The 190,223-nt window shown below is 63.0% G+C and carries 198 protein-coding genes and 10 pseudogenes (1 of these 208 cut by a window edge); 95 read left to right on the top strand and 113 right to left on the bottom strand.

From position 1 onward, the window contains the following. Positions 1 to 493: 493 nt before the first annotated feature. The 8 genes from NKI25_RS03055 to NKI25_RS03020 all read right to left on the bottom strand — a co-directional run bounded on the left by NKI25_RS03055 (position 494) and on the right by NKI25_RS03020 (position 7,724). Positions 494 to 1,222 carry an amino acid ABC transporter ATP-binding protein gene (locus NKI25_RS03055; RefSeq protein ID WP_352744094.1) on the bottom strand — a complete coding sequence of 243 codons (729 nt, stop codon included), beginning with the start codon at positions 1,220 to 1,222 and terminating at the stop codon, positions 494 to 496. 29 nt (positions 1,223 to 1,251) lie between these two features. Next, positions 1,252 to 1,926, bottom strand: coding sequence for an amino acid ABC transporter permease (locus NKI25_RS03050; RefSeq protein ID WP_352587207.1), 675 nt, complete (start codon positions 1,924 to 1,926; stop codon positions 1,252 to 1,254). Beyond that, on the bottom strand, positions 1,923 to 2,594 hold the full coding sequence (locus tag NKI25_RS03045) for an amino acid ABC transporter permease (RefSeq protein WP_023720609.1): 672 nt from the start codon (positions 2,592 to 2,594) through the stop codon (positions 1,923 to 1,925). The genes NKI25_RS03050 and NKI25_RS03045 overlap by 4 nt, the downstream gene beginning before the upstream one ends. Positions 2,595 to 2,736: 142 nt before the next feature. Next, the gene (locus NKI25_RS03040; protein ID WP_352541231.1) at positions 2,737 to 3,525 is read right to left on the bottom strand and encodes an ABC transporter substrate-binding protein; all 789 of its coding nucleotides are present in this window, start codon (positions 3,523 to 3,525) and stop codon (positions 2,737 to 2,739) included. Positions 3,526 to 3,635: 110 nt separating this feature from the next. Further along, positions 3,636 to 4,799: a saccharopine dehydrogenase family protein gene (locus NKI25_RS03035; protein ID WP_352998131.1), complete on the bottom strand. Its 1,164-nt coding sequence runs from the start codon at positions 4,797 to 4,799 to the stop codon at positions 3,636 to 3,638. Continuing rightward, entirely contained in the window at positions 4,796 to 5,299 is a 504-nt protein-coding gene (locus NKI25_RS03030) for an Lrp/AsnC family transcriptional regulator (protein ID WP_023677254.1), read from the bottom strand. The genes NKI25_RS03035 and NKI25_RS03030 overlap by 4 nt, the downstream gene beginning before the upstream one ends. 384 nt (positions 5,300 to 5,683) lie before the next feature. Next, on the bottom strand, positions 5,684 to 6,730 hold the full coding sequence (locus NKI25_RS03025; RefSeq protein ID WP_352998129.1) for an acyltransferase family protein: 1,047 nt from the start codon (positions 6,728 to 6,730) through the stop codon (positions 5,684 to 5,686). 268 nt (positions 6,731 to 6,998) lie between these two features. Beyond that, positions 6,999 to 7,724 carry a 3-keto-5-aminohexanoate cleavage protein gene (locus NKI25_RS03020; protein ID WP_023677257.1) on the bottom strand — a complete coding sequence of 242 codons (726 nt, stop codon included), beginning with the start codon at positions 7,722 to 7,724 and terminating at the stop codon, positions 6,999 to 7,001. A 161-nt stretch (positions 7,725 to 7,885) separates the two neighbouring features. Here NKI25_RS03020 and NKI25_RS03015 point away from each other — a divergent pair, with 161 nt between their 5' ends. Then, the gene (locus NKI25_RS03015; protein ID WP_352569112.1) at positions 7,886 to 8,629 is read left to right on the top strand and encodes a 2OG-Fe(II) oxygenase; all 744 of its coding nucleotides are present in this window, start codon (positions 7,886 to 7,888) and stop codon (positions 8,627 to 8,629) included. 30 nt (positions 8,630 to 8,659) lie between these two features. Here NKI25_RS03015 and NKI25_RS03010 read toward each other — a convergent pair whose 3' ends face one another. Both NKI25_RS03010 and NKI25_RS03005 read right to left on the bottom strand, forming a co-directional pair. Further along, positions 8,660 to 10,015 carry a sigma-54-dependent transcriptional regulator gene (locus NKI25_RS03010; RefSeq protein WP_352998128.1) on the bottom strand — a complete coding sequence of 452 codons (1,356 nt, stop codon included), beginning with the start codon at positions 10,013 to 10,015 and terminating at the stop codon, positions 8,660 to 8,662. A 6-nt stretch (positions 10,016 to 10,021) separates the two neighbouring features. Further along, complete coding sequence (locus tag NKI25_RS03005; RefSeq protein WP_352998126.1) at positions 10,022 to 11,881, bottom strand: sensor histidine kinase; 1,860 nt, start codon at positions 11,879 to 11,881, stop codon at positions 10,022 to 10,024. A gap of 238 nt (positions 11,882 to 12,119) precedes the next feature. Between NKI25_RS03005 and NKI25_RS03000 the strand changes: the two genes are divergently transcribed. The 4 genes from NKI25_RS03000 (at position 12,120) to NKI25_RS02985 (ending at position 15,745) form a co-directional block, all read left to right on the top strand. Further along, positions 12,120 to 13,451, top strand: a complete 1,332-nt coding sequence (locus NKI25_RS03000; RefSeq protein ID WP_352621394.1) for a dicarboxylate/amino acid:cation symporter — start codon at positions 12,120 to 12,122, stop codon at positions 13,449 to 13,451. A gap of 464 nt (positions 13,452 to 13,915) precedes the next feature. Then, positions 13,916 to 14,980: a glycosyltransferase family 2 protein gene (locus NKI25_RS02995; protein WP_352621392.1), complete on the top strand. Its 1,065-nt coding sequence runs from the start codon at positions 13,916 to 13,918 to the stop codon at positions 14,978 to 14,980. Between the two features lie 152 nt (positions 14,981 to 15,132). Beyond that, a complete protein-coding gene (locus NKI25_RS02990; RefSeq protein WP_352998124.1) occupies positions 15,133 to 15,351 on the top strand; it encodes a type II toxin-antitoxin system RelE/ParE family toxin in 219 nt (72 codons plus the stop codon). A gap of 85 nt (positions 15,352 to 15,436) precedes the next feature. Beyond that, complete coding sequence (locus tag NKI25_RS02985; protein ID WP_023677265.1) at positions 15,437 to 15,745, top strand: HigA family addiction module antitoxin; 309 nt, start codon at positions 15,437 to 15,439, stop codon at positions 15,743 to 15,745. Positions 15,746 to 15,787: 42 nt separating this feature from the next. Here the strand turns inward: NKI25_RS02985 and NKI25_RS02980 are convergent, their stop codons facing one another. From NKI25_RS02980 to NKI25_RS02955, 6 genes are all read right to left on the bottom strand, one after another. Further along, positions 15,788 to 16,075, bottom strand: a complete 288-nt coding sequence (locus tag NKI25_RS02980) for a DUF982 domain-containing protein (RefSeq protein ID WP_031211945.1) — start codon at positions 16,073 to 16,075, stop codon at positions 15,788 to 15,790. Positions 16,076 to 16,164: 89 nt separating this feature from the next. Further along, the gene (locus NKI25_RS02975) at positions 16,165 to 16,971 is read right to left on the bottom strand and encodes an ABC transporter permease (RefSeq protein ID WP_023677267.1); all 807 of its coding nucleotides are present in this window, start codon (positions 16,969 to 16,971) and stop codon (positions 16,165 to 16,167) included. A 4-nt stretch (positions 16,972 to 16,975) separates the two neighbouring features. Next, positions 16,976 to 17,809, bottom strand: coding sequence for an ABC transporter permease (locus tag NKI25_RS02970; RefSeq protein ID WP_031194462.1), 834 nt, complete (start codon positions 17,807 to 17,809; stop codon positions 16,976 to 16,978). Between the two features lie 17 nt (positions 17,810 to 17,826). After that, positions 17,827 to 18,942, bottom strand: coding sequence for an ABC transporter substrate-binding protein (locus NKI25_RS02965; protein ID WP_352578474.1), 1,116 nt, complete (start codon positions 18,940 to 18,942; stop codon positions 17,827 to 17,829). A gap of 65 nt (positions 18,943 to 19,007) precedes the next feature. Continuing rightward, positions 19,008 to 20,102 (bottom strand): ABC transporter ATP-binding protein, encoded by a 1,095-nt coding sequence (locus tag NKI25_RS02960; protein WP_352455434.1) that lies wholly within the window; start codon positions 20,100 to 20,102, stop codon positions 19,008 to 19,010. A gap of 252 nt (positions 20,103 to 20,354) precedes the next feature. Next, complete coding sequence (locus NKI25_RS02955; protein ID WP_023677271.1) at positions 20,355 to 21,242, bottom strand: LysR substrate-binding domain-containing protein; 888 nt, start codon at positions 21,240 to 21,242, stop codon at positions 20,355 to 20,357. Positions 21,243 to 21,317: 75 nt separating this feature from the next. On the opposite strand from NKI25_RS02955, the gene NKI25_RS02950 reads away from it, so the two are divergent. Then, positions 21,318 to 22,907, top strand: coding sequence for a zinc-binding metallopeptidase family protein (locus NKI25_RS02950; protein ID WP_352621389.1), 1,590 nt, complete (start codon positions 21,318 to 21,320; stop codon positions 22,905 to 22,907). Positions 22,908 to 22,940: 33 nt separating this feature from the next. Then, complete coding sequence (locus tag NKI25_RS02945; RefSeq protein ID WP_352621388.1) at positions 22,941 to 23,873, top strand: dimethylarginine dimethylaminohydrolase family protein; 933 nt, start codon at positions 22,941 to 22,943, stop codon at positions 23,871 to 23,873. A gap of 80 nt (positions 23,874 to 23,953) precedes the next feature. Here NKI25_RS02945 and NKI25_RS02940 read toward each other — a convergent pair whose 3' ends face one another. Further along, the gene (locus tag NKI25_RS02940) at positions 23,954 to 24,961 is read right to left on the bottom strand and encodes an ornithine cyclodeaminase family protein (protein ID WP_352621386.1); all 1,008 of its coding nucleotides are present in this window, start codon (positions 24,959 to 24,961) and stop codon (positions 23,954 to 23,956) included. Positions 24,962 to 25,119: 158 nt separating this feature from the next. Between NKI25_RS02940 and NKI25_RS02935 the strand changes: the two genes are divergently transcribed. After that, positions 25,120 to 25,581: an Lrp/AsnC family transcriptional regulator gene (locus NKI25_RS02935; protein WP_352640909.1), complete on the top strand. Its 462-nt coding sequence runs from the start codon at positions 25,120 to 25,122 to the stop codon at positions 25,579 to 25,581. A gap of 104 nt (positions 25,582 to 25,685) precedes the next feature. Here the strand turns inward: NKI25_RS02935 and NKI25_RS02930 are convergent, their stop codons facing one another. Together NKI25_RS02930 and NKI25_RS02925 are read right to left on the bottom strand one after the other, a co-directional pair. Continuing rightward, positions 25,686 to 26,069 carry a YybH family protein gene (locus tag NKI25_RS02930; RefSeq protein ID WP_352569120.1) on the bottom strand — a complete coding sequence of 128 codons (384 nt, stop codon included), beginning with the start codon at positions 26,067 to 26,069 and terminating at the stop codon, positions 25,686 to 25,688. A gap of 152 nt (positions 26,070 to 26,221) precedes the next feature. Beyond that, positions 26,222 to 26,971: an SDR family NAD(P)-dependent oxidoreductase gene (locus NKI25_RS02925; protein WP_352569121.1), complete on the bottom strand. Its 750-nt coding sequence runs from the start codon at positions 26,969 to 26,971 to the stop codon at positions 26,222 to 26,224. 97 nt (positions 26,972 to 27,068) lie between these two features. On the opposite strand from NKI25_RS02925, the gene NKI25_RS02920 reads away from it, so the two are divergent. Continuing rightward, the gene (locus tag NKI25_RS02920; protein WP_352569123.1) at positions 27,069 to 27,962 is read left to right on the top strand and encodes a LysR family transcriptional regulator; all 894 of its coding nucleotides are present in this window, start codon (positions 27,069 to 27,071) and stop codon (positions 27,960 to 27,962) included. Positions 27,963 to 28,042: 80 nt separating this feature from the next. Here the strand turns inward: NKI25_RS02920 and NKI25_RS02915 are convergent, their stop codons facing one another. Next, positions 28,043 to 28,471: a VOC family protein gene (locus tag NKI25_RS02915; RefSeq protein WP_023677279.1), complete on the bottom strand. Its 429-nt coding sequence runs from the start codon at positions 28,469 to 28,471 to the stop codon at positions 28,043 to 28,045. A gap of 216 nt (positions 28,472 to 28,687) precedes the next feature. Between NKI25_RS02915 and NKI25_RS02910 the strand changes: the two genes are divergently transcribed. Further along, positions 28,688 to 29,890, top strand: coding sequence for an MFS transporter (locus tag NKI25_RS02910; RefSeq protein ID WP_352998120.1), 1,203 nt, complete (start codon positions 28,688 to 28,690; stop codon positions 29,888 to 29,890). Between the two features lie 97 nt (positions 29,891 to 29,987). On the opposite strand, the gene NKI25_RS02905 is transcribed toward NKI25_RS02910, so the two are convergent. Next, on the bottom strand, positions 29,988 to 30,890 hold the full coding sequence (locus tag NKI25_RS02905) for a sigma-70 family RNA polymerase sigma factor (protein ID WP_352998118.1): 903 nt from the start codon (positions 30,888 to 30,890) through the stop codon (positions 29,988 to 29,990). Positions 30,891 to 31,094: 204 nt separating this feature from the next. On the opposite strand from NKI25_RS02905, the gene NKI25_RS02900 reads away from it, so the two are divergent. The 7 genes from NKI25_RS02900 to NKI25_RS02870 all read left to right on the top strand — a co-directional run bounded on the left by NKI25_RS02900 (position 31,095) and on the right by NKI25_RS02870 (position 40,188). Beyond that, on the top strand, positions 31,095 to 32,501 hold the full coding sequence (locus NKI25_RS02900; protein WP_352587156.1) for a DHA2 family efflux MFS transporter permease subunit: 1,407 nt from the start codon (positions 31,095 to 31,097) through the stop codon (positions 32,499 to 32,501). 434 nt (positions 32,502 to 32,935) lie between these two features. Next, positions 32,936 to 34,129 (top strand): acyltransferase family protein, encoded by a 1,194-nt coding sequence (locus tag NKI25_RS02895; protein WP_352998116.1) that lies wholly within the window; start codon positions 32,936 to 32,938, stop codon positions 34,127 to 34,129. A 2-nt stretch (positions 34,130 to 34,131) separates the two neighbouring features. Beyond that, positions 34,132 to 35,238, top strand: coding sequence for a glycosyltransferase family 2 protein (locus NKI25_RS02890; RefSeq protein WP_352998114.1), 1,107 nt, complete (start codon positions 34,132 to 34,134; stop codon positions 35,236 to 35,238). Between the two features lie 6 nt (positions 35,239 to 35,244). Continuing rightward, positions 35,245 to 36,273, top strand: a complete 1,029-nt coding sequence (locus NKI25_RS02885) for a glycosyltransferase family 2 protein (protein WP_502897314.1) — start codon at positions 35,245 to 35,247, stop codon at positions 36,271 to 36,273. 9 nt (positions 36,274 to 36,282) lie between these two features. Continuing rightward, positions 36,283 to 38,070, top strand: a complete 1,788-nt coding sequence (locus NKI25_RS02880) for an ABC transporter ATP-binding protein (RefSeq protein WP_352998112.1) — start codon at positions 36,283 to 36,285, stop codon at positions 38,068 to 38,070. Between the two features lie 1,084 nt (positions 38,071 to 39,154). After that, a complete protein-coding gene (locus NKI25_RS02875; protein WP_023677289.1) occupies positions 39,155 to 39,370 on the top strand; it encodes a hypothetical protein in 216 nt (71 codons plus the stop codon). 113 nt (positions 39,371 to 39,483) lie between these two features. After that, positions 39,484 to 40,188, top strand: coding sequence for an SOS response-associated peptidase (locus NKI25_RS02870; RefSeq protein WP_352569130.1), 705 nt, complete (start codon positions 39,484 to 39,486; stop codon positions 40,186 to 40,188). On the opposite strand, the gene NKI25_RS02865 is transcribed toward NKI25_RS02870, so the two are convergent. Both NKI25_RS02865 and NKI25_RS02860 read right to left on the bottom strand, forming a co-directional pair. Next, positions 40,185 to 40,445, bottom strand: a complete 261-nt coding sequence (locus tag NKI25_RS02865) for a hypothetical protein (protein WP_023677293.1) — start codon at positions 40,443 to 40,445, stop codon at positions 40,185 to 40,187. The genes NKI25_RS02870 and NKI25_RS02865 overlap by 4 nt on opposite strands. 3 nt (positions 40,446 to 40,448) lie before the next feature. Beyond that, the gene (locus NKI25_RS02860) at positions 40,449 to 40,709 is read right to left on the bottom strand and encodes a hypothetical protein (RefSeq protein WP_352569131.1); all 261 of its coding nucleotides are present in this window, start codon (positions 40,707 to 40,709) and stop codon (positions 40,449 to 40,451) included. 147 nt (positions 40,710 to 40,856) lie between these two features. Between NKI25_RS02860 and NKI25_RS02855 the strand changes: the two genes are divergently transcribed. The 3 genes from NKI25_RS02855 to hyoA all read left to right on the top strand — a co-directional run bounded on the left by NKI25_RS02855 (position 40,857) and on the right by hyoA (position 45,565). After that, a complete protein-coding gene (locus NKI25_RS02855) occupies positions 40,857 to 41,024 on the top strand; it encodes a hypothetical protein (RefSeq protein ID WP_352998110.1) in 168 nt (55 codons plus the stop codon). Positions 41,025 to 41,330: 306 nt separating this feature from the next. Then, the gene (locus NKI25_RS02850) at positions 41,331 to 41,885 is read left to right on the top strand and encodes a hypothetical protein (protein ID WP_352998108.1); all 555 of its coding nucleotides are present in this window, start codon (positions 41,331 to 41,333) and stop codon (positions 41,883 to 41,885) included. Then, the gene (hyoA, locus tag NKI25_RS02845) at positions 41,882 to 45,565 is read left to right on the top strand and encodes an NACHT domain-containing antiphage protein HyoA (RefSeq protein ID WP_502897313.1); all 3,684 of its coding nucleotides are present in this window, start codon (positions 41,882 to 41,884) and stop codon (positions 45,563 to 45,565) included. The genes NKI25_RS02850 and hyoA overlap by 4 nt, the downstream gene beginning before the upstream one ends. Before the next feature lie 204 nt (positions 45,566 to 45,769). Here hyoA and NKI25_RS02840 read toward each other — a convergent pair. From NKI25_RS02840 to msuE, 10 genes and pseudogenes are all read right to left on the bottom strand, one after another. Then, a pseudogene (locus tag NKI25_RS02840) lies at positions 45,770 to 45,961 on the bottom strand (KamA family radical SAM protein); the annotation flags it as partial. 1 nt (position 45,962) lies between these two features. Beyond that, positions 45,963 to 46,070, bottom strand: a pseudogene (locus tag NKI25_RS02835) (BA14K family protein); the annotation flags it as partial. A 242-nt stretch (positions 46,071 to 46,312) separates the two neighbouring features. Next, a complete protein-coding gene (locus NKI25_RS02830) occupies positions 46,313 to 46,462 on the bottom strand; it encodes a hypothetical protein (protein ID WP_023677295.1) in 150 nt (49 codons plus the stop codon). Between the two features lie 3 nt (positions 46,463 to 46,465). Continuing rightward, on the bottom strand, positions 46,466 to 46,795 hold the full coding sequence (locus NKI25_RS02825; protein WP_352998104.1) for a DUF2934 domain-containing protein: 330 nt from the start codon (positions 46,793 to 46,795) through the stop codon (positions 46,466 to 46,468). Positions 46,796 to 46,923: 128 nt separating this feature from the next. After that, the gene (locus tag NKI25_RS02820) at positions 46,924 to 47,556 is read right to left on the bottom strand and encodes a BA14K family protein (protein ID WP_352998102.1); all 633 of its coding nucleotides are present in this window, start codon (positions 47,554 to 47,556) and stop codon (positions 46,924 to 46,926) included. A 166-nt stretch (positions 47,557 to 47,722) separates the two neighbouring features. After that, positions 47,723 to 48,484, bottom strand: a complete 762-nt coding sequence (locus NKI25_RS02815; protein WP_352980154.1) for an ABC transporter ATP-binding protein — start codon at positions 48,482 to 48,484, stop codon at positions 47,723 to 47,725. A gap of 37 nt (positions 48,485 to 48,521) precedes the next feature. Beyond that, positions 48,522 to 49,520, bottom strand: a complete 999-nt coding sequence (locus tag NKI25_RS02810) for an ABC transporter substrate-binding protein (RefSeq protein WP_352915549.1) — start codon at positions 49,518 to 49,520, stop codon at positions 48,522 to 48,524. Positions 49,521 to 49,578: 58 nt separating this feature from the next. After that, complete coding sequence (locus NKI25_RS02805) at positions 49,579 to 50,427, bottom strand: ABC transporter permease (protein ID WP_352569136.1); 849 nt, start codon at positions 50,425 to 50,427, stop codon at positions 49,579 to 49,581. Between the two features lie 40 nt (positions 50,428 to 50,467). Next, entirely contained in the window at positions 50,468 to 51,832 is a 1,365-nt protein-coding gene (locus NKI25_RS02800; RefSeq protein ID WP_352998099.1) for an LLM class flavin-dependent oxidoreductase, read from the bottom strand. A gap of 52 nt (positions 51,833 to 51,884) precedes the next feature. Beyond that, positions 51,885 to 52,442: an FMN reductase gene (gene msuE / locus NKI25_RS02795; protein WP_352569138.1), complete on the bottom strand. Its 558-nt coding sequence runs from the start codon at positions 52,440 to 52,442 to the stop codon at positions 51,885 to 51,887. Between the two features lie 490 nt (positions 52,443 to 52,932). Between msuE and NKI25_RS02790 the strand changes: the two genes are divergently transcribed. Next, on the top strand, positions 52,933 to 53,142 hold the full coding sequence (locus NKI25_RS02790) for a hypothetical protein (RefSeq protein ID WP_352782893.1): 210 nt from the start codon (positions 52,933 to 52,935) through the stop codon (positions 53,140 to 53,142). Between the two features lie 32 nt (positions 53,143 to 53,174). Here NKI25_RS02790 and NKI25_RS02785 read toward each other — a convergent pair whose 3' ends face one another. Continuing rightward, on the bottom strand, positions 53,175 to 54,467 hold the full coding sequence (locus NKI25_RS02785) for an Nramp family divalent metal transporter (protein WP_352569139.1): 1,293 nt from the start codon (positions 54,465 to 54,467) through the stop codon (positions 53,175 to 53,177). Between the two features lie 236 nt (positions 54,468 to 54,703). Here NKI25_RS02785 and NKI25_RS02780 point away from each other — a divergent pair, with 236 nt between their 5' ends. Next, a complete protein-coding gene (locus tag NKI25_RS02780; RefSeq protein ID WP_023677305.1) occupies positions 54,704 to 55,009 on the top strand; it encodes a hypothetical protein in 306 nt (101 codons plus the stop codon). Between the two features lie 103 nt (positions 55,010 to 55,112). Here the strand turns inward: NKI25_RS02780 and NKI25_RS02775 are convergent, their stop codons facing one another. Further along, complete coding sequence (locus NKI25_RS02775; protein WP_352906080.1) at positions 55,113 to 55,967, bottom strand: aldo/keto reductase; 855 nt, start codon at positions 55,965 to 55,967, stop codon at positions 55,113 to 55,115. Positions 55,968 to 56,196: 229 nt separating this feature from the next. Between NKI25_RS02775 and NKI25_RS02770 the strand changes: the two genes are divergently transcribed. The 4 genes from NKI25_RS02770 (at position 56,197) to NKI25_RS02755 (ending at position 58,574) form a co-directional block, all read left to right on the top strand. Beyond that, the gene (locus NKI25_RS02770) at positions 56,197 to 56,832 is read left to right on the top strand and encodes an ankyrin repeat domain-containing protein (RefSeq protein ID WP_352998097.1); all 636 of its coding nucleotides are present in this window, start codon (positions 56,197 to 56,199) and stop codon (positions 56,830 to 56,832) included. Positions 56,833 to 56,977: 145 nt separating this feature from the next. After that, the gene (locus NKI25_RS02765; protein WP_352458214.1) at positions 56,978 to 57,367 is read left to right on the top strand and encodes an ArsR/SmtB family transcription factor; all 390 of its coding nucleotides are present in this window, start codon (positions 56,978 to 56,980) and stop codon (positions 57,365 to 57,367) included. Then, the gene (locus NKI25_RS02760; protein ID WP_352755600.1) at positions 57,364 to 57,897 is read left to right on the top strand and encodes an SRPBCC family protein; all 534 of its coding nucleotides are present in this window, start codon (positions 57,364 to 57,366) and stop codon (positions 57,895 to 57,897) included. The genes NKI25_RS02765 and NKI25_RS02760 overlap by 4 nt, the downstream gene beginning before the upstream one ends. Positions 57,898 to 57,998: 101 nt before the next feature. Further along, entirely contained in the window at positions 57,999 to 58,574 is a 576-nt protein-coding gene (locus tag NKI25_RS02755; protein ID WP_352724559.1) for a dihydrofolate reductase family protein, read from the top strand. Positions 58,575 to 58,638: 64 nt separating this feature from the next. On the opposite strand, the gene NKI25_RS02750 is transcribed toward NKI25_RS02755, so the two are convergent. From NKI25_RS02750 to NKI25_RS02725, 6 genes are all read right to left on the bottom strand, one after another. Next, positions 58,639 to 59,439 carry a class I SAM-dependent methyltransferase gene (locus tag NKI25_RS02750; protein ID WP_023677312.1) on the bottom strand — a complete coding sequence of 267 codons (801 nt, stop codon included), beginning with the start codon at positions 59,437 to 59,439 and terminating at the stop codon, positions 58,639 to 58,641. A gap of 152 nt (positions 59,440 to 59,591) precedes the next feature. Beyond that, the gene (locus NKI25_RS02745) at positions 59,592 to 60,503 is read right to left on the bottom strand and encodes a DUF930 domain-containing protein (RefSeq protein ID WP_352587114.1); all 912 of its coding nucleotides are present in this window, start codon (positions 60,501 to 60,503) and stop codon (positions 59,592 to 59,594) included. A 183-nt stretch (positions 60,504 to 60,686) separates the two neighbouring features. Beyond that, positions 60,687 to 61,436, bottom strand: a complete 750-nt coding sequence (locus NKI25_RS02740) for a glucose 1-dehydrogenase (protein ID WP_352998094.1) — start codon at positions 61,434 to 61,436, stop codon at positions 60,687 to 60,689. A 47-nt stretch (positions 61,437 to 61,483) separates the two neighbouring features. Beyond that, positions 61,484 to 62,488, bottom strand: coding sequence for a sugar-binding protein (locus NKI25_RS02735; RefSeq protein ID WP_023677316.1), 1,005 nt, complete (start codon positions 62,486 to 62,488; stop codon positions 61,484 to 61,486). 51 nt (positions 62,489 to 62,539) lie between these two features. Beyond that, positions 62,540 to 63,601: an ABC transporter permease gene (locus NKI25_RS02730; protein WP_023677317.1), complete on the bottom strand. Its 1,062-nt coding sequence runs from the start codon at positions 63,599 to 63,601 to the stop codon at positions 62,540 to 62,542. Between the two features lie 55 nt (positions 63,602 to 63,656). Further along, positions 63,657 to 64,397: an ATP-binding cassette domain-containing protein gene (locus tag NKI25_RS02725; protein WP_023677318.1), complete on the bottom strand. Its 741-nt coding sequence runs from the start codon at positions 64,395 to 64,397 to the stop codon at positions 63,657 to 63,659. Positions 64,398 to 64,840: 443 nt separating this feature from the next. Between NKI25_RS02725 and NKI25_RS02720 the strand changes: the two genes are divergently transcribed. Next, positions 64,841 to 66,274: a coiled-coil domain-containing protein gene (locus tag NKI25_RS02720; RefSeq protein ID WP_352998092.1), complete on the top strand. Its 1,434-nt coding sequence runs from the start codon at positions 64,841 to 64,843 to the stop codon at positions 66,272 to 66,274. Between the two features lie 128 nt (positions 66,275 to 66,402). Further along, a pseudogene (locus NKI25_RS02715) lies at positions 66,403 to 67,964 on the top strand (serine hydrolase). Positions 67,965 to 67,993: 29 nt separating this feature from the next. Here NKI25_RS02715 and NKI25_RS02710 read toward each other — a convergent pair. Beyond that, complete coding sequence (locus NKI25_RS02710; RefSeq protein WP_352998090.1) at positions 67,994 to 68,929, bottom strand: hypothetical protein; 936 nt, start codon at positions 68,927 to 68,929, stop codon at positions 67,994 to 67,996. A gap of 290 nt (positions 68,930 to 69,219) precedes the next feature. Here NKI25_RS02710 and NKI25_RS02705 point away from each other — a divergent pair, with 290 nt between their 5' ends. Then, the gene (locus NKI25_RS02705; RefSeq protein WP_352451439.1) at positions 69,220 to 69,660 is read left to right on the top strand and encodes a lipid-binding SYLF domain-containing protein; all 441 of its coding nucleotides are present in this window, start codon (positions 69,220 to 69,222) and stop codon (positions 69,658 to 69,660) included. An 18-nt stretch (positions 69,661 to 69,678) separates the two neighbouring features. On the opposite strand, the gene NKI25_RS02700 is transcribed toward NKI25_RS02705, so the two are convergent. After that, positions 69,679 to 70,311 (bottom strand): TetR/AcrR family transcriptional regulator, encoded by a 633-nt coding sequence (locus NKI25_RS02700; protein WP_352998088.1) that lies wholly within the window; start codon positions 70,309 to 70,311, stop codon positions 69,679 to 69,681. Between the two features lie 712 nt (positions 70,312 to 71,023). Here NKI25_RS02700 and NKI25_RS02695 point away from each other — a divergent pair. The 3 genes from NKI25_RS02695 to NKI25_RS02685 are packed head-to-tail and all read left to right on the top strand — an operon-like array spanning position 71,024 to position 74,807. Then, entirely contained in the window at positions 71,024 to 71,509 is a 486-nt protein-coding gene (locus NKI25_RS02695; RefSeq protein ID WP_031211962.1) for a (2Fe-2S)-binding protein, read from the top strand. Further along, positions 71,506 to 72,489 carry an FAD binding domain-containing protein gene (locus NKI25_RS02690; RefSeq protein ID WP_352998086.1) on the top strand — a complete coding sequence of 328 codons (984 nt, stop codon included), beginning with the start codon at positions 71,506 to 71,508 and terminating at the stop codon, positions 72,487 to 72,489. Before NKI25_RS02695 ends, NKI25_RS02690 begins: the two co-directional genes overlap by 4 nt. Continuing rightward, entirely contained in the window at positions 72,486 to 74,807 is a 2,322-nt protein-coding gene (locus NKI25_RS02685) for a xanthine dehydrogenase family protein molybdopterin-binding subunit (RefSeq protein ID WP_352998084.1), read from the top strand. The genes NKI25_RS02690 and NKI25_RS02685 overlap by 4 nt, the downstream gene beginning before the upstream one ends. A gap of 232 nt (positions 74,808 to 75,039) precedes the next feature. Here NKI25_RS02685 and NKI25_RS02680 read toward each other — a convergent pair whose 3' ends face one another. Continuing rightward, entirely contained in the window at positions 75,040 to 76,050 is a 1,011-nt protein-coding gene (locus NKI25_RS02680; RefSeq protein ID WP_352636049.1) for a zinc-dependent alcohol dehydrogenase family protein, read from the bottom strand. A gap of 105 nt (positions 76,051 to 76,155) precedes the next feature. Between NKI25_RS02680 and NKI25_RS02675 the strand changes: the two genes are divergently transcribed. Next, positions 76,156 to 77,085 carry a LysR family transcriptional regulator gene (locus NKI25_RS02675; protein WP_352998082.1) on the top strand — a complete coding sequence of 310 codons (930 nt, stop codon included), beginning with the start codon at positions 76,156 to 76,158 and terminating at the stop codon, positions 77,083 to 77,085. A gap of 174 nt (positions 77,086 to 77,259) precedes the next feature. Here NKI25_RS02675 and NKI25_RS02670 read toward each other — a convergent pair whose 3' ends face one another. Continuing rightward, positions 77,260 to 78,030 (bottom strand): slipin family protein, encoded by a 771-nt coding sequence (locus NKI25_RS02670; protein WP_023680344.1) that lies wholly within the window; start codon positions 78,028 to 78,030, stop codon positions 77,260 to 77,262. Continuing rightward, the gene (locus tag NKI25_RS02665) at positions 78,027 to 79,418 is read right to left on the bottom strand and encodes an NfeD family protein (RefSeq protein ID WP_352998080.1); all 1,392 of its coding nucleotides are present in this window, start codon (positions 79,416 to 79,418) and stop codon (positions 78,027 to 78,029) included. The genes NKI25_RS02670 and NKI25_RS02665 overlap by 4 nt, the downstream gene beginning before the upstream one ends. An 88-nt stretch (positions 79,419 to 79,506) precedes the next feature. On the opposite strand from NKI25_RS02665, the pseudogene NKI25_RS02660 reads away from it, so the two are divergent. After that, a pseudogene (locus tag NKI25_RS02660) lies at positions 79,507 to 79,596 on the top strand (HAD family hydrolase); the annotation flags it as partial. A 100-nt stretch (positions 79,597 to 79,696) separates the two neighbouring features. On the opposite strand, the gene NKI25_RS02655 reads toward NKI25_RS02660, so the two are convergent. The 4 genes and pseudogenes from NKI25_RS02655 to NKI25_RS02640 all read right to left on the bottom strand — a co-directional run. Continuing rightward, positions 79,697 to 79,984 (bottom strand): hypothetical protein, encoded by a 288-nt coding sequence (locus NKI25_RS02655; RefSeq protein WP_352472174.1) that lies wholly within the window; start codon positions 79,982 to 79,984, stop codon positions 79,697 to 79,699. Positions 79,985 to 80,001: 17 nt separating this feature from the next. Beyond that, positions 80,002 to 80,643 carry an RES family NAD+ phosphorylase gene (locus tag NKI25_RS02650; RefSeq protein WP_352998078.1) on the bottom strand — a complete coding sequence of 214 codons (642 nt, stop codon included), beginning with the start codon at positions 80,641 to 80,643 and terminating at the stop codon, positions 80,002 to 80,004. After that, entirely contained in the window at positions 80,644 to 80,991 is a 348-nt protein-coding gene (locus NKI25_RS02645; RefSeq protein ID WP_023680350.1) for an antitoxin Xre/MbcA/ParS toxin-binding domain-containing protein, read from the bottom strand. Positions 80,992 to 81,137: 146 nt separating this feature from the next. Then, positions 81,138 to 81,335, bottom strand: a pseudogene (locus tag NKI25_RS02640) (pseudouridine synthase); the annotation flags it as partial. Between the two features lie 137 nt (positions 81,336 to 81,472). Between NKI25_RS02640 and NKI25_RS02635 the strand changes: the two are divergent. Genes NKI25_RS02635 through NKI25_RS02625 form a run of 3 tightly spaced genes read left to right on the top strand, consistent with a single transcriptional unit; the run spans position 81,473 to position 84,030 of the window. Beyond that, the gene (locus tag NKI25_RS02635) at positions 81,473 to 81,982 is read left to right on the top strand and encodes a hypothetical protein (protein ID WP_245274855.1); all 510 of its coding nucleotides are present in this window, start codon (positions 81,473 to 81,475) and stop codon (positions 81,980 to 81,982) included. Then, a complete protein-coding gene (locus NKI25_RS02630; RefSeq protein WP_352998076.1) occupies positions 81,972 to 83,300 on the top strand; it encodes a tetratricopeptide repeat protein in 1,329 nt (442 codons plus the stop codon). The genes NKI25_RS02635 and NKI25_RS02630 overlap by 11 nt, the downstream gene beginning before the upstream one ends. A 10-nt stretch (positions 83,301 to 83,310) precedes the next feature. Further along, positions 83,311 to 84,030, top strand: coding sequence for a hypothetical protein (locus NKI25_RS02625; protein ID WP_156937484.1), 720 nt, complete (start codon positions 83,311 to 83,313; stop codon positions 84,028 to 84,030). A gap of 155 nt (positions 84,031 to 84,185) precedes the next feature. Here NKI25_RS02625 and NKI25_RS02620 read toward each other — a convergent pair whose 3' ends face one another. Continuing rightward, positions 84,186 to 84,950 (bottom strand): pseudouridine synthase, encoded by a 765-nt coding sequence (locus NKI25_RS02620; RefSeq protein WP_352998074.1) that lies wholly within the window; start codon positions 84,948 to 84,950, stop codon positions 84,186 to 84,188. A gap of 115 nt (positions 84,951 to 85,065) precedes the next feature. Between NKI25_RS02620 and NKI25_RS02615 the strand changes: the two genes are divergently transcribed. Then, positions 85,066 to 85,656 carry a DUF922 domain-containing Zn-dependent protease gene (locus tag NKI25_RS02615; RefSeq protein WP_352998072.1) on the top strand — a complete coding sequence of 197 codons (591 nt, stop codon included), beginning with the start codon at positions 85,066 to 85,068 and terminating at the stop codon, positions 85,654 to 85,656. A gap of 46 nt (positions 85,657 to 85,702) precedes the next feature. Here the strand turns inward: NKI25_RS02615 and NKI25_RS02610 are convergent, their stop codons facing one another. Continuing rightward, positions 85,703 to 86,446, bottom strand: a complete 744-nt coding sequence (locus NKI25_RS02610) for an SDR family oxidoreductase (RefSeq protein WP_352998070.1) — start codon at positions 86,444 to 86,446, stop codon at positions 85,703 to 85,705. 362 nt (positions 86,447 to 86,808) lie between these two features. On the opposite strand from NKI25_RS02610, the gene NKI25_RS02605 reads away from it, so the two are divergent. From NKI25_RS02605 to NKI25_RS02570, 8 genes are all read left to right on the top strand, one after another. Next, entirely contained in the window at positions 86,809 to 87,432 is a 624-nt protein-coding gene (locus NKI25_RS02605; RefSeq protein ID WP_352998068.1) for an NAD(P)H-dependent oxidoreductase, read from the top strand. 134 nt (positions 87,433 to 87,566) lie between these two features. Beyond that, positions 87,567 to 89,477: a tetratricopeptide repeat protein gene (locus NKI25_RS02600; RefSeq protein WP_352998066.1), complete on the top strand. Its 1,911-nt coding sequence runs from the start codon at positions 87,567 to 87,569 to the stop codon at positions 89,475 to 89,477. 99 nt (positions 89,478 to 89,576) lie between these two features. Beyond that, on the top strand, positions 89,577 to 89,909 hold the full coding sequence (locus tag NKI25_RS02595) for an ArsR/SmtB family transcription factor (RefSeq protein WP_352636067.1): 333 nt from the start codon (positions 89,577 to 89,579) through the stop codon (positions 89,907 to 89,909). 4 nt (positions 89,910 to 89,913) lie between these two features. After that, entirely contained in the window at positions 89,914 to 90,606 is a 693-nt protein-coding gene (locus tag NKI25_RS02590) for an aquaporin (protein ID WP_352855117.1), read from the top strand. After that, positions 90,603 to 91,025, top strand: a complete 423-nt coding sequence (arsC, locus tag NKI25_RS02585; RefSeq protein WP_352855116.1) for an arsenate reductase (glutaredoxin) — start codon at positions 90,603 to 90,605, stop codon at positions 91,023 to 91,025. Before NKI25_RS02590 ends, arsC begins: the two co-directional genes overlap by 4 nt. Before the next feature lie 69 nt (positions 91,026 to 91,094). Then, positions 91,095 to 91,427 (top strand): ArsR/SmtB family transcription factor, encoded by a 333-nt coding sequence (locus NKI25_RS02580; RefSeq protein ID WP_352490030.1) that lies wholly within the window; start codon positions 91,095 to 91,097, stop codon positions 91,425 to 91,427. A gap of 50 nt (positions 91,428 to 91,477) precedes the next feature. Next, entirely contained in the window at positions 91,478 to 92,854 is a 1,377-nt protein-coding gene (locus tag NKI25_RS02575) for an NAD(P)-binding domain-containing protein (protein WP_502897319.1), read from the top strand. Continuing rightward, entirely contained in the window at positions 92,851 to 94,074 is a 1,224-nt protein-coding gene (locus NKI25_RS02570; protein ID WP_023680365.1) for an MFS transporter, read from the top strand. Before NKI25_RS02575 ends, NKI25_RS02570 begins: the two co-directional genes overlap by 4 nt. A 24-nt stretch (positions 94,075 to 94,098) precedes the next feature. Here NKI25_RS02570 and NKI25_RS02565 read toward each other — a convergent pair whose 3' ends face one another. Together NKI25_RS02565 and NKI25_RS02560 are read right to left on the bottom strand one after the other, a co-directional pair. Continuing rightward, positions 94,099 to 94,323 (bottom strand): hypothetical protein, encoded by a 225-nt coding sequence (locus tag NKI25_RS02565; protein ID WP_352690814.1) that lies wholly within the window; start codon positions 94,321 to 94,323, stop codon positions 94,099 to 94,101. A gap of 230 nt (positions 94,324 to 94,553) precedes the next feature. Continuing rightward, entirely contained in the window at positions 94,554 to 94,919 is a 366-nt protein-coding gene (locus NKI25_RS02560; RefSeq protein WP_352690815.1) for a VOC family protein, read from the bottom strand. A 144-nt stretch (positions 94,920 to 95,063) separates the two neighbouring features. Between NKI25_RS02560 and NKI25_RS02555 the strand changes: the two genes are divergently transcribed. Then, positions 95,064 to 95,375 (top strand): hypothetical protein, encoded by a 312-nt coding sequence (locus tag NKI25_RS02555; protein ID WP_352587055.1) that lies wholly within the window; start codon positions 95,064 to 95,066, stop codon positions 95,373 to 95,375. Positions 95,376 to 95,419: 44 nt separating this feature from the next. After that, entirely contained in the window at positions 95,420 to 96,295 is an 876-nt protein-coding gene (locus NKI25_RS02550) for a sigma-70 family RNA polymerase sigma factor (protein WP_352855112.1), read from the top strand. A 188-nt stretch (positions 96,296 to 96,483) separates the two neighbouring features. Here NKI25_RS02550 and NKI25_RS02545 read toward each other — a convergent pair whose 3' ends face one another. From NKI25_RS02545 to NKI25_RS02520, 6 genes are all read right to left on the bottom strand, one after another. Further along, entirely contained in the window at positions 96,484 to 97,641 is a 1,158-nt protein-coding gene (locus tag NKI25_RS02545; RefSeq protein ID WP_352457327.1) for a sulfite oxidase, read from the bottom strand. A 653-nt stretch (positions 97,642 to 98,294) separates the two neighbouring features. After that, positions 98,295 to 98,939: a hypothetical protein gene (locus NKI25_RS02540; RefSeq protein WP_352906112.1), complete on the bottom strand. Its 645-nt coding sequence runs from the start codon at positions 98,937 to 98,939 to the stop codon at positions 98,295 to 98,297. Positions 98,940 to 99,109: 170 nt separating this feature from the next. Continuing rightward, positions 99,110 to 100,351 (bottom strand): DNA polymerase IV, encoded by a 1,242-nt coding sequence (dinB, locus tag NKI25_RS02535; protein ID WP_352998061.1) that lies wholly within the window; start codon positions 100,349 to 100,351, stop codon positions 99,110 to 99,112. 130 nt (positions 100,352 to 100,481) lie between these two features. After that, positions 100,482 to 100,901, bottom strand: coding sequence for a riboflavin biosynthesis intermediates N-glycosidase (gene ybiA, locus NKI25_RS02530; protein WP_502897318.1), 420 nt, complete (start codon positions 100,899 to 100,901; stop codon positions 100,482 to 100,484). 223 nt (positions 100,902 to 101,124) lie between these two features. Then, on the bottom strand, positions 101,125 to 101,583 hold the full coding sequence (locus tag NKI25_RS02525; protein ID WP_352638084.1) for a GNAT family N-acetyltransferase: 459 nt from the start codon (positions 101,581 to 101,583) through the stop codon (positions 101,125 to 101,127). 73 nt (positions 101,584 to 101,656) lie between these two features. Continuing rightward, positions 101,657 to 101,788, bottom strand: coding sequence for a hypothetical protein (locus NKI25_RS02520; RefSeq protein WP_352998058.1), 132 nt, complete (start codon positions 101,786 to 101,788; stop codon positions 101,657 to 101,659). A gap of 407 nt (positions 101,789 to 102,195) precedes the next feature. Here NKI25_RS02520 and NKI25_RS02515 point away from each other — a divergent pair, with 407 nt between their 5' ends. After that, a complete protein-coding gene (locus tag NKI25_RS02515) occupies positions 102,196 to 102,501 on the top strand; it encodes a hypothetical protein (RefSeq protein WP_245274648.1) in 306 nt (101 codons plus the stop codon). Between the two features lie 219 nt (positions 102,502 to 102,720). On the opposite strand, the gene NKI25_RS02510 is transcribed toward NKI25_RS02515, so the two are convergent. Then, the gene (locus NKI25_RS02510) at positions 102,721 to 103,416 is read right to left on the bottom strand and encodes an XRE family transcriptional regulator (protein WP_352998056.1); all 696 of its coding nucleotides are present in this window, start codon (positions 103,414 to 103,416) and stop codon (positions 102,721 to 102,723) included. A 76-nt stretch (positions 103,417 to 103,492) separates the two neighbouring features. On the opposite strand from NKI25_RS02510, the gene NKI25_RS02505 reads away from it, so the two are divergent. The 3 genes from NKI25_RS02505 to NKI25_RS02495 all read left to right on the top strand — a co-directional run bounded on the left by NKI25_RS02505 (position 103,493) and on the right by NKI25_RS02495 (position 105,273). Beyond that, entirely contained in the window at positions 103,493 to 103,897 is a 405-nt protein-coding gene (locus NKI25_RS02505; protein ID WP_352783729.1) for a hypothetical protein, read from the top strand. A 69-nt stretch (positions 103,898 to 103,966) separates the two neighbouring features. Further along, entirely contained in the window at positions 103,967 to 104,602 is a 636-nt protein-coding gene (locus NKI25_RS02500) for a high mobility group family protein (protein ID WP_352998054.1), read from the top strand. Between the two features lie 65 nt (positions 104,603 to 104,667). Further along, complete coding sequence (locus tag NKI25_RS02495; RefSeq protein ID WP_352690824.1) at positions 104,668 to 105,273, top strand: DUF6456 domain-containing protein; 606 nt, start codon at positions 104,668 to 104,670, stop codon at positions 105,271 to 105,273. A 44-nt stretch (positions 105,274 to 105,317) separates the two neighbouring features. On the opposite strand, the gene NKI25_RS02490 is transcribed toward NKI25_RS02495, so the two are convergent. Next, positions 105,318 to 105,623 carry a hypothetical protein gene (locus tag NKI25_RS02490; protein ID WP_023675656.1) on the bottom strand — a complete coding sequence of 102 codons (306 nt, stop codon included), beginning with the start codon at positions 105,621 to 105,623 and terminating at the stop codon, positions 105,318 to 105,320. Between the two features lie 223 nt (positions 105,624 to 105,846). Then, positions 105,847 to 106,110, bottom strand: coding sequence for a hypothetical protein (locus NKI25_RS02485; RefSeq protein ID WP_245274650.1), 264 nt, complete (start codon positions 106,108 to 106,110; stop codon positions 105,847 to 105,849). 274 nt (positions 106,111 to 106,384) lie between these two features. On the opposite strand from NKI25_RS02485, the gene NKI25_RS02480 reads away from it, so the two are divergent. Further along, the gene (locus NKI25_RS02480; protein WP_352453505.1) at positions 106,385 to 106,663 is read left to right on the top strand and encodes a hypothetical protein; all 279 of its coding nucleotides are present in this window, start codon (positions 106,385 to 106,387) and stop codon (positions 106,661 to 106,663) included. A 222-nt stretch (positions 106,664 to 106,885) separates the two neighbouring features. On the opposite strand, the gene NKI25_RS02475 is transcribed toward NKI25_RS02480, so the two are convergent. From NKI25_RS02475 to NKI25_RS02465, 3 genes and pseudogenes are all read right to left on the bottom strand, one after another. Further along, positions 106,886 to 108,856, bottom strand: coding sequence for an acyltransferase family protein (locus tag NKI25_RS02475; RefSeq protein WP_352998052.1), 1,971 nt, complete (start codon positions 108,854 to 108,856; stop codon positions 106,886 to 106,888). A 192-nt stretch (positions 108,857 to 109,048) separates the two neighbouring features. After that, positions 109,049 to 109,265: pseudogene (locus NKI25_RS02470) on the bottom strand (alkylphosphonate utilization protein). 382 nt (positions 109,266 to 109,647) lie between these two features. Beyond that, a complete protein-coding gene (locus NKI25_RS02465) occupies positions 109,648 to 109,944 on the bottom strand; it encodes a hypothetical protein (protein WP_023675661.1) in 297 nt (98 codons plus the stop codon). A gap of 260 nt (positions 109,945 to 110,204) precedes the next feature. Between NKI25_RS02465 and NKI25_RS02460 the strand changes: the two genes are divergently transcribed. Then, positions 110,205 to 112,202, top strand: a complete 1,998-nt coding sequence (locus NKI25_RS02460; RefSeq protein ID WP_023675662.1) for an AI-2E family transporter — start codon at positions 110,205 to 110,207, stop codon at positions 112,200 to 112,202. A 124-nt stretch (positions 112,203 to 112,326) separates the two neighbouring features. Here NKI25_RS02460 and NKI25_RS02455 read toward each other — a convergent pair whose 3' ends face one another. The 9 genes and pseudogenes from NKI25_RS02455 to NKI25_RS02415 all read right to left on the bottom strand — a co-directional run bounded on the left by NKI25_RS02455 (position 112,327) and on the right by NKI25_RS02415 (position 120,012). Continuing rightward, entirely contained in the window at positions 112,327 to 113,262 is a 936-nt protein-coding gene (locus NKI25_RS02455; RefSeq protein ID WP_352998144.1) for a phosphatidate cytidylyltransferase, read from the bottom strand. A gap of 22 nt (positions 113,263 to 113,284) precedes the next feature. Next, entirely contained in the window at positions 113,285 to 113,947 is a 663-nt protein-coding gene (locus NKI25_RS02450) for a lysophospholipid acyltransferase family protein (RefSeq protein ID WP_031211476.1), read from the bottom strand. Between the two features lie 8 nt (positions 113,948 to 113,955). Then, the gene (locus NKI25_RS02445; RefSeq protein ID WP_352617063.1) at positions 113,956 to 114,384 is read right to left on the bottom strand and encodes a hypothetical protein; all 429 of its coding nucleotides are present in this window, start codon (positions 114,382 to 114,384) and stop codon (positions 113,956 to 113,958) included. Then, entirely contained in the window at positions 114,381 to 115,724 is a 1,344-nt protein-coding gene (locus NKI25_RS02440; protein ID WP_352587009.1) for a phosphatase PAP2/dual specificity phosphatase family protein, read from the bottom strand. The genes NKI25_RS02445 and NKI25_RS02440 overlap by 4 nt, the downstream gene beginning before the upstream one ends. 2 nt (positions 115,725 to 115,726) lie before the next feature. After that, the gene (locus NKI25_RS02435) at positions 115,727 to 117,514 is read right to left on the bottom strand and encodes a bifunctional alpha/beta hydrolase/class I SAM-dependent methyltransferase (RefSeq protein ID WP_023675667.1); all 1,788 of its coding nucleotides are present in this window, start codon (positions 117,512 to 117,514) and stop codon (positions 115,727 to 115,729) included. A 26-nt stretch (positions 117,515 to 117,540) separates the two neighbouring features. After that, positions 117,541 to 118,143 carry a CDP-alcohol phosphatidyltransferase family protein gene (locus NKI25_RS02430; RefSeq protein ID WP_023675668.1) on the bottom strand — a complete coding sequence of 201 codons (603 nt, stop codon included), beginning with the start codon at positions 118,141 to 118,143 and terminating at the stop codon, positions 117,541 to 117,543. A 106-nt stretch (positions 118,144 to 118,249) separates the two neighbouring features. After that, a complete protein-coding gene (locus tag NKI25_RS02425) occupies positions 118,250 to 118,930 on the bottom strand; it encodes a hypothetical protein (protein WP_031211478.1) in 681 nt (226 codons plus the stop codon). A 64-nt stretch (positions 118,931 to 118,994) separates the two neighbouring features. Continuing rightward, positions 118,995 to 119,515, bottom strand: a pseudogene (locus NKI25_RS02420) (Hsp20/alpha crystallin family protein). 29 nt (positions 119,516 to 119,544) lie between these two features. Further along, positions 119,545 to 120,012 carry an Hsp20 family protein gene (locus NKI25_RS02415; protein ID WP_352569185.1) on the bottom strand — a complete coding sequence of 156 codons (468 nt, stop codon included), beginning with the start codon at positions 120,010 to 120,012 and terminating at the stop codon, positions 119,545 to 119,547. Between the two features lie 345 nt (positions 120,013 to 120,357). Between NKI25_RS02415 and NKI25_RS02410 the strand changes: the two genes are divergently transcribed. Together NKI25_RS02410 and NKI25_RS02405 are read left to right on the top strand one after the other, a co-directional pair. After that, complete coding sequence (locus NKI25_RS02410) at positions 120,358 to 120,570, top strand: hypothetical protein (protein WP_245274651.1); 213 nt, start codon at positions 120,358 to 120,360, stop codon at positions 120,568 to 120,570. A 138-nt stretch (positions 120,571 to 120,708) separates the two neighbouring features. After that, positions 120,709 to 120,978: a DUF982 domain-containing protein gene (locus NKI25_RS02405; protein ID WP_352569186.1), complete on the top strand. Its 270-nt coding sequence runs from the start codon at positions 120,709 to 120,711 to the stop codon at positions 120,976 to 120,978. A 111-nt stretch (positions 120,979 to 121,089) separates the two neighbouring features. Here the strand turns inward: NKI25_RS02405 and NKI25_RS02400 are convergent, their stop codons facing one another. Beyond that, positions 121,090 to 121,359, bottom strand: coding sequence for an usg protein (locus NKI25_RS02400; protein ID WP_023718102.1), 270 nt, complete (start codon positions 121,357 to 121,359; stop codon positions 121,090 to 121,092). A gap of 338 nt (positions 121,360 to 121,697) precedes the next feature. Between NKI25_RS02400 and NKI25_RS02395 the strand changes: the two genes are divergently transcribed. Both NKI25_RS02395 and groL read left to right on the top strand, forming a co-directional pair. Beyond that, on the top strand, positions 121,698 to 122,012 hold the full coding sequence (locus NKI25_RS02395; protein WP_352998048.1) for a co-chaperone GroES: 315 nt from the start codon (positions 121,698 to 121,700) through the stop codon (positions 122,010 to 122,012). 57 nt (positions 122,013 to 122,069) lie between these two features. Beyond that, positions 122,070 to 123,701, top strand: coding sequence for a chaperonin GroEL (gene groL, locus NKI25_RS02390; RefSeq protein ID WP_352569187.1), 1,632 nt, complete (start codon positions 122,070 to 122,072; stop codon positions 123,699 to 123,701). A gap of 376 nt (positions 123,702 to 124,077) precedes the next feature. Here groL and NKI25_RS02385 read toward each other — a convergent pair whose 3' ends face one another. From NKI25_RS02385 to NKI25_RS02360, 6 genes are all read right to left on the bottom strand, one after another. After that, complete coding sequence (locus tag NKI25_RS02385) at positions 124,078 to 124,575, bottom strand: GNAT family N-acetyltransferase (RefSeq protein WP_352571366.1); 498 nt, start codon at positions 124,573 to 124,575, stop codon at positions 124,078 to 124,080. 90 nt (positions 124,576 to 124,665) lie between these two features. Then, complete coding sequence (locus NKI25_RS02380; RefSeq protein ID WP_352571365.1) at positions 124,666 to 125,034, bottom strand: endonuclease domain-containing protein; 369 nt, start codon at positions 125,032 to 125,034, stop codon at positions 124,666 to 124,668. Between the two features lie 241 nt (positions 125,035 to 125,275). Beyond that, entirely contained in the window at positions 125,276 to 126,292 is a 1,017-nt protein-coding gene (locus tag NKI25_RS02375; RefSeq protein WP_352586997.1) for an ABC transporter permease, read from the bottom strand. Further along, positions 126,289 to 127,857, bottom strand: a complete 1,569-nt coding sequence (locus NKI25_RS02370) for a sugar ABC transporter ATP-binding protein (protein ID WP_352721519.1) — start codon at positions 127,855 to 127,857, stop codon at positions 126,289 to 126,291. The genes NKI25_RS02375 and NKI25_RS02370 overlap by 4 nt, the downstream gene beginning before the upstream one ends. Positions 127,858 to 128,095: 238 nt before the next feature. Next, on the bottom strand, positions 128,096 to 129,046 hold the full coding sequence (locus NKI25_RS02365; protein ID WP_352998142.1) for a substrate-binding domain-containing protein: 951 nt from the start codon (positions 129,044 to 129,046) through the stop codon (positions 128,096 to 128,098). A 227-nt stretch (positions 129,047 to 129,273) separates the two neighbouring features. Further along, positions 129,274 to 130,281 carry an aldo/keto reductase gene (locus tag NKI25_RS02360; protein WP_352998045.1) on the bottom strand — a complete coding sequence of 336 codons (1,008 nt, stop codon included), beginning with the start codon at positions 130,279 to 130,281 and terminating at the stop codon, positions 129,274 to 129,276. Positions 130,282 to 130,465: 184 nt separating this feature from the next. Here NKI25_RS02360 and NKI25_RS02355 point away from each other — a divergent pair, with 184 nt between their 5' ends. Continuing rightward, on the top strand, positions 130,466 to 130,690 hold the full coding sequence (locus NKI25_RS02355; RefSeq protein WP_023675682.1) for a hypothetical protein: 225 nt from the start codon (positions 130,466 to 130,468) through the stop codon (positions 130,688 to 130,690). Between the two features lie 155 nt (positions 130,691 to 130,845). Continuing rightward, on the top strand, positions 130,846 to 133,347 hold the full coding sequence (gene ligD, locus NKI25_RS02350) for a DNA ligase D (RefSeq protein ID WP_352998043.1): 2,502 nt from the start codon (positions 130,846 to 130,848) through the stop codon (positions 133,345 to 133,347). An 8-nt stretch (positions 133,348 to 133,355) separates the two neighbouring features. Here ligD and NKI25_RS02345 read toward each other — a convergent pair whose 3' ends face one another. Further along, a complete protein-coding gene (locus tag NKI25_RS02345) occupies positions 133,356 to 134,543 on the bottom strand; it encodes a Fic family protein (protein WP_352998041.1) in 1,188 nt (395 codons plus the stop codon). 472 nt (positions 134,544 to 135,015) lie between these two features. Here NKI25_RS02345 and ku point away from each other — a divergent pair, with 472 nt between their 5' ends. The 5 genes and pseudogenes from ku to NKI25_RS02320 form a co-directional block, all read left to right on the top strand. Next, entirely contained in the window at positions 135,016 to 135,930 is a 915-nt protein-coding gene (gene ku, locus NKI25_RS02340) for a non-homologous end joining protein Ku (RefSeq protein ID WP_023675684.1), read from the top strand. Next, complete coding sequence (locus tag NKI25_RS02335; protein ID WP_352571359.1) at positions 135,927 to 137,021, top strand: tetratricopeptide repeat protein; 1,095 nt, start codon at positions 135,927 to 135,929, stop codon at positions 137,019 to 137,021. The genes ku and NKI25_RS02335 overlap by 4 nt, the downstream gene beginning before the upstream one ends. Positions 137,022 to 137,204: 183 nt before the next feature. Then, positions 137,205 to 137,849: an alpha/beta hydrolase family protein gene (locus tag NKI25_RS02330; protein ID WP_352645432.1), complete on the top strand. Its 645-nt coding sequence runs from the start codon at positions 137,205 to 137,207 to the stop codon at positions 137,847 to 137,849. A 9-nt stretch (positions 137,850 to 137,858) separates the two neighbouring features. Next, positions 137,859 to 138,629, top strand: coding sequence for an exodeoxyribonuclease III (locus NKI25_RS02325; protein WP_352906138.1), 771 nt, complete (start codon positions 137,859 to 137,861; stop codon positions 138,627 to 138,629). Positions 138,630 to 138,686: 57 nt separating this feature from the next. After that, positions 138,687 to 139,082 (top strand): annotated as a pseudogene (locus NKI25_RS02320) (LysR substrate-binding domain-containing protein); the annotation flags it as partial. A 257-nt stretch (positions 139,083 to 139,339) separates the two neighbouring features. On the opposite strand, the gene NKI25_RS02315 reads toward NKI25_RS02320, so the two are convergent. Further along, positions 139,340 to 139,891, bottom strand: a complete 552-nt coding sequence (locus NKI25_RS02315) for a DUF4019 domain-containing protein (RefSeq protein WP_352998038.1) — start codon at positions 139,889 to 139,891, stop codon at positions 139,340 to 139,342. Between the two features lie 211 nt (positions 139,892 to 140,102). Between NKI25_RS02315 and NKI25_RS02310 the strand changes: the two genes are divergently transcribed. Together NKI25_RS02310 and NKI25_RS02305 are read left to right on the top strand one after the other, a co-directional pair. Beyond that, complete coding sequence (locus NKI25_RS02310) at positions 140,103 to 140,654, top strand: isochorismatase family protein (RefSeq protein ID WP_352699809.1); 552 nt, start codon at positions 140,103 to 140,105, stop codon at positions 140,652 to 140,654. 162 nt (positions 140,655 to 140,816) lie between these two features. Continuing rightward, positions 140,817 to 142,439, top strand: coding sequence for an ABC-F family ATP-binding cassette domain-containing protein (locus tag NKI25_RS02305; protein WP_352998036.1), 1,623 nt, complete (start codon positions 140,817 to 140,819; stop codon positions 142,437 to 142,439). A 61-nt stretch (positions 142,440 to 142,500) separates the two neighbouring features. Here NKI25_RS02305 and NKI25_RS02300 read toward each other — a convergent pair whose 3' ends face one another. Next, positions 142,501 to 142,932 carry an SAM-dependent methyltransferase gene (locus NKI25_RS02300; RefSeq protein WP_352755576.1) on the bottom strand — a complete coding sequence of 144 codons (432 nt, stop codon included), beginning with the start codon at positions 142,930 to 142,932 and terminating at the stop codon, positions 142,501 to 142,503. A gap of 492 nt (positions 142,933 to 143,424) precedes the next feature. Here NKI25_RS02300 and NKI25_RS02295 point away from each other — a divergent pair, with 492 nt between their 5' ends. From NKI25_RS02295 to NKI25_RS02285, 3 genes are all read left to right on the top strand, one after another. Further along, positions 143,425 to 144,591: a KamA family radical SAM protein gene (locus NKI25_RS02295; protein WP_502896728.1), complete on the top strand. Its 1,167-nt coding sequence runs from the start codon at positions 143,425 to 143,427 to the stop codon at positions 144,589 to 144,591. A gap of 150 nt (positions 144,592 to 144,741) precedes the next feature. Next, positions 144,742 to 144,993: an exopolysaccharide production repressor protein gene (locus NKI25_RS02290; RefSeq protein ID WP_023675695.1), complete on the top strand. Its 252-nt coding sequence runs from the start codon at positions 144,742 to 144,744 to the stop codon at positions 144,991 to 144,993. A gap of 329 nt (positions 144,994 to 145,322) precedes the next feature. Next, a complete protein-coding gene (locus NKI25_RS02285; RefSeq protein WP_352571352.1) occupies positions 145,323 to 146,126 on the top strand; it encodes a hypothetical protein in 804 nt (267 codons plus the stop codon). Here the strand turns inward: NKI25_RS02285 and yghU are convergent. After that, the gene (gene yghU / locus NKI25_RS02280) at positions 146,123 to 147,010 is read right to left on the bottom strand and encodes a glutathione-dependent disulfide-bond oxidoreductase (RefSeq protein WP_352998034.1); all 888 of its coding nucleotides are present in this window, start codon (positions 147,008 to 147,010) and stop codon (positions 146,123 to 146,125) included. The genes NKI25_RS02285 and yghU overlap by 4 nt on opposite strands. A 249-nt stretch (positions 147,011 to 147,259) precedes the next feature. Here yghU and NKI25_RS02275 point away from each other — a divergent pair, with 249 nt between their 5' ends. Beyond that, entirely contained in the window at positions 147,260 to 148,165 is a 906-nt protein-coding gene (locus tag NKI25_RS02275) for a S1C family serine protease (RefSeq protein WP_023675699.1), read from the top strand. Positions 148,166 to 148,180: 15 nt separating this feature from the next. Here NKI25_RS02275 and NKI25_RS02270 read toward each other — a convergent pair whose 3' ends face one another. The 5 genes from NKI25_RS02270 to NKI25_RS02250 form a co-directional block, all read right to left on the bottom strand. Beyond that, positions 148,181 to 148,792, bottom strand: a complete 612-nt coding sequence (locus NKI25_RS02270) for a hypothetical protein (RefSeq protein ID WP_352571350.1) — start codon at positions 148,790 to 148,792, stop codon at positions 148,181 to 148,183. Positions 148,793 to 148,832: 40 nt separating this feature from the next. Continuing rightward, entirely contained in the window at positions 148,833 to 149,015 is a 183-nt protein-coding gene (locus NKI25_RS02265) for a hypothetical protein (RefSeq protein ID WP_352571349.1), read from the bottom strand. A gap of 220 nt (positions 149,016 to 149,235) precedes the next feature. After that, complete coding sequence (locus NKI25_RS02260; protein WP_023675702.1) at positions 149,236 to 149,418, bottom strand: DUF3606 domain-containing protein; 183 nt, start codon at positions 149,416 to 149,418, stop codon at positions 149,236 to 149,238. An 11-nt stretch (positions 149,419 to 149,429) separates the two neighbouring features. Next, positions 149,430 to 149,738: a hypothetical protein gene (locus NKI25_RS02255; RefSeq protein ID WP_352571348.1), complete on the bottom strand. Its 309-nt coding sequence runs from the start codon at positions 149,736 to 149,738 to the stop codon at positions 149,430 to 149,432. Beyond that, entirely contained in the window at positions 149,735 to 150,112 is a 378-nt protein-coding gene (locus NKI25_RS02250) for a hypothetical protein (RefSeq protein WP_352465361.1), read from the bottom strand. Before NKI25_RS02250 ends, NKI25_RS02255 begins: the two co-directional genes overlap by 4 nt. Positions 150,113 to 150,402: 290 nt before the next feature. Between NKI25_RS02250 and NKI25_RS02245 the strand changes: the two genes are divergently transcribed. Continuing rightward, positions 150,403 to 151,362 carry a prohibitin family protein gene (locus tag NKI25_RS02245; RefSeq protein WP_352571346.1) on the top strand — a complete coding sequence of 320 codons (960 nt, stop codon included), beginning with the start codon at positions 150,403 to 150,405 and terminating at the stop codon, positions 151,360 to 151,362. A 52-nt stretch (positions 151,363 to 151,414) separates the two neighbouring features. Here the strand turns inward: NKI25_RS02245 and NKI25_RS02240 are convergent, their stop codons facing one another. Further along, complete coding sequence (locus tag NKI25_RS02240) at positions 151,415 to 151,981, bottom strand: RBBP9/YdeN family alpha/beta hydrolase (protein ID WP_352571345.1); 567 nt, start codon at positions 151,979 to 151,981, stop codon at positions 151,415 to 151,417. Positions 151,982 to 152,093: 112 nt separating this feature from the next. On the opposite strand from NKI25_RS02240, the pseudogene NKI25_RS02235 reads away from it, so the two are divergent. Further along, positions 152,094 to 152,566: pseudogene (locus tag NKI25_RS02235) on the top strand (Lrp/AsnC family transcriptional regulator). Positions 152,567 to 152,571: 5 nt separating this feature from the next. Here NKI25_RS02235 and NKI25_RS02230 read toward each other — a convergent pair. After that, positions 152,572 to 153,048, bottom strand: coding sequence for an Lrp/AsnC family transcriptional regulator (locus tag NKI25_RS02230; RefSeq protein ID WP_502897310.1), 477 nt, complete (start codon positions 153,046 to 153,048; stop codon positions 152,572 to 152,574). 157 nt (positions 153,049 to 153,205) lie between these two features. Here NKI25_RS02230 and NKI25_RS02225 point away from each other — a divergent pair, with 157 nt between their 5' ends. The 4 genes from NKI25_RS02225 to NKI25_RS02210 all read left to right on the top strand — a co-directional run bounded on the left by NKI25_RS02225 (position 153,206) and on the right by NKI25_RS02210 (position 155,312). Then, positions 153,206 to 153,958, top strand: coding sequence for a tryptophan 2,3-dioxygenase family protein (locus NKI25_RS02225; RefSeq protein ID WP_352571344.1), 753 nt, complete (start codon positions 153,206 to 153,208; stop codon positions 153,956 to 153,958). A 270-nt stretch (positions 153,959 to 154,228) separates the two neighbouring features. After that, complete coding sequence (locus NKI25_RS02220) at positions 154,229 to 154,660, top strand: DoxX family protein (RefSeq protein WP_352571343.1); 432 nt, start codon at positions 154,229 to 154,231, stop codon at positions 154,658 to 154,660. After that, the gene (locus tag NKI25_RS02215) at positions 154,647 to 154,835 is read left to right on the top strand and encodes a hypothetical protein (protein WP_031211496.1); all 189 of its coding nucleotides are present in this window, start codon (positions 154,647 to 154,649) and stop codon (positions 154,833 to 154,835) included. Before NKI25_RS02220 ends, NKI25_RS02215 begins: the two co-directional genes overlap by 14 nt. Positions 154,836 to 154,958: 123 nt before the next feature. Continuing rightward, the gene (locus NKI25_RS02210) at positions 154,959 to 155,312 is read left to right on the top strand and encodes a hypothetical protein (protein WP_023675712.1); all 354 of its coding nucleotides are present in this window, start codon (positions 154,959 to 154,961) and stop codon (positions 155,310 to 155,312) included. A gap of 71 nt (positions 155,313 to 155,383) precedes the next feature. Here the strand turns inward: NKI25_RS02210 and NKI25_RS02205 are convergent, their stop codons facing one another. Then, the gene (locus tag NKI25_RS02205; RefSeq protein ID WP_023675713.1) at positions 155,384 to 155,689 is read right to left on the bottom strand and encodes a hypothetical protein; all 306 of its coding nucleotides are present in this window, start codon (positions 155,687 to 155,689) and stop codon (positions 155,384 to 155,386) included. A gap of 468 nt (positions 155,690 to 156,157) precedes the next feature. Beyond that, the gene (locus tag NKI25_RS02200; protein ID WP_352571342.1) at positions 156,158 to 156,976 is read right to left on the bottom strand and encodes a class I SAM-dependent methyltransferase; all 819 of its coding nucleotides are present in this window, start codon (positions 156,974 to 156,976) and stop codon (positions 156,158 to 156,160) included. A gap of 372 nt (positions 156,977 to 157,348) precedes the next feature. Here NKI25_RS02200 and NKI25_RS02195 point away from each other — a divergent pair, with 372 nt between their 5' ends. The 12 genes and pseudogenes from NKI25_RS02195 (at position 157,349) to NKI25_RS02140 (ending at position 167,425) form a co-directional block, all read left to right on the top strand. After that, a complete protein-coding gene (locus tag NKI25_RS02195; protein WP_352571341.1) occupies positions 157,349 to 157,753 on the top strand; it encodes a hypothetical protein in 405 nt (134 codons plus the stop codon). A gap of 3 nt (positions 157,754 to 157,756) precedes the next feature. After that, positions 157,757 to 158,161 (top strand): hypothetical protein, encoded by a 405-nt coding sequence (locus tag NKI25_RS02190; RefSeq protein ID WP_352571340.1) that lies wholly within the window; start codon positions 157,757 to 157,759, stop codon positions 158,159 to 158,161. Further along, positions 158,127 to 158,756: pseudogene (locus tag NKI25_RS02185) on the top strand (terminase large subunit domain-containing protein); the annotation flags it as partial. The gene NKI25_RS02190 and the pseudogene NKI25_RS02185, both read left to right, overlap by 35 nt. Before the next feature lie 684 nt (positions 158,757 to 159,440). Continuing rightward, on the top strand, positions 159,441 to 159,986 hold the full coding sequence (locus tag NKI25_RS02180) for a hypothetical protein (RefSeq protein WP_352571339.1): 546 nt from the start codon (positions 159,441 to 159,443) through the stop codon (positions 159,984 to 159,986). Positions 159,987 to 160,102: 116 nt separating this feature from the next. Then, positions 160,103 to 160,858: a phage terminase large subunit family protein gene (locus tag NKI25_RS02175; RefSeq protein WP_352571338.1), complete on the top strand. Its 756-nt coding sequence runs from the start codon at positions 160,103 to 160,105 to the stop codon at positions 160,856 to 160,858. A gap of 148 nt (positions 160,859 to 161,006) precedes the next feature. Then, complete coding sequence (locus NKI25_RS02170; protein ID WP_352998031.1) at positions 161,007 to 162,032, top strand: methyltransferase; 1,026 nt, start codon at positions 161,007 to 161,009, stop codon at positions 162,030 to 162,032. Between the two features lie 116 nt (positions 162,033 to 162,148). Further along, positions 162,149 to 162,742, top strand: coding sequence for a hypothetical protein (locus tag NKI25_RS02165; protein WP_352571336.1), 594 nt, complete (start codon positions 162,149 to 162,151; stop codon positions 162,740 to 162,742). Between the two features lie 509 nt (positions 162,743 to 163,251). After that, the gene (locus NKI25_RS02160; protein ID WP_352571335.1) at positions 163,252 to 164,415 is read left to right on the top strand and encodes an acyltransferase family protein; all 1,164 of its coding nucleotides are present in this window, start codon (positions 163,252 to 163,254) and stop codon (positions 164,413 to 164,415) included. A gap of 180 nt (positions 164,416 to 164,595) precedes the next feature. Beyond that, on the top strand, positions 164,596 to 166,329 hold the full coding sequence (locus tag NKI25_RS02155) for a portal protein (protein ID WP_352998029.1): 1,734 nt from the start codon (positions 164,596 to 164,598) through the stop codon (positions 166,327 to 166,329). Next, positions 166,326 to 166,646 (top strand): Bbp19 family protein, encoded by a 321-nt coding sequence (locus tag NKI25_RS02150; protein WP_352998027.1) that lies wholly within the window; start codon positions 166,326 to 166,328, stop codon positions 166,644 to 166,646. Before NKI25_RS02155 ends, NKI25_RS02150 begins: the two co-directional genes overlap by 4 nt. 185 nt (positions 166,647 to 166,831) lie before the next feature. Beyond that, positions 166,832 to 167,101 (top strand): hypothetical protein, encoded by a 270-nt coding sequence (locus NKI25_RS02145; protein WP_352594195.1) that lies wholly within the window; start codon positions 166,832 to 166,834, stop codon positions 167,099 to 167,101. A gap of 9 nt (positions 167,102 to 167,110) precedes the next feature. After that, positions 167,111 to 167,425 carry a hypothetical protein gene (locus NKI25_RS02140; RefSeq protein WP_031211512.1) on the top strand — a complete coding sequence of 105 codons (315 nt, stop codon included), beginning with the start codon at positions 167,111 to 167,113 and terminating at the stop codon, positions 167,423 to 167,425. Between the two features lie 223 nt (positions 167,426 to 167,648). Here NKI25_RS02140 and NKI25_RS02135 read toward each other — a convergent pair whose 3' ends face one another. The 3 genes from NKI25_RS02135 to NKI25_RS02125 form a co-directional block, all read right to left on the bottom strand. Then, positions 167,649 to 167,966: a YMGG-like glycine zipper-containing protein gene (locus NKI25_RS02135; RefSeq protein ID WP_352453776.1), complete on the bottom strand. Its 318-nt coding sequence runs from the start codon at positions 167,964 to 167,966 to the stop codon at positions 167,649 to 167,651. Positions 167,967 to 168,160: 194 nt separating this feature from the next. Next, positions 168,161 to 168,562, bottom strand: coding sequence for a type II toxin-antitoxin system HicB family antitoxin (locus NKI25_RS02130; RefSeq protein WP_352998025.1), 402 nt, complete (start codon positions 168,560 to 168,562; stop codon positions 168,161 to 168,163). 4 nt (positions 168,563 to 168,566) lie between these two features. Further along, the gene (locus tag NKI25_RS02125; protein WP_352998023.1) at positions 168,567 to 168,755 is read right to left on the bottom strand and encodes a type II toxin-antitoxin system HicA family toxin; all 189 of its coding nucleotides are present in this window, start codon (positions 168,753 to 168,755) and stop codon (positions 168,567 to 168,569) included. A gap of 110 nt (positions 168,756 to 168,865) precedes the next feature. On the opposite strand from NKI25_RS02125, the gene NKI25_RS02120 reads away from it, so the two are divergent. From NKI25_RS02120 to NKI25_RS02105, 4 genes are all read left to right on the top strand, one after another. Beyond that, positions 168,866 to 169,438, top strand: coding sequence for a hypothetical protein (locus NKI25_RS02120; protein WP_352998021.1), 573 nt, complete (start codon positions 168,866 to 168,868; stop codon positions 169,436 to 169,438). Positions 169,439 to 169,656: 218 nt separating this feature from the next. Then, a complete protein-coding gene (locus NKI25_RS02115; RefSeq protein ID WP_352998019.1) occupies positions 169,657 to 170,565 on the top strand; it encodes a hypothetical protein in 909 nt (302 codons plus the stop codon). 23 nt (positions 170,566 to 170,588) lie between these two features. Further along, complete coding sequence (locus tag NKI25_RS02110; protein WP_352998017.1) at positions 170,589 to 171,311, top strand: hypothetical protein; 723 nt, start codon at positions 170,589 to 170,591, stop codon at positions 171,309 to 171,311. After that, positions 171,311 to 171,976, top strand: coding sequence for a hypothetical protein (locus NKI25_RS02105; protein WP_352998015.1), 666 nt, complete (start codon positions 171,311 to 171,313; stop codon positions 171,974 to 171,976). The genes NKI25_RS02110 and NKI25_RS02105 overlap by 1 nt, the downstream gene beginning before the upstream one ends. A gap of 15 nt (positions 171,977 to 171,991) precedes the next feature. Here the strand turns inward: NKI25_RS02105 and NKI25_RS02100 are convergent, their stop codons facing one another. Continuing rightward, positions 171,992 to 172,831, bottom strand: a complete 840-nt coding sequence (locus tag NKI25_RS02100; protein ID WP_502897306.1) for an ATP-dependent DNA ligase — start codon at positions 172,829 to 172,831, stop codon at positions 171,992 to 171,994. A gap of 150 nt (positions 172,832 to 172,981) precedes the next feature. Between NKI25_RS02100 and NKI25_RS02095 the strand changes: the two genes are divergently transcribed. Further along, entirely contained in the window at positions 172,982 to 173,173 is a 192-nt protein-coding gene (locus NKI25_RS02095; RefSeq protein ID WP_352998013.1) for a hypothetical protein, read from the top strand. Positions 173,174 to 173,203: 30 nt separating this feature from the next. Here the strand turns inward: NKI25_RS02095 and NKI25_RS02090 are convergent, their stop codons facing one another. From NKI25_RS02090 to NKI25_RS02080, 3 genes are all read right to left on the bottom strand, one after another. Then, on the bottom strand, positions 173,204 to 174,424 hold the full coding sequence (locus NKI25_RS02090; protein ID WP_352998011.1) for a PIN-like domain-containing protein: 1,221 nt from the start codon (positions 174,422 to 174,424) through the stop codon (positions 173,204 to 173,206). 26 nt (positions 174,425 to 174,450) lie between these two features. After that, a complete protein-coding gene (locus NKI25_RS02085) occupies positions 174,451 to 175,275 on the bottom strand; it encodes a DNA adenine methylase (protein ID WP_352998009.1) in 825 nt (274 codons plus the stop codon). 501 nt (positions 175,276 to 175,776) lie between these two features. Further along, positions 175,777 to 176,490, bottom strand: coding sequence for a class I SAM-dependent methyltransferase (locus tag NKI25_RS02080; protein ID WP_352998007.1), 714 nt, complete (start codon positions 176,488 to 176,490; stop codon positions 175,777 to 175,779). A 172-nt stretch (positions 176,491 to 176,662) separates the two neighbouring features. Here NKI25_RS02080 and NKI25_RS02075 point away from each other — a divergent pair, with 172 nt between their 5' ends. Next, the gene (locus NKI25_RS02075) at positions 176,663 to 177,388 is read left to right on the top strand and encodes a hypothetical protein (RefSeq protein ID WP_352998005.1); all 726 of its coding nucleotides are present in this window, start codon (positions 176,663 to 176,665) and stop codon (positions 177,386 to 177,388) included. On the opposite strand, the gene NKI25_RS02070 is transcribed toward NKI25_RS02075, so the two are convergent. The 11 genes from NKI25_RS02070 to NKI25_RS02020 form a co-directional block, all read right to left on the bottom strand. Next, on the bottom strand, positions 177,385 to 177,966 hold the full coding sequence (locus tag NKI25_RS02070; RefSeq protein ID WP_352998004.1) for an SGNH/GDSL hydrolase family protein: 582 nt from the start codon (positions 177,964 to 177,966) through the stop codon (positions 177,385 to 177,387). The two genes, NKI25_RS02075 and NKI25_RS02070, sit on opposite strands and share 4 nt — an antisense overlap. Before the next feature lie 189 nt (positions 177,967 to 178,155). Next, on the bottom strand, positions 178,156 to 180,675 hold the full coding sequence (locus tag NKI25_RS02065; RefSeq protein ID WP_352998002.1) for an SGNH/GDSL hydrolase family protein: 2,520 nt from the start codon (positions 180,673 to 180,675) through the stop codon (positions 178,156 to 178,158). A 16-nt stretch (positions 180,676 to 180,691) separates the two neighbouring features. Then, positions 180,692 to 181,402 carry a hypothetical protein gene (locus NKI25_RS02060; protein WP_352998001.1) on the bottom strand — a complete coding sequence of 237 codons (711 nt, stop codon included), beginning with the start codon at positions 181,400 to 181,402 and terminating at the stop codon, positions 180,692 to 180,694. Positions 181,403 to 181,411: 9 nt separating this feature from the next. Then, positions 181,412 to 184,123 carry a TipJ family phage tail tip protein gene (gpJ, locus tag NKI25_RS02055; protein ID WP_352997999.1) on the bottom strand — a complete coding sequence of 904 codons (2,712 nt, stop codon included), beginning with the start codon at positions 184,121 to 184,123 and terminating at the stop codon, positions 181,412 to 181,414. Beyond that, positions 184,120 to 184,551 carry a C40 family peptidase gene (locus NKI25_RS02050; RefSeq protein ID WP_352997997.1) on the bottom strand — a complete coding sequence of 144 codons (432 nt, stop codon included), beginning with the start codon at positions 184,549 to 184,551 and terminating at the stop codon, positions 184,120 to 184,122. Before NKI25_RS02050 ends, gpJ begins: the two co-directional genes overlap by 4 nt. Further along, positions 184,548 to 185,066, bottom strand: coding sequence for a DUF1833 family protein (locus NKI25_RS02045; protein ID WP_352997995.1), 519 nt, complete (start codon positions 185,064 to 185,066; stop codon positions 184,548 to 184,550). Before NKI25_RS02045 ends, NKI25_RS02050 begins: the two co-directional genes overlap by 4 nt. Then, positions 185,063 to 185,494, bottom strand: coding sequence for a hypothetical protein (locus NKI25_RS02040; protein WP_352997994.1), 432 nt, complete (start codon positions 185,492 to 185,494; stop codon positions 185,063 to 185,065). Before NKI25_RS02040 ends, NKI25_RS02045 begins: the two co-directional genes overlap by 4 nt. Beyond that, positions 185,491 to 188,715: a phage tail tip lysozyme gene (locus NKI25_RS02035; protein ID WP_352997992.1), complete on the bottom strand. Its 3,225-nt coding sequence runs from the start codon at positions 188,713 to 188,715 to the stop codon at positions 185,491 to 185,493. Before NKI25_RS02035 ends, NKI25_RS02040 begins: the two co-directional genes overlap by 4 nt. Further along, positions 188,712 to 189,074 carry a DUF1799 domain-containing protein gene (locus NKI25_RS02030; protein WP_352997990.1) on the bottom strand — a complete coding sequence of 121 codons (363 nt, stop codon included), beginning with the start codon at positions 189,072 to 189,074 and terminating at the stop codon, positions 188,712 to 188,714. Before NKI25_RS02030 ends, NKI25_RS02035 begins: the two co-directional genes overlap by 4 nt. A gap of 38 nt (positions 189,075 to 189,112) precedes the next feature. Further along, positions 189,113 to 189,487 carry a hypothetical protein gene (locus tag NKI25_RS02025; protein ID WP_352997988.1) on the bottom strand — a complete coding sequence of 125 codons (375 nt, stop codon included), beginning with the start codon at positions 189,485 to 189,487 and terminating at the stop codon, positions 189,113 to 189,115. A 49-nt stretch (positions 189,488 to 189,536) separates the two neighbouring features. After that, positions 189,537 to 190,223, bottom strand: partial view of a phage tail tube protein gene (locus NKI25_RS02020; RefSeq protein ID WP_352997986.1) — the 3' portion only. 240 nt of this gene lie beyond the right edge of the window; 687 of the gene's 927 nt are visible here — the last part of the coding sequence; its start codon lies beyond the right edge, outside the window; it ends in the stop codon at positions 189,537 to 189,539.

The raw sequence follows: 190,223 nt of genomic DNA, 5'->3' as shown, positions 1-190,223 counted from the left end.
CCTGTAGCCATGCTGCCCGTCTCATCCCCAGCCTCCGTTCGCTGAAGATCAAACCGGACAACTCGTCTGCTACCTAACCCGGACAACTCATCTGCTTACGACAGTCCGTTAGTTGATATTGAGGGCCAGGGACTCGGCCGCTATATTGAAAGCGTGATGCGCTTTCTCTAATTCGCAAGTTGCTTCTTCCGCCTGCCTGCTCGCTATTAACAATATTCTTGTCCGATTTTTTCGTTTGGGAGGCCGGCATGTCAGGATTGTAATCAATCAATTAGAGCGCCTAAAGACGGCGAAAGGGGAAGAGCTTTTGACTGCGGATCGGTTAGAGGATGGAAAGATTGCTAACGTAGCTCCACCGCCTATCCCGAGTGACAAGCGCATTAAGATTGAGCGTGGCGACAGAGCTGTGACCAAGGTCACGGTGCGCGAGTCCTAAGGTCGATTTCCACTCATCTCGGTCGCAGCCGGCAGTCAGCTAATTGAGTTGTTAGCCCTAATGCCGCAGGATCTTGCTCAGGAAGGCGCGGCTGCGGTCGGTCTTCGGGTTGGAGAAGAACTCGTCCGGGGTGCCGCTCTCGACAATGGCGCCGGCGTCCATGAACACAACGCGCTGGGCGACCTTGCGGGCAAAGCCCATTTCGTGCGTCACCACCATCATGGTCATGCCTTCCTCGGCCACCGCGACCATGACGTCGAGCACTTCGGAGATCATCTCGGGATCGAGGGCCGAGGTCGGCTCGTCGAACAGCATGATCTTGGGGCGCATGCCGAGGCAGCGGGCGATCGCCACGCGCTGCTGCTGGCCACCAGACAGCTGCGCCGGATAGGCGTTCACCTTGTCGGCGAGGCCGACCTTGGCGAGCAATTCGCGCCCGGCCTTCTCGGCTTCAGCGCGCGGGATCTTGCGGACATGGATCGGCGCCAGGGTGACGTTCTCGAGCGCCGTCTTGTGCGGGTAGAGGTTGAACGACTGGAAGACGAAGCCGATCTCGGTGCGCAGCCGCGTCATGTTGGTGGCGGGGTCGCCGAGGCGCTGGCCGTCGACCGTCAGGTCGCCGTCGCGGATCGTCTCCAGCCCATTGATGCAGCGGATCAAGGTGCTCTTGCCCGAGCCGCTCGGGCCGCAGACGACGACCACTTCGCGAGGCTCGACGCTCAGCGTGATATCCCTGAGCACGTTGAGCTGGCCGAACCATTTGTTGACGCCGCGAAATTCGATCATGCCGGTGCCATTTTTGCTGGGGTTCGACATCACAATTGCACCTCGCCATGCGCCGCGCCGATACGTTGCTCCAGCCGGCGGGCCAGCATGATCAGGGGGTAGCAGACGATGAAGTAACCGAGCCCGACGAGGAAGAAGACCAGCAGCCCATTGGGTACACGCTGCACCACCAGCCAGCCGACGCGGGTGAGGTCGGTGAGGCCGATGGCCGAGACGACCGAGGAATCCTTGATCAGCAGCACATATTGCCCGACCAGCGGCGGCAGCACGATGCGCATCGCCTGCGGCAGCACCACCTGGCGCATGCGCTGCCAGCGCGACAGGCCGGACGCAAGTGCTGCCTCGACCTGGCCGGTCGGCACCGAGCGGATGCCGGCGACGACGATCTCGCAGATGAAGCAGGCGGCCAGGTTGGTCAGCGCGATGATGCCGGCGGTGAAGGCGTCGAGCTCGATGCCGAGTTCCGGCAGGATGAAGAAGATCAGGAAGATCTGCACCAGGAACGGCGTGCCGCGGATCAGGTCGACCCAGGCACCGATCGCGCCGCTGATCAGCCGGTTGCCGCCGGTGCGCAGGATGCCGAGGCCGAAGCCGAGCAGCGTGCCCAGCACCAGGCTGATCAGCGACAGCACCACGGTCATGCCGAGGCCGCGCAGCGCCAGGGGATAGCTGCCGGCGACGCTTTGCAGCTGCTGCCAGATCATGTCCGTGCCCCCGCCAGGCCGAGCCAGCGCCCGGAGAGCGCCGCCAGACCCTTCAGCCCGTAATAGAGCAGCAGGTAGAAGGCGGCGATGGTGATGAAACCCTCGGCCGGCATGAAGCGGTCGGAGGCGAGCAATTGTCCGGCGCGCGTCAATTCGGCGACCGAGATCAGCGACAGTAGGGCGGAATCCTTGACCAGCACGATCGCCTGGCCGAGCAGCGGCGGGATCGTCACCTTGAACGCCTGCGGCAGGATGACGAGGCGCATGCGCTGGACATAGGTCATGCCCGAAGCGACGCCGGCCTCCACCTGGCCGCGCGGGATCGACAGGATGCCGGCGCGGATGATCTCGGCGACGTAGGCGCCGCTGTTCAGCGACAGGGCTAAGATGCCGACGACGAGCTCGGGCAGGACGAAGCCGAGCCGCGGCAGGCCGAAATAGAGGAAATAAAGCTGCGCCAGCAGCGGCGTGGCGCGCACCGCGTCGATATAGGCCTTGGCCGGGACGCGGAACAGCCGGCCGCGCTGCAGGTTCATGGCGGCGAGCACGATGCCGACGGCGAGTGCGCCGGCAAAGGAGAGGACAGACAGCCACACGGTCGTGACGAGGCCCTGCCCGAACAGGGGCAGATATTCGACGATGGTGCGGAAGCTGAAGTTTTCGAGCATTTTGGACGGTGAATGGTGAATGGTGAATAGTGAATAGTGAATAGTGAGTAGTGAGTAGGGCGTACGCGAGTAGCGAGTAGCTCTTCTCTACTCCCTACTCCCTACTCCCTACTTACTATTCACTATTCACCATTCACTCTACTCAGTGATCCTTCTTCCAGGCGTCGGAATTGACCCAGTAATCGAGGTTCTTCTGCAGGCGGCCGTCGAGGCTGACCTGGTCGAGGAACAGGTTCATCCAGACCAGCAGGTCCTGCTCGTCATAGCGCGTGGCGAAGGCCAGCGGCTCCTTCGACAGCATGTCCGGCATGATGATGAAGCTGCCGGCCGGGTAAGCGGTTGACTGGCCCTTGACCGCCGAGACGTCGTTGACGCCGCAATCGGCCTGGCCGTTGTTGACGGCGTCGAGCAACAGCGGGCCGCCGCCCTTGTAGCTCTTGATATCGGCATCGGGGAAGGCGGCCTTGGCTTCCTTCTCGCCGGTGGCGCCGAGCAGCACCGCGATCTTGGTGCCCTTGGCCTTGCAGTCCTCGGTGGACTTGAAGGCGGTCCCAGCCTTGGTGAAGACTGTGCTGCCCGTGTACATGTAAGGCTTGGTGAAGGCGACCTTCATGCCACGCGCCAGTGTCGGGGTCATGTCGGCGACCAGAAGATCGGCCTTGCCCGACAGCAGCGCCGGGATCAGGCCGTCCCAGTCGAAGTCGAGGAAGGTGATCTTGACGCCCATTTCCTTGGCCATCAGTTCGGCGAGTTCGACCGAACTGCCGGTGCGTTCGCCGGCAGCACCCACCAGCGAGAAGGGCGGGCCTTGCGTCTGCACGGCGACACGCAACTCACCGCGCTTGGTGATCTCGTCGAGCGTTCCCGCACTGGCGGCAGCGGTAAGGCCAGCGAGCGCAAGGCCGGCGATGAAAAGCTTGGCAATCTTCATTTGGGCATTCCTCCTTGTTGTCGTTTGTTGTTCCACTTGTTGTTTCACCCCATCGGGGTGCCTTTTGAGCGGCGGCGCCGTTGCCGGCGGCAACCACCGTTCGAAAATCTTCAATCCCAGCTCACCGTTTCGGCGACATTGATGGCGCGCCTGGCGAGCTCATCGAGGAAGCGGCCATCCGGCACATGCAGCAGCGGGTTGAGCAGGCCGGGCGTGGCGATCTCGCGCCTTGCCAGCATCTGCGCCACGATGCTGGCGGGATAGCCGACGCCGAGGCTCATGCCGAACAGGCCGGAGGCGAGGTCGCGTTCGATGACCAGCTCCGAGGTCACCGTCTTGCGGCGGCCGCCTTCGCTGCCGACAAAGACGTTGCGCATCACGCAAAGGTCCTTTTCGTCCGCGCCATATTGCAGTTGCGGGCCAAGCAGCCGGCCGAGGAATTCGCGTGGGCTGACGCCGGTGCCAGGCACCTTGTCCTCGGACAGGAAGCCGAGCTGCTTCAGCGGCGCCCAGAACGCCGACCAGCCGGGCCAGCGCAGCGAATAGCGGCCGGAGCGCTGCAGCTCCTTGGCGGCGGCGAGCATGCCGGCGTAATGCGGCGCGTCGCCATTGGGGAAGGCTTCCAGCCTGCCTAGCCCCGCCACCTCGATCTCGTGGATGAAGCGATTGTCGTGCTGGCGGGCGGCCGGCACATCGACCCGTTTGCCGTCCTCGACCAGCACGCTGTCGCGGTTCTGGCTGACCAGAACCATGTCGAAATTCCAGCTCACCTTGTAGCGCAGCGGCTCGACCACCGCCTTCGGCTCGGGAATGCCGCCGCAGTAGGAATCGATCGCGGTGATGGTGTCGAACTGGCCTGCGGCGCGCGCGTAGAGCACAAGGTCGATGCCGGGGTCGAGCCCGCATTCGGTGACGATCGAAACGCCGGCCTTTTCGGCCTCGGGCGCGAGGTCGGCGATGGCCTTGCCGTAATTGGTGGTGACCAGCGGCGTGCGCGTCGCGATCGCCGCCTGCACCGCCTCGCGCATCAGCGGTTGCGGCAACAGGTCGATGACCGCGTCGACGTCCTTCATCACATAGGCCAATGCTGGGCCGATCGCGCCCTCCGGCACGACGAAACGCACCCGGGCAAGGTCGGTCAGGCCGCCAAGCCGCGCAGCGCCGTCGGTTGCGGTGTCGAGGCAGACCACTTGCTCGACGCCGTCGCTGGCAACGAGATCGGCGATCGCCGCTCGGCCTTGCAGGCCGAGGCCGCCGAGAACCGCGATCTTCATGCCATTTCCTTTCGCGTCTCGTCCGACCAGCAGCCTTCCGGCAGGCTGACCCATTTGTTGCAGGACGCCATGACGACGAAGGTTTCGCTGCGCACGACCTCGCCCGGCTCACCGGCGCCGGGGATCAGCTCGCTGGTGACGCGGTAGAGATCGGCGACATCACCGGCCACGGTCACGTCGACGATGATGTCGAAGCGTCCGGTGACGACGGCGGCCGAGTTCACGAAAGGCAGTTCGGAGATGCGCTGCGCCAGTTCCCGGGCGCGGCCGCGTCCCTGCGCATTGATGCCGACGATCGCCGAGATCAGCTCGGGGCGTTCGGTCAGGTTGAGCAGCCCGACGATCTTGAGCAGGTTGCGGTCGAGCAGGTTGCGCAGCCGCATGCGCACCGTCGGCACCGAGATCGCCATCTTCTCGGCGAGGCGGTTGACGCCAAGCTGCGCATCTTGCGACAGCAGCTTGACCAGTCGCCGGTCGGTCTGATCCAGATGTTCCCGCAAACGCTCAGGCTTTCATAAAAGGAAAGAAACTATCGTATTTTCTTTCTGATATGAAAATACCTTATGAGAGATTTTTAATAACGGCAAGAGCCATGTCATCCGCCGTGCCGCTGTGCCTATCGGCAGTTTCGTCGATGTCGCCACATTTTGTTCTTGCTTTGTGCCGGCAGCTATGCTACTAATTTGGGTATGGTGCTGATTCACACCGACGACCCGCCCGCCGAGGCGGTTTTTTTGTGTTCAGGACACCTTTGGAGGTTCAGCGCCGCCGGTTTGAGGCTGGCGGGACAGCGCCGTTCGGGACGCGCTGTGTTCGAGGGTGCGCAAGAGGTGCAACGCACCTCCATAGCACGCCGACCAAGTTGGTGGGGGCGCAGCAGCAACTCATTGCGCCTTCACCTGATGGGCGGAACGGCTCATCCGCGATATGGCCAAAAGCGGCTTTTCAATAAAACTGTAGCTGGCCAGGCAGACGGCAATGCAGGCGGTGACAATAACCACGCCTGCAAGCCATGGTGACAGATTGGCGCTTGCAACGACAGGAGCGGTCGCAAGCAGCACGATAGGGTGCGTTAGATAGAGAGAGTAGGAAGCATCGCCCAATATTGCCAGCACGCGAGGAGCAAAAAGCCGGAAGTAGCTTTCCAGGCTGATGCAAGCCGCGACAAGGATCAACGCCGGGATTCCCTGAGCAAGGGTTCGCGGCAAGTTGAAGCCAAGTACCATCACCAGCACGGACATGATGGCGAACACGATTGCCGAGGCACCCAGGAAAACAGGCAAACGCGTCAGCCCGCGGACCAGGTGGCCGAGAGCCATGCCGGCAAGGAACTCAAACAGGATTGGCGTGGTGTAGAAAAACAGCACAGTGTCGGCGGCGGGTTTGAAGATGATGCGTGCAGCAACGGCGATTGCAAAGACAACGCCGACCGCGGCCATTTGCGTCAACCTGCCAAAACCCATAGTCGCCGCGAACAGAATGTAAAACAGGATTTCCAGATTGAGCGTCCAACCCACGCCAAGCACCGGTTGGACATAGCCTGTGACCGTATCGAGATAGGGTATGAAAAGCAGGCTATTGGTGGTCTGCTCAAGAGACACTGCACGACCGGCAAACAACCAAAGTGCGGCGACCATGAGGAAGGTCATAACCCAATAGAACGGAACGACGCGCGTGAACCGCTGCATCAAAAAAGCACGGTGGTCACGACGTCTGTTCTCCGTCGAGAGAACCATGACAAAACCGCTGATGACGAAAAACAGGTTAACGCCACTGTTTAGAATGGGAATACGCAGATCGAGCATGCCCAGTGCGGCCGGAAGATGATAGACAACAACCATGAGAGCTGCCAGCCCGCGCAAGACCTGTATCGATGTATACTGTTGAACCCGACGCGGCGCAGCGTGATCATTCTCTGGAATGATGTTCATTAAAAAATGGTCCCCGAAGCAGGAGAACATTGACATACGGGATCGTTGATGTGCTGATTAATCGCCGGTTTAATTAATACATAAAGTTTTATATAAGATTTACTGACATTATCGTGCGGCCGCACTCTAGATCCGCCTGACTTCGGCCGGGGCTTTTCGGGTTTGGTCCGGAGCGTCAACGGGCAGGCCCCTCGTGCTGCCCTCCTTGCCAAAACTTGGCATCTCCCCTGTGAAGAGGAGAATGGCCGTCATCAACGCTTTCCTCGCGTTACCGGCTGGTCTCGAAGATCGCGACGGCTGCCGCTGTCAGCGCGGCGTTACCGGACGCCACCGTTCCATCAGGAAGCTCCTTGCCGTCTTCCAGTCCGACGCGCGTCGACCAGTTGCGCTCCGCCGCCCGGTGCACGAAAGGCCAGACCGTGGCGTCGGCGCCGTGCAGTAGGATCGCCCGGCGCATCCCGGCGCCGTCGAGCACCGCGGCGATGCCGTCGCAGACCTCCAGCGCCGCGTCCGGCTCCTGCTCGGAGATTTCGATCAGGATGCGCAGCACCTGGCTGCTGTGGTCGAGGCGGACCAGGCGCTGGGCATCGGCGACCGAGGCGAGGCCGGCCTCGATGCCTATACCGCGCCGTCGCAGGCTTTCCATGACGGCGGGCGCTGCATTCTCGCTGAGATTGACCGAGGCATAGTCGGGCAGCTCGCTCCAGGCGGCGATCGCGGCCAGCGTCCGCTGGTCGTCGTTCTCGATCCAGGCACCCGTCGACACGCCAATCAGCGTCCCCGGGCAGGCGCGGCGGAGCGCCAGCACCGTCCGGTCCATCGCCGCCGGAGCCAGGCTTTCGCGACCGTCCAGCCCGCGGGCATGAACATGCAGTTCGGCGGCGCCGGCGGCGATGCAGGCCGCGCCGTCACGCGCCATGGCCTCCGCCGTCAGCGGCAGTTGCGGATGATAATCGGCGCTGCGCGCGCCATTGATGCAGGTCTGGACGATCATGGGGGTGGCGGCCCGTTGAAGTGGAACAAGTTTAGCGCACAACAACGAAATGGGAAATTGGATGGTGTCCCATCCCGCGAGGCTCACCCGGCAAGAAACGGGTGGTCCGCGCGCGCCGTTTCACCCATCTCAATGACACGGAAGCCACAGGAGGCGAAGCCATGACCATCCTTTCGATAGGCGCGAAAGCGGCGGTGAAATCGGCGGAGGTGCGCGTTGCCGGATATGACTGGCGGACGCTGGCCGATGAGCTGAGCGGCTATGGCTGCGCGGTGATGGAAAAGCTGCTGACGCCGCAGGAGTGCCGGAATATCGCCGGGCTCTATCCGGACGAGAGCCATTTCCGCAGCCATGTGCACATGGCGCGGCATGGTTTCGGCAAGGGCGAGTACCGCTATTTCCGCTATCCCTTGCCCGACTTGATCGGCGGCTTGCGCACCGCGCTCTATCCGCGCCTGGCCGCGGTCGCCAATGACTGGAACGAGCGCATGGGTATCGCGCAGCGCTACCCCGACGAACACGCCGCGTTCCTCAGGCAATGCCACGAGCAGGGCCAGACGCGGCCGACGCCGCTCCTGCTGCAATATGTTCCCGGCGACTTCAACTGCCTGCACCAGGATCTCTACGGCGATCTTGCCTTCCCGCTGCAGGTGGCGATCCTGTTGTCGGAACCAGGTAAGGATTTCACCGGCGGCGAGTTCGTGCTGACCGAGCAGCGTCCGCGCATGCAGAGCCGCGCCGAGGTGGTGCCGCTGCGCCAGGGCGATGCGGTCGCTTTCGCGGTCCACAATCGACCGGTCCAGGGCAGCAAGGGCAATTACCGCGTCAATCTCAGGCACGGCGTCAGCCGGCTTCGCTCCGGCATGCGCCACACTGTCGGCATCATCTTCCACGACGCCAAATAGCCGAGCCGCTCGGTCGAGGCCCGGCGGCGATTACCGGGAAAAATCGCTGCGCACGATGCCGTGGCGCTGGAGCTTGTCGTAGAAGGTCTTGCGCGGAATCCCCAACGCTTCGATCGTGCGCCTGACGTCGCCGTCGTTGCTGCCAAGCGTCTCGCGGATGATGTCGGCCTCGTAGCGCTCCAGCCGCTCCGGCAGCTTCATGGCGGCGTTCGATTCGGTCAGGGCAGGGGGTTGTGCTTCGGCGCCTTCCTCCAACCCAAGCACGAACCGCTCGGCGAAATGCGCCAGTTCGCGCACATTGCCCGGCCAGTCATGGTCGCTCAGATGGCGATGCACCGAAGCCGGCACTGCCGGCACCTGGCGGTGGAAACGGGCGGCGGCGCGCTCGGCGAAGTAGAAGAACAGCAGGGCGACGTCGTCGCGGCGTTCGCGCAGTGGCGGGATCGAGATCGTCACCACGTTGAGCCGGTAGTAGAGGTCCTCGCGGAAGGCGCCGCGCTGGCGCGGATCGCCGAGATCGACCTTGGCGGCGGCGACGACGCGCAGATCCACCGGCCGCACCTCGTTGGTGCCGAGCGGGGTGACCTCGCGCATCTCCAGCACGCGCAGCATCTGCACCTGTGTCGAGACCGGCATGCTTTCGATCTCGTCGAGGAACAGTGTGCCGCCGCTGGCGTGCTCGATGCGGCCGATCCGTTTCTTCTGCGCGCCGGTGAAGGCGCCGGCCTCATGGCCGAACAACTCGCTCTCGATGACGGTCTCCGGCAGCGTGCCGCAATTCAGCGCGACGAAATTGCCCTTCGCGCGGCGGCTCCAGCGATGCAGAAGGCTTGCCACCACCTCCTTGCCAGAGCCGGTCTCGCCGGTCACCAGCACATCGACGTCGGTGTCGGCGATCTGGCGTAGTGTGCGGCGCAGCCTGTCCATCGCCGGCGTCTGGCCGATCAGCGGCAGGCCGTCCTGCGCCTCTCCGGCCGCCTCGCGCAAGGCGCGGTTCTCCATCACCAGGCGGCGCTTTTCCGCTGCGCGGCGCACGCTCTGTACCAGCCGGTCGGCGGCGAAGGGCTTTGTGATGAAGTCGTAGGCGCCGTCCTTGATCGCCTTGACGGCCATGGCGATGTCGCCGTGGCCGGTGACGAGGATGACGGGAATGTCGGCATCCAGCCGCAGGATGCGATTGAAAAGCTGCAAGCCGTCGATCTGAGGCATGCGGATATCCGACACCACGACGCCGACAAAACCGGCGTCGAGCCTGGCCAGCGCCTCGGCCGCCACCGCAAAGGCCGAGACCGAGAAGCCGGCAAGCTCCAGCGTCTGCGTGGTGGCCTTGAGGAGATCGCGGTCGTCGTCGATCAGGATCACCGGCGCGGCATTGTCGTTCGTCATGATGGCTTACGCTGCTGCCTGGAGATGAATGGTGAAGCGGGTGCCGCTGTCGTCGCTCGAAACTTCGATGCGGCCGCCATAATCGGCGACAATGTCCTTCGAGATGACGAGGCCAAGGCCAAGGCCTTTTTCCTTGGAGGTGTTGAACGGCGTGAACAGCGATTTGAGGATCGCGGGTGGAATGCCCGGTCCGTTATCGGACACGCCGACCGTCACGCCGTCCGCGGTCTCCTCGACCGACACCTGCACATGAGCGTCGTCGCGGCCGTCGAGTGCTTCGAGCGCGTTCTGGAAGAGGTTGATCAGCACCTGTTCGAGCCGCACCCGATTGCCCATGACCTTGAGGCTCGGCGGCGGCAGGTCGATGGCCAATGCGTCGAGCCGGCCGGCAAAGCGGCTTCTCAACAGCATGACGGCGCCTTCGATAACACCACGTAATTCGACAGGCTCGGCGGCGGTGCGGCCCTTGCGGGCAAATGCCTTCAACTCCTCGGTGATTGAGCCGATGCGTTCGGTAAGGGCTGCGATAGCGCCGAGGTTTTCCTCGGCCGGCCCGGTCTGCTTGCGGTCGAGGAAGGTGCGGGCATTGTCGGCATAGGCGCGTATGGTGGCGACCGGCTGGTTGATCTCATGGGCGACACCGGCCGCGACCTGGCCGAGGATGGCGAGGCGGTTGGCCTGGACCAGATCCTGCTGCACGATTTGGAGCTTGGCTTCCGTGCTGCGGTGGCCTGTTATCTCGGCCTGCAACCGGTCGCGGGCGCGGCTCAAATCCTCGGTCCGTTCGACGACGCGGCGTTCGAGTTCGGTGCGGGCCGCCTGTTCGGCGGCAATCTGCATCTGCGCCGACTGCCGGCGCCACAACAGATACGCGGCAAGGCCGAGCAGCGGGACGACGACGCCGAGCGCAAGAAGCCGCATTTCGCGGACGGCAGCGGCGATCGGCGCTTCGACCGGGACAAGATAGTCGAGCCGCCAGGGGGTCGAAGGAACCGTCGTGGAAAGGCTGAGATACTCCGCGTCGCTGCCGCCGGGCGTCACCGCGTGGACGATCGACACATCCGGGCTGAGCGCCCGCGGGTGCGTGATCGGCAACGGCACAAGCGGCGCGTCGCCGAACTGTTGGCTGTCGCGGATCGCGGCTTGCTTGGGTGCGGCCAGCGGTGCGGTTGTCATGAAGCGCCAGGACGGCACGCTGGTGATCAGCACGACGCCGTTCTCGTCGCTGACATAGGCCGGGCGGTTGGCCTCGCGCCAGTCGGCTTCGAGCTGGTCGAACTCCATCTTGACGACGACGACGCCGAGCGGTGCGGCGGCATCGCCGACGCGCCGCGAAATGTAGAGGCCGGGACGCTTGCTGACATTGCCGAGCGCAAAATACTCGGCGGTTCCGGCCTGCATCGCGCCGGAGAAATAATCGCGGAAACGGTAGTCGTTGCCGACGAAGCTGATCGGCTCGCGCCAGTTGCTGGAGGCGATCGCCAGTCCATCGGTGCCGATGACATAGAGTACCGACGCCTTGGTGCCCGAGACCAGCCCCTCGAGCTTGCGGTTCAGCACATCGATTGCCGCGGCATTTTTCTGCGTCAGCGCGTCACGCACTTGCTGGTCTGCGGACAAAAGCAGGGGCAGGGCACGCGGGCTTTCGAGCACGGCGCGCAGCAGCGCGACCTTCAGATTGGCGTCGGTACGCCCCTGCGCCGCCAGGGTCTCGACCTCGGCGGTGCGGCCGTAGAGGCCGGCGCCGTAGAGCGCTGCGGTGACGATCAGCAGGGCGACGGCCGCAAACAGCAGCCAGGCTCGGCGCGCCCGCCTGGCGAGTTGCTCGGGCGTCGAAGACAAGGCACCGGCGGGGCGTTGCAGCATCGCCCATTTGTGCATGAACTCGCACAAAACACAATTCGACCTATGCGGAGAGTCGCACTTGACCATGCGTCCGGCAGTGCGGACGTTTGCGAATGCTCAATAAAATCAATGCTGAAGCACTCTTCTGCGTATCTGGCACGGCTGTTGCAGACACGAATTCAGCAGTCGCGAGGCTGCTGGTCTCAAAACAACTGCCCCGGGGAGTCGAGCTTTCGATCGGGGCGCCATGGAGGACGTCATGCAGACAGCAATCGCTGCCGCCGAGCCGCGCGGCAAACTTCCCTTATACCGGCATCTTTATGTGCAGGTGCTGGCGGCGATCGCCGCCGGTGTGCTGCTCGGCCATTTCTATCCCGAAACCGGCGAGGCGATGAAGCCGTTCGGCGACGCCTTCATCAAGCTGGTCAAGATGGTGATCGCGCCGGTGATCTTCCTGACGGTGGCGACCGGTATCGCCGGCGTTTCCGACCTGCAGAAGGTCGGCCGCGTCGCCGGCAAGGCGATGATCTATTTCCTGGTGTTCTCGACGCTGGCGCTTGTCGTCGGCCTGGTCGTCTCCAATGTCGTCCAGCCTGGCGCCGGCATGCACATCAATCCGGCCACGCTCGATACCACCAAGGTGACGGCCTATGCCGAGAAGGCGCACGACACAACCATCGTCGGCTTCCTGATGAACATCATCCCTGACACCATCACCGGCGCCTTCGCGCAGGGCGACATTTTGCAGGTGCTGTTCTTCTCGGTGCTGTTCGGCGTCGCCCTGGCACTGGTCGGCGATCGCGGCCGTCCCGTCGTCGATTTCCTGCAGGCGCTGACCACGCCGATCTTCCGCCTCGTCGCCATCCTGATGAAGGCCGCACCGATCGGCGCGTTTGGCGCCATGGCCTTCACGATCGGCAAATACGGCATCGGCTCGATCGCCAATCTCGCCATGCTGATCGGCACATTCTACCTGACCGCGCTGCTGTTCGTGCTGGTGGTGCTCGGCGCGGTTGCCCGCTACAACGGCTTCTCGATCCTGGCGCTGATCCGCTACATCAAGGAAGAGCTGCTGCTGGTGCTCGGCACCTCGTCCTCGGAAGCGGCATTGCCGGGCCTCATGGCCAAGATGGAGCGCGCCGGCTGCAACCGCTCGGTGGTCGGCCTGGTCATCCCGACCGGCTATTCCTTCAACCTCGACGGCACCAACATCTATATGACGCTTGCCGCGCTGTTCATCGCGCAGGCGACCGACACGCCGCTCACCTATGGCGACCAGATCCTGCTGCTCGCCGTCGCCATGCTGAGCTCCAAGGGTGCCGCCGGCATCACCGGCGCCGGCTTCATCACCCTGGCGGCAACGCTTTCAGTCGTCCCCACCGTGCCGGTCGCCGGCATGGCGCTGATCCTCGGTGTCGACCGCTTCATGTCGGAATGCCGAGCGCTGACCAACTTCATCGGCAACGCGGTGGCGACAGTGGTGGTGGCGCGCTGGGAGGGAGAACTCGACCAGACGAAGTTTGCCGCCGCCATGGCCGGTGACTTGCCGGAGGAAGTCGACCTGTCGCAGCCGGGTTTGCAGGCCGCCTGACTGTTTAGGCCACACGACTATAAGGCCCGGAGGCGGTTCGCCGGCTCCGGGGCAAAAGCGCCGGCGGTCGCAGTATGCCGCCTGAGACGCAACCTGAAGTGACCCTGTTTTCGACGCGGGGCTTGTTCCAGCCGCATTTGAAGGCCAGTATCCGCCATGCCTTCATGGCACCGTCCGCTTCGGTCCCGACCTGATCGCGAGGCGAGACATTTCGTCGGGCTCGGTTGCGACTCACCTTGGCCGAACCGTCGGAGCTTTTGCTGCCGCCAACCCTGACCATGGCAGCAGCCTCGAAGGCAATGGCGGCCTCAATACGAAGTCGCAAAGCGAAACGTGACCCGTCTCCTGATGGAAAGCGCAGGCTTTCTCCCAGGGAACTCGTTGCGCGCCAAGAGGGCGCTTGAAGAGGGGGCAGGCCCATGAGGGCCTTTGCCGAACCAAAGCAAGATGCGAGGTCAAACGCGATGCAGCCTGTCCCGAGAATTCCGGTATCCATCATCATCCCGAATTACAACTACGCGCGTTTCCTCAAACGCAGCATCGACAGTGCCCTCGAGCAGGACTACGCGGATGTCGAAGTCATCGTCGTCGACGATGCATCGCAGGACAATTCCACGACAATCATGGAATCCTATCGCGACGAGATCCTTGCATGCCCGCGGGCGCAAAATGGCGGACACGCGGCGGCGTTCAACACCGGCTTTGCGGCGAGCTCGGGCAAGATCGTCCTGTTCCTCGACGCCGACGATTACCTTTATCCAACCGCCGTCTCCACCATTGTCGAAACCTGGGATGATGCAACCGCCCAGGTCCAGTCCAGACTGCATATCGTCGACGAGGGGCAACGCATCAAGGATGTCTTTCCGCCGCCCGAATTGCCTTTCGACAGCGGTGACGTCATGCCGAAACTCCTGCACAAGGGCCGCTATCAGACGACAGTGACCAGCGGGCTGGCCTTTGACCGCGCAACGCTCGAATCGATCATGCCGATACCGGAGCCGGAATTCCGCCAGGGCGCCGACGGCTATCTGGCAACGCTGGCGCCGATGTACGGGCATGTCCAATCGATCGACGAATGCCTCGGCGCCTACCGGATCCACGGCGCCAACCATTCAGTCTTCGGTGAAAAGCTCGCCGAGCGGGCACGCTGGCGGGTAACCCACGATTTCCGCCGCATGCAGGCGCTGTCGGACCAGGCCTCGGGGATCGGCCTGACCATCGTGCCGTCGGATGCTGTCCGCCACGATCCGGTCCACCTGGAAGAGCGGCTGGCGTCGCTCTGCGCCGACAGCGGCCGACACCCCGTGGCCGATGATTCCCGGCTGGCGCTCGGGGCGGCCGGCGCCGTCGCCAGCCTCGAAATGACCGCATCCTTGCGGCGGCGCGCCATCCTTGCCGCCTGGTTCCTGTCGGTCGGGCTGTTGCCGCGGAAAATGGCGACGGCAGTGCTGTCGTGGAAGCTCGACGCATCGTCGAGGCCGGCATTTTTGAGCCGCCTGTCCAAGACTATTCGCCACGCCATGGGATAGCGGATAATGCCGTGACATAGGTCCGCCAGGTATTCGGCTGGCCCGGCTCAGCATCCAGCGGGCGTAGCTATTGCCTCCGATTGGCTGGACCATTCTGTAAATCATTTGCTTACACCTGCTTGACCCGCGTCAGCAATATGCTTACATGTTGCATGATCAAGTCGTTCAAGCACAAGGCGCTGGCGGACCTCTTTCAAACCGGAAAGACCGGAAAGATCGACGCCAAGATGCATAAGCGCATCCTTGTCCGTCTTGACCGCTTGGAAGTCTCGGAAAGGCCTGATGACATGGACCTGCCCGGCTTCGACTTCCACGCTTTGGAGGGCTTCAACCCGATCCGCTACACGGTGCATGTCAACGGGCCGTGGTGAATCACATTCGAATTCGACGCCAATGATGCTGCCCGCGTCGATTTCGAACAGTACCATTGAGACGGCTTAGATTGGAGAATCGATTATGAGCGTGTATGAGCCGATGCGTCCGATGGAGCGCTGCCCATCCCACCCCGGGGCGCTGCTCGACGACATTATCCCGGCAACCGGAAAGACCAAGGTGGAAATCGCCAATCTGCTCGGAATCTCGCGCCAGCAGCTTTATGACATCATCCGCGAAAAGAAGCCGGTGTCGCCGGCTGTCGCTGCCCGTCTTGGAAAGATGTTCGGCGACGGCGCCGCGATCTGGCTCAGGATGCAGGCTGCCTATGATGCCTGGCATGCGGAGCGCGAGGTCGACGTCAGCGCCGTTCCAAGGTTGCATGCTGCCTGAGATGCAATAAATCCGCCGGACCACCGAGCTCTCAAAAATCGATCACGGTCCTGCCTGCCTGGACCGGTTCTCCGGTTCGACGGCGCGCTCGACCAGGACATGCGCCTCCCGCGCGGCCTCGACGAATGCGTTCCGGGCGGCTTCGGTCCAGCGGTCGTCGCTCATGGCGCGGCGGCATGTGCGCAGTGCCACCCCGTGTTTGGCGCTGCCGGTGTCACGCCAGTGGGCTTCCAGCAACGCGACAGCCTGCCGTGCGTTGGAAATGTTGCGGATATCTCCCACGATGCCGACCGCAACCGCAACCGGCTTGGCAAACCATCCTTGGTTCATGGCGGGGCCTTCGACCTGTTGAACCATCTATAACGAAAATCGTAGCCCAAGGTTTCATTCGCGCCAGTCACCACGGCGTGAGGCGGCGTCTACCGCGCCGCGCGCAGCCTGACCACGACGCTTCGCGCCACAAGCACCAGCACGGTGATGACGATCAGGATCACCGAGAGCGCTGCGATCGCCGGGTCGATGTTGTCGCGCAGGCCCATCCACATTAGCCGCGGCAGCGTGATGGCGTTGACCGAGGTGATGAACAGGGTGACGCCGATCTCTTCCCAGGACAGCACGAAGGACAGCAGTGCTGCGGTGACGATGCCGAACTTGATGTTGGGCATGATGATGCGGGTGGCGCGCTCCCACACGGTCGCGCCGAGGCCGCGGGCTGCGAGGTCGATGCGGCGGTCGAGCTGGCTAAGCGACACCAGGATCAGCACCGTGGCGAAGGGCACCGTCATCACCGCATGCGCCATGGCGACACCCAGCCAGGTGTCATAGCCGAAGAACGACGAGAACCCCGAGATCGAGGTCAGCAGGAAATAGAGCGTGATTGCCGAGACCACCGGCGGCACCACCATTGGCAGCAGCACGAAGCCGACGAGAGCGGCGGTGAAGCGCGGCTGGAACATCCAGACGCCGAGGCTGAAGCACAGTGCCAGCACCGTGGAAAAGGCGCTGCTGACTATGCCGATCCTGATCGAGAGCAGGATCGAATTGATCCAGCGCGGATCCTCGATCAGCGCCTGGTAATGGCGCAGCGACAGGTCGCCCGACGGCATCGCCAGCATGCGGCTCGGCGTCAGCGATACCGGGATGACGGCGAGCAGCGGCAACAGCAGGAATAGCGCGACCAGGGCGGCGAGGATCAGCGAGACGGGACCGGGGCGGTAGGTCGGCATCGCGCTACACCAACTGCTTCGGCCTGATATAGCGGAAAAGCAGCGCCATCAGCGCGCCGACGAATAACACCAGCACCACGCTGATCGCCGCGCCCAGGCCCCAGTCTGGGCTCTGGAAGATGCGGAGATAGATCAGCTCAGCGATCATCACGCTGCGGCCGCCGCCGAGAATCGCCGGCGTGACGAAGAAGCCGAGCGAAAAGACGAAGACGATCAGCGCCGAGCCGATGATGCCGGAGCGGGTCATCGGCACGAACACCGACCAGAAGGTGCGCATGCGGCTGGAGCCGAGGCCGCGCGCCGCCAGCAGCACACGGTCGTCGAGGCTTCGCATCGAAGAGGCCAGTGGAAACACCGCGAAGGGGATGAGGAAATGCGTCATGCCGACGATAACGCCGAACTCGTTGCGCACCAGCGCCAGCGGCTCCGAGATGAAGCCGACCGCCTGCAGCCAGGTGTTGATCAGGCCGCGATTGGACAAAAGCGCCACCCAGCCGAAGGCGCGCGTCAGCACCGAGATCCAGAACGGCACCAGGATGCAGAACTCGGCCACGACGCGCTGCACCGGCGTGCCGCGTACCCAGACAACGGTGATGGCGTAGGCGGCGGCAACCGAAACGATCGTCACGATCGCGGCGATACGCAGCGTGCGGATGAAGACCGACTGCACCAACTGATCCGTGAGCAGCGCATTGTACTGCCCCAGCCCCGGCGTGGGCAGGGTGAAGCTCCATTTAACCACGCCAAGGAATGGCCAGGCGTAGGCCAGCACAAGAAAGAGGAGCAGCGGCGCCATCAACAGCGCCGCGCCCATCCTGTCGGAGAGGTATGCTCTCATCCGGTTATCCCGGCTTGTCAGGCGGAGATGATCTTCGTGTATTCGTCGAGTGCTGCCCCGTAGTTCTTGGCGTACCAATCCATGTCGAGCGGAATCTGCTTCTTCATGTTCTCGGGATCGACCGGGTTGATGCGCTTCTTGTCGGCGGGGATCAGCGCGTCGGCGGCCGGGTTGGCCGGACCCTGACCGAGCTTGTCGAACATGATGAGTTCCTTCTCCGGGTCCTGGGTGCTGGCGATGAACTTCATCGCCGCGTCCTTGCCGCCGGGATTGCCCTTGAGCACGGCGAGCGCGCCGGGCGAGATCAGGCCCTGGTCCCAGATGAACTTGATCTTGCCGCCGGAATCCTGCTCGATGAGCGAAGCCCGCGTCGACCAGACGATCGCCATCGAGGCCTCGCCATTGAGCAGCACGCTCTGGCTTTCGGCGCCGCCACCCCAATAGGCGACGACGTTTTCCTTGAAGGCGGCGATCTTGTCATGCGCGCGCTTGAGGTCGAGCGGGTAGAGCGAGGCCGGCGCGATGCCGTCGGCGAGCAGTGCCGCTTCCCAGCTCGACACGCCCCATTTGTAGAGCGAGCGCTTGCCGGGGAATTTTGCCACGTCGAAGAAGTCGGCCATGCCGGTCGGTGCCTGGCTGCCGTATTTCTCGGCATCGTAGGCGATGACGTAGGAGAAGAAATAGGTCGAGGCAGCGTACTCCCAGCCGAATCCCGGCCGCATCTTCTTCTTGTCGACGACCGCATAGTCGATCGGCTCCAGCATGCCTTGGGCGCCGAGAGTGATGGCCGAGAACGGATCGACGTCGACCAGATCCCAGGTCGGCGCGCCGCTCTTGAACTGCGCCGCGATCGCGCCTTCGGTCGGGCCGGAGCCGTCCATCTTGACGGTGATGCCGGTCTCCTTGGTGAAGGCCTGGCCATAAGCCGCATCGTAGGCGGTGATGGCGTCGCCGCCCCAGTTGACCAGCACCAGTTCCTTCGCCGCGGCAACGGCGCCGGTCGAGCGCAGCAGCATCGGCGTGCCGGCCAGCACCAATGCGGCCAGCTGCGTGAACTGCCGGCGCGAGATCTCGCCGCGCACTGCCCTGGCGGATAGCGCCTCGATGGAATTTTTCTTGGTTTGGTTTGTCATGTCAGTTCCCCTTTTGTCGTTGGTATTTCCTGAATGTCAGCTTGGCGAATTCGCCACGCCGATCGTCATTGCTCTCCATCCGGAAGGAGGAAGCCTTTCTCCGCGGGCCAGGTCAGCCAGACGGAATTGCCCTTGCTGAGGGCAGAGGCGGCGACCTCGTTCGGCACCGAGACCGTCACCTTGGCGCCTTGCCGCGTCGTCAGATCGAGCCGCGTCGCAGCGCCGAGATAGGTCGAGGCGACGGCAGTCGCGGCAATGCCGTTCTCGCCTGCCGCGGCTTCGCGGGCGATCGACATGTATTCCGGCCGGATCGCCAGGATGGCATCGCCACGGACCTTCTCGGCCCTGCAGCGCATGCTGATCGCGCGGTCTTCGCAGAGGCCCGTCGAGCCATTGTCGGCCGGGCGCACGCCCTTCAGCGGCAGCATGTTGATCTCGCCCAGGAACTCGGCGACGAAGCGGTTGTCCGGCCGGTCGTAGACCTCGTCCGGCGCGCCGACCTGCAGCAATTTGCCATGGTTGAAGATGGCGACGCGAGATGACAACGCCAACGCCTCGCTCTGGTCATGGGTGACGAAGACGAAGGTGGTGCCAGTCTCCTGGTGCAACCGCTTCATCTCGGCCTGCATCTGGCCGCGCAGGCCCTTGTCGAGTGCCGAAAACGGCTCATCGAGCAAAAGTACGCCCGGCTCGAACACCAGCGCCCGCGCCAGCGCCACGCGTTGCTGCTGGCCGCCGGACAATTGCGACGGCAGTTTCTTCTCGTGGCCCTTGAGCCCGACGCGCTCGATCATTTCGCCGACGCGGCGTTTGATCTCGGCCGCCGGTTTCTTGCGCACCTTGAGCGGGAAGGCGATGTTGGCCTCGACGCTCATATGCGGGAACAGCGCATAGCCCTGGAACACCATGCCGGCGGCACGCTGCTCGGCCGGCCGCTCGGTGATGTCGACGCCGTCGCTGTAAAGGCGACCGTCGGTCGGCTGAATGAAGCCGGCAAGGATCATCAGGAAGGTGGTCTTGCCGGAACCGGAGGGGCCGAGCAAGGTGAGGAACTCGCCACGGCCGATATCGAGCGTCAGATCGTCCAGCGCACGGAACGAGCCGAAGCTCTTGCCGATCCCGATTGCCTTGATCTCTGCGGCCCGGCCGGGTTGCTGCATCCTGCCCTTTCCTTAGCGTAGGCGAAATCGTAGGCAGGGCGGCGGCTCACCGCAACCGAATAGTTTTCGCCTGATCGGCAAATTTGATTCATCTATGCGCCAATCTCCCCCCTCGAGGGGGAAATGTCGCCGAAGGCGACAGAGGGGGTCGCTTCGCTTGAAGTGCCAACCTCCTCTGCAGCAGCAGGCCGAGCCCAGTTGGCCCGACCACCTCTGGCCGCTTCGCGGCCATCTCCCCCTCGAGGGGGGAGATTAACGCTGGTTCTCCGACAGCTTCGACCTCAGCCACCGCCCAAACGCCTCCAGCACCGGATGCGCCGCCTTGGCGTGCTCGGAAACCAGAAAATACGAGCGCGGTGAATTGATCGCTATGTCGAAGGGGCGGACCAGCCGGCCTTCGCTCAGTGCCCGGCCGCTGGTCAGCTCGTCGCCCATAGCGATGCCTTGGCCGGCGATCGCCGCCGAAAAGACCAGGTTCATGTCGGAAAAGAAGATGCCGCCTTCCGGGTCGGGGTTCTCGACCTTGGACAGCGCCAGCCAGCGCGCCCAGTCCTCGGTGTCACCGAGATGCAGGAGATTGGCGCGCAGCACGTCTGCCGGCTTGGAGAAGCCGCCGATCTTGTTGAGCAGCGTCGGGCTGCACAGCGGCGTAAAGGAGATCCCGCACAACAGCTCGACCGCGCGGTTCGGCCAATTGCCGACGCCGAAGGCGATGAAGGCATCGGCCTCGGCATTGCTGACGTCGTCGAGACGGCGCGGCGTCAGGATGCGCAGCGCGACATCGGGGTACATCTGCCGGAACTCGCCGATATGGGTGCACAGGAACAGCGAGGCGAAACCCGGCGTACAACTGACGCTGAACGAGCCGCCGATGCCGGTGCCGGCATGGCGCGTCACCGCGTCGCCCAGCACCGTCAGCGCCTTGCGCACGTCGCTGGCATAGCGCTGGCCGCGCGGCGTCAGTGCCACGCCCTTGCCGATGCGCTCGAGCAGGTCGAAGCCGAGATCGCGTTCGAGCAGGCGAAGCTGATGGCTGACTGCGCTGCGGGTCAGATGCAGTTCGTCGGCGGCGCGCCAGACGCTGCCGTGGCGGGCAAAACTGTCGAGGGCGCGCAGCGCCTGCGTCGAGGGAATTCTCAAGAGGTGAACCGAATTTGCATGAGCCGGAAAAACATATCACTTTTTGGCGAGGCGCTTCACTGCTTTCTTTGACGGATGAAGATACCGGTGACCTCCGCGCAAGCGACCACGCTTGCCTGTCTGGACGACATCCAGCCGTCGCTGTCGGCGTGGACGCGGACGATCTTCGATTTCGGCGAGACCGCCTGGCGCGAATACCAGTCGGCGGCCTGGTATGTGGAGCAGTTGAAGCACGAAGGGTTTTCGGTCGAGGAAGGATCGGGCGGCATGCCGACCGCCTTCTGCGCCCACTGGACCAACGGGACCGGCCCGACCATCGGCATGTATGCCGAGTACGACGCGGTGCCTGGCAATTGCCAGGATGCGGCGACGGTGAAGCGACCGCGCCCTGGCCTCGGCGAACAGGCCGGCGGCCACACCGATCCGCATTCCGGCCTCGGCATTGCCAGCCTCGGCGGGCTGCTGGCGACCAAGGCGGCGATGGAACGCCACGGCATATCAGGCACGCTGCGCTTCACCGGCGAGCCGGCGGAGAAGGTGCGCGGGTCGAAGCCGATCCATGCCGCGAAGGGCTATTACGATGGGCTGGCGGGCATGGTCTCCTTCCATCCTTTTTATATGCTGCCGCTCTGCAATACCGCGCGCTGGGACACGCATTGCGGTGCGGCCTATGCGATGATCTACCGCTTTGTGTGCGACGAACCCGAAAATTGGGTTCGCGCAAGCGATGCAGCACCCATCCCGCAGGCGCATTCGGCGGTCAGGGCGCCCGGCGCTAACGACGCGCTGATGATGATGTATATGGCCTCCAAGGCGCTGCGCGATTCCATGCTGCCGCATCAGGGCGGCTGGTCGATCAGCGAGGCGATCCTGACGGCGGGCCAGGCGACCGCCGACAATCTGCCGGCCGGGCTGGCCGAGATCCAATACATGATCCGCGTGCCGACGCTGGCGATGGCCGAGCAGGTCACCGCCATGCTCGACCGCAATGCGGAAGCCGCAGCCAAGATGAGCGGCTGCCGCCATGAGCGGCACTGGGTGTCGAAGTCGCGGCCGGGGCTGGCCAACCATGCCATGGCAAGTATCGCCTATGAAGCGCTGTCGACAGTTGGGCCGCCGCGTTGGGACGAGGCGGCCAAGGCGATCGCCCGCGAGATCCAGGTCAATGCCGGCGGGGCGGCGACCGACGAGCCGTTCATCGCCGAGCTGGAGCAGCTCATTGCGCCGCAGGATGCAGAGGCGATCCTGCGCCGCGACCTGCCGCCGTCGCAGCTCAATTCGACCTCCGACGATTACACCGACATGTCGTGGCACACGCCGACGGCACGATTCTACGTCGCCCGGCCGGCGCTGCGATCCGAGAACGGCCACGCGTTTCCGTCCTGGGCGATGAATGCGCTGGGCGGCATTTCTGCCACCATCGATCCGATGGTCATCTGCGCCGCAAAGACGGTCGCGCTGGCAGCACTTCGCCTGTTGGAAGACGAGGCTGCGCGCGACGCTGCGATGGATGAATTCGTCACCCGCACCGGCGGCGGCATCGGTGGCTCGAACTGGATCGCGCCGCTCTGCGACTACGATCCGCCAATCGGATTTCGCTGGCCGGAATACATCACCACCCCGCGCGGACGGGATTGGTGGATACCAGGCAACCAAGCCGCATGATCAACCAAGCCGCCCTTCACGAGGAGAAACCCCATGACCGTCCATGACCGCATCGTCACCGAGCCGTTTTCGCTGCAGCGCCGCAACCCGGCCGGCGGAACCAAGCCGCTGACCGCCTGGGGCTTCGCCAACGAGACCGACGTGCTGACCGACGTGCTGCTCGGCTCGCCGAATTTCCTGCGCCATCTCTCGACCAGCTCGCTGTCGCGCAAGCATCTGCGCGAAGCGCCATGCAACGTCCAGATCGCGCAAGCGCAGCACAAGGATCTGGTCGCCGCCTATGAGCATTTCGGTGTCAACATCCACTGGCACGAGCCGACGCCGGAACTGCCGATGCAGGTCTACTCGCGCGATTCCAGCGTCATGACGCCGTATGGCGCCATCATCACCGCCATGGCCCAGTGGTGGCGGCGCGGCGAGAACTACGCGGCGATCCGCACCTATGAGAAGTTCGGCATCCCGATCTACGACATGGTCACCGCGGGCACGTTCGAGGGCGGCGACTTCAACGTCATCGAGGACGGCGTCGTGCTGATCGGCTGCGGTGGCGCCCGCACGCAGGAGGAGGGCGCGCGCCAAGTGCAGGCCTGGTTCGACAAGGAGGGCTGGGAGACCCGCATCGCCTTCATCGACGAATATTATGTCCATATCGACCTGATGGTGGTGCCGATCGCTGAAAAACTGACCGCTGTCTGCCTCGCCTGCACGGAGCCGGGCATCGTCGACTGGCTGAAGGGCAAGGGCCACGAAATCATCGACGTGCCGTTCCAGGATACCATGGCGCTCGGCTGCAACTTCATGTCGCTGGGCAAGGACCGGGTGATCGCGCCGACCTCGAGCCAGACGCTGATCGGTCAGCTCAAGGCGCGCGGCTTCGAGGTGGCGGCCATCGACATGAGCGAGATCTCGAAGACCGGCGGCGGCATTCACTGCATGGCGCAGGCGCTGAAGCGCGAGCCGGCCTGAGGGGCCGGCCTTTAGCCCGGCCGCTTGCGCGAAAGCGCCATTGTCAGCACCGTCGATCCCGCCTGGCGCGCGGCGCGCGCCTACAGCACGATGAGCTTTCCCTTGCGCAGACGCCGGGCGCAACGATAGGCGAGGTCGGCGGCGACCATGTCTTCCATGGCAATGCCCATCGCCTTGTAGGTGGTGATCTGCTGATCCGAAACGCGACCCGGCGCGCGGTCGAGCAGCATGGCGCCAAGCTCGGTGCCGAAAGCCGGATCGAAGCCGGCAAGCTCGCAAGAGCCGACCGGGGTCGGTTTGAACGCATCCTTGGTTTCGACAAAAAGACTGGATTTGCCGATGAGCTCGATCGGCATTTCACCGCCGGGCGGTGCCACCCCGACCGACGAGACATGCGTGCCCGGCTGGACCCAGCCTGCGTCGATCACCGGCTGGTAGGAGTGGGTCGCCAGGCACACCACGTCGGAACTGCGCACTGCCGCCTCGAGGTCGGCGACCGCCACCACCGACGGATGCAGCCGGGCAAGCGCTGCCGCATCGTCGAAACTCTTTGAAGCGACACGGATTTCGGCAAAGTCGCGCACCAGCGGCAACAGATGCAGGTGCTGGTTGGCCTGCACGCCGGCGCCCACCACGGTCGCTATCCTGGCATCCCGGCGCGCAAGCGCGCGCACCGACAGCACGGCGGAGCCGGAGGTTCGCACTGCGGTTATGAAGGTGCCGTCCATGATGCAGACCGGCAGGCCGGACAGCGGATCGAACAGGCTGATGGTGGCAAGGTGGCTGGGCAGGTTCTTGGCCAGGTTGCCTTCGAAGACGTTGACGATCTTGACGGTCAGGTTCATGCCCTCCATCCAGGCCGGCATGGCGAGGCTGTAGCCGGCCCCGGGGATGTCGAGTTGTGGTCGGGGTGGATTGACGACCTTGCCTTGTGACAGCACCTTGAAGCCGTCTTCCAGAACATCGAGAAGCTGGCTGAGGTCGATGCATGCCATCACGTCGGCTTCGCTCAGCACCAGGATCTCGGTCGCTCCCTTGCTGATTTCCGCCGCACTCCTGCCGGCTGGGCTGAACGCTTGTTTGGTCATCCTGCACTCCTGTGGTCGTCGAAATCGGCTCACCGCGTTTGCTTAGGTGAGAGAGGGAAGCGCAGGTTATTGCGACGTTTTATGTGATGAAATACGTTGTTTTTGGCATCTCTGCGTGAAATAAGCACAAAAATCTCTGAGATAGCGTGGATTGTGGAATGGAGGATCTCGACCAGATAGACCGCAGCCTGCTCAGGCTGCTCCAGGAAGACGGCCGTCGGACGACGCTTGATCTTGCCGGGCGCGTCGGGTTGTCGCCGACCGGAACCAGCCAGCGGGTGAAGCGCCTGTTCCGCGACGGGTTCATCACCGCGGTCAGGGCCGTGCTTGATCCGCGCAAGGTCGGCCGGGGAACGCTGGTGTTCATCGAGGTCCGGCTTGACCACACGGCGCCGAATGTCTTTGACCGCTTCGCCGAAGCCGTGGCGAAAGCTCCGGAGGTTCTGGAGTGCCATATGGTGGTTGGTGGTTTCGATTATCTGGTCAAGGCGCGGATCGCCGATATGGCGGTGTTCCAGGATTTCCTGCAGCGGGTCATCCTGCCACTGCCTGGCGTGCGCGAAACGCACACTTTCGCCTCCATCGCCGATGTCAAGCCGAACGCCCTCTTGCCGGTGTGATCAGGTGGAGGGGGAACGCTATTCAGGGCGACTTGCATCGCATCTTCGCCATCTTATCGCTCCCCCTGGCGTGCCTTCCGGTGCAGAGATGCCGGAGACCGGCTCTAGCTTTGCTGGGTCAGCAGGTTTGCGTCGCGCGCGAGCCGCCACTCACCATCCGCCTCCTTGCGCAGGAGCGTCAGCGCATATCCCGATCGATGGACCGGCTCGCCATTCGGCGGGGTCGCGGTCATATTGATGCGGCTGCGGATGAAAGCCCAATTGCCGAGAAGCTGTAGTTCCACGATATCGCTCGTGCCGTCGATATGAACGCCGGCCGTCTCCAGCGCGGCTGCCGCGAAGATCTCCTTGTCGAAGGGTTCCCGGCCGGGAACCATGAAGATCGCATCGTCCGTCATCAAGCTGAGGACGGTCGCGATGTCTCCACGCTTGCTCGCATCCATCCACGTCTCGACCAGCTTTCGGATTGCTTTTTCGTCGCCCGTCATCCGTTACCTCCCTGGCATCTCGCCGTCATCGATGGCGCACGGCGCTCCTCCCTCGCTGCTACATAGGGCTTAGATCGCTCTCGTCATCGATTGCAGTGCGTCGCGCCGCGGGTAGCACGGTCCGCGAGCCGGCAGGTTCGCGCCCTCCATGCCTATCGCCAGCCACCGGAGGCGGTGATGCGCTCGCCGGTCAGCCAGGACGCTTCGTCGGAGGCGAGGAACACCGCGACGCGGGCGACGTCGTCGGGCAGGCCGAAGCGACCGAGCGGCGTCATGGCTATAATCTGCTTCTCGAATTCGCTGCCGATGATGCCGATGCGCGCGAGGCCCTCGGTATCGATGCCGCCGGGCGCGATGGCGTTGACGCGGATGTTGCGTGCGCCGAGCTCCCGCGACATCGACAGCGTGATCGTGTCCACCGCACCTTTGGTCGCGGCGTAGACGAGCGAGTTCGGCTGCGGATTGCGGCTGGCGACCGAGCTTATGTTGATGATGCTGCCGCCGCCCGCGCCAAAATGGTTCACTGCTGCTTGCGTGGTCAGAATGATGCCCAACACATTGGTGTCGAACTCGCGGTGAAACTCGGCCTCGGTAATCGCTTCCAGCGGCTCGAATGCGAAGACTCCGGCATTGTTGACCAGTATGTCGAGCCCGCCAAACTCCAATTTCGCCGCCTCGAACAGGCGGCGCACATCAGCCGCTTGCGACACGTCGCCCTGGACGGCGACGGCGCGGCCGCCACGGTCCTCGATCTCGGCGACGACGCGGTCGGCGCCTTCCCGTGACGAGGCGTAGTTGACGACCACTGCGGCGCCGGCCGTGGCAAGACTCTTGGCGATGGCGGCGCCGATACCCTTGGAGGCGCCGGTGACGATGGCGACCTTGCCGTTCAGCTTGCTCATCAAATCTCTCCTTTGTTGACGATGAGCGGTATTTAATCATGATCGAAACGCGTATTATGGTGCCCACAATCCGTTCTTTCGTGCCTGGAATTCCGGAATGACCACCATCCTCGAAAAGACCGCCGGTCTCGTCGCCTTCGTCCGCACGGTCGATGCCGGCTCGTTCCATGCCGCCAGCCGGCTGGTCGGCTCCAGCCCGTCGGCGGTGTCGAAAAGCGTGGCGCGGCTCGAGCGCCGGCTCGGCGTCAGGCTGATCCAGCGCTCGACGCGTCGGCTCGGGCTCACCAGCGAAGGCCTCGCCTACTACGAGCGCGTGGCGCCACTGCTAAGGGCGCTGGACGATGCCGAAGACATCGTCCAGATGGCCGATACGGCGCGCGGCCTGCTGCGCGTTACAGCGCCGGTCGAACTCGGTCGCGGCCTGATCGCGGCATGGGCGCAAGCGTTCCTTGCGCAGCATGGCGAAGTGAAGGTCGAGCTCAGCGTCACCGACCGCCACGCCGACCTGATCCGCGAAGGCTATGACGTTGCGGTGCGCATGGGGCCGCTCTCAGACACTGGGCTCGTCGCGCGCAAGATCGCCAATCTGCCGATCATGCTGGTGGCCTCACCAGCCTATGTCGAGCGGCGCGGCCGTCCGGCATCGGTCGAGGATTTACGGGACCATGAATTCGTCCGCCACCAGATGGCTGGCCGGCCTTATCCGGTCACGTTTGCCGACGGTACGATGATCGTGCCGGATGGGCGGTTAGACACCGACGACGGCGGCGCCATCCGCAATGCGGCACTTGCCGGCGCCGGCATCGCGCATCTGATGCGGTTTGCCGTGCAGAACGATCTCGACACGGGTCGCCTGGTCCGCATCCTGCCCGAGGTGGCGATGCCGACCATGCCGGTGCACATCGTCCATGCCTACGGGCGACAGCTGCCGGTCCGGGCGCGACTGTTCGTCAATTTCCTGGTGGGCCAAATGGCGGCACTGACGCGATAGGGCAGACGCGGTCTGACGCAAGCACCCAGGTTTGGCAGAGACCAACCGTGCCGGCCGGTGCGAACCACCTTTACCGGAAGCTAGAAGGTGATCTTCACTGAATCGGCGCTGCGGCTGGCCGGGCCGTGGTGGACGGCCTCGATGTTGTTGCCGTCGGGGTCGAGCAGGAAGGCGGCGTAATAGCCGGGATGGTAGGATCGTTCGCCCGGCGCACCATTGTCGGTGCCGCCGGCCTCAAGCCCGGCCCTGTAGAAGGCATCGACCATCGCACGGTCCTTTGCCTGGAAGGCCAGGTGGTGGCGGCCGGTCAGCTTTCCCAGGGCCGCCGGGCTGTCGGGGCTGGAGATGAACAGCTCGTCGGCCCAGAAATAATCATTGCCGGCGCCACCGATCGGGATGCCGAGCACGTTGAGAACCGCCTCGTAGAAACGGCGGCTGGCCTTGAGATCCCTGACCACCAGCTGGAGGTGGTCGATGAGACGGCCGCGATGAAGTTCCTGATTTGCCATGCTTGACAGCTCCTGATCGCCGATTGGAAATCTAGCTTCGAATGGTGCGCGGTCAATCCAGAAAGCCGTGGAATGGCGCCATCGCGCCGACTGGATAAAAAATGCAACCGGATTGTCGGATTCAAGACATCTCCAACGTCCTTCGGACGCAAGCGGCTCGGCGAAGCTCGAAAAGGTCGTGCCGTATCAACGCTTCCGACATGGGAGAAAAGTGAAATGAGCCTTCCCTATCGTTGGGTTATCGTCGCGGCTGGCGCACTGATGACCTGTGTTGCCCTCGGGGCGATGTTCTCGCTGGCGATCTTCCTCGAACCGATGGCGCTCGACACACAATGGTCGCGCGCCGGCATATCGAGTGCGATGACGCTGAACTTCCTGGTAATGGGTCTCGGCGGCTTCGCCTGGGGCGCCATTTACGACCGCTTCGGCGCCCGCATCGTCGTCATGACCGGCGCCGTGCTGCTCGGCCTGGCGCTGGTCCTGGCCAGCCGCACCGGTTCGCTACTCGTTTTCCAGTTGGCCTACGGCGTGCTCGTCGGCCTCGCGGCAAGCGCCTTCTTCGCGCCGATGATCGCGCTGACCTCCGCCTGGTTCGACACGAACCGCAGCCTCGCCGTCTCGCTGGTCTCGGCCGGCATGGGCGTGGCGCCAATGACCATCTCGCCGTTCGCCCGCTGGCTGATTTCGGCCTACGACTGGCGCACCGCGATGTTCGACATCGGCATAACCGCGTGGGTGCTGCTACTGCCGGCCGCGCTTCTGGTGCGCCAGCCGCACAAGCCCGCTGCCGACGGCGCTGCCCCAAACGTTGCCGCCGAGGGTGCCGGCATGACGGTTCCGCAGGCGCTGCGCTCGCCGCAATTCATCGTGTTGGGACTGACCTTCTTTGCCTGCTGCGCGGCGCATTCCGGGCCGATCTTCCACATGGTGAGCTATGCCATGCTGTGCGGCATAGCGCCGATGGCGGCGGTCAGCATCTACAGCATCGAGGGCCTGGCAGGGCTGGGTGGCCGGCTGCTTTACGGCGTGCTTGCCGATCGGCTGGGCGTCAAGCCGGTGCTGATCACCGGGCTGGCCATACAGGCCGTGGTCATCGCAGCCTATCTTGCGGTCAGCGAGCTTGGTCAATTCTACACGCTCGCCGTCATCTTCGGCGCCACCTATGGCGGCGTCATGCCGCTCTATGCGGTGCTGGCGCGGGAATATTTCGGCCAGCGCATCCTCGGTACGGTGTTCGGTGCAGTAACCATGCTGTCCAGCCTCGGCATGGCTTTCGGCCCGCTCGCCGGCGGCATGGTGTTCGATGCCTATGCCAGCTATTCTTGGCTGTTCATCGGCTCGGCCCTTGTCGGGCTTGGCGCGATGGCGATTGCGATCGCCTTCCCGCCGCTGCCGCGCAGGGAGTTGCAACCGGCTTAAAGCAGGATCGGCGGAAAAGGGCGGCCGCTTGGATGGCAAGCGGCCGCGATCCAAAAATAGCTGGCAGTGTTTGTTCGGCATTATGAAACGCGAATTGCTATGCCCGCAGAGGCACCACCTCGGCGCCGTCAAGCGTGTAGCGCGCATAGCGGAAATCGCGAATTCTCGCCAATCTGTCGCCGGCCCATTCCAGCAGGATAAAGTATTTTAGCCCTCCGGCCGAGTCGTCCGGATCGATCACAAGAATGGCTGGCTGCCGATCCACCAGGCCTGGAAGCAGCCGCCAATCGTGGATACCCGCGTAATTATGGAAGTACCGGCCCACTTTCGTGCGGCCGCTCGCCCGGAGCCGGTTGACGAGGTCAAGCCGGACGTCCTCGGCCAGCATGTCGCGGATCGCATCGAAGTCGCGGGCGTTGAACCGCTCCACGTAGGCTGCCAGACGCGCCCGCTCGGGCTCGGCCAACACCGGCACAGGCCGATCGTCAGGCTCGCCGGAGACTTCGCGCAGGCGCAAACGGCCGCGATGCAGTGCGGCTTTCACCGCCGGAACGCTGCTGTCGATAATGTTGCCGATCTCTTCGATCGTATAGCCGAGCACATCCATGAGGATGACGCTGCTACGCTGCGTCGCGGGCAGGCGCATGAAGGTCTGCAGGCTTGCGGCTGCGGTGTGTCGACCCTCGGCCGACATACCGGGGTCAGGGATCATATCGATATCCTCAACGATATGCGCGGCATCCAACCTGGCACGACGGCGTAGGTGGTCGAGCGCGGCATTGTGCGCGATGCGAAACAGCCAGCCCTCGACATTGGCTATCGGCCCGGTCCCGGGGAACGCCTCGAGCGCCTTGACCGTAGCTTCCTGGACGACATCCTCGGCATCGATCACCGAACCGGTCATGCGGGCGCAATAACGGTGCAGTTTCGGCCGTAATTCGCCGAGCAGCCGGTCAAATGGCTCCCGTCCTTCTGGCGTGCCGATTGCGGATCCGGTCATCGCACAAGGGTCGATTTCATGCGTATCTCCCAGGCAGAGGCGCCCGCCATCGGGCGCAGCGTCCTATAGACGCTCGACGATGGCAAAAGGATTCGGTCGAAAAAACTTTCTCTAGCTGGAATCCTTTCATGATCCCTACGCGTCTCTGGATCATGGGCTCGTGAACTTGGCTAGCCCTTTGTTCAAGCCGGAGGCGCCATAGTCATGAGCAAGCAAAGTGCGGGATCAACGAAGGTCTGGGTTCTCGCCCTCACGTCGATAGGCTCCTTGATGGTCGTTCTCGATGCGATGGTTGTGGCGACCGCATTGAGCACGATGCGGGTCGAGCTCGATGCCTCGCTGGAGACGCTGCAATGGACGATGAACGCCTATAATTTGAGTTTTGCCGTCCTGCTCATGACCGGGGCTGCGCTCGGTGACCGGTTCGGCCGCCGCCGTACGCTCGTTGCCGGATTGGCGTTGTTCGTCGCAGCGTCGGTTGCCTGCGCGCTCGCTGGCAATGCCGGATTGCTGATTGCGGCCCGTGCGGTCCAGGGCGCAGGTGCCGCAATGGTCATGCCGCTGGCCATGGCGCTGCTGAGCGTCGCTTTTCCCCCGGAGGAGCGAGGCAAGGCGCTGGGTATCTTCAGCAGCATCACCGGCCTGGCTCTGATCATCGGCCCGATGGCGGGCGGTGCGATTTCCGAAGGGCTCTCCTGGCACTGGATCTTCTGGCTCAATGTCCCGGTCGGAATCGTTCTCATCCCGCTGGTGATGCGTCGGATTCCGGAGAGTTACGGGCCGGGCACGGCAATCGATGTCCTCGGCGTCGTGCTGGTAACTGCGGCGGCATTCGGAGTGGTCTGGGGCCTGATGCGCGGCAACATCGTGGGCTGGAGCAGCTCTGAAGTGCTGTCGGCGCTGACGGCCGGGCTGCTTCTGGCCATCGCATTCGTCCTTTGGCAGCTGCGTACCCGTGAGCCCATGCTGCCTTTGCGGTTCTTTCAGGCGCGCGCATTCTCCTCGGGCGTAGGGGCGAACTTCCTGCTCTGCGCCGCCATGTACGGGCTCGTGTTCCTGTTGCCGCAGTTTCTGCAGTTTGCCCAGAGCCGTGGGCCGCTCGGCGCCGGCATGGGATTGCTGCCTTGGACCGCCACGCTTTTCGTGGTCGCACCGATCGCCGGCAGCCTGATCAACCGCGTTGGCGAGCGCTGGCTTGTCGTGGCCGGATTGATCCTGCAAGCGGCTGGAATGGCCTGGCTGGCGCAGATCGCAGCACCTGATCTGCCCTATATCCAGCTAGTCGCCCCGCTGATCATTACCGGTGCCGGCGTGTCGATGGCCATGCCTGCCGCGCAGAACGCGGTTCTCAATGCGGTCGCCCGGCCGGAGGTCGGCAAGGCTGCCGGCACGTTCAACACATTCCGCTTCCTCGGTGGCGTATCCGGGATCGCGATCGCCGGTGCGGTGTTCGCCGGCACTGGAAGCTTCTCGTCCACCGACGCGTTCAGCGATGGCTTCACCTCGGCAATCGACGTCTCCGCTCTGCTCTCGCTCGCCGGCGCGCTCGTCGGATTGGGGCTCCCGGAGCGTCGCGCAGTGGTGCTCGCGAATGCCAGCAAGGAGGCGTAACTCGGAGGCGGGAAGCTTGCGCTTGCTCCCACTGTTGTCGCGTTAACAGCAGGCCGCGCCAGCGCAGCAAAAAGGTCGCCGAGCGTCGGTTGCCGGCCGGTCCTGTGGGGGGCATCTGTGTCCAGACCCAGATCTTGCGCGCCCGTGATGGCGGCGAACATGCTGCATCGCAGCACCCTGCCGCCGATATCGGCGGGCCAAGGGAGTGCGAGAAAATCGTCAAAAATGGACAATTCGGGCTGGTTCCTGCTGTTTTTGGCTTTTATTAGCCGTGCCTCACGTTCCTGTTTCAAATGTGTCAACTTTTTGTGTTGCGTTGCACAATGGTGGTCCTATTCTGCGCAAGGGGGGCGCTTCCGATTGGAATGCGCCGTGAACGAAGCCGCTATATTGACCGATTGGCAGTTTCGCCGTCCCGCCGGCGTACGTCACTAATGGGAAATGCGCGCGACACCCAATTGGACGCGCTGAGGGCCATCGCCGTGACGATGGTGCTGTACTCCCATTTCTTCGCGGCTGGAGGGTCCTCGTTCTGGGGCCATATCGGCGTGCGTCTGTTCTTCGTGCTGAGCGGCTTTCTGATCACCCGCCTGCTGCTCGAAGCCCGCTCGGCCGCCGAATTCGAAGCCGGACCGGCGCTGAGATCCTTCTATATCAGGCGGGCGCTGCGGATATTCCCGCCCTATTTCGCCGTGCTGGGTTTCGTCTGGTTGGTGGACCTGGAGCAGTCTAGAGGATCACTGGTCTGGCATGCGTTCTATCTGTCGAATTTCTGGTACGCGGCGCAGAATGAATGGACGCCCTGGCTGCTCTGCCATTTCTGGAGCCTGAGCATCGAGGAGCAGTTCTATATCGTCTGGCCGCTGATCGTCCTGCTGGCGCCGCGCCGGCGCCTGGAATCGATCTGCATCGGCGTTATCGTGCTGTCGCTGGCCTATCGGTTTTATTGGCCGATCGCTGGAACGCCGGGTTTGGCACGCGACCTGCTGCCGCCGGCGTCGATGGACGCATTGGCGTCAGGCGCGCTGCTTGCCGCCTACCGGTCAAGAACAGCCGGCTTGCCGCAATGGCTTCGAAATGGCTGGCCGGGGCTCGCTGTGGCGTTTTTCGTTCTGCAGTGGTTTGCGCCGGCGCCGGCAAATCCGGTGCAGGAATGGGGCCTCTGGCTGCTGTTGCAGATACTGCCTCTCGTACCGCTGGTGGTCATCGTTGCAAGCTGTTCGACAGGGGTTGGCGGCTATATCGGAAAACTTCTCGAACTGCCGCCGCTGCTTGGCCTTGGCCGCATCAGCTACGGCGTCTATCTCTACCATCCGATAGTGCTGGCGTTGGTCGTCAAATCGCAGCCGTGGATCCCGCTCAACGTCTCGGAACAAGGGCCGGGACGGTTCCTGGTCGCGGGAACTGCGACGCTCATGCTGGCCTCGGTCTCGTGGCTGCTTTTCGAGAAGCCGCTCAACAGCCTCAAACGCCACTTCCCCTATGTTGCTCGAAAGGGCCGCGGCGCCATCCCGGCAGGCATGGACGTGGGCAATGCCGGATGGCTCGCGGCGGGAGCATATCCGGGCAGGCCGCTCGATGGCGCATCACGCTTCCCCCGCAAGCTGCAGCGAACCGATCGGAGCTGATCATGGCTGCTGCTCCCTTGGTTTCCGTTCTGCTGCCGATCTACAATGCCGGACCTTATCTCGCCGCTGCGCTGGGCAGCATCCTGCGGCAGGATTACGAGTGTCTGGAGGTCATCGCCATCGATGACGGCTCGACCGACAACTCGCTGCAGATCCTGCAGAAATACCGCCAGGCCGACAGCCGCATCTCGATCATCTCACGCGAAAACCGCGGCCTGATCGCAACTTTGAACGAAGGCCTGGCCGTGGCGCGCGGCGATCTGGTCGCCAGGATGGACGCCGACGACATCGCCTATCCCCAGCGCCTGTCGCGGCAGGTCGCGCTGTTCAACCAGCAGCCTGACCTCGCTCTATGCGGCGCGGGTTTCGATACCTTGCTCGGCAACCGCGTCGTCAGGGGTTCGCCCGATCCGATATTCCAGGACAATCCGCTGCGTATATTGTCGATGTTCTTCACGATCTTCATGCATTCCACCGTGGTATACAACAGGAATGTCATAGAAGAAGATGTTCTATATTACGATACCAGCTACAAGCATGCCGAGGATTTCGACCTGTTCAGGCGGCTGACCGACCGCTACCCGGCGGCCATGAGCCCCGAAAGCCTGATCGCCTATCGTATCCATGACGACAGCGTGACCAACAGGCACAAGCGCGAAATGCGCAGGACGCATTTGAAGATCGTCGCCGAGAACCTTGAGCGCGAAGGGCTCGTACAAGAGACGCAGGACCTCCGCGGCATCGGTGAAGTCCTGTCGATGGACACGGTTCGCCGTGCCGCCGAATGGATCCTTTCGCTTGAAGAAAGGATTGCCGCGCTGCCGGCCGAGACGAGGCCGAGCTACCAGGCTGGCACGCTGAACCTGTTCTATTTCCTCTATCAGCTGATATCGGGGGAAAGACAGCCGCTGCTGATGCACGAATTCCTGACGCGGACGGCGAAATGGAAACTCATCCGGCGCCGCGAGCAGTACGTGTTTCGCACCGGTGCCTTCGCGCCGCGTTTCAGTCTCGCCTCGATGTCGGTCACCAGGCAGGTGGATGCCCTGTCGCGGTATCTGCAATCCGTGCCGGCCGCGGCGGTTTTGCCTTCGAACCAGTTGAGCTAGCAGCGCATGTTCGTCAAATCCCATCAGCTCCAGCAGCGCGGCCGCTCGACGGTGCCGGCGGCCATGTCGCCCCGGCCGCAGCACGGGCCGGCACCGGAGGTCAGCTTCATTGTCTGCACACGCGACCGCGTCAACGTGCTCGAGCCTTGCATAAAGTCGATCCAGGCCGCGTGCCGCGCCTACGCTGCCTTCTCTGCCGAACTGGTGGTTGTCGACAACGGTTCCACCGACTGCACAGCAGAGCGGCTGGCCAGCATCGCCGAACTTTCGGACATTCCGTTCACGGCTATTCGCGAACCGCGACCTGGACTGGCGGCCGCGCGCAATGCCGGGCTCGAGCGCGCGCGGGGCCGCGTGCTGGTTTTCGTCGATGATGATTGCGCAGTCCACCGGGATTATTTGCGCGATCTGCAGCGGCACTATGCGGCGGGCGAACGGGTCATCCGCGGCGGCCGCGTCGAGATCGGCGATCCCCGCGACCTGCCGTTCACCATCAAGCGGTCGCCGGTGCGCGCGCGGCTTACCCCAGACGTCCATCCCGGCGGCTTCGTGCTTGGCTGCAACATGACGATGCACCGCGATGTTGCAGCCCGCATCGGCCGTTTCGACGAACGGTTCGGCGCCGGCGGCCCGCTGCGCTCCGCAGAGGATACGGACTATCTAGTGCGGGCGGTGCTACTTGGGATCCCGGTCGAATATGTGCCCGACATGACTATCTATCACCATCACGGCCGGCGCGACCGCAAGGCCATCGAAAAGCTGCACCGCGACTACAGCATGGGCAATGGCGGGCTTTGCCTGAAACATATCCGCCACGCGCCGTGGCTGCTTCGGCATTGCTACTGGTCGATGAGGGCGGCCATGCGCGAACTGGTGAAAGGCCCTCTGTTCGACCGTGAACTCAAGCTGTCGCACTGGCCGATCGTCGGCATGAATTTGCTCGGCGCGGCCAAGTTCGCGGTGCTTTTGCTGGCGAAATCGCCGCAGCCGGCGCAAATGCGACAGGAGCAACAGGCAAATGCCGAGGCGAGGTGATCCGCCACCATGCGATTGATGCCGCCCAGCCTGCCGATGCTGCGCCGCGCGCTCGGAAGAAAGCAGTTGCGCCTGCTTCCTGCCGTGGTGGTGCTCGGGCTGCTCAGCGCCGCGCTTGAAGGCTTCGGCATCGGCCTGATCATCCCGTTGCTGAACATAATCATGGGGCAGCAGGGGCAGACCGGCATGGCCGGCTTTTCCGCCGTCTTCCAGCATGTCGGATCGAGCCTGAGCGAGCGCGACCGCCTGATCGTCATATCCGTCGCGATTCTCGGCTCGATCGTGCTGAAGAACCTGTTCGCTTTCGCCAACACGCTGCTGACCACCTTCATCTACGGCAAGGCGAGCCATTCGATCCGCAGCGAGCTATCGGAGCAGCTGCTGCGGGTGGGCTACCCGTTCTTCCTGCAGCAAAGCCCCGGACGGCTGCTCAACATCATCTCCAACGAATCCTGGCGGGCCTCGGATGCCATCCAGATCACGTTGGGGGCAATCGTCAATGCATCGGCCGCAATCATCCTATTGGCCTTCCTGCTGCTTCTGTCGTGGCAAATGACGCTGCTGGTCACGCTGGGGCTGGCCCTCGTCCAGGTCGCGCACGCCATGCTGTCGGCCAATCTGAAGGCGCCGAGCCGCAGCGTCGCCTCCCGCAACAGCCAGCTCGCATCGCAGATGCTGCATCTGGTGCATGCCGGGCGGCTGATCCGCATTTTTGGCCAGGAGCAACGCGAGAAAGCGGCTTTCGACCAGGCATCCGACGCGGTGCGCCGGGCGGCCTTCGTGCTTTTAACCCGCCAGGGAGCGTTGCCGCCGCTGACCGAGGTTCTGCACGCCATGCTGTTCCTGGCGGTGGTGATCGGCGCCTGGTTCGCCAATGTTTCCTTCCCGCTGATCGTCGCCTTCGTCATCCTGCTCTACCGGCTGCAGCCCTACATGCGGTCGCTGCAAATGGCCTGGAGCCAGCTGCAGGGCCTCAGCGGATCGCTGGAAGAGGTGACGTGGATGCTGGACCCGTCCGACAAGCCCCAGCCGCCGCAAGGCAGCGCAGCGTTCCCCGGGCTCAGCCAAGGCATCAAGTTCGAGGACGTCACCTTTACCTATTCCGGCTCGGAGCAGCGCGCGGTGGTGCTGCATGCGGCGAGCTTCGACCTCCGCAGCGGCCGCTCGACCGCGCTGATCGGCCGGTCGGGCGCCGGCAAGACGACGATCGTCAACCTTTTGTGCCGCTTCGTCGAACCGGATAGCGGCAGGATTCTCGTTGATGGATCGCCTCTGGACCGCATCGACCCCAGCCAATGGCGAAAGCACATCGCGCTCGCCAGCCAGGAGCTGGAGCTGGTCGACGGCACGATTTTCGACAACATCATCTACGGCCAGGACGCGGCCTCGGCCGACGACGCCGAGCGCGCCGCAAGGCTGGCCGAAGCCCATGACTTCATCGAGCAACTGCCGCAAGGCTACCGGACGGTCGTCGGCTACCGCGGCGTCAATCTTTCAGCGGGACAGCGACAGCGGATCGCGCTGGCCAGAGCGCTGGTGCGCGATCCCGATATCCTCATCCTGGACGAAGCCACCAATGCGGTGGACGGCCTGTCGGAGGCGGCAATCGTCGAGACGCTGAAGTCGCGCGCCGGCCGCCGCACCACCATCGTCATCAGCCATCATCGCAGCACCATTTCGTTCTGCGACGACGTCGTGATCCTGAGCCACGGCCGCGTGAAAAAGCAGGCGCCGTTCGCCGCGCTTGCGACGCTCAGCATGGACGAGCTTTACCAGCACGAGGCGCTGGAAGGCTGAGGGCGACCCCGCTGCGTGCGCGCGCTGGGAGGTCGTCTCGGATGTCAAGCCAGGTCAAGCATCTCAGGGGCGAGGAAGACCTCCGCCATACGTCTCTACGGGATTTCTGGGATGATGAGTGATCCCGAGCTTACCCGCTTTTCATCTGGAGCGTACAGAACCAAGGGTCCGCCTGCCAAATCCAGCAATGGCGGCGGACCCTAATCAGCGCATGAAGGGACTGATTCTGCGCCGATGTCTCCTCGAGGAGGTGACGCCATCAACTGAAGACGGGCGCAGTTGTTCCCGACGCCGGCCGTACACAAGACCATTGCGCAGGCAGGTCAGACTTAGGTCCCTGTAAACGCGCATCGCTGGCTGGAGTGAACATCGGATCGGCTCGGTGGTAGCGAAACTTCGGCCGGAGATAGATGCAGCCATTGGGTTCCGGGGCATGACCGGCTCGGCGCTGATGATGGGCGGCGATCGATCCCCGCACGACTGATGCCGAGGGGCGCTTGCATTCCTGCGGAATACGCATCCACCGGCGCCAGTGAAGTTGTCCAAGCGGTACGGCTCAGCGGTCGTCAAGCTGTTGCTAATATGCAGCACACGCAGCGCTCTATGAACGGCGTCGCTTGGAACCGCTACCTCCGACCAACCGTTAGTGTCACAATGACAAACCAAAAAGTGAGGCTGATGATGGACCCGCTGCAAAACAACACGTTGGAGATCTGGTGTCTTGCGGCCGTTCCGCTGTCGCTGCTCCTTACGGTGTTATTAGCCGGATTTATCCTTTAGCCGGACCCAAAGAGGCCGGCTGCGGACCGGGGCCTGGAAGATGAAAATGCCGGCCATTTAGGCACGCTAGGCGTCGCGGACACCTCGTAGCACCAGGCCGTGGCAGCCTTTCCAACATTGCCATCATAATCGGCTCTTTCGACCGGTCCGGTCGGCGGCGATTGCTCGCAGGCCCGTTGCGAGGGCGAGCATGCGAGCTCGTACGTTTTTTACACAATCTCTGATTGGTGGACTCGCCCGCCGCCATCGACGTTAATTTTGCGTTAGCGACAGGAGGGGGGAGATCGCTAACGGGAGGAAGAAAATGAAAGAAAACTACGATCTGACGATCGACTACGACGAACCTTACGACAACAAGCCTTACGATCTAGCCACATTCGCAAGGAAGCACGGGCTCAACATTCGAGCCGCCGAGCTTCTTCTTTTCGCCAAAGGCCCGTCTCGAGCGGCCTGCGATGCCGCGGCGAGGGCTTTTCTCGCGGCGGTAGCCGCACAAGCTATGAGACAATCGGCGCGGTAGGTCTCACAAAGCCATTGCTGACACGGCCTGCCGTGTCAGCAACCCAACGGACAGCGCTGGAAATTCCAGGCCGTTTCCAACAAGATGCCTGAGCATCCGGGAACGGCCTGAAAATGTGCAATCTCTACAACATCACGACCAGCCAGGAGGCTATCCGCCAGTGGACCCGCGCCTTGCGCGACATCCTCGGCAATCTCGAACCCTCCATCGACATCTATCCCAACCAGCCCGGCCCGGTGGTGCGCAACGCGCCGGACGGCGAACGCGAATTGGCCAATCTGCTGTGGGGCATGCCGACGCCACTGGAGCGGGTCAAGGGCAAGGCCGACTACGGCACCACTAATATCCGCAATCCGCAATACGGCCACTGGCAGCAATATCTCGGCATCGAGAACCGCTGCGTGGTGCCCGTCACCAGCTTCGCCGAGCCCAGCCCGACGCCCGGCGACAAGGACCCCGAGACCGGCATTCAGCGCAACTACTGGTTTGCACTCGGCGAGGACCGCCCGCTATTCTTCTTTGCCGGCCTGTGGACGCGCTGGCATGGCCTTCGCAAGGTCAAGGACCGCCCTGCCGATCACCAGGTCTATGGCTTCATGACGACCCAGCCCAACGCGCTGGTCGCGCCGATCCACGAAAAGGCAATGCCGGTGATCCTGGCCACGCCGGAAGAAACCGAGACCTGGCTGACGGCGCCATGGTCCAAGGCAAGGCATCTGCAGCGCACGGCGCCCGATGATGCGCTGGTGATCGTCGACAAGCCGGCGACGCAGATCAAGTTTCCGCAACAGGCGCCGGTGCAAGGCTCATTATTTTAGCGCTTGAACTTCTGCAGCACCCAGATGTAGCCCTTTGGCGGATGATCCTGGTCGATGAACTGCGTCTTCACCGTCGTGTCCTTGCGGCTGCATCGCTTGCACCTGAACCTGATCGCTTCCAGCGGCTTGTTCCAGCCCACCACCTGGGCCACGTCATTCGCCCTGAACCGTCCGACATGGTAGCAATGGCCGCACTCCACGATGAGCAGCATGTTGGCCTTGGCGGCACGCCCAACGCTGTCCATCGGCCCGGCCATGGCTCATTTCCGGGTCGAGTAATCCTCGGGCAGCGGAAGCAGGCCAAGCTCCGCCATCCGGTAATCAGGCTCCTTCTCCGCGACGCTGGCCAGCACCCCGTGCAATTTCTCGAGAAGCCCGCAAAGCTGCCAGAACAGCTCGCCATGCGCCTTCAGATGCAGCTGCGACGACAGCACCGTCTTGCGCAGGCTCAAAGCGTCCCTGATGATCGCCTCCGCATCCCTCGCCGACAGCCTGTCAAACCGGCTTTTTCGTCTGCCCATTGCGGCTCTCCTCGATTTGTGAGCAACCGCCCCGCCTACTGACAAATAGGAAGGCATTCCTCGCAGAGTCAATTCGCTCTTGACATTTTTGTTCCCGTTTTGTTCAATTTCAACAGGAACGCTGGAGGCACCGCCAAGGACCACATCGTGACGCTGGACAGCCGCCAGGAGGCTGCCCTTCAGGCCATCGCCGACAGGTTCATTGCATTGCACAAGGGCGACGCGGTGAAGGCGCTGAAAGAGATGATTGTTTTGAATGGGCACTTGCAGGAGCGGCTTGATGTGGTGGAGGAAACTCGCCGGGCAGTGCGCTAGGCGCCGGAACCGCAGCAGCCGTTTCCGAACCTGAGCGACGTAAGGGGCGCCACTTCCGGACTTTTATGGCGCTTTTCCGGACTTGAGCATACACCTGGTCGAGTTGGCAAGCGCCGGCTGGCCTTAAATTATGCCGCGAAAAGATTGAAATACCTGTCTGGAATATAAGTAACGGTCCAGCCTTCAATCCAATCAGGCTGCTGTGGGAAAAGCCAAAACTCTCGTGACAGGAAAGTATTAACACCTTAGGATCAGCTCTATCGATTTATTCTGACTACGATTTTAACTCACAGCCCCTGAAATTCAATGATTTCCCACCCTTCGCCTGGAATTGTTCGTACCTTTCGCGACTTGTCCGACAGAGAAGTCGCCGATATCGAGAGTGCCTCGCTGCTGATGCACTGGGGAATGTCGTACACTATCGCGTGGGGCGATCTGCTGAGATCTCGTCGCATCTTGATAGTGTCCGAAGCCGGGGTCGGAAAGACATTCGAATGTCGCGCATGCCGGGACCGGCTTTGGGCGAACGGCGAGCCAGCGTTCTTTCTCGAACTGGCAACGCTCGCAGGCGAAAACGTCCGGGATATGCTTGACTCTGAAGAACAGGCGCGATTCGACGCATGGCTGCGTGCCCAATCTGAAACGGCGACCTTCTTCCTCGATTCAGTCGACGAGTTGAAGCTCAGCTTGGGATCATTCGAGCAGGCCCTAAAACGTCTGAGCAGGGCACTTGCGGGACACCTCGGACGCGTTCGGGTCATCATCACCACGAGGCCTGTCCCGATTGATCAACGGCTGATTGAAAGGCATTTGCCCTCTCTAAGCGGCAGATTAGAGAGTTTGCAGTTCTCCAGGGTGTGACCGACCCTGATATATTACTTGCCGATATCGAGCGACGGGACGCTCAAGAGTATGCGCAACGGCCGCAGGACCTAATCGAGCTTTGCTCAGATTGGAGGGAGCATCACCGTATCAGAAGCCATCTCGAGCAAGTGGCGACAAATGCTACCACCAAGCTCAAGCCGCGGACCGATCGCGGTGAGCGGGCACAACTTACCGTAGATCGAGCGCTAGATGGAGCGTCACGACTCGCGCTAGCGGCGACGCTGACAAGAAAATTGACCATACGTCACAGTGCTGAATCCGACAGAATTGATTCTTCTGAAGCTGCACTTGATATAAGTAAAATCCTGACGGATTGGCCACAACACGAGCGCGACACGCTTCTTGAGCGAGCCTTGTTTGGTTTCGCGACATACGGCCGAGTACGCTTTCATCATCGATCAGTGACCGGATATCTAGCCGCGAAACGTCTAGACGCCCTTCTAAGTCGAGGTGTTCCCATCAAAGCCGTGAAGCGGCTCCTCTTTGCTGAGACAGCCCAAGGCGACAAGGTTGTTCGCCCCTCGATGCGCCCGATCGCCGCTTGGCTCTCGATCTGGCACGAGGGAATATTTGCCGAGGTTAAGGAGCGCGAGCCGGAGGTTTTGCTCAACCACGGTGACCCGCAGTCGCTGCGACCGTCGCAGCGCGCCGAGATTTTGAAGGCCTATGTTGATCGCTACGGCAAGGGAGGCTGGCGCGGGCTTCGTGTGCCTACGGTTCAAGTTCACCGGTTTGCTTTTCCAGAATTGAGTCCGTCCGTCAAATCCATCTGGGTAGGCAAAATCGAGAACCCCGAAGTACGCGAACTCATCTTTGAGCTTATTGGCGCAGGAAAACTAGTCGACTGCGCTGATATTGCATATAGCGTGGCTGTCGATGCCCAAGCCTCCCACCGTGAACGCATCGACGCGCTGGGTGCACTCATCGCATTGGACGAAAGTCGCCTGAAACACATCGCGACGTCCATCGAAACGGATGTCGTGCTGTGGCCTACAGAGATAGCTCGCTCCGCCACTCTTCGGCTGTTTCCGAAATATCTTTCGGTGCGTCAATTGTGCACCGTCCTTCAACGGGTGAAGGAGCGAAAGCGCTCCATCGGCGACATAAGTTGGAAACTTCCCCAATTGATCGCGGAGTCAAATTTCCCGGCAGCCGCCCTCGATGAGCTTCGGACCGACCTGACGGCTTTGGTCACCGAAGGGGCGGAATGGCAAGACAACAAATGGCCTCATGTTCAAAGCAAACGGCCCGACCTCGTAACTTCGTTGATGGCGACATGTGTCAGCCATTTCCACCAGGGCTGCGCGAGTGTCGAGTTGTTCCGATCGAGCGTGCTGGCGCTGCGCTTCGCTGAGGACGAGCATTCCCAAGAACAGCCCGCCAAAGAACTACGGCGCTTCTTGGAGGATGCTTCGAGTGAAAACCGTGAAATCGCATTTTGGGCCGATGACGCATTCCTGCAGGCGCTACACCCGACAAAGGATGCATGGGGACGGGTTTTTCAACTGAGCCACTATGGCGGCGTTCGCCTCACGGCGGAGAAGGATCACGCTTGGGTTCTTCGACGGTTGGCCGACAAGACCAACTCTGTCGCCGAGCGGGAAATGATGCTTAACGCAGCGATGATCGAGCTAGCCAAGCCCGGTGACGATCTTATGAAAATACTCGAAGGGCTGAAGGCATATGTGGCCGATTTTCCGCCGCTTCTGAAGATCGTTGAAGACCGGATGAGGCCTGCCGAGATCAGTGAGGAGATGCGTCGCCTCGAAGTAAAAAGCGCCCTGCGAAAGCAGCAATCCGAGACAAGTAGTGCAAAAGCGCGAGCTAGCTGGATCAAATTTTGGCAAGAGATCGCGAGCGACCCTGACAAGGTGTTCAATTCCGATCGCGCAGACAGTACGGCTTGGAATCTGTGGCAGGCCATGGAGCGGTCGGGCAACGAAAGCCGCGCATCGGGATGGAATCGGCGATTTATCGAGCAACAATTCGGTCGGAAGGTTGCGGATCGGCTCCGTCATGCGCTTCTAGGCATGTGGCGGAAGTATAAGCCGACGTTGAGCAGCGAGCGACCAGCAGGTCAAAAGAATACCTTCTTGGTCAAATGGCAACTTGGCCTAGCGGCGATTGCTGCCGAAGCGGAAGACCCTCTTTGGGCAACCAAAGTCGCCGAAGAGGAAGCACGCCTAGCAGCGCGGTATGCACCTATTGAGTTGAACGGCTTTCCGTCGTGGCTGGATGCTCTCGTTGCAGCGCACCCGAAAGCCGTCGACTCTGTATTCGGCGAGGAGCTTACTCTTTCGTTGCAAGACCCTCTCGACGAGAACGGCGCCACGATGTTCTTGCAGAACGTCCGTCACGCTTCTCCGCGAGTAGCGGAACTCTTCGAGCCACGTATTAAGGCCTGGTTGGACAAAACGCGCAGCCAGCGTCCGGGCAAAAACGGCTGGACAAAGAGTCGATTGGCTCAAGCCATCGATGTGCTGGTGCAATCCGACGATCAGAGTATGCGCAATGCCTTAAGGAGCATTGCTGTCGAGGAGCTTTCCAAAGGCCTTCAATCACAATTTTCCAAGATCTGGCTGCCACTTCTGATGCAGCTCGACCCGGCAGCCGGCGTTGAGGCATTGGAGAAAGGCCTTCAGACTATACAGCCCAGCAAGCGAGGGGCCGGAGTTGAATGGTTCTCCACCCTATTCGGCTACGACCATCTTGGCCCGACGATTGATCTGAGACGCACTGAGTTCTCTCCGAAGATGTTGCTACGATTGGTACAGCTCGCATATCAGCACGTCAGGCCTGCAGATGATGCTTCCCGCGCAGGTGTCTACTCTCCGGAAGTGCGAGACAATGCCGAACAGGGCCGAAACACGATCTTAAATGCGTTGCTGGCTACAACTGGAAGCGAGGGCTGGGCAGTCAAACTCGAAATGGCTCAAGATCCCCTGTTCGCAAGTTTCAAAGACCGCGTCGTCGCCATTGCTCGGGAGCGCGCAGCTGAAGAAATGGACAGCACTGCAATGGGCGATAGTGAGGTCGTTGCCCTCAATACCTACGGAGAAGCTCCACCGTCCACGCGTGACACGATGTTCACGCTCATGCGCGACCGATTGGACAATATTGATGACCTGTTACTAGAGGATGTCTCGCCCCGCGAGGCGTGGGCAACTATAAAAGACGAGCGCGTCATGCGTCGTGAAATTGCGCGTGAGCTGCGCAATCACGCCAATCATATTTATACCGTTGATCAGGAGGCTGCGACCGCTGACGAGAAAGAAACGGACATTCGTATGCGTGCAGCCGTGTCTGCACAGCAAGCGACAATCGAACTAAAGATCGGCGAGAAGCCACGATCGGCGGCTGAGTTGCGCGCGACTATAAAAGATCAACTCCTGACAAAGTACATGGCTGCCGAGGATTGCCGCTCTGGCTGCCTTATGGTGACCATTGCATCGGATAAAACGTGGGCCCACCCAGACACAAACAAGCGTTTGGACTTTGCTGGCTTGATCGCGATGCTGAACGAGGAAGCAGATAGGTTATCTTTCGAGATTGGGGGCTCGGTGCGGTTAATGGCTAAAGGGCTCGACCTGAGGCCAAGGCTGCTTACCGAACGAGTAGCTAAGACGAAATCCAAGACCGGCGACCTTAAGGTTTAAATCGGCCGGTGCGCCACCTTAAATGGGGCGCCAATCAAGTGCCTGTCTAATTTGTTGGCGCGAGACAGCATGTCGCCATCGCCATAGAGCCACCAGAAAACGCGGATGGCACGGCTTTCAGTAGTGCAGTAGTGCGGGGGTGCCGACTACAAAGCCCACCAGGGCCGATGAGCCGACATCTGCACGGTCAGCGTGGGGCCGTTTTTCCCGAACGATCTCCCTATACCCCCTCACCGCCCCATCCTGCCCCCGAATCCGCCACGTCTCCCCGTTCCGCGCCTCGACATAGCACGGCCCCAGCGGCACCTTGCCGCCGGCGTCCGGCAGGTCCAGCACGGGATTGCAGATGCCCGACAGGCGCGCGCGCAAGGCGATGGCCAGCGCTTGCCTATTGGCACTACCGGCGCGGGCCGCCGGAATACGGCTGATACGTATTGTCTTCCGGCCGATACGAACGGTAGCGGCTGAAGCAATATTGCACGTGGTCGGATGAAAACTCGGCGCGCCGGGTTCATCCGACCACGGGTGGCCCTCCTCCGACGAGGTATCGCTCGCCTCGACGTAGCTGCTGTCATGGCCGGCGTCGAGATAGGGCGAGATGCAAGGGCGCTGTTGTCGGCTGTAGGACGTGTAGCGGTTGTCGTCCGGCCTGTAGGAGCGGTAGTGGTTTCGCGACGGCTTGTTGCGGGCTGGATTTAGGTTCCGCCCGGCATGCCGCGCGACTGGCTGGCGGGCACCGGCGCCGCCTCAATGCCTCTTGAAATACTGCACCTCGCGTTCGTGCTTTTCGGCGGCCTCGCGGGTATCGAAGGTGCCGAGATTGCGGCGCTTGCCGGTCTTTTCGTCCTTCTTGCGCGAATAGAGGCGGTATTTTCCGTCTTTGAGTTTTCTGATCATCTGTCACTCCCCGAGCCGCTGCTTCCCCTCAAGGTTGCGCGCTGCTTGTTCGATAGCCGCCCTGTCGTTTCCCAGCCTGTCGATCAGCTCCTGCGCCTGTTCGCCCGATATGCCGGTGCGCACCGCCAGGGCCTCCACCGTCAAAACGTCGGAGCTCGCGACCTCGCGGGTTTCCGGCAGGGCATCGCCTGCCGTCAGTGGCAGGGCTGCCTCCCTGTCGATCTCGGCCTCGGCCCGGTGCCAGTGCCGCTCGGGATCGCCATGGATCCCGCCTTCGCGTTCCCAGATCTGGTATGCGCGCTCACGAATCTTGTCTTCCCGGTCGTCGCCCATGTTGATTTCTCCTTTGGGTATCGGATGAACGCCGCGCCAACCCGAACGATCCAAGAAATCTGTGTGATGGTTGGGTGGGGTCGCACAAGGCGCCATGCACTGCGGCCGCCAGCCACCCCCCGGCCTGCCTACTCGCACTGCCTGCGCGGCCCCCCGGAATACGGCTGATAGCTGTTGTCCTCCGGTCGATATGACCGGTAGCGGCTGAAGCAGTATTGCACGTGATCGGATGAGAGCTCGGCGGCGCCGGTTTCGTCCGATGGCGGGTAGCCCTCCAGTGACGACCTATCGCTCGCCTCGACGTAGCTGCCGTCATCGGTGATGTCGAGATAGGGCGAGATGCAGGGGCGCTGTTGTCCGCTGTAGGACGTGTACCGGTTGTCGTCCGGCCGGTAGGAGCGGTAGCGGCTGGCGCACCATTCGACATGGGCGGCGGGTAGCGTCTGCTGCTCTTCCGCTGGTGGCTGGATAGAGCCGGTCGCGGTGATATCGGTTGTCGACGCTGCGGCATCGGCGGGTTTCGAGCTGCGATCAACTTCCGAGGTGCGAACGGGGACCGGGCGGGCCGGGAGACGCTCGAGGCCCTGCGAGGCCGGGTTCACCGGTCGCGGGTCCTTGGCCCACAGTTCGGCGACGCTGGAGACCGGGGCGGCCGGCCGTACCGGCTTGGCTATTAGAAGCCAGGTGGCGAAGGCGAGGCCGCTGGCGAATACGGCAAGCGTCAGCACGAAGCCGCCAAAGATTGCGAACAAGGCTTTCATGCCGCGCTCCTTCGCCTCCCGGTTAAGGAAATGCGGGGGCGGGGAATCCGGTTCCAGGAAAGCGCGGGGCAGGGGCACTCAAAGAGGGGCCCCTCTCCGTCTCGGCTTCGCCGAGACACCTCTCCCCGCTTCGCGGGGCGAGGAACCAAGGCCTCTTAGGCGGCTTTCAGTGCAGGCCGAATTCGCGCAGCAGTTCCTCGCGGTAGCGTACGAAACGGCTTTCGCTGCGCTCGCGCGGGCGGGGCAGGTCGATGTCGATCAGCCGCGCCGCGCCGCCTTTCTCCTTGGGCAGGATCAGCACCCGGTCGGCAAGGTAGATCGCTTCCTCGAGGTCGTGCGTCACCATCACCATGGTGACGTTCTCCTCGCTCCAGATGCGCGCCAGTTCCTCCTGCATGCCGATCTTGGTCATCGCGTCGAGCGCGCCCAGCGGCTCGTCGAGCAGCAGGATTTCGGGCTGCACGGTCAAGGCGCGGGCGATGCCGACGCGCTGCGCCATGCCGCCCGATAGCTGCCGGGGAAACGCATCGCTGAATTCGGCGAGGCCGACGAGCGCGATATAGAAGTGCGCCCTTTCCTCGGCCTCCGCCTTGGGCACGCCGCGCACTTCGAGGCCGAAGGCGACATTGCCGAGCACGGTCAGCCAGGGCAGCAGGCGCGGTTCCTGGAAAATCACCGCACGCTCGGCACCGACGCCGTGCACCGGCTTGCCGTCGATGGCGACGCCGCCGCTGTCGGCAGCCTCCAGCCCCGCAAGTATGCGCAGCAGCGTGGTCTTGCCCGATCCGCTGGCGCCGACGATGACAAGGCATTCACCCGAGCGGATGTCGAGGTTGAGGGTCCTCAGAACGGCGAGCGAGCGCCCACTGATGCTGAACGATTTGGACAGGTCGCGTATGCTGACCTGACCGCCGCTTGTGCTGCTCATCGCGCTCGTCTCCCAACTGGTTGGTCGGTTGCTTTTGTCAGTTGGTCTTGGTTTCGCCCGGCCGGTAGAGGATGTCCGCTGCCTTCAACTTACCCTTTGGCAGGCGGCCGTCGCGCTCGAGCACGCTGACCCAGAAGTCGATGTCGCGATCCGTCGCCTTGGCCCCCTGGCGCAGCCCGAAGCCGGTCCAGTAACGCGCCAGCTCGCCGTTCTCGCCGCGCTTGTCGAGGATGTTTGCCAGCACCTTGCGCGCTTCGTCGGGGTTCTGCAGCGACCAGTCTGAGGCGCGCGCCGATTGCTCGACGAAATTGCGGGCGGCGTCGGGATGCGCGGCGATGAAGTCGCGCCTGAGCACGACGAAGCCGCCCGCCAGCTCGCCCAGCACGTCGGTGTCGTTGAACACGCCACGCACGCCGCCATTGTCGACCAGCGCCCCGGCAAATGTCGCCTGCCAATAGCCCAGCGCCGCGATGTCGACCTGGCGGGAGCGCAAGGTCTGTTCGAGCTGCGGTCCGGGCACGACGACGAGATTGGCGGCGTCCGGCGACAGGCCGACGCTGTGCAACGCCTCGCGCACGGTGTAGTCGAGATGGGCGCCGAGCGTGTTGACGGCGATGGTCTTGCCGGCAATGTCGGCGATCGATTTGATCGGGCTGTCGTCGAGCACGTAGAAGACGCTGCGCACCTTGCTGTTGATGCCGTTGCTCGGATAGACGGCGACGAAGTCGTTGCCGCCGGAGATCGAATTGATCACGGCGGCGGTTGCGGCCGAGCCGATATCGACGCTGCCGGAGGCGAGCGCAAACAATGATTCCGGGCCGCCGCCGGAATAGCCGACATTCTCCACCTCGATACCGAGGCCTTTGAAATAGCCGAGCTCGCCGGCCAGCTCATGCGGAGAGATGCTGCCACGGCTGGCGAGGGAGCGGAACTTCACTGGTGCCGCTTCGGCAAAGGCGAAGCGCGGCAGGCCGGCGGCGAGAAGGCCGGCGGCGAAGGGCGCGCCGGCAAGCAGGGAACGGCGGGTGATTTTCATGGTCCGGGTCTTTCCTGATTTGAGTTCTGGCCTGGTTGAGATTGGTAAGGGCGGGTGGTCAGTCGACGGCATTGCTCCAGCGGCAGAGCCGGCGCTGCAGGCTGACCAGCGCCTGGTTGGCGATCAGGCCGAGACCGGCGAGGATGACGATTGCCGCAAACATCAGCGGGATCTGGAAGTTGTACTGCGCGTTCATCACCTGAAAGCCGATGCCCTTGTTGGCGCCGATCATTTCGGAGGCGATCAACAGCAGTAGCGCCGTGGTGGCGCTGAGCCTCAGTCCGACGAAGATCGAGGGCACGGCGCCGGGCAGCACGACGCGGCGGAAGACGGTGAGCTGCCTGGCGCCATAGACGCGGGCCATCTCCAGCAGTTTCGGATCGACCTGCTTGACGCCGCCGATGGTGTTGAGCAGCAGCGGGAACAGCGTCGCCCAGAAGATGACGAACACCTTGGAGGCTTCGCCGAGCCCAAGCAGCAGGATGAACACCGGATAGAGCGCCAGCGCCGAGGTCTGGCGGAAGACCTGCAGGATGGGATCGAGAGCGGTCTCGACGGCGCGCACCTGGCCCATGAACAGGCCAAGCGGGATGGCGACCAGCACGGCGGCCGCGAAAGCGAGACCGGCGCGCTGCAGGCTGATGGCGATGTCGCCGAGCAGAGTGCCGCCGGCCAGCCCCTTCCAAAGTGCTGCGACAATCATGTCGATCGGCGGCAGCACGGCCGCGTTGACCCAGCCGGCGCTGCTCGACACTTGCCAGATTGCGAGGAAAGCGATGAGGACGCCGTAGCGTGACAGGAAGCGGATGCCCGCCCGGCCACCGAGGCGCAGGAAGTCGGTGCCGAGGCTCGTCGTGCTGTCACGCGTGCCGAGGCTGGCGGCCTGTTCGATGTGCTGCAAGGTCATCGTCTTGCCTCTCGCTTCGAGGGTAGTGGGCTTCTCGGGATTATTCGGCGGCCAGCACCGCCGAGCGGGCGGCGGTCCAGGGGTTTTCCGGCCGCCTGAGGCCGAGGTTCTCGCGCAGGGTCCTGCCTTCATAGGCGGTGCGGAACAGGCCTCGGCGCTGCAGTTCGGGGATCACCAGCTCGACGAAGTCGTCGAGCCCGCCGGGCAGCCAGGGCGGCAGGATGTTGAAGCCGTCGGCGGCTTCGTCGCCGAACCATTCCTCCAGCCGATCGGCGACCTGCGTGGCGCTGCCGATGACGGTATAATGGCCGCGGGCCGTTGCCACCCATTGGTAGAGCTGTCGGATGGTGAAGTTGTGCTCGTCGGCAATCTGGCGGATCAGCGCTTGGCGGCTCTTCATGCCTTCGGTCTCCTTGCTCGGCGGCAGCGGTCCATCGAGCGGATAGCCGGTGATGTCGAGCGTCTGGCCGGCCAGCCCGTTGAGCAGGGCGACGCCGTCTTCGGGCAGGATGAGATCGTTCAGCTGCTGGTACTTGGCGCGCGCTTCTTCTTCGGTGCGGCCGACGAAGGGTGCCACGCCCGGCATGATCAGCACCTGCTCGCGATCGCGGCCGACGGCCGTCACGCGCGCCTTGATATCGCGATAGAATTCCTGCGCCGACGCCAGGTTCTGATGGGCGGTGAAGATGACTTCCGCCGAGTGGGCGGCGAGCTTGCGACCGTCTTCCGATTGCCCCGCCTGCACCACGACCGGATGCCCCTGCACCGGGCGCGGCACGTTGAGCGGCCCTTTCACGCTGAAATGCGCGCCCTTGTGGTCGATGTCGTGGAGCTTGTCCTTGTCGTAGAAGCGCCCCGATTTCTTGTCGCGGATGAAGGCATCGTCCTCCCAGCTGTCCCACAGCGCCTTGACCGTCTCGACGTGCTCATGCGCGCGGGCATAGCGCTCGGCGTGGGCAGGCTGCGTCTCGCGATTGAAGTTGCGCGCGGTTTCGTCGCCGGCCGAGGTGACGACGTTCCAGCCGGCGCGGCCATTCGACAGATGATCGAGCGAGGCGAATTTGCGGGCGAGCGTGTAGGGCTCCTCGTAGGTGGTCGAGGCGGTAGCGATGAAGCCGAGATGCGTGGTGAGCGGCGCCAGCGCTGCAAACAGCGTCATTGGCTCGAAGCCGGCGATCTTGGCATTGCCGCCTTCGCGGGCGCCGAGCCCGACCGTCAGATTGTCGGCGAGGAAATAGGCATCGAACAGGCCGCGCTCGGCGGTCAGGGCGAGCTGCTTGTGGAACTCGAAATTGGTGGCGCCGTCGGCCGGCGCCTCGGGGTGGCGCCAGGCGGCGATATGTTGTCCGCCGCCGGGCAGGAAAGCGCCCAGTTTGATTTGCCTGGATTTGGTGGATCTGGTCATCGCGGCGTGCTCCTGGACGGATCGGAAAGGGGATCTCGGGTCAGTGGTGCGTTCAGGCGGCAAGGCCGACGCCGTAGGGCACTCCGGTTACACGGCATGCCTCGGCGACCGCCTGCCGGGCGCGGGCGTGGATCGGTTCCGACACCAGAACACCATTGGCAAAGTCCTTGTCGGAGGCGTAGATCGCGGTCGGTACGGTCAGCGCCTCGAAGAAGCCGAACAGCGGCCGCAACTGGTGCTCGACGATCAGCGAATGGCGCTCGCCGCCGCCGGTCGCGGCGAGAATGACGGGCTTGCCCCTCAGCGATGACGGATCGAGCAGGTCGAAGAAGTGCTTGAAAAGCCCGGTATAGCTGCCTTTGAAAGTCGGCGAGCCGGCCACCAGGATGTCGGCGCCCAGCAGCCGTTCGACGATGTTGCGCGCCGCCGGGTCGAGGTCGCCGAGGCGCCTTGCCTGCGGCAGAGACGCGCCGAGATCCTCGATGTCGAAGACGGCCGAGGCCGCGCCGATGCTTTCGGCGGCCTGCCCGACAATGTGGCTGACGAACGCCTTGGTCTTCGATGGCCGGGTCAAATTGCCCGACAGCCCCACCACGAGCTTTTTCGACATTCCTGGCTCCCTCTCAAGCGCTCTATTTTAAGATCTTGGGTCTAGCGATCTATTTTAAGTCTAGAGAGTTTGTAGAATTAAAAGAGCGAGAAAATTTCAAAAGCAGGGCGATGAGCGAACTGAGTTTGCGGCACATCGCCCGCAATTGGTTCATTCAACGCGCCGCAGCGCGCTGAAAACCCGCCACAGCGCCTTCAGCCGCGATGGCGCAGCGCGTCGGACAGAGCGCATGAAGCCGGCCGGACATATAAGGCAAGTCGCCCTCGGACGCTCCCGGCGCGACGTCGAGGAACTATGTCCCGATACCACAATCCTCGACGGCCTAGCGGTCCTCGGGGAGGATGCAAGCGAGGCACAGACCACGGCGCTGGAGTGGCTCCGCGGCATGCAGTGAGTCAGGTCAATTTGATTCAAATCCGGCTGTGGATATTTGCTTTTGGCTAAATCGAGGCGGTCATCTTGCCGGCGGGCGGGCAACAGGGAGATGCCTATGACAAGCGACTTTGCCGCCGCACACCTGCACCTTGAACGAGCCTGCCACTATTTGAGCGGCGAGGACGAGACGAGCCGCACGGCTCGTGCGGCTCTGGATCTCCTGATCGATGCAATTGTCGCAGCGCAATACAAGCGGCCGGTGGGAGATGTTGTGGAGTTTCCAAGGCCGGCAAAGCTGGGGCAATCCGCAAGCGGGAACGGGTAGTCCAACTGGCGGCGTCCCTTGTCCTGCCGGATTTACATGAACCAGGTGGCCACCAGGCCGATCGTCGCCGAGAAGATAGCGGCGGTCGTTGCCCAACCGAGTATGTTGGTGCTGCGGCTGTTCACCTGCTCCCCCATGATCCTGCGGCTGTTCGTCATCAGCATGATGAGCAGCAGCAAGGGCGGCGTCGAGAAGCCCTGAACGATGCCGGACCAGACCAGCGCCTTCATCGGATTGAAGCCGAGGAAGTTGAGGCCGGCGGCGATCGCCGTAAAAAATCCGATGGCGAGATAAAATTTGGGCGCCTCTCGAGCCCGGGCGTGCAGGCTGTTTTTCCAGCCGATGGCTTGTGCCACATCATAGGCAGCGCCGGTGGTCATGATAGGAACCGCTAGGAAACCGACGCCGATCACGCCTGCGGCGAACAGGACGCTTGCGGCCTGGCCGGCGAGCGGCCGCAGCGCCTCCGCGGCTTGCGCGGCCGTGTCGATATCGTGGTGGCCCGCCTTGTAGAGCGTAGCACCCGTCGACAGGATGATGAAATACATGATGAGATTTGAAAACATCATGCCGATGAGGATGTCCCGGCGAGAGCGACGGAGTTCGCCGGCGGTGGCGCCCTTCCTTTGCCTGAGCGTTGTGCGCCCCTGGGCAATCTCCTCCTCGACCTCCTCATTGGACTGCCACGTGTAGAGATAGGCGGACAGCGTCGTGCCGATGATAGCGACCAGGATCGACAGGAACTCGCGATTGAATTCGATCCTGGGAAGCAGCGTCCCGCGCAGCACCGCCGCGGCGTCCGGCTTGGCCAGAATGGCGGCACCGACATAGGCGAGCAGCGCCAGCGCCAGCCAGCGAAAGATGTTGCGGATCAAAGTATAGGAGCCGAAGACCTGGAGGGCGAAGATGAGGACGGCGACGAACAGCACGATCAGCGGAATGGGAAGCGGCACGAACATATTGATCGCCGCGGCCATTCCGCCGAGATCGGCCGCTGCCTCGATGGTGTTGCCGACGAGCACACCCAACAGCACCGACCAGAGCAGCCACCGCGGGTAGAAGTCCTTGATGACGTGGAACAATCCGCGCCCCGACACCTGGCCGAGCTTCGACGACAGGTAGACGACCGCGTACATCATCGGCAACGTTACCGGAGCCGTCCAGAGCAGGTCGGGTCCGAAACGGGCGCCGGCACTGGCATAGGTGCCTATCGCGGAACAATCGTCGTCGGCCGCCCCTGTTATCAGGCCGAGGCCGAGCGCTCGTCCTATGCCGCCTTTGCCCTCCTTCGGTGGGATGGAATGATCGGAACCGGCCTGCCTCATTGCGACCGGACCGGGTTGCGAACGAAAGACGCGGCCTGCCATGCAATAATGGTAAGGATCGGTCGCGGCGCTGGTCTCATTTTGCTTCCTTCCACAACTTGCCCAAACCCGGCGTGCCATGACTTGTTCCGCGACGACCGGACAGGGGTTTTGGCTCAGGCAAAAAAGTTCGGGTTGACCGCTTCCGAACGCGAAGCGACTATCCGTTCGAGGCGAAGATCGCAGGAGGAAATGCAATGGACGAGCCCGGTCAGTGGCGCCACATGTCGAGCGCGCCAAGGGACGGCAGCAGAATCCTTGTCACGGTTCGGCCGTCCGAACAGGGTCCGGCCGAGGTCGACATGGCTTACTGGGCCCGCGCCGATCAGTTCGGCAGCGAAGGCTGGCGCGCCTCCGACTCGTCTCCAGGACGCATCGTCGAATATGCCGAACCCGAGCTGAAGTGCTGGATGCCGCTGCCGTCGGCCAATCTCAGCAAGGGATCGATGCCGAGCCCCTGGGAGGGCGAAGATGTGCCGCTGGTGGATGGCTCCGGGATATGAGCTAGCGGGGAGGTAGTTTTGATCGCTGGCGGGACAGCGCCTCCCTCTGTCCTGCCGGACATCTCCCCCCAAAGGGGGAGATAGGCAGCTTCACTGTCGGCCCTCAGAACAGGAATGCAGCTGTAGCGGGGTTCGGGCCGGTGCGGCCGTCGGGCGAATCCATGCCCCGGATAAGCTCGAGGTCCTTCGCTTGCAGCTCGAAATCGAAGACATCGAAATTGGCGGCGATGCGGTCCTGGTGGATCGACTTTGGAATGACGATCAGCCCTTCCTGAAGGTGCCACCTGACGATCGTCTGCGCCACCGACTTGCCGTGTTTCCTGGCGATGCTTTCAAGCGTCGGATCGCTCAACAGCCGGCCGCTGCCCAGCGGGCTCCAGCTCTCGATGCGGATGTTGTGCCTGTCGTGGAATTCACGTTTGTCACGCTGCTGGAAGCGGGGGTGGAGCTCGATCTGGTTGACGGTCGGCGTGACGCCGGTCTCGCCGATGATCCGTTCGAGGTGGTCCTGGTTGAAGTTCGAAACGCCGATCGACTTGATCCGGCCTGATTGCCTGAGTTCGATCAGCGTCTTCCAGGCCTCGACATATCTGTCTTGGCTGGGCACCGGCCAGTGGATCAGGAACAGGTCGATCTGTTCGATGCCGAGCTTGCTCATCGTCTCGTCGAAGGCGCGCAAGGCGGCGTCGTGCTGATGTGCGCCGTTGCGCAGTTTCGAGGTGATGAACAACTCGCTTCTCGGCACGCCGGCCGAGCGGATCGCCTGCCCGACACCTTCCTCGTTCTGATAGCCTTCGGCGGTGTCGATCAGCCTGTAGCCGGCCTCGATCCCCCAGCGCACCACCTTGGCCGTGATGGCTGGATCGACCTGCCACACGCCGAGGCCGATTTGCGGAATGGCGGAGCCGTCGTTCAATCTGATCTGTTCAGGTCTATTCAGGGTAATCTGTTCAGGCATGTTCAGGTCCTTCTGCATCGTTCCGCCCGGCGCACGCTCTATCTAGTCCGGATGGCCGCCAAAGCCAGTCGATATCAGGAGAATGTGAGGAGACGGACGTGAAGCGCTGATCCTCCGCTTCGGGCCGACAGCTCTCTGTGACCCACGGACTCCAGGGAACTCTATACAGGACGACCCCACTATCGCGGATTCTGTGGTATTCTGTGGACTATCCGAGGAGGCGACTGCGTTGACCAACAGCTTGGAAGCCGAAGGGGCAAGAGACTGGTCGCCCCTGCTGGTCGCGGCAGAACAAGGCGATGCGGAGGCGGTTCGATCGGAATTGGCGGCTGGCGCCGACATCAATCAGTCGGACGACGGCGGCTGGTCTGCACTTCACCTTTCAGCCCTCAATGACCGCACAGCTGTGGTGGAGGCGCTGATCGAAGACCCGGAAATCGACGTGAATTCGAGAAACAAGTGGAAGAGCACGCCCTTGAGCCTTGCGTCGGCCAAGGGACATTACGAGTGTATCTCAGTCCTCGTGAGACACCCCCAAATAGAGATCAACGCGCGAGCTGACTACTACGGCAGAACGGCTCTTATCGAGGCGGCGAAGAACGGGCATCTCGAAGTCGTCAAGTTGCTCGTGGAGAATGGCGCGGAAGTAAATTTGACCGACAAGACGGGGAGAAACAACGCGCTCATCGAGGCTATCAAGGGGCGGCACTACGAGATCGCGGAATACCTGTTGGATTCTGGGAAAGTGAGCTTTATCAACAAAGAGATGAGGCTAAACGCCCTGATCTGGGCTGGCAGCTGCCACAACCCTCAGCTTATCGAAAAGCTGGAAGCCGCGATCCACAGTTTCTTCAACGGCAAATAGGGGCCTCGCCCTTACTGTCGCGGGGCGCGTCCGTATCTCCCGTCACGTCGACACGCTCGATGGCGCAAACGGCCCCGCGGCGCTTCACATAAATTATTCAACCAAACGGTTTACTATCTCAAAGCGTGCGTCTATATTCAACTACATGGTTGAATTAGAGACACCCAAGATGGATGCGGTTTTTCACGCCCTTGGCGACGCCACCCGGCGGCACATGCTTCGCGATCTCGCTGATGGCGAGAAAACGGTAAGCCAGCTGGCGGAACCCTTCGCGATGTCGCTCGCGGCGGCCTCCAAGCACATCAAGGCGCTGGAGAACGCAGGGCTTATTCGTCGAGAGGTGAGGGGCCGCACGCATCTGTGCCGACTAGCCCCTGGACCGCTGGCCAGCGCCCATCAGTGGCTCAGCTTCTACGAGCGCTTCTGGACCGGTCGTCTCGATGTTCTCGAACGCCTTCTTCGCGAAGAGGACGCACGCAAAGCCCAGGATGAGTCCAGGAAATCGCCCAACCCGAAAGAAGGAGACGAGCAATGAACCAGATGAGAAGCATCGACGCCTATGGCGCGCTGAGCGAGGCCGCCACGTTCACCATCCAGCGCCTCTTGCCCGGACCCATCGAACGCGTCTGGGCCTATCTCACCGAGAGTGACTTGCGCCGGCAATGGATGGCCGCGGGCCAGATGGAAATGAAGGCCGGCAGCTCGTTCGAATTGGTCTGGCGTAACGACGAGCTGACGGACCCGCCTGGGCAGCGCCCCGCGGGCTTTCCCGAAGAGCATCGGATGGAGGGCCGGATCACCGAACTCGATCCGCCGCGCAAGCTTTCCATCACCTGGGGAAACACCGGCGGCGTCTCCTTCTTGCTGGAGGCGAAGGGTAACGATGTGCTGCTCACCGTCGTTCATCGCCGCCTGCCGGAACGTGCAATCCAGCTCAACATCACGGCCGGCTGGCACATACACCTCGACCTGCTGGCCGCCCGCCTGGCGGGCAAGACGCCGACCTCGTTCTGGGACGGCTGGAGCCGCCTGCGGGAAGAATACGACCGCCGCCTGCCGGCCTGATGTAACTCGCGGCGGCCATCCCTGAGGTCGCCGCCAGCAACACGAAGCAACGCTGAAACGATGAAACGTGCTTGCATCCCGCAAGCCTGATGGAGGAAGTCATGCGCAAATTGATCGCTGGAATGAAAATTTCCGTCGACGGCAAGATGGAGGGGCCCGAGGGTTATGCCGATTGGGTCGACGCGTGGTCGGACGAATACGGCCTGACGCCGCAAATCGACGCTTGCCTGCTTGGCAGCGTCATGTATGCCGGCTACGAGCGCTACTGGAGCGCCATCCAGAACGAGCCCGACAAGCCGCTGCCGATGACCGGCAAGTTACCTAAGCCGGCCGAGCTCGAATGGGCCCGCTTCGCCGCGCAGACGCCGCATTATGTGCTGTCGAACACAATGACTTCGGCGGCCTGGCCAAAGACGCGCTTCGTGCGGAATTTCGAGGATATCGCTGCACTGAAACAGCAGCCCGGCAAGGACATCTACCTTATGGGCGGCGCCCGAATTACCGCGAGCCTTATCGATGCCGGGCTGGTCGATGAGCTCAGGCTGATCGTCTATCCGCTGCTCGCCGGTGAAGGAAAGGCGCTGTTTGGGACGGCGAGAAATCGTCGTGGGCTCGAACTGCGCAAGGTCGAACAGCTTTCGGACGGCCGCGTCGGGCTGGTCTACGGGATCGGCTAAAGCGCGTCGCGTTCGATCGGCCTCATGCGACGCGCTTTTTGCGCGGCATGCATTAGCGCCAAGGTCAGGCAACGACGCCGCGGCAGGCCCAGGCGACATTGGCAAAGGACCTCGGGCCGTCGGGCCGGCCGGCCTCATAGGCGTCGCGCATGGCGGCGTCGGTGCGCGCCCGCTCTTCCGGGTCGAGCGTGGCCACATACTTACCGAGCGGCCCTTCGCCGGCGGCAATCGGCGCCCAGTAATCATCGAAATTTTGGTAGTCCATGCGGATCATCAACTGGGTTTCCGTAACGTCGCGGAGACCCTGTTCGACAAAGGTCCGTTTCATTTCACCCGGCTGCATCATCGGCTGCGTGCAATAGCGGGCACGCAGCTGGCGTCCGCCTTCACTGAGCACCGCCACCGTGTCGATCATCATGCGCATCCCCGGCATGCCGCCGAGATGGTCCCATACCGTCGCCGCGACGACGCCGCCCGGCCGCACGACGCGGCGCATCTCGGCGACTGCCTTGCCGGCTTCCGGCACGAAATGGAGCACGAGCAGGGCTAGGGCACGGTCGAACGCGCCATCCTCAAAGGGCAGGGCGCAGGCATCCGCCTGACGGATTTTTATCCGCGGATCGGTGTTGCGCCGGATTGCCTCCTCGACGAAAACGGCCGAAAAGTCGATCGCCGCGACCTCACCGAGGTCAGCGGCCTTGACGAGCGCGAAGGTCAGACTGCCGGTGCCGCATCCGACGTCGAGGATCTTTTCGCCGTCCTTGAGGCCCGCGAAGCCGATGAACAGCGGCGCGAGCTTTTGGCTCCAGCGGCCCATGAGCTGCTCATAGCCGGCAGCATGGTGAACGTTGAAACTTGAAGTCATCGAAGCCTCCTCCCAAAGCCGTATGCTAGACTTCGGCAGCCGCTGACGAAAGCCACTTTTGGCGCGTGTTGGTTCGGCAGCCCGGAGCGCGCGAAGACATCGCCGGCCGGATTTGATGGCGCCGGCCAGCCAGCCTCCGTGGCCTCGACCACCTATTCGGCGGGCAACCCGCGGCGCTTCCATTCGCTGCGCGGCACCGGATCTCCGACACGGAAGGCGAAGGAAATGACTTTCGTCGCGTCCGGATCGACCTCGCAACGATAGCTCAAATCGTACCACTGCCCGTTGGCACGGAAGGCGGTCCTGGGAACTTGCATGATAGTGCCTTCCTTCAGCCTGAATGAACGCAAGAGGTCGGGAAAATAGGGGGGCGAGGCGCGGCGCAACTGTTCGCGCAATTCCGTGAGGCAGAGCTGACCGATCCGCACGGGGCGGGGTATATTACCCATTGCGCTTGTCGCTATCGGATCACCGGTTGCTGCTTCCGAGAACAACGTCTTGGCTTGCTGAAGCTTCAAGGGTTTTTGCTCCTTGGCGACGTTCGCTGGCTTGGGCTTAGGCGGCGCGGATACGCCAGGCGGCGGAGCCGAGACTTTGCCGCCGACCGCGGTCACGTCCGGCGCCTGTGCAAGGTCCTGTTTATTGGGATCTTGCGGCGCTGGCGGTTGTTCCGAACCATCCTCCGCACTGTTGCCGTCCAGAGACTTGCGAGGACCGGCGTCCTTCTCACCGAATTCGAAGACAGCTCTCTGCGCGGCGACCTCACGGCTCGTCGGCGTCTCGACCTTGGCTTCCGGCTGCTTTTCCGGCTTGGGCGGTTCAGCGGGGGACGGAGGTTTGGTTTTTTCCGGCGGTTTAGGGGGCGGCACAATATCCACTGCGATGGGCTGCTCCTTCTGCGGCTGCGGGGGCGACAGCGGCAGTGCGGACAAAAGAAGCGCGGCGGCGAGCAAATGCACGACCGCGGAGGCAGGCAAGGCCCACCCGAATACCCGGCGCTGATCCCTTATGTCGTCTCTCATTGTGACCGGTGTGTGGAATGAAATATTGGCGGCATCAAGCATCGATGCCGCCGGACGTCGAAATAACCCGTTGCGAATCGAAAGTCGGCGGCTGCAATACGGCGCGCCATCCAATCGTGTGGCGTCGGCGTCCGTGCAGGGGACCGGGCCAGCAGCGCATGCAGCAAGTCGTCATTTCAGGCGGCTAGCAGGCACGCCCTGCCGGCACGGTGTCGCCGGTTGAAATCACAGGGAAACCGATAGCCCGCCGTCAACCGCCAGCACGTGCCCGTTGACGTAAGCGGCAGCGTCGGAGGCGAGAAACACCACGGCTCCGCCGAGCTCCTCAGGCTGGGACGAGCGGCCGGCGGGGGTTCGTGCCTCGACCGATTTGGTGAAGGGCTTGTCGCGCATAAGTGCTGTGTTGAGCTCGGTGGCGAAATAGCCGGGGGCGATCGCGTTGACGGTGATGCCGTGACGGCCCAGCTCAGCGGCAGTGGAGCGTGTCAGCCCGTGCAGGCCCGCCTTTGCCGCCACATAGGCGTGAATGGTGGGACGGCCAAGGATCGCTGCGACCGATCCGGTGTTTATTATGCGCCCGAACTTGTTTGGCAGCATCAGGCGCACCGCGTCGCGCATCATGCGGAAGCAAGCCGACAGATTGACGGCAACCACATGGTTGAAATCCTCGTCCTGCCATTCGACCAGCGGTTTCCGATGCTGGATGCCGGCGTTGTTGACCAGAATATCGAGGCGGCCGTGGCGTTCGACGATTCCTTCGAGCGACGCCCTTGAGATCGCCGCGTCGGTGACATCGAACGGCAGGGCTTCTGCACCGATCCTTTCGGCGGCCGCGGAAAGGGCGGCCATGTCGCGCGCATTGACGATCACCGTCGCGCCGTTTTCCGCAAGTGCCTTGGCCATGGCAAAACCAAGACCACGCGAGGCACCCGTGACCAATGCGACACGGCCCTTGAGCGAGAACAATTCCGGCATTGAGATCCCCTATGAAAAGGGCGGGAGTTTCCTCCCGCCCAAAAGCACTATTTGGCGACGCAAGTGTCGGCTGTCTCCGGAGTGCAGACATCGAGGCCCGTGTAGGTCGGGTCGGCCGGCGGAGCCTTGCCCTCCTTCATTTCCTTCAGCGCCATCATCGTCTTGTAGCCCATCTCGAACGGCCGCTGGCCGACCTGGCCAAGGGAGAAACCTTCCTTCATCTGGTCGATCTGTACCGGAAGCGTGTCGGCAACGACAAGGGCCAGGGCTTTCGAGGCGATCTTGTCCTTGTACGGTGCGACCGCGGCGCGGTTGGCATCGGGAATGAACTGCGGGAAGCCACCGGTTGGGACGAATGCGTCGAGGTTCGGGTTTTTCGCCATGATATCCTCGAACTGTTGCACCGAAAGCGGGAAATCATCGTTGGTGTAGAGCGGACAGCCTTCGATTTCGGTCCAGCCGTTCTGGCCCGTCAGCCGATCCCCGGGCGAGGCCGCCGATTTGGTGCCCGAAAGTGTATCGCGAATGCCCTGCATGCGCTCGTTGTGGTTGGCCGCCGCGGCGCCGCCGGACTGGATGCAGATCGTGCCGCCTTTGGGCTTGATCTGCATGACAAGCTTGGCGAGGTTCTCGCCGATCTCATAATTGTGCGTGCCGATATAGGCGACGCGCAGATCCTTGTTTTCGGGCAGGAGGTCGGAATCCCAGGTGAGGACCGGGATGCCGGCTTCCTTGGCGGCCTGCAGCGCAACCGCCATCGCCGCGGCGTTCGATGGCGACACGGCGATGCCGTCCACCTTCTTGGCCACGAGATCCTGTACGATCTGTACCTGCTCGTCGCCGCCGCCATGCTCGCCGGGGCCAATATACATGCACTCCACGGCGCCATTGGATTCGGCTTCGGCCTTCTTGCAGCCGTCGCGTGCCTGGTCGAAGAAAGGATTGTTCATGTTCTTCGGCACCAGGGCGAAGGTGTATTTCGCCTGGGCGCCGGAAACGGCGAGCACCATTGCGCCAAGCGCCACGGCGGCCGTCAGCAGATGTTTTTTCATGTGACGTTCTCCTCCTGGGTGTGATCCCGCAAGCCTCCCGCCGGCGGGTTTCTAGCGGCGTTTTTTGGGCATCAAGACTGCCAGCGACGCGGCGAGAATCGATTTGCCGCCGGTTTGCATGCCCAAAAGAACCGCAAGAACGATGAAGGCGCCGACGAAGGCACCCTGCCAGTTTGAATCGATGCCGGCCATCAGCAGCGCATTCCTGATCACCTCGAGGAAGGCCGAACCGATGATCGCACCGAAGGCCGTGCCGGCGCCGCCCATGAGGCTGGCGCCGCCAATGACTGTCGCGGCGATAACGCGCAGCTCGTAGCCTTGGCCCATGGCATTGATGGCCGAGCCGTTATAGCCGAGGAGCAGGAGCGAGGCGAGCGCGGCGGTGAAAGCCGAGAAGACATAGGCCTGGAATTTAATCCAGTTGACCGGAACGCCGGTGAGCCGTGCCGCCTCCTCATTGCCGCCGATGGCGAAGAGATGCCGGGCCCAGGCTGTGAAGTTGAATACGAAGCCGACAATCAGGGCCAAGATCACCATGGTCCAGAATTGTGACGACAGTTCTGGTATCCAATGCGGTGCCCAGTCGTTCGGACCATGCCGCGGCCATTTCCACTGACCGATTGCCTTCACGATCGGAGCATCGGGCCCGAACTGGTAGAGCATCTGGTTGGCCGAGAATACGACCGCCAGCGAGCGCGCGACGGACAGCATACCGAGGGTGACCACAAAGGACGGCATCCCGACATAGGCGACAAAGAATCCGTTGACCGCGCCACAGGCCAGACCGGAGAAAAGGCCCATGGCGAAGGCGACGTACCAGGGATAATGCCAGGTGAGGAACAGGCCGGCGACGATGACCACGAGACCCATGACGGAGCCGACCGACAGATCGATACCGCCGGTGATGATGACGATCGTCATGCCGAGGGCCATGATGCCGAAAGGTGCGAAATTGCGCGTCACATTGGCGACGTTTTCAGAGGTGCCGAAGCTCGGCTCCATCGCAGTCATCAACATGACGAGCGCGATGAGCGCGATCGTCACCCAGAAGGGCTGACTTGAAATCACACGTTGGAGAACTGTTTTTTCCTTGGTCGGGACGAAATCCGACATGGCCGGCCGGCCATGTTCTTCGACTGAGCCCTGAACGCCAACTGACTCCTGAACACTATTCGCCACGGATGGCCCCCGTTATCAGTCCAGTGATTTCCTCGGGCGATGTTTTGTCAGCTGGCTTGTCGGCAACTTTCGAGCCCCGCCTGAGGACGATAATGCGATCTGCCACGGCGAACACGTCAGGCATTCGGTGACTGATCAGCATGACGCCGACTCCTTGTGCTTTGAGGCGTCGGATCAGTTCGAGTACTTCCGCCACCTGGCGCACGGAGATGGCGGCCGTTGGTTCGTCCATCAGCACCAGCTTAGCATTTGAAAGCCGGGTCCGCGCGATGGCGACCGCCTGGCGCTGCCCACCCGACATCTTCCTGACGAGGTCGCGCGGCCGGGTTTCCGATTTGAGTTCCTTGAACAGCGCTGCCGAGCGATCGATCATCGCCTGCTTGTCAAGAATCCTGATCGGCCAGAAGCCTTTCTTGATCTCGCGCCCCAGAAAGACGTTCTGCGCGGCCGTCAGATTATCGGCGAGCGCCAGGTCCTGATAAACAACTTCGATCCCCTTGGCGCGGGCCTGCACGGGCTGGTGGAAGTGGCACACCTCGCCCTCGACTACAATTTCGCCGTCGCTCGGAGGAAAATTCCCGGCCACAGCCTTGACTATCGTCGACTTGCCGGCCCCGTTATCCCCCATCAGACCAACGACTTCGCCTCGCTCCACCTGGAAGCTGACGTCAGTCAGGGCCTGGATAGCCCCGAAATTCTTGGAGACGTGGCGAACCTCAAGCACCGGCATCGCGGTCCTCCCGGGACAACATTTATCGGTCTTGTCCCTGGTCAATGCACAGCAGCTAATCAGCGAAACGTATTCAACACAATCATTTATTAGGTCAGGCCTCCCGGCCGTAACGCGCCTCGTCCGAGTGTGACTTGTAGCTGCTGCAGAGCACCGAGGCGCTCGGCCGATCCTTACAACAGTCACCAGACGATCCTCAGGCTTGCGCCGCTTCATATCCGTTTCGGGTGAAATGAGTGGGCATTTTGCGAGCGGTGCCAACGCCTCGGGTATGGAGCGCGGCAGAACATGTCATTCAAACACACGAGGACAGTGGCCAAGCCTGTCCCTAGCGTGCGTCGGCCAGAGCGCACGTCAGGAGATGAACCCGCATTCGGGGGAGGCGAGGGTCAAGTGTTGAAAGTCCGCTCCTTAACGGCGCTGCACGAGAGGGATATTCGGTCATGAATTTCAAAGGTTTGATCAAGCGTGCCGAGACTGTGGAGAGAGCGTTCAAGGAGCTCGAAACCGATTTGGCGGATGCGTTTAGCGAATGTCTCAACGTGGACGATCAGTCGCCGTTGAACGACGTCACTGTGCCGGATGAGACTGTGTCGGATGAGAATCTCGCGGCAACGGATGACAGCTCGCAGCTCGAGGCCAATGCGGACGCCTTCGAGACCGCACGACGGCTGTCCCCCCATACGCAAACCCGGCTGGCTGCCTTAAGTGCGGTCGATGGGCTCTTTCACGACGCGCAGGAGTATCTGGGGGAGATCAATGCGAAACTGTCGGAGATCGCGACCTCGCATCATCTGACGGGCGAATTCCTGAAACTGCTCCACGGCGACATTCTTCGCGCCAACGAATTGGAGCTGGCAAATACCGGCCTGACCGCGCAGCAAAGAGTGCTGTCCGAACAGCTCCACGAAGCGACCAGAAAGCAGCGCGAGCGCGACAGCGCTATCGAGGCCCTGCAGCAGCACGAGGCGAGCCTGGTCGAGGACAAGGAAGCACTTCGCGGCGCGCTGGCTGCAGCAAGGCTGGAACTCGTCGTGGCAGGCAATGCGAGCGCAAAACGCGAAGCCGAGTTCGGCGAGCTTGTCAAAACGCTCTCGGCCAGAGCGGTCGAGGCCAACAGACGCTCGCGCGAGAACGAGATGCTGCGGGAGAAGCATGTCAGTCTGTCGATCGATCTCGACAAGGCGCTGAAACGGGAGGCCGAGGCGCGGCACAGGCTGGACGAACTCTCGACTATCCATGCCAATGACGCCGCGCAGGTTTCGGAACTGCTGGCCGCGCTTGGCAAGAGCGAGAAAGAGGAAATGCGGCTGCAGAAATCGCTCGATATGGCGCAGACGAAGCTGTCGGAAATGACGGAAGCGGCCCGCATCAGGGACGGTGACAGGGAAGCCGAACTTGCACGCGGTGTCGCGGAGATGACCGGCTTGCGTTCTGAAATCGAGGACCTTCGATCGCGGCTGGAGGCCGCCTCCAACCAGAACAGCGAAGCCGCCAGCGAGATCGCCAGGCTCAAGGCCCAAGCGAGCGACGCGGTGGCCGAAAAGCAAATTGTCGAGCAAAAATTGTCTGCTCTCACGAAGGAGAGCGAAAACGACAAGATGAACCTTTCCGCAATCAGCGCGAATTTTTCGCAGCTTTCCCTGCAGCAGGCTTCCGAACAGATACAATTCGACGTCCAGAGGCAGGAATGCGAGGATCTGCGAGCCGAAGTCGCGTCGCTTCAAGCCCGGGTCAAGGAACTGTTGCCCTACGAGCGGCTCCACAAGGTCACCAACGCCAGACCGCGTGAAGACGGCGTGGTCGAGATCACCGCCGCGGTGGCGGAGAAGGCCCGCGCCAGCAGGCGGCGCCTTCGCCTGCGCGCTGCATCCTAGCTCAGGCGCGGCTGTCTGAAGTTCGACTGGTGCGAAGCGAACATCCGTCGATGGAAGCGATCGTTGGGGCTGGCCTCCCCTGCGTCAGGCTGCAATAGTGGACGCCGGTGAGGCGGAGGGGGCTGAGCATGCGGCTGTTCACAAACCGGAATCACCTCCGGTGGAGGATGTTGGCCTTCATCGCCCTCATTACGCTTTTGCCGAAGGCGGCGTCGGCCGATACCATTCCACCCGACAGGATCGCCGCGGCCCTTGCGAAGCTCGAATTGCTTGCCGAAGGCGTCGTCGCGGATGGTAGCGTGCCCGGTCTGGCCATCGGCGTCGTGCACGGCGACGAGGTGATCTTCCTCAAGGGGTTCGGGCATCGCGAAGCCGGAAAACCGGAGATCGTCGATGCTGACACGGTCTTCCAGATTGCCTCGCTCTCCAAGCCGGTCTCCGCCACCGTCGTGGCGGCGCTGGTCAGCGACGGGATCGCTTCGTGGGATTCCAAGATCGCCGACCTCGATCCGGCTTTCCGGCTCGCTCAGCCCTATCCGACCAGCGAACTCACGGTCCGCGACCTGTTTGCGCACCGCAGCGGGCTTCCCGGCACCGCCGGCGACGACCTCGAGGACATCGGCTATGACCGCGCGGAGATCCTGCGCCGGCTGCGGTTCGTGTCGCCGTCATCGAGCTTTCGTGCGGGCTATTCCTACAGTAATTTCGGACTGACCGAGGGTGCCGTCGCGGCCGCGAAGCCGACAGGCAAATCATGGGAAGAGGTCGCCGAAGAGAAGCTCTACCGTCCGCTTGGAATGGCCTCGACCAGCTCGCGTCATTCGGACTTCATCAAGCACGCCAACCGCGCCGAGCTCCACGCCAAAATCGATGGCGCCTGGGCAGCGAAGGTCCAGCGCTATCCGGATGCGCAGGCGCCAGCAGGCGGCGTCAGTTCCACCGCACGCGACCTCTCGCAATGGATGCGCCTTGTGCTCGGCAACGGGGCCTACGCCGGCACGAGACTCATTGCCGCCGATGCGCTGGACCAGACACATATTCCCTTGACGGCTCGTGGCAAGAATCCCGTCTCCGGAGGCGAGGCCTTCTACGGCCTCGGCTGGAATATCGAATTCGGCCGGCACGGGCTGATCTGGGGTCATGCGGGCGCCTTCAGCGCCGGTGCACGCAGTCTGGTGATGCTCTTCCCCGAGGAGAAGCTTGGCATCGTCGTCATCGCCAACGCCTTTCCGACAGGCGTGCCGGAGGGGCTGTCCGACAACTTCGCCGATCTCGTTTTCGACGGAACGCTGGGGAAGGATAAGGTAAAGGCATGGAATAATATCTATGCGAGCATGTTCGGCCCGGTGATTGCGGAGCCAAGGCCACCTATGCCGCGCCGCCCTCTCCAGCAAGTCCGGCCGAGCCGGCCAGTGCCTATGCAGGCCGTTACTTCAACGACTTCTTCGGCGAAGCTATTGTGTCGGGCGAAGGAGACGCTCTTGTCCTCAAGGTCGGGCCAGCCGGCGCGCGGTCCTATTCACTGAAGCATTTCGACCGCGACCTCTTCGTGACCTTCCCTGATGCCGAGATGCCGGACAGGCCCACGGCCGTCAGCTTTGTCGTCGGCCCCGACGGCAAGGCGTCGGCCATGACCGTCGAATTTCTCAACGACAATCATCTCGGTACGCTGCAGCGCGTGGGAGATTAGCCACCGGCGATCAGGGAGCCTTTGCCGGTTCAGGATGCCGGGCCGAACCGGAGCAATTTGAAGCAATCGCCGCTGCCCGATGTCGCCTGCGTCAGGAAGGGTTTCGACCGGTCGAGCCATTCCTGGTGCGATCTGGCATCGGCTTCGATTTCATTGGCCGGTGCAAGCTTGACGAAGCCGCGCCCCGTGCTGAAAAGCCAGCACGCGCGGCCGAGAAACCGCCTGCTGCGCTGGCGCAGGAGATCGGCATCATAAAAGACGTCGAGCACCTCCTGCTTGATCTTCCGCTCCTTTTCGGGATTGGCGATCGCAACCTCGATCGGCTCGCCGCCGATCGCATCCTGCAGGTCCTTGTAATCCAGGGCGATCTGGGTGGTGGCATATTTGATGTCGCTCTCGTCCCGGACGATGTTGAACCATAGCGTTGGGTTGAGCTCGTTGACGACGAACGATGCTTCGAAATCGCGCGACAGATTGAGAATATCGAACCCCTGAACATCGACGTCGCGCTCGACCAGAAGGATCTGCGAAACCTGCTTGGCGAGCGCCGTTCCGTGGGCGCTGACGGCGGCATTGCTTCCGCCGAGTTCCGGACTGACATAGGCGCCGCCATCATCCAGCAGCGCGTCGAATTCGCCGAGGGCCTCCACGACAGCGCTGCCGCGGGCAACACGCGCCGCCAGTTTGGCGAGAACCTGCTGGAGCTCCGCTTCGCGTTTGCGCTGGTCCTGATAATTCTGCTGGAAAAAGAAGATGAACAGGGACACGCCAATCCCGATCAGGATCACGCCCAGCTGCGAAAAGATATTGCGATAATATTCCAGCAGCTTTTCACGATGGCGTACGTCGTCACGCACACTGTGCGCCACGCGAAGATTGACGATCAGCGAAACGACCAGGAGCCCGGCACCGACCAGGATCAGACCGCCGATCAGCAGGTAGCCATGGCGTGAGTTGAAGTCCATTGCTTTGCCGCGCTCCCCGAAACCCCAGACGGGCGCAGACTAATACCATTCCGCTTCAATACACATACGTTTCCTAGGAACGCCGGCGACAGATCCCCGCTGGTCGGCCACTGTTCTTACAGCCAGGACTATGCTCGCCATCCGCCTCGTTTCGTGGCGGTCTTCTCGCGGCCGGAATTCAGGCCGCGTGCTTGGAACCAATGAGGGGCGAGACTGTTCAGCTATGACTTTGATACGACGCCGACGTGCCCGGCCGGCTGGGCATGCGGCGATCTTGAGGAGTTCTCATCATGAAGATTTCGTCCAGATTTCGTTCAGTCGCAGTTGCCGTCATCGCTGCGGCGGCAGTTAGCTTTGCCAGCGTCGCGCATGCCGACAGCGGTACGATCCGCTTCGCCGTCTACAAGGCGGCCTTTTTCATCGGCGGCTCCGGAGGCGAGGGCACACTGACCTTCCATGGTCGCCGATATCCCATCTCGGTCGGCGGCATCTCGGGCGGCCTCGCCTTCGGCGCCTCCAAGACCTATTTCAAAGGTACCGTGCGCCACATACGCCGCGCCCGGGATGTGACGGGGGTGTACGGTGCAGCGGGCGGTGGCGGCGCGCTCGGCAAAGGAGCCCAGGTGATCGTCATGACAAATGACAAGGGCGCCCAACTCGAACTCACGGGCAGGCAGGTAGGCCTGCAAGTCAATGCCGATCTCAGCGGTATGAGCATCTCGCTGAAATAAGGACAGTCACTGCATTCGTTATTCCTTGGATGGGTCGGATTTGGCCGCTCCAAACCGCAGCCCATCCATCAGCAGCGACACCAATCGGCGCGAGCGGTCGCGCCAGTCCTTGGTGTCCGGGGCCGAATAGATGCCGCCCAGCGCATGCAGCACGTCGGAGGCATCGACATCGCCGCGGATCGAGCCGTCGGCGACCGCGGCATCGATCAGCCGCCGCAAGGCGAACGTCACCCTGCCGGAAACGTCGGAGAACAGGGTTGAGTTGGTCGTGAGCAGGATGCGCAGGCTTGTCGACAGCCCGCGCTTGGTGGCGATGTAGTCGACGAAGCGCTGCATCCATTGTTCGAGCGCCATGTCGGGCGCATGATCGCGGGCGAGTTCGTCGGCCGCCTGGCACAGTCCTTCCACTTCGCGCCGATAAACCACCTCGACCAGGTGCTCGCGGGTTGGGAAATGCCGGTAGAGCGTGCCGATGCCGACGCCGGCCTGGCGCGCAATCTCCTCCAGCGAGGCATCGACGCCTTGCGCGGCAAAGGCTTTTGCCGCGACCTCGACCAGCGCATCGCGGTTGCGCTGCGCGTCGGCGCGCAGTGGTTTTGCAACGGCGGCTTCGGTTTTGTCTCCAGAAATGACGGGCGGCTCCGCGGCCAATTTTTTCTCCAGTGCTGATCCGAAGCATACCCGGATAGGCAGGCCCCGTTTCAAGAACGCAGACGCTTCCACCTTCGTTACGTCTCCGACAAATATAATCGCAAGTAAATATAATCACAGGATCGAGTCTGGGCCGGCGTTCCGGCAGGCGAGGCATCTTGCCCGCCTCCGGTGCACGGCCGGTGGATGACGGCCGGTGGATGACGACGGAGGATATTTCCTCGCGGCCGGCACTCCTCATCTGTTCGGCCGATGCCGTGGGGCAAAAATGAGCCCACGTTGAGCACGATCCCCTCAGGATCATTGGACTGTCCTGCCCCTACAGACAGTTCAGAGAGCACCACCGGCTTGGGCCGGTGGTGCTTTTTTGTCTCCAGGCATGACGGCTGGCTGCCTGCTCTCCAATTTTGATCATTTTCGATCCTGGGCTTGAACAGGGCGGAGCAGGCCCTTAGGTAATAAGCGGAGGCGCCTCCGATTGTGGAGCGCCTTTCTCATGTAATCACGGGATCGGGTATGTCACGTCTTTCGACCTCGCAAGCCGCAGCCCTCCCGGAGTTCGCACCAAGTCGAACCGCCCCCCTCTGCCCTGCCGGGCATCTCCCCCGCAAGGGGGGAGATTAGCTCACCTAGCCATAAGCTGATCTTGCCGCTCGCCGGCCGGGCACCAGATCATCCCCTCCCGCGTCAAGCAACCGGAGCCAGACGCCCCATGACAAGCAAAACCCGAACTCCAATCCAACTTCGAATCAACGGACATCGACATGAGCTGGAGGTCGAACCGCGCGTTACCCTGCTCGACGCCTTGCGCGACCATCTCGGCCTGACCGGCACCAAGAAGGGCTGCGACCAGGGCCAGTGCGGCGCCTGCACCGTGCATATCGACGGCCAGCGCGTGCTGGCCTGCCTGACGCTTGCCACTCAGGCTGAAAGCAGGGACATCACCACCATCGAAGGGCTTGCCGGGGAGGATGGCACGCTGCATGCGGTGCAGGCCGCCTTCCTCGAACAGGATGCCTTCCAGTGCGGCTATTGCACGCCGGGCCAGATCATGTCGGCGGTCGCCTGCATTCGCGAAGGCCATGCCGGCTCCGACGAGGAGATCCGCGAATACATGGCCGGCAATCTCTGCCGCTGCGGCGCCTATCCGCATATCGTCGCCGCCGTGCGCCAGGCCGCCGTGGAGGCCGCGTCATGAGGGACTTTTCGTATCTCCGCGCCGGCTCCGCCGATGCAGCCCGTGAGGCAGCAGCACTTCCCGGCGCCATGCTTTTGGCCGGCGGCACGACGCTTGTCGATCTCGCGAAATGCGGCGTTGCCGAACCCGAGACCGTGGTCGACATCACCCATCTCAAGGGACTGGACACGATTGCCGTTGATGACCGGGGCGCCACGATCGGCGCGCTGGCCAGGATGAGCCGCGTCGCCGACCATGCCGATATCAAGAGTCGGTTCCCCGCCGTCTCGGAAGCATTGTGGCAGGCGGCGTCGGCGCAGCTGCGCAACATGGCGACGATCGGCGGCAATCTGATGCAGCGTACGCGCTGCCCCTATTTCCGCGATCCGGCGAATTTCCCCGCTTGCAACAAGCGCTCGCCCGGCAGCGGCTGCTCGGCGATCGGCGGGGTCACCCGCGGCCATGCCGTGCTCGGCACCAGCGAGGCCTGCATCGCCACCTATCCCGGCGACCTGGCGGTTGCACTCGTCGCCTTCGACGCAATCGTCCATCTCGGTGACCGCCAGGTCGCCGTCGATGATTTTTTCCTGTTGCCGGGCAGCACGCCCGAAAGGGAACATGCGATCGAGCCCGGCGAGATGATCACCGCGATCAGCATTCCCGCTTCGGCGGCCGCCCGCCGCTCGACCTATCTCAAGGTCCGCGACCGCCAGTCCTATGAATTCGCCGCGGCAAGTGCCGCGGTCGGCATCGAATTCGAGGCCGACGGAAGGACAATTCGCGATCTGCGCGTCGCGCTTGGCGGCGTCGCCACCAAGCCATGGCGCGCCCTTGCCGTCGAAGAGGCGCTGAAAGGCAAAATGCTCGAGCCGGAGGTCGTCAGGCAAGCCAGCCTGCTCGCCGTCGAGGGCGCCGTCGACCATGACGTCAACCACTACAAGATCGAACTGGCGCCGCGCGTCGTCGCCCGCGCCATCCTCAAAATGGGAGAAACGGCATGACCGTTCACGAGTTGAGAACAAGACCCGGCGATGCCAAACGCGGCGACGCTTCGGACGGTGCCGTCCTCCCCGATCAGGTCGGCGGCCGGCTGTCGCGCGTCGACGGCCCGGCCAAGATCACCGGTGCTGCCAAATACGCCGTCGAGCAGCAGCTCGAGGGGCTTACCCATGCGGTGCTGGTCGAGAGCACCATTGCCGCCGGCCGGGTGCGTTCGATCGACACGGCCGCGGCCAAGGCGTCGCCCGGCGTGCTGCTGGTGCTGACGCCCGACAATATCCTGCCGCTGAGAACCGCAACGGACTGGCTGGGTACGCCGCCGCCGGACGTCGCCTATTGCCCGCTGGCGCGCGACATCACCTTCAGCGGCCAGCATGTCGCGGCGGTGGTGGCCGAGAGTTTCGAGCAGGCGGTCGCGGCCGCAGCGCTGGTCAAGATTGCCTATGACGAGGCGCCGGCGATCGTCGACCTCAGCGATCCAAAGGCCGGCGACGGCATCCCCGTCGATGCGATGACCAAGGAATGGGGCGAGGCGGAGACAGCGTTCGCCTCGGCTCCGGTCAGGATCTGCAACGCCTACAACACGCCGCGCGAATACCAGGCGCCGATGGAGCCGCATGGCCTGATCGCAAAGTGGCAGGGCGACCAGCTGACGGTCTGGGAGCCGAGCCAATGGCTCGACGGCATGGCGCGGACCTATGCCGAATGGTTCGGCGTGCCGTTCGAGAATGTACGACTGGTCTCGCCCTATATTGGTGGCGGCTTCGGCTCCAAGGCGTTTGCCTATGGCTACGGCGCTGTAGCGGCAGTCGCCGCGAAAATGCTGGGACGGCCGGTGAAGCTGGCGGTCACCAGGCCGCAGACCTTCACCGCCTATGGCGGACGGGCGGCGACGCGCCAGACCGTGGCGCTCGGCGCCAACGCGGAGGGCCAGATCCAGTCGATCGTGCATCGCGGCGTCAACGAGACCTCGGTCGACGGCATGTGGGTCGAGCCGCTCGGCTCGGTCACCTCGGTCATGTACGCGACGCCGAATTTCTCGTCGCGGCAGAACGTCGTGCGGGTCAACACGGTGGTGCCGGGGGCATTGCGCGCGCCGGGCGAGAACCCGAGCGCCTTCGGCATCGAAAGCGCCATCGACGAGCTCGCCTATGAGGTCGGTATCGATCCGCTGGAAATCCGGCTCAGGAACTATGCCGAGCAGGATCCGCATGCGAAGAAGCCGTGGTCGACACGGCAGCTGCGTGAGGCCTTCGCGGCCGGCGCCGAAGCCTTTGGCTGGTCGAAGCGGAACCCCCGGCCGCGTTCGATGCGCGACGGCAACCAGCTGATCGGCTGGGGTGTCGCGGCAGGCACCTACCCGGTGCGGCGCGCCTATGGCGAGGCGGTCGTGCGCATTCTCGCCGACGGCTCGGTCGAGGTCGAAAGCTCATCGATCGACATGGGGCAGGGCACCTACACGATCCTGGCGCAGACCGCCGCCGAGGTGGTGGGCGTGCCGGCGGAAAACGTCGTCGTCAAGCTTGGCGATTCCCGCTATGCCCGTGCCGGCGTCACCGGCGGTTCGCGGCTGGCCGGGGTGATGACCGGCGCCGTCCACAAGGCGGCGAGTGCCGCGCTCGACCAACTGATCGGGCTCGCCATCAGCGATCCGGCTTCGCCGTTCCATGCACTGCAGGCCAATACGCTCGTCGTCGCCAATGGCCGCATCGCTTCACCGCGCGGCAACGGCCCTGAAGTTTCCATCGCCGAACTGCTCAGGAGCGTCGGGCGCGAGCATATCGAGGCGAAGGGCGACACCATGCCGGCCAATTCGACGGTCGAGGACCGCTACAAGAACTACACCACCATAGCCATGGCGCTGCCGCACACCGAGGGCGACTATTCCCGCCACAGCTGGTGCGCGCATTTCATCGAAGTCCGCGTCGACGAGGACTTTGGCACGGTTCGCGTCTCCCGCGTGGTGTCGGCGCTGGATTCGGGCCGGCTCTACAATCCCAAGCTCGCCGAAAGCCAGTGGAAGGGCGGCATCATCATGGGCATCGGCCAGGCGCTGCTCGAGGAAGGCATCGTCGACCGCCGCCACGGCCGCATCGTCAACAACAACCTCGCCGACTATCTCATCGCCACCAATGCAGACATTCCCGACATCGAGGTGATCTCGGTCGGCATTCCCGATCCGCATTCCTCGGTGCTGGGCGGCAAGGGGGTCGGCGAGCTGGGCATCGTCGGCGTGGCGCCGGCGATCGCCAACGCGGTATTCCACGCCACCGGGAAACGGGTGCGGGATCTGCCGATCACGCTGGAGAAGCTGATTTAGGCGGAGGCGGTAGAACTGCCAATCCCCTCTCGTGGGGGAGATGCCCGGCAGGGCAGAGGGGGGCGTGAAGGATCGCCGGCGTTCAGTTCAACTTGATGAGCTGAGAACCTCACGTCGGTGCGCGAACTGCTATTGCCTGATAGGCTGGAGGGAGAGCGCCCCCTCTGTCCTGCCGGACATCTCCCCCACGAGGGGGGAGATCGGCAGCTTCAACGCCGCTCCTTTTTCAGGCTCACCACGACAGACTGAACGCGAGCTTGCCGAAATGCCGGCCGCCGGCCGCCATGTGGGCGTAGGCCTCGGTCGCCTGGTGCTGGCCGTAGACCGTGTCGATGACCGGATCGATACGGGCGGCGCCGATTGCGCGCGCCGCGTCGCGCAGGTCGGATACTGAACCGGTGTTGTTGCCCACAACCTTGAGTGCCTTGATGATGATCGGCAGCAGGTTCGTGGTGGCCTCGGCGCCGGTGACGAAGCCGATGGCGAACACCGTGCCGCCGGGCGCCGCGGCATTGATAGAGCGGGCGAAGGTCGCCGCGCCGCCGGTTTCGACGATCAGGTCGGCGCCGAGCCCGTCGGTCAATTCGAGCACCTTGGCGTCCCAGTCCGTTGTTTCGCGGTAGTTGATGAGGTGATCGGCACCCAAAGCCTTGGCGCGGGCCAGCTTTTCGTCCGACGACGAGGTGATGATGACCGTGGCGCCGGCTGCCTTGGCCAGCTGCAGGGTCAGGATCGAGACACCGCCGGTACCGAGCAGGACGACGACCGACCCCGGCCCGGCATCGGCGGCGCGAAGCGCATTCCACGCGGTGGTGCCGGCGATCGGCAGCGTCGCTGCCGCTTCGAAGGACAGATGCGCCGGCATCGGCACGACGGCATTGGCCGGCAGCGCGACATATTCGGCGAGCGAGCCGGGCAGCGTCAGCCCGCGCATCTCTCTGGTCTCATAAGGCCGCGGACGGCCGCCGATCCAGCGCGGTTTTGCATGGGCGATGACGCGGTCGTTGATGGCGAGCCTCGACACGCCCTCGCCAATGCCGACGATCTCGCCGGCGCCGTCGACGACGGGAATGAGCGGAAAGCTCGGACCTGGATAGTTGCCGCTCGCTATCGCGACATCGACAAAATTGAGGCTTGCGGCGCGCAGGCGGATCAGCACTTCGCCGCGCTGCGGTTCAGGCGTGGGAACGGTGGCCGCGCGAAACGCGTCCAGTCTCGGGGCAGTCAGTTCGATCGCTTTCATGTCTCGCTCCGGTTGATGGCCGATTGACGGGCCGGGATTGAGTGAAACTAGCTGCTGCGCTATTGGTGTATAATCCTTGGCTTTTACATTTGAGCTCTGCGCCTGATGCAGCAATCGCACGAACCGGCAGCATTGGTCGAAATGGCCGCCTTCGCGGCAATCGCCGAAGCACGCTCCTTCACCAAGGCGGCTGCTCGCATCGGCCGCGACGCGACGATCCTGTCGCGGCGCCTTACCTCGCTGGAAGAGCGGTTGGGCGTGCGCCTGCTGCACCGGACGACACGAAGCGTGTCGCTGACCGAGGCGGGTTCGGAATTTCTCGTCCGCGTCCGCACCATCCTGGCTGCGGTCGACGAGGCCGAGGCTGTCGCGTCGGCGCATGCCGGCGGCGGGCCGCGCGGCGTGCTGCGGCTGGCGCTGCCCGGCTCGTTCGGGCGCATGTGGATGGGCCCGCTGCTGCCCCAGTTTCTCGCCGAATTTCCCGACGTTCGTATCGAGGCCGAGTTCTCCAACCGCTTCGTCGATCTCGTCGCCGAGAATTTCGATGTCGCCGTGCGTCTCGGCGCGCTGGAGGATTCGCGGCTGGTGGCGCGCAAGGTCGCGACACGGCGGCGGCTGCTGTGCGCCGCGCCGTCCTACTTCGCCCGCCGGGGCACGCCGACTGCGCCGGAGGCGCTGCTGGAACACAGCTGCCTGGGCTTCTCGGGTTTCCAGACCTTTCCGGCCTGGGAGATGACCGACAGCACGGGTCGCCGCGTCAGTATCGAGGTCTCCGGGCCGCTGGTCACCGACGACGCCGAGGTGCTGGTCGAAGCCGCCGTGCAAGGCGTCGGACTGATGATGAGCACGGATTGGCTGGTCGGACGCGAACTCGCCGACGGCCGGCTGGTGCCAGTGCTGGAGGACTGGACACTCGCCGATGAAGGCGCGGTCTATGTCGTCATGCCTTCGGCCAAGGGGCAAGCCGCCAAGACACGTGCCTTCGCCGACTGGATCGGCAAACGCTTTGCGCCGGTCCCGCCGTGGCGGAGGTGAGGGTGCTGATCTCCCCCCTTGAGGGGGAGATGTCGCCGAAGGCGACAGAGGGGGTCGCGGCGCGTGGAGCGTCAGCGCCGTCTCTCGTAGAGGAAGGCGTCGGCGATCTATGTGAGACGACCCCCTCTGGCCGCTTCGCGGCCATCTCCCCCTCGAGGGGGGGAGATTACGCGCTCAGCCGCCTCCGCCTCCACCACCCTGCTTGATGAAATGACCGAGCAGATCCATCGGCACCGGAAACACGACCGTCGACGAGCGCTCACCGGCGATGTCATGGAGAGCCTCGAAATAGCGTAGCTGCATGGCCTGCGGTGCTTCGGCCAGCATCTTGCCGGCCTCGACGAGCTTTGCCGCCGCCTGCTGTTCGCCGTCGGCATTGATCACTTTCGCACGCCGCAGCCGTTCCGCCTCGGCCTGCTTGGCGATGGCGCGGACCATGTTCTCGTTGAGGTCGACATGCTTGATCTCGACATCGGAGACCTTGATGCCCCAGGCATCGGTGCGCTGGTCGAGAATCTCCTGGATATCGCTGTTGAGCTTGTCACGTTCGGCCAGCATTTCATCGAGCTCATGCTTGCCGAGCACCGAGCGCAACGTGGTCTGTGCCAGCTGGTTGGTGGCGGTCATGAAGTCTTCGACCTGGATCACCGCCCGCTCGGCGTCGACGATACGAAAATACAGCACCGCGTTGACCTTCACTGAGACGTTGTCGCGCGAGATCACGTCCTGCGGCGGGACGTCCTGGACAACCACTCGCAGGTCGACCTTCACCATCTGCTGCACGAAGGGGATGAGGATGATAAGGCCGGGGCCCTTGACCCCGGTGAAGCGGCCGAGCGTGAAGACCACGCCGCGCTCATATTCCCGCAGGATGCGAATGGCCGCGGATAGGAACATGACCACGACGAGCGCTGCTGCCAGATAGGCCACATAACCGATGATCATTGCCTTGCTCCATCGCTTCTCACATTGCGGCGCCGTATCGTCAGCACAAGATCCCTGACATCGGCCACCTCGACGCTGTCGCCCACAGCAAGCGGTTCGTCGGCTTTTGCCCGCCAGCGCTCGCCCCGGGCGAGCACGTGGCCCTCGCTGCCGTGCCAATCGAGGACCTCCGCCGGCAGCCCCTGCATGGCCTGTGCGCCAACACGCGGAACGTTCTTGCGGGCCGCCCACAGATAGCTGCCGGTCAACAGCGCCAGGCCGAGCGTCAGGACGGCGGCGGTGCCGATAACGGCCCACGACATCTCGAAGCCGGGCCCCTCGATCCTGAGCAACATGGCAGCGCCCAGCAGAAACGCAGCCACGCCTCCCAGCCCAAGGACCACAGTCGGGTTCAAGGCTTCGACGACCAGGAAGATGATGCCAAGCAGCATCAAGGCAAGGCCGGCATAGCTGATCGGCAGGAGATTGAGCGCATAGAGTCCGAGCAGAAGGCAAATCGTGCCGATCACGCCGGGCGCGACCGCGCCCGGGCTCGTGAATTCGAAGACGAGGCCATAGACGCCGACCAGCATCAGGATGACGGCGATGTTCGGGTCCGTGATCACGGCGAGAAGCCGGATGAGCCAGCCTGGCTCGAGCGTTTCGACCGGCAGTCCTTTCGTCGCCATTGCCTCTTTTTTGCCGACGATCTCGACTGTCCGGCCGTCGGCCAGTTGAAGCAGTTCGGTGGTGTCGCGGGCGACGAAGTCGATGACATGCTGCTGCAGTGCCGCGCCGGCCGACAGGCTGGCCGCCTCGCGCACGGCCTTTTCTCCCCATTCGGCATTGCGCCCGCGCAATTCAGCCAGGCTGCGGATCAGGGCAACGGCGTCGTTCGTCGCCTTGGCGATCATCGCATCGCCCGCGGGTGCGTTCTTCTTGTCCTTGTCCGCCTCGGGGCCATCGTTCTTGCCGCCGGGAAACGATGGCAGCGGCCCGCCCATCTCGATCGGCGTTGCCGCGCCCAGATTGGTGCCGGGCGCCATCGCCGCCAGATGGGTCGCGTAGAGGATGTAGGTTCCGGCGCTCGCTGCGTGCCCGCCGGCGGGTGCGACATAGCCGATGACGGGAACCGGCGAGGCGAGAATGCCGGCGATCATCTCGCGCATGCTGGTGACCAGCCCGCCGGGCGTGTCCATCTGCAGGATGAGAGCCTGGGCATTTCGGTCCGCGGCCACCGCCAGCGCTTCCTCGAGCTGCCTGGCACTCGCCGGACCGATGGCGCCGTCTATCTCGACGCGCAGCACAATTTTCTCCCGGCCGTCCGCCTCTCCGGTTGCGGAAGAGGGACAAACGGCCGCAACAGCCACGAAAGCCGCGGCAAGCAGGACCGCACGCGCGAGTTTCACGCTCAAAGCTCCACATCTAGGAATATGGGCTGGATTTTGCCGAAATCCATGACGCGGCGCGCGGCGGGTGACGCATCGCACGGTCCTGCTGAATGTCGGCCTGCTCAGCGGCGGCTACGGCACCGAGGAGCTCCGCCAATCGGGCGCGTTTCGCGTCTATGAAGATTCCGACGACATGCCGACGAAGTCGGCGGCCGCACATGAAGGCGACCGGCGGGCTGTCGCCGTCATTCGATCACACCTATGTTTTGCGCATTGGAGCCATCTCTGGCGGGCTTCTATTGCGCGGCGTCCTCCTGGATTGTCTGTTCCTGGATTCGGGCGGGTGCCCCGAGACACTGATCGTAGCCGATGGTGCAATTATTCAGACATTCGTTGCGCCCCTGGATGGATTTGACGCTGTTGTAGTCGATCGGCACAGCCTGGCATTTCTTCTGGCACGCCTGGTCCTTCTCGGCGCAATTCGTGCCGTGGCCCTTAGGGTACTTCTTCGTGGTCGCTTCAGCGTTCAATGGCAAGACGGCCAGCAGCGCCAGCAGCGTCGGTATCAGTCGGAGCATACGCATGGATCCTCCCTTGCGCGTTAGACCTCTGCACTTGGAGGCAATGTTAGCGCGCCACTTCCGTTGGCCGCATCACCCGTGCGGGGGATGGATGGCAGCGGGGCCGCCGCTGCCCAGGCAATTTCCCCGTGATCGGTTCTGATCGTCATCGCTCCGGCCGGCAGCCGATCACAAAACGCGACGACGTTCAGGCAATCATATCGCGCGCTGGGCACGATCAGACCGTCATAATCGAGGAAATGCGCGGCCTCGCCGATGTCTTGCGACCTCGGATATTCGGCGTGCTTTTCCTGATACGAAAGCTGCCCGTAGCGCGCGGTGTCGAGGCCAAGGGTCTGCAAGGCTGCCAGGTCGAGCAGTCTGAGCGTCCGGTCCAAAGCAAGATCGATCTCGAAGAGATTGTATCTGACGCGCGAAGGGATCACTGGCTGCCCCCGCGTCAGGTGGAATCTCATCTCGCTCAAGGCACCTTCGCGCTCTTGCGAGGTGTAGAGCACGTCGAACGTTCCATCGTCCCAACGGCCGCCGGAGCTCGAGCACTGGATCGGGCTGCGGCCCTGGCGCACCACACGCCAAACCGTCCCGGAGTATTCGACCGGAACCATTTCCTCGATAGCATCGATGAGCCGACTGTCTCGTCTCATCCGCCCGGCGATCGCCAATTACAGAAAGACCTCGTTCTCAAGCCGGTCGATGACTTTGAGCACGTCGAGGGCGCGGTCGTCGTGAATGAGATCTATCGCCCTTTCACCGTTCAATTGCGGGTGGCGAGCGTAAAGCCAGGTGCGGATATCGCTTGGCTCGTAGAATTCCTGCAGTCGGCCGACGATATAGTGCAGGTCCGACAGAATGAGCTCGCTGCGCGGCTGGGGCTTGATGTCGCCGGCCTTCCACCTCGAAACCGTGGCCTTGGACACGTCGGTGATGTTTGCAATATCGGTTCCCTTGAGGCCGCCAAACGTACCCAATTCGTCCAGGAACCTGGGGACCGCCCGCAACGCCGTGCTCATGCTTTTCTCTCCGGCTGCCGAGCCGCTTCGCGTCGGACCAGCCCTTCAATTGCGCTGTCGCATTTCGGTTTCATAAAAGGAAAATATGAAACAGGAATGTTAATGTCAATCACCCGTTCGGTGCGAAGGCCCCTGGAGCCAGCACTTCAGGCCTGAAGTAGCGCCAGCTCTTCCGCGCTCAGATGGCGTGCCTTGCCTTTGGCAAGCTCGCCGAGCTGCAATTGGCCGATCGCCACCCGCACCAGGCGCAGCACCTCGATATCGTAGGCGCCAAGCAGCCGGCGGATGTGGCGGTTGCGGCCCTCGTCGAGCACGATCTCCAGCCAGGCGGTGCTGGTGCCGCTTCCACTCGATCGAAAATCAATCGCCTGAATTGCTACAGCGCCCTGGTGTCGCCGGTAATGCCACGGGACAATTTGTTTTGTATAGTCCTTGATGCCACGTGGCCGACGATGGTTCGATGACTTGGGAAGGGAAGATCATGCGAAGCGGATTGGCGAAATTCGTCGTGGCGGGTTGCGTCGCCGCTCAGGTCGTCCTGCAAGCGGCGCAGCCGGCGTTTGCCGCGCCGTGTGGCTGGACGGCGAAACTGGAGGAAGAGGAGGGCGGCAAAGTGCTGATGGCGTCGGTCTGCGGCGGATCGAATGGCGGCGCCCAGCTGACGCTGGCCTGTTTCGGCAAGCCGACGCTGAGCTATGATTTGGGCGACAGCGGTCCGCAACTGGAACCCGGCATCGCTTCGTTCGCGTTCAAGGCCGGCGGCAAGGCGGTGACCAAGACGCTTCAACTCGAAGAAATGTACAACACCTTCACCGTGGAATTGAGCAGCACCGACCCGCTGTTGGCCCTGCTGCGCTCCAAGGGCGAGGTCACGGTCGCCTCGGGCAAATATGGCGAGAACAGCTTTCCGCTTGCCGGCTCATCCGCCGCCATCGGCAAGGTGCTGGCCCAGTGCGGCAAAGCCAAGGCTTCTTCCGACAATGACAACTGATGAACCCCTTACATTTCAATTTGAATCGCGCGAGACGTTGGTTGCGAAGATAGAGCGTGATCCCGCTAACCTCGATCCCTGGACAGGGCTTGTCGAACTGGAGGCCGAGGAAAGCAGCCTGGACACCGCGGTGTCGGTTCTCTTGCGGGCAATTGATGCTGTATCCGACAGGGAACAGCTTTGGCGATTTGTCGACAATTTTGTCTGGTTTTGCGGAGTTGCCGAAGGGCCGACTATGGCTTTGAGCGAAGCGAGCGTCCATGCCTTCTACGAGCGGTGGAAAATCGATACGCACCGTAGCGCGCAGACGAGCCTTTTCTTCGCTCAGCAGTTCAAGAAGCTCAATCTCCCTGACTTATGTACCGAGAACGTTACGCGCGCAGAGGGCGAGGTGCACACCGGGCGGGACTATATCCTGCTTGCCTTGTTCCTGCGCGACAAAATGGAAACGCCGCAGCTGGCTTTGGCCGCCTTGCAACGGGGAATAGCCGCGCACCCGCGCAACGCGATCATCTGGGATTGCGTTGCCGACACACACCGCCTTGGGAACTCGGCGCGGGAGATCGCGGAATCCACCTATCAGTCATTCAAGCAATGCCGCCTCGATGCAACCACAGAAGATGCCTGCGTCGCCTGGGCATCGTTCGGTCAGATGCTCGATGCAATCGGCAACTATTTATCGGCTGAAGAGGCCTATCGCCAGGCAATAGAAATTGATCCGCGCTATCGCTGGGCGACAGGGAAGTTGTCGGGACTGCTACGTCGCCGGTTGGCCCGCTACCATGAAGCTGAAAAGCTTGCACTGCGGTGCGTTGAAATCGATCCGGAGCACGCATGGTCGTGGTTCAATCTCGGCTTTGTCTATCATCATCATCTGGCCCGTTTCGCCGACGCCAAGGCGGCGTATCGACGCGCGATTGAACTCAAGCCGGATTATGTCAAGGTGTGGGAAAATCTGGCAGCTCTGATGGCGTTCGAAACAGACACGCCCACAGAGGCTCAAAAGGCGTTCGACAAGGTGTTCGGACTCTCGGGCGTTTCAGCTTGGACCTATAATCAATACGGTATTTTTCTTCGCGAATTGACGGACCGGTACGACGAGTCAGAAAAGGCGTTGTTGCACGCGATCGAAATGGAACCGACCGAGTGGTCCCATAGGCTCGCTTTGGCGGTCCTGTATGAGAAGCGCTTGCTGAGGTTCGAGGAGGCTCGCAAATTTCTACTCGAAGCAAAGGAACATGGTGCTCCGATTGACAATATCGATTATCGCTTGGCCTTGATTGCACAACGCCGTCGCCCTCTGAAGGTAGTCAAGTAAAGGAACGGCCGTGAAACGTTTGGTGTGGTCGATTTTTGCCATCCTATTTTCGACATGGGCTCACGCCCATGTTCCACCAACAGGCTCGGCTTATGCGAAGGATTTGTTCGCCAAGTTGGATGAACTTTTGCAGCAGCGCCGGATTGAAGGCAAATTGCCAAATCTTGAAGATCCAACGGACCGGGATCTACTGCACAAGATTTGGGACGGCGGGGCTTTGATAGGTTCGCCGCCATACGATGAGGGCGACCTGGTAGCACTGTCTTTCGTAATGGACAGAAGTCGGTCGCTACTCGCGCTCTATAGCCAAAATAGCTCATTGCCTCTGCAGGATGAAGCTACGCAGACATTCGCGCTTTTGATTCGGGCTGCTGCCGCTTCGCAGATAGCTTTCAATGATTTCCTAGCGCACCAACCTAACGCTGCCGAAATGTTGCGCCCCAACGGAGCCAAAGCTCGAGGAGGCATAGAGAAAATGTTTCGTGGCGCCTCGATTTTTCTGGCTGACCCGGCTCTGAAGGAGGGAAACAAGATAGTTCTTGTTGAATCGCTGAGAGCAGATGGTCCCTATCTCGCGCAGAGCATCTCTCCAGACCATCGCCAGGCCCTGATCGATTTGTTTGTCCCGTTGGTTGGCCAGCTTCCCATGCCTGCCCAAGAATCGCTCAAGATTTTTATGCAGGAAATCAACGCCGCCGGCTGCGATCTGTGGTGTGCTGACGGAATGTAATACCGACAGACATTGGTATCGGTCGAACCCGTGTGAGCGGTCGGTCAGGAATATCCGCCAGGAGTCGAAAGCGACCCTTGTCCCGCCCGCGCTGCTTGCTGCGTCACGTGGGCTTCGACTGGCAGCTGCCTGACTATCGAGTCGCCGCCAGCCGGCTAGGCCTGAAGCATCGCCAGCTCTTCCGCGCTCAGATGGCGTGCCTTGCCTTTGGCAAGCTCGCCGAGCTGCAATTGGCCGATCGCGATCCGTACCAGGCGCAGCACCTCGATATCGTGGGCGGCGAGCAGCCGGCGGATATGGCGGTTGCGGCCCTCGTCGAGCACGATTTCCAGCCAGGCGGTGCTGGTGCCGCCGCGCAGCAGCTCGATCGAGCAGGCCGCCAGCAATTCGCCGTCGACGGTCGCGCCGGCGCGCAACCGCGCCAGCATGGCCTCGTCGGGCAGCGCGCCGATCTGCACGTGATAGGTCTTGGCGACATGCGAGGCGGGATCGAGCAGGCGCTGCGCGAAGCGCGTGTCGTTGGTCATCAACAGCAGGCCTTCGCTGGCCTTGTCGAGGCGGCCGACGGGCGAGACGAAAGGCAGGTCGAGGCCTGCCAGGCAATCATAGACGGTGCCGCGGTCCTGCGGGTCGTCGCGAGTGGTGACCAGCCCGCGCGGCTTGTTGAGCATCAGATAGACCTTGCGCTCGGCGGCGATGCGGCGGCCGTCGACCTCGATGCGATCGCGGCCTGGATCGACGCGCATCGAGCCGTTGCGCACGATCTTGCCGGCGACCCGCACGCGCCCCTCGGCAACCAGAAGCTCGGCCTGCTTGCGCGAGCACAGGCCAAGCTTCGACAGCGCGCGACAGAGGCTGACGCCGGGAGGCTGGGTCCCGGGGGCAGGGCGCTGCCGGGCAATGTTCGGTCGCGGCGACATGATGTTGCCTGTGGATTCTTGTATACGAGCATCCCACTATAGCCGGCCGCCGGCTATGTCCACGGAAGGGAACTGCATATCGTTTGCGTCGTGCGCAGCGGCTGCGAGGACTTGCATGAAAACAGCCATTCGCCTTTGCCTGCTGCTCGCCTTCCTGCCGACATCGCCGGCGCATGCCGGCTGGCAGGCGGTCGAGAAGGTCGAGACCTATGCCATCTCAAGGCAATCCGGCCCGGAGCTCTATGCCTCGATCGGCGGGCGCGGGCCGCTGCTCGGCGAACGCCGCGTCATCGCGCATACCAATTTCAAGCTGACCTGGCTGAGGGACTACCAGCCGCAAGGCGACGCCTGCGTGCTGGTGTCGGCGCAGCCGAAGCTGATCATCACCTACACCTTGCCGAAGCCGGCCGCGCGGCTGCCGGGCGCAATCCAGAAGAACTGGGAGGTTTTCGCAGCCGGCCTTGCCGCCCACGAGAAGGTGCACGGCGCCAGCATCGTCGACATGGTGCACAAGATCGAGGCGGCCACCATCGGCCTGACGGTCGCCGATGACCGCGGCTGCAGCAAGATCAGGACGGAAGTGACGAGACGGCTCGCCGGAATCTCGCAGGCACAACGGCAGGCGAGCCGCGATTTCGACCGGGTCGAATTCGGCCCGGGCGGCAAGCTGCGGCAGCTTGTGTTCACGCTGATGACCGGCGGATGACGCTGCAGGGCTGCGGGGGCGGCGCAGGGCACCACCTTTGCGGCCCTCACGCCTGCTCGGTCGGATAGAGCGTCAGGATGTTGACGTTGACCCGTGGCGGCTGGCTCACCGCATACAGGATGGCGGCGGCGATGTCCTCGCTTTCCAGCTGCTCCATGTCGCCCAGCCTTTGCTCGACCGCCTGGCGCACATCGGCGCGCATATTCTGGGTGAACTCGGTCTTGACGGCGCCAGGCTCGATGCAGGTGACGCGGATGCCATCCTTGCCGATCTCGCGGCGCAGCGATTCCGCCATCGCGCTCACCGCGTGCTTGGTGCCGGAATAGACCACCGAAGGGTGGATGTAACGGCCGGTGCCGGACGAGACCACGACGATGTGGCCGGCGCCTTGCCGCTGCATCGACGGCAGTGCCGCATGGATCGGATAAAGCAGGCCCAGGATGTTGACGTCGACCATCCGGCGGTATTCTTCCGGCGTCGTGTTGCGGAACGGCGCGGCGACGCCGACGCCGGCAACCGCAAGCAGCATGTCGAGCCGGCCGTACTCCTGCTGGACCCGCTCGACCATCGCCGTGGCTTGCGTTTCGTCGGTGACGTCGACGGCAATCGGCAGTGCCGCGCTGCCGGTCTCACGGATCCGCCTCGCCAGGTCGTCCAGGCGCTCGGCGCGCCGCGCGGCAATCACCAGCGTGGCGCCCTCGGCCGCCAGCGCCAAGGCGGTGGCCTCGCCAATGCCGGAAGAGGCGCCCGTCACCAAGGCGATCTTGCCGCTCAGTTTTCCTGTCTGCATCTTTTTCTCCTGACGCTTTGGACCCGCCGTGAAGCTAGGGCGCAGGCTTTCGGGCAACAATGCTGATCGAAAACCGAATCCACTGTTGGAGTTCCTGGGCGCAATACGCGGCACCGCCCGTTTCCCGCAGAGTACCGCAAGGCATGCGGGACAGTGCCCTCCGGCAAGCCCATGTGCGCGCAATTTCCTTTGCGCTGACGAGCGGGCCTTGACGTGACTGGAGCTGTTGCGTCTTGATACGGGGGCTGCGGGGCTTCGCATGAAAACAGCTGATCGACTACGTCTGCGGGTGGCCTGTTTGCATGCGACGCGCTTGCATGCACCACCGCGATCCTCTCGCGACCGACCGGTCTGAGCGCAGCATGAAAGTCCTCGTCGTCTATTGCCATCCCTGCACCGACAGCTTCAACGGCGCCGTGCGCGACACGGTGCTGCAGACGCTTGCCGAAAGCGGCCATCAGGTCCACCTGCTCGACCTCTATGCGACCGGCTTCGATCCAGTCATGCGCACGCGGGAATGGCGCGGTTACCACGACAAGGCGGCGAACCTGCAACCGGTGCACGAACATGCGCAGGAGCTGCTCTGGGCGGAGGCGGTCGTCTTCATCTATCCGACCTGGTGGTATGGCCTGCCGGCGATGCTGAAAGGCTGGCTGGAGCGTGTGCTGGTGCCGGGCTTCGCTTTCGAGATGCCGACGGCACGACGCGGCCCGCGGCCCAAATTGCGGCACATACGCCGGGTGATGGCAATGACCACAGGTGGCGCCACGCCGCTGATGTCGTGGATCATGGGACAGCCCGGCCGGCGGACCCTGCTGCGCGGCTTCCGCTCCGTCTGCCATCCGCTGTGCCGGACCAAATTCCTGGCGCTCTACCGGATGGACAGCGTCTCGGCCGCCGGACGCCAGGGGCATCTGCAGCGGGTCAGAAAAGCGGTTGCCGGCCTTGGTCGCGCTGATGCGGTCGCCGCCACAGTGCCTGGCTGATTTGGACCAGGCGAGCCGCCGCTGTCTCCGCCGAATGTCACGGGCGGGTGTCGGTTTGGCAAAGGTCAAAAAAATCAAGTCTCACCTTGACCCAAGAATGGTTGCAGTGTTGGGTTGCAAAGATCAAGGCCTTCTTGATCAAGCGCACTGCGATGCAAATAAACGACATGATCCGTGAGCCGATGATTCGAAAATGGCATAGGTCTTTTTGTCGGTCGCTGCTGCGTGAGCTCGTGGTCTTGTTTGCCCTGAGCGGCCCAGCTTTGGCTGCCAGCAGCGATTGTGTCGGGGACGACGAGGCCGATACGGCTCGGCGAATTGCCGCTTGTACACTCATGATAGAGGATGTGACGGAGCCCGCCAGCAGCCGTTTGACGGCCTATTTCAAGCGCGGCGTCGCCTGGGCGAGGCAGAATGATTATGATCGCGCCATTGCCGATTTCGATAAGGCGATCAGCCTCGATCCGGAAGATGCCAGTGCTTATCACTACCGAGGCATCACCTGGGCACTCAAGAGCGACGCTGATCGCGCTATCGCCGATTTCGATCAGGCCATCAGCCTCGAGCCCCGGAATGCCGGAGCTTATGGCGACCGGGGCCTGGCCTGGGCACGCAAGGGCGACAACGACCGCGCTATCGCCGATTTCGGCCAAGCGATCAGCCTCGATCCCCGCAATGGCCGAACTTGTAACAACCGAGGTCTCGTGTGGAAAAGGAAGCGGGACTACGACCGTGCCATCGCCGATTATGACCAGGCGATCAGCCTCGATCCGAAGGAAGCCAGCGCCTACGACAATCGGGGCATGGCGTGGCTACTCAAGGGCGACTATGACCATGCCATTTCCGATTTCGGACAGGCGATCAGCCTCGATCCGAATGTCGCCGGAGTCCATCATCATCGAGGCATGGCCTGGTCACTCAGAGGCGATTCTGATTACGCCATTGCCGACTACGATCAGGACATCAGCCTCAATCCGAAGAACGCCCGTGCCTACCTCGATAGAGGCCTGACTTGGACAATCAAAGGCGATTACAATCGTGCGATCGCCGACTACGACCAAGCGATAAGCCTCGACCCGAAAGACGCCAGTGCCTATGGCAATCGAAGCCGGGCCTGGAAATATAAGGGCGACTACGACCGCGCCATCGCCGACGCCGACCAGGCGATCAGTCTCGATCCGGAACGCGCCAGTGCGTTCTACAACAGAGGCAACGTTTGGGCTGACAAAGGCGACTATGACCGCGCCATCGCCGACTTTGACCAGGCGATCGGCCTCGATTCGAAAGACCCCAATGCTTACGACGATCGAGGTACGGCTTGGGCACACAAAGGCGATGACGACCGCGCGATTGCCGACTTCGATCAGGCAATCCTGCTCGACCCGAAACACGCCAGTGCCTACAGGAAGCGCGGCTGGATATGGGACAAGAATGGCGAATACGACCGCGCCCTCGAGGACTATGGCAGAGCAATTGGGCTCGATCCGAAATATGCCCATGCTTATCTCAGCAGAGGTCTCGTCTGGTCAATAAAAGGCGAATACGTACGTGCAACGGCAGATTACGACCAGGCAATCAGCCTCGATCCGACGATTGTCTACGCCTATTTGGGCCGGGGTATCGTCCATTTCTACTCCGGTGCGATGGAGAAAGCCCAAGCCGATTTCGCGCAAGCCGCCACAGTCAAACCAGAGGATGCGTATGTTGCGATCTGGCTCGATTTTGCCGAGCGTCGCAATGGCGCAGCAGGGCATTTGCAGGAAGCGACCAAGAAGCTCGACATGACGCGATGGCCGGCGCCGGCTGTTCGAATGCTGCTTGGCGAGCAGACTCTCGCCGCGACAATTGCAGAAGCCGACGACCCTGATGCGATAAAGAAACGCGGAAACCTGTGCGAGACAAATATGTTCAGCGCCGAGCTGAGCCGACTGCAGGGGCACAGCGATGAAGCTTTGCGGCTCTATCGGCTCGCCGCCAGCGATTGCCCCAATAACTCCTACGAATTTGTTGCCGCCAACGCAGCCCTGCGCGAGCTGTCGCCTTAGCTGCCGCCGCTACGGACTTCCCCGCCTTCGGTGAGATTTCGTTGCTCAACACAGTCTTCGCGCGTTGACTCTATTCCCTATTTCTGGAAATCTGGAAACATGGACAAGACGCTCGCCCTTTCGGCACTTGCCGCGCTCGGCCAGGAGACCCGGCTGGACGTTTTTCGCCTTTTGGTGCGGGCTGGAGCCGACGGCGTGCCGGCCGGCGAGATCGCCACGCGGCTCGCCGCATTTCCGAATACGGTATCGGCTCATCTCAAGATACTGTCGCATGCCGGCCTGGTGCGGACCGAACGGGAGGGCCGCAGCGTGCGCTACTTCGCCGATATGACCGGCTTTCGCGATCTGCTGGCCTACCTCATGGAGGATTGCTGCAATGGCGCGCCGGAACTTTGCCAGCCTGTCATCCAGGCCGTGACCTGCAACTGCTAGCCAGATGAGCTCCGGCAATCTTCCCCGCCGCCTTGTTGCCGAAGCCCTCGGCACGGCTCTTCTGGTCGCCACCGTGGTCGGTTCCGGTATCATGGCCGATAAGCTGACCGACGATGTCGCACTCACCTTGCTCGGCAACACCTTGCCGACAGGGGCGATCTTGGTCATGCTCATCGCCATATTCGGGCCGATATCCGGAGCGCATTTCAACCCGGCGGTGACGCTGGTATTCGCGCTTCGACGCGAGATCGAAACGAACGCAGCGCTGGCTTACGTCGCCGCCCAGATTGCCGGCGGCATCGCTGGAACATTCCTGGCGCATGCAATGTTCGAATTTCCGATCCTGCAAGTGTCGGCGACGGTGCGGACCGGAAGCGGGCAATGGATTGCGGAGCTGGTCGCCGCCTTCGGGCTGGTCTTCACCATCCTCGCTGGCCTGCGTTCCCGTCCGGATTCGATCCCCTGGCTGGTCGGGCTCTATATCACCGCCGCCTACTGGTTCACCGCATCGACATCCTTCGCCAATCCGGCCGTCGCCATCGCCCGTGCGTTCTCCAACACTTTTGCCGGGATCCGCCCCGCCGATCTGCCGGGCTTCATCGGCGCCGAACTTTTGGGCGCGTTGCTCGCCATGGCATTGGCAGGGTGGCTGCTCGCCCAACCGAAACCAGCCGGACAGATGAAAGCTGCGCAATGACCATCACCATCTATCACAACCCCGATTGCGGCACCTCGCGCAACACGCTGGCCATGATCAGGCAGTCCGGCGAGGAGCCTGAGGTGGTCGAATATCTGAAAAATCCGCCGTCGCGCGAAAAGCTCGTCGAACTGATCGCAGCGATGGGCATGACGCCGCGCCAATTGCTGCGCGAAGAGGGCACGCCCTATGCCGAACTTGGCCTGGGCGACCCGAAGTGGAGCGACGACGAGATCCTCGATTTCATGCTGGCGCATCCGATCCTGATCAACCGGCCGATCGTGGTGACGCCGCTCGGCACCATGCTCGCCCGACCATCCGAAGCCGTGCTCGATATCCTGCCCAATCCGGATATCGGCCCGTTCACCAAGGAGGACGGCGAGGTGGTCATCGACGCCAGCGGCAAGCGCGTCGTCTAGATATCGTCTTATTTCGATCTTTGTCGAAATTCTCTTGACGTGCAGCGATTCTGGAAATAGCTTATTTCCATGAAACTCGAAAAAGCAGCCTCGCAACTTGAAGCCCTCGGCAGCCCGACGCGGTTGCAGCTCTATCGGACGCTGGTGCGGGCGGGCGATGAGGGGCTGCCGGTCGGGCGTATCCAGGACAGATTGGGCATCGCTGCCTCGACGCTGTCGCATCACCTCAAGCGGCTGGTCGACACCGGCCTGGTGACGCAGGAGCGCCAGGCGACCACGCTGATCTGCCGGGCCAACTATCCCGCCATGAACGGGCTCATCGGATACCTCGCGGACGAATGCTGCGCCGACGCCACGTGTGCGCCGGCATCGGCGGAAGCGGCCGCCAAAACGGCGGCATGATTTTTTTGCCATTATAATTCGAAATTACCGGAAGGATGGAAGACATGGAGATGATCGAAAAACTCCCCGTTGCGGTGATCGGCGCCGGGCCGGTCGGTCTGGCGGCAGCGGTCCACCTGATCGCGCGGGGCATTCCTGTCAAAGTCTACGAAGCCGGCAATGCGGTTGCATCCAATCTCAGGGATTGGGGCCATGTCCGTGTGTTCACGCCTTGGCGCTATTGCGTCGATCAGGCGGCTAGAAACCTGCTCGAGGTGCATGGCTGGCGGATGCCTGAGCCCGAGGCATTCCCGACCGCAAACGACCTCGTCGCGGATTATCTCGAGCCGCTGGCAAAGCTTCCGCAATTGTCGCCGTCGATCGAAACCGGCGCCCGGGTCGTTGGCATTTCGCGCTGGGGCGCCGACAAGGTCTCGAGCAAGGAACGCGAGAACCGGCCGTTCATGCTGGTGGTCGAAACCGCCAGCGGCACCAGGCGCGATAGCGTCCGCGCCGTCATCGATGCTTCGGGAACCTGGCAGATGCCGAACCCGCTCGGCGCCGGCGGAATTCCTGCAGAAGGCGAGGCCGAATTTGCCGACCGCATCGCCTACGGCATCCCCGATATTCTCGGCCGCGACCGCAGCCTTTATGCCGGCAAGACGACGCTGGTCGCCGGCTCCGGCCATTCGGCCGCCAATGCGGTGCTGGATCTCGCCAGCCTGGCAAATGTGGAGGCCGGCACCGCTTTCATCTGGACAACGCGCGGCACCGACCTGGTGCGCATCTACGGTGGCGGTGATGCCGACCAATTGCCGGCACGCGGCGAACTCGGCGCCGAAGTGCGCGAACTCGCCGAGAGCGGCGGCGTCAGGCTGGTGACGGGCTTTGCGGCTGTTTCGATCCGCGATGCCGACGGCCGGCTGGTCGTCGAAGGCCAGACCAGGGACGGCTTGCAGGCGCTTGGCCCGGTCGACCGCATCATCGCCGCGACCGGACAGCGCCCGGATCTGTCGCTGACCCGTGAGCTTCGGCTCGAGCTCGATCCATGGCTGGAAAGCGTCAAGGCACTGGGACCGTTGATCGATCCCAACGAGCACTCCTGCGGCGACGTGCCGCCGCACGGCCACCGTGAGCTCAGCCATCCAGAGGAAGGGTTCTACACAGTCGGCATCAAGAGCTATGGTCGCGCGCCGACCTTCCTGCTGCTGACCGGTTATGAGCAGGTCCGCTCGGTCGCGGCGGCGATCGCCGGCGACATGGTGGCGGCCGACAATGTCCAGCTCGTGCTGCCCGAGACCGGCGTCTGCACCGTGCCGCGGATCGGCATTGCCGACAAGGGGTGCTGCGGCGGTCCGGCGCCGGCAGCGGTGGATGCGTGCTGTGTCGCCGACGCCAAGGCGAAGGCGGTCGGCAAAGGCGGCTGTGGCTGCAGCGTCGCGGCATGAGTCTTTCGCCGCCTTCGCCGGCCATCCTGCGCAGCCGCGGCGCGATCATCACCGCGCTTGGCCTGACGCAGATCATGGCGTGGGGTTCTTCCTACTATCTTCCCGCGGTCATCGCGCCGGCAGTCTCCTCCGATACCGGCTGGCCGCTGGCATGGGTTGTCGGCGGCCTGTCTCTTGGCTTGCTTGTGGCCGGATTGATCTCTCCGCGCGTCGGGTCGTCGATCGAGCGGCATGGCGGCCGCAACGTCCTGGCGTTCAGCGCCGGATGCATCGGGGTCGGCCAGGTTGGGCTGGCCGTTGCCCCCAACCTTGCGGCCTATATCGCTGCCTGGCTGGTCATCGGCCTGGGCATGGGGGCGGGGCTCTACGATGCCGCTTTCGCAACGCTTGGCCGCCACTATGGCCACGGCGCGCGCTCCGCCATCACCATGCTGACGCTGTTCGGCGGCCTTGCGAGCACCATCTGCTGGCCGATCTCAGCCTTGCTGCTGGGGGAGGTCGGCTGGCGCGGCACCTGCCTGGTCTACGCCGCCTTTCAGCTGGCAATTGCGCTTCCGCTCTATCTGGTGATCCTGCCCCGGGAGGCGCCGCAACCGGCAGTCAAACCGGGAGTGAAGGAGGCGGCACCCATTCTCGACAACGAAGCCGATCCGTCGATCATAGTCGTTCTGGCCGCGACCCTGACACTCGCCGCGGTGATCTCGTCGACACTATCGGTGCATCTGCTCACAATCCTGCAAGGCAGCGGCATGGCGCTTGCCGCAGCCGTCGGGCTCGGCGTGCTGGTTGGCCCGTCCCAGGTGGCGGCCCGCGCGATCGAGATGATGATCGCGCGCTACCACCATCCGATTTTCACCAAGTTTGCCTCGGTTACGTTTGTGGCGATCGGCGTTTCAGCGCTCTGGGCCGGCATGCCGATCATCCCGCTGGCGCTCGGTTTCTACGGCGCGGGCATCGGCCTCGAATCCATCGCGCGGGGAACGCTGCCGCTCGCGCTGTTCGGCTCGAACGGCTACGCGAGACTGATGGGCCGCCTCGCCATGCCGAGCCTGATCGCCCAGGCGGCGGCACCCTCGGCCGGAGCATTGCTGCTGGAGCGCTTCGGCCCGCACGGGACGTTGGCCGCGCTTTCTGGTCTAGCGCTGGCCAACGTCATCCTCGCATGCGGCTTGGGCTGGCGGATGCTCCGCCGGCGGCAATCGCAGGTTCAAACCCGATAGGATTTCGACCTGCGTTCAGCGCCTTCAACTGGAGAGCGGGAGATCTTCCAAGGGATCGACAAGGAAAGACGCGGCGATCAGATCGTCCGCATCGAGGCGCAGTGAGCCTGTGGCGCCGCCCATAATGGCGGCAACCTTTTGAAACGTCTTGATCTCATGCTCGGTAATCTGGGCACTTTGCATTCTGGATTTGAGGTCAGCGACGCGCAGCCCCAAACTGTGGGACATTCCGATTTTACGGTTCGACATGGTAAGATGCTCCTCCCCGGCCCATGTTTGTTTTGCCACCCGCCCTTATTCGTATTTCCTCCGCCTGCCTAAATATGAGGCATTGCGATACAGCGCCCGAACGCCCGATGCAAGGGAAGGTTCCGGCGCGCAGAGGTCACGAAATAATAATACGAAGGAAGTACGGCCGATGGTCCGGCCGGAGGTAGGACTTAGGTACGACGCCCCGCCGGACAGAGGGCTCCGGTGCCTTATCGGCTGGCGAGGACCATGCGGTTGCCTTCGCTGTCGCGAAACTCCGCCACCGTGCGCCCCGGCTGCCACGGCGCCTCATGCGCTTCAGTGATGATCTCGACGCCGCCCTTCTTCAGCGCCGCGATCATTGCTCCGACATTTTCGTCGACCAGCACCAATACCGGCTCCGCGCCGGGTGCGTCGTCGGCGCGCCTGACAAAATGCAGGTTCGTCACGGCATGCGGAAATGCCAGCTCGATCCAGCGCCAGCCGCCATCACCCATCTTCTGGTCGGCCATGACCTGGCAGGCGAGATGCCTGGTGTAGAACGCCTTGGCGCGGTCCTGCTCGAACACCGGAAGCTCGGCAAACTGGATATGCATGATCGTCTCTCCTGCTTGATGGCTGCCGCGCAGCCGCCCACGCGGGAAAGACGATGCGGGCAACCGAAACGATTCTTCGGCAAGGAGAATCTTTTCAGCGCAGCCGGTCGTCCTTCGTTCATACCAACCAGTCAGGAGACGACGATGAACTACGCGCTCATTCGATACGGTGTGAACCAAGCCGACCTGGAAGATAACCGCGCGCTGGTCGAAAAAGTGTTCGAAGCGCTTGGCGAGGCGGCACCGCCGACGGTGCGTTATCTCGTGCTCGAGCTGGACGACGGCTCGTTCGTCCACATCGTCGGCCAGGACGGCGATTCGTCGGCGCTGACCGGGCTTGCGGCCTTCAGGGCGTTTACGGAAAACCACGCCGAGCGCCGTTCGACCCCGGCATTGCGATCGCCTGTTAAAGTCATCGGCAATTACCGTATGCTGGCGGATCAGAAAGCCGGGTAGCGCCTGCCGTGCCGCTCGCGCAGGAATGGGACGCTACGCCGAAAATGAACAGGGCGACTTTGGAGGCGATGCTCGTCGGGTTGCGGCCAAGGCTGCATCGCTACTGCGCGCGTATGGCCGGCTCGGTGATCGACGGCGAGGACATCGTCCAGGAGGTCCTGATCAAGGCGCTGCAGGCGATCGACGGGGGTGCGATCGTCGAACGTCCCGAGCAATGGCTGTTTCGCATCGCCCACAATGCCGCACAGGATCACCTGCGGCGGCGCAATCGGGAAAGGTCGCGCATGACCGAGGCCGACATGAGCGTCATCGAGGATCCCTCCGGCAGCGCCGACAGCCGGCTCGCCGCCCAGACCAGCCTGCGCTCCTTCATGCAGCTTTCGGTGCCGCAGCGCAGCGCTGTGATCCTGGTCGACGTGCTCGGCCTCAGCCTGCATGAGACCTGCGAAGTGACCGGCGCGACGCTCGCCGCCACCAAGGCCGCGCTGCATCGCGGGCGGGCGCAGCTCAAGGTGCTGGCGCTGCAGCCCGAGCAGGCGCTCGCGCCGAGGCTCGACGCCGATGACGAGCGCCGGCTGCGGCGCTATGTCGACCTGTTCAACGCGCGCGACTTCGACGCTGTGCGGGCACTGATCGCCGAGGACGTGCGGCTCGACGTCGTCAACCGCGTCCGCCTGCGCGGCAAGGCCGAGGTTTCGACCTATTTCGGCAATTACGACCGTATCAGCGACTGGACATTGTCGCTCGGCGTCGTCGACGGCAGGCCGGCGATCCTCATCCGCGACCCGCAGGCGGCCGACGGCGCTGTGCGCGGCTTCATGCTGGTCGAATGGAGGGACGATCAGGTCATCCAGATCCGCGATTTCCGCTATGCGCCCTGGTGTCTGGTCGACGCGGAGATTGAAACGGTGGACGGGTGAGTAGAAGGCTGGAATGGTACGGAGATGGCGATCAGGCAGCCTCCTCCTGGGTGACCCAAACGCAATTGCCACATGGCAGCACGTTCTTAGAGCGGTTCCGGTTCTCTTGGAACCGGTAACTCGCTCTAACTATCTGTTTTCCCGCATCTATGCGGACGCCAAATGCTTCCTTTTGGCTGCAAAATGCTCTAGCCGATACGCACGCGGCGCGTCACCTGGCCATTGCTTTCCCAGTATGTGTGCTTCTTGGCAATCAAGGGATCGTCCATCGCCGGTTGAATTTGTCCTGTGGTGCTGACCGCGCGCGAGGTCACCGTGTGTTCTCCAGGAGAGGGATTTGCCCAAGCCAGGGACCAGATTTTCCAAGCGTGTTCTGCCTCCTCACTGTGGTCAATGGTCGCTGGTGTCCAAGGCCCTTGATCGATTTGCACTTCGACCCGGTCGATCGGCGCCCCCCAGGCTGCCCCAACGATGCGGTAATCCGAGTCTTTCCGGGTAACCTTCGCAGGCGCGGACTTTATCAGCGCTCGCCCGACTGACGTCTCGGCCCATACGGTCTCGCCGTTGTGGTCCTCCTCCCGGATGGTGACATAGTCACGGGCCATCAGAAGGCTCATGAACCGCGTATCGCGAACCTCGATGCGCTTTAGCCACTTGACGTTGGCGATCCCGTACCAGCCTGGCGCAATGAGCCGTACCGGGAAGCCATTGGGCGCCGGCAAGGCGGCCCCGTTCATTTCATAGCAGAGGAGATTGTCGGGGTTCATCGCGTCGGCGAGCGACATGCTACGAGCGAAGTTCTGCTGCATCTTGACGTCGCGTATCGGGACCTCGCCTGTATCGGTACCGAAAAAGACGACCTCGATGCCCTTCTCCATAACGCCGGCTTCCTCGAGGATCGGGGCGAGCGGCGTCCCTGCCCAGCGAGCATTGCCGATGCCGCCGGTGAAAAAGGGAAACCCGTGGTTGCCCGAGCATTCCACTGTGAAAACGACCTCCTGCCTCGGTCGCGCCCTGATGTCGGCGAGCGTTAACTCCAGGGGCTTCTTAACCAGGCCTCCGATCTCCATCGACCATGTCTTCTCGTCGATCGTTGGTCGGTTGAAATGCGAGATGCTGAAGAACTTGTCGTTTGGCGTTATCCAGCTATCCAAATCCTCCCAAACAAGCTGCTTCTGGATACCCGCCGGATCGGGATTTTCGGTCGGCTGATCCAGCCATGGAATAACTTCCTCGTTCGGCCGTGTTGGAAAAGCGTAAGCCCGGCGCGAGGTATAGAGAGCAGCAATTGCGGCAAGAGCCGCGCTTCCTTGAACAAGAAGTTCTCTGCGCTGAAAATCAGGCATGTTGTTTACCTCCCAGTTGATCCGGAACGGGCTGCAACGTGCCTTAGGCCGTAGCCTGATCACGGATAGGCGACACAATGTGAGGTCTGCCCACCCGGAAGTATCCGGGTAGGTCAGATAATCACCGACGCAAGTCAAGCATGTGAAGCATTGCACGAAACGCCAGCTCGCGTTTCGCACGCTAAGAGTGCGCCTTTGAGAAGGAACTGTCCACAACTTGGACGGGACATGATGATGATTGCAGCATTCCATGCCGATTTCCTGTCCTGCCAAAATGGTTGCTGCTCGGATCGCTGCCGAACGCCCGCTTCTGGGTCATTTCGGGACCTTCGCGGGTGCGATCGGAAGGGCCGTTCCGACCCAATTTCTGCCGTTCCGACATCACCTCGCTATCTCCAGGGCGGATGTTCACCCATTTCGGCGAGACACTGCGTTGGCCTGTCGTCTCTTGGCGCGACAGGACGGCGGTGCGGCCGGCGCAGGTGTATGATGGCGGTCTAATATTTCAAGATCAGGAATTTGCAGGAGGAGGGCGGGCCCGGGCGGCACATCAGAACCAATCTGCATAACGAGGTGGCCAGCAACCAGGCCGCCTGGCTCGGGCGCGGCAGATCATTCACACGTGAACCATTCGCCAACCGAGCGGGGACACCCTAATTGGTGGTGACTTGCGTCACCGCCACGCCGGTTATCCTGCCGTTCCCGGCTGTGTAGGTGAGCGTCTGCGTGACCGTGGCGTCCTTCTGGTCGGGAGACGAAGCAGGATAAGAGGCGGCGAAGCCGAAATGGCCGTAACGATCGAGCTTGGCGGCGCCAAATTTCGCGGCCACGTCGCTCAGCGGCGCTCCGACGCCGGGTGTATCGAGTTCAATAGCTGTCAGGCTGGCAGGCGCGCTGGCGCATCCTTCCGGCACCTTGCCTTCCGGGTTCGGCTGCAGGGCGACGGACAGGACACCGTGGTCGGAGCCGCCCATCTCGCCGGATACGAACCAGAAGATCGACGGCGATCCGCCGGCGTCGGGGCCGGCATAGCAAAGCCAGTGGCGTGAATCTCCGGCGTCACCTTCATCGTGCATCGCTCCGCCGAAGGCTTTTTCGACATCGGCAAGCGTGGTTTCCTCAAGCTTTATCTCCAGCGGCCCAGCCTTGACCTGTTTGAATAGCGGGCTGGCCAGCGGCGAGTTGATATCGCCCAGGGATGGAATCGCCCGGTCCGGGTTGAGCGGCTTGGCCAGCGTCGTTGCATTGGTCACCAGTCCGGCAACGATGAGTGCGAAATATCCGGCGTTCTGTCCCATGCCGATCTCCTGTCGTTCGAAATGAAGGTGCGGAAGGATTTGCGGGCGGGTGCTACCCTGTCTGGCTGATGCCCAAACCGGTGCACGACCAACTGGACCGAAGATAAATTCACAAGTCCGCAGCCTTCAACGTCATTCCGCCGACTTGGCAACCAAAGTGTAATCGAGGCTCACAATTCCTTTTCGGCCAGCTCGCGAAAGGCGTCGGGAACCGACCGCTGTAGCCCGAGCGCGACCGAGGCGTAGCCCACCGCCTCCCAGCCGAAGCGGTCGCGGATCTTGTCGACGGCGCGATCCGCGGTCCAGCGCGCCGCGCCCTTGCTGGTGCCGGGGCGGCGGCGGTCGTCGTCGAGCCCGAGCGGCAGTTCCAGTTGCAGGCCGGCATGCTGCTCCAGATGCGATACGGCGATCGCCAGCAGCGAGATTGTCTTTTCGTGCGGATGGTCGATGAGCACCTTGCGCACCAGCGCCTCGGCGATCTCGGCCAGCATGGCGGTTGCCGATATCGGCTGGTCGAGCGTGATCGAGCGCGTCACCGAGCGCAAATCGGCAAAGCGGACGCGAACCGTCACCGTGCGGCCGGGCCGGGATTTCGCCCGCAATCTTGTGGCGACCCTGTCGGCCAGATGCAGCAAAGCCGGCACGAAGACCTGCTCCTCGGCCGGTTTTCGGCCAAGCGCCGACTGCGCACCCGCCGAGCGCGCCCGGCGCTGCGTCTTGAGCTTGCGCGGATCGCGGTTCCACGCCAGCGCGTTGAGTTTCTCTCCCGCCGCCGGCCCGAGCAGGCGCTCAAGCGCCCCACCATTGGTCTTCGCCAGCTCGCCGATGGTGTTGACGCCGATGCCGGCCAGCCGCTGCCTGGTGACCGGGCCGACGCCCCACATCAGCTCGACCGGCAGGTGGTGCAGGAACTCCAGCTCGTGGCGCGGATCGACCACCACCAGCCCGTCCGGTTTTGCGACCTGTGAGGCGATCTTGGCCAGATGCTTGGTGCGGGCTACGCCGACCGAGATCGGCAGGCCAAGCTCGGTCCGCACGCGGCGGCGGATCTTGCCGGCGATCTCGGCCGGCGAGCCGAACAAATGGGTGCAGCCGGCGACGTCGGCAAAGGCCTCGTCGATCGAAATCCGCTCGACCACCGGCGTGAAATCGCCGAGCACCTTGATTGCCGCATCGCCCAGCCGCTGATAGTCCTTGAAATGGCCGCCGACGAAGATGAGTTGCGGGCAGAGTTCCCGCGCGCGCCGTCCCGGCATACCGCCGCGCACGCCGAACGCCTTGGCTTCATAGGATGCGGCAAGCACTACCCCGCCGCCGACGGCAATCGGCTTGCCGCGCAAGGCCGGGTCGAGCAACTGTTCGACCGAGGCATAGAAGGCATCCAGATCCGCGTGGAGGATGTTGGCTTCCATCCGGCCCGTTCGCCCGCGGCGGTTCGAACGCCGCATTGTCTCGAGTTGTGATGAGAACATAAAGAGAACATTGTGGGTGGATTGTCAAGCAGCGCGGAGGCTGCCGCAGATGACGAGCGCACGGCAATGTTCAGCCGCGCAGCCGATCGCGAGCCTGCATCAGCGCGAATCCCAACAGGTTCTCGCCGCGCCACAGCAGCGGGTTCACTGCCCTCTCGTCATCCGCCGCAAGGCCGATACCCCACACCCGGTCGACAGGGCTCGCCTCGACCAGCACCCGGTCATGCGTCGACAACAGATATTCGCGCAGCGCCGCGTTCTGACGGAACTTCTGAAAGCTCCCTTCAGTCACGATGCGATATTTGTCTGCATCCCATTTGGTGCCATCGAAGCCGCTCACCTGGCGGCCAAGCTGCTTTGCCTGCTTGGGGCTCGCCGCCCTGAGGATTTGTGTTGCTGTCGGAGCATCACCGAACAGTCGTGCCTTCTCGGCCATCATCCAGTGTTCGGCAGTCGGATCAGGCCATCGACGGTAAAGGGCGCATGCCACCACTGGCTGAAGCACGACGTGGTTATGCGGCCGTCCTTAGACGGCTGATGGCCCCAGAAGAACAGGAACTTCTGCCGGGGCTTTGCGCGAAAGGTTTTCTCAAGCCAGGTTCGGTCGTAAATCATGGGCGGATGGAGCAGGGCGAACGGCCGGCTTGTCAATGCTCCATCCAGAGTGGATAGCGAAGATGAGCGGTCGGCGCTGAATGCGATGAAATGCTGATCTACAGCGCCATCTTGTAGCCGAGATGACTGGCGGTGAAGCCGAGGCGCTCGTAAAAAGCGTGCGCCTCCCATCGACCTTTGTCCGTGGTGAGCTGGACGAAGCTGCAATTGCGCGAACGGCATGTTTCAATCGCCCATTCGATCATCAACTTGCCGACGCCGCGAGAGCGCCATTGCCAGGCGACGCGAACGCCTTCGATCTGGCCGCGCCAGGCGCCTTTTCTCGAAATGCCTGGAAGGAAGCTGAGCTGCAGCGTTCCGACCACTTGCCCGGCGTTGACGGCGACGGCCAGCAACTGGTTGGGATCGGTATCGATTGCGCTAAAGGCATCGAGATAGGATGGCGCAAGCGGCGTGGACGGGTCTTCCCGGTCTGCGCCGAGCACATCGTCGGCAAGCATTGCAACGATCGCCGGCAGGTCGGGCGCCTGCGCGCGACGGAATTCGATCTCGCTCATCGCGCGGAGACATACGGCGCGGTGTCAGCGATCGCAATATCCGTTTTGACTTGCAAGGGAGGCCCGCGCGCCTTCAGGTGGCCTCGAGCGCCCAGAGGCGGTGGCCGTAGCGGCGGAAGAAGCGGGCGAAGAGGCGTTGCTGCCTGGCGCGGGTGAGGTCGGCGGCGCGCCTTTCCTGTCGCCAGCGCGGCATGTTGCGGAACATCGACAGGAAGCGGGCGGCATCCTCGAGTGCCTCCTCGGCTGACTGCGCCGGGCGGATCGCCGCCAGGACAGAGCGCGGCTCGGCTTCATCTGGTCGATCGCCGCCTTGCGCTGGCGATGACCCTGGCGTGCCTTGCGGATGCCGTCCTGGCGGATGGCCGCGAAAGCGGCAAGCATGGCCGGGCTGTCGCCGCTATAGCCGCAAGCATGGGCGAACTGGGCTGGGTCCATCGTCATTCCCTTGCTGCCGGCCGGCTGCGGTTCCGTTGCTCGCGCCGATTCCAGTCCGCACCACGTATAAGCATAACTCAAATAATCGAACAAGTGAAACTTTCACATTGATGTAAGCGGAACCGACTCGACTCCGCTCCAAAAACCGATAATGTTGCGAACAAAGCAGGAACAACGATGGGGATGATCATGGCATTGGCAGGCAAGGAAGCGACGATCGCCGATGTTGTCTCGATTGCCGTCGAATGCATCGACTGCGGCCGTAACAGGTGGTGGAAGCCGGCCGAGCTCAAGCGGCATGGGGTGATGCCGGAGACGCCGCTGGCCGCACTTTCGGGGCGCCTGATCTGCAAGGCCTGCCGGGCCGACGGCCTGCCGGGCGCCGCCGTCTCGATCCAGGCCGCCTTCATCGACGACCGGCAACGGACCCGCGCCGAGGCGCGCCTGCTCAACGGTCGAGAGCTGCAGCCGAGGCGGGCTTGAGGGGGCGGGACGGTGTTCTTCCTTCTCCCCTTGTGGGAGAAGGTGGCCGAGCGAAGCTCGGTCGGATGAGGGGTGTTGGACGGATCGCTACCTTGATGGCGTAAGTGCTTAAAAATCGCTTCTACATTTCCTCCGCCGCGTTCCTTCCAGCACCCCTCATCCGGCTCGGCGCTGTGCGCCGATCCACCTTCTCCCACAAGGGGAGAAGGCAACAAGCCCTCAATACCCCAGCAATTCCTTGAGCGGGATGACGCGGAAGACGTTCTTGATGGCGTAGCGGTTGAAGGACAGCGTCTTGGGCGGGTTGTACTGCTCGACGATCAGCTCGGCGGCGGTGCGCTTGACCAGCTTCTTGATGAAGGCCTTGCCGTTTTGCTCGTTCTCCTCGGGCAGGGTCTCGATCACCACATGGTCGCCGGGCAACGCTTCGCGGCCGCCGCAATAGATCATCTCGCCGGGCTCGTAGCGCGGCACCATCGAATCGCTCAGCACGTGCAGCGCAAACACGTTGCGCAGATGCCGGATCCCCGGCGGCCGCTGGACATAGCCGGCCGGCTGGCCGTTGAAGGTGAAGTCGCCATCGTCGCCGCCGACGGCGGTGCCGAGAAGCTGGATGTCCATCGGCCCGGCGGGCAGGGGGCCGGGATCGGTGACGATCTCGGCATCGGCGACCGGTCCGGCATCTTCGAGGAAAACGACCTCGCCCTTGCCGAGTGCCACCGGGTCGACGCGCAGGAACGCGGCGGTCTTCAAAAGGTTCTCGGTCTTGGGCAGGTTGCGCCCGGTTTCCCAATTGCCGACGGCAGCGACGTCGGTGTCGTTGTGCTCGGCAATGTGGCGCATCACCAGGCCGCGCTGCTTGCGCGCCCGGCGGATCGCCGCTCCGACCTTGATCGACAGTGTAGTTTTCGCCATGGCTCCATCTGAGGCATAAGAATCGGTTTCGTCTATGCAAGAATCGCTTGCATAATTGATTGAGTTATGCTCTTATATGGTCATGCACAAGTCGCTTCACCAGCTTTCGGTCCTCGAATCCGCCCTTCAGCGCGCCGGCAGCGCTCGCCTGGAGGCGGTACCACAACCGGTCGCCAAGGCCATGCATGTGCCAACCCTGTCCCCTTCGTCGCGGCTGTCCTCCTCCCCGGCCGGGACGATGCCCGAGGCTCGCGCCTCGGATCCGGCAGCGCAAGCGGCCGGAACGGCCGGAGCCGTTCCCCTCACGGCTCCGGCCACGAATTACCTGCCGGCCGGCAATGCGGATGCCGCGGTTTCCTGCACCCGCACCGAAGACGGCACGGTCATCGCCTTCGACGAGCGGACGGGCAAGGCAGTGTCCGGCGCAACAAGGCAGGCGGCCGAGATGAAGCTCGATCGCAGCAGACCACGCGAAGGCTGACCGGCTTTCGAGCCTGAGGCCGGCGAAGCCGGCGCCGCACACAACCGTTTTTGCAGGGAATGAAACATCATGGCCGCCCGCTATTCCGCCTCGGAACTGGAACAAATCGAGAACTGGCTGATGAGCGGACTGTCGGCCGCGAAGATCGCCACCCGGTTGACCGCGCTGCGCGGCCGCCCGGCCTCGCGTGCAGCTATCATCGGCATCGTCCACCGCACCGCCCGTTTGCGCACCATCGGCCTTGCCAGATCCAAGGGCTGGTGTGGCCGACGCTCTGGCGGCCGGCTCGGAAATTCGGCGCCTGAGCCATCAAGCACTGCTGATCAAGCGGAGTCGGCTCCGAAGGCCGAGCCACGCTGCCGCCCGGCAAGGCTGTCGACCAGGCTGGCGCCGCCGGCATGGCAGCCGGGTCCGGCTCGGATCACCGGGACCGATGGCGCGCCGCTCGAAATGCCGGCGCCGCGCCCGATCGCCGCCGGCGGTCGCCAGCCGCATTTCGCCGCCATGCGCTTCATCGATTGCCTGTTCGAGCGCTGCCGCGCGCCGCTCGACACGACGCTGCAGGAGGATGCGGAAAACGACGCCCCCGGCAGCCGGCCAGGTTTGGACATGCTGTGCTGCGGAATGCGCACGAACCCATCGAAAAGCTACTGCGCCTATCACGCTGCGCGCTTCCTGCGCACGCTGCCGGCCGAAGCGATTTGAGCCCGCTGCAATGAGGCTGGAAGTTCGCCAGAGCCCGACGACCAAAACCTAGGAGGACCGAGCCGATGAGCACCAAAACCGCCCAAAAGGCCACAGCCAGGCCACCGCGATTGCCGAAAGGCGAGGCCGAGCAGGTGCGCATCCGCAAGGAGATCGGCCATGATTTCGCACTGAAGGACGACCGGTTCGGCCGCAAGCGGCTGGCGAAGGGGACGCAGGAGGGAGCGCGCCTCTATGAGGTCTCCAATGACGGCCACACAGCGACCGGCGGCATCGTGCGGGTGCGCAACGTCGACCCGCTGAGCGGCCTCACCTCGCTGTCGCGCCAGCAGCGCGAGGCGGGCATGCGCTACCGCCAGGATTTCCGCAACTCGTCCGAGGCAACCGCCAAGCCGATGGCTTGGGCCGAGCGCGTCGACGGCGGCCGTACCGGCAGCGGCGTCGCCGAACACATCCTGTCCGCCGGCCGCGACCATGCCGAGGCAACCAGGGCGCTTGTCCATTGGGAGATCGCCGGCATCGTGCAAAAGGTCTGCTGTGCCGACGCAACGGTCAAGAGCCTGGCCGAACAGGCCGGCGAGCCGCGCGACGTGGTGGTGAAACTACTCAAGATCGGGCTCGACATATTGGCCGTGCATTACGGCATGATGCTGATGCGCAAGCCGAGGTGAGAAGCCCCGCCGATCCGGCCGGCAATACCGGCCGGATCGATCCGTCAACGACGGCAGACACGGATTCTTTCGATAATCCGGTGGTGATGACGCCAGTGCTTGATGACTTCGGTGTGGCAGCGCCGGTGGTGGTACCGGTAGCGCGGCCTGTAGTCCTCGTCGTAGACATCATAGCGGTAACGGGGGACGTACTCATCGTCGTAATCGGAATATCGATGGTGGCGATAATAATAGTCGTCGTCATAGCCGTTGCCGATGCCGATCGTGACGCTGCCGCCGGCATTCGCCGGGCCGATCACGGAAGCCGCCGAGGCGATGGCGATCACCGAGGCAAGCAGGAGCTTCTTCATAGCTACCTCCTTCTTTAACGTCCCTCTAATAGAAAAACCCCCGAGGGGCAGCCTCGTTCCATAGATTGGCAAGATGTAAGGAACGGACGGGCCCGAAGTTTAGCGCCTGCTGGCGCGAAAACGCCGCTGGCTGCGCCGGGGTCGGATCGTCGACGCAGCGTGGCCGCTCCTCTCATCAAACAGCGGCAATCGCGCGTCAGTCCCGTCTTTTGCCGACGTCTGCCTACAGAACATGGCCCAATTCCAGCAAAACGAACGCGGTCGCACCCAGCACAGCGAGGGCGTAGGCCGCATAAAGAACAAGCAGCATTACCTCAAAGTCCCGGACGAAGCTTGTGGCAATCCTGGTCTCCTTAGGCTCCGCTTTCTCGATGCGGTCGGTTTCCAGTTGCTCCGTTGCCACAACGAGGCAGACAATCCTGTCGTTGTCGGCCGCCTGTAATATCCGTTCCGTCAAATCGACTGCAATCACTGGATCATCGGCCAACTGATCTCGCGATAGCCGGCTTTCAGTGACGGTCTGGATTTCACGCTTTCTCACGCACGCATAATTGCGTCGACTAAATTAGGTTCCACTAAAATAGATAGATTGCCTCGACCCGATCACGACGTGGTGAGGCGTGAGCCCAGCTGGGCGGTGAACTCCGCCTGAGGCCGCCATTTGCCGACCGTCGAGGCGAATCTCGATCGGCGCATCCTCCGATCAAAGGGCGCGGGCTTCTTTATAGGCTGCTACGGTGCGCCATTGCTGGTAGGTCGCAATGCCAAAGCCGCCAAACTCTCATATCGCGAACGCAGCGCCGACGTCTTCAGTGCCGACCGGTTATGACGAAGATCGCATGCTTACTTATATCCGGCTGCTCGACGCGTCGGCTGAAGGGACCGATTGGCGTGAGGTCGCCCGCATCGTTCTGCACATTGATCCGGAGCAGGAGCCGGAGAGGGCTTTCCGGGCGTGGGCGACACATCTGGCGCGTGCACGATGGATGACCAGGAAGCGGAACGAGTTGCGCCAATTGCATGATGAGTGGTGGGGGTGAGCACTATCTAAGCGGAACTGCCGTCTCGGTCTGGCCGTTGAGGGAGGAGGCCAACATGGAAAAGCGCCCAATGACTTCTTGGCGAGCTTTCGAGCTGTGCTGCCTTCTTGCAGTTCCGCTGTCGCTTATCCTTACGGTTTTCCTGGCGGGTCTTATCCTTAGCTGACCCCCGCATGGTTGCTTGCCGAGGGCTGGGTCGTGATCCGACAAGATCCGGAACCGTTACTTTACGGCCGCCGCCATCACATCCGAAAACAGCGCCCGCTCCACTGCCGGTTCCAGCGTTTCGGCGAAGGGCGTCGCCAAGTGGTGGCGGTCGCGGAAGGCTAGTTTGCCGTCGATGAAGACATGGCAGGTGGTCTGGTCGCAAAAGCGGTCGGTCATGTCGATGTAAGCAGCGTTCGGTGTCGAGCGCACGATATCGCGCTCGATGGTGGCGATGTCGTCGTTTGCCGCCATGATCCTCGGCGTGTCGCATGTCGCGGGCGTCTGGCCCCGCCACAGCGCCCGCGCCACGCATTTGTCGGCGTAGCTTGCATTGTAGGGAACGTCCCTGATGACCGCGACCTTGATGCCGGCCTGGCTGAAGGCTTGAAGCGTCCAGCTGAGGCCGGTCCGCCACTGCGCTTGCCAATCGGCGTGCTTCAACTCCTCGGGCGATTCTTTCATCACATTTCCGATCGAGAACTCCGAGATCACCACCAGTTGCGGGTGGAGCGCGATGATGTCCTTGACCGACTGCTCGCGCCATTGATCGCATTCGGTGTAGTCGCGCTTCAGCCGCCAGTTCCAGGTCGTCACCCGCGAAGCCCGGCAGGAGGATTTGAGAAAGGTGACGACGCGAAAATTGTTCTTCTCGGCCGCCTTGATCAGCGGCGTCGACCAATGGTCGGCATGCGAGTCGCCGAACAGCACGACCGAGCGCTGGGCATCCTTGCGGCCGAACATGCAGGGCTTCGGCTTGACGGTCTCGAAATCGAGCACGCAGCCGCCATTGGTCGCGCGCACGGTGGAGAGCTGGGCGGCGCTGTCGGCGATGACGTGCTGTTCGGGGCTGAGATTGTGCTCGGCAAAGCGCGCATTGCCATAGGCCCCGACCACGCCGGCGCCGGTCAGCGCGACGGCGGGCACCAGCGCCCGCGCTGCTCCGGCCATCAGCCAGCCGTTGCGGCGGATCGGGTTCTCGATGAAATGATAGGTGAACATCGACAGAAGCAGCGTCAGCGCCGCGCAGGCAAGGCGGTCCAGGATGGACAGGCTGGGAACCACCATCGCCGCATAGACGATGACTGGCCAGTGCCAGAGATAGAGCGAATAGGACAGCCGGCCCAACCATTGCATGGGCGGCAGCGCCAGCACGGCGCTCGGCAGATTGCGGCCGCCGCTGCCGCTGAGCAGCAGCAGCACGGTGCCGGCAACAGGCGCCAGCGCATTCACCCCGGGAAACGGCGAGTCTTCGTCCAGCATCAGATAGGCCCAGGCGATCAGCGCCATACCGAGGCATGCCTGGAGCGTGGCCAGCAGCGGCCGGTCGCGCCAGATCTTTGCCGGCGCCATGGTCGCGAGGCCGCCGGCGGCGAATTCCCAGGCCCTGAGCGGCGAGAAATAGAAGGCCCAGGGCTGCGACACTTCCGTCAGCGAGGCGCAGGCGGCGAAGGAGGCCGCGCCGGCGACGCCGATGACGATTATGGCGGCGCGCTTGCCGGGACGCAGCCAAGCGGCGGCGAGAAGCAGCGCCGGCCATGCCAAATAGAACTGTTCCTCGACCGAGAGCGACCAGAAGTGGATGAACGGGTTGTTGGTGGCGTCGGCGGCGAAATAGTCGAACGACCAGCGGATCAGCCAAAGGTTGATCATGTAGGCGGAGGCGAACATGGCGCCTTTCGAATAAAGCGCCTGTTCCTCCGGCGACAGGATGAAGTAACCCGTGAACAGCGTGGCGAGGATGACGAACAGTGCCGCCGGCAACAGGCGCCGGGCGCGCCGGGCGTAGAAGCGCCAGAGGTTCAGCCGCCCGGTCTCGGTGATTTCCGTAACCAGGTGACGGGTGATCAGATAGCCGGAGATGACGAAGAAGATGTCGACGCCGGCAAAGCCGCCGGGCAGGCCGGACAGACCAAAATGGAAGGCGATGACACCCGCCACCGCCAGCGCGCGCAGCCCTTCGATGTCAGGCCGAAATGATGCCGACACAATCACCTCATGCAAGGAATGCCCACCTCGCAGAGGCTCGACCCGATGCGACGATATTGCAATGCAACAAATCTAACGCAGTGCAACATAGGGGGAGGGCGCGGCTCCTCCAGTTCCTCGCGTGGGCGATTCACTCACATGAGCGATTCGAGAGCGACTGATATGGAAGCGAAGCGAAGGGTGCCGAGGCGATCACGCCTTTTTCAAAAACTCGGTCTTCAGCACCAGGCCCTTCACCTGCCTGGTGCTGCATTCGATCTCGCCGGGATTGCCGGTGAGGCGAATATTCTTCACCAGCGTGCCGCGCTTGATCGTCTCCGACGTGCCTTTGACCTTGAGATCCTTGATCAGGGTCACGGAGTCGCCCTCGTGCAGCGCCATTGCTGTCTCTTATGATCGCGTCGGTCATGGCAGGTCTTTCGTGGGACTCCGGTGCGGAGGTGGTTGGCTCATTACCCGGCCTATCCCACGGTTGGCGGCGAGGTCAAGCGTGCCGGGGGCAGCGTGCCGGTAACCAAGCGTGCCGACCGCTAATGCCAGGCGGACGGCCGACCGGAAAACCCGGATTGTGAGCAGACTGGGACCCCCTGGGCGGTAGTGGCATTGCCGCTTCGCGACATGCGCTCCGGCCAAGCCATGCCAATGGCGCCACGGCAATCGAAGTCGTGGCCTTTTACGCGGATATTCCGGCACGAGTTCAAATAGATGAGCGCCCGCCCGTGCGGACAGGAAGGTCGCAGTGACAGACCTGCCCGCCCTTTCGCTTGGTGCGTTATTTCAATTGGCAACGATCACTTGTTGGCGCCACCGAGCTGGTTGGCCATCTTGCAGAAGTCGGCATGCATCGTGGCAATGCCTGCGTCGCTGCATTCCTTCAACATCATGGCCCGGTCGCTCGTGGACATGGCCATCCATGCCGCCTTGAATTCGGCTTCCGACTTCATGGTCTTCATGCCGGCGTCGGTGAAGAAGGGGTTCATTTTCTGCGGATCGTCGAGCGCCGAAGTGCCAGTGGCACCGGCGGCAAGCGCTGCGCCGGTCATCATCGAAAGCGCCATCGCGCCCATGCAAAGCGTCTTGATGTTCATGATCATTCCTCCTGAGCTGCTGCTTTGAGGTTGTCCATCAGCGATCTACGAAGGAACGGTGTTTTGACCCAAAAGTTCCACGTTCTGGCGCAGACATGGAACAGGATTGCCCGTGACGTCATTAATGCAAAAAATTCTACCATGACTGAATTTGCCGCGCTGCCGACCAGGGCAATCGGCGTCCAGCTGGGTGAGACGCTGCGAAGTTGCACGCCGGCTCAATATGCCCGATCATGGCGACGGCGGGGCGGAGGTATCAAGTGGCGGCAAATCGTCGAAACGACGCGCACCTGTCGGAGCCCCGGCGGGCGGGCATTGTTTCCGCGGCCAGGGCGCTTCCGCGCACATCGTTGCCCAGCGTAGCGTCGGTCGTGACGGCCGTCGCGGCGCTCTATTTCGGGCGCGAGGTCTTTCTGCCGATCGCAATCGCGCTGCTGCTTACCTTTGCGCTCGTGCCCATGGTGTCGGCACTCAAGCGAGCCGGCATTCCGCGTCTTCCTGCCGTGATCGCCAGTGTGCTCGGCGCATTCACGGTGCTGGCTCTGTTCTCCTTCATCGTCGCCACGCAGGTCAGTGAACTGGCGCAGAACATTCCGCTTTACCAGGCGAATATCCTGACCAAGGTCCGGTCGCTCAAGGAAACCGGCGTCGGCGGCGGCATCGTTTCCAGATTGAGCCGGGTGATTGAACGCGTCGGCCAGGAGCTCGACAGACCCGAGCCCGCACAACCCGCCGCCGATCAGCCTCCGCGGGAACCGATCCCGGTCGAAATCGTCGCGCGCGAACGACCGCTCGAGGTTCTCCAGAATCTGATCGGCCCGCTGCTGAGCCCGCTGGCATCGGCCGGACTGATCGTCGTGGTCGTCATATTCATGCTGCTCGAGCGGGAGGACCTGCGCGATCGCTTCATACGCCTCGTCGGCTATGGCGATCTGCATCGAACCACCGAGGCGCTGCAGGATGCCGGCAAGCGCGTCGGCCGCTATCTGCTCATGCAACTGGTCGTGAACATCGTCTATGCCGTCCCAATTGCAATCGGACTTTGGCTGCTGGGCATACCCAATCCATTGCTGTGGGGCTTGCTGGCGCTGGCGCTGCGCTTCGTTCCCTATATCGGCCCGGTCATAGCGACGCTGTTGCCTCTGTTCCTGGCGCTGGCCGTGGCGCCCGGCTGGTCGCTCGTGCTCTGGACTGCAGGGCTTTTCGTCGTGGTGGAACTGATCACCGGCAACGTGATCGAACCTTGGCTCTACGGCTCGCGCACCGGGCTGTCGCCATTGGCCATCATCGTTGCGGCGATCTTCTGGACCTGGCTTTGGGGGCCATTGGGCCTGGTTCTGTCGACGCCGCTCACGGTCTGCCTCGTCGTGCTCGGCCGCCATGTGCCGCAGTTCGAATTCCTCGACGTTCTGTTCGGCAACGAACCCGTGCTCGAACCGCACGCCCGGCTTTACCAGCGGCTGTTGGCCGGCGATCCCGAGGAAGCGACGGACCATGCCGAGGAGATGCTGGAGGAAGAATATCTGGTCGAGTTCTACGACAAGGTCGCGATTCCCGCACTTCTGCTCGGCGAGCAGGACCGGGTGCGCGGTGTGTTGAGCGATGAGCAAAGACAGCAGGTCGCGGGCAGCGCGCTGACGATGGTGGCGAACCTCGACGACAGCGCGCAGGAGGAGGCGGAAGCGGACGACACGGCCGCGGCCGAGGACCACGGCTCACGCGAGGACAAGCACGTTCAGGGGGAGGTTCAGGGCGAGGAAGACACCGAACTGCCGGATGGCACGGGCATGTCGGTGCTGTGCGCCGGAGGGCGCGGCGAACTCGACGACGCGGCTGCCGCCATGCTGGCGCAGGTGCTCGAAGTCCAGGGCGCTACGGTGTTGAGAGCGAGCTTCGCCGAGATGGAACCGGGGAGCATTCGCCGCCTTGAGCTCGACGCCGTCGATACTGTCGTCGTCGGATTTTTGAACCGGGATTCCGTCAAGCACGGGCGGTTCCTGGTCCGTCGGCTGAAACGCGCCAAACCAAGGTTGCGAGTGGGCATCGTGTTGTGGTCGGAAGCCGACAGCGACAACCAGGAGGCAGATGCCAGATTGGCCAACGAGATCAACGCCGATTTCGTCGCACATGGCATGGTAGGCGCGGTGCTCGGTGCGTTGTCCAGCGCTGCGCCGGTGGCGCTGAAGACCACCGCCAAACGCCGCATGCGCCGCCTGACGCCGGCGCGCAAGAAAGAGCCGCTCGCCGCGGCAAAATGAGCGCGGCGAAGACTGCGGCAGGTCGGGTTATTACCGCTTTCGCGAAAGTGGTAACAACGAAACGGATCAGGTTATCTTCGCAAGGTCGCGCTGAACCGTCCGCCGCGGCAAACGGCGCCAACCTTCATACAGTCCAGAAATAGCGCACCGTATGGAAGAAGACCGGGGCGGCGAAGACCAGGCTGTCGGCACGGTCCATCATGCCGCCATGGCCTTCGATCAGATGGCCCCAGTCCTTGACGCCTTGATCGCGCTTGATGGCGGAGGCGACCAGCCCGCCAAGGAAGCCCATCAGGCAGGCGATGAAGGCGACGCCGGCTGCCTGCAGCGGCGAGAACGGCGTCAGGAACGACAGCAGCGCGCCGAGCAGGCTCGATGCCGCCAGCCCGCCGACCAGCCCCTCCCAAGTCTTCGACGGCGAGACCGTCGTCGCCAGGAGATGCCGGCCGAACAGCTTGCCGAAAATATATTGCAGCACGTCGCTGCCTTGCACGGTGATGATCAGGAAAGCGATCAGCAACAGGTTGCGGCCTTCGAAGCCTGGCACCTCGAGCGTCAGCAGCGCCGGCACGTGGCTGACGCAGTAGACCGAAATCATGACCGCCCATTGCTGCGCCGAGACGCGCTCGAGAAAGCGTTCGGTGTCGCCGTGCAGCGCGGTGATCGCCGGCATCAGCAGGAAGCAGTAGACCGGGATGAAGATGGTGAACAGGCCGTACCAGGCGGTCCACACCAACCAGTACTGGAACGGGATGACGATGCCGAACATGCCGAGCAGCACCCAGTGGTCGCTGCGGCGGCTGTGCGTCAGCGTCACGAATTCGCGCAACGCGGCGAACGAAATCAGCGCGAACAGGATGGTCATGCCGGGGCGGCCGAAGAAGAAGGCAACGGTGATCGCCACCACCATCACCCACCAGGCATTGATGCGCTGGGTGAGGTTGACCAGCGTCGGCGACAACGGCTTTGGCGCGCGCCATGACAAGACGCCGGCGACGACGCTGGCGCTGATCAGCACCGCCAGCAGGCCGACAATCAGAATGAGGGTTTCGTGCATCATCGGCAGCATTTTGCCTTGGTCCTCAATCGTCTCGCTGCGGCCGGGGGTTGAGCGCCAGCAGCGTTTCGCGGGCGCGGTCGAGAAAGGCGCGGCGTTCCTCACCCGGTTGAATGGCGATCGGTGCGCCGAAGACGACACGGCAAAGCAGCGGCACCGGCACGAATTGCCCCTTGGGCAGCACCCGCGACATGTTCTCGATCCAGCACGGGATGAGTTCGACATCGGGCCGCGCCATCGACAGATTGTAGAGGCCGGAACGGAACGGCAGGAGCGGTTCGTCGGTCATGTTGCGCGTGCCTTCGGGAAACAAGATCAGCGAATGGCCCTGGTCGAGCACCGACAGCATGATCGAGATCGGGTGCTGCGTTTCATCCGTCCACTGCCGGTGGATCAGCACGGAAGACAGCATGTCCTCGGCAATGAAACGGCGCAGCCGCGTCTTGCTCCAATAATCGGCGGCCGCCACCGCATGGGTACGGGCGCGCTCCTTCTCGCTGAGGCAGGCCGACAGCAGGATGAAATCGCCGTGGCTGGCATGGTTGGCGAAGTAGATGCGCTGCCGGTCCGATGGCTGGCTGCCGTTCCAGATCGGCCGCACTCCGGTGACTACCCAGGCCAGTGCTGACAGGCCGACCGAGGTCACCGTCTGCAGCAGGGTATAGGTGCTGACGCGAAGCTTTGTCATGGACGGGCTCAAAAGAATGCCGCGACGACCGAGGCCGCCGCGAACAGGCTGAAGGCGATACGCTGCTTGGCGAGCAGACGGCGCGTGCCGGCCATCCGCTGGTCGAGCGAGCGGCCACCGGCCGCCGTGGGTTTCAGCCGCATGCGCGCCAGCACGTCGTCGATCGCCGCACCGCCGCCTGCTTCGCTGGCGTGGCTGGCCATCAGCCGGAACAGCAGCGCGTCGAACAAAAGCAGGGCCGAGAGAATAATTGTGGCTATGGCACCCGCGGCGGCGATCAGCCAGGCCGCCGCGGACAGCGACGATGTTTGCGGCGCAGCCGCCAGGCCGATGACCGGCGCCGCCAGCAAGGCAGCAGCAATCAACAGCAGCGGCCACGCAACCTGCACCATCAGTCCGGCGGCGAACGTCTCGGCCTTGTCTCGAAAGGCGGTCATGTCGGCGCGTCCATGCCAAGATGCACAGGCCGGCCGGCAGCGGCGAGCTGGCCTCGCGCCTGATCCGGCGTGGCGGCCCGGCCGCTGGCGACCAGCCATTCGGCGACGACGGCGGCGCTGCGCTGGAAGCCGAGCGCACAGCAGACCAGCACCGTGCCCTTGCTCTGCGCCGTCTCGATCGCCGCCACCGCTTGCGCACGCGCCTCGCGAGACGGCGGCAAAAGGTCGACCATGGGCAGGCTCAACCAGCGGATCGAGGCGCCGCGCGGCCTTTCCAATTCGCCGGCAAGGTCGATCACCGTGCCGAAGGCGTCGGCCTCGGCGGCGGTCGGAAAACGGCCAAGGGAAACACCGTCGGCAATGACGATCTGCGCCGGAAGCTTTCGCGTCCATGCCCACACATTGACCTTGGCGGCAACCCGGTAGGGCCACAGCAGAAGACGGCTGGCCAGCGACACGCGGCCATCGGCTGTTTTCTGGAACACCTTGGCGCCGGCGCCGGCATAGGCGAAAGCGACTATGGCCAGCGCCAGTGCCGGCCACAACAGGATGAGCCACAGCGCCGAGACCAATGCGCCGGCAGCGGCGCCGGCCAGCGCAAGGCTTGCGCCGAGCGCATAGAACAGCGCCAGAAGCCGCGCCTTCGGATCAGTGCTCAGGCGGAAGCCGGCGAACGGCAGCTCGCCGTCGCGCGAAAACAGCCACAGCGCGAAAAGGCCGAGCAGCGCGCCGGTCGGAATGTCGATGAAATGGTGCTGCCACGTCGTCAGCACCGAGGCGCCGATCAGGAAACACCAGACATGCCAGGCGACGCCGGCGATGCCGGTCAATCGGTGACGCCAATGGTCCCAGATGATGACCAGCAGCGCAATATGCAGCGACGGCGCCTGGTTGAAGGGTTTGTCGAAGCCGCCGAGCACGGCGAACATGAAGCCGGGCAGGCCGCTCGTCTGCGGGCGCACGAACGTCGCAGTCAGCGGGAACAGGATGAAGCAGGCGACGGCGACGATCTGTGCCGTCAGATAGCGGCCGGCAAGGCGGTCGACGCCGCTCTTCGAACTGTTCAACAGCAACGACAAGCCATAGAACAGGTTGATCGACCAGTAGGGCACGATCGTCCAGGCAAGGAACGCGACGCCATGCTCCCAGCCGAACACGATGCTGCCGAGGTCGTCGCGCCGCGACGCCAGCCAGTTGGCGAAGCCGTAGGTGGCGTAGAAGAACGGCGCCAGAAATGCCAGCCACAGCGCGGCGCGCAGGACTATCCCGGGATACGGCTCGTGCGGCAAGGCCGGAAGGGCAGGGGCATCGCGAGGTAAGGCAGAGGCAGGCAAGTCCATGTTCAGACGCGCCGCGCGACCGAAACGGTGAAGATGCCCCACTGGTCGATGCGCTGGTCGAGCTTCTCGAAGCCGGCGGCCGCCACCAACTGGTCCATCTCGGTCTGCGTGCGGCGGCGCATCACCCAGGCCTGGCCGCCGCGGTGCGAGGTCAGGCTGCGCGCGATCATCTCGAGCTGCGGATGCCAAGGCTGGTTGGTGTAGACGAGCAGGCTTCCGGGCTGCATGGCGCTGGCCAGTCCACCGAGCGAGCGGGCGATCATGGCATTGTCGGAAAACAATTCGTAGAGCCCCGAGACGATGGCGAGATCCGGCGCCGGGTCGAGCCCGGCCAGCATCGTGGCGTCGAAGGCGTCACCTTGATGGAAAGTGACGCTCGCCGGCAGCTTGCGCTCGGCGATCAGCTTGCGGCCGAGCGAGACGTTGAGCTCGGAGAAATCCTGCAGCCGCACGCTTGCCGGCGGCGCGGCGCCTTTCTGCACGGCATCGAGCACATAGCGGCCATGGCCGGCGGCGATATCGACGATATGGACCGGCCGGCCGGCGGCCTTGAGCGAGGCGGCGGCGCTGCCGATCAGCTCTTCCAGATGCAGCTTGCGCTGGCGGATGCCGCGCCAGCCGATGGCATCGAGAAAGGTGCGGTCGATCATGCGGCCAATGGGGCTGATGCCGCGCGCCTCGTTCTCATAGACATAGTCGAGCGTCGAGCCGGAATCGAAGCCGGTGGCAATCCCCGTCTTCATGCCGGACGACAGCCAGGCGCCCATGCGGATCGAAGCGCGGCTGATTGTCCAGTAGAGCCCCCTGGGAGACAGCAGCGGCAGCGGCGAGGCCAGCCGGTCGGCCTCGTCGCGTGTGTAGCCGGCACGGTCGGCCTCGGTCAGGTCGACCGGCTTTTCCGGCGCTGTGAACTGCCTTTCGAGGAAAGGCCTGATCAGGTCGAGTGCCTTGTGGCGGTCGCGCTCGCCCAGCGTGTCGTGAAAGAAGCCGGGCAAAATATGCCGCTCCTTGGCCGGGCTCGCCAGATTGACGAAAAACTCGTGCTGCGGTCCATGGCGCACCACCCAGTCGCTGCCGGAGATCAGAAGCTGTGTCGGCACGGTGATGGCGCGGGCGTCGGCGACGATGCGCGCGGCATGGTCGTAGAGCTCGACCAGGATGTTGGAGGCGATCGGCCGGGTGATCAGCGGGTCGGCGTCGAAGGAGGCGATGCGCTCGGGGTCATGCGTCAGGAATTTCGCCTTGACGTAGGAATTGACGAAGAAGCGGCCCTTCAGCTTCTGCCACAACGCAATGCCTTGCTTCGCGAAGGGCACGTAGAGCTTGACCGAGAAGGCCGGCGAGGCCAGCACCAGGGCGCGAATGTCGGGCGCGTAATCGTGCACCCAGGCGGCGGCAAGCACGGCGCCGAAGGATTGCGCGATCAGCGCGATGTCGCGCCGGGCAAAGCCGTCGCTGCCAATCTCGCGCACGAAACAATCGATGTCGCGCACCAGCGTCGCAAACGACGGCGCATAGCCGCGTTCGCCGGCGGAGCGGCCATTGCCGCGCGCATCCCAGGCATAGAACGCGTGGTCGGGCATCTCAAGCTCGTCGACCAGATGCGCCATGCGGCCGCCATGCTCGTGGCCGCGATGGAACAGCAGGATGGCACCCTTGCGGTGTTCCGACAGCGCCGGCCAACAGCGGTAAAAGATCTCGGTGCCGTCATGGCTCTTGAAGCTGCGCTCCTGCGCCACCCGCTCGATGTTGGCTGAAGCCACTGCCGCAACCGTCTGTTGGTGAAGCATGTTGTTCTCCCTGGCGAGACCGGAATTCAGCTGCCGCTCCCGTTAAGGCCGCTGTGTATCCGGTTGATGGCGGTCGCCAGCGAGAGTGTAGCCATGGCCGGAAACACGAGCGGCGTGAGCGCCGGGACCCACAGGCCGGACGCGATAAGCACGGCGAGGATGCCGAGCGCCAGCGCCCGGTCGCTTTTGCCGAACGGGCCGGCATAGTTGCGCCCGGTTCCTGCGGCGATGCCGAGCACGCCGGCGAACTCCGTGATCATAGCCGCGATCGCAAATGCAACGACGCCCCAGGCAGGAAAAATGACGGCAAAGGCCAGGATCAAAGCGAGATCGGAGACAACATCGCAGAGCTCGTTGAGATACATGCCGAGCTTCGAGGCCTGGCCATGTTCCCTCGCGAGCATACCGTCGATCGCATTCAGCGCCATTCGCGTAAACAGCACGAGCGGCATCAGCAGAAAGACCACGCGGTGGCCGGCAAGGGCTGCCACCACAAGGCCGGTGGCGAGCGAGAGGGCAGCGGCCAGCAACGTGATCTGGTTGGCGGTGATGCCGGCTCTGGCCAGTCCGTCGGCAAGCGGCCGCAACCTGGCCTGGAAGGCCGGTTTCAGCGCATAAAGCGTTGGCATATGCGAACCCCCCGGCCGCGGTGCAAATTGATGTTGGCGAGGATGGTCAATTGGCGCGCAAGACGCAAGGGCGGCGCCCACTACTTTCCGCAAACTTGCCGGACGGCTATGTCCTCGCTTTGACCGTGTCGCCCGGGAACAGTGCGGGCAAACTTTGTTCGGCCGCCGCCCAGGCGCGACTATGGTAACGCCGCAGGATGAGAATGCATGCGGCGAAGACCAGCAGCCCGCAAATCACGCCGGGCGTCATGCCCCCGCCGAAAGCAGACTTTACAACGATGCCGGTGAAGACGCCGGCAATGGCGCCATTGATCGTGCCCACCATCCCCGCGGTGGTCATGAAATATTGCAGCGGCGAGGGTCTGAGGCCCTTGTCGACCAGCACCGCCGAGGGGTCGTCATGCGTGGAATTGACAAGGTATTTTTGCAGCACGGGCGCCAGCTCGACGAAATAGTGGCGGATCCGGGCCATGCCGCGGGCATGCACCATGTCCTCGATGGCAACCTGCACAGCGCGTACGAAGGTGACCAGGCCGATGAAGAACAGGCAAGGCAGCAAGATCAGGCTGAACAGGATGAACGGCCTGCCCATCTCCGTGACCTGCGCGACGAAGGACAAGGCAATCGTTGCGCTCGAGACCGAGGTCAGGAACAGATCGGCTCGCTGGTTCGCTTCCTGAATGGTCGCGGCGCGAGCGTTTTGCAGCACGAAATGCTCGGTCGTCAGGCACTGCAGGGCGTGCTGCGCCTGGTCAGGCGGAACCGGAGCGTCGGGAGAACGGGTCATCGACATTTGCCCGCTTCTGCCCGCCGGAACCGGCAGGCAGAAGGGGGCGTCGTCCTGCGAGCTGTCAGGTCTTGCCGTCGCCGCCGCTGATGGCGATACGCTTGGCCTTTGCCTGGGCGCGCTCCGTCTTGGGCAGCGTCACGCTGAGCACACCGTTCCGGAACGCGGCGTTCACCTTGTTTTCGTCGACTTCGTAGCCGAGCGGGATACGCCGCTCGAAACGGCCATAGAAGCGTTCGGAGAACTGCCTGTCCTTGTCCTCGGTCTCTTCGCGCTTCTCGCCGCGCAGCGTCAGCACGCCGTCATCGAGCAGCAGCTCGACATCTTTCGCGTCCATGCCGGGGATCTCGGCGGTGACGCGGATCTCCTTTTCGCCATCGGCGATGTCGATACTGGGCCAGCTGGCGCTGGCCGCGGAGAGGCCACCGAGCGACGGCAGCCGCGTGTCGAAGCCGCGGAACGCCTCGTCGAACAGGCGGTTCATTTCGCGATGCAGCGTCAGGAAGGGATCGCGATCGGCGTCACGGAACAGGCTGGGGCCTGATTGTTCTCCCGGCCCCAGGGAATGAGATCACGAATAGCCATTGCATAGTCTCCTTTCTCGACTGGTGCATTCAGGCAGCCTGCTCGACCTGCGCGACCTTCGGCCCGGTCTTCGGCGAGGCGACATCGGTCGCGATGGCGATGCGCCGAGGCTTCATCTCCTCGGGCACCTCACGTACCAGATCGATGCTGAGCAGGCCGTTGTCGAGCGAGGCGCCTGCGACCTTGACGTGATCGGCAAGCTCGAAACGGCGGGTAAAGGGCCGTGTGGCGAGGCCATGATGCAGATACTCCGCGTTGTCCGGCTCCTTGTGCTGGCCGGAGACAATCAGGAGGTTGGGTTCATGGGTGATTTCGAGGTCGTCCTCGGAAAACCCGGCTACGGCGATAGTGATGCGGTAGTTGTTCTCGCCGCTGCGCGCGATGTCATAGGGCGGCCAGGCGTCGAAAGCCTGCGGCGCATTTTCCAGCAGGTTGAAGACGCGGTCGAAGCCGATGCTCGACCGATAGAGCGGGGAAAAGTCGAATGCGGTTCTCATAGCTACATCCTCCATCGAGCAACATAGATACGAGGAGCGCCAAAGAGCTGGCGCTCCCTGGCTTCGCCGGCCCCATTTCGGCGACCGGTGCCTTCGATCTGGTTATTGTCCGCCGCAAGTCAAGACCCGGTGGCTTTCGCTTTGCCGGTTTTTCGGGCCGGTTTTCGGTCGGCTCGGCGAGGCTGCCAATCCCCCTTTTTGCGGCGAGATGTCCGGCAGGAGATTGCCTGTTTGGTTTCAATCGCCAACGCTGACTTCCCCGGCCGGTTATTGTCAGCAGCAGGTCAAGACCCAGATTTCTTGTGTTGCCGGGCCCGTTCCCGGCACTCGCAGATGGAGCTGACCATGACACGCGACGAGATCATTTCTGTGCTGGGCCCGGTCGACGAAGCCGTGATCGCCGACATTGCGGCGACGGACGGGACGGTCCAGGAATTGCGCGAGGCCCTGGCCTGGATCGCCGCCGACGAGGCGTTGGTGAACGAGGGCCGACCGCTGCCGACGGCAAGAGTAGCGACGCTGATCGAACTGCTGCAAGGGCCCGACGAGGAGGAATAACCGGCTGTTGCCGCGATGCTCTTGAACCGCGCAGAGAGACGAACCATGTCCTTCAGCGGCGCCGGCCGGCCGCCGGTGCCTGCCAGCATAACGTTGCTTGCTCAAACAAGAAGACGATCAGAAAACAAGGAGGAAGTGATGGACGACGTCCGCTTTGCCGAGCCAATCACGTTGAAATTCCAATCCAGCGAGCGCAAGGTCGCCAGCAGTTGGGAAGCTATCGAATGCATGCGCCAGCAGTGGCCGGACCGTGCACGCGGCCGGAGTTGGCGCGCCGCCTATCGGACCTGCCGCGACGCGCTCGACGGCTGGCGCACCGCGCGTGATGCGCGCAAGGCCTTCGTCAGGGCGGCGCGCAAGGCTGGATTGCTCGCATCGGCCCGCAAGCCTGTCGACCACGCCGGCTAGCCCGGACCCCTCCGACATTGTGAGACCCAAAACAAGTGGGGGAGAGTTAGCTACCTCTCTCCCCCGCTTCGGAGACTTTGTCCGCTGTCTAGCGGCTGATCGGGTTGCTCCTCAGTGGACGGTAATAATGCCGTTTACGGCCCGCCATTCGGAGGGCTGGATCAGGTGATGATGGGCGACGCGCACCGAATGCAGCGGGCCTTCGATCTCGCGCTCCCAGAAATCGAGGAAATGCTTCAGCGTCGGGAAATCAGGGGCGATATCGTATTCCTGCCAGATATAGAGCTGAAGCAGGCTTCGATGGTCGGGCAGACGGTAGTGGATCTCCGCCGTGGTGAGGCCAAACCCTTGCATCTGGAGCTGAAAGTCCCTGCTGGTCATGCAATCCTTCCTTTCCCAATGAACCTCGGTCTGCAAAACGCCTCGCCTTCCACATAGGTTCCAGCCGCCGCAAGCGGCTCAGGAGACGGACAGATTTGGAAATCCGGCCGGGTCATCGCGCCGGAAACGGCGAATGTGCGAACAATTACAGCGTATTGGCACTCTCAGGCGTCGAGTGCTAAAATTTTTGCATTATCCTCTTGAAAGCTGAAAAAAGCGCGACTAGTTCGTATGCGCGCGATGCCTGATGAAGGGGTCGCGCACCCCGTGCCGGGCCGATATTGCCGGTCCGGTCAGGAGGATGTTCGAAAATCTGTTTGTCCCGAGAGGAGAACGACATGGCGTTCCGTCCATTGCATGACCGCATCCTAGTCCGCCGCATCGAGGTCGACGAAAAGACAGCGGGCGGCATCATCATCCCCGACACCGCCAAGGAGAACCCGCAGGAGGGCGAGGTCATTGCCGCCGGCCCCGGCGCGCGCGACGACAGCGGCCAGTTGCAGCCGCTCGACGTCAAGGTCGGCGACCGCATTTTGTTCGGCAAATGGTCCGGCACCGAGATCAAACTCAATGGCGAGGATCTGCTCATCATGAAAGAGAGCGACGTGCTGGGCGTGATCGAAGCCACGGGCGAAATGAGGAAGGCTGCCTGAGCGGGGCCTGAACAAGCATTCCAGTCAACGAAAAGCTGCCTATCGAGGAGTGTTCCAATGGCTGCCAAAGATGTGAAATTTCATACCGAAGCCCGCGAGAAGATGTTGCGCGGCGTCGATATCCTTGCCAATGCGGTGAAGGTGACGCTCGGTCCCAAGGGCCGCAACGTTGTCTTGGACAAATCGTTCGGCGCGCCGCGCATCACCAAGGACGGCGTGACGGTGGCGAAAGAGATCGAGCTTGAGGACAAGTTCGAGAACATGGGCGCGCAGATGGTGCGCGAGGTCGCCTCGAAGACCAGCGATACCGCCGGCGACGGCACCACGACCGCGACGATTCTTGCTCAGGCCATCGTCAGGGAAGGGGCCAAGGCCGTCGCTGCCGGCATGAACCCGATGGACCTGAAACGCGGCATCGACAAGGCGGTCGACGCCGTCGTCGCCGACCTGAAATCCAATGCCCGCAAGGTGACCAGGAACGACGAAATCGCCCAGGTCGGCGCCGTCTCTGCCAATGGCGATGCCGAGATCGGCCGCTTCCTCGCCGAGGCGATGGAAAGGGTTGGCAATGAGGGCGTCATCACTGTCGAAGAAGCCAAGACCGCCGAGACCGAGTTGGAAGTGGTCGAAGGCATGCAATTCGACCGTGGCTATCTCTCGCCTTATTTCATCACCAACCAGGACAAGATGCGCGTCGAACTCGAAGAACCCTATGTGCTGATCCACGAGAAGAAGCTCTCCAACCTCCAGGCCATGCTTCCCGTGCTCGAAGCCGCCGTGCAATCCGGCAAGCCGCTGCTGATCATTGCCGAGGACGTCGAAGGCGAGGCGCTGGCGACGCTTGTCGTCAACAAGCTGCGCGGTGGCCTGAAGGTTGCAGCTGTCAAGGCGCCGGGTTTTGGTGACCGCCGCAAGGCCATGCTCGAAGACATTGCCATCCTGACCGGCGGCACGGCGATCTCGGAAGACCTCGGCATCAAGCTCGAGAACGTCACACTGGAGATGCTCGGCCGCGCCAAGAAGGTGCTGATCGAGAAGGAAAACACCACCATCGTCGACGGCGCCGGCCGCAAGGATGAAATCCAGGCGCGCGTCAGCCAGATCAAGGCGCAGGTCGAGGAAACCACCTCCGACTACGACCGCGAGAAGCTGCAGGAGCGGTTGGCCAAGCTCGCAGGCGGTGTCGCCGTCATCCGTGTCGGCGGCTCGACCGAAATCGAGGTCAAGGAGCGCAAGGATCGCGTCGACGATGCAATGCACGCCACACGCGCGGCGGTCGAGGAAGGTATCCTGCCCGGCGGTGGCGTGGCGCTGCTGAGGGCGGCGAAGGCGCTCGACAATATCGAGGTCGACAATCCGGACCAGAAGACCGGCGTCGAGATCGTGCGTCGCGCGATCGAGGCCCCGGTGCGCCAGATCGCCGAAAATGCCGGCGCCGAAGGTTCGATCATCGTCGGCAAGCTGCGCGAGACGGCCGATTTCGGCTATGGCTGGAACGCGCAGACCAACGAGTTCGGCGACCTCTACAGTCAAGGCGTCATCGACCCGGCCAAGGTCGTACGCACTGCCCTGCAGGGTGCCGCCTCTGTTGCCGGCCTGCTGGTGACGACCGAGGCGATGGTGGCCGAGAAGCCGAAGAAGGAAACGCCCATGCCTCCGATGCCCGGCGGTGGCGGCATGGACTTCTAAGGCCAGGCTTCCAAAGCGCGACTTCGAAACGGCAGATGGACCGTGTCCGCCTTCGTCGCCCTCGCCCGCCGCAACGACCTGCTTGCGCCGCAGACGAGCGGGATGGTTGCCGGCGAGAGCGTTGCTGGCGCGACGGTTGCCGACTGGGCAACGCGCGCACAGCGCGTTAACGCCGGTCTGAGCGGTCGGAGAAGTCGCCAATCTCCCCCTTGAGGGAGAGATGTCGCCGAAGGCGACAGAGAGGGTCGGTACGTCCTGGCGCGACGCCCTGTGGGACGAAAGAGAAGGTTGGCGCTTCACGCGAGGCGCCCCCCTCTGTCCTGCCGGACATCTCCCCCTCAAGGGGGGAGATTACGCGCTCAGCCGCTTTCGCTTGCTAAGCCCGTGGTAGCAGCCGGCGCATGATCAGCGAGGCGTGGCCGCCCACGCCGTGTGCAGCCGGCCGGCGCTCGACGACCTCGAAGCCGTGCTTGCGATAGAAGGCGATTGCGCGGTCGTTGCCCTCGATCACTTCCAGGGCGATGCTGGGAATACCCGCATGCGCGGCAAGAACGGCATGCAGCAGGTCGGCGGCAAGGCCGGTGCCGTACTCGCTTTTGTCTATATGGAGCCGCTCGAGCATGACCTCGCCTTTGTCGTCCATCGCGGCCATCGCATAACCGGCGAGCGAGCCGTCAGCCCGCTCGGCGACGAAGGACATCTTGCTGTCGTCCCTGAGCTCGGCCGCCAGCCGCTCCGGCGCGTGCCTCTCATCCGACAGCCGCGCCGTGGTCTCGGCACCCAGGATCGGCGAATAGGTGTAGCGCCAGGACCCTCCAAGCAGCCGCGACACCGCCGGAACGTCCTGTTCGGTCATGGTTCTTATCTGGGTCATTGGCACCTCGCCTCAGAAACCTGCCCCTTTTGAGCGGAGATGTCCGGCAAGACAGAGAGGTGCTGTCCCGCCGACCCTGCACGGCTGAGTTCAGCGCACATCCGCGCCGGCCACCATGACTATGTGCTGGCAGACATTATCGATATCGCGAATGACGTCGTCGTTCCAGAACCGCAGGATAGTCCAGTCCAGCGCTTCAAGCCGTGCGCTTCTGGTAGCGTCCCATATTGAGGCATCGGCCCGGGCATGCTGGGAGCCATCCAGTTCGACAATCAGCTTTTTGTCCGGGCAGGCAAAATCGACAATATGGCCTGCAATTGGCATCTGCCGCCGAAATGCCAGCCCCATGAGTCGATGCGCCCGGACCTCATTCCAGAGCTTCAGCTCGGCAGCCGTCATGGCCTTGCGCATCTTGCGCGCATTGCCGCGGTTACGGGGAGGTACGGGATAGTGATTCACTACTTCTATTCCTCAGCGCGAAACTTGCCCATCTTCTCTATGCTGCGCTTGAACACCCCCTCTGTCCTGCCGGACATCTCCCCCTCAAGGGGGGAGATTGGCAGCTTCGCCGAAAGTTCTCCCTTCTTTAGAGATTGGCGAAAGCTGGAGCGACGTCCAATCTCCCCCCTTGAGGGGGAGATGTCCGGCAGGACAGAGGGGGGGTGCTGGCCCGCCGACCTGGATAGGTATGGCACCTGTATCACCGCCTCACCCGCGATTTCAGCCAGCGATCGAAGGCCACCGCGAGGATGAGGATCAGGCCGATGACGATGCTTTGCGTGTAGGACGAGACGTTGTTGAACTGCAGCCCGTTCTGCAAGACGCCGATCAGTCCTGCACCGACCACCGTGCCGCCGACGCTGCCGATGCCGCCGAACAGCGAGGTGCCGCCGATAACGACCGCCGAGATCACCGTCAACTCGTAGCCGATGCCGGCGACGGCTTCGGAGGAGTTGAGCCGCGCCGACAAAACGAAGGCGGCAAGGCCGGCGAAGAAGCCGACGATGATGTAGACCGAGATCAGGATGCGGTCGACACGCAGGCCGGAGAGCCGTGCCGCCTCGGCATTGCCGCCGACGGCATAGACCGCGCGGCCGTAACGTGTGTAGCGCAGCACGATATGGCAAAGGATCGCGGCAATCGCGAAGATGATCGCCGGCACCGGCACCGGGCCGATCAGGCCGGTACCGAACCAGCGCATCGAGGCGTCGAAGCCGGAGATCGGGCCGCCATTGGAAATCGTCAAGGTCAGGCCGCGAAACACGGTGAGGCCGCCGAGCGTGACGACGAAGGGCGGCACTTTCAGCCTGGTGATGGCAAAACCCTGGACGCCGCCGGCCATGGCGCCGACGACGACGGCGGCGAGAAGGGCGGCGAACCAGCCGTAGCCTTGCGTGCCAGACGTCGACAGCGACAGTGTGTTGGCGGTGCCGCCTTTGGCCACCACCGCCGCGACCATGCCGCAGAAGGCGAGCAGCGAGCCGACCGACAGATCGATACCGGCCGTCAGGATGACGAAGGTCATGCCGAGCGCGATCAGCCCGGTGATCGAGATCTGGCGCATGATGTTGAACAGGTTGATCGGGTCGATGAAGCTCGGCTTCAGCACGGTGAAGACGACAATCAGCAACGCCAGGAACATCAGCGGGCCGAAGCTCATCAGCAGGCGCGCAATATTGACGCCGCGGCGCTGGCTCCGTTCGGTCGTGCTGGTCATTGCGTTGCTTCCTGCTTCTGGTCGAGCGCCATCAGTTCCATCAGTTTCTCCTCGGTCGCCTCGATGCCAGGCATCTCGCCGGTGATGCGCCCGCGCCGCATGGTGACGATCCTGTCCGACACCGCAAGCACTTCGGGCAGCTCGGACGAGATCATCATGATGGCGATGCCGCGCGCCGCGAGCTCTACCAGGATCTGGTGCACCTCCGCCTTGGCGCCGACATCGACACCACGCGTCGGTTCATCGACGATCAGCACCTTGGGATCGCGTGCCAGCCAGCGGGCAAGGATGACCTTCTGCTGGTTGCCACCGGACAGTCCCTCGATCGCCTGCTCGGGCGAGGCCATGCGGATCGACAGCGTCTTCCTATAGTTCGCCAACGCCTCGCGCTCTCGCCGCTCGGCCATGAAGCCGACATTGGAGTAGCGGTCGAGCGCGGCGATCGAGAAATTGGTGAGGATGGCGAGTGCTGCGAAGATTGCCTGGTGCTTGCGGTCTTCCGGAACCAGCCCGATGCCGAGCTCGATGGCGTCGGCGGGTGAGGCGGGCGCGATCGGCTTGCCGTCGAGCATGATGGTGCCGGCTGCAATGCGGTCGGCGCCGAAGATGGCGCGGGCGAGCTCGGTGCGGCCGGAGCCGACGAGCCCGGCGACGCCGAGGATTTCGCCCGCCTTGAGGTCGAGATCGACGCCTTCGAGCACGATGGCGTGCGGCGCCTGCGGATCGCGCACCGTGCGCAGGCCGCGCACCGAGAGCCGGACGTCGCCGGCGACGTCGCGCTGCGTCGGCCTGGCATAGAGCTCGGAAGCGGCGCGGCCGACCATCTTCTCGATGATCTTCGGCAGTTTGATCGGCCCGCCTTCGCGGTCGAGATGGCCGGCCAGCCTGCCGTCGCGCAGCACCGTCATGCGGTCGCAGATCGCCGAGGCCTCCTCCAGCCGGTGGGTGACGAACATGATGGCGACGCCATGCTTGCGCAGCCGGCCCATGATCGACATCAGCCTGTGCACTTCGGTTTCGGTCAGCGCCGAGGTCGGCTCGTCCATGATGATCAAGCGGCTCTTCAGCGATAGCGCACGGGCGATCTCGACCAGCTGCTGCTCGGCCACCGACAGCGCCGACACCGGCGTCGCCGGGTCGAGGTCGAGGCCGACGCGAGCGATGATCGCGCGTGAGTCTTCCACCATCTTCCGCCAACTGACCAGCCCGAACCGGCCGAGCGGTGCGCGGCCGATGAAGATATTCTCCGCCACGGTCAGCGTCGGGATCAGGCTCAGTTCCTGGTAGATTGTTACGATGCCGTGGCGCTTGGCATCCTGCGGATTGTGCGGGCTGAATTCGACCCCATCGAAGACGATGCGGCCGCTGGACGGCGGCATCACGCCGGACAGGATCTTGAGCAGCGTCGATTTGCCGGCTCCGTTCTCGCCGAGCAGGCCGAGGATCTCGCCGGGGCGGACTTCGAGCGAAACGTCGTTCAGCGCGGTGACGCCGGCAAAGCGCTTGGTCACGCCCTCGACGGTGAGCAGGGCGGGAGAGGGCGCGATGGCGGCTGCCTTGGGCAAAGTTTGCTCCTGGATTGCGATTGCCGGCGGGACAGCGCCCCCCCTCTGTCCTACCGGACATCTCCCCCACGAGGGGGGAGATTGGATGTCACCTCGGCTTTCGCCAATCTTCCTGCGTTGCAGAAAAGGCGCCATCGGCGAAGCTCCCGATCTTCCCCCAAGTGGGGGAGATGCCCGGCAGGGCAGAGGGGGGCGCGACAGAATGCTACTTTTGCCGCTGCGCGCCCTTTGTGCAACCTTACTTCGTCTCGCCCAGCCTCTCCGCCTTGTCGAGATTGTCCTTGCCGATGACGATCGGCGTCAAAAGCACCAGCTTTTCCTTCGGCTCGGTCTTGTCCCTGGCGTAGGCGACCGCGATCTGCACGGCGGTGCGCGATTGTTCGCCGGGGAATTGCTCGACCGTTCCGGCCAGCTTGCCGTCGCGCACGGCGACCAGCGCTTCGGGAAGCGCGTCGAAGCCGTAGATCTTGACGTCGGTGAAGTTGCGCGCCGCGCAGGCTTCGACCGCGCCAAGCGCCATGTCGTCGTTGGCGCAGATGATCGCGTCGGGCTTGCCGTTGGCGGCAAGGCCGGCCTCGGTGACGGACAGCGCCTCGGCGCGGGCGAAGTTGGCGGTCTGCTCGAAGATGATCTGGTACTTGTCCTTCATCGGATCGAGGACGTTGTGCACACCCTTGTTGCGGTCGATCGCCGGGCCGGCACCGGGCTGGCCCTGCAGATGGAAGATCTTGGCGCCGTTCGGGAACGCCGCCACCATGGCCTGTGCTTCGGCCTCGCCGCCCTTGACGTTGTCGGCGCCGACATGGGCGAGGATGCCTTCGACGCCTTCGACGCGGCGGTCGATGGTGACGACGGGAACGCCGGCCTTGACCGCTTCCTCGATGGCTGGGGCCAGCGCGTTGACGTCGAGCGGCGAGATGACGATGGCGTTGACCTTCTGCACCAGCGCCGCTTCGATATCGGCGGTCTGCTTGGGCGCCGAATTCTGGCCGTCGCTCTCGATCAGGTTGACGCCTTGCGCCTGGGCCTCAGCTTTGATCTGGTTCAGCATGTGCACGAAGAACGGAAAGCCGAGGCTCGGCACCGAACCAAGGATGGTCAGCTTGTCCTGGGCAAAAGCCAGTCGCGGAGCGGCCAGCGCCAAGGCGCCCATCGCCGCCGACGACAGCAGGAATTCACGTCTGTTGATCAATTTAGTCTCCTCCCAGATGAGCGCATGACCCCGAAACCGGAATGGGTTTTCCGGAAGGTTCCTTGCGTCGATTCAAAAATGGAGTGTCCTTTGAGCGCCCAACTCGCTTTGAAGGGACGCACGGCGCTCCAGCCGGTCCACCGCGACGTTCTCCTCCGCTCGGTGCCTGCCGGCGGATGCTAGCCAAGGCCGGAGCTTTGCGCAAGAACGGGAGCAGGCAAGACCTACCGATCGATCATCACCATGGTGCGCTCGCCGTAGCGCGGCCCGGCGACCTTTCCCGGCGCCAGCGCGTCGTCGAGCACTTGCATCTCGGCTGGGTCCAGCCTGATCGAAGCCGCGGCGACGTTCTCCTCGAGGTATTTTCTGCGCTTGGTGCCGGGGATCGGGACGATGTCGATGCCGAAGTCGCTCCCCTTGTGGAGCAGCCAGGCCAGCGCGATCTGACCTGGCTTGACGGGCTTCGCCGCGGCGATGTCGAGTACCGTGGCCGCCGCCTGCATGTTGGCGTCATAGTTGGCGCCCTGGTAGCGCGGATCGCCGCGCCGGTAATCGCCCTCCGGATAGTCTTCGGCGCGCCTGACATCGCCGGTGAGAAAACCGCGGCCGAGCGGCGAGAACGGCACCAGGCCGATGCCGAGCTCCTTCAGCAGCGTAATGATTTCCGGCTCCAGATTGCGCTCCCACAGCGAATATTCGCTCTGCACGGCCGACACCGGATGCACGGCATGCGCCCGGCGGATATTGGCGGCCCCGGCTTCAGAGAGGCCGAAGAAGCGGACCTTGCCCTGAGCGATCAGCTCGCCGACAGCGCCCGCCACATCCTCGATCGGCACCGCCGGATCGACGCGGTGCTGATAGAGGAGGTCGACGTGGTCGGTGGCGAGCCTCCTCAGCGAACCTTCCAAAGCCTCGCGGATATGTTCGGGCCGGCTGTCGCGCTCGGTGCCGACTTGCTTGCCGTTTTGTATGCGGAAGCCGAATTTCGTCGCGATCGTCACCTCATCGCGCCGGCCCTTCAGCGCGCGGCCGAGCAGTTCCTCGTTGGTGAACGGCCCGTAGACTTCCGCAGTGTCGAGGAAGGTGCAGCCGAGTTCGATGGCGCGGTGCAGCGTGGCGGTCGATTCCGCCTCGTCGGCCGGGCCGTAGGACTGGCTCATGCCCATGCAGCCGAGACCGATTGCCGAGACTTGCAGCCCCTGGCTGCCGAGTTTGCGCATCGTCAATGTCATGTGAAGCTCTCCGGATCAGCATCGCGTTCCAAGCCGCCAGGGCAATATAGCGCACCGGCTCGATTTCCACAGAGCGGGAGGCGCCACCGCGCGAGGGCTCAGTGCGGCCGCCAAATTGACAGCCGAGCCGCTCTCGGCCATCCTTAAGGCACGCCGCCTTGCGGCTTGTGCGTGAGTAACCAGCATGGCCAGTTCCGTCGCCAGTCAGAAATCCAAGCGCGCCGCGGTGCGGAACGCGCTCGACCGCCACAAGGTGTACATCACTGCGCAGCGTTTTTCGGCCGGCAGCTACAGCGCGCGCGTGCTGGTCGACGGCGAGGCCTATTGGGTCGACGAATTCCGGCTCAGCCAGCTGCAGCAGGGCCTGTCGCCGGCCGAACTCGAATTGACGCCGGCCACCGACGATTGAGCGGCGTGACCTGCCATCCTTCGTCATCCCAGGGCGGAGCAGGAGCTAAGCGACGTCGCGGAGACCCTGGGATCCATGCCGTGACATTGGAGCGCCGCTGCGATGGGATTTTGATGCCGCGCTCGTTGCTTTTGCCCACCACCCGCGCCTAGTCCATGGCAGCTCCTTCGAAGCTCAAGGCTTATCGCGCCAAGCGCGAGTTCACGAGGACGCCGGAACCAGCCGGCGGTCTGGTTGCCGGTGAGGGCAATCGTTTCGTTGTCCACAAGCATCACGCCACCGCCGATCACTACGATCTGCGCCTGCAGGTCGGCAACGTGCTGAAGAGCTGGGCGGTGCCGCGCGGCCCGTCGCTCAATCCGGCCGACAAACGGCTGGCGGTCGAGACCGAGGACCATCCGCTCGAGTATATCGACTTCGAAGGTGTCATTCCCGAAGGCGAATATGGCGGCGGGCCGATGATCGTCTGGGACACCGGCGTCTGGGCGCCGATGGACGATGTCGAGAAGAGCCTGCGCACCGGTTCCTTCAAGTTCCGCCTCGCCGGCGAAAAGCTGAATGGCGGCTGGATGCTGACGCGGCTGAAACCGAAGCCCGGCGAGGATGAGGGCAAGAAGAACTGGCTGCTGTTCAAGGAGCGTGATCTCGCCGCCGACGCCAAGCACGACATACTGGAAGCCCGGCCGGAAAGCGTCAAATCCGGACGCCGCATCGAGGAACTGGTGGCAACGCCGAAGCCGGCCGCCAAGCCTGCCAGGCCGGTGGTGCTGAAGCCAGGTGCTTTGCCGAGCGCCGTCAAGGCGCCGCTGCCCACCCGCATCGAGCCGCAACTGGCGACGCAGGTTTCGAAACCGCCGGGCGGCGATGACCCAGCGGCCCGAACGGGCGAAGTCTGGCTGCACGAGATCAAATTCGATGGCTACCGCACCATGGCGCATCTCGCTAACGGCGCAGTCAGGCTGATCACCCGCGCCGGCCTCGACTGGACGAAGCGCTATGGCGACCTGCCGCTTGCCTTCGCCAGGCTGCCGTGCCGCGAGGCGATCATCGACGGCGAGGTCGTCGCGCTCGACGCCAAGGGCATCAGCCGCTTTGCCCTTTTGCAAGACGCGCTGGCCGAAGGCGCCGGCAACAAGCTCCACTTCTACGCCTTCGATCTTCTGTATCTCGACGGCTGGGACCTGAGACAAGCGCCGCTCCGCCGGCGCAAGGCGCTGCTTTCGCAATTGCTGTCCGGTCTCGGCGCCAATTCGGCCATCCAGCTCAGCGATCATGTCGAAGGAGATGGCCAGGCACTTTATGACCAGGCATCCGAGATGGGGCTCGAGGGTGTCGTCTCCAAGCGCGCCACGGCAATCTACCAGAGCGGCCGTACCAAGACCTGGACCAAGACCAAGGCGCTTCAGACCGGCGACTTCGTCATCGCCGGCTACACTGTCTCCGACGCGGCCGAGGGGTTGGCTGCACTTGGCCTCGGCGAATTCGAAGACGGCGAGCTGCACTATCGCGGCAAGGTCGGCACCGGCTTCGATGCGGGGACCGCCGGCGAATTGCTGGCCAGGCTGGAGCCGCTAAGGGCGGGTGCATCCGCGCCCGAAGGGGTTCCCCGCGAAATCATGCGCGAGATGAACTGGGTGCGGCCGCTGCTTTCGGCGCATATCCACTACGCCAACCGGACCACCGACAATGCGCTGCGCCATGCCGTGTTCCGCGGCCTGCGCGACGTCGGCCTGTCGACGCCGGTTTCGGCCAAGCGCAAGCGGCTGATCGCCGAGGCCGACCTCGCCACCATCTGGGTGACCAACCCGACGCGACGGCTGTTCGGCAAGACCGGCCCGACCAAGCTCGACATTGCCGTCTATTACGCGCTGGTCGGCGATTTCATGCTGCCGCACATTCTCGGCCGGCCGGTGTCGCTGGTGCGCTGCCCGACCGGCAGGCCGCAGGACTGTTTCTTCCAGCGCCACGCCTTCACCGGCATGCCGTCCTCTGTGGCGACTTTCGAAACGACCAATTCGGAGGGCGAGACCAAATCCTATCTCTCGGTGGAAGACGCCAAGGGCTATCTGGCGCTGGCGCAGTTCGGTGTCGTCGAGTTCCACACCTGGGGCACCCATCGCACGCGGCTCGACAAGCCGGACCTGATCGTTTTCGACCTCGACCCGGGCGAGGGGATCGCCTGGCGCGAGGTGGTTGAGGCGGCGGTGCACATTAAGGGCGAGCTGGAAGCGCTAGGGCTGGTGCCGTTCGCCAAGACGTCCGGCGGCCACGGCATCCACATATCAGTGCCGGTGACGCAAAAGCAGAACTGGAAGAAATTGCACCAGGCGACCAGCGCCATCTCGACGCATCTTGCCGCCACCGCGCCCGACACTTTCACCACCACCATGGGCAAGGATAACCGCAAGCGGCGCATCTTCATCGATTATCACCGCAATGCGCGCGGCCACACTTCTGCGGCTCCCTATTCGCTGCGCGCCCGCACCAATTTGCCGGCCTCGACGCCGGTGAGCTGGAGCGATCTGGAATCCATCGACGCTCCGCAGGATCTGAATTATTCGTCGCTGCCGGGCCTGCTGGCGACGTCAGGCGATCCCTGGGCCGACATGGAAGATTTCGCCAGGGATTTGCCGCCGGTTGGACCTGAGGCTGGCTGACTGTTGATTCATGTTTCGGGAAACAGCCTCGGGAACAGCGTGTCCAAGGCCTTGGCGGGAAAGCGCAGGGATACCGGCCCTTTGGGCGTCTCGGATTCCAGCAGCCCAAGCGAAATGACATCATTGAAAACCCGCCGCGCGGTCCGCTCGGGCAGTCCGGTAATGCGCGAGATTTCGCCTCGCTCGAATTCGCCGCGTATCAGCGCCTCTTCCAGCAGACGGCTGGCTTCCGGCTTCAACTCGCTGCTTGTAGCGTAGGCGCGAAGACGCTTTGCCAGCGTGGCGAGATCAAAAAGGCCGGACATGAAGGTCACTTGGTCAACACAGACGCGCAGGAACCACAGGGTGAAATCCGCTAGCGCGCGCTGTGAGAGATTGCCTCTGCCGTCGAGATCGCCCTGGCGCGGCATGTCGGCATGATCCATCATGGTCTTGTAGTCTTTGCGACTCTTCAGCCCTCGCGCCAGTCCACGTGAAATCGACCACAATCCATGAGCGGCGATACCTGCCTCATGTGCCATCGCATGGCTCATCAAGCGGCTGACGCGCCCGTTGCCGTCGGGAAATGGATGGATGAAATTGAAGCGATGATGCGCAGCAGGAATGGCGAGTATCCGGCCTGCCTTGCCGAGCTTTGCGAAGCCGTAGCGCGTTTCGAAATAGCACATGAAATCGTCGACGCGGACGCTGGATGGCGGTTGATGCCTGCCGACCGCAACATCGTGCTCAAGTTTCGATCGCCATTCCCCGGGCACCATGAGAAATTCGCGCCCTGCACCCTTGACACGCAGCATGAGTTCCTCGGCATCCCGATAGAATTCCTGATGCAGCCACAGGATGAAGGCGCGGGAAGCCGGATCAGGTAATCGGCCCCGCGCAGCCATCCGGTCGATCTCGGCCTGGAGCCTGACGTGAGTGGCGGCTTCAAGTTGCAGGTTCCGCCGTTCCTCATCCTTGTCGAAATTTCCTGCCAGCGCGCGCTCGATGTCGCGCGGACGCGTGTCATGGCCCTCTATGAGGTTGCTGTAATAGGTATTCATGATGCGCACGAGATCGGCGAGGTTGGCAGCTGTACGGGGATGAAGGCTGCCGCCCAACATAGCGGACGCCGCCGACAATTCCGCCAGGGCATCCGAGATTTCCTCGGATACTTCCTCCAGACGGGCCGGTTCGATCCGCTGTACGCTTTCTTCCATGGTACGGCTGCCTCCAATTTTTGGCCGATCTTCAGAATTAATAAGTACATAATCATAAATAGTTTTTTTCTAGATTAATAGAAAAATTGGCCGATCATTTGGCCGATTGTCTGCCAGCCGGCCGGCGATCGGTCATGGCCGATCGCAAACGGCGTTATCAGATTGAAACTCCAGCATCAAAGCGGGTCGAGGCACAGGTTTGGCCGATCTTTTGGCCGCTGCACAGAGCCGTCCGGTAGAATGGTGACGGCGGTGCGCCGGTCCGATCTGCAATCCATCGACGCTCCGGAAAATTTGAATTATTCTTCGCCACGGATCCCTTGCCTGCAGGCGGCTCTCAGCGGAGGAAGATTTCGCTAGGGATTTGCCGGTATTGTAAGGGGCAATGTAGGATTTCGGCAGCCCCGTTCGTCCTCCGGACGAATGAACGCTGCGAACAGTTCGACAGCACAAGGCCGCGTAGGAGTATTTCATGGCGCCCAGGGCAAGTTGGAAAGGTTACCTCAAGCTCAGTCTGGTCAGCTGTCCGGTCCGGCTCTATCCGGCGACCAGCGCCAGCGAGCGCATCAGCTTCAACCAGCTGCACAACAAGACGCACAACCGCATCAACATGAAGCCGGTCGACCCCGAACTCGGGCTGGTCGAGCGTTCGGACCTGGTCAAGGGCTACGAATACGAGGACAAGCAGTACATCATCATCGAGGACTCCGATCTCGATGCGGTACGCATCGAATCCAATCATACGATGAACATAGAGGCCTTTGTCGACGAGCATTCGGTCGACGTCATCTATCAGGACGCGCCCTATTACCTGGCGCCGGACGGCGCAATGGCCGAGGAGACCTTCGCCGTGCTGCGCGAAGCGATGCGCAAATCCGGCAAGCTGGCGATCGCCCGCCTGGTGCTGTCCAGCCGCGAGCGCGTGGTGACGATCGGCGCGCGCGAGAACGGCATGTTCGTCTGCACCTTGAGGAATCCGAACGAAGTGCGTGGCACGGCTGAGTATTTCGGCAATATCCCGGCCGGAACCCCCGATCCCGAAATGCTGCAATTGGCCGAGGCGCTGATCAAGCAGAAGGAAACCACCTTCGATCCGAAGAATTACGAGGACCGCTACGAGATCGCGCTGATGGCGATGATCCGCGAGAAGCTGAAGGGCCATAAGCCGATCATCGCGGCGGCGCCTGAGCGCGGCAATGTCATCAATCTCATGGATGCGCTGAAGGCGAGCCTGTCGCAATCGGCCAAGCCGCCGGCCAAGTCCAAGAGCAAGGCCGATGAAACGGCCAAGCCCGCGGCGAAATCCGCCAAGGCCGGCGCCGCCGCGGCCAAGGAAAACCCGCTCAAGGCGAACCTTCTCAAAGCCGTCGGCAAGAGCAAGGCGTGACGGCTCTCGCCGGCACGGTCTTCGGCATCGTCGGCGCGCTGGCCGCCTTTCCGCTCAGGTTGGCGGCGCGCGAGGTCGAGCGCCAGCACGGCGAGTTGCGGCGCGGCGTCACTCGGCGCACCACACATGTCGTGTTGGGCCGCATGTTGCTCGCCAGGGCCGATGATGCCGAGATTGAGCGCCGCGTCGTCACCGAGCGCGCGGCCGGGCGCAAGCTGGTCAGCGAGAACGGCTTCCTGCGCCTGCTCGGCCTGATGAAAGCGCCGGAGGCTTCGGCGCTGTCGCGGCAGTCGCTGATCGACCAGTCGCGGCTGACCGGCGAGGATCTCGACCTTTTGTCGCTGTTCGATGCCTTCGAGCATGATTGCGAACCGTATTCCTTTCGCGACCTGATCCTCGCCCGCAAATATGCCGGGCTGGTTGCCGGCGGCGCCTCATGGGGGGCGATTGCGCGCTCGGTGCACCGGTCGGGCCCGGTCGCCTCGCTCACCGCCAAGTCGCTCGCCGTCGGCTCACAGCATGGGCGGGCCGATGCGATCTATCTCGAGGGCGGCCAGAGCGAACTCGACGGCCAGCTGCTGTTCGATCTGGGAACGCAGGATGACGACACGCTGGAAGAGCTGTTCGCCGATGCCGAGGCGGCGGAAGGGGCTGAAGACCACGAGCAGGCGGCGGCGCTCTACCGGCGCTGCCTGGCCATCGACCCAAGCGATGCCATCGCCGCTTTCAACCGCGCCAACTGCCTGCGCGCCGCCGGCCACGCGGCCGAGGCGGCGCACGACTATGCCCGCGCGATAAAGCTCGATCCCGGCTTCGTCGAGGCCTGGTTCAATCTCGCCGGGCTGATGAGCGAAGAGGGGCGGGTGGCGTCGGCGCGACGGCATTTGCTCAAGGCGATCGCACTCGATCCCAATTATGCCGACGCGGTATTCAACCTTGCGAGGCTGGAGTTCGACGCCGGCAATCTCGCCGAGGCGCGGCGTCGCTGGGTGCGCTACCTCGAACTCGATCCCAACTCCGAATGGGCGCGCACGGCCGCCAAGGGGATACAGTTCGTGGATTTGCAGCTGGCGCGGATGTCGGCGGGGTGAGGTAGTAGCGCCTCCTTCTCCCCTTGTTGTGGGAGAAGGTGGATCGGCGCGCAGCGCCGAGACGGTTGAGGGGTGCTGGACGGAATGCAGGTGATGCCAAGCTGGAACACCCCTCATCCGACCGAGCTTCGCTCGGCCACCTTCTCCCAAAGGGGAGAAGGGGTCACCAGCGTTGGAGTCCCCATGACAACCTTCCTCTTCGACGGCCCCGACACCGCCCCAATCACCATCTTGCTCGCCCATGGCGCAGGCGCTCCTATGGACTCCCCCTCGCTGACAGCCACGGCAAAAGCGCTGGCCGAGGCCGGCTTCCGCGTTGCGCGCTTTGAATTCCACTACATGGCGGCTCGCCGCTACGGCCACCGCAAGCCGCCGCCGCGCGCCGAGACGGTTAACCCGGAATACGTCAAGGCGATCGCCGACCTCCGGGCGAAGGGCGTGAAGGGTCCGCTGATCATCGGTGGCAAGTCGATGGGCGGACGCGTCGCTTCGATGATCGCCGACGAGATGTTTTCAAAGGGCGAGATCTCGGGCCTGCTTTGCCTTGGCTATCCCTTCCATCCGCCGGGCAAACCGACGCAGCTTCGGACAAAGCACCTCGCCGATCTCAAGATGCCGACAGTGATCTTCCAAGGCACGCGCGACGAGTTCGGGACCAAAGACGAGGTCGCGACCTATGCTCTGTCCGACGCAATCGAGATTTTCTGGCTGGAAGACGGCGACCATGATCTGAAGCCGCGCAAAAACATCTCCGGCTTCTCCACCGCCGATCATCTGAAGACGCTCGCTGATGCGGTGAAGGCGTGGACCGAACGCATCGTGCGCTGAAGCAGGCCGATGAAGATCGCCACCTTCAACGTCAACAACATCAACAGCCGGCTGCCGAACCTGCTCGCATGGCTGGCCGCCGCCAAACCCGACATCGCCTGCCTGCAGGAGCTCAAGACCAGGCAGACGCAGTTTCCGCGCACTGCGCTGGCGGCCGCCGGCTACGGCGCGGTTTGGGTCGGGCAGCCGACCTGGAACGGCGTCGCCATACTCGCGCGTGGCTCAGAACCCGTTCTGACCCGCGAGGCGCTGCCCGGCGACGACAGCGACCAGCAGGCGCGCTACATCGAGGCAGCGGTCAACGGCATCGTCGTCGCCTGCCTCTACGCGCCGAACGGCAATCCGCAGCCCGGCCCGAAATTCCAGTACAAGCTGGCCTGGCACGAAAGGCTGGAGGCGCATGCGGCGCAGTTGCTCGACACCGGCCTGCCGGTGGTACTGGCCGGCGACTACAACATCGTGCCCGAGCCGCGCGACATCTACCCGACCCGCTCCTATGACGACAACGCGCTGGTCCAGCCGGAAAGCCGCGCATCGTTCCAGCGGCTGCTCGACCAGGGCTGGCTTGACGCGCTGCGCAAGAAGCACCCGAACGAGACGCTCTACACATTCTGGGACTACCGCCGCAACCGCTGGCCGCGCGATGCCGGCCTGCGGCTCGATCATATCTTGCTCAGCAAGAAGCTGTCGCGCCGGCTGGTAGCGGCGGGCATCGACCGCGACGTGCGCGGCGAGACCGGCGCCAGCGACCACGCGCCGGTCTGGGTGGAATTGAAGTGAGGGGGACATTGGCCGTCATTGGCGCTTTCGTCAGGTTGGTCGCGCTGCTTCGCGGGCGAACGCCTCGGCTTGCCGGCAACCCTCGACGATCTCGAAGGCCATCTGATGGTCGGCTTCCGCTCGTCGCGGACCGGCGAGGTCATGCCGCTCGAATTCACCGTCGGCGGCGCGTTGAGTTATGTCAGCCTGCCCAACCGGGTGACGGTCAACGGCTCCGACACGATGGCGGAGCTGGCGCGTCTCGGCTTCGGCCTGGTGCAGGCGCCGCACTACCGCTTCGCCGGTGATTTCGCACGCGGCACGCTTGTCGAAGTGCTGCCGGATTACCCGCCGTCGCCGACACCGCTGTCGGCGCTCTATCCGCAGAACCGCCAGCTGGCGCCACGGGTACGCGTGTTCATCGACTGCGTGACCGGGATTTTTGGCGAGGATGGGACATCGGGCCAGGTGTGATCGTCCGGGCCGCCGGCTACTTTGCGAAGGGCGATCGGACGAGATAAACATCGCGCTTGGGTTTAGTGACAAGCGCACCGCCGGCACCTATGCCGTGATGGGCGGGATTGGGTGAGGACAAAAGCTGCGCTCTCCCCGCGTTCATCATCCTCGGGCCGGCAAACTGTAGGAGTTCACCGACATCGTTGCGCTGATCGAAGCGAGGGAAACCGAAAAGCCGATGGTCGCGGAAGGTACAAAAACGGACCGCCTCACCTTCACGATGGAAAATTCGGACAGTTAGCCGACAACTCGGCCCATGCTCGATCCAATTCGAGTTTCGATTGGGTCTTTTCAATGCTTTTCGCGGTAGCGTTGTCGATGAAGTTGCTTTCGACCCGCATGACTCGAAAATTTCCACCTGACGGCCGCTGATAGAGGACAATATAGCCGCAGTAACGATCGATGTTTTCAAACTTCGCCGCTATGTCGACTGCGGCATAGACGCCAGGAAAGGCAGCGTTCTCTGGGTCCTTCAACCACGTGAATTTGAGTAGCCGGCGCTCGCGCACAGCGCCGGCCTGAGAATGAAAATGTTTACTTTGCTCCACGAAGGCGTTCGATGGGATCGAAGCTTTGGCGGTATCAGTTATCATTTCGTATACCCGCCCATACTCTTGGCTATCGAGCGAAAGGAAATAGCGACCAACCGTTTCCGTTGCATCTCGAACCGCGTCCTCCGAGGGCGTCCACTCTTGCGATTGTGCGGGTAGGATCGCGACCAACACCGAAGTCACGATCGCAAGGAAAGCTACGGCTGCATGTGTCATGGTAATTTCTTCGCAGGAGCTTGCCACGAATGCAATCCGGTCACGGCCGATAGCCAGAATTTCGAACTGACCCACATCCCAATGGCGCGCTATGTTAGCGCTGCCGCAAGCGGATTGTCACATATCTCGAACTCCAGCCACTTGCGGTTGCCCGTGCGCGCCATCGCGGCCCTGATCCTTGATCAGCTCCGCCCTCGTGCTATAAAAAACCATGTCAGGGACCAGCCCCGCGGCCACCGCGCCGCTCATCGTGATTGACCTTCAGACCGGCATGTTCGACGGTGTCGCCGAACCGCCGATCCATGATGCCGACGGCATGGTTGCCCGCACCCGCGCGCTGATCGAATGGGCACGGCGCAGCGGGCGCAAGATCGCCTTCATCAGGCATGACGGCCCGCAGGGCGATCCTCTGGCGCCGGGTGAGCCGGGCTGGTCGGTGTGGCCGGCGCTCGGCCAGGCCGAGGACGAGCCGACTTTCGCCAAGCGTGTCGGCGATGCGTTCAGCAATGCCGCCCTTGCAGAATGGGTGGCCGGGCAGGGCGCCGGCGAGGTCGTTCTGATCGGCGCGCAGACCGATTTCTGCGTGGCGGCCACGGTGAAGGGCGCCTTTGCAGCGGGCCTGGGCGTCACCGTGGTTTCCGACGCCCACAGCACGCTCGACGCCGCCAGCGAGACCGCCGCGGAGATCATCGCCCGACACAATGCGGCATTTGCCGCCGCCGGGGTCAAACTGGCGACGACAAAAGCCCTGACCGATAGCTGATCCGCCGGCTCATCCCTACGCCGTCAAAGCCTGATCCAGCCGGGAAGCAACTGGCGGGTTCAGACAATTTGGCGCGGGGCGCCTCATCAATTGCGGGCTTCCGCAAGCGCGGCCTATCGCGTATTGGCGCGGGAACTCTCCTTTGGCCTTCCCCGGAAAACCATGATTCGTCTCGAAAATATCAGCAAGCAGAACGGCAGGCAGATTGTCTTCATCGAAGCCTCCGCCGCGTTGCAGAAGGGCGAGAAGGTCGGGCTGGCCGGGCCTAACGGCGCGGGCAAGACGACGCTGTTTCGCATGATCAACGGCGAGGAGCAGCCCGACGAGGGCCAGGTCTCCGTCGATCGCGGCGTCACCATCGGCTATTTCAGCCAGGATGTCGGCGACATGGAGGGCCGCAGTGCGGTGGCCGAAGTGATGGACGGCGCCGGGCCGGTGAGCGAAGTGGCGGCCGAGATGCGCGAGCTCGAGCACGCCATGGGCGACCCCGATCGCGCCGGTGAAATGGACGAGATCATCGTCCGTTACGGCGAGGCACAGCACCGCTTCGAGGAGCTCGACGGCTACGCGCTGGACGGGCGCGCCCGCGAGGTGCTCGACGGGCTCGGCTTCAGCCAGGAGATGATGGACGGCGACGTCGGCAAACTGTCCGGCGGCTGGAAAATGCGCGTGGCACTGGCCAGGATCCTTTTGATGCGGCCCGACGCCATGCTGCTCGACGAGCCGAGCAACCATCTCGACCTCGAAAGCCTGATCTGGCTGGAGCAGTTCCTGAAGAACTATGCCGGCGCGCTGCTGATGACCTCGCACGACCGCGAGTTCATGAACCGCATCGTCAACAAGGTGGTCGAGATCGACGGCGGTTCGCTGACCGCCTACTCCGGCAACTACGAATTCTACCAGCAGCAGCGGGCGATTGCCGACAGGCAGCAGCAGGCGCAGTTCGAGCGCCAGCAGGCGATGCTGGCCAAGGAGATCGCCTTCATCGAGCGCTTCAAGGCGCGGGCTTCACATGCCGCCCAGGTACAGAGCCGGGTGAAGAAGCTGGACAAGATCGACCGTGTCGAGCCGCCCAAGCGCCGCCAGAAGGTGTCGTTCGACTTCCAGCCGGCGCCGCGCTGCGGCGAGGACGTGGTGACGCTGAAGAACGTGCACAAGGGCTATGGCAGCCGCTCGATCTACGAGGGATTGGATTTTCAGGTGCGCCGCCGCGAGCGCTGGTGCATCATGGGCGTCAATGGTGCGGGCAAGTCGACGCTGCTGAAGCTGGTCGCTGGCGCTTCCGAGCCGGACAATGGCACGGTGGCGCGCGGGCCCAGCGTCAAGATGGGCTATTTCGCCCAGCACGCCATGGAAGTGCTGGAGGGCGAGCGCACCGTGTTCCAGACGCTGGAAGATGCATTTCCACAGGCCGGCCAGGCGCCGCTCAGGGCGCTGGCCGGCTGCTTCGGCTTTTCCGGCGACGAGATCGAGAAGAAATGCCGCGTGCTGTCGGGCGGCGAGAAGGCGCGGCTGGTGATGGCGCTGATGCTGTTCGATCCGCCCAATTTGCTGGTGCTGGACGAGCCGACCAACCACCTCGACATCGCCACCAAGGAGATGCTGATTACGGCACTGTCGCAGTACGAGGGAACCATGCTGTTCGTCTCGCATGACCGCCATTTCCTGGCGGCGCTGTCGAACCGGGTGCTGGAACTGACGCCCGAGGGCATCCACACCTATGGCGGCGGCTATACCGAATATGTCGAGCGCACCGGGCAGGAGGCGCCGGGGTTGCGGAGCTGAGGCCGGCTCTGCCGCTCACGGTCACGTAGACGCTCGATTCCGGAGGCCAAGCACGAGGTCCTCAGCCATATATCGCAATTTCGCGCAGCGGATCGCCGCCGTCGATGAACAGCCGGCCTTGCGCGGTCAACGCCGCCTTGAGCCGTCGCAGGGCAATTTTTCCTGCTTCGGGATGACGCCCGTCCAGCGCGCCGACGCGCACCGCAACGGCAATGTCGAAGTGCTTCTCATCGGCCTCCAACTCGAAATCCTCGATGGCGACCTGGCGAAGGCTCAGCCGGCCTGCCGCAATCTCGGCGCGCGAGGCGGCCCCGGCCTGCGCGATGGCCTTGGCCGAGCGGTCGATCGCCAGCACGTGCCCACAGCCGATCCGGCGCGCGATCTCGCGCGCTGCAGCACCCGGTCCGCAGCCGATCTCCAGCACTCGCATGCCCTGCCGCAAGGGCAGCGCATTGACGATCTCCAAAAGCCTTGGCGACAAGTCGTTCGCCATACGCTCTTCTCCAGCTTTTTCGCAATCCGAGATTAGCGACCGCGGCCGGCGACGGGAAGGCCGAGAGACGCGGGCATCGCCGATGTGTTCAGCTGGTATGTTCAGTTGGGTGCTGCTTGAGCAGGGGGCATGATCGACATCGAAGAGGTCGACGATCCGGTCTCGACCGCGGGCGACCGGGCGAACCCGAGCGGCCCGGCGTCGTTGACCTGAGGGGTAGGGAGGGAACTGGCGCCGAGCCTAACCGGTTGGGGGGTAGATCACCGGCCGTTTATGTGTATACGCTCAAGCTAATATAAGAGCAAGCTAATGTTTTGCGTCAGCGATGTTGGACGATTGTTCTGATCAGTGGCCGGTTGTGGCTTCCTGCCGCGCCCTCCAACCCGGCCAAACACCGCTTATTGCCTTCAAGTCCTGGCTCCAATGCTGTACCCCGGCCCGAAATTCAAGGAGCCTGCGATGACCTCACATCCCGACATCCCCGACGCCAGCATGGCGGTCGATGCGGCCGGCGTGGCAGCCGATGACCGGCGCGCTCGCGAGGCGGATGCCGCATGGCGGGACGATGTTCGCGAGGGCGTGCGGCATGTAGGCGATCTGGATTCGCTGCCGCTGTCGCCAGCCGAGCGGGCGGCGGCCGAAGCCGCGGCCACGCGCCACAAGGTTCGCATTCCCAAGGCCTATCTCGACCTGATCGACTGGAACGACCCCGCCGATCCGATACGGCTTCAGGTCATCCCGTCGCCCGACGAACTGGCAGAGCAGGAGGGCGAACTCGACGATCCGATCGCCGACCACGCCTTCAGTCCCGTGCCTAGATTGACGCATCGACATGCCGACCGGGTTCTGTTGTTCCCGACCTATCAATGCGCGGTCTATTGCCGGTTCTGCTTTCGCAAGGAGCAGCTGACGTCGATCGGCCGCGGCTATACGCGCGAAGCTCTCGACGAAGCCTTCGCCTATATCGCGGCCCATCCGGAAATCCGCGAGGTGATCCTGACCGGCGGCGACCCGCTATCGCTGCCGGACAGGGCGCTGGCGGAAATCCGCGCCCGTGTCGAGGCGATCCAGCATGTGCGGCTGTTGCGCATCCACACTCGCGTACCCGTCGCGCTGCCGTCGCGCGTCACCGGCGGGTTGATGCAAGCCTTGCAGGGCCGGCTGATGGTCACTGTCGTCACCCATTTCAACCATCCACGCGAAATCACGGAGGCGACCGAGCGGGCCTGCCGCACGTTGCGGCAGGGCGGCTTCGTGCTGCTGAACCAGAGCGTTCTGCTGAAAGGCGTGAACGATACGGTCGAGGTGCTGGAAGAGCTGTGCCGCGAGCTGATGTATCGCCTTGGCGTCAAACCCTATTACCTGCACCACGGCGATCTCGTGCGCGGAATGGCGCACCGGCGCACCACGATCGCCGAGGGCCAGGCGCTGGTCAGCGCCTTGCGTGCGCGCCTGTCGGGCATCTGCAATCCCGTCTACGTGCTGGACCTGCCGGACGGCGGAGGGAAAGTCCCGCTCGGCCCGTCCCATCTTGAGGCACGGGAAGGGGAGACGTGGCGAATACGTGGGCTTGATGGGGCGGTGAGGGGGTATGGAGAGCTGGTTGGGGAGGAGGGGACGCGCAGCCGCCGTCCAAGCCAGCCCACCTTGGTGACCTGACATGCAGCCCTTGATCACGGAAGCATGCGTTAACTGCTGTTCTATTTGGTGCTTGCGCAATTGCTAAAATGGTGGAAATGTTGGTGCGGGGTAATGGGTTAGGGGAGTTCGTCCCGGCTGTAGCGAGTTCCGGGGCGGCGCAGAAAAATCATGAACTTTCCACAGTTCCTGGTGGGGCTGACCACCACATCGTCCATCGTGGCGATCTCGACTTACCTTGCGACGGGTTCAATCTGGAAGACGCTGGCCTGGACGATCTTGACCTTGATCGTCATGCAGGTTGGATATTTCCTGTTCGTCGTCCGGTTGATCTACGGATCCGGGGCGAAAAGCGCGGAGGCAAAGCCGCGGCGTCTGAGGGCTGTGCCGCCGAACCGTCGAGGTCGCGTTCAGCTTATGTAGTAATGTCCCATATAGATATCATGGTCTAGACAGGACATGTTCGGTTCTGGGAATGTGCATTGGACGTTCCGCTAGTTTAGTCAACTAATATATATCGCCCAACTCATATCGTCGTTTTTGGGCTAGCGGGAAAACCTGCCTGCTGCTTGTACGACGGTGCCTAAGGCCACATTTTACAACCGGCTGGCAAGCTGCCTTTTGTTGATGCCAGCTTAAATCCGGCTGGTGTTTTCGATGGGCCATTGAGGCTATAAAGCCGTTCAACCGGGCGGCATCGAGATGCATTTCGGCCGGTCGAGAGGGTTGTGGTGATCGACGGAACGCCAAACGTGATCTTGCTGATCGGTAGCGCCCCCGATGTGGTGCGCTCCGCCGCCTGGCCCAAGCAGGCCTTCGGCAAGATCGTCGCCATCAACAACGCCTGGCGCGTGCGCCCCGACTGGGATTTCCTCGTCCATGCCGGCGATTTCCCGGCGGAGCGGATGCCGCAAGGCGGTCCCCTGCAGCAGGCGCAGATCTTCAGCGCCTCGCATTACGTGCCGGCGCAAAACAGCTTTGGCGGCTTCGTCTATGCCGGCGGCACCATGTCGATGACGGCGGCCTACTGGACGATCCACAGTCAGAAGCCGGACGTGCTGGCATTCCTTGGCTGCGACATGATCTACGACCAGCCCGGCAACACGCATTTTTACGGCGTCGGCCGCGCCGATCCGCTGCGCAACGACGTCACCCTGCGCAACCTCGAGGCGAAGTCGGCCCGCCTGCTCATCCATGCGCTTCGGCGCGGCTGCCTGTGCGTCAACCTATCCGACCTGCCGCGCAGCCGGCTGATCTTCCCGCGGCTGACGCTCGATGAACTCGGCGCGCTTTCTTCCTCGCAGCTTTCGGAAATGAAGGCCGAGATGCTTGCCGGCCTGCGGCTCGATCAGGCGGAGGAGGCCGACAGGATCGAGAAGGAACTCGGCTATCTCTTCGAGGACGGCATGTACTGGAAGCACCTCGACAAACTCGACGAGAAATTCCTGGCCAACATCGACCGGCTGTGGATGGCGGCGGTGAAGGCGAGCTTGAGCAGTCGGCCGAAGCTCCCGATCTCCCCTACAAGGCGGGAGATCGGCGCGTCGTCCGCTTAGCTTTTGGCCGCCGCGAGCTTGTCTTGCATCTTGGTCTCGAAATCGCTGGCGTCATGGCGCTCGTGCAGTTGCATCGAAGGCTCGCCGAAGGTGCGGTTGACCATGCGGCCGCGCTTGACCGCCGGCCGCGCGTCGATGGCGTCGGCCCAGCGCTGCACGTTCTTGTACTGCTCCACCTGCAGGAACTCGCCGGAATCGTCATACATACGGCCCTTGGCCAGCCCGCCATACCAGGGCCACACCGCAATGTCGGCAATCGTATAGTCGCTGCCGCCTAAATACTCGCTTTCGGCGAGGCGTCGGTCGAGCACATCCATCTGCCGCTTGGTTTCCATGGCGAAGCGGTCGATGGCATATTCGATCTTCGTCGGCGCATAGGCGTAGAAATGGCCGAATCCGCCACCGAGATAGGGCGCCGAGCCCATCTGCCAGAACAGCCATGACAGGGTCTCGGCGCGAGCCGGCTGCTCCGTCGGCAGGAATTCGCCGAATTTTTCGGCGAGGTAGAGCAGGATCGAGCCGGATTCGAAGATGCGGACCGGCTTTTTCCCACTGCGATCCATCATGGCCGGGATCTTCGAGTTGGGGTTGACCTCGACGAAGCCGCTGCCGAACTGGTCGCCGTCGTTGATCCTAATAAGCCAGGCGTCGTATTCGGCGCCGCTGTGGCCGAGCGCCAGAAGTTCCTCCAGCATGATCGTCACCTTGACGCCGTTCGGTGTCGCCGACGAATAAAGCTGCAGCGGATGCTTGCCGACCGGCAGTTTCTTGTCATGCGTCGGGCCGGCGATCGGCCGGTTGATGCTGGCGAAAGCGCCGCCATTTGCCTTGTTCCAGGTCCAGACTTTTGGCGGCGTGTATTGGTCCGTTGCGTAGTCGTTCATTTGGGAGGCCTTTGGAAGGGTTGGGTTGGGAGGATATCAGATATCAACGTGGGTAATGGCGGAGGAACTTTGCATAGGGCAGCTTGGGATAGCCGTAGGTACAGATAGGGCTGCCGGCGCTGTTGCAAAACCCCGGCGCGAACGGCGCGGCGCCGGTCCACGCCAAAGCCGGCGCCACCTCTTGCGCCTGATCACCTGCGCCATACCTATAGCCCATATCAGCCTGCGAACATTGCCAGGAACCAAAGCATGAATATCGAACCCCTTTTGCGATCCATCGTGGCCGTCCGCGCCACCGTGCCAGAGGACGCCTTCACGGCAAATACACTTGGCACCCGCCGCGAGGGCAGTGGCGTGGTCATCCGCGGCGACGGGCTGGTACTTACCATCGGCTATCTCATCACTGAGGCCGAGGAGGTCTGGCTGGCCGACCAGGACGGGCGTGTGGTTCCCGCCCATGCGCTCGCCTACGACCAGGAGTCGGGCTTCGGCCTGGTGCAGGCGCTGGCGCCGCTCGGGCTGCCCGCCATTGCGCTCGGCGATGCGTCCAGGGCCAAGATCGGCGATCCCGTCGTGCTCGCCGACGGCGTCGGCCGCTCCGTGCGGGCGCGGATCGTCACCAAGCAGGAATTCGCCGGCTATTGGGAATATCTGCTCGACGAGGCGATCTTCACGGCGCCGGCTCACCCCTCATGGGGCGGCGCCGGCCTCATCGGCGCGGATGGCAGGCTGCTCGGCATCGGTTCGCTGCGCCTGCAGATGAGCCGCAACGGCGAGGTCGCCGACATCAACATGGTGGTGCCGATCGATCTTCTGCCGCCCATCCTCGACGATCTGCTGACGCGCGGGCAGGTCGCCAGGCCGCCGCGGCCGTGGCTCGGCGCCTTCTCGGCCGAGAGCGACGGCAAGGTCGTGGTGATGAGCGTCGCCGAGGGCGGTCCGGCCGCCCAGGCGGGCCTTCGCCAAGGCGATGTCATCTCGGATGTCCGCGACACGGCGGTCGATGGGCTTGCCGATTTTTATCGCAAGCTTTGGAAGAGCGGCCCGGCCGGTGCCGAGATCCCGCTCCGGGTGCTGCGCGATGGCCGCGAAACCTGGCTGCGCGTCAAGTCCGCCGATCGCAACAGCCTGCTGTGGAAGCCGCCGCTGCAGTGAGGCAACCGAAACCTCTCACTCTCCGCAAGCGCTGAAGCCAGTGCCCGGGGTCCATTCCGCAAATGGGATGACCTTGCCTTCGACCGATACGGTCGCTTGCCTGGTGCTGCCGTCCGCCAGCTTCTTGCTGCTTTTGCCCTTGCCGGTCAGCACATTGTAGTCGCAGTCGCCGGCAACATTGTCGTCCATGTAATCCCAATACTCGTAGGCAAAACCGGCGACGACGAACGTGCCGTTGCGCCAGGCGAGCGTCAGCGTCTTGTTGGTCCGCTCGCTGCCGATCTCCATCGCCGGAATATCGAGCTTGATCGAACCGTTGGGGAGCCCGGTGAGTTCGGGCTCGGTGTCGGATGTGGCGGGGCCCGGCCGGTCGTAATCCTTCCATTCCCCGTCAATCTGATCATGCACGATCCCGGCAGGTTTTAGAAAATCGCCATCGCGATCTTTGAGGAAAAAATACAGGTCCATGGGAGAGCCGGGCTCGGTCTCGACGATCATCGCCAGATCGGCGGCGCCGTCGCCGTTCCAGTCGCCGGTCGCCGCCGTGATGATCTTCTGGGTCTCGATCGGCTCCGCCAGGGCGGCGGCCGGCAGCAGCAAGACCAGACCGAATATTGTCGATCGCATGTAGATCCCCCGCGCTTGAGCAGGCCTGAGAGCACGCTTCTCAGGAGGCCCGGCTCTGCCGCGTCTCGGAACGGCTCGTCTCGTTGAGCAGCCGGCAGAGCGAAACCGCTTCACGACGGCTCAGGCCGATCAGCGCGATTTCCGAAAATTGCGCCGGCAGATCGTGAACGATGTCCCACACCATCCAACGGCCGTCCGGCTCCATGACACATTCGTAGCGCAATAATTGTTCCTGCATCCGACCCCCGGCTTTGCTCACCGGACTGGTACAGCGTCGAGGTAAATGAGTTGTTGCGCCGCGGTAGTATTCCGCGGCTATCGAAACCGGGCGTTGAATCCCGCAGCGGCGGGCCCGAGGGGCCGCCCGGCGGTGCGGATACTCTCGACAAGGCGGCAGGGCAGGGACGCTTCCGGCGTGAACGGCGGCCGCCGCCAGAATTGGATCAGGCGTTGCGGCTCGCCATATGCGCGTCGAGCTTCCTCCTCGAGGGGCCGTAACGCTTGATGATGGTCGCGGCCTCGCTTTGCGGTATGCCGTATTTGCGGGCAAACGCAGCGACCTCGTATGGCTCTTCGCCGGAGACCAGTTTGCGATCCTGCTTGGTCTTGGATTTGTCGTCGGCCATGGCGTCCTCCATCACATCTGGTCGTTATAGGGCTCCTTGGTCCGGCCGACCATCCTGGCCAGTTCGGCAAAGGTCGGCACGCCGGTTTCGCCCTGGGCGTTGTTGGCCGCCTGCAGCAGCCTGAGCGGAAAGCAGACGGCGTCGCGGTTGGATGGCGACATGTCTTCATAGAGACGCTCGTCGCTGGTCATCGCCGCCTCGGCCCGGCGCAACGCCATGTCGACCTCGTCGACCGACAGCAGGCCCTTGTGGACCAGCGCGTTGTTGACGGCCGCGATCGCCATCATCAATCCTTCGAGCTGGAGATTGGCGACGTTCATCGTCTTGCGTCCTTGCCGGGCTTCTTGGCGGTGGCCTTGCCGTCTGGCCGGATCGCTGCGCGCGGCGGGTTCTGGCCCTCCGAATGAAGGGTCCTGTCGTCGAAATCGTCAGCCGGCCTGGTCAATCCCATGCCGCCGGGAGGTGGCTTGTTGCCGGCCGCATCCTGCGAAAATTCGTCGGCCGCGTCGGGGCTCGTCTTTGCCGGATATTTCCTCGCTCCGGTCTCGTAGCGGTTCGGGTCGTCGGCCATGTCCTGTGCTCCCGTTGCAATGAGCGGATAACTTTCATGCGGCGGCAGCGGTTCCGTGGCGAAATCGACCTTGCCGGTGTGCAAGCCTTCGCAATCTGTCGGGTTTCGTGCATTCTTGTGCATGCCAACGATGCTTCGCTCCGACGCGCCAGCAAAATGCTGCTCCTACTGCGGCGGGCGCGACCACGACTACGAGGATTGCCCGAAGCGCAAAACCGATGCCGAACGGCAGAAGGAGACGCCAGGCAACGCGTCCCAGCCCGCTGCCGCGGCTGCAGGGGAAATCCGCTAGCCAGCCTGAACCACCCGCCGGTCCGGCCGGTTGGCGCGAAGGTCCTTCCATATCCAGAGGATTGCAATGCCGCCACTATTGTGGGCAAAAGCAGCACGGGCAATCAGGTTGGGGTGGGGTGATGACCGAAACGCAAGGCAATTCAAGCCGTCCGCAGGGCAAGCCGGGGATGGCATCGGGGTCGATCGGTTCCGGCCTGATCGCACTCGTCATCGTGGCGCTCGGCGTCTTTGCGCTCCTGGGGTCCTGGTACACGATCGACCAGGGCGACCGCGGCGTGCTCTTGACCAACGGGGCGCTGAGTTCGGTCGTCGATCCCGGACTGCATTTCAAGCTGCCGTGGCTGCAGCGCGTCGAGAAGATCAGCTTGCGCCAGCAGGTGCTCAAATGGGGCTGCGAGAACCAGAACGATTGCAGCGGCCTGCCGGCCATGCAGGCCTATTCGCGCGACCAGCAGCCGGCCGACATGCGCGTTACCGTCAACTTCCACGTGCCGGCCGCCGAAGTCAGCAACGTCTACACCAATTATGGATCGATCGAGGCACTGGCCGACCGTGTCATTGCCAGGAAAGCACCGCAGGAGATCAAGACGGTGTTCGGCCAGTACGACGCGGTGTCGGTTATCCAGAACCGGGCGAAGTTCAACAAGGACGTCGCCGACGCCATCGCGGCGGTAACCGACGGCCCGGTGATGATAGACAGCGTGCAGGTCGAGAACATCGACTTCTCCGACGCCTACGAGCAGGCGGTCGAAGCCAGGATGACGGCGCAGGTCGAGGTGCAGAAGCAGGAACAGAACCTGCAGCAGGAAAAGATCAAGGCCGATATCGCCGTCACCCAGGCCAAGGGCCGCGCCGACAGCGTCAAGGCCGAAGCCGAGGCCAGCGCCTACAAGACCAGGGTCGAAGGCGATGCGACCGCGGGCGCCATCAAGGCTCGCGCCGCCGCAATCGCCAACAATCCGCTGCTGGTCGAACTGACCAAGGCGGAGAGATGGAACGGCGAATTGCCGAAGTCGATGATCCCGGGCTCGACCGTACCGTTCCTCGAACTCAGCACGCCTGCCGCAGCATCGAACTGAGGCGCGGCGCAAACCAGATCAGGGCGGCGGCGCGATAGCCGTCCTGGTGCGGTTACGGCTGAAGCACGGCGCCTCGGGCGATCGCCTGCGTTTGACTTAGAAAAGCTGTCAGCAGCTCCATTCCCGCCGGCCAGTCGCCGAGCCCGCTGTCGCCATTGATGTGGCCAAGCGGTCCGGCGATATGGAGATCGCTGGCCCATCGCTCGGATTTCGCCCTGGCATAGTCCAGCGAGCCGTAGGGATCGTTGGTGCTGGCGACAATCAGCGACGGAAAGCGAAGCCGTTGTTGCGGTGCGTCGGCGAAGGCCCGGGCGGAGGAGGGGAAGGCCGGCGACGCAGGGTCCGGAACCGCGACCAGCAACGCGCCGCCGATAGAGCGGGGGGAGATCCGCTGCCAGTGTACGACGAGCAGACAGCCGAGGCTATGGGCGACGAGCACCGGCGGTGTCCTTGCCTGGCATACAGCGGTTTCCAGCGCAGCCACCCAGTCGTCGAGGTCCGGCGCGTCCCAACTCGCCGGGTTGAACCGCCGCATCGCCGGGTTTGCCTGCTGCCAACGTGTCTGCCAGTGGGCTTTGCCCGATCCGCCGATGCCCGGCACAATGATGAAGTCGGTCATGCGAAGCCCTTCTTTCCTGATGCTGCGCGTGCAATTCTAGGTCTTCTCCCAGGTGGCGGAATGAGAGATCATCGGAAAGCAGCGACGAAATCCGATGGATTAAAGGGCGGTCATGCGGAACGGCGATTATCGGCCAAGGCTCGATCCCACCGATCTGGCGATCATTGAGATCATGCAGGAGGATGGCCGCATCGGCATCTCCGAGCTTGGCCGCCGCGTCGGACTGTCCCAGCCCGCCACCTCGGAACGGGTGAAGCGGCTGGAGGAGCGCGGCGTCATCACCGGTTACAAGGCGGTGATCAATTCGGCAGCGCTCGGGCTCGGCACCATGGCGGTCATCCGCCTGCGCACCACGCATGAGCATATCCAGGCCTGCCTGAAGAAGTTCGCCCAATTGCCGGAGGTGGTCGAAGTGCTGCGGGTGACCGGCGAGGATTGTTTTCTGGTCAAGGTCGTGGTCCCGTCACCGCCCGATCTTGAAGCATCGTCGACAGCATCGGCCACTACGGCACAGTGACGACAAATGTGGTTCTGCGCGCCGAGCAACCGAAGCGGCTGGGACGCGAATTGATGACCAGGGCCTGACCGGTCTATCGCTTGGTCTGCGTATGCCCGACGGCATTGGCGAACGAGATGCCGCCCTTGATCTCGCGCATCGCCATCGAGGTGATCGTGCGCCGCACGCCGGGCAGCCGGCTGAGCTCCTCGCGCAGCATCCTGTCGAGCGCCATCATGTCGACGGTGACGATCTGCAGGAGATAGTCGGCCTCGCCAGTCGTGGCGTGGCAGCGGCGGATCAGCGGATGCTTCTGCACTGCCGCCTCGAAGGCGTCCGACAGCTCAAAATCGATCGACACCTGGATGAAGGCTTCGATGCCGAAGCCGAGTTTTGCCGGGTCGATGCGGGTCGAGTAGCCGCGGATGACGCCGGCGTCCTCAAGCGCCTTGACCCGCTTCCAGCACGGCGTCTTGCTCAAGCCGACCTCATCGGCGAGCGCGGCAAAGGAGATACGGGCCTCGCGTTCGAGCGCCGCGACGATCTTCCGGTCGACCGCATCCAGCATCATTCGTTCTTCCAATCTGCTTCAGCGACAATTTTCGTCCTTCGTTTCCCGCCAATCGAATAACAGAAAGGGACAATGTTCGGCAAGAAAGCGATTAGACTCGGGGGACCGGGATCCAACAAGCGCCTGCGGCCGAACGGCCGGGGCAAGGAGCATGGCCATGGACAAGCAGGATTATTATGCCCGCATCGAAACGCCTGAGATGCGCGACTATGGCGTCTACCTCAAATGCGACAGGTTGCTTGCCTGCCAGAAGCCGCTGGCCGAGATGGTGAATGCCGACGAGCTGCAGTTCCAGATCGTGCACCAGGTCGAGGAGCTGTGGATGAAGCTCATCGCCTATACGCTGGTCGATGTCGTTGATTTCCTGGAAAAGCAGGACACGCATCGCATCGTCACGCTGATGGCGCGCGTGCACCGGCTGATGCGGCTGATGACGGCGCAGCTCGACCTGCTCGAAACCATGTCGCCCAAGGAATACCAGCAGATCCGGCTGCAGCTCGGCAATGGCAGCGGCCAGGAATCGCCGGGTTTCAAGCAGCTGCTGCGTCTGCCGCCGGATCTGTGGCGGGCCTTCAAGGCGTCATACCTCGACGACCGCGGCCTTTCGGTCGAGGATGTCTACGATACCGGCTACGATCACGGCGACAGCTATGTCGTTGCCGAAGCGCTGATCGAGTTCGACGAGCTGTTCCAGAAATTCCGTGCCAACCACCTCTATCTCATCCACCGCACGATCGGCCTCGGCGCGAAATCGCTGAAGGGCCGGCCGGTCGAATTGCTGGAAGCCGGCGCCCGCCACCGCTTCTTCCCGGAACTCTGGGACATACGCTGGGCGATGACCGACCGCTGGGGCAGCCAGTATGGAACGGTACGGGAGCCGATCAGCCGGGCGGGGGCCAAGGTGGGGTAGTACAACCTTCCTTCTCCCCTTGTGGGAGAAGGTGGATCGGCGCGCAGCGCCGAGACGGATGAGGGGTGTTGGACGGAGTGCCGCCGGCGCCAAGCTGGAGCACCCCTCATCCGTCGCCTTCGGCGACACCTTCTCCCACAAGGGGAGAAGGGAAGGCGCCACTTTGGTGTCGCCCGCTTGTATCCTGCAGGTTTTTCGGGGGATGATGTCGGGCTTGCGGCTGGTGGTGCGTCCTTGGGGCACAACCATCGTAACTCTTGGGAGGACATCATGACCTTGGAAACCGCTCAATCAACCGTTCAGTCGCCGTGGCAGACCGCGGCAATCCTCATCGGCCGGCTGATCTTCGCAGCCGTGTTCCTGATGGCCGTGATCTTCAAATTCATCGATATCGGCGCCACCGCCGGCTATATCGCGGCGGCTGGATTTCCGTTCCCGCTGTTCCTGGCCTGGTGCGCAGCCCTGCTCGAGGTCGTCCTCGTTCTATGCTTCCTGACCGGCGCCTTCTTCTCATGGGCAGCACTCGTCGCCGGCGCCTATGTGCTGTTCCTTGGCTTCGCCTTCCACGGGCCGTCGCACTGGGCCGGCAACCAGGCCGAGTTCGGCTTCTTCGTCGATCACTTCACCTTCCTGGCCGGGCTGCTGTTCGCCGCCGTGCACGGGCCGGGCAGGGTCCTGGCGCTGAGGCTTGGCAGGGCGTGATGCCCAATCTCGCATCCGGCGTTCTCGTAAAGGCGCTCAGAAGGGTGGCTGCGACGATCCCGGCCGGGTCTATGACCGCGACCAGGGCCAGATCGGCAGCACGATCCGCACCAGCATCGTCGTGACGATCGAGAACGGCTGGATACCGTCATTCAGGCCATCGCAGTTCGATTGAAATAAAAGCGAGAGCTAAAGTACGAGCGTTCGAGGTTTATGCTTTTCGTAGATGCGCCTGCATTCCCTCTGTACTTCCAACATTCGGCGGGCTAAGCAAGACGCGGGTCTTGAGGGGGAATTCATGAACATCGCCACGCGTTTTGCTGCCGCCATGATCGGCACGTCTCTGCTTGCCGGCTGCACTACCTTGACCGAAGGCGAATTCAACACGATGCATACCACGCTTGAAGGCAGCCCTGTCACCAAGCGCGTGGCGATCAACGAATGCATTGCACGCGAGAGGTCCACGCCGCTCAACGAAAGAACGACTTACGCGGCAATCATGAATGTCAGTGTCGCAAAATACGATAGCGCCTTTTGTAACCGGCTCTTTAATGCCGTTGCTAATGGCAGGCTGACTTACGCGGACTACCGCAGGCTTTCTTCGCCGGGGGCCGACAGCAGCAAGTTGATCAAGATCCTGCAGGGCCGCTAGCAGGCGCCGCCAGCAGTCTTGCCGCCCTGGCGCGGCAAGCCGTTGTCGCGGCGTCAGTTATGATCGCCGCGTCACATCTGGTCGTTGTAAGGTTCCTTGATCTGACCGACCATGCGTGCCAGTTTCGAGAAGGACGGCATGTCCGTCTCCGGCTGACATTGATTGGCCAACTCCAGCAGTCGGATCGGGAAGTTGACGGCGTCGCGGCTGGACGCCGACATGCCTTCGGACCTTTCCTCGTTGGTCTCGCTGGCTTCGGCCTTGCGCAAGGCGATGTCTATCTCCTCGACAGAGAGCACGCCCTTGCGGACCAGAACCTGATTGATTGATGCGATGGCCATAAGCAGGCCTTCGAGTTGCAGATTGGCGACGTTCATGATTTTTGCTCCCATGGCTAAGGGTCAAACGCGCGAATGCCTGTTCTGATCCGCGGCTGCGGCTGCTCGTCGGCCGGTGAGATGCCTCGGCAAATGGAGGAAGCGCCAATTGCCGACGCTGCGTTCGCGCCCACAAAGTGGCTGGCGGGCAACGCGAGGCGCCGAAGAGAAATTCGGTTTTTTGTCGCCGCGCCACATTTTGTTCTTGCTTTGTGCCGGCAGCTATGCTACTAATTTGGGTATGGTGCTAATTGGCTCCAACGACCCGCCCGCCGAGGCGGGTTTTTGTTTTCAGGCTTCTTTTCGATCGAACGTTGCTTGTGTTGCCGGCTGTGAAGTCGGCGGGACAGCGCCCGGGACAGTACCCCCCTCTGGCCTGCCGGCCATCTCCCCCTCAAGTGGGGAGTCTAATCTGGGTATGGTGCCAATTGGCTCCAACGACCCGCCCGCCGAGGCGGGTTTTTGTTTTCAGGCCGATTTGGAGACGATCACGGCGAGCGAGGCGAGTTTTCCGTCACTCAGGCTTCGGATGTAGTTGCGGCGGCGCTGCAGGAATTCCGCGCCCATGACGACTTCATTTGCCTGCTGCTGCGCCGGCGAGGGCACGATGCCGGAATTGGCTCTCTTCAGCGCCAGCTCAACATGTTCGCCGGTTTCGTCGACGATTTCGTCGATCCGAAATCCGGCATCGTCAAACAGGGCTTTCAATTTTTCCCGATCGGCGAGGTGGCTGGTCGCCGGCGAAACCGCCCACGGCATGGGATAGTATGGCTCGCCGCCGGCGAGCACGGCCTCGGTCCAGATCAGCCTGCCCCGCGGTTTCAGCACGCGCCAGGCCTCGTCGATGACCGCGGCCTTATTCTCGATGTTCATGCCGACGTAGAAGCAGATCGCCGCATCGAAGGTGCTGTCGCCAAAAGGCACTTTCGTCGCGTCGGCCTGATGGAAGCGAACCTTGTCAGACAATCCGCTGAGTGCGGTCAGCCGGCTCGACGCGGCGACAAAGGCTGGTGTCAGGTCGATGCCGTCGACCTGGCAGCCATAGGTCGAGGCCAGAAACCTTGCCGGCCCGCCAATGCCGCTGCCGATATCCAGGATCCGATCTGTCGGCGAAGGAGCAAGACGGGCCGCATGCTCCCGCGTCGCGATCAGTTCGCGGCCATGGAGCTGATCGAATGGATAGAGTTGCGCGGCCGCGAGTTTCCCGGCCGGGTCGGCGTCAGGGATCGCGGCCAATATGCGATCGACGATGCCGTCGCTGCCGTAGTGACCGGTGACATTGCCCATGACGCGTTCCCCTCAAGCGCAACCACCATCCCATCAACGCAAGTCTCACGCAATGCCCGCCTTTTTCGCCCCTCCTTCCAGCCGTTCACCGACGAGGGTGCGAGGTCGTCAGTGCATTTTCTGCCGCCGCGCCACATTTTGTTCTTGCTTTGTGCCGGCAGCTATGCTACTAACTTGGGTATGGTGCCAATTGGCTCCAACGACCCGCCCGCCGAGGCGGGTTTTTCATTTCGGGCTCCTGTTCGACCGAATGTTGCGTGTGCTGCCGAGGTATGTCGGCGCGAATGAACGCGACCGACTATCCCGGTCAGCAACCACCTATCGTCCATAGATTTCCCAGCGCGCCCCTGCGCCCATTTCAGAGAACACCCCATGTCCAACCGTTACGCCACCATCATCACCGACGATGACGGCCGCGAGGTCGTCAGCGCTATTGGCGAGTTCGCCGGCGCCGCACCCTATGCACGCCATGGCCGCTTCGAGCAGGTCGCCGCCGGCGTGCGGATCGGCATGGTGCGCGGCGGTAGCGTCGATGCGGTCGGCGGCTTTGGCTTCCCGTCGGGAGCACTCGACGGCAAGGCGGTGGCAATTCTCAGGGCAAGGCTGAATGCCTTGCCTGACGCCGCTGCGATGAAGCCCGGCACGACGACTGATGCGAAACCGGCAAGCCAGCCGCGGAAGCCGAAGTCGGAACGCGCCGGCAAGAAGGCCAAGCCGCGCAAGCGCATCGTGCGGCCAGGCAACAAGAAGCCGATATCCGCCGGGACGGCGGAGTAGGGCATGGCCAAGGCTCCTTCCACCGGCGATCCGCAGCCGCACGATCAAGCACCCGGCAAGCCCGGCCGAACCAGGCGGGCGAAGAAGACGCTGGCCGACGGCTTTCTCGAAGCGATCCGCGCCGATTTTCGCGCCCATGGCGCCGGCGTCATCGCCGATGTGCGCGCCGAAAAGCCCGATCAGTACCTGAAGCTCGTGCTGTCGGTGCTGCCCAAGGATCTTAATGTCAACATCAACAATCTGGATGCATTGAGCGATGACGAAATCAGGCAGCGCATCCGCGGCCTCGAAGCCGTCCTCAGGCCGTTCCTCGAGAAGCCGGGCTTCGCAAAAGGCCTCGCACAGCCGGGCGGCAAGGACGGAATATCTCAGCCTGCTGGCGGAGCTGGACCGCAGGCGCCGCACTAACCAGCTTGCCGCCTATCGGCCTTATCCCCGACAGGCCGAGTTCCACGCCGCCGGCGCGACCAATCGCGAGCGCCTGTTCATGGCCGGCAACCAGCTCGGCAAGACCAGGGCCGGCGGCGCCGAATGGGCGATGCACCTCACCGGCCGCTATCCAGATTGGTGGCAAGGCAAGGTTTTCGACTGTCCGGTTCGGATGTGGGCGGCCGGCGTCACCGGCGAAAGCACGCGCGACAATCCGCAGCGCATCCTGATCGGCCCGCCGCAGCAGCAGGCGGCCTGGGGCACCGGCATGATCCCGGCCGACGCCCTCGTCAGCACGATGGCGGGACGGGCGCCGGGCGCGCTCGACAGCGTCGTGGTGCGCTGGGGCGGCGGCGGCGATGTCCAGGCCGGCGAATCGGTGCTGTCGTTCAAGAGCTACGAGAAGGGTCGCGAGAAATGGCAGGGCGAAACGCTGCACGGCGTCTGGTTCGACGAGGAGCCGCCGCTCGACATCTATTCCGAAGGGCTGACCCGCACCAACGCCACCGGCGGCATCACCATCGTCACCTTCACGCCGTTGCTCGGCATGAGCGATGTGGTGCTGCTGTTCTTGTCGGCTGAGCAGGTCGAGTTCATTGGTGAAAGGGGAAGCAATCGGCTGAATAAGCCAGCCCGGCGCAATCATTATCCCAGCTGACTGTGGCGCACGGAATAAGTGTGGAGCACTTCTCTTGCAGCAAAATTGTAGTTATTTGGACGGAGGATGAGAGCCGTAACGGAGGGGTGGGCAGTGGGAAATCACTATCGGTCGCTAGTCGTGATCGGTGCAATAATGCTTTCAGGATGCGTAGTGACTGAGAGCCGGTTCAACACAATCAACGCTGGAATACAAAGAAGTCCAGCTTTCAAAAAGGATTTTATGACTCAGTGTGCGGTGGGATTGGGGGCAAAGCCACTAGCTTACCGCAAACAATGGGCTAGAATAATAAACACAAGTGTTGAAGCGTTGCCAGAGGTGTACTGCAAACGCTGGACTGATGCGGCGATGAGCGGACGAATGACGTATGCGGATTACAAAAATGGATTGTCGCGACCTACCTACGAAAGTAAGTTGATCAAGATACTTCAGGGCCATTAGCCGGCCCGCCTGTGTTCGTCGCGCGCCGTCCCGGTTTTGCTCCAGCAAGGTATCTCGCATGAGCCGCCACGTCCCCTTCATGACCAGCGCGGTTGCCAAGCCATGATCCGGAACTAGACTGGCTACATTGGGCGGGAGATCACAACTATGAATAGACGAATGGTGTTGATCGGCGGCCTTTCGTCAATTGTCGTATCACCAGAAGGCAACGTCGGCATGTCAGCAACTTTTCCTCCCGTTCCGAAATGGCGGCCATCGTTTTCGCAGCCCATCGATCGCATCGAGGAGCGCTTTGGCTACTACTTCAACCAGGAGCGTGACTTTGCCATCCTTGAAAACGGCACCTGTGTGCTGACGGAGGCTGGTCTTTCCGATGGCGCTGCATCCTTGGCAGCCATCCAGACGCTTGCCGAGATCTACAACTACCACCCGGACATGAAACCGTCCGATATGGACGATGGCAATTTGTTGGTCAGTTACAATCATCCTGCCTTCAACGTCGTGCTGACCGACATTGCCAAGGCGCATTGGCCAGAGATCGAGGCTCGCCACCAGGACGGACTGACGACCGACGAGGTGTTGTTCACGCCGCTCGGGCAGAACGTATTCGATGATTTTGGCAAAAAGGCGCTGCTAGGCCGGTGCTACATGTTCATGGATGCACAGGCGCCGAAAGTCATGCGCATCAAACGTCGGGCGATCTGATCCCGACTTTTCGACCGGCTCCGTGGCAGGTGTTCCGAGCGATGCAAACGGAGCTGCGAGGCGGGGCGTGGAGCGCGCACCTGCCACCACGATTCACTGCCGCGAGGGTGAGAACAATGACCCGTCACGTCACCTTCATGACCATCGACGATGCCGAACATTATACGCCGCAGCAGCGCGCCGAGATCATTGCCGCCTATCCGGCGCATGAGCGCGAGGCGCGGGCCAAGGGCATTCCGGTGCTCGGCTCCGGCCGCATCTTTCCGGTGGCCGAGGAGCTGATCGCCTGCGAGCCGTTCCCGCTGCCGCGCTACTGGCCAAGGCTCGGCGCGCTCGATTTCGGCTGGGACCATCCCTCGGCGGCGGTCGAGCTTGCCTGGGATACGGAGGCCGATGTCGTCTATGTCACGAAAGCCTGCCGCGCTTCGCAGCAGACGCCCGCCATGCAGGCGCTGACGCTGAAACCGTGGGGCGAATGGCTGCCATGGGCATGGCCGCGCGACGGCCGCCGCGAGACGCTGGAAGGTGCCGGCACCGCCCTTGCCAGGCAATATTCGGCACGTGGGCTGAACATGCTCGCCAGCCATGCTCAGTTCGCCGACGGTTCCGTATCGGTCGAGGCCGGGCTGATGGACATGCTGGACCGCATGCAATCAGGCCGCTTCAAGGTGTTCTCGACGCTTTTGCCCTGGTTCGAGGAATTCCGGCTCTACCACCGCAGGGACGGCCAGGTGGTGAAGCTGCGCGACGATTTGATGGCGGCGACACGCTACGGCGTGATGATGCTGAGGGAGGCGGCAGTCGACCCGGCGGTGTTCAAGGCCGCGCGGCGAAAGGCCGGGCAGGCCGATCCGCTGGGGGCGTTTCGGTGAGGAAAATCGGGGAGGGAGGCAATGCGCTCCGGCTCCGATTGGAAAACTGTAGTGAACGTCCGTGGACGTGGTGTAGCATCGAATGATCCCGCTCAAGGGACGCATCGGCGTGGCCTCACGGGGGCATTCGCCGATAGGGGAGGATCAGATGCAAAACGGAATTTCTCCAGACCACATACTGCAAATTGGCTTTGGGTTCTGGCCAGCCAAGACATTGTTGAGCGCCGTGGAACTGGGACTCTTCTCGCTGCTTGCGGACGGCCCCAAAACGGGCCTCGAACTGCAAGGCGCGATGGGGCTGCATCCGCGCGCAACGTATGATTTTCTCGACACCCTCGTCGCGCTCGGATTGCTGCAGAGGGACGGCGCCGGCGAAACCGGCAAATACGGCAATACGCCATCGACCGCGCTGTTCCTGGTCAAGCGGACCCCCCAATACATCGGTGGAATCCTTGAGATGGCGAACGCACGACTGTATCGGTTCTGGGGCGATCTCACACCGGCATTGCAAACCGGAAAGCCTCAAAACGAGATCAAGGAGACAGGCAAGTCGATGTTCGGCGAGCTCTATGCGGACCCGGCGCGCCTGGAGCAGTTCATGGACGCGATGAGCGGCATCTCCATGGGCAATTTCACGGCGTTTGCCGAGAAATTCGACTTTTCCAAATATAAGACGCTGGCCGATATAGGCGGCGCAACCGGGCAGCTTTCGGCCATCGTCGCGGCGCGGCATCCGCACATGCAATGCCGGACGTGCGATCTCGCCGATGTGCAGCCGATCGCCGAACGGCGCTTGAGGGAGCGCAATCTCGGCGGCCGGGTCATCGCCGAGACGATCGACTTCTTCGCGGACGAATTCCCCAAGGCGGACATCATCACGATGGGAATGATCCTTCACGACTGGAATCTCGAGAACAAGAAAATGCTGATCGCCAAGGCCTATCGTGCATTGCCGACCGGCGGCGCGTTGGTCGCCATCGAGAACATCATCGACGATGAACGCAGGCAAAACGGCTTCGGTCTCATGATGTCGCTGAACATGCTGATCGAATTTGGCGAGGCGTTTGACTTCACCGGCGCCCAGTTCACCGAGTGGTGCAAAGAGGCAGGGTTTAGTCGCTGCGAGATTATTCCGTTGGCGGGACCTGCAAGCGCAGCAGTGGCTTACAAATAGAGGCTTGGCACCCAGTTCGCTGGCTCGGTCGAGGCCGGGCTGATTGAAATGCTGGACCGCATGCAAGGTCGACCGCCGCCTTCTAGCGCCGCAGTGGACGGTAAGGTTCGCCGAGCATGACCCTCCGCATCATTCCCGCCACGCTGCGCGATCTCTCCTACATCGCCGCCAACCTCCGGCCCGAGGACCGGGCCGAGATCGATTGCCAGTTCGACGACTGGTCGCCGGCGCTGCTGGCGCTGACGGCGCTGCAGGGATTTGCCTATGTCGCCGAGCTCGACGGCAATCCGGAGGCCGGTTTTGGCGCTGCCGAGCAGCGCGGCGGCTTATGGATCGCCTGGAGCTGGGGCACGCGCCGCATGAGGCGCTGCGTGCCTGGGATTACGGAATTCTTTCATGCCGTGCTCGGGCCTGAAGTTGCCGCGCGCGGCGCATGGCGGGTCGAGGCGCGAGCGCTGGCGGCCAATCAACTGGCGCTGCGCTGGCTTGCCCGGCTGGGCGCCACGCAACGCTGCCGCCTGCCGGGCTATGGCAGGAACGGCGAGGATTTTCTGCTCTACGACTGGACAAGAGCCTCTCACTCTGGAGAAAACCATGTGCCTCTTCCAAAAACCGCCGGCGCTGAAGCCGTTGCCGCCGACACCGACCATTGCCGACAAGGACGTACAGGCGCGCGAAGCCGCCTTGCGGGCCCAGCTTGCGGCCAATGACGGCACTGCCGGCACGGTGAAGACCGATCTGTCGCCCAGTGAGCTCACCGGCCAGCGCCGCGTGCTGCTGGGGGTGTGACATGGGCGCCATGAGAAGAGTGTTCCGCAACCGCGTGCTCGCCTGGTGGTACTGGCGCCGGCATGCAAGGTTGAAGAAGAGATAGACGGGAGCTTGCCTGCCGGGATCGCGTAAGCCGCGATCCTTCGCGCCCCCCTCTGTCCTGCCGGACATCTCCCCCTCAAGTGGGGAGATTGGCAGCTTGGAGGACAGCGCCTTTTCTGCATCCCTCGAAAATTGGCGAAGACCGTGATGACAGCCAATCTCCCCACTTGAGGGGGAGATGTCCGGCAGGACAGAGGGGGGTGTTCAAGTGCATGCCTCTACAATTGCCCTCAGGTGTTCCGCGTTTTCCGTAACAGCCCAGCGCAAATCGGGTTCCTTCCGCACGGTTGACATTCCTCCCTCAGCCGCCATGCTGCATTGCAACATGGCTATCGAGGAGTTCGGCATGACAGAAGCCCGGTCATCGCGCATCGAGTGCCTGGACGGGCTTCGGGCGCTTGCCGCGATCTGGGTGCTCATCGGGCACTGCTTGTTGTTGACCGGCTGGCAGATTCCTATTCTTGGCGAACCGGACCTCGGCGTCGATCTGTTCATCATGCTGTCCGGCTTCTTGATGGTGTTCCACTACCAGCTGCGCCAGGACAAGGAGCCCTGGCAAAGGCCGGAAACCTGGCTGAAATTCTGGACCCGCCGCTATTTCAGGATAGCGCCGCTGTTCTACGTCATGCTGTTCGTTGCCCTGGCGCTTGGCCCCTATCTCTACGGGTCGAGAATGGTCATCGACGAGTTCCTGCTGAGGTCGCCGCAGGCGCCCGAGCGTTATCTCGACAGCGGCCTGAAGAATATCGGCGCCCATCTGCTGTTCCTGTTCGGCCTGGTGCCGAATTTCGCCTATCGCACGCCGCTGCCCGACTGGAGCCTCGGGCTGGAGATGCAGTTCTACGCGCTATTTCCGGCCATCATGCTGCTGGTGCGCAGGCTTGACTGGATATGGGCGGCCATGCTGACCGCGGCGACCGGCAGCGCGATGGTGTTCTTGATGGGGCAGTTGTCGGTGCATTTTCCGATGCCGTCGTTCCTGCCGTTGAAGATGCAGATTTTCCTGTGCGGGATGCTGCTGGCGGGCGTCGTCCATCAAAGGCAGAAGCGGCCCTTCGTGCATCTGGCATTGGCCATGCTGCTGGCGGCGCTGCCCTTTGGCGGCGGCTATGGACTTGGCAAGCTTTTGATGCGGGAAGCGCTCGTCCTGGGGTTCTTTGCCCTGGTTCTCTACCGCATGCTGCCGGGAATGGCGGGTATCGTGGCCAGAAACATCGCCATGACGCTCGCCAACAGGTTCTTTCATTTGATGGGTGAGCTTTCCTTCAGCATCTATTTGATCCATCTGCTGGTTCTCCAGCCGGTCGCGGCTCTGGTCATCACCCAGTTCGGCCACGAATTGTCGGCGCCGCTGCGCTTTGCGATCGTCACCGTCGTCGTCTTGCCGGTGGTGTGCCTGCTGTCCTGGATCACCTACACGCTGATCGAAGTACCCGGCCAGAAGATGGGCCGTTTCGTGGTGCAGCGCTTTGGGCGCAAGGCTGCGCTGGAGACGACGCCGGCGGAATAAGGCGCTTCCAATCTCCCCCCTTGAGGGGGAGATGTCGCCGAAGGCGACAGAGGGGGTCGCCGATCCACGCGAGACGACCCCCTCTGTCCTACCGGACATCTCCCCCACTTGGGGGGAGATTGGCAGTTTCGACGTCCCGCCATCTTTCTTTTCCCATTCATCCATCAAGCGAGGCTGACCATGAGCGATTCCCGTGCTCGCGATATTCGGTCGCGACAGGCTGAACTGGAGAGCGAGCGCAGCCAGTATGAGCATGTCTGGGAGGCGGTGTCCGAATTCTGCGATCCCGACGCGCCCGATATGTGGAGTGGCCGCCGCCAGGCCGGCGTCGATTCGCAGGCTGAGCGGCAGGAGCGGCGCGGTGCGCGCGTCTACGCCAACACCATAAACTCGGCCGCCAACCGGCTGGCCGCGGGGCTGGAAAGCCTGATCATTCCGCAGTCGGAGAAATGGCATGGGTTGTCGACCGCAGCCATCAACGACGAGGAGACCGACGAGGAAAAGGAATGGGCGGAAGCGCTGCGCGACTTCCTGTTCTCGCTGCGCTATTCCGCCAATTCCAATTTCGTGCCGGCAACGCAGGCCTGCCTGCGCAATGTCGTGCGCTATGGCCCGGCCTATCTCTATGCCGAGGAAGGTTTTGGCGGCACGCTGATCCGCTATGCTTCGATCCCGGTGGTCGAGGGCTATCTCTCGCGCAACCGCTGGGGCCAGGTCGATATTTTCCACCGCCGCTACGAGCGCACGGCAAGACAGGCGGCGCAACTGCTCGGCTACGACAGACTGCCGGCGCGGATCAAAATCCTGGTCGACGACCCCGCCAAATGCGAGACAAAAATCTCGCTGATCCAGTGCATCCAGCCGCGCGACGAGCGCAAGATGTACAGTCTGAGCGGCTCCTACCAGTATCTCGACACGGCCTTCGCGTCCTATCATGTGATCGAGGACGAGGAGGCGATCGTGAGGGAAAGCGGGTTTCGCTCGTTCCCGGTGTCGTGCTTCAACTGGCGCCGCTACGAGGGCGATCCCTACGGCATCTCGCCGACCATCGAGGCACTGACGACGGTGCGCGAAGAGAACGCGGTGCGGCGCTCCGGCCTTCGCGCGCTGCAGCAGATCACCGATCCGGCGACCGCCTCCAAGGCCAGGCTCGACTATGTGCCGGTGCTCAATCCCGGCGAGAACTATCCCGGCCTCATCGACGATGCCGGCCGGCCGCTGATCGCGCCGATCGCCACCGGCCAGAACCCGACCTATGCGTTCAATTATGCCGACAGCCGGGCCGAGGAGATCCGCGACATGATGTTCGTCAACCTGTTCCAGACGCTGGTGCAGAACCCGCGGATGACGGCGACCGAAGCCTTGATCCGGCAGGAGGAGAAGGGCGCGCTGCTCGGGCCGTCCGGTTCGATCATCCAGGCCGGCTTTGCCAGCAATCTCGACCGCGAGCTGGGTATTCTGGAAGACAAGGGACTTTACGAGGAAGACAGCCGCTTCCTGCCACCCGCGAGCCTCGCCGGCAAGGCGCTGCGGCCGACCTTCACCGGTCCGCTCGACGTGCTGCGCCGCTCGGCCGAGGCGCGCGACACCATCCAGGTGGTCACCACAGCCATGCAGATGGCGCAGTTCGACCCCGGCGTGATGGACAATATCGACGGCGACGAGGCGCTGAAGATCGTGCAGGGCGCCGGCCGCAGCCCGCAGCGCATTTTTCGCCGCCAGGACGAGGTGGCCGGCATCCGCGATGCCAGAGCCAAGGCTCAAGCTGAACAGGCCGGCATGGCGGCGATGGCTGCCGCCGGCAAGGTCGCCAGGGATGCCGTGCCGGCGGCAGTGCAGGCGCGCGACGGCGGCCTGCTCGACGGGCTGATGCCGCAGGCTGTGCAAGATGCTTCGGGCGGGCAGGGCGCATGAGCGGCAAACGCTTCGCCCATTCCAGCCAGGCCGGCGGCCCGGCCAAGGCGCGGGATGCGCTGGCCAAGGCCTATCTCAGGGTGTTCTCGGGCCAGGACGGCGAGATCGTGCTGGCCGACCTGGCGGCCGCAACCGGCTATTACCGCCGCCCGTCCTATGGCGAGTGGTTGGCCAAGACCAAGACGCCGAACGGCTTCGAGCTGCACAGCGCGCTCAGCAATGCGCGGGCCGAAGTGGTGCAGCATATTATGGGGTTCCTGACACTGGACGAGGCGCAGTTGGCTGCGCTGGAGAAGGCGGCGAGGGCGGAGGAGTAGGGTGCGGGGAGCACTGACCTTGCGGAGGCCATGACCCACTTCGGCTGATCATTGTGCAAGTTTACGAACCCGGGTGTAATGCAACTCGTCCCTAGATCCCAACATGATGCTGGGACTATCTTCCAGAAGACGCTGCACCCGAATCGCCGAGGCGGATTTTCTTTGTGGGGAGAATAATCAAGTTATTGGATATCGTTGGACGGCTGTCAGATTTTGACAAAGAGGATACAATTTATGTGTCGGAGCCTTGGACCGAGTGTTCAGATGCAATGGTTGCGACCGAGCCGGAAGAGGGATTGGTGCCAGCGGAGGCAGCCAAAGCGGGCCTGACATACTTTATCGAGATATTCATTGCGATCGAATTTACCGAGGCCTGGGTTGCGTCGTTGAAGGAAAAGCCCAGCCTGTCGGCCATCTGTGAAAGGCTCATTTATTACGCCGAAAATGATGCGTAGGAAGTAAAAATGTCGACTGACCCACGTTATGATGGACAGCCGCTGCTTAGGCTACTGGAGCTTTATGTGCTCTGGGCCATCGGAGAACTTTCTCAGGAGTCGGAGGATGGCTTGAAAAAGATGGGCCCCAAACTGCAATCTATCTATGGCGGCGATGGACAATGGCATGACGCAATAGCCCAGTCTATGCACATGCCTGAGGGAATGCCGGCAGCAATCCGGGATATGTGGGCAAGGAACCTCAAAATCGCCCGCGACAATGATGTAACTCTCACACCGCAGAAATTTGCGGAGATGTTCGTGGACGAAAATTTCGTGGGTTGAACGTTCTTCTGATTGGAATTGCGAATTGAGGTGATGATGCCCCTAATTCTGCCCTGCCGTACACCCGGCTTGGCCTGACAAATCGTCCCTTAAAGGGCGTCGCGTATCGACGCGCCTTTAGGTCTTTGTTCATCCATGTCGTTGTCCCAGAACCGCTGCAAACTTTTGGGCGACATGCACTAGCCGCTGAAGCTGGCTCCACCGCGCCAACCGCATTCTACACTCAATAATCGCCGTTGTAATAGCGGTCGTCGCAGGGGGCGGTGTAGATGCGGCCGCTGGTGCGATCCTGATAGCGGCAAAGCTGTTCGCTGCGCGGCTGCGGCGTTGTGGCGTTGCCGACGACGGCGCCCAGCAAGGCGCCGGCTCCGGCACCGATGACCGTGCTCTTGGTGTTGCCGCCGATCGCCTGGCCGGCAAGCGCGCCGGCGCCGGCGCCGAGCAGCGCACCGGTGCTGGTTCTCTGCTGTGCTTCGGTCTGCGCACAGCCTGCCAATGCGGCAGTCACCAGCATGGCGGCAATGGCTCTGGACATGGTCATCGTCTGGTACTCCCTTGAAACCTATGAGCTAATACACGGGCCGATTTTGCCAAGTAGGGTCGCATTTGCGGCGGAACATAGGCACCGTGCCTCACGAAATAAGACATGGTTGTTTTTGTCTGACGGCCTGATCCGCAAAGAAAGTAACCGAACAAGACCCAAAGAGCTTCATCTCCAGTCGACCTTCGAGAGCGCTACGCTGCCTCGATCTGCATTACCTTTTTCGCCGCAGCGGCCAGAAATCCGGATCGGCTGTAGCCGTGGCGCTCCGCATATCGGTCAATCTGATCGAGGACATCTTCCGGAATGGTGACATTGACACGCACGACCTTCGCAGCTTCAGCTTTCAAGGGAACCAGGATGGCGACACCACTCAGATTGTCCTTGTCCGACATCACCTCCTCCAGGGACGACGGTTCGGGAATGGCCTCGCTATCCTCGACCAGCCCCTCGACATGAAAGGCCAGTGCTTCCCCGGCCATGGCACGGGCATCATCCAGGTTGACGCCGGCTGTCACCAAGCCCGGAAAATCGGGAAAGGAGACGCCGAAGTCGCTGTCCGCTTGCTTGTGGATCAATCCGATATAGTTCCGCATTTCTCTACCTCAGCTTCACGCCGGATCGTTTTTCAATACTCTTGAGAGTGCCGATCGGGATGTCGCGCTTGGGATGCGGAACTGTCACCCGGCCCGGCCTGGATTTGTGCTTGAACTGGGCGTGACTTCCTTTTCGAGCCACTTCGTACCAGCCATCCGCCAACAGCGTGTGAATGACATCGGCGCTCTTCATGTTGTGTATAGATACACATAACTGATCCAAATGTCCATGAGCTTTTGCCGCTGTTGCGTGCGGCGGCCCAGCCGACCCCGTTTTCAATCCCGCAAGAATGGAGATACCAAATGACCCGAGGTCTTGCCCGGACGCTTTCGCGTGCCGCCGCCAGAGAAGCCGGCCTTGCCCCACCTAGGGCAGGGCTGATAGCCAGGACGACCGGGCAGGGCGGCGCCTACCGCACCGTCTTTTCGTTCAACGCCATGCCGGTGCCGGTCACCGATGCACTGGCCTATGCCAGCCAGAAGCTCTTTGACTTTCTCGATGGCAAGGTGCGGATCAAGGGCGGCACGGCAAGATTGCAGTTCGCCGTGCTGACGCCGCGCGCCTCGACCATCAACGACAATGCCGCGCTGACCTGGTCGCTCGGCTCGACGGCAGCATCGAGCGCTGTACTGGCAGGCACCATGGTCAATGTGGTGGGCGCGACCGGCCGTACGCTGGATGGCGCGGGTGCCGCGCCGTCGAGCGCATCGATTGCCGATGTTGCCGCAGCCTTGACGCTCGACGGCACCGTGACGCCGGTCGACCTCTATCTCAACCTGGCGTTTGCGACCGGCACCGATATCGACGCCGACGGCACGCTGGCGGTGTCGGGCACCATCACGCTGCTCTGGGAGAACTGGGGCGATAATGCGTAGGCGCTAATCTCCCCCCTTGAGGGGGAGATGTTGCCGAAGGCGACAGAGGGGGTCGGTTCGACCGGGCGCGACGCCCGGCGACAGATGAGGTCGGCGCTCCACGCGCGGATACCCCCTCTGGCCTGCCGGCCATCTCCCCCTCGAGGGGGAAGATACCAAGCTTCGCCGCCAGTGCTCTCATCACCGGCCTTTAATTCTGTAACAAAAGGAATCTTCTCATGACAGATCTGGCAGACGCCGGGTCCGTGGTGGCGGCGCCACCGGCGGGCAACCTTGCACGGCCACCGGCCAACGGGAACAACGGGTCCGCCCCGCCTACGGCCACAAGCTGGTTTGACGGTCTTTCCGAGGGCAACCGCAAGCTTGCTGAAACCAAGGGCTGGACCAAGCCTGAAAGCCTCGATCGGGTCTTCGCCTCCTATGCGGAGCTGGAGCGGCAGCAGGGCGAGAGCCTGCGCGTTCCGGCAGCCGATGCAGCCGCGGAAGACTGGGACAGGTTCCATGCCCGGCTGCCCGAGGCGATGCGTCCGCTGACCTCGCCCGACAAGGTCGAGTACCGGCGCCCCGACGGGCTCTCCGAAAACTTCGCCTATTCGGACGAGCTCGCCAATGCGTCCAAGGCCTGGGCGGTCGAGGCAGGTGCTACCCCGAAGGTCGCACAGGCCTATCACGACCGCTTCGTCGGCTACATGGCCGAGCAGGCCAAGGCACAGCAAATCGCCCTTGCCCGCTCAGTCGAGACGACGCACGACGATCTCGTGCGGGATTGGGGACCGACCGGCAGCGATGGCTTTCGCCAGAAGCTCGAGGTCGCCAACCGGGCGATGAAGAAGCTCGGACTGGTCAATGCCTACAAGGCGAAGGGCATCCTTCTGCCGGACGGTGCCTTGACCGACCCGCAGATCGCCAAGGCGTTCCATGCCATCGGCGAGGCGATGTTCCGCGAAGACACGATCGACGGCGGCACGGCCTTGAGTGGAGGCAATCCCTTCAAGCGCAATGCCGCCGGCGAGCGCAACCTGACTGGCATCTCGGCGCTCGTCAAAAGCGACCCCGCCCGCGCCCGGCGGCTGGCACGCGAGGCCGGCGAAAATCCCGACCTGTGGATGCCCAACAATCCTCTTTAACCCAAACCTGAAGGAAGACAAAAATGGCAGACGCCTATACCCGTATCGCGGACGCGATCGTTCCGTCCGTCTATGCGCAATACTCGTTCGAGGAGCACGTCCAGTCGCTGGAGATTTACCAGGCCGGGATCCTGTTTTCCGACCCGTCGATCGCCTCGAAGCTCAGCCTGGGCGGACGTTCCGTCGACATGCCCGGCTGGAAGGACCTCGGCAACGATCCGTCCGAGCCGGTCAATGACGACCCGGCCGACTCGATCGAGATGAAGAAGATCGGCGCGCGCCGCGAAGTCGCGGCCCGCAATGTGCGTGCGCAGGCCTGGGGCATCCCGGATCTGACCTCGATCCTTGCCGGCGACGATCCGCAGAAGCTTATCGTTCGCCGCCAGACCGACTACTGGCAGCGCGCCAACAAGCTGACGCTGCTGGGCATACTGAAAGGCGTGCTGGCCGACAACATCGCCAATGACGGCAGTGACCTGGTGCGCGTCACCGGCGCCTCCATTGTCGACACCGACATCATCGAGGCCGCCTACCTGATGGGCGACCGCGCCGACAAGTTCAAGACGATCTGGATGCATTCGAAGCAGATGAAGGCGCTGAAGCTCGCCGACCTCATCGACTATGTGCCGTCGTCCGAGCAGGGCGGTGTAGCGCGCAAAATCACTTGGCACCTCCGCGCAACTTCACTTGGCACCAACTTCGTGTACGTTCTCACCCTTAGATACCAGCCGCCGAGGGGCCCTTGATGCGATTCCGCCTGACCTACGAAGGGGAACTGAAAGCTGGCCAAAAAGACCCCGATGACAATCAATGGGATCGCATGGCCGAGCATAAGCAGGCTATCCGCAAAGTCTTCCATCGTCAGCTAAAACACCTCTGGGAAACCAACAGGTTTCTCAGGGAGCATGAGGTTTTCCCGACCGACTACTCCACCGGTCGCTCTGCGCCGAATGATGCGGCTCGACGGTCGAGGTCAGCCAACGAGCGCCTTTCGCTCTTGCAGGCGGTGGCAGGTCAATACCATGAGAATGGCTATCGCTTCGTGCCGTTGGTTCGCGACACTATGAGCCTTCTTTGTTCGCTCGACATTTTGTTCCTGCGCCGCGACATCCCGGGAAGCGTCCTGACAGCCGGGGATTTAGACAACCGCATAAAGACTTTGATTGATGCACTTAGGAAGCCGAAAGGTGCCAATGAATTGAGGGGCAATGAAACCCCTGCTGCCGGGGAAGACCCGTTCTTTTGCCTTTTGGAGGATGATAAGTCCGTGTCGCAGTTCGCGGTCGAGTCTGACGCGCTTCTAGACCCCCCCACCGGGGACAAGGAAGCGGATCGTCGTCAGGTCCGCATAGTCATCACCGTTGAAATTCGGCCCTACCATGTGACGATGTTCAATTTGAGTTTTGCCTGATCGGGCGACCGGCCTCTAGTTCTCGTCCCAGAAATCCTGAAGTGATGCATGCCGCAGGTCCTTCTCGCCCCGCAAGTGCTTCACGCGCACTCTAATCCCCGGTTTGACCCACTGCGTGGCCGGCCGCTTTGGCATGTGCTTCGGCGGCGGCCCGGCATGCTCCTGGACGCGTTTCCACAAACGTTCCCGCATCTCGCGGTTGACGCTGACGAAGGCGCTGCCGACGTATTTGCAGGTGCCCGGCTCGGCCATCAGGGCGAAGGCTGGCTTGCCCTGTTCGCGCTCGACCCCGAGCAGCTCGAACTCGTCCACCGAGTAGCACTTGGTTTTGATCCAGTTGGTGGTCGGGCCGCTCACATATCGGCTGCCGATGCGCTTCGAGACCATGCCTTCGAGGCCGGCCTGGTCGACCAGATGATAGATTGCATTTGCCTCGCCTGGCAGCGCCTGGCTGAACTGGATGCGGATGCCGGGCAGGATGATGCCTGCGAGGATCTCCCGCCGTTCCTCCAGCGCGGTATCGCGGAGATCGAGGCCGTTGTGGTGCAGCAGATCGAAGGCGACGAAGTAGAGATCATGCTGGCGCCTTGTGATCGCCTTTCGCAGCTCGGCAAAGTCCGAGAGGCCCTTGTCATTGAGAACGATGATTTCGCCGTCGATGATTGCGCCCTTGACATCCAGCGCCTTGGCCGCTGCCGCGAGGTCGCGGTACTTGGTCGTCCAGTCGAGGCCGCGTCGGGTGAAGATGCGCACGCGCCCGGCGTCGATGACGATCTGTGAGCGATAGCCGTCGAATTTGACCTCGTGACTCCATCCGTCACCTTGGGGCGGCTTGGCAACCAAGGTCGGCATCATTGGGGGTATGAACTCGAGCCGGCCGGGGCCGGTACTTACAATTTTACGCACCAGTTCGATTCTAGGCGGCCGGCTTGCATTAGCCAGAGTGAACAGAAGGTGATTCCTGGCCGGCATCGCAACAAACCGGCCGCGCTCGCGTTGCGAGGCATGGAAGCCAACATCCAGAATGCCTGGGCGGCCCTCCGGCTGATCCGCATGGCTATCGAAGAGACTTGCCCCGCCGGCGTGCTGCCGAGCGAGGAAGCCGTTTTGATGCTCTATGGCCCGGAGCCAATCCATGAGGGCGAAGCCCTTGCCAAAGCCATCATTGAAACGGTGGAAAAATTGGCTGGCGGATGAGCGATGAGAAGGCGCACCCAACGTGGGTTCTTAGGGGTAGTTGATCCGCTCGACCATTTCCTGCCGTTTTCGAAAATAAGACTCAAGACGATCTGCCTCGGCGGCAACCTCTTCCTTGGCGAGGTGATTAACGAGGCTGGCGAACCCTTCCCAATCGGCATCTGGAACATAGTGTGGCGCAAGGCTTGACCCCAGCGCGTCTCCAATTCGCGTTCTTATGTCTCGTGCTTCGGATGGTCCATCCGTAAGGGGTGTAAAATTCAGCCGCCTCCTGATCCTAGTGTCCGACTGGCTGACGTTTCGAGCGAGATTGAGAACAGCAATAGGTTCAAGCCCAAGGCTCTCGGCCACAACGAGTACTTTGTTTCGGAGTTCTTGGCGCAGGCGCACCTTTTCGGGTATCCGTACCCTAACTCTCTCCTCTTGCACCCGCTCCATCTCTTGCACGGTCTCCTGAGACACCACATTTTTCGTCCTGGCAGCAACCAGGGCAAGAAATCTCGCGGGCTGATAGGCGTAGAACATCTGATCGGTGGCCGCCGCGAACTCCTGCCGCAATTCAGGCCTTGGGCCGATCTTCTTTCCCATGTGCTCTGCCCACCAATCCTCCTTTTTATCGTCCGTCAGAAAAAGAACTGGCTTGGCAACAGCTTTGGCCTTTTCCTTCATCTCAGCCCAGATCAGGTAGTCGCCAGCCCGACCCTCGTCCTTGTAGCCGGGCGGAATTTTGTTCTGATAGCGACGTTCCGCCTCCTTTAGGCGAGCGTCCAAATCGACTGGCGGATCGCCGACTTTGCCTTCGAAAATCGACGTAACCGCTTCAAATACCGATCGAGCGGCAGGTAACTTCTCGGACGCTGCATCAACCTCCTGCGCAAGTCCCTCAAAGAATTTTCCGATGCTTTCCATTGACGATCCCTTCGGCCAGGGATCGAACCGACTGAGGGCAGCGATAGCTGCATCGACTTCCGATCGCTTCTTTGCAAGTTCCTCTTTCAGCTTTGCGTAGGCGGCGCGGTTGCCGCTGTCCGCAGATCTCCACCCGGCATGAAACTCGCTTGCAACCTGATAGGGGAGCCATAGGCGATCTCCGAATGACTTGAAGGCCGCGAGGATTTCAGCTCGTCGCTCTGGCATAAATCTGAACAGATGCAGAAGGACGTTGGTGTCAGGCACCAACAGTCCGTCTGACCAAATCTTCTCGAATTCCTTCTCACTCGGCTCATAGAAGCCGTGAAACAGCTTTCGCATGGTGTAGTCCCACCTTTTGGAAGAGACTACATAGCAGATTTTTCAAGCCGGCCATGGATGATCAGCTCCTTCGCCGGCCGGCCCTTGCCACCGGCGACGCTGTAGAACAGTTCGACGTCTTCCATGTCGAAGCCCGCAAACGCCGCGCGGATCTCCGGCACATCGTTGATCGACAGGATGAAGCGACCTTTCAGAGCCCGCAGCCGGGTCGCGATCGCCTCGAACTGGTCGCGGCCGAACAGCTCCTTGCCATAGTCGCCTTCGCTGCCGAAGTAGGGCGGGTCGAGGTAGAACAGCGTTTCCGGCCGGTCGTAGCGGTCGATGAAGGCCGACCAGTCGAGCTGCTCGACGACGACGCCGGCAAGCCGGTCGTGCACGTCCGCCAGGAGCGGCACCAGCGTTGTCAGGTTGAAGCCGGCCGACGATCGCGGGTCGACGCCGAAGTTGCGCCCGGCGACTTTGCCGCCGAATGCGAGGCGCTGGAGATAGAGGAACCGGCCGGCGCGCTCCAGATCGGTCAAGGTGGTTGGGTCGCTGGCCTTCAGCCGTTCGAACTCCCGGCGCGATGTGACCTGAAAGCGCAGCATGTCCATGAACTGCGGATAGTGCCGCTGAAGGATGCGGAACAGATTGGCCACGTCGCCGCTGCGGTCGTTGATGATCTCGGAGCGAGGCCGCGATCGGCGCCGGAAGAAGACGCCGCCCATGCCGACGAACACCTCGGCATAGATGGAGTGCGGCACAGCGGCGATCCGCGCCACGAGCCGCTCGGCGAGGCGGCGCTTGCCACCGATATAGCCTGCCGGCGGCCGGATCGGCTCGATGGTTGTGAAATGGTCTTGAAGGGTCATTTAACGGCTTCCGAGAATCAGTCACCGTCCCGGCGCCCGAAAGGGCCAGGTGCGGCAGTTATCTCTTGATGCTGTCGGGCGGGTCGGACGCCAATCTAGGCCCGCTTCTCGGGAACCAACCCGAGCACCTGTCACGCGCGTTACACACAACCGAAACAAAGATTCTAGAGTGCCAAGCGGAGACTTGCAAACCGCCTTGACCCAGTGCGTTTGCCAGCTTTCGCCGGCGACGGCTGCCGGGTCAAACGATAGTGCGATCGGCGTGTGCCGGTCATGAAGGTAGGGTCGATGTACCTGATTTGGTTGTCGAGCAAGCAGAAGCAGGACGACGGAAAATCCCGCTGACCTAGCAGCTACAGTTGAACGACAGCCATAATGATGGAGGGAAGCAAAAGCACGGCCATCATGATCAAGAATGGCATCAAGCCAGGTCCGGAAAAATAGTCCTCGACCTTGGTGCGCAGGTCTTTCATGACGCTTCCCATAGCTAAGCTTTCCAGGCTATTTGGACGAACAAAGCGCGCCGGCCATGTACGCCATGTTGCGTACTGCGGTCTTCGGCGCGAGCCTAAGAAATTCGGTTCGCAGCTTGTGTTTCAACCATCCCTTCGACGGCCCGGCAAGGTGCTGCTCATAAGCGAGATCGTGGCCGAACGTCATCAGCTTTTCGACTTTGAGGCCGGACGTCTTAAGCAGGTTTTCGAAGGTCAGAGGGGTGTAGAAATTGATGTGCCCGTAAGGGCCAGACATGCGGATCGCCTTGTTTAGGTTTCGCGTGTGCTCCAATGGCACCTCGATATACAGCTTCTTGCAGACCCTGGCCGCCTCCATCAAGAACATGCGCTCATGCTCGACATGTTCGACCACATGGACGGCGAGGCCGAGATCAAACGACTTGTCGGGATGAGGGATGTGGTAGCCGTCGAAGATATCCAGGTTGGCTAGGTTGGCAATCTTGCGGGACTTGATCGCCTCGACGCCGCTTGCCGAGATCTCGACCGCCCCAAGAACCTTCCCGAGGCCCTTCTTGTTCAGCTTGTCCAGTACGGCGCCCTCACCGGCACCAATGTCGAGTATTTTCTCGAACTTTTGACCGGCGATGATCCCCTCTATGTGTCCGACAGATTGCTTGGAAGCGATCTCACGTTTCGCTGCCACCTTCCCATCGGTGTAGTAGTCGTCATAGATGGCAATGATGCTGTCGGCGTTAGCCATGAAAACAGTCCCCTTGAAAAACCTTCCGGCGACGGCCGCCGGGATCCCTGGGGCAGCATTTATCAGATGGACCAATGGTTCAAAAGCCTGAGTTTTTGCTTCCCTTTCAAATCGTCATGGTCTCGTGCTATCGACCGACTCGCACCGTCGGCCTTCAAGGGGAGATTTCCGATTGCTGAGGTTATTCAAAAAAGTCACGCCGCTGAGGCGCATGTACTATCGGTCGTTGATCGCCAAGGGCATCGGCGGCCAGTCTGACGAGGGGCAAATCCTCTTGAGGCTAGCCAAGGAGACCGGCGCGCCCAAAACCTTCATCGAATTCGGCTTTCACCCGATCCAGTTCAACTGCGCGGCGCTCATGAGTTCTTTCGAGGGGCTACTTATCGACGCGAACAGTCAGCAGATTGCCGACGCGCGAGCGGTCCTTCCATCCAACGTTCGCATCGAAGAACGCTTCCTCGACTTGGAAAATCTAGACTTTATCCGGAAGGCCTTCCCTAAGGTTGGCGTGCTCTCCATCGACATCGACGGGAACGACTACTGGTTCCTGGAAAAGCTCTTGGATATCGAGCCGTCGGTGATCTCGGTCGAATACAATCCGAGCTTTCTCGACCGCTCGATCTCCGTCGTTTACGACCCCGTCTTCGATCGTCACCAGAAGCACCCTCGCGCGTGGTATCACGGCGCGTCCCTGGCCGCCATGTCGAAGCTTTGCGCGACCAGGGGCTACGGTCTGGCGGCCGTGTCGGATGGCGGCGTGAATGCGTTTTTCACCAAGACCGGGAAACTGGACCCTAAGACGGCATGGAGGCCATCCGAGCTACGGGCAAAGTGGTCTGGCACCACGCCTCAGCAGCAGTGGGAAACCGTCAAAGATATGCCATTCGTCGAGATTTAGCGCTTGCGTATCGCCTGGATGCACTCGTGCAACAACGGCTTCCAATGCTGATAGCCAATTTCCGAAATATGGACACCGTCCGAAAACCCGACTGAGACCGGCAGTCCGCTTTTGGCCAGTGAGGCCCTGAACTTGGCATCCATATCAAAGACGATGGCCCGCTGACCTAACGCACGGAGTTCTGCATTCTGGCGTTCTATCAGGTCCCTGCTAAACCTGTCGACCTGAGCGCCTTCCCTATCCGGCTCCGTTATGGTCAGTATCGCGATGGGGCGATCGAGGCAGCTGCGGACCAGTGCATCCAGCATCGACCTGAAGTAGTCCGTCCTCGATTGGAGGTCGTCCCCTTCGCGCCACTCCGCGTCGTTGATTCCTACCCCGACAACAAAACCGCCGGCTTTGTCCCAGAGATCGTTAGACTTGATCCGGCTGATGATCGCCACGACATCGGCAATGCGAGACCTGCCGACTGCACCCATAATCACGTCTCGCTTGCCGACCTGGGCCCGAGACGTTGCGACCAAGCTGTCGCCCAACAGCAGAATGGCGGGGTTCGCCGAGGCCTTCAGCTGAGCCATTAACTCAGCTTCCCTATCCGCCCGAGATCTCCCTAAGGCTACCCTGACCGTGCCAATGACTGGCCTAAGCAAGCGATGCAACTTAATACCCCGAGTTCTGCCCACAGCACCTCTGCCACACAGGAACAATTCAGTCTAGGCCAGAGGCCGGAGCGGGATTGCTGCACAGGTGAGCAGGCCCACTTCCGTCTAATTCACGAACAAGCCGTGACGAACAGACTGGCGAAGAGCCTCGGCATCGTAGGTGGCGTGACGTAGGCTACCGGCAGCGTTCGGGTGGAGTTCGTCGGACATATAAATCGTGGATGTCAGGTAGCCCATGCCGCTCTGAGAAATATCGATGAACCGGACGCCCATGGCTTCTGCAACTTCGCGCTCGGCCTTCATGTATTGGTCCATCGACTTGCCTTGGCCGTTGAGACGGCCGATGCGGTGCGTCGCATGTTCCGGGCCGCCGCTGTAAGTTCCAATCATGACGATCTTAGCGTTAGGAGCCCGCGCCCGAATGTCGACACAGGCTTTCCAGAGCGATCCATAGTGGGTGGCATAGGTGGTATCGCCGAAAGCACCCAACGGGGTTTCCTGAGCGCCGAAGGCGTTCGGACCGGGCTCCAACGTTACCAGATCCGTGTCGACGGGGATGTCGACGATCCGTGCTGACATCCCATAGCTCGGGTATGCGGTAGTGCTCAGACCCAGCGCCGATCCGCTCACGCCGAGATTGGTGAGCACCATACCCGTCTGTCCTGCGAGAAGGGGCGCATAGTAGGCGCCGATCGTGATGCTCGAGCCCAGCGCTGCCCACTTCTTTCCAACCAGGGCGGCCGAGCCGTCGTCATAGGGGTCGCCGCCAATGGTGGCCGGATTAGACAGAAGGCCGAGATAAAGCGCGGCATTGGCGACCACCGTCACGCCGGCGCTTTTGGTCCAGGCCGAGCTGGAGAGGTTTTCTGAAGACGAGAAGACATTCGGCCCGCCATTGATGCTTAGAGCCGACCGTTGGACATAGAGCCCAGACACACCATCGCCGACATATGGGTGACCGCCGGCAGACGGGAAAATACGCTGTTGCCAGTTCGTCGAGGCCGTGGCTGTCGCCGCTTTCGTGACGGTGCATTTGTACCAGCCATTGCCAAGAGCGACAATGCTAGCGCCTGTGCCGGTCGCTGTCCCGGTGTCGAGATCGAAGGTGCAATCAAACACGACGGCGTTGTTGGAGAAAAGATTGAGACGATGGCGTTCGGCCTTCTTGGCAATGACCTTCCATACGATGCTGTCGCCAGTGACAACGGACTTGGCCTGATAGACGGAAGGACTGCCGGAGCCGCTCAACTCGACAAGCTTTGACGCGCTCATGCGCCCTTTCGTCAGCACTTCGAGGTCGTCGACAAGTGGAGGCAGCTCGACCAGCGCCGGGTCCCGTGGGCTGGTAGTGGTGGTCGCCGTCACGTTCTGCTTCGTGAACGCCGCATTGGTGGGGTCGCTGCTGGGGAACAAGTTTGCAGTGAGGCCCTGCTTGCGCAGGACGATGCTGCGAACATAAAGACCGCTCGCGCCATCCCCCGCGTACGGAAGGGCGCCTGCTGCAGAGAGACGGGTCTGCACATTGTTCGTGACGTTGGCGGCCACCAGAATGACAGTCTTGCATTCGTACCACCCTGAACCGAAATCGGTCATGGCGGTACTGACGAGATTGGCCCCCGAGCTGCTGGCGACGAGACCTTCTTCCAGGTTGAAGTTGGCAGTGTAGGCGGCACCGGCGGCGCCGCAAATAAGCTGCAGCGCACTTCGCTCAGCAGCCTTGGCGACCACGACGTGCTCGATCGTGTCGCCCAGGACGAAGGCGTAGGATCGGTAGACAGACGGACTGACCGAGCCGTTGGCCTCAGCGAGCTTGGCGGCGGACACGCTTAGGCCTTCAAGCATCGAAACCACGTCCGCCTGCTCGATCAACGTCGCCGAAACCGCCTTCATCGCGGTCAGGTTGGCCGCGACATCCAGGTAGCCCTGCCGAGCCGCAGTGACTTCGGCCTGTGTCGGGTTGCCGGGCGTGCCATAGGCGTGGGTGATGAGGATGGCATCGACGCCGACGTTGATGGCACCGGTGTTGCGCACCGCATAGACCGTGCCCTGGACTGCGCCGTTGGTCACCGCGAAGGCCGCGCCGAGCAGCTCGGCGCTCGTGTCGAAAGCGGCCGCACGGACCGTCGCACCGGCGGCGACTACGGGATAGGCGCCGTTCTCGGCCGGAGCGGTCTGCCCGGCCAACACCACGAGCTGTCCGGTGGAGACGACGAAGCCGCCAATGTTGGCTCCGTTGACCACACCAGTCGCGAGGGGAATGTTGACCGTCGAGAGAGCCGACACGGCGACGGGCGTCTTGGCGCCGGTGGTGATCAGGGACTCTGCGTTGTCGATGCGGGTCTCGTGATCCGCGAGCTCGGCCTCGGCGGCCGTCATGCGGGCCGGCAGGTTCGCGGCTTCGAGCGGGGTGAGACGGCCGTCGAGCGCTGTATCTGCGGCCGCCCGCACCGCCCCCTCGGCCGCCAGCGCATCCGCAATCGGCCCGTCGGCCATGATCTGCTCGGCGTGATCGGCCATCGACTGTCGTGCCGTGCGCCGAATTCCGTCGAGTGTCGCATTGCCGATTACCTCGTCCAGCGCGGCAACCAGTGGGAGGTCGGTACTATTCATGCCAGTTTCGGCCATTCTCAGTTCCCTCGGGTTAAGGCGCGACGTAGCCGCCGCAGTTGAAGTAGACTTGGGCGCCGGTGGTCACGTTGGCGACGTTCAGCGCCGTGTTGATGGTCGACGACAGCGGCGATCGGAATTCGATATCCAGCCGCCCGCCGGCGGCCTTGAGAAAGCCGCGATAGAGGACAGTCGCGGCGCCATCCTTGACCAGAATTTCGGTGTCGACCGTGGCATGGGCATTTACCGCAGTCAGCCAGGTCATGTGGTTGCGTTGGCCGACCACCGCGGCCTTCACCAGGACATCTGCGCTCCCGGTCTCGCCACCGGCAGCTGCGGGGTAGCGCCAGGTGGCGGCCGGGTTCAGCGCGGTCAGGTTCTGGGCGATGCGCTGCAGCCGTCCATTCAGGCCCGAGGAGGCCGTGTCGGTGCCTGGTGGCGCCTCGGTGGGTGAACCGAGCAGGGCATCGTCGTCAGTCGAAAGCGTGACGCTGAAGCTGTTGGCGGCGGTCTTTGCGCCAAGCGTCGACGGCAGCTTGACCGACAGCAGCCGCTTGACCAACCCGATCAAGGAGAACGTGCCGACATCGGATGTGGCGGCCGGGTCGGCCATTCCGCCCAGCGCCTCGTCCATGCCGTCGCGCACGCCATGCATGGGGTGGTGCTTGCCGGCGACGAGCTCACTGTCGATAGCGACGGGGTTGCCGGTGGCGCTGTCGGTTGTGTTGATCTGGCTTTCGGCCATTTGTGTCCTCTAAAGCACGAGCAAAAGGAATGAGTTCGCCGCGAGTGGCGGCACGAAGTCGTCGGAGCCGATGGTCACGGAAACGATGGCCGTCAGGTCGCTCTCCACGCCCGCGAAGCTGACCGCCCAGGCCTGCATCTCGACCTCGTCCCCGAACAGGTACCCAGGAACGTCGATCGCGCCCTCTGCTGGCGAGCAAGACAGCGGCGCTTGCCAGACCAATGCACCGGCAAGCCTTGTCTGCAGCTTGAAGGCGGCAACGGCGATCGCGTTCGACGTCCCGGCGGAAATCATGATGGTCAGACCGTTGGCGTCGCCGGTGTCGACCGTGCCGGTTTCGATGCCCGTGAACTTCGGTATCGCCGGTGGGATCAGGGATAGGTCGATCTCGGCGCCCACACGACCGCTCCAGGCCGGCGGCACTTCGGCGTCCGTCAGTTCGTCGATGACCGGGGCCGCCGGCAGCATCGACAGCACCGTCGAATTGTTCTTGCCGCGCGTCATGCCGGCAACGATCAGCGGGATGCTGTCGAGCGTGGCCGGGCCGAAATGAATGATCTCGCCGACCTTAGGCTTCTCGCCGGTGCCGGTCAGCCGCACGGCCGCGCTCTCGCCGGCGACGGTGGCGATGGTCCGCACCACGCTGGTGCCGATCGTGTCGTCGGCATCGAACTGGCGGAAGCGGATGGCGTAGCTCTCGCCGGCGGCCATGGTGAAGACGCCGTCGGTCTCGACGTGATCGCCACGCACCGCCTTGACGCGCGCCGAATGCATGGCGCGCTTCAGCACGTCGCGCGAGGCCACGACCAGGTCGCCGGTGGTCGCCGTGCGTACGGTGCCTTGCTGCACCGCCGAGTAGCTGACGGCGCGGTTCATGATCTCGTATTGCCGGCGCCGGGCCTCGCGCCAGATCTCGTCCGGATTTGTCTTACCGGGCAGCTTCAGCTCCTCCGTGATGTCGATCGGGCCGACATAGCCGGGCCACGGCACCAGGCGCTCGGCCTGCTGGTAGTCGTTGGTCTCGTCGATGAACGGCAGGCGCAGCGCATGCGGCGGCTCGAAATAGGAAGGCGACCAGCGGAATTCGGACGAATTCCTTGGGTTCACATGGTCCACGACAAGTTCGCGCGGCCGGTCAATGACGACAGTCCATTTGCGGCCGTTCCATTTGACGGCCGCCCGGCCAGCCGCGCCGATCGCCGCCAGCGTCTCGCCCAGCGTGGCTTCGAAATCATGGATGCGGCTGTACTCCAGGCCCTTGGCCACACAGAATTCATGCCAGTCCTCGAACGCTGGCCAATCGATCTGGTCGTCCGGAGTGGGCCGGTACAGGCCGGGACCTCGCAAAGTGAAAAGGGCCAGAGACGCTGGCCGTTTTGTGGGCCTGGCAATCCACGTCCCGCTGTCGGCGTCCCAGTCCGGCGCGATCCGCTTGTCGAGTGTGTTGAAGGTGTCGAGCGTGCCGTTGAGCTGCGCTGTCGCCTTGATACGTAGCGCCTGCAGCGCGACCGGCTTGCGGAAATTGAACGGGTATTCCGGCCGGAAGCTCTGCAGCACCACCCAGGTGCAATTCAGGACAAATTGCGATCCGTTGCCCGGCTCGACCTCCGAGTCCGTCAGCCGCTCATATTCGATCTCGTAGGCACCGCGTACGGGGTAATCGATGCGGTCGGCGCGATAAAAACCGACCTTTTTCGTAGCGCGGATGGAGAGATCTGGCAGGTCGGTCCAGGCTACGGTACCGGCGAGCCGGTAGCGTCGCTTGAACACCACTTCCACTGAAAACTCCTCGCCCTCATCATCGATCTTGATCAGGCCAGCGGGAAACGACAGGATCGAGATCGACCAGGCGGTATCGCGAGCGGTGAAGCGGCTGACCGGCTTGGCTTCCGACGGCTCACCCTTGATGATCTTGCCGTTGTCGTTGTGCTTCAACGGCCGTTCCAGGTCGGTGCCGATGCGCTCCTCGAGCACCTGGTTGGTGTAGAGCGTCAGCGGTTCATCGTCGGCATAGCCGAACCGCGTCTCGATCTGGATCTCGTCGAATTTCGTCAGCAGCGTGTCGCCGAGCTTCTCCTCCGAGATCTCCAGCGGCCCGTAACCGTGCAGGAAGACGGCGCGGTCGTAGAGCCGGTCGCCGACCACCTCGATATAGGACATCGCTCCGAACGGCGGCGCATAACGGTGCGTGCCCATGACCATGGGCACCGGCGCGTCGGGGGTGAACTGGTTCTGCCATCCGGCGATCGCGTAGGTCGGCTTTTCCTCCCCCGGGGGTTTGGGCAGCGGCAGCAGCGCATTCATCAGCAACCCGCCGAGCGCCGTCAGGCCCACCGTCAGGGCGGTCTTCGCGACGTTGGCAAGCAATTCCGAGCCAAATAGCGTGGCGCCGGCGGGGAAGAAAAAACCGGCGACGGCGATTGCCGCGACGGAGACCAGGATCTGCAGCACGGACCGAAGCGAGTCTCCACCGGGAACGACGCGGATGACCACATGGACGCCGGCATTCGGCCGCGCCCGGTGCCACAGTGCGCGCGGAACGACCTGCATGCCGTCACTCTTGACCAGCGCAACACGGGTGCGCTCCAGCACCGGGTCACTGGCGCCAGGCAGCGCCATCGCTACCATCTCGGCGATCGTCATGCCGGCCGGCAGCGTCAGCTCGATGCGGGCGCGGTCGGGCTGGAATGCAATGGGCGCGGCCGTGACATGGACGCTCATGCGCCCCTCCAGCGATAGATGCCGGTCAGCTTGCCTGCCCAGGGCGAGCCGTCGTCGAAGCGCTCGATCTTCGAGCAATCCTGTTCAACCATGTGCATCATCAAGCCCGGCCGCAGGAAAAGCCCGCAATGGGCATCGAGGCGGCCGCGCCGGAACCAGAGAATGTCCAGCACCTGAGGCTCATCGACCTTCAACCACAGCGGCGATAGCGCTTCGCGTGCGACGATCGCCGCGACTTCTCGCTGCTCGGCCGCGCTCGGATAAAGGCCGGCGTAGGACGGCAGTTCGTTGCCGGCATGCTCGGCATGGACGAGGCGGACAAAACCCCAACAATCGCAGCCGGACCAGTCGCGGCCCTTGTCGGCAAAGGGCAGGCCAATGAAAGCCTGCGTCCAGCGGAGATCGCCCTGGGCTTCCAGCAACGTCATTTGTGCAGCCCCGGAAAGCGTTCCTTGGTCATGCGGTCGGCCGGAAAAGGCTCCTCGGTGATCGGCTCCATCGAGAACTTCAGAGAAACTTGGCCGCTATCGCCGTCCGCGCCGGTCATCAGCAAGCCGATCCATTCGGCCTCGACATTGTCCGGGCTGGACGCCAGCGCGATCGCCATGTGGCAGGTCGCCTGCACGGTGGTCGACGTGAGGATGTCGGCGATGTCGCTGTCGAGGATTTCGAGCACCAGCGAGGCCTGCGCCGGCGCGTCGTCTTCCTCGTCGGGGACGAGGGCGTCGAGCATGACGAAGAGGAACGCCGAACCGTCGTTGGTGCGCCAGTTCGAGCAGGTGCCGTACATCAGCGGCTCGACCGAGATCCTGTCGGCATTGTCGGAGGAGAGCCGCACGGGCGTTTCGAGCAGCGGGTGCTCGATGATGACCAGCACAACCTCCAGCTCGTCGGTCGCGACCTGGTCTATGGCGAGACGGGCATTGAGCGAGACGCGCCTCATGGCATCACCGCGATGTCGAAGGAGACCCGCCACTGGACGCTGCTCGGCGAGCTCGGCGCGCGTGCGGGCAGCTGCTGGCCGATCAGGCACAGCCAGGTCTCGGCTATCAGGATCGCCGTGCCACCTTCGGTGGTGAACGGCGTGCCGTCATCGGTCAGCAGCGGCAGGCCGTCCGTGTCCCACGCCGGCATCAGGAAAGGCAGCGTGCCTTGCTTGATCTCCTCGTTGTACCAGCGGTCGAAGCGGGCAAGCTGCGCCCTGGTCAGTACGGTCGAGAAGGCAACGGTGTCGGCGACCGCCGAGAAGCGGCGCCGCACATTGGGCGGGCCGGCGTCTTCGGCTCTTCGGGTGCGGCCGTCGCCGCGCGTCACCTGGTAGGGCGCGCGTTCCGGTCTCGGCAGCTCGGGCGGATACCAGACCAGGGTCATCGGCGTTTCACCGGCTGTCTGGCGCCGCGCGAGGCGAGCGTCTTGTTGAAGGAGCTGCCGCGCCGGTTCGCGGCGGCCGTCAGCTTCTCCTCGATGATGATGTCCTCGCGGCGGCCGCCCTTGCCGTCGTCGGTTTCCTCCTCGCGCACGCTCACGCCGGCATAGTCGTGATAGTGGCGCTCGATGCGCGCTGGCTGGGCGGACTGCGATGACCAGCCGCCCACTGATGCGGAGCCGGAGCTACCGGCGCCGGGCATGGCATAACCGCCCTCGTAGTAGCCACGGCCCGATTTGGCTGTGCGCCGTAGACTGTCCAGGAACGGCACGCCGAGCGCTCGCACCACCGGCGCATCCATGACGTACTCTTGCTCGTGGACCAGGCCGGCGACCTTGTACGGGTCGCTACCGCCGGTCGAGCCACCAACGTCATACAATCCGCCGCCGCCGGCCTGGATCGCCGCCCAGGCGCCCGGCGACAATGAGGCGCCGCCACCGAACAGCCCAGCGAGCCAGCTCAGCCAGCCGCCGCCACCGCCGGCGGGTGCGGTCGGGAATTGGCTGAGCGCATTGCCGAGCTGGCCAAGCCCGCCGCCGAAGGTGCCGAGGTCTTTCGTCGCCGCCGTGGCAGTGCCCTGGAACCTGGCCAGGGCATCCTGCGAGGCGGTCAGGCGCTTTTGCCAGAGTGCGATGTTTTCCGGATTGGCCTGCGACCAGCCCTCGGCCCGCTCGAAGCCGGCGAAGGCGCCGGTTGCGGAGCGCACGTCGTTCGAGCCGAGCAGCCGCTTCAGCACGCCGCTCTCCGGCCCCTGCAGCTCCTTCCAGATGTAATCGAGCTGCCCGCCGACGCCCGGCACCTTGCCGCCGTTTGCCGATAACAACCCCGTCAGCCTGGAGCCCAGCCATTGCGGCAGGCCGGTGGCGCCGCCATTCGGGTTGACCGCGTTGGGGTTGAGGCCGCTCTCGGCGGTCAGATTGCCCATGATGCCGGCGATCTGGTGCGACTGGAGACCCTTGCCGGCGAAGAAGTTCCAGATCTGGGCGCCGATGCCGCTCTGCGACGTGGCTGACGCTGCCGCGCCGCCGGTCGCGCTGTTGTCGTTGGCTCCAGAGAGCAGACGGGTAATCGCGCCCAGTGGGCCGCCGACACCGCCAGTGCCGCCGATGCCCAGGGCGCCATTGATGTTGACGACACCGGCCTGAACATCCATGGCGCCGACCGTCTGGCCGCCGTCCGGCTGCGGACCGCCGAGCAGAGTGCCGATGAAGCCGCCGATCCCGCCGATGCTGTCGAGCGTCGGCAGGCCCTTGTCGTAGAGGGCGTTGGCCAGCGGGTTTTTGATCGCCAGCTGGGTGAGTTGCTTCAGCACGTCGTCGGCGACGCCCTTCAGCACGCTGTCTATATCGGTAAAGCCGCCGAGCGCGCTGTCTACAATGCCGCCGATCACGTCAACGCCGGTTTCGCGCACATCCTCCCAGAGCTGCTTTTGCTGCTTCAGCAGCTCGTTCATGCGGATCATGGCCGCCGCTTCGGAATTGAGGTCGACTGCGAGGCCGGCTCCTTTCAGCCGATCGGCAACCGTTGCCTCGATCGGCGAGCGGCCGAGCTGGTCGCGCTCGAACTGGAGCTCGCGTGCCAGATTGGCCCGCGCGGCCGCCTCTGCCATCCGGCCGTACTCGGCCGCCTTTTCCTTGATGCGCTGGATCTCGGCTTCGTCGACGGCGACATTGTTGCGGGCCGCTTCCTCGCGAACCTGCGAGGTCAACTCGAATTCCATGCGCAGCCTAGCCGTCTCACCGGCCGTCCTGCCGATCAGGCTGATGTCGAACTGCTGGGCGGCAAGCGTCTGGTCAAGCGAGCGGAAGCGCTCTTTCTGCGCATCCGAAAGGCTCTTTGTTGCACTGGCCAAGGCAAGCTTGCCGGCGATGTCGATCCGATCGGCACGGGCGACATCGCTTTCGCCCCTGATGTATTGGGCGGCGGCTTCGGCCCGCGCGGCTGCGGCTTTCTCGGCGGGCGATATTGCCAACAAGGCCTGGAGCTGCGCCGCAGCAGCTTCTCGGCGCTGGGCGATGCCAGCTTGATCCGCGGCCGGATTTATCCTGACGCTTGCGAACGGGTCGGTTCCCATGCGCCGCCGGCGTTCAAGCTCCTCCCGGCCGTATTGTTGCGCCCGGTCCAGCGCACCAGGCCCACCAATCGAACCGCGATTAATGTCCTTGATGATCTCGTCGGATCTCTGGAGTTGCTTGGCGGCCTCGGCAGCGGCCGCGACGATGCCAAGGATCTTGTCGCCCGTTGTCTGCAGGCCCGGATTGTTAGCCACGACGGCGGCGATGCTGTCTTCGAACTGCCGGTAATTCGGCACGCCGCGCTCGATCTGGCTGTTCAGAATGCTTATGGCAGCGCCAAACTCCTGGAACTCCGGCTTTGCGGCGAAGAACGTCTCACGGCCGCGCCCGATCGTGAACCGCGATACGAGCTGGCTTTGTACGTCTTGAGAGGCCGCATCCAGAGAACGCTTGAGATCGGCGATATCTCGCCGAGCGGCCGCTTCGGCTGCGATCACGGACTTCCTGCCAAAATCCTCCGCCTTGATGCCGGCTAGCCCGTAGGCGTTACCCAACTCGGTGATCGACTTAAGCTGCGCCTTTAGCGCCTCATCCAGCGACTTGGTGGCCTCGCGAGACATGATCGAATAGGTGACAAAAGCTGCGCCAGCGACCGCGATACTGGTCGCTATCAGTCCGACCGGGCCGGCGAAGCTGATAAAGGATGCCGCTGTCGACACCAAGGAAGCCCTGATGGCGGCAAGCGAGCCGCGCAGCCCTTTCGGCCCGCTTTCCAGCGCATCATAGACCTGGCCGGCCTGGGAGGCGAAAATCATCAACCCCGGCGCGCCGAGCGCCCACATGGTGATGACGTCGTTGCCTTGCTGCGACAGCCTCAGCAATTGGTTGGAAGTCAGCCGTGATGCATTCGCGACGGATGCGAGGCTGGCGGCGGCGGCTGCGCCTTGTCGACGCTGCGCTGCCTCCTGCCCGGTGAGCGCTTCGGTGACACGCCGAGACGCTGCTACCGCCTGATCGTTTGCGGCAGCTTGGGTGTTGGCCGCGTTGGTTGCCGTGACGCCAATTGTATGGACGGCCGCATTTGTTTCCTCGGCCGCCGCTTTGGCGCCAGAAGCATCGCCGCTGATGACGAGGGCGAGGTTGAGGCTCAATCGCGCACCTCATTCATGATCGCGCGGGCCTCGATCTCCATTTCGCGCAGATCGTCGAGCAGCCGGGCGGCCGGATAGCGCCGCTTTTCGCGCGTCGGCCGCGCCCGCAGCAGTACACCGGCCGCCGCATAGTCGATGCCGAGCCAGTAGAGCAGGCCGTGCATGCCCCGCGACACCACGCGCCATTGCGTCTCGCAGCCGAGAAACAGCGCCACGGAAGGCATGTTGATGTCCCAAACCTCGAACACGTCGCTCTCTTCGTCACTGGCATCGGGCAGGCTTTCAGGCGGGACGCCCAACGCCTCGGCATCTTGCCGCGCCTGGTCGTCGGGCCGCGAAGGGCGGGTCGGGTCGGTCAAGCCTTCCCGTGCCAGCGCCCAGGCGCGCGCGGCCTCTGTCAGTTTCCCTTTCGGGCCTCGGGGCTGGCGAGCGAGGCGGCATAAGCGTTGTAGAGCGCGACCCGGTACCAGGTCTGCTGCAGCGCGTCGCGGAACACATCTTCGGAATACTCGACCTCGTTCCCGTCCTCGCCGACTACGTCGCGCCAGCCCCGGCTCGCCTTGATCAGGAGATCGTGCTCGCGTGCTCGCTTGGCCTCGGCCGTCGGCAGCGCCTCGATCTCTTTGTTGAGCGCGTTGGCCTCGTCCTCGCCGACGCCGGCGAACTGATGGGTGTAGCTCATCGTCTTCCATTTGCCCGGCTTGTCAGGGTCAGGAAGCTCGATCTTGATCGGCCACCAGTAGAGATACTCCTTGGCGAGAACGAATTTCATGGGCGCTTTCCTAAGGTTTGAAGGGCGATTGAAGCGGCGTTGAAACCGCCTATTTGACTGTGATTTTCAGCTCTTTGGTGCCGAGGCTGGTCAGCATCAGCGGCACCGAATAGTTGCGGATGTTGTCGCTCTGACCCTCGGTGGGCCGGCCGATCTGGACGGCGTCGCTGTCGATCGCCACGGTGTTGCCGGCCACCGTGCCATGGGTCAGCGCCAGGGCGCCCTTGGTGTGGGCTCGTGCGATCGCGAACCAATCCTTGGTCGCCAGCGACTGAGCCTTGACGACAGCGGTGCCGGTGACCGCGCGATCGGTGATCTCGATGCTCTCTTCACCGATCAGATGACGCGGCACGACCTGCGACCCGGTGTCGATGTTGAGGCTCTCGGCAATCGCGGTCCAGCCATGCAACGACATGACCGTGTTGGCCTTAGAGACAACCAGCGGGTCGATCCACATCGTCTTGGTGATGACCGGCAACGCCTCGTCAGTGATGGTGCCGAGCAGGCCCTTCATTGAGAATTGGAAGCGCGGAATGCGCTTCGGCGTGAAGCCGAGCGAGACACTGCCGCGCATGCCGAGCAGCACATGTTTGACGCCGTCGGAATTGTAGTAGAGCGAGCTGCTCTCGAAGGTGTCGTGGATCAGATCATACTGAACGTCGACGCCGGCCGAGACCACCTGGGCAAAGCCGCAGGAGCGCAGCAACGGTCCGAAAGCCGGCGCCGTGCCGGCGAC

Origin of the sequence: Mesorhizobium sp. M0808 (genome assembly GCF_040320025.1) — a bacterium.
Classification (GTDB): domain Bacteria; phylum Pseudomonadota; class Alphaproteobacteria; order Rhizobiales; family Rhizobiaceae; genus Mesorhizobium.
This window is presented reverse-complemented; position numbering and strand designations above follow the sequence as displayed.

What these genes read in the sequence shown, in the direction of transcription:
- NKI25_RS02745 (WP_352587114.1), bottom strand. Translation starts at nt 60,503, where the DNA reads ATGCTTGATGCCGCCAATATTTCATTCCACACACCGGTCACAATGAGA.
- NKI25_RS02655 (WP_352472174.1), bottom strand. Translation starts at nt 79,984, where the DNA reads ATGCGTATGCTCCGACTGATACCGACGCTGCTGGCGCTGCTGGCCGTC.
- NKI25_RS02635 (WP_245274855.1), top strand. Translation starts at nt 81,473, where the DNA reads ATGCGAAGCGGATTGGCGAAATTCGTCGTGGCGGGTTGCGTCGCCGCT.
- NKI25_RS02560 (WP_352690815.1), bottom strand. Translation starts at nt 94,919, where the DNA reads ATGCATATCCAGTTTGCCGAGCTTCCGGTGTTCGAGCAGGACCGCGCC.
- NKI25_RS02065 (WP_352998002.1), bottom strand. Translation starts at nt 180,675, where the DNA reads ATGGCCGAAACTGGCATGAATAGTACCGACCTCCCACTGGTTGCCGCG.
- NKI25_RS02425 (WP_031211478.1), bottom strand. Translation starts at nt 118,930, where the DNA reads ATGACCCGTTCTCCCGACGCTCCGGTTCCGCCTGACCAGGCGCAGCAC.
- NKI25_RS02810 (WP_352915549.1), bottom strand. Translation starts at nt 49,520, where the DNA reads ATGAAAATCACCCGCCGTTCCCTGCTTGCCGGCGCGCCCTTCGCCGCC.
- NKI25_RS02500 (WP_352998054.1), top strand. Translation starts at nt 103,967, where the DNA reads ATGGCCGCCCGCTATTCCGCCTCGGAACTGGAACAAATCGAGAACTGG.
- NKI25_RS02765 (WP_352458214.1), top strand. Translation starts at nt 56,978, where the DNA reads ATGGTTGAATTAGAGACACCCAAGATGGATGCGGTTTTTCACGCCCTT.
- NKI25_RS02225 (WP_352571344.1), top strand. Translation starts at nt 153,206, where the DNA reads ATGGACAAGCAGGATTATTATGCCCGCATCGAAACGCCTGAGATGCGC.
- NKI25_RS02240 (WP_352571345.1), bottom strand. Translation starts at nt 151,981, where the DNA reads ATGACCGACTTCATCATTGTGCCGGGCATCGGCGGATCGGGCAAAGCC.
- NKI25_RS02385 (WP_352571366.1), bottom strand. Translation starts at nt 124,575, where the DNA reads ATGACCCAGATAAGAACCATGACCGAACAGGACGTTCCGGCGGTGTCG.
- yghU (WP_352998034.1), bottom strand. Translation starts at nt 147,010, where the DNA reads ATGAACGACTACGCAACGGACCAATACACGCCGCCAAAAGTCTGGACC.
- NKI25_RS02410 (WP_245274651.1), top strand. Translation starts at nt 120,358, where the DNA reads ATGACACGCGACGAGATCATTTCTGTGCTGGGCCCGGTCGACGAAGCC.
- groL (WP_352569187.1), top strand. Translation starts at nt 122,070, where the DNA reads ATGGCTGCCAAAGATGTGAAATTTCATACCGAAGCCCGCGAGAAGATG.
- NKI25_RS02315 (WP_352998038.1), bottom strand. Translation starts at nt 139,891, where the DNA reads ATGACACATGCAGCCGTAGCTTTCCTTGCGATCGTGACTTCGGTGTTG.
- NKI25_RS02115 (WP_352998019.1), top strand. Translation starts at nt 169,657, where the DNA reads ATGACAGATCTGGCAGACGCCGGGTCCGTGGTGGCGGCGCCACCGGCG.
- NKI25_RS02985 (WP_023677265.1), top strand. Translation starts at nt 15,437, where the DNA reads ATGAGCGTGTATGAGCCGATGCGTCCGATGGAGCGCTGCCCATCCCAC.
- NKI25_RS02130 (WP_352998025.1), bottom strand. Translation starts at nt 168,562, where the DNA reads ATGCGGAACTATATCGGATTGATCCACAAGCAAGCGGACAGCGACTTC.
- NKI25_RS02970 (WP_031194462.1), bottom strand. Translation starts at nt 17,809, where the DNA reads ATGAGAGCATACCTCTCCGACAGGATGGGCGCGGCGCTGTTGATGGCG.
- gpJ (WP_352997999.1), bottom strand. Translation starts at nt 184,123, where the DNA reads ATGAGCGTCCATGTCACGGCCGCGCCCATTGCATTCCAGCCCGACCGC.
- NKI25_RS02690 (WP_352998086.1), top strand. Translation starts at nt 71,506, where the DNA reads ATGAGGGACTTTTCGTATCTCCGCGCCGGCTCCGCCGATGCAGCCCGT.
- NKI25_RS02025 (WP_352997988.1), bottom strand. Translation starts at nt 189,487, where the DNA reads ATGAAATTCGTTCTCGCCAAGGAGTATCTCTACTGGTGGCCGATCAAG.
- NKI25_RS02160 (WP_352571335.1), top strand. Translation starts at nt 163,252, where the DNA reads ATGACAGAAGCCCGGTCATCGCGCATCGAGTGCCTGGACGGGCTTCGG.
- NKI25_RS02395 (WP_352998048.1), top strand. Translation starts at nt 121,698, where the DNA reads ATGGCGTTCCGTCCATTGCATGACCGCATCCTAGTCCGCCGCATCGAG.
- NKI25_RS02450 (WP_031211476.1), bottom strand. Translation starts at nt 113,947, where the DNA reads ATGACAAAGCTTCGCGTCAGCACCTATACCCTGCTGCAGACGGTGACC.
- NKI25_RS02170 (WP_352998031.1), top strand. Translation starts at nt 161,007, where the DNA reads ATGCAAAACGGAATTTCTCCAGACCACATACTGCAAATTGGCTTTGGG.
- NKI25_RS02815 (WP_352980154.1), bottom strand. Translation starts at nt 48,484, where the DNA reads ATGAGCAGCACAAGCGGCGGTCAGGTCAGCATACGCGACCTGTCCAAA.
- NKI25_RS02605 (WP_352998068.1), top strand. Translation starts at nt 86,809, where the DNA reads ATGAAAGTCCTCGTCGTCTATTGCCATCCCTGCACCGACAGCTTCAAC.
- NKI25_RS02875 (WP_023677289.1), top strand. Translation starts at nt 39,155, where the DNA reads ATGAAAGAAAACTACGATCTGACGATCGACTACGACGAACCTTACGAC.
- NKI25_RS02440 (WP_352587009.1), bottom strand. Translation starts at nt 115,724, where the DNA reads ATGGACTTGCCTGCCTCTGCCTTACCTCGCGATGCCCCTGCCCTTCCG.
- NKI25_RS02870 (WP_352569130.1), top strand. Translation starts at nt 39,484, where the DNA reads ATGTGCAATCTCTACAACATCACGACCAGCCAGGAGGCTATCCGCCAG.
- NKI25_RS02730 (WP_023677317.1), bottom strand. Translation starts at nt 63,601, where the DNA reads ATGTCGGATTTCGTCCCGACCAAGGAAAAAACAGTTCTCCAACGTGTG.
- NKI25_RS02295 (WP_502896728.1), top strand. Translation starts at nt 143,425, where the DNA reads ATGGCGGTCGATGCGGCCGGCGTGGCAGCCGATGACCGGCGCGCTCGC.
- NKI25_RS02430 (WP_023675668.1), bottom strand. Translation starts at nt 118,143, where the DNA reads ATGCCAACGCTTTATGCGCTGAAACCGGCCTTCCAGGCCAGGTTGCGG.
- NKI25_RS03050 (WP_352587207.1), bottom strand. Translation starts at nt 1,926, where the DNA reads ATGATCTGGCAGCAGCTGCAAAGCGTCGCCGGCAGCTATCCCCTGGCG.
- NKI25_RS02125 (WP_352998023.1), bottom strand. Translation starts at nt 168,755, where the DNA reads ATGAAGAGCGCCGATGTCATTCACACGCTGTTGGCGGATGGCTGGTAC.
- NKI25_RS02790 (WP_352782893.1), top strand. Translation starts at nt 52,933, where the DNA reads ATGACAAGCGACTTTGCCGCCGCACACCTGCACCTTGAACGAGCCTGC.
- NKI25_RS02090 (WP_352998011.1), bottom strand. Translation starts at nt 174,424, where the DNA reads ATGCGAAAGCTGTTTCACGGCTTCTATGAGCCGAGTGAGAAGGAATTC.
- NKI25_RS02520 (WP_352998058.1), bottom strand. Translation starts at nt 101,788, where the DNA reads ATGTTCCGCAACATGCCGCGCTGGCGACAGGAAAGGCGCGCCGCCGAC.
- NKI25_RS02210 (WP_023675712.1), top strand. Translation starts at nt 154,959, where the DNA reads ATGAACATCGCCACGCGTTTTGCTGCCGCCATGATCGGCACGTCTCTG.
- ligD (WP_352998043.1), top strand. Translation starts at nt 130,846, where the DNA reads ATGGCAGCTCCTTCGAAGCTCAAGGCTTATCGCGCCAAGCGCGAGTTC.
- NKI25_RS02070 (WP_352998004.1), bottom strand. Translation starts at nt 177,966, where the DNA reads ATGGCTCAGCTGAAGGCCTCGGCGAACCCCGCCATTCTGCTGTTGGGC.
- NKI25_RS02980 (WP_031211945.1), bottom strand. Translation starts at nt 16,075, where the DNA reads ATGAACCAAGGATGGTTTGCCAAGCCGGTTGCGGTTGCGGTCGGCATC.
- NKI25_RS02435 (WP_023675667.1), bottom strand. Translation starts at nt 117,514, where the DNA reads ATGCTTCACCAACAGACGGTTGCGGCAGTGGCTTCAGCCAACATCGAG.
- NKI25_RS02270 (WP_352571350.1), bottom strand. Translation starts at nt 148,792, where the DNA reads ATGCGATCGACAATATTCGGTCTGGTCTTGCTGCTGCCGGCCGCCGCC.
- NKI25_RS02400 (WP_023718102.1), bottom strand. Translation starts at nt 121,359, where the DNA reads ATGACCAGCAGGGACTTTCAGCTCCAGATGCAAGGGTTTGGCCTCACC.
- NKI25_RS02465 (WP_023675661.1), bottom strand. Translation starts at nt 109,944, where the DNA reads ATGAACATCAAGACGCTTTGCATGGGCGCGATGGCGCTTTCGATGATG.
- NKI25_RS02045 (WP_352997995.1), bottom strand. Translation starts at nt 185,066, where the DNA reads ATGAGGCGCGTCTCGCTCAATGCCCGTCTCGCCATAGACCAGGTCGCG.
- NKI25_RS02105 (WP_352998015.1), top strand. Translation starts at nt 171,311, where the DNA reads ATGCGATTCCGCCTGACCTACGAAGGGGAACTGAAAGCTGGCCAAAAA.
- NKI25_RS03010 (WP_352998128.1), bottom strand. Translation starts at nt 10,015, where the DNA reads ATGACGAACGACAATGCCGCGCCGGTGATCCTGATCGACGACGACCGC.
- NKI25_RS02095 (WP_352998013.1), top strand. Translation starts at nt 172,982, where the DNA reads ATGGAAGCCAACATCCAGAATGCCTGGGCGGCCCTCCGGCTGATCCGC.
- NKI25_RS02360 (WP_352998045.1), bottom strand. Translation starts at nt 130,281, where the DNA reads ATGACATTGACGATGCGCAAACTCGGCAGCCAGGGGCTGCAAGTCTCG.
- NKI25_RS02080 (WP_352998007.1), bottom strand. Translation starts at nt 176,490, where the DNA reads ATGGCTAACGCCGACAGCATCATTGCCATCTATGACGACTACTACACC.
- NKI25_RS02805 (WP_352569136.1), bottom strand. Translation starts at nt 50,427, where the DNA reads ATGACCTTGCAGCACATCGAACAGGCCGCCAGCCTCGGCACGCGTGAC.
- NKI25_RS02685 (WP_352998084.1), top strand. Translation starts at nt 72,486, where the DNA reads ATGACCGTTCACGAGTTGAGAACAAGACCCGGCGATGCCAAACGCGGC.
- NKI25_RS02200 (WP_352571342.1), bottom strand. Translation starts at nt 156,976, where the DNA reads ATGGGCAATGTCACCGGTCACTACGGCAGCGACGGCATCGTCGATCGC.
- NKI25_RS02445 (WP_352617063.1), bottom strand. Translation starts at nt 114,384, where the DNA reads ATGACCGCCTTTCGAGACAAGGCCGAGACGTTCGCCGCCGGACTGATG.
- NKI25_RS02245 (WP_352571346.1), top strand. Translation starts at nt 150,403, where the DNA reads ATGACCGAAACGCAAGGCAATTCAAGCCGTCCGCAGGGCAAGCCGGGG.
- NKI25_RS02135 (WP_352453776.1), bottom strand. Translation starts at nt 167,966, where the DNA reads ATGACCATGTCCAGAGCCATTGCCGCCATGCTGGTGACTGCCGCATTG.
- NKI25_RS02990 (WP_352998124.1), top strand. Translation starts at nt 15,133, where the DNA reads ATGATCAAGTCGTTCAAGCACAAGGCGCTGGCGGACCTCTTTCAAACC.
- NKI25_RS02940 (WP_352621386.1), bottom strand. Translation starts at nt 24,961, where the DNA reads ATGACCAAACAAGCGTTCAGCCCAGCCGGCAGGAGTGCGGCGGAAATC.
- NKI25_RS02695 (WP_031211962.1), top strand. Translation starts at nt 71,024, where the DNA reads ATGACAAGCAAAACCCGAACTCCAATCCAACTTCGAATCAACGGACAT.
- NKI25_RS02890 (WP_352998114.1), top strand. Translation starts at nt 34,132, where the DNA reads ATGGCTGCTGCTCCCTTGGTTTCCGTTCTGCTGCCGATCTACAATGCC.
- NKI25_RS02190 (WP_352571340.1), top strand. Translation starts at nt 157,757, where the DNA reads ATGGCCAAGGCTCCTTCCACCGGCGATCCGCAGCCGCACGATCAAGCA.
- NKI25_RS02935 (WP_352640909.1), top strand. Translation starts at nt 25,120, where the DNA reads ATGGAGGATCTCGACCAGATAGACCGCAGCCTGCTCAGGCTGCTCCAG.
- NKI25_RS02050 (WP_352997997.1), bottom strand. Translation starts at nt 184,551, where the DNA reads ATGACGTTGCTGGAAGCCCAGGGCGATCTCCGCTGGACGCAGGCTTTC.
- NKI25_RS02100 (WP_502897306.1), bottom strand. Translation starts at nt 172,831, where the DNA reads ATGATGCCGACCTTGGTTGCCAAGCCGCCCCAAGGTGACGGATGGAGT.
- NKI25_RS02110 (WP_352998017.1), top strand. Translation starts at nt 170,589, where the DNA reads ATGGCAGACGCCTATACCCGTATCGCGGACGCGATCGTTCCGTCCGTC.
- NKI25_RS02580 (WP_352490030.1), top strand. Translation starts at nt 91,095, where the DNA reads ATGAAACTCGAAAAAGCAGCCTCGCAACTTGAAGCCCTCGGCAGCCCG.
- NKI25_RS02545 (WP_352457327.1), bottom strand. Translation starts at nt 97,641, where the DNA reads ATGCCTGATTTTCAGCGCAGAGAACTTCTTGTTCAAGGAAGCGCGGCT.
- NKI25_RS02590 (WP_352855117.1), top strand. Translation starts at nt 89,914, where the DNA reads ATGAGCTCCGGCAATCTTCCCCGCCGCCTTGTTGCCGAAGCCCTCGGC.
- NKI25_RS02850 (WP_352998108.1), top strand. Translation starts at nt 41,331, where the DNA reads ATGATTTCCCACCCTTCGCCTGGAATTGTTCGTACCTTTCGCGACTTG.
- NKI25_RS02155 (WP_352998029.1), top strand. Translation starts at nt 164,596, where the DNA reads ATGAGCGATTCCCGTGCTCGCGATATTCGGTCGCGACAGGCTGAACTG.
- NKI25_RS03040 (WP_352541231.1), bottom strand. Translation starts at nt 3,525, where the DNA reads ATGAAGATTGCCAAGCTTTTCATCGCCGGCCTTGCGCTCGCTGGCCTT.
- NKI25_RS02305 (WP_352998036.1), top strand. Translation starts at nt 140,817, where the DNA reads ATGATTCGTCTCGAAAATATCAGCAAGCAGAACGGCAGGCAGATTGTC.
- ku (WP_023675684.1), top strand. Translation starts at nt 135,016, where the DNA reads ATGGCGCCCAGGGCAAGTTGGAAAGGTTACCTCAAGCTCAGTCTGGTC.
- NKI25_RS02195 (WP_352571341.1), top strand. Translation starts at nt 157,349, where the DNA reads ATGTCCAACCGTTACGCCACCATCATCACCGACGATGACGGCCGCGAG.
- NKI25_RS02710 (WP_352998090.1), bottom strand. Translation starts at nt 68,929, where the DNA reads ATGGACTTCAACTCACGCCATGGCTACCTGCTGATCGGCGGTCTGATC.
- NKI25_RS02595 (WP_352636067.1), top strand. Translation starts at nt 89,577, where the DNA reads ATGGACAAGACGCTCGCCCTTTCGGCACTTGCCGCGCTCGGCCAGGAG.
- NKI25_RS02405 (WP_352569186.1), top strand. Translation starts at nt 120,709, where the DNA reads ATGGACGACGTCCGCTTTGCCGAGCCAATCACGTTGAAATTCCAATCC.
- dinB (WP_352998061.1), bottom strand. Translation starts at nt 100,351, where the DNA reads ATGGAAGCCAACATCCTCCACGCGGATCTGGATGCCTTCTATGCCTCG.
- NKI25_RS02960 (WP_352455434.1), bottom strand. Translation starts at nt 20,102, where the DNA reads ATGCAGCAACCCGGCCGGGCCGCAGAGATCAAGGCAATCGGGATCGGC.
- NKI25_RS02140 (WP_031211512.1), top strand. Translation starts at nt 167,111, where the DNA reads ATGTCGACTGACCCACGTTATGATGGACAGCCGCTGCTTAGGCTACTG.
- NKI25_RS02540 (WP_352906112.1), bottom strand. Translation starts at nt 98,939, where the DNA reads ATGGGACAGAACGCCGGATATTTCGCACTCATCGTTGCCGGACTGGTG.
- NKI25_RS02120 (WP_352998021.1), top strand. Translation starts at nt 168,866, where the DNA reads ATGACCCGAGGTCTTGCCCGGACGCTTTCGCGTGCCGCCGCCAGAGAA.
- NKI25_RS02820 (WP_352998102.1), bottom strand. Translation starts at nt 47,556, where the DNA reads ATGAAAGCCTTGTTCGCAATCTTTGGCGGCTTCGTGCTGACGCTTGCC.
- NKI25_RS02060 (WP_352998001.1), bottom strand. Translation starts at nt 181,402, where the DNA reads ATGGCCGAAAGCCAGATCAACACAACCGACAGCGCCACCGGCAACCCC.
- NKI25_RS02785 (WP_352569139.1), bottom strand. Translation starts at nt 54,467, where the DNA reads ATGAGGCAGGCCGGTTCCGATCATTCCATCCCACCGAAGGAGGGCAAA.
- NKI25_RS02830 (WP_023677295.1), bottom strand. Translation starts at nt 46,462, where the DNA reads ATGATCAGAAAACTCAAAGACGGAAAATACCGCCTCTATTCGCGCAAG.
- NKI25_RS02620 (WP_352998074.1), bottom strand. Translation starts at nt 84,950, where the DNA reads ATGTCGCCGCGACCGAACATTGCCCGGCAGCGCCCTGCCCCCGGGACC.
- NKI25_RS02995 (WP_352621392.1), top strand. Translation starts at nt 13,916, where the DNA reads ATGCAGCCTGTCCCGAGAATTCCGGTATCCATCATCATCCCGAATTAC.
- NKI25_RS02275 (WP_023675699.1), top strand. Translation starts at nt 147,260, where the DNA reads ATGAATATCGAACCCCTTTTGCGATCCATCGTGGCCGTCCGCGCCACC.
- NKI25_RS02325 (WP_352906138.1), top strand. Translation starts at nt 137,859, where the DNA reads ATGAAGATCGCCACCTTCAACGTCAACAACATCAACAGCCGGCTGCCG.
- NKI25_RS02575 (WP_502897319.1), top strand. Translation starts at nt 91,478, where the DNA reads ATGATCGAAAAACTCCCCGTTGCGGTGATCGGCGCCGGGCCGGTCGGT.
- NKI25_RS02310 (WP_352699809.1), top strand. Translation starts at nt 140,103, where the DNA reads ATGTCAGGGACCAGCCCCGCGGCCACCGCGCCGCTCATCGTGATTGAC.
- NKI25_RS02975 (WP_023677267.1), bottom strand. Translation starts at nt 16,971, where the DNA reads ATGCCGACCTACCGCCCCGGTCCCGTCTCGCTGATCCTCGCCGCCCTG.
- NKI25_RS02525 (WP_352638084.1), bottom strand. Translation starts at nt 101,583, where the DNA reads ATGAGCGAGATCGAATTCCGTCGCGCGCAGGCGCCCGACCTGCCGGCG.
- NKI25_RS02490 (WP_023675656.1), bottom strand. Translation starts at nt 105,623, where the DNA reads ATGAAGAAGCTCCTGCTTGCCTCGGTGATCGCCATCGCCTCGGCGGCT.
- NKI25_RS02915 (WP_023677279.1), bottom strand. Translation starts at nt 28,471, where the DNA reads ATGGCAAATCAGGAACTTCATCGCGGCCGTCTCATCGACCACCTCCAG.
- NKI25_RS02865 (WP_023677293.1), bottom strand. Translation starts at nt 40,445, where the DNA reads ATGGCCGGGCCGATGGACAGCGTTGGGCGTGCCGCCAAGGCCAACATG.
- NKI25_RS02740 (WP_352998094.1), bottom strand. Translation starts at nt 61,436, where the DNA reads ATGCCGGAATTGTTCTCGCTCAAGGGCCGTGTCGCATTGGTCACGGGT.
- NKI25_RS02455 (WP_352998144.1), bottom strand. Translation starts at nt 113,262, where the DNA reads ATGATGCACGAAACCCTCATTCTGATTGTCGGCCTGCTGGCGGTGCTG.
- NKI25_RS02415 (WP_352569185.1), bottom strand. Translation starts at nt 120,012, where the DNA reads ATGAGAACCGCATTCGACTTTTCCCCGCTCTATCGGTCGAGCATCGGC.
- NKI25_RS02750 (WP_023677312.1), bottom strand. Translation starts at nt 59,439, where the DNA reads ATGACTTCAAGTTTCAACGTTCACCATGCTGCCGGCTATGAGCAGCTC.
- NKI25_RS02255 (WP_352571348.1), bottom strand. Translation starts at nt 149,738, where the DNA reads ATGAACGTCGCCAATCTCCAGCTCGAAGGATTGATGATGGCGATCGCG.
- NKI25_RS03000 (WP_352621394.1), top strand. Translation starts at nt 12,120, where the DNA reads ATGCAGACAGCAATCGCTGCCGCCGAGCCGCGCGGCAAACTTCCCTTA.
- NKI25_RS02150 (WP_352998027.1), top strand. Translation starts at nt 166,326, where the DNA reads ATGAGCGGCAAACGCTTCGCCCATTCCAGCCAGGCCGGCGGCCCGGCC.
- NKI25_RS02680 (WP_352636049.1), bottom strand. Translation starts at nt 76,050, where the DNA reads ATGAAAGCGATCGAACTGACTGCCCCGAGACTGGACGCGTTTCGCGCG.
- NKI25_RS03055 (WP_352744094.1), bottom strand. Translation starts at nt 1,222, where the DNA reads ATGATCGAATTTCGCGGCGTCAACAAATGGTTCGGCCAGCTCAACGTG.
- NKI25_RS02900 (WP_352587156.1), top strand. Translation starts at nt 31,095, where the DNA reads ATGAGCAAGCAAAGTGCGGGATCAACGAAGGTCTGGGTTCTCGCCCTC.
- NKI25_RS02220 (WP_352571343.1), top strand. Translation starts at nt 154,229, where the DNA reads ATGACCTTGGAAACCGCTCAATCAACCGTTCAGTCGCCGTGGCAGACC.
- NKI25_RS02630 (WP_352998076.1), top strand. Translation starts at nt 81,972, where the DNA reads ATGACAACTGATGAACCCCTTACATTTCAATTTGAATCGCGCGAGACG.
- NKI25_RS02910 (WP_352998120.1), top strand. Translation starts at nt 28,688, where the DNA reads ATGAGCCTTCCCTATCGTTGGGTTATCGTCGCGGCTGGCGCACTGATG.
- NKI25_RS02760 (WP_352755600.1), top strand. Translation starts at nt 57,364, where the DNA reads ATGAACCAGATGAGAAGCATCGACGCCTATGGCGCGCTGAGCGAGGCC.
- NKI25_RS02950 (WP_352621389.1), top strand. Translation starts at nt 21,318, where the DNA reads ATGAAGATACCGGTGACCTCCGCGCAAGCGACCACGCTTGCCTGTCTG.
- NKI25_RS02510 (WP_352998056.1), bottom strand. Translation starts at nt 103,416, where the DNA reads ATGGCGAAAACTACACTGTCGATCAAGGTCGGAGCGGCGATCCGCCGG.
- NKI25_RS02555 (WP_352587055.1), top strand. Translation starts at nt 95,064, where the DNA reads ATGAACTACGCGCTCATTCGATACGGTGTGAACCAAGCCGACCTGGAA.
- NKI25_RS02775 (WP_352906080.1), bottom strand. Translation starts at nt 55,967, where the DNA reads ATGCCTGAACAGATTACCCTGAATAGACCTGAACAGATCAGATTGAAC.
- NKI25_RS02330 (WP_352645432.1), top strand. Translation starts at nt 137,205, where the DNA reads ATGACAACCTTCCTCTTCGACGGCCCCGACACCGCCCCAATCACCATC.
- NKI25_RS02165 (WP_352571336.1), top strand. Translation starts at nt 162,149, where the DNA reads ATGACCCTCCGCATCATTCCCGCCACGCTGCGCGATCTCTCCTACATC.
- NKI25_RS02755 (WP_352724559.1), top strand. Translation starts at nt 57,999, where the DNA reads ATGCGCAAATTGATCGCTGGAATGAAAATTTCCGTCGACGGCAAGATG.
- NKI25_RS02725 (WP_023677318.1), bottom strand. Translation starts at nt 64,397, where the DNA reads ATGCCGGTGCTTGAGGTTCGCCACGTCTCCAAGAATTTCGGGGCTATC.
- NKI25_RS02345 (WP_352998041.1), bottom strand. Translation starts at nt 134,543, where the DNA reads ATGGAAGAAAGCGTACAGCGGATCGAACCGGCCCGTCTGGAGGAAGTA.
- NKI25_RS03025 (WP_352998129.1), bottom strand. Translation starts at nt 6,730, where the DNA reads ATGAACATCATTCCAGAGAATGATCACGCTGCGCCGCGTCGGGTTCAA.
- NKI25_RS02290 (WP_023675695.1), top strand. Translation starts at nt 144,742, where the DNA reads ATGAACTTTCCACAGTTCCTGGTGGGGCTGACCACCACATCGTCCATC.
- NKI25_RS02515 (WP_245274648.1), top strand. Translation starts at nt 102,196, where the DNA reads ATGGGGATGATCATGGCATTGGCAGGCAAGGAAGCGACGATCGCCGAT.
- NKI25_RS02945 (WP_352621388.1), top strand. Translation starts at nt 22,941, where the DNA reads ATGACCGTCCATGACCGCATCGTCACCGAGCCGTTTTCGCTGCAGCGC.
- NKI25_RS02230 (WP_502897310.1), bottom strand. Translation starts at nt 153,048, where the DNA reads ATGATGCTGGATGCGGTCGACCGGAAGATCGTCGCGGCGCTCGAACGC.
- NKI25_RS02175 (WP_352571338.1), top strand. Translation starts at nt 160,103, where the DNA reads ATGACCCGTCACGTCACCTTCATGACCATCGACGATGCCGAACATTAT.
- NKI25_RS02565 (WP_352690814.1), bottom strand. Translation starts at nt 94,323, where the DNA reads ATGTCGAACCGTAAAATCGGAATGTCCCACAGTTTGGGGCTGCGCGTC.
- NKI25_RS02610 (WP_352998070.1), bottom strand. Translation starts at nt 86,446, where the DNA reads ATGCAGACAGGAAAACTGAGCGGCAAGATCGCCTTGGTGACGGGCGCC.
- NKI25_RS02735 (WP_023677316.1), bottom strand. Translation starts at nt 62,488, where the DNA reads ATGAAAAAACATCTGCTGACGGCCGCCGTGGCGCTTGGCGCAATGGTG.
- msuE (WP_352569138.1), bottom strand. Translation starts at nt 52,442, where the DNA reads ATGTCGAAAAAGCTCGTGGTGGGGCTGTCGGGCAATTTGACCCGGCCA.
- arsC (WP_352855116.1), top strand. Translation starts at nt 90,603, where the DNA reads ATGACCATCACCATCTATCACAACCCCGATTGCGGCACCTCGCGCAAC.
- NKI25_RS02375 (WP_352586997.1), bottom strand. Translation starts at nt 126,292, where the DNA reads ATGACCAGCACGACCGAACGGAGCCAGCGCCGCGGCGTCAATATTGCG.
- NKI25_RS02920 (WP_352569123.1), top strand. Translation starts at nt 27,069, where the DNA reads ATGACCACCATCCTCGAAAAGACCGCCGGTCTCGTCGCCTTCGTCCGC.
- NKI25_RS02480 (WP_352453505.1), top strand. Translation starts at nt 106,385, where the DNA reads ATGCCAAAGCCGCCAAACTCTCATATCGCGAACGCAGCGCCGACGTCT.
- NKI25_RS02860 (WP_352569131.1), bottom strand. Translation starts at nt 40,709, where the DNA reads ATGGGCAGACGAAAAAGCCGGTTTGACAGGCTGTCGGCGAGGGATGCG.
- NKI25_RS02930 (WP_352569120.1), bottom strand. Translation starts at nt 26,069, where the DNA reads ATGACGGGCGACGAAAAAGCAATCCGAAAGCTGGTCGAGACGTGGATG.
- NKI25_RS02180 (WP_352571339.1), top strand. Translation starts at nt 159,441, where the DNA reads ATGGTGTTGATCGGCGGCCTTTCGTCAATTGTCGTATCACCAGAAGGC.
- NKI25_RS03005 (WP_352998126.1), bottom strand. Translation starts at nt 11,881, where the DNA reads ATGCTGCAACGCCCCGCCGGTGCCTTGTCTTCGACGCCCGAGCAACTC.
- NKI25_RS02905 (WP_352998118.1), bottom strand. Translation starts at nt 30,890, where the DNA reads ATGACCGGATCCGCAATCGGCACGCCAGAAGGACGGGAGCCATTTGAC.
- NKI25_RS02615 (WP_352998072.1), top strand. Translation starts at nt 85,066, where the DNA reads ATGAAAACAGCCATTCGCCTTTGCCTGCTGCTCGCCTTCCTGCCGACA.
- NKI25_RS02925 (WP_352569121.1), bottom strand. Translation starts at nt 26,971, where the DNA reads ATGAGCAAGCTGAACGGCAAGGTCGCCATCGTCACCGGCGCCTCCAAG.
- NKI25_RS02780 (WP_023677305.1), top strand. Translation starts at nt 54,704, where the DNA reads ATGGACGAGCCCGGTCAGTGGCGCCACATGTCGAGCGCGCCAAGGGAC.
- NKI25_RS03035 (WP_352998131.1), bottom strand. Translation starts at nt 4,799, where the DNA reads ATGAAGATCGCGGTTCTCGGCGGCCTCGGCCTGCAAGGCCGAGCGGCG.
- NKI25_RS02895 (WP_352998116.1), top strand. Translation starts at nt 32,936, where the DNA reads ATGGGAAATGCGCGCGACACCCAATTGGACGCGCTGAGGGCCATCGCC.
- NKI25_RS02260 (WP_023675702.1), bottom strand. Translation starts at nt 149,418, where the DNA reads ATGGCCGACGACAAATCCAAGACCAAGCAGGATCGCAAACTGGTCTCC.
- NKI25_RS02675 (WP_352998082.1), top strand. Translation starts at nt 76,156, where the DNA reads ATGCAGCAATCGCACGAACCGGCAGCATTGGTCGAAATGGCCGCCTTC.
- NKI25_RS02250 (WP_352465361.1), bottom strand. Translation starts at nt 150,112, where the DNA reads ATGCACAAGAATGCACGAAACCCGACAGATTGCGAAGGCTTGCACACC.
- NKI25_RS02645 (WP_023680350.1), bottom strand. Translation starts at nt 80,991, where the DNA reads ATGAGCACGGCGTTGCGGGCGGTCCCCAGGTTCCTGGACGAATTGGGT.
- NKI25_RS02550 (WP_352855112.1), top strand. Translation starts at nt 95,420, where the DNA reads ATGAACAGGGCGACTTTGGAGGCGATGCTCGTCGGGTTGCGGCCAAGG.
- NKI25_RS02720 (WP_352998092.1), top strand. Translation starts at nt 64,841, where the DNA reads ATGAATTTCAAAGGTTTGATCAAGCGTGCCGAGACTGTGGAGAGAGCG.
- NKI25_RS03015 (WP_352569112.1), top strand. Translation starts at nt 7,886, where the DNA reads ATGACCATCCTTTCGATAGGCGCGAAAGCGGCGGTGAAATCGGCGGAG.
- NKI25_RS03045 (WP_023720609.1), bottom strand. Translation starts at nt 2,594, where the DNA reads ATGCTCGAAAACTTCAGCTTCCGCACCATCGTCGAATATCTGCCCCTG.
- NKI25_RS02705 (WP_352451439.1), top strand. Translation starts at nt 69,220, where the DNA reads ATGAAGATTTCGTCCAGATTTCGTTCAGTCGCAGTTGCCGTCATCGCT.
- NKI25_RS02085 (WP_352998009.1), bottom strand. Translation starts at nt 175,275, where the DNA reads ATGACCCTTCAAGACCATTTCACAACCATCGAGCCGATCCGGCCGCCG.
- NKI25_RS02800 (WP_352998099.1), bottom strand. Translation starts at nt 51,832, where the DNA reads ATGACCAGATCCACCAAATCCAGGCAAATCAAACTGGGCGCTTTCCTG.
- NKI25_RS02300 (WP_352755576.1), bottom strand. Translation starts at nt 142,932, where the DNA reads ATGGCGAACGACTTGTCGCCAAGGCTTTTGGAGATCGTCAATGCGCTG.
- NKI25_RS02355 (WP_023675682.1), top strand. Translation starts at nt 130,466, where the DNA reads ATGGCCAGTTCCGTCGCCAGTCAGAAATCCAAGCGCGCCGCGGTGCGG.
- NKI25_RS02205 (WP_023675713.1), bottom strand. Translation starts at nt 155,689, where the DNA reads ATGAACGTCGCCAATCTGCAACTCGAAGGCCTGCTTATGGCCATCGCA.
- NKI25_RS02825 (WP_352998104.1), bottom strand. Translation starts at nt 46,795, where the DNA reads ATGGGCGACGACCGGGAAGACAAGATTCGTGAGCGCGCATACCAGATC.
- NKI25_RS02670 (WP_023680344.1), bottom strand. Translation starts at nt 78,030, where the DNA reads ATGATCATCGGTTATGTGGCCTATCTGGCAGCAGCGCTCGTCGTGGTC.
- NKI25_RS02570 (WP_023680365.1), top strand. Translation starts at nt 92,851, where the DNA reads ATGAGTCTTTCGCCGCCTTCGCCGGCCATCCTGCGCAGCCGCGGCGCG.
- NKI25_RS02495 (WP_352690824.1), top strand. Translation starts at nt 104,668, where the DNA reads ATGAGCACCAAAACCGCCCAAAAGGCCACAGCCAGGCCACCGCGATTG.
- NKI25_RS02885 (WP_502897314.1), top strand. Translation starts at nt 35,245, where the DNA reads ATGTTCGTCAAATCCCATCAGCTCCAGCAGCGCGGCCGCTCGACGGTG.
- NKI25_RS02880 (WP_352998112.1), top strand. Translation starts at nt 36,283, where the DNA reads ATGCGATTGATGCCGCCCAGCCTGCCGATGCTGCGCCGCGCGCTCGGA.
- NKI25_RS02505 (WP_352783729.1), top strand. Translation starts at nt 103,493, where the DNA reads ATGGTCATGCACAAGTCGCTTCACCAGCTTTCGGTCCTCGAATCCGCC.
- NKI25_RS03020 (WP_023677257.1), bottom strand. Translation starts at nt 7,724, where the DNA reads ATGATCGTCCAGACCTGCATCAATGGCGCGCGCAGCGCCGATTATCAT.
- NKI25_RS02040 (WP_352997994.1), bottom strand. Translation starts at nt 185,494, where the DNA reads ATGACCCTGGTCTGGTATCCGCCCGAGCTGCCGAGACCGGAACGCGCG.
- NKI25_RS02965 (WP_352578474.1), bottom strand. Translation starts at nt 18,942, where the DNA reads ATGACAAACCAAACCAAGAAAAATTCCATCGAGGCGCTATCCGCCAGG.